166 protein-coding genes, 12 tRNA genes, 2 pseudogenes, 2 riboswitches and 4 other annotated features (1 of these 186 running past the window's edge) are annotated in these 176,918 nt (G+C 43.7%); of the genes and pseudogenes, 33 read left to right on the forward strand and 147 right to left on the reverse strand.

Annotated features, from left to right (window positions below; all coding sequences use genetic code 11):
• From uvrC to zapA, 13 genes are all read right to left on the reverse strand, one after another.
• On the reverse strand, window positions 1-904 hold the 5' portion of the coding sequence (gene uvrC, locus ACSFXN_RS08855; protein WP_437149751.1) for an excinuclease ABC subunit UvrC. Its footprint begins 893 nt before the window's first position; only the first 904 of its 1,797 coding nucleotides appear in the window; its start codon is at window positions 902-904; its stop codon lies off the left edge, out of view.
• A gap of 50 nt (window positions 905-954) precedes the next feature.
• The gene (gene trxA, locus ACSFXN_RS08860) at window positions 955-1,269 is read right to left on the reverse strand and encodes a thioredoxin (protein WP_036806063.1); all 315 of its coding nucleotides are present in this window, start codon (window positions 1,267-1,269) and stop codon (window positions 955-957) included.
• A 150-nt stretch (window positions 1,270-1,419) separates the two neighbouring features.
• The gene (locus ACSFXN_RS08865; RefSeq protein ID WP_437149752.1) at window positions 1,420-2,385 is read right to left on the reverse strand and encodes an electron transfer flavoprotein subunit alpha/FixB family protein; all 966 of its coding nucleotides are present in this window, start codon (window positions 2,383-2,385) and stop codon (window positions 1,420-1,422) included.
• A gap of 221 nt (window positions 2,386-2,606) precedes the next feature.
• The gene (locus ACSFXN_RS08870; protein WP_437149753.1) at window positions 2,607-3,380 is read right to left on the reverse strand and encodes an electron transfer flavoprotein subunit beta/FixA family protein; all 774 of its coding nucleotides are present in this window, start codon (window positions 3,378-3,380) and stop codon (window positions 2,607-2,609) included.
• A gap of 20 nt (window positions 3,381-3,400) precedes the next feature.
• Window positions 3,401-4,174 (reverse strand): enoyl-CoA hydratase, encoded by a 774-nt coding sequence (locus tag ACSFXN_RS08875; RefSeq protein WP_300992336.1) that lies wholly within the window; start codon window positions 4,172-4,174, stop codon window positions 3,401-3,403.
• Window positions 4,175-4,190: 16 nt separating this feature from the next.
• Window positions 4,191-4,775 (reverse strand): TetR/AcrR family transcriptional regulator, encoded by a 585-nt coding sequence (locus tag ACSFXN_RS08880; RefSeq protein WP_437149754.1) that lies wholly within the window; start codon window positions 4,773-4,775, stop codon window positions 4,191-4,193.
• Between the two features lie 163 nt (window positions 4,776-4,938).
• Complete coding sequence (locus ACSFXN_RS08885) at window positions 4,939-6,630, reverse strand: AMP-binding protein (protein WP_437149755.1); 1,692 nt, start codon at window positions 6,628-6,630, stop codon at window positions 4,939-4,941.
• Window positions 6,623-6,898, reverse strand: a complete 276-nt coding sequence (locus ACSFXN_RS08890; RefSeq protein WP_437149756.1) for a hypothetical protein — start codon at window positions 6,896-6,898, stop codon at window positions 6,623-6,625. The genes ACSFXN_RS08885 and ACSFXN_RS08890 overlap by 8 nt, the downstream gene beginning before the upstream one ends.
• An 8-nt stretch (window positions 6,899-6,906) precedes the next feature.
• Window positions 6,907-7,317, reverse strand: a complete 411-nt coding sequence (locus ACSFXN_RS08895) for a DUF350 domain-containing protein (RefSeq protein ID WP_300992331.1) — start codon at window positions 7,315-7,317, stop codon at window positions 6,907-6,909.
• Between the two features lie 22 nt (window positions 7,318-7,339).
• On the reverse strand, window positions 7,340-9,700 hold the full coding sequence (locus ACSFXN_RS08900) for an endonuclease MutS2 (RefSeq protein WP_437149757.1): 2,361 nt from the start codon (window positions 9,698-9,700) through the stop codon (window positions 7,340-7,342).
• Between the two features lie 12 nt (window positions 9,701-9,712).
• Complete coding sequence (polX, locus tag ACSFXN_RS08905; RefSeq protein ID WP_437149758.1) at window positions 9,713-11,416, reverse strand: DNA polymerase/3'-5' exonuclease PolX; 1,704 nt, start codon at window positions 11,414-11,416, stop codon at window positions 9,713-9,715.
• A gap of 60 nt (window positions 11,417-11,476) precedes the next feature.
• Window positions 11,477-12,013, reverse strand: a complete 537-nt coding sequence (locus tag ACSFXN_RS08910; RefSeq protein WP_437149759.1) for a CvpA family protein — start codon at window positions 12,011-12,013, stop codon at window positions 11,477-11,479.
• A 5-nt stretch (window positions 12,014-12,018) separates the two neighbouring features.
• Window positions 12,019-12,279 carry a cell division protein ZapA gene (gene zapA, locus ACSFXN_RS08915; RefSeq protein WP_437149760.1) on the reverse strand — a complete coding sequence of 87 codons (261 nt, stop codon included), beginning with the start codon at window positions 12,277-12,279 and terminating at the stop codon, window positions 12,019-12,021.
• Between the two features lie 84 nt (window positions 12,280-12,363).
• Between zapA and rnhC the strand changes: the two genes are divergently transcribed.
• On the forward strand, window positions 12,364-13,299 hold the full coding sequence (rnhC, locus tag ACSFXN_RS08920; protein ID WP_437149761.1) for a ribonuclease HIII: 936 nt from the start codon (window positions 12,364-12,366) through the stop codon (window positions 13,297-13,299).
• A 185-nt stretch (window positions 13,300-13,484) separates the two neighbouring features.
• Here the strand turns inward: rnhC and ACSFXN_RS08925 are convergent, their stop codons facing one another.
• From ACSFXN_RS08925 to ACSFXN_RS08975, 11 genes are all read right to left on the reverse strand, one after another.
• Window positions 13,485-14,981 (reverse strand): hypothetical protein, encoded by a 1,497-nt coding sequence (locus ACSFXN_RS08925; RefSeq protein WP_437149762.1) that lies wholly within the window; start codon window positions 14,979-14,981, stop codon window positions 13,485-13,487.
• Between the two features lie 61 nt (window positions 14,982-15,042).
• Window positions 15,043-15,486 (reverse strand): type IV pilus modification PilV family protein, encoded by a 444-nt coding sequence (locus tag ACSFXN_RS08930; RefSeq protein ID WP_437149763.1) that lies wholly within the window; start codon window positions 15,484-15,486, stop codon window positions 15,043-15,045.
• 223 nt (window positions 15,487-15,709) lie between these two features.
• Window positions 15,710-18,109, reverse strand: a complete 2,400-nt coding sequence (gene pheT / locus ACSFXN_RS08935) for a phenylalanine--tRNA ligase subunit beta (RefSeq protein WP_437149764.1) — start codon at window positions 18,107-18,109, stop codon at window positions 15,710-15,712.
• 14 nt (window positions 18,110-18,123) lie between these two features.
• Window positions 18,124-19,161: a phenylalanine--tRNA ligase subunit alpha gene (gene pheS, locus ACSFXN_RS08940; RefSeq protein ID WP_437149765.1), complete on the reverse strand. Its 1,038-nt coding sequence runs from the start codon at window positions 19,159-19,161 to the stop codon at window positions 18,124-18,126.
• Between the two features lie 39 nt (window positions 19,162-19,200).
• Window positions 19,201-19,429: a binding site (T-box leader), on the reverse strand.
• A 44-nt stretch (window positions 19,430-19,473) separates the two neighbouring features.
• Window positions 19,474-20,241 carry a TrmH family RNA methyltransferase gene (locus ACSFXN_RS08945; RefSeq protein ID WP_437149766.1) on the reverse strand — a complete coding sequence of 256 codons (768 nt, stop codon included), beginning with the start codon at window positions 20,239-20,241 and terminating at the stop codon, window positions 19,474-19,476.
• 135 nt (window positions 20,242-20,376) lie between these two features.
• Window positions 20,377-20,826, reverse strand: a complete 450-nt coding sequence (locus ACSFXN_RS08950; RefSeq protein ID WP_437149767.1) for a small multi-drug export protein — start codon at window positions 20,824-20,826, stop codon at window positions 20,377-20,379.
• On the reverse strand, window positions 20,823-21,323 hold the full coding sequence (locus ACSFXN_RS08955) for a hypothetical protein (protein WP_437149768.1): 501 nt from the start codon (window positions 21,321-21,323) through the stop codon (window positions 20,823-20,825). Before ACSFXN_RS08955 ends, ACSFXN_RS08950 begins: the two co-directional genes overlap by 4 nt.
• Complete coding sequence (locus tag ACSFXN_RS08960) at window positions 21,313-21,528, reverse strand: helix-turn-helix transcriptional regulator (protein WP_437149769.1); 216 nt, start codon at window positions 21,526-21,528, stop codon at window positions 21,313-21,315. Before ACSFXN_RS08960 ends, ACSFXN_RS08955 begins: the two co-directional genes overlap by 11 nt.
• A 392-nt stretch (window positions 21,529-21,920) precedes the next feature.
• The gene (locus ACSFXN_RS08965; protein ID WP_437149770.1) at window positions 21,921-22,853 is read right to left on the reverse strand and encodes a nuclease-related domain-containing protein; all 933 of its coding nucleotides are present in this window, start codon (window positions 22,851-22,853) and stop codon (window positions 21,921-21,923) included.
• Between the two features lie 195 nt (window positions 22,854-23,048).
• Window positions 23,049-24,137 carry a M42 family metallopeptidase gene (locus tag ACSFXN_RS08970; protein WP_437149771.1) on the reverse strand — a complete coding sequence of 363 codons (1,089 nt, stop codon included), beginning with the start codon at window positions 24,135-24,137 and terminating at the stop codon, window positions 23,049-23,051.
• 68 nt (window positions 24,138-24,205) lie between these two features.
• Window positions 24,206-24,691, reverse strand: a complete 486-nt coding sequence (locus ACSFXN_RS08975; RefSeq protein ID WP_437149772.1) for a dUTP diphosphatase — start codon at window positions 24,689-24,691, stop codon at window positions 24,206-24,208.
• A 94-nt stretch (window positions 24,692-24,785) separates the two neighbouring features.
• On the opposite strand from ACSFXN_RS08975, the gene ACSFXN_RS08980 reads away from it, so the two are divergent.
• On the forward strand, window positions 24,786-25,172 hold the full coding sequence (locus ACSFXN_RS08980) for a sigma-w pathway protein ysdB (RefSeq protein WP_437149773.1): 387 nt from the start codon (window positions 24,786-24,788) through the stop codon (window positions 25,170-25,172).
• Window positions 25,173-25,182: 10 nt separating this feature from the next.
• Here ACSFXN_RS08980 and ACSFXN_RS08985 read toward each other — a convergent pair whose 3' ends face one another.
• The 28 genes from ACSFXN_RS08985 to ACSFXN_RS09120 form a co-directional block, all read right to left on the reverse strand.
• On the reverse strand, window positions 25,183-25,455 hold the full coding sequence (locus ACSFXN_RS08985; protein ID WP_437149774.1) for a DUF1294 domain-containing protein: 273 nt from the start codon (window positions 25,453-25,455) through the stop codon (window positions 25,183-25,185).
• A 59-nt stretch (window positions 25,456-25,514) separates the two neighbouring features.
• Window positions 25,515-25,874 (reverse strand): 50S ribosomal protein L20, encoded by a 360-nt coding sequence (gene rplT / locus ACSFXN_RS08990; protein WP_036804741.1) that lies wholly within the window; start codon window positions 25,872-25,874, stop codon window positions 25,515-25,517.
• Window positions 25,875-26,041: 167 nt separating this feature from the next.
• The gene (gene rpmI / locus ACSFXN_RS08995; RefSeq protein ID WP_204890291.1) at window positions 26,042-26,242 is read right to left on the reverse strand and encodes a 50S ribosomal protein L35; all 201 of its coding nucleotides are present in this window, start codon (window positions 26,240-26,242) and stop codon (window positions 26,042-26,044) included.
• A gap of 28 nt (window positions 26,243-26,270) precedes the next feature.
• A complete protein-coding gene (gene infC, locus ACSFXN_RS09000; protein WP_437149917.1) occupies window positions 26,271-26,789 on the reverse strand; it encodes a translation initiation factor IF-3 in 519 nt (172 codons plus the stop codon).
• Window positions 26,790-26,861: 72 nt separating this feature from the next.
• Window positions 26,862-27,001, reverse strand: a sequence feature (ribosomal protein L20 leader region).
• A 58-nt stretch (window positions 27,002-27,059) separates the two neighbouring features.
• Complete coding sequence (thrS, locus tag ACSFXN_RS09005) at window positions 27,060-28,988, reverse strand: threonine--tRNA ligase (RefSeq protein ID WP_437149775.1); 1,929 nt, start codon at window positions 28,986-28,988, stop codon at window positions 27,060-27,062.
• Window positions 28,989-29,113: 125 nt separating this feature from the next.
• Window positions 29,114-29,349 (reverse strand) — a binding site (T-box leader).
• Window positions 29,350-29,452: 103 nt separating this feature from the next.
• Window positions 29,453-30,388: a primosomal protein DnaI gene (gene dnaI / locus ACSFXN_RS09010; protein ID WP_300992308.1), complete on the reverse strand. Its 936-nt coding sequence runs from the start codon at window positions 30,386-30,388 to the stop codon at window positions 29,453-29,455.
• Window positions 30,389-31,753 (reverse strand): replication initiation and membrane attachment family protein, encoded by a 1,365-nt coding sequence (locus tag ACSFXN_RS09015; RefSeq protein WP_437149776.1) that lies wholly within the window; start codon window positions 31,751-31,753, stop codon window positions 30,389-30,391.
• Between the two features lie 11 nt (window positions 31,754-31,764).
• Window positions 31,765-32,241, reverse strand: a complete 477-nt coding sequence (nrdR, locus tag ACSFXN_RS09020; RefSeq protein ID WP_437149777.1) for a transcriptional regulator NrdR — start codon at window positions 32,239-32,241, stop codon at window positions 31,765-31,767.
• A 114-nt stretch (window positions 32,242-32,355) separates the two neighbouring features.
• Window positions 32,356-32,739, reverse strand: a complete 384-nt coding sequence (gene speD, locus ACSFXN_RS09025) for an adenosylmethionine decarboxylase (RefSeq protein ID WP_300992305.1) — start codon at window positions 32,737-32,739, stop codon at window positions 32,356-32,358.
• 312 nt (window positions 32,740-33,051) lie between these two features.
• On the reverse strand, window positions 33,052-34,065 hold the full coding sequence (locus ACSFXN_RS09030) for a glyceraldehyde-3-phosphate dehydrogenase (protein ID WP_437149778.1): 1,014 nt from the start codon (window positions 34,063-34,065) through the stop codon (window positions 33,052-33,054).
• A gap of 100 nt (window positions 34,066-34,165) precedes the next feature.
• Entirely contained in the window at window positions 34,166-34,771 is a 606-nt protein-coding gene (gene coaE, locus ACSFXN_RS09035; RefSeq protein WP_437149779.1) for a dephospho-CoA kinase, read from the reverse strand.
• A gap of 9 nt (window positions 34,772-34,780) precedes the next feature.
• Window positions 34,781-35,650 carry a bifunctional DNA-formamidopyrimidine glycosylase/DNA-(apurinic or apyrimidinic site) lyase gene (gene mutM / locus ACSFXN_RS09040; RefSeq protein WP_437149780.1) on the reverse strand — a complete coding sequence of 290 codons (870 nt, stop codon included), beginning with the start codon at window positions 35,648-35,650 and terminating at the stop codon, window positions 34,781-34,783.
• 15 nt (window positions 35,651-35,665) lie between these two features.
• Window positions 35,666-38,287 (reverse strand): DNA polymerase I, encoded by a 2,622-nt coding sequence (gene polA / locus ACSFXN_RS09045; protein WP_437149918.1) that lies wholly within the window; start codon window positions 38,285-38,287, stop codon window positions 35,666-35,668.
• A 588-nt stretch (window positions 38,288-38,875) separates the two neighbouring features.
• Window positions 38,876-40,090, reverse strand: coding sequence for a carboxylate--amine ligase (locus tag ACSFXN_RS09050; protein ID WP_437149781.1), 1,215 nt, complete (start codon window positions 40,088-40,090; stop codon window positions 38,876-38,878).
• A 15-nt stretch (window positions 40,091-40,105) separates the two neighbouring features.
• Window positions 40,106-41,503: a two-component system histidine kinase PnpS gene (gene pnpS / locus ACSFXN_RS09055; RefSeq protein WP_437149782.1), complete on the reverse strand. Its 1,398-nt coding sequence runs from the start codon at window positions 41,501-41,503 to the stop codon at window positions 40,106-40,108.
• Window positions 41,500-42,207 (reverse strand): response regulator transcription factor, encoded by a 708-nt coding sequence (locus tag ACSFXN_RS09060; protein WP_437149783.1) that lies wholly within the window; start codon window positions 42,205-42,207, stop codon window positions 41,500-41,502. The genes pnpS and ACSFXN_RS09060 overlap by 4 nt, the downstream gene beginning before the upstream one ends.
• A gap of 45 nt (window positions 42,208-42,252) precedes the next feature.
• Complete coding sequence (locus ACSFXN_RS09065; protein ID WP_300992298.1) at window positions 42,253-42,729, reverse strand: MaoC/PaaZ C-terminal domain-containing protein; 477 nt, start codon at window positions 42,727-42,729, stop codon at window positions 42,253-42,255.
• 238 nt (window positions 42,730-42,967) lie between these two features.
• Window positions 42,968-43,906 (reverse strand): malate dehydrogenase, encoded by a 939-nt coding sequence (gene mdh, locus ACSFXN_RS09070; protein WP_437149784.1) that lies wholly within the window; start codon window positions 43,904-43,906, stop codon window positions 42,968-42,970.
• 209 nt (window positions 43,907-44,115) lie between these two features.
• Entirely contained in the window at window positions 44,116-45,384 is a 1,269-nt protein-coding gene (gene icd, locus ACSFXN_RS09075) for an NADP-dependent isocitrate dehydrogenase (protein ID WP_437149785.1), read from the reverse strand.
• 141 nt (window positions 45,385-45,525) lie between these two features.
• On the reverse strand, window positions 45,526-46,641 hold the full coding sequence (gene citZ, locus ACSFXN_RS09080; protein ID WP_437149786.1) for a citrate synthase: 1,116 nt from the start codon (window positions 46,639-46,641) through the stop codon (window positions 45,526-45,528).
• A 185-nt stretch (window positions 46,642-46,826) separates the two neighbouring features.
• On the reverse strand, window positions 46,827-47,210 hold the full coding sequence (locus ACSFXN_RS09085; protein ID WP_437149787.1) for an FxsA family protein: 384 nt from the start codon (window positions 47,208-47,210) through the stop codon (window positions 46,827-46,829).
• Between the two features lie 27 nt (window positions 47,211-47,237).
• The gene (gene pyk, locus ACSFXN_RS09090; protein ID WP_437149788.1) at window positions 47,238-48,998 is read right to left on the reverse strand and encodes a pyruvate kinase; all 1,761 of its coding nucleotides are present in this window, start codon (window positions 48,996-48,998) and stop codon (window positions 47,238-47,240) included.
• A 22-nt stretch (window positions 48,999-49,020) separates the two neighbouring features.
• Window positions 49,021-49,980: a 6-phosphofructokinase gene (gene pfkA, locus ACSFXN_RS09095; RefSeq protein WP_437149789.1), complete on the reverse strand. Its 960-nt coding sequence runs from the start codon at window positions 49,978-49,980 to the stop codon at window positions 49,021-49,023.
• 142 nt (window positions 49,981-50,122) lie between these two features.
• The gene (gene accA, locus ACSFXN_RS09100; protein WP_437149790.1) at window positions 50,123-51,094 is read right to left on the reverse strand and encodes an acetyl-CoA carboxylase carboxyl transferase subunit alpha; all 972 of its coding nucleotides are present in this window, start codon (window positions 51,092-51,094) and stop codon (window positions 50,123-50,125) included.
• A complete protein-coding gene (gene accD / locus ACSFXN_RS09105; protein ID WP_300992290.1) occupies window positions 51,087-51,959 on the reverse strand; it encodes an acetyl-CoA carboxylase, carboxyltransferase subunit beta in 873 nt (290 codons plus the stop codon). Before accD ends, accA begins: the two co-directional genes overlap by 8 nt.
• The gene (locus ACSFXN_RS09110) at window positions 51,943-52,596 is read right to left on the reverse strand and encodes a FadR/GntR family transcriptional regulator (RefSeq protein ID WP_437149791.1); all 654 of its coding nucleotides are present in this window, start codon (window positions 52,594-52,596) and stop codon (window positions 51,943-51,945) included. Before ACSFXN_RS09110 ends, accD begins: the two co-directional genes overlap by 17 nt.
• A gap of 245 nt (window positions 52,597-52,841) precedes the next feature.
• On the reverse strand, window positions 52,842-55,898 hold the full coding sequence (dnaE, locus tag ACSFXN_RS09115; protein ID WP_437149919.1) for a DNA polymerase III subunit alpha: 3,057 nt from the start codon (window positions 55,896-55,898) through the stop codon (window positions 52,842-52,844).
• Window positions 55,899-55,920: 22 nt separating this feature from the next.
• On the reverse strand, window positions 55,921-56,859 hold the full coding sequence (locus ACSFXN_RS09120) for a DHH family phosphoesterase (RefSeq protein ID WP_300992288.1): 939 nt from the start codon (window positions 56,857-56,859) through the stop codon (window positions 55,921-55,923).
• A gap of 94 nt (window positions 56,860-56,953) precedes the next feature.
• Here ACSFXN_RS09120 and ACSFXN_RS09125 point away from each other — a divergent pair, with 94 nt between their 5' ends.
• Window positions 56,954-57,253, forward strand: a complete 300-nt coding sequence (locus tag ACSFXN_RS09125) for a YtpI family protein (RefSeq protein WP_300992287.1) — start codon at window positions 56,954-56,956, stop codon at window positions 57,251-57,253.
• A gap of 40 nt (window positions 57,254-57,293) precedes the next feature.
• Here ACSFXN_RS09125 and ACSFXN_RS09130 read toward each other — a convergent pair whose 3' ends face one another.
• Together ACSFXN_RS09130 and ACSFXN_RS09135 are read right to left on the reverse strand one after the other, a co-directional pair.
• Window positions 57,294-58,601 carry a DRTGG domain-containing protein gene (locus ACSFXN_RS09130; RefSeq protein WP_300992286.1) on the reverse strand — a complete coding sequence of 436 codons (1,308 nt, stop codon included), beginning with the start codon at window positions 58,599-58,601 and terminating at the stop codon, window positions 57,294-57,296.
• 147 nt (window positions 58,602-58,748) lie between these two features.
• Window positions 58,749-59,429, reverse strand: coding sequence for a metal-dependent hydrolase (locus ACSFXN_RS09135; RefSeq protein WP_300992285.1), 681 nt, complete (start codon window positions 59,427-59,429; stop codon window positions 58,749-58,751).
• A gap of 91 nt (window positions 59,430-59,520) precedes the next feature.
• Here ACSFXN_RS09135 and ACSFXN_RS09140 point away from each other — a divergent pair, with 91 nt between their 5' ends.
• Window positions 59,521-60,618: a M24 family metallopeptidase gene (locus ACSFXN_RS09140; protein WP_437149792.1), complete on the forward strand. Its 1,098-nt coding sequence runs from the start codon at window positions 59,521-59,523 to the stop codon at window positions 60,616-60,618.
• Between the two features lie 538 nt (window positions 60,619-61,156).
• On the opposite strand, the gene ald is transcribed toward ACSFXN_RS09140, so the two are convergent.
• Window positions 61,157-62,272 (reverse strand): alanine dehydrogenase, encoded by a 1,116-nt coding sequence (gene ald / locus ACSFXN_RS09145; RefSeq protein ID WP_437149793.1) that lies wholly within the window; start codon window positions 62,270-62,272, stop codon window positions 61,157-61,159.
• Between the two features lie 308 nt (window positions 62,273-62,580).
• Here ald and ACSFXN_RS09150 point away from each other — a divergent pair.
• Window positions 62,581-63,024 (forward strand): annotated as a pseudogene (locus ACSFXN_RS09150) (universal stress protein); the annotation flags it as partial.
• Window positions 63,025-63,394: 370 nt separating this feature from the next.
• On the opposite strand, the gene ACSFXN_RS09155 reads toward ACSFXN_RS09150, so the two are convergent.
• The 5 genes from ACSFXN_RS09155 to ACSFXN_RS09175 form a co-directional block, all read right to left on the reverse strand.
• Complete coding sequence (locus tag ACSFXN_RS09155) at window positions 63,395-63,805, reverse strand: hypothetical protein (RefSeq protein WP_437149794.1); 411 nt, start codon at window positions 63,803-63,805, stop codon at window positions 63,395-63,397.
• A gap of 30 nt (window positions 63,806-63,835) precedes the next feature.
• Window positions 63,836-64,933 (reverse strand): hypothetical protein, encoded by a 1,098-nt coding sequence (locus ACSFXN_RS09160; RefSeq protein WP_437149795.1) that lies wholly within the window; start codon window positions 64,931-64,933, stop codon window positions 63,836-63,838.
• 373 nt (window positions 64,934-65,306) lie between these two features.
• Window positions 65,307-65,747, reverse strand: coding sequence for a DUF4362 domain-containing protein (locus ACSFXN_RS09165; RefSeq protein WP_437149796.1), 441 nt, complete (start codon window positions 65,745-65,747; stop codon window positions 65,307-65,309).
• Window positions 65,748-65,810: 63 nt separating this feature from the next.
• Window positions 65,811-67,199, reverse strand: coding sequence for a M1 family metallopeptidase (locus tag ACSFXN_RS09170; RefSeq protein WP_437149797.1), 1,389 nt, complete (start codon window positions 67,197-67,199; stop codon window positions 65,811-65,813).
• Window positions 67,196-67,816 carry a kinase gene (locus tag ACSFXN_RS09175; protein ID WP_437149798.1) on the reverse strand — a complete coding sequence of 207 codons (621 nt, stop codon included), beginning with the start codon at window positions 67,814-67,816 and terminating at the stop codon, window positions 67,196-67,198. Before ACSFXN_RS09175 ends, ACSFXN_RS09170 begins: the two co-directional genes overlap by 4 nt.
• Window positions 67,817-67,962: 146 nt before the next feature.
• Window positions 67,963-68,006: riboswitch (PreQ1 riboswitch) on the forward strand.
• Window positions 68,007-68,013: 7 nt separating this feature from the next.
• On the opposite strand from ACSFXN_RS09175, the gene queC reads away from it, so the two are divergent.
• The 3 genes from queC to queE are packed head-to-tail and all read left to right on the forward strand — an operon-like array spanning window position 68,014 to window position 69,805.
• Window positions 68,014-68,679: a 7-cyano-7-deazaguanine synthase QueC gene (queC, locus tag ACSFXN_RS09180; protein ID WP_437149799.1), complete on the forward strand. Its 666-nt coding sequence runs from the start codon at window positions 68,014-68,016 to the stop codon at window positions 68,677-68,679.
• Window positions 68,676-69,101, forward strand: a complete 426-nt coding sequence (gene queD / locus ACSFXN_RS09185; RefSeq protein ID WP_300992277.1) for a 6-carboxytetrahydropterin synthase QueD — start codon at window positions 68,676-68,678, stop codon at window positions 69,099-69,101. Before queC ends, queD begins: the two co-directional genes overlap by 4 nt.
• Complete coding sequence (gene queE / locus ACSFXN_RS09190; protein ID WP_437149800.1) at window positions 69,098-69,805, forward strand: 7-carboxy-7-deazaguanine synthase QueE; 708 nt, start codon at window positions 69,098-69,100, stop codon at window positions 69,803-69,805. Before queD ends, queE begins: the two co-directional genes overlap by 4 nt.
• Window positions 69,806-69,857: 52 nt before the next feature.
• On the opposite strand, the gene ACSFXN_RS09195 is transcribed toward queE, so the two are convergent.
• The 8 genes from ACSFXN_RS09195 to ACSFXN_RS09230 all read right to left on the reverse strand — a co-directional run bounded on the left by ACSFXN_RS09195 (window position 69,858) and on the right by ACSFXN_RS09230 (window position 76,930).
• Window positions 69,858-70,676: an STAS domain-containing protein gene (locus tag ACSFXN_RS09195; protein ID WP_437149801.1), complete on the reverse strand. Its 819-nt coding sequence runs from the start codon at window positions 70,674-70,676 to the stop codon at window positions 69,858-69,860.
• Window positions 70,677-70,837: 161 nt separating this feature from the next.
• Window positions 70,838-72,229 carry a Na+/H+ antiporter NhaC gene (gene nhaC / locus ACSFXN_RS09200; RefSeq protein ID WP_437149802.1) on the reverse strand — a complete coding sequence of 464 codons (1,392 nt, stop codon included), beginning with the start codon at window positions 72,227-72,229 and terminating at the stop codon, window positions 70,838-70,840.
• A 328-nt stretch (window positions 72,230-72,557) separates the two neighbouring features.
• Entirely contained in the window at window positions 72,558-73,625 is a 1,068-nt protein-coding gene (locus tag ACSFXN_RS09205) for an AbrB family transcriptional regulator (RefSeq protein ID WP_437149803.1), read from the reverse strand.
• 192 nt (window positions 73,626-73,817) lie between these two features.
• Window positions 73,818-74,207: a GNAT family N-acetyltransferase gene (locus ACSFXN_RS09210; protein WP_437149804.1), complete on the reverse strand. Its 390-nt coding sequence runs from the start codon at window positions 74,205-74,207 to the stop codon at window positions 73,818-73,820.
• A 211-nt stretch (window positions 74,208-74,418) separates the two neighbouring features.
• Window positions 74,419-74,901: a DUF5063 domain-containing protein gene (locus ACSFXN_RS09215; protein ID WP_300992272.1), complete on the reverse strand. Its 483-nt coding sequence runs from the start codon at window positions 74,899-74,901 to the stop codon at window positions 74,419-74,421.
• A gap of 68 nt (window positions 74,902-74,969) precedes the next feature.
• Complete coding sequence (locus ACSFXN_RS09220) at window positions 74,970-75,275, reverse strand: hypothetical protein (RefSeq protein WP_437149805.1); 306 nt, start codon at window positions 75,273-75,275, stop codon at window positions 74,970-74,972.
• Between the two features lie 152 nt (window positions 75,276-75,427).
• Complete coding sequence (locus ACSFXN_RS09225) at window positions 75,428-76,318, reverse strand: DMT family transporter (protein WP_437149806.1); 891 nt, start codon at window positions 76,316-76,318, stop codon at window positions 75,428-75,430.
• A gap of 102 nt (window positions 76,319-76,420) precedes the next feature.
• A complete protein-coding gene (locus ACSFXN_RS09230) occupies window positions 76,421-76,930 on the reverse strand; it encodes a GNAT family N-acetyltransferase (protein ID WP_437149807.1) in 510 nt (169 codons plus the stop codon).
• 144 nt (window positions 76,931-77,074) lie between these two features.
• On the opposite strand from ACSFXN_RS09230, the gene ACSFXN_RS09235 reads away from it, so the two are divergent.
• Window positions 77,075-78,262 (forward strand): MFS transporter, encoded by a 1,188-nt coding sequence (locus ACSFXN_RS09235; RefSeq protein ID WP_437149808.1) that lies wholly within the window; start codon window positions 77,075-77,077, stop codon window positions 78,260-78,262.
• Here the strand turns inward: ACSFXN_RS09235 and ACSFXN_RS09240 are convergent.
• The 3 genes from ACSFXN_RS09240 to ACSFXN_RS09250 form a co-directional block, all read right to left on the reverse strand.
• Complete coding sequence (locus ACSFXN_RS09240) at window positions 78,257-78,811, reverse strand: GNAT family N-acetyltransferase (RefSeq protein WP_437149809.1); 555 nt, start codon at window positions 78,809-78,811, stop codon at window positions 78,257-78,259. The genes ACSFXN_RS09235 and ACSFXN_RS09240 overlap by 6 nt on opposite strands.
• Window positions 78,812-78,889: 78 nt before the next feature.
• Window positions 78,890-79,447: an AAA family ATPase gene (locus ACSFXN_RS09245; RefSeq protein WP_437149810.1), complete on the reverse strand. Its 558-nt coding sequence runs from the start codon at window positions 79,445-79,447 to the stop codon at window positions 78,890-78,892.
• Window positions 79,448-79,644: 197 nt separating this feature from the next.
• A complete protein-coding gene (locus tag ACSFXN_RS09250) occupies window positions 79,645-80,898 on the reverse strand; it encodes an MDR family MFS transporter (RefSeq protein ID WP_437149811.1) in 1,254 nt (417 codons plus the stop codon).
• Between the two features lie 98 nt (window positions 80,899-80,996).
• Between ACSFXN_RS09250 and ACSFXN_RS09255 the strand changes: the two genes are divergently transcribed.
• Window positions 80,997-82,655, forward strand: coding sequence for an ABC transporter substrate-binding protein (locus ACSFXN_RS09255; protein ID WP_437149812.1), 1,659 nt, complete (start codon window positions 80,997-80,999; stop codon window positions 82,653-82,655).
• A 148-nt stretch (window positions 82,656-82,803) separates the two neighbouring features.
• Window positions 82,804-83,268 carry a DMP19 family protein gene (locus ACSFXN_RS09260; protein ID WP_437149813.1) on the forward strand — a complete coding sequence of 155 codons (465 nt, stop codon included), beginning with the start codon at window positions 82,804-82,806 and terminating at the stop codon, window positions 83,266-83,268.
• Window positions 83,269-83,360: 92 nt separating this feature from the next.
• Here ACSFXN_RS09260 and ACSFXN_RS09265 read toward each other — a convergent pair whose 3' ends face one another.
• The 14 genes from ACSFXN_RS09265 to ezrA all read right to left on the reverse strand — a co-directional run bounded on the left by ACSFXN_RS09265 (window position 83,361) and on the right by ezrA (window position 97,293).
• Window positions 83,361-83,870: a GNAT family N-acetyltransferase gene (locus tag ACSFXN_RS09265; RefSeq protein ID WP_437149814.1), complete on the reverse strand. Its 510-nt coding sequence runs from the start codon at window positions 83,868-83,870 to the stop codon at window positions 83,361-83,363.
• Window positions 83,871-83,930: 60 nt separating this feature from the next.
• Window positions 83,931-84,722 carry an aminoglycoside 6-adenylyltransferase gene (locus ACSFXN_RS09270; RefSeq protein WP_437149815.1) on the reverse strand — a complete coding sequence of 264 codons (792 nt, stop codon included), beginning with the start codon at window positions 84,720-84,722 and terminating at the stop codon, window positions 83,931-83,933.
• A 33-nt stretch (window positions 84,723-84,755) separates the two neighbouring features.
• A complete protein-coding gene (locus ACSFXN_RS09275) occupies window positions 84,756-85,634 on the reverse strand; it encodes a pentapeptide repeat-containing protein (RefSeq protein ID WP_437149816.1) in 879 nt (292 codons plus the stop codon).
• A 486-nt stretch (window positions 85,635-86,120) separates the two neighbouring features.
• Entirely contained in the window at window positions 86,121-86,735 is a 615-nt protein-coding gene (locus ACSFXN_RS09280) for a histidine phosphatase family protein (RefSeq protein WP_437149817.1), read from the reverse strand.
• A 128-nt stretch (window positions 86,736-86,863) separates the two neighbouring features.
• A complete protein-coding gene (locus ACSFXN_RS09285; protein ID WP_437149818.1) occupies window positions 86,864-87,049 on the reverse strand; it encodes a hypothetical protein in 186 nt (61 codons plus the stop codon).
• A gap of 78 nt (window positions 87,050-87,127) precedes the next feature.
• A complete protein-coding gene (locus ACSFXN_RS09290; protein WP_437149819.1) occupies window positions 87,128-88,051 on the reverse strand; it encodes a class I SAM-dependent methyltransferase in 924 nt (307 codons plus the stop codon).
• Window positions 88,052-88,104: 53 nt separating this feature from the next.
• Complete coding sequence (tpx, locus tag ACSFXN_RS09295) at window positions 88,105-88,611, reverse strand: thiol peroxidase (RefSeq protein ID WP_437149820.1); 507 nt, start codon at window positions 88,609-88,611, stop codon at window positions 88,105-88,107.
• 35 nt (window positions 88,612-88,646) lie between these two features.
• Window positions 88,647-89,225: an RDD family protein gene (locus tag ACSFXN_RS09300; RefSeq protein WP_437149821.1), complete on the reverse strand. Its 579-nt coding sequence runs from the start codon at window positions 89,223-89,225 to the stop codon at window positions 88,647-88,649.
• A 15-nt stretch (window positions 89,226-89,240) separates the two neighbouring features.
• Window positions 89,241-90,254: a signal peptide peptidase SppA gene (sppA, locus tag ACSFXN_RS09305; RefSeq protein WP_437149822.1), complete on the reverse strand. Its 1,014-nt coding sequence runs from the start codon at window positions 90,252-90,254 to the stop codon at window positions 89,241-89,243.
• A 76-nt stretch (window positions 90,255-90,330) separates the two neighbouring features.
• Window positions 90,331-91,248, reverse strand: coding sequence for an EamA family transporter RarD (gene rarD, locus ACSFXN_RS09310; RefSeq protein WP_437149823.1), 918 nt, complete (start codon window positions 91,246-91,248; stop codon window positions 90,331-90,333).
• A gap of 231 nt (window positions 91,249-91,479) precedes the next feature.
• Window positions 91,480-93,054 (reverse strand): acyl-CoA synthetase MbcS, encoded by a 1,575-nt coding sequence (mbcS, locus tag ACSFXN_RS09315; RefSeq protein WP_437149824.1) that lies wholly within the window; start codon window positions 93,052-93,054, stop codon window positions 91,480-91,482.
• A 144-nt stretch (window positions 93,055-93,198) separates the two neighbouring features.
• Window positions 93,199-94,401: a tRNA uracil 4-sulfurtransferase ThiI gene (thiI, locus tag ACSFXN_RS09320; protein WP_437149825.1), complete on the reverse strand. Its 1,203-nt coding sequence runs from the start codon at window positions 94,399-94,401 to the stop codon at window positions 93,199-93,201.
• A 34-nt stretch (window positions 94,402-94,435) separates the two neighbouring features.
• Complete coding sequence (locus ACSFXN_RS09325) at window positions 94,436-95,530, reverse strand: cysteine desulfurase family protein (protein WP_437149826.1); 1,095 nt, start codon at window positions 95,528-95,530, stop codon at window positions 94,436-94,438.
• Window positions 95,531-95,589: 59 nt separating this feature from the next.
• Window positions 95,590-97,293: a septation ring formation regulator EzrA gene (gene ezrA / locus ACSFXN_RS09330; protein ID WP_437149827.1), complete on the reverse strand. Its 1,704-nt coding sequence runs from the start codon at window positions 97,291-97,293 to the stop codon at window positions 95,590-95,592.
• Between the two features lie 155 nt (window positions 97,294-97,448).
• Between ezrA and hisJ the strand changes: the two genes are divergently transcribed.
• On the forward strand, window positions 97,449-98,240 hold the full coding sequence (gene hisJ / locus ACSFXN_RS09335; RefSeq protein WP_437149828.1) for a histidinol-phosphatase HisJ: 792 nt from the start codon (window positions 97,449-97,451) through the stop codon (window positions 98,238-98,240).
• Window positions 98,241-98,318: 78 nt separating this feature from the next.
• Window positions 98,319-98,798, forward strand: a complete 480-nt coding sequence (locus tag ACSFXN_RS09340; protein ID WP_437149829.1) for a GAF domain-containing protein — start codon at window positions 98,319-98,321, stop codon at window positions 98,796-98,798.
• Between the two features lie 46 nt (window positions 98,799-98,844).
• Here the strand turns inward: ACSFXN_RS09340 and megL are convergent, their stop codons facing one another.
• The gene (gene megL / locus ACSFXN_RS09345) at window positions 98,845-100,053 is read right to left on the reverse strand and encodes a methionine gamma-lyase (RefSeq protein WP_437149830.1); all 1,209 of its coding nucleotides are present in this window, start codon (window positions 100,051-100,053) and stop codon (window positions 98,845-98,847) included.
• Between the two features lie 326 nt (window positions 100,054-100,379).
• Between megL and rpsD the strand changes: the two genes are divergently transcribed.
• Window positions 100,380-100,982 carry a 30S ribosomal protein S4 gene (rpsD, locus tag ACSFXN_RS09350; RefSeq protein ID WP_437149831.1) on the forward strand — a complete coding sequence of 201 codons (603 nt, stop codon included), beginning with the start codon at window positions 100,380-100,382 and terminating at the stop codon, window positions 100,980-100,982.
• Window positions 100,983-101,059: 77 nt separating this feature from the next.
• Here the strand turns inward: rpsD and ACSFXN_RS09355 are convergent, their stop codons facing one another.
• Both ACSFXN_RS09355 and ACSFXN_RS09360 read right to left on the reverse strand, forming a co-directional pair.
• Entirely contained in the window at window positions 101,060-101,299 is a 240-nt protein-coding gene (locus tag ACSFXN_RS09355; protein ID WP_437149832.1) for a hypothetical protein, read from the reverse strand.
• 15 nt (window positions 101,300-101,314) lie between these two features.
• Entirely contained in the window at window positions 101,315-101,458 is a 144-nt protein-coding gene (locus tag ACSFXN_RS09360; RefSeq protein ID WP_437149833.1) for a hypothetical protein, read from the reverse strand.
• A 420-nt stretch (window positions 101,459-101,878) separates the two neighbouring features.
• Here ACSFXN_RS09360 and ACSFXN_RS09365 point away from each other — a divergent pair, with 420 nt between their 5' ends.
• The gene (locus ACSFXN_RS09365; protein WP_437149834.1) at window positions 101,879-102,979 is read left to right on the forward strand and encodes a metallophosphoesterase family protein; all 1,101 of its coding nucleotides are present in this window, start codon (window positions 101,879-101,881) and stop codon (window positions 102,977-102,979) included.
• A gap of 491 nt (window positions 102,980-103,470) precedes the next feature.
• Here the strand turns inward: ACSFXN_RS09365 and ACSFXN_RS09370 are convergent, their stop codons facing one another.
• Window positions 103,471-104,316 carry an STAS domain-containing protein gene (locus ACSFXN_RS09370; RefSeq protein WP_437149835.1) on the reverse strand — a complete coding sequence of 282 codons (846 nt, stop codon included), beginning with the start codon at window positions 104,314-104,316 and terminating at the stop codon, window positions 103,471-103,473.
• A gap of 232 nt (window positions 104,317-104,548) precedes the next feature.
• Between ACSFXN_RS09370 and ACSFXN_RS09375 the strand changes: the two genes are divergently transcribed.
• On the forward strand, window positions 104,549-105,355 hold the full coding sequence (locus ACSFXN_RS09375; RefSeq protein WP_437149836.1) for a cobalamin-binding protein: 807 nt from the start codon (window positions 104,549-104,551) through the stop codon (window positions 105,353-105,355).
• Window positions 105,356-105,437: 82 nt separating this feature from the next.
• Here the strand turns inward: ACSFXN_RS09375 and ACSFXN_RS09380 are convergent, their stop codons facing one another.
• Entirely contained in the window at window positions 105,438-106,322 is an 885-nt protein-coding gene (locus ACSFXN_RS09380; RefSeq protein ID WP_437149837.1) for a general stress protein, read from the reverse strand.
• Window positions 106,323-106,827: 505 nt separating this feature from the next.
• On the opposite strand from ACSFXN_RS09380, the gene ACSFXN_RS09385 reads away from it, so the two are divergent.
• Entirely contained in the window at window positions 106,828-107,097 is a 270-nt protein-coding gene (locus tag ACSFXN_RS09385) for a hypothetical protein (protein ID WP_437149838.1), read from the forward strand.
• A gap of 44 nt (window positions 107,098-107,141) precedes the next feature.
• Here ACSFXN_RS09385 and tyrS read toward each other — a convergent pair whose 3' ends face one another.
• Entirely contained in the window at window positions 107,142-108,407 is a 1,266-nt protein-coding gene (tyrS, locus tag ACSFXN_RS09390; RefSeq protein WP_437149839.1) for a tyrosine--tRNA ligase, read from the reverse strand.
• 402 nt (window positions 108,408-108,809) lie between these two features.
• Here tyrS and ACSFXN_RS09395 point away from each other — a divergent pair, with 402 nt between their 5' ends.
• The gene (locus ACSFXN_RS09395; RefSeq protein WP_437149840.1) at window positions 108,810-111,836 is read left to right on the forward strand and encodes a transglycosylase domain-containing protein; all 3,027 of its coding nucleotides are present in this window, start codon (window positions 108,810-108,812) and stop codon (window positions 111,834-111,836) included.
• A 72-nt stretch (window positions 111,837-111,908) separates the two neighbouring features.
• Here ACSFXN_RS09395 and acsA read toward each other — a convergent pair whose 3' ends face one another.
• Window positions 111,909-113,627 carry an acetate--CoA ligase gene (acsA, locus tag ACSFXN_RS09400; protein WP_437149841.1) on the reverse strand — a complete coding sequence of 573 codons (1,719 nt, stop codon included), beginning with the start codon at window positions 113,625-113,627 and terminating at the stop codon, window positions 111,909-111,911.
• A 167-nt stretch (window positions 113,628-113,794) separates the two neighbouring features.
• Between acsA and ACSFXN_RS09405 the strand changes: the two genes are divergently transcribed.
• From ACSFXN_RS09405 to ACSFXN_RS09415, 3 genes are read left to right on the forward strand one after another with little or no spacing between them, the layout of a single operon-like run.
• Window positions 113,795-114,427 carry a GNAT family N-acetyltransferase gene (locus ACSFXN_RS09405; protein WP_437149842.1) on the forward strand — a complete coding sequence of 211 codons (633 nt, stop codon included), beginning with the start codon at window positions 113,795-113,797 and terminating at the stop codon, window positions 114,425-114,427.
• A 21-nt stretch (window positions 114,428-114,448) separates the two neighbouring features.
• On the forward strand, window positions 114,449-115,093 hold the full coding sequence (locus ACSFXN_RS09410) for an acetoin utilization AcuB family protein (RefSeq protein WP_437149843.1): 645 nt from the start codon (window positions 114,449-114,451) through the stop codon (window positions 115,091-115,093).
• Window positions 115,063-116,241 (forward strand): acetoin utilization protein AcuC, encoded by a 1,179-nt coding sequence (locus tag ACSFXN_RS09415; protein ID WP_437149844.1) that lies wholly within the window; start codon window positions 115,063-115,065, stop codon window positions 116,239-116,241. The genes ACSFXN_RS09410 and ACSFXN_RS09415 overlap by 31 nt, the downstream gene beginning before the upstream one ends.
• 67 nt (window positions 116,242-116,308) lie before the next feature.
• Here the strand turns inward: ACSFXN_RS09415 and ccpA are convergent, their stop codons facing one another.
• The 13 genes from ccpA to ACSFXN_RS09480 form a co-directional block, all read right to left on the reverse strand.
• On the reverse strand, window positions 116,309-117,304 hold the full coding sequence (ccpA, locus tag ACSFXN_RS09420) for a catabolite control protein A (protein WP_437149845.1): 996 nt from the start codon (window positions 117,302-117,304) through the stop codon (window positions 116,309-116,311).
• Between the two features lie 268 nt (window positions 117,305-117,572).
• Window positions 117,573-118,658 (reverse strand): bifunctional 3-deoxy-7-phosphoheptulonate synthase/chorismate mutase, encoded by a 1,086-nt coding sequence (locus tag ACSFXN_RS09425; protein WP_437149846.1) that lies wholly within the window; start codon window positions 118,656-118,658, stop codon window positions 117,573-117,575.
• Window positions 118,659-118,826: 168 nt separating this feature from the next.
• Window positions 118,827-119,156: a bacillithiol system redox-active protein YtxJ gene (gene ytxJ, locus ACSFXN_RS09430; RefSeq protein WP_300992230.1), complete on the reverse strand. Its 330-nt coding sequence runs from the start codon at window positions 119,154-119,156 to the stop codon at window positions 118,827-118,829.
• 16 nt (window positions 119,157-119,172) lie between these two features.
• On the reverse strand, window positions 119,173-120,099 hold the full coding sequence (locus ACSFXN_RS09435; protein ID WP_437149847.1) for a YtxH domain-containing protein: 927 nt from the start codon (window positions 120,097-120,099) through the stop codon (window positions 119,173-119,175).
• 30 nt (window positions 120,100-120,129) lie between these two features.
• Window positions 120,130-120,621 (reverse strand): DUF948 domain-containing protein, encoded by a 492-nt coding sequence (locus ACSFXN_RS09440; RefSeq protein ID WP_300992228.1) that lies wholly within the window; start codon window positions 120,619-120,621, stop codon window positions 120,130-120,132.
• Window positions 120,622-120,757: 136 nt separating this feature from the next.
• Window positions 120,758-122,071, reverse strand: a complete 1,314-nt coding sequence (gene murC, locus ACSFXN_RS09445; protein ID WP_437149848.1) for a UDP-N-acetylmuramate--L-alanine ligase — start codon at window positions 122,069-122,071, stop codon at window positions 120,758-120,760.
• Window positions 122,072-122,227: 156 nt separating this feature from the next.
• The gene (locus ACSFXN_RS09450) at window positions 122,228-125,044 is read right to left on the reverse strand and encodes a DNA translocase FtsK (protein WP_437149849.1); all 2,817 of its coding nucleotides are present in this window, start codon (window positions 125,042-125,044) and stop codon (window positions 122,228-122,230) included.
• 6 nt (window positions 125,045-125,050) lie between these two features.
• Window positions 125,051-125,659 carry a YtpR family tRNA-binding protein gene (gene ytpR / locus ACSFXN_RS09455; RefSeq protein ID WP_437149850.1) on the reverse strand — a complete coding sequence of 203 codons (609 nt, stop codon included), beginning with the start codon at window positions 125,657-125,659 and terminating at the stop codon, window positions 125,051-125,053.
• On the reverse strand, window positions 125,656-126,471 hold the full coding sequence (locus ACSFXN_RS09460) for a DUF1444 family protein (RefSeq protein WP_437149851.1): 816 nt from the start codon (window positions 126,469-126,471) through the stop codon (window positions 125,656-125,658). The genes ytpR and ACSFXN_RS09460 overlap by 4 nt, the downstream gene beginning before the upstream one ends.
• Before the next feature lie 62 nt (window positions 126,472-126,533).
• Entirely contained in the window at window positions 126,534-126,851 is a 318-nt protein-coding gene (locus tag ACSFXN_RS09465; protein ID WP_437149852.1) for a thioredoxin family protein, read from the reverse strand.
• 11 nt (window positions 126,852-126,862) lie between these two features.
• Complete coding sequence (locus ACSFXN_RS09470; protein WP_437149853.1) at window positions 126,863-127,378, reverse strand: hypothetical protein; 516 nt, start codon at window positions 127,376-127,378, stop codon at window positions 126,863-126,865.
• 33 nt (window positions 127,379-127,411) lie between these two features.
• Complete coding sequence (locus ACSFXN_RS09475) at window positions 127,412-127,960, reverse strand: DUF84 family protein (protein ID WP_437149854.1); 549 nt, start codon at window positions 127,958-127,960, stop codon at window positions 127,412-127,414.
• A gap of 106 nt (window positions 127,961-128,066) precedes the next feature.
• Window positions 128,067-129,140 carry a M42 family metallopeptidase gene (locus tag ACSFXN_RS09480; protein ID WP_437149855.1) on the reverse strand — a complete coding sequence of 358 codons (1,074 nt, stop codon included), beginning with the start codon at window positions 129,138-129,140 and terminating at the stop codon, window positions 128,067-128,069.
• 170 nt (window positions 129,141-129,310) lie between these two features.
• Between ACSFXN_RS09480 and ACSFXN_RS09485 the strand changes: the two genes are divergently transcribed.
• On the forward strand, window positions 129,311-129,625 hold the full coding sequence (locus ACSFXN_RS09485; RefSeq protein ID WP_300992219.1) for a PepSY domain-containing protein: 315 nt from the start codon (window positions 129,311-129,313) through the stop codon (window positions 129,623-129,625).
• A 577-nt stretch (window positions 129,626-130,202) separates the two neighbouring features.
• Here ACSFXN_RS09485 and ACSFXN_RS09490 read toward each other — a convergent pair.
• From ACSFXN_RS09490 to pepV, 6 genes are all read right to left on the reverse strand, one after another.
• Complete coding sequence (locus ACSFXN_RS09490; RefSeq protein ID WP_437149856.1) at window positions 130,203-131,057, reverse strand: YtnP family quorum-quenching lactonase; 855 nt, start codon at window positions 131,055-131,057, stop codon at window positions 130,203-130,205.
• 19 nt (window positions 131,058-131,076) lie between these two features.
• Window positions 131,077-131,727 carry a tRNA (guanosine(46)-N7)-methyltransferase TrmB gene (gene trmB / locus ACSFXN_RS09495; RefSeq protein WP_300992215.1) on the reverse strand — a complete coding sequence of 217 codons (651 nt, stop codon included), beginning with the start codon at window positions 131,725-131,727 and terminating at the stop codon, window positions 131,077-131,079.
• A complete protein-coding gene (locus ACSFXN_RS09500) occupies window positions 131,724-132,656 on the reverse strand; it encodes a diacylglycerol/lipid kinase family protein (RefSeq protein ID WP_437149857.1) in 933 nt (310 codons plus the stop codon). The genes trmB and ACSFXN_RS09500 overlap by 4 nt, the downstream gene beginning before the upstream one ends.
• A 20-nt stretch (window positions 132,657-132,676) precedes the next feature.
• Window positions 132,677-133,216: an RNA 2',3'-cyclic phosphodiesterase gene (gene thpR / locus ACSFXN_RS09505; RefSeq protein ID WP_437149858.1), complete on the reverse strand. Its 540-nt coding sequence runs from the start codon at window positions 133,214-133,216 to the stop codon at window positions 132,677-132,679.
• 82 nt (window positions 133,217-133,298) lie between these two features.
• Window positions 133,299-134,147 (reverse strand): D-amino-acid transaminase, encoded by an 849-nt coding sequence (gene dat, locus ACSFXN_RS09510; protein WP_437149859.1) that lies wholly within the window; start codon window positions 134,145-134,147, stop codon window positions 133,299-133,301.
• Window positions 134,148-134,272: 125 nt separating this feature from the next.
• Window positions 134,273-135,658 (reverse strand): dipeptidase PepV, encoded by a 1,386-nt coding sequence (gene pepV / locus ACSFXN_RS09515; RefSeq protein ID WP_437149860.1) that lies wholly within the window; start codon window positions 135,656-135,658, stop codon window positions 134,273-134,275.
• A 300-nt stretch (window positions 135,659-135,958) separates the two neighbouring features.
• Between pepV and ACSFXN_RS09520 the strand changes: the two genes are divergently transcribed.
• The gene (locus tag ACSFXN_RS09520; RefSeq protein WP_036802205.1) at window positions 135,959-136,180 is read left to right on the forward strand and encodes a DeoR family transcriptional regulator; all 222 of its coding nucleotides are present in this window, start codon (window positions 135,959-135,961) and stop codon (window positions 136,178-136,180) included.
• 161 nt (window positions 136,181-136,341) lie between these two features.
• Here the strand turns inward: ACSFXN_RS09520 and ACSFXN_RS09525 are convergent, their stop codons facing one another.
• Window positions 136,342-137,055 (reverse strand): pseudouridine synthase, encoded by a 714-nt coding sequence (locus ACSFXN_RS09525; protein ID WP_437149861.1) that lies wholly within the window; start codon window positions 137,053-137,055, stop codon window positions 136,342-136,344.
• Between the two features lie 9 nt (window positions 137,056-137,064).
• Window positions 137,065-138,672 carry a putative polysaccharide biosynthesis protein gene (locus tag ACSFXN_RS09530; RefSeq protein WP_437149862.1) on the reverse strand — a complete coding sequence of 536 codons (1,608 nt, stop codon included), beginning with the start codon at window positions 138,670-138,672 and terminating at the stop codon, window positions 137,065-137,067.
• A gap of 187 nt (window positions 138,673-138,859) precedes the next feature.
• Between ACSFXN_RS09530 and ACSFXN_RS09535 the strand changes: the two genes are divergently transcribed.
• Entirely contained in the window at window positions 138,860-140,125 is a 1,266-nt protein-coding gene (locus tag ACSFXN_RS09535) for an NAD(P)/FAD-dependent oxidoreductase (protein ID WP_437149863.1), read from the forward strand.
• A gap of 315 nt (window positions 140,126-140,440) precedes the next feature.
• Here the strand turns inward: ACSFXN_RS09535 and leuS are convergent, their stop codons facing one another.
• The 4 genes from leuS to ACSFXN_RS09555 form a co-directional block, all read right to left on the reverse strand.
• Complete coding sequence (gene leuS / locus ACSFXN_RS09540) at window positions 140,441-142,852, reverse strand: leucine--tRNA ligase (protein WP_437149864.1); 2,412 nt, start codon at window positions 142,850-142,852, stop codon at window positions 140,441-140,443.
• 40 nt (window positions 142,853-142,892) lie between these two features.
• Window positions 142,893-143,099 (reverse strand) — a binding site (T-box leader).
• 45 nt (window positions 143,100-143,144) lie between these two features.
• A complete protein-coding gene (locus tag ACSFXN_RS09545; protein ID WP_437149865.1) occupies window positions 143,145-143,798 on the reverse strand; it encodes a 3-oxoacid CoA-transferase subunit B in 654 nt (217 codons plus the stop codon).
• 16 nt (window positions 143,799-143,814) lie between these two features.
• Window positions 143,815-144,507: a CoA transferase subunit A gene (locus ACSFXN_RS09550; protein WP_437149866.1), complete on the reverse strand. Its 693-nt coding sequence runs from the start codon at window positions 144,505-144,507 to the stop codon at window positions 143,815-143,817.
• Window positions 144,508-144,649: 142 nt separating this feature from the next.
• Window positions 144,650-145,843 (reverse strand): MDR family MFS transporter, encoded by a 1,194-nt coding sequence (locus ACSFXN_RS09555; protein ID WP_437149867.1) that lies wholly within the window; start codon window positions 145,841-145,843, stop codon window positions 144,650-144,652.
• Between the two features lie 156 nt (window positions 145,844-145,999).
• Between ACSFXN_RS09555 and ACSFXN_RS09560 the strand changes: the two genes are divergently transcribed.
• Together ACSFXN_RS09560 and ACSFXN_RS09565 are read left to right on the forward strand one after the other, a co-directional pair.
• The gene (locus ACSFXN_RS09560; RefSeq protein WP_437149868.1) at window positions 146,000-146,953 is read left to right on the forward strand and encodes a TIGR01212 family radical SAM protein; all 954 of its coding nucleotides are present in this window, start codon (window positions 146,000-146,002) and stop codon (window positions 146,951-146,953) included.
• Window positions 146,950-147,513: a class I SAM-dependent methyltransferase gene (locus tag ACSFXN_RS09565; protein WP_437149869.1), complete on the forward strand. Its 564-nt coding sequence runs from the start codon at window positions 146,950-146,952 to the stop codon at window positions 147,511-147,513. The genes ACSFXN_RS09560 and ACSFXN_RS09565 overlap by 4 nt, the downstream gene beginning before the upstream one ends.
• A gap of 164 nt (window positions 147,514-147,677) precedes the next feature.
• Here the strand turns inward: ACSFXN_RS09565 and ACSFXN_RS09570 are convergent, their stop codons facing one another.
• From ACSFXN_RS09570 to ACSFXN_RS09585, 4 genes and pseudogenes are all read right to left on the reverse strand, one after another.
• Window positions 147,678-148,430, reverse strand: coding sequence for a DUF4386 domain-containing protein (locus tag ACSFXN_RS09570; protein WP_437149870.1), 753 nt, complete (start codon window positions 148,428-148,430; stop codon window positions 147,678-147,680).
• 427 nt (window positions 148,431-148,857) lie between these two features.
• Complete coding sequence (gene sstT, locus ACSFXN_RS09575; RefSeq protein WP_437149871.1) at window positions 148,858-150,129, reverse strand: serine/threonine transporter SstT; 1,272 nt, start codon at window positions 150,127-150,129, stop codon at window positions 148,858-148,860.
• Between the two features lie 436 nt (window positions 150,130-150,565).
• Window positions 150,566-153,021: pseudogene (gene uvrA / locus ACSFXN_RS09580) on the reverse strand (excinuclease ABC subunit UvrA).
• A gap of 32 nt (window positions 153,022-153,053) precedes the next feature.
• Window positions 153,054-154,112: an MJ1477/TM1410 family putative glycoside hydrolase gene (locus ACSFXN_RS09585; protein ID WP_437149872.1), complete on the reverse strand. Its 1,059-nt coding sequence runs from the start codon at window positions 154,110-154,112 to the stop codon at window positions 153,054-153,056.
• 159 nt (window positions 154,113-154,271) lie between these two features.
• Here ACSFXN_RS09585 and ACSFXN_RS09590 point away from each other — a divergent pair, with 159 nt between their 5' ends.
• Window positions 154,272-155,423, forward strand: a complete 1,152-nt coding sequence (locus tag ACSFXN_RS09590) for an ArgE/DapE family deacylase (RefSeq protein ID WP_437149873.1) — start codon at window positions 154,272-154,274, stop codon at window positions 155,421-155,423.
• Between the two features lie 153 nt (window positions 155,424-155,576).
• On the opposite strand, the gene ACSFXN_RS09595 is transcribed toward ACSFXN_RS09590, so the two are convergent.
• Together ACSFXN_RS09595 and ACSFXN_RS09600 are read right to left on the reverse strand one after the other, a co-directional pair.
• Window positions 155,577-156,608, reverse strand: coding sequence for an LLM class flavin-dependent oxidoreductase (locus ACSFXN_RS09595; RefSeq protein ID WP_437149874.1), 1,032 nt, complete (start codon window positions 156,606-156,608; stop codon window positions 155,577-155,579).
• Between the two features lie 18 nt (window positions 156,609-156,626).
• Window positions 156,627-157,430 (reverse strand): alpha/beta fold hydrolase, encoded by an 804-nt coding sequence (locus tag ACSFXN_RS09600; RefSeq protein ID WP_437149875.1) that lies wholly within the window; start codon window positions 157,428-157,430, stop codon window positions 156,627-156,629.
• 104 nt (window positions 157,431-157,534) lie between these two features.
• Here ACSFXN_RS09600 and ACSFXN_RS09605 point away from each other — a divergent pair, with 104 nt between their 5' ends.
• Window positions 157,535-158,068 carry a gamma carbonic anhydrase gene (locus ACSFXN_RS09605; protein WP_437149876.1) on the forward strand — a complete coding sequence of 178 codons (534 nt, stop codon included), beginning with the start codon at window positions 157,535-157,537 and terminating at the stop codon, window positions 158,066-158,068.
• A gap of 52 nt (window positions 158,069-158,120) precedes the next feature.
• Here the strand turns inward: ACSFXN_RS09605 and metK are convergent, their stop codons facing one another.
• The gene (gene metK, locus ACSFXN_RS09610; protein ID WP_437149877.1) at window positions 158,121-159,332 is read right to left on the reverse strand and encodes a methionine adenosyltransferase; all 1,212 of its coding nucleotides are present in this window, start codon (window positions 159,330-159,332) and stop codon (window positions 158,121-158,123) included.
• Window positions 159,333-159,529: 197 nt separating this feature from the next.
• Window positions 159,530-159,642: riboswitch (SAM riboswitch) on the reverse strand.
• A gap of 236 nt (window positions 159,643-159,878) precedes the next feature.
• On the opposite strand from metK, the gene pckA reads away from it, so the two are divergent.
• Window positions 159,879-161,468, forward strand: a complete 1,590-nt coding sequence (pckA, locus tag ACSFXN_RS09615; RefSeq protein ID WP_437149878.1) for a phosphoenolpyruvate carboxykinase (ATP) — start codon at window positions 159,879-159,881, stop codon at window positions 161,466-161,468.
• Between the two features lie 173 nt (window positions 161,469-161,641).
• On the opposite strand, the gene ACSFXN_RS09620 is transcribed toward pckA, so the two are convergent.
• From ACSFXN_RS09620 to ACSFXN_RS09630, 3 genes are all read right to left on the reverse strand, one after another.
• Window positions 161,642-162,421, reverse strand: coding sequence for an alpha/beta hydrolase family protein (locus ACSFXN_RS09620; protein ID WP_437149879.1), 780 nt, complete (start codon window positions 162,419-162,421; stop codon window positions 161,642-161,644).
• Window positions 162,402-162,860 carry an NUDIX domain-containing protein gene (locus ACSFXN_RS09625; protein WP_437149880.1) on the reverse strand — a complete coding sequence of 153 codons (459 nt, stop codon included), beginning with the start codon at window positions 162,858-162,860 and terminating at the stop codon, window positions 162,402-162,404. Before ACSFXN_RS09625 ends, ACSFXN_RS09620 begins: the two co-directional genes overlap by 20 nt.
• Before the next feature lie 67 nt (window positions 162,861-162,927).
• Window positions 162,928-163,374: a Dps family protein gene (locus tag ACSFXN_RS09630; protein WP_300992174.1), complete on the reverse strand. Its 447-nt coding sequence runs from the start codon at window positions 163,372-163,374 to the stop codon at window positions 162,928-162,930.
• A 106-nt stretch (window positions 163,375-163,480) separates the two neighbouring features.
• Here ACSFXN_RS09630 and yidD point away from each other — a divergent pair, with 106 nt between their 5' ends.
• The 3 genes from yidD to ACSFXN_RS09645 all read left to right on the forward strand — a co-directional run bounded on the left by yidD (window position 163,481) and on the right by ACSFXN_RS09645 (window position 165,271).
• Complete coding sequence (yidD, locus tag ACSFXN_RS09635) at window positions 163,481-163,711, forward strand: membrane protein insertion efficiency factor YidD (protein WP_437149881.1); 231 nt, start codon at window positions 163,481-163,483, stop codon at window positions 163,709-163,711.
• 87 nt (window positions 163,712-163,798) lie between these two features.
• Window positions 163,799-164,782, forward strand: coding sequence for a metal ABC transporter solute-binding protein, Zn/Mn family (locus ACSFXN_RS09640; protein WP_437149882.1), 984 nt, complete (start codon window positions 163,799-163,801; stop codon window positions 164,780-164,782).
• 108 nt (window positions 164,783-164,890) lie between these two features.
• The gene (locus tag ACSFXN_RS09645; RefSeq protein ID WP_437149883.1) at window positions 164,891-165,271 is read left to right on the forward strand and encodes an iron chaperone; all 381 of its coding nucleotides are present in this window, start codon (window positions 164,891-164,893) and stop codon (window positions 165,269-165,271) included.
• 663 nt (window positions 165,272-165,934) lie between these two features.
• Here the strand turns inward: ACSFXN_RS09645 and ACSFXN_RS09650 are convergent.
• The 8 genes from ACSFXN_RS09650 to ACSFXN_RS09685 form a co-directional block, all read right to left on the reverse strand.
• On the reverse strand, window positions 165,935-166,102 hold the full coding sequence (locus tag ACSFXN_RS09650; protein WP_437149884.1) for a hypothetical protein: 168 nt from the start codon (window positions 166,100-166,102) through the stop codon (window positions 165,935-165,937).
• Between the two features lie 131 nt (window positions 166,103-166,233).
• Entirely contained in the window at window positions 166,234-166,878 is a 645-nt protein-coding gene (locus ACSFXN_RS09655) for a hypothetical protein (protein WP_437149885.1), read from the reverse strand.
• A gap of 198 nt (window positions 166,879-167,076) precedes the next feature.
• Complete coding sequence (menC, locus tag ACSFXN_RS09660; protein WP_437149886.1) at window positions 167,077-168,141, reverse strand: o-succinylbenzoate synthase; 1,065 nt, start codon at window positions 168,139-168,141, stop codon at window positions 167,077-167,079.
• Entirely contained in the window at window positions 168,132-169,565 is a 1,434-nt protein-coding gene (locus tag ACSFXN_RS09665) for an o-succinylbenzoate--CoA ligase (RefSeq protein ID WP_437149887.1), read from the reverse strand. The genes menC and ACSFXN_RS09665 overlap by 10 nt, the downstream gene beginning before the upstream one ends.
• 61 nt (window positions 169,566-169,626) lie before the next feature.
• A complete protein-coding gene (gene menB, locus ACSFXN_RS09670) occupies window positions 169,627-170,445 on the reverse strand; it encodes a 1,4-dihydroxy-2-naphthoyl-CoA synthase (RefSeq protein WP_437149888.1) in 819 nt (272 codons plus the stop codon).
• The gene (menH, locus tag ACSFXN_RS09675; RefSeq protein WP_437149889.1) at window positions 170,442-171,269 is read right to left on the reverse strand and encodes a 2-succinyl-6-hydroxy-2,4-cyclohexadiene-1-carboxylate synthase; all 828 of its coding nucleotides are present in this window, start codon (window positions 171,267-171,269) and stop codon (window positions 170,442-170,444) included. Before menH ends, menB begins: the two co-directional genes overlap by 4 nt.
• On the reverse strand, window positions 171,269-172,966 hold the full coding sequence (gene menD, locus ACSFXN_RS09680; RefSeq protein WP_437149890.1) for a 2-succinyl-5-enolpyruvyl-6-hydroxy-3-cyclohexene-1-carboxylic-acid synthase: 1,698 nt from the start codon (window positions 172,964-172,966) through the stop codon (window positions 171,269-171,271). The genes menH and menD overlap by 1 nt, the downstream gene beginning before the upstream one ends.
• Entirely contained in the window at window positions 172,953-174,344 is a 1,392-nt protein-coding gene (locus tag ACSFXN_RS09685; protein WP_437149891.1) for an isochorismate synthase, read from the reverse strand. Before ACSFXN_RS09685 ends, menD begins: the two co-directional genes overlap by 14 nt.
• Window positions 174,345-174,742: 398 nt before the next feature.
• Here ACSFXN_RS09685 and ACSFXN_RS09690 point away from each other — a divergent pair, with 398 nt between their 5' ends.
• Window positions 174,743-175,711, forward strand: coding sequence for a DMT family transporter (locus tag ACSFXN_RS09690; protein WP_437149892.1), 969 nt, complete (start codon window positions 174,743-174,745; stop codon window positions 175,709-175,711).
• Window positions 175,712-175,797: 86 nt separating this feature from the next.
• Here the strand turns inward: ACSFXN_RS09690 and ACSFXN_RS09695 are convergent.
• The 12 genes from ACSFXN_RS09695 to ACSFXN_RS09750 all read right to left on the reverse strand — a co-directional run bounded on the left by ACSFXN_RS09695 (window position 175,798) and on the right by ACSFXN_RS09750 (window position 176,884).
• A tRNA-Glu gene (locus tag ACSFXN_RS09695) sits at window positions 175,798-175,869 on the reverse strand.
• A 6-nt stretch (window positions 175,870-175,875) separates the two neighbouring features.
• Window positions 175,876-175,966 (reverse strand) — tRNA-Ser (locus ACSFXN_RS09700).
• Between the two features lie 4 nt (window positions 175,967-175,970).
• Window positions 175,971-176,045: transfer RNA gene (locus ACSFXN_RS09705), tRNA-Asn, on the reverse strand.
• Window position 176,046: 1 nt separating this feature from the next.
• A tRNA-Ile gene (locus ACSFXN_RS09710) sits at window positions 176,047-176,123 on the reverse strand.
• A gap of 17 nt (window positions 176,124-176,140) precedes the next feature.
• Window positions 176,141-176,214: transfer RNA gene (locus ACSFXN_RS09715), tRNA-Gly, on the reverse strand.
• A 7-nt stretch (window positions 176,215-176,221) separates the two neighbouring features.
• Window positions 176,222-176,297, reverse strand: a tRNA-Phe gene (locus ACSFXN_RS09720).
• 17 nt (window positions 176,298-176,314) lie between these two features.
• Window positions 176,315-176,390, reverse strand: a tRNA-Asp gene (locus ACSFXN_RS09725).
• A gap of 4 nt (window positions 176,391-176,394) precedes the next feature.
• A tRNA-Met gene (locus tag ACSFXN_RS09730) sits at window positions 176,395-176,471 on the reverse strand.
• Between the two features lie 50 nt (window positions 176,472-176,521).
• Window positions 176,522-176,614 (reverse strand) — tRNA-Ser (locus tag ACSFXN_RS09735).
• 16 nt (window positions 176,615-176,630) lie between these two features.
• Window positions 176,631-176,707 (reverse strand) — tRNA-Ile (locus tag ACSFXN_RS09740).
• A gap of 8 nt (window positions 176,708-176,715) precedes the next feature.
• Window positions 176,716-176,789 (reverse strand) — tRNA-Met (locus ACSFXN_RS09745).
• 19 nt (window positions 176,790-176,808) lie between these two features.
• Window positions 176,809-176,884, reverse strand: a tRNA-Ala gene (locus ACSFXN_RS09750).
• Window positions 176,885-176,918 lie beyond the last annotated feature (34 nt).

The raw sequence follows: 176,918 nt of genomic DNA on the forward strand, positions 1-176,918 counted from the left end.
TATGGTGCGACTGCTCGTAAAACTGGCCGAGATACGTCATAAATTCTTCCTGAGGGTCGCGGTATAACGGAAACAGTGAGACATCGCGCTCAATGAGCTTGCCTTGGCGCACGAAAAACACCTGCACGCACATCCAGCCCTTGTCGATGGCATAGGCAAAAACGTCGCGGTTGGTAAAATCGTTCATGGCCATTTTCTGCTTTTCCATGACCGTTTCAATATGGATAATCTGATCCCGGTATTCCTTGGCTCGCTCAAATTCCAAATTCTCAGCGGCTTCCGACATCTTTTCAACCAGCTGCTCTTTGACTTCACGGAAACCGCCGTTCAGGAATTTCGTGATGCCTTCGATCATATTTTGATACGTTTCCTGTTCGACCGGTTTGATGCACGGCGCCAAACACTGCCCCATATGGTAATACAGGCAGGCACGGTCAGGCATGGTATGGCATTTCCGGAGCGGATACAGACGATCGAGCAATTTCTTCGTTTCACTTGCCGCGTAAGCATTGGGATAAGGACCGAAATACTTGCCTTTATCCCGCTTCACTTGCCGTGTGATGATGAGCTTTGGATGGCGCTCACCTGTAATTTTCAAGTATGGGTAGGTCTTGTCATCTTTCAGCATGATATTGTATTTTGGATCATGCTTTTTGATCAAGTTCAGCTCCAGAATCAGCGCTTCTTTTTCTGAACTTGTTACGATATATTCAAAATCCTCTATTTCGCCTACCAGCCGCTGTGTTTTGGCATCATGGCTTCCCGTAAAATACGATCGTACGCGGTTTTTCAGCACTTTCGCTTTACCGACATAGATGATCGTATTTTGGCGGTCTTTCATCAAATAGCAGCCAGGCTGATCCGGAAGTATCGCTAATTTATGTTGAATCAATTCATTTGCCATAATCTCACCCTATTAAAAAACCGGGCACCATTACGGGACCCGGTTTAGAATTATGCGTGTTGGTTAACCAATTCTGCTAAAGCTTCTTTTGGTCTGAAACCAACCACTTTGTCAACTGTTTCTCCATCTTTCATCAACAATAGAGTCGGAATTGACATAATGCCGTATTTGCCGGCTGTTTCTTGGTTTTCGTCAACATCTACTTTTACGATTTTTACTTTATCGCTCATTTCAGCGTCTAACTCTTCTAGAACTGGAGCGATCATTTTACAAGGTCCGCACCAAGTAGCCCAAAAATCTACTAATACTAAACCTTCTGAGATTTCTTGTGAAAAGTTCTGATCTGTACCGTGTACTATTGCCATGAATAATTCCTCCTTAGTAGTATAACCAAACTCTGAATTGATTATAGCATGCACTATTTTCACTAGCTATTTATTTGCCTAACTTTACTTTACCCTAAATATAGGAAATCAAACGAAAAGCGGCCCGAGTGTTTAGGGCCGCTTTTTTGATTACATTACTTTTTTAAATTCTTCTGTCAGCATTGGGATGACTTCGAATAAGTCGCCCACGATGCCGTAGTCTGCCACTTTGAAAATATTCGCTTCAGGATCTTTGTTGATCGCAACAATTACTTTCGAGTTGGACATTCCTGCTAAATGCTGGATCGCACCAGAAATACCGGCAGCGATATAAAGATCCGGTGTGACCACTTTCCCGGTTTGGCCAATTTGAAGCGAGTAATCGCAATAATCAGCGTCACACGCTCCGCGGGAAGCGCCGACTGCGCCGCCTAAAAGATTCGCTAATTCCTGCAATGGCGCAAAGCCATCCGCACTTTTTACTCCGCGTCCGCCTGCAATAATCACTTTCGCTTCAGAAAGGTCGACGCCTTCAGCAGATTTGCGGACTACATTTTTAATGATGGTGCGCAAGTTTGTAATGTCTACTGAAAGGGCGCTTACTTCTCCAGAACGTTCTTCCCGTGGAAGAGGTGCAATATTGTTCGGGCGAACAGTGAAGAATAGAATTCCTTCTTTGTTTTTCACTTTTTCAAATGCCTTACCTGAGAAGATCGGGCGGACAAATACAGCGTCATCGCCTTCCCCTTCGATATCTGTAACATCTGAAATCAATCCGGCTTGCAGTTTAGAAGCGATTTTCGGAGAAAGATCCTTTCCGACTGCAGTGTGGCCGAATATTAAAGCTTCCGGGCTTTCCTGTTCGATGACTGCCATGAACGCCTGGCCGTATCCATCAGATGTATAATGCTTCAAATGCGGATGCTCCACCGTAATGACACGGTCAGCTCCATAATTGATCAATTCCTGTCCGAAATCGCTAACAGAATCGCCAAGCAATACTGCAACCACTTCTCCTCCGCCAGAAACTTTTTTCGCAGCGGCAATTGCTTCAAATGAAACATTTCGCAAAGCGCCTTCACGCGTCTCTGCCAATACTAATACTTTTTTCGCCATAATCCGTTTACCCCCTAAGTAGATGTGAAAAATCAATGGAACGAATGTATATAGGTTAAATTTCAGCGGCCTTTAGAATCAGGCGCTTCCGCTTTTCTTGTCTAGCTGCAATGGCCAGGTCCTCGGGTCATAAGCCGTTCCGGCTGTGTGGCACAGAACGCCACTTCGCCGATCCGTCTTATGCCCGTCGGACCTTGACGGCCATTTCCGCTTTTCTTCTTTTAAATAACTTTCGCTTCGTTGCGCAGCAGGCCAACCAATTCAGATACTTGTGTCGAAAGGTCGCCTTCCAGGACGCGTCCTGCAGCTTTTTTCGGCGGCAAGTAAACTTCAATTGTTTCTGTCTTCGCTTCTACGTCATCTTCTTCGATATCCAAGTCATCCAATTCAACTTCTTCAAGCGGCTTTTTCTTCGCTTTCATGATACCTGGAAGTGATGGATAACGAGGCTCGTTCAAGCCTTGCTGTGCTGTTACAAGCAACGGCAATGAAGTTTCAAGTTCTTCCGCATCCCCTTCGATGTCACGGACAATCGTTACTGTAGAACCGTCAATTTTGAGATCAGTGATGGTCGTCACGTAGTTGATGCCTAAAAGATCAGCAACACGAGGGCCAACTTGTCCAGATCCGCCGTCGATTGCAACGTTTCCTGCTAAAATTAAGTCTGGGTTTTTGTCTTTTAAATATTCAGCCAGTATGTACGCAGATGTAAACTGGTCCAATTCTTCAACATCCTCTTCGGTATTGATCAAAACCGCTTTATCAGCGCCCATAGCCAAAGCTGTGCGCAGCTGCTTTTCAGCTTCTTCTCCGCCCATTGTGACCACGGTTACTTCTCCGCCGTGCTCATCACGGACAGTAATTGCTTCTTCAATTGCATACTCATCGTATGGATTGATGATGAATTCCGCACCGTCTTCCTGGATTTTCCCACCTGAAACGACGATTTTTTCTTCTGTGTCAAACGTGCGTTTTACCAATACATAAATGTTCATGAACGTAAACCTCCCAAGTATTATTTCCCTTTAAATTGTGCTTCTCGTTTTTCCAGGAATGCCTGGATGCCTTCTTTTGCGTCTTCAGAAACGAAAACTGTGCCAAATGATTCGGCTTCTGCGTTAACTCCTTCATAGAATGAAGCATGTTTCGCATATTGCAGCATTTGAATTGCTGCTTTCACCGACACCGGGCTCTTTTTCGCAATCTTCTTCGCAATTGAAAGCGTTTCCGAAAATAAGTCTTCTTCTGGATACGCCCGGTTAGCTAGCCCCAGCTGTGCAGCTTCTTTGCCTGAAATCGGTTCACTTGTCAACAGCATTTCAGCCGCTTTTGCCACCCCAACAAATCTTGGCAAACGCTGTGTGCCTGCAAACCCGGGAATTAGTCCCAGTTGAAGTTCCGGCAATCCCAGTTTAGCATTTTCAGAGACAAATCGCATATGGCAACCCATCGCCAATTCCAGCCCTCCACCGAGCGCCGCTCCGTGAATCGCTGCAATGACTGGCTTGTGGAATGTTTCTACGCGTTCAAAAACTTTTTGCCCACTCGCTGATAATTGCGAAAATTCTTGACCTGAAGAAACTTCAGTAAATTCCTTGATGTCTGCTCCAGCGGAAAAGAACCGGCCTTCTCCGTGCAGTAAGACAACCCGGACTTCGTCGTCATTTTCCACTTCATCAAGGAGCTGGTCCACTTCGAGAATAAGTGAACGCGATAAAGCATTTGCCGGCGGACGATTAATAGTAGCAACCGCCACACCGTCTTCGTTTTTCCAACTGATAAATTCCATTCGATGAGCCCCTTTCTTATGCGCGCATCCCTTTCATCAGCAATCGATGAACTTTCGGCGCCAAGTCGACTAAATCATATTTATGATCGTTCATTACCCAAGTGGTAATCGTCTCATCCATTGTACCAAAAACCATTTGTCTGGCTAGTCTGATATCCATCTCTTTATCAAATTCTCCATCTTCCATGCCTTTGATCAAAATTTTATCCAGCAGCAATAAATACTCTCTCAACACGCCATTTATTTTCAATCGGATGTCGTGATTCGATTGCCTAAGTTCCAGCTGCGTCACGATGGCAAGATGCAAATCGCTTGCTAGAAGGCCAAAATGGCTTTCAATCATTAATCGCAGTTTTTCTGACGCCGAAATTTCCCTGATTAGGATCTGTTCCAGCTTTTCAACGAATACACCCATTTTTTCCTGAAAAACTGAAATCAGAATATCCTCTTTGTTTTTGAAGTATAAATAAATCGTACCGTCCGCAACGCCGGCTTGCTTGGCGATTTTTGAAACTTGCGCTTGATGGTAGCCGTTTTCCGCTATTACGATTACTGCTGCATCAACGATTTGCTTATATTTCGGTTTGTCCTTCTTAACCAACTCATCACCACCCAAAAAAATATGAAAATATGAATGGCGGTTCATTCATATTTTCATATTATAGTTAATCCGTTATTGTGTCAAGCTTTTACGGGTGGCATCGGGATTCGCTGGCACTTCTTTATTCTTTATATAGAAAGAGTTTGAAAAGGAGGCTCTTTTCTTAAGAAGGCACTGCTTCGTTTTGTTTGGCGATTTCTTCATTAACCAATGAACGGCGCAATATTTTCCCAACTGCAGTCTTTGGAAGCTCTTTGCGGAATTCGTATACACGCGGTACTTTGAACGACGCCAAATGCTTGCGGCAATATGCATCAAATTGTTCTTCTGAAATGCTATAGCCTTCTTTTTGGACAATATAAGCTTTGACAGTTTCGCCGCGGTACGGATCTGGCACACCCGCTACAACACATTCTTGGACAGCTTCATGCTCATACAGAATTTCTTCGATTTCACGCGGGTATATGTTAAAGCCTCCGGCAATGATCATGTCTTTTTTCCGGTCAACAACGAAGAAATATCCTTCATCATCCATATAGCCCAAATCCCCTGTCAACAGCCAGCCGTCTACAATCGTAGCAGCGGTATCATCCGGGCGGTTCCAATAACCTTTCATCACTTGTGGACCTTTGATCGCAATTTCGCCGATTTGGCCGTTAGGAACAGGTTCTGTTGTGCCTGGAAGGAAAATCTTGCAGTCGGTATCGGGATACGGCAAACCGATTGAACCTTTTTTGCGTTCACCCCACAGCAAGTTAGAGTGCGTGACTGGAGAAGTTTCAGTCAATCCGTAGCCTTCCACCAATTTTCCTCCGGTGATTTTCTCGAATTTTTCCTGAACATCTGCCGGCAGCGGCGCAGAGCCGCTTAAGCATGCTTCAATCGATGACAAATCGTATTTCGCGATGTCCGGATGATTCATCAAGCCGATATACAGCGTCGGAGCTCCTGGGAATAAAGTCGGTTTTTGCTTGCTGATGGTTTTCAGCGCAGTTTCCGGATCAAATTTAGGCAGCAGCACCATGCGGTTGCCTTGCATGACCGAAAGAATCAGCACGGTTGTCAAACCGTAAACATGGAATAAGGGAATGATTCCCATCATCGTTTCTTCGCCTTTTTTGCTCTTGTACAGCCAGTTGTCGCACATGGTCGCATTGGAAATAATGTTTTTGTGCGTCAGCATAACGCCTTTAGGGGAACCGGTGGTGCCGCCGGTATACTGCAGCAGCGCCAGATCTTCATCAAAATCAAACGGCGTTCTGGCCACTTCGGTCGAAGCAATTTTCATCACTTCTGTGAATAAATGATTGATGCCGCGGTGTTCGACTTTTACCGACATGCCTGTCTGCTTTTTTTGCACCAGCGGATAAACGATATTTTTCGGGAACGGCAAATAATCTTTGATCCCGGTGATGATGACGTTTTCCAGTTTTGTGTCTTTGATCGCTTTGGAAATCCGTGGGAATAAAATATCCAGCGACACTATTACACGGGCGCCCGAATCATTCATTTGATAAGCGATTTCTCTTTCTGTATACAAAGGGTTGGTCATGACGACTACGCCGCCGGCATACAGGACGCCATAAAAGCTGATAACCGCTTGCGGGCAGTTCGGCAGCATAATGGCTACTCGGTCGCCTTTTCTTATGCCGAGCGTCTGCAAATAATTTGCAAACCGTTTTGATGAATCGTAAAGTTCACGGTAGGAAACGTCTTTCCCAAGAAAATGGATGGCCACTTTGTCAGGGAATTTTTCGTATGCCTGGGTTAAATACTCTTGCACCGGCATATTTGGATAAGTTAAGGTATGAGGAATTTCGGGCGGATAATGAGCGAGCCACGGCTTTTCAGTCATTCTTTTTTCCTCCTTTAGGGCTATAGAATAGTGCGAATATTCCTATTTTTATTATAACTGTAATTGAGAACGCTTTCAATAGCGAATCAACCGGCTGCATTGGATATTCCGCCTGCGGCAATTTCTGTCGATTTTCTGTAACAAAAAAGAACGGCACAGTCATAGACTGGCCGCTCTCTTCTAAATCATGAACAGAAAAACTATACCCACAATGACGAATAACACGCAAAAAACAAACAGAATTTTTATCAGGTTTTCCATTGTTCACAACTCCTATTAAATACTCGCGCCAATGACGTAAGACAGGCCGACTGATATGGTCAATGAAATAAATCCGACAGATCGGTTGTCTTTTTCAATTTCTTCGTCCACATTAAATTTCGGTGTCAGAAATTCAAACAGAATATAGGCAAAAATCAGCAACGTAAACCCGTATAAGCCCCAGCCAATCATTTGAGGCAATGAATTGTGCTCTTCAATGGAAAAACGGAAAATATTCGTAATCCCAAAAATCTTACCGCCTGTTGCCATCGCTACCGCCAAATTCCCTTTCTTGATTTCTTCCCAGTTTTTATACTTGGTGACTATTTCAAAAATCACCATGGAAACAATCAAACATAAAACGACAACGCTGAAGTATCCAGCTGTTTCTACCAGCGGATGAGTCCAAAATCCAGTCTCTGACATGCTTCAATCTCCCTTTACAAAATCACTTTAGTTCAGCTACTGTAACTCCGGAGCCGCCTTCTCCCGCTTCGCCGAAACGGTAACTTTTTACCCTTGGATGCTTTTTCAAGTATTGCTGGACGCCTTGGCGCAGCGCACCTGTCCCTTTTCCATGGATGATCGATACTTGATGATAATTTGATAGTAACGCATCATCAATGTATTTTTCAACACGGACAATCGCATCTTCATAGCGTTCCCCGCGGAGATCAAGTTCTAGTTTAACATGGCTGTCGCGGTTTTTCAGCGTCGCCATGGTTCTTGTTTCTTTTTGTTTTTCAGGTTTTGTATATTGCAGATCCGACTCAGGCAGCTTCATTTTCAAAATGCCGATTTGCACAGTCCACTCTTTATCGGATACTTTTTCAACAAGCGTCCCTTTTTGGCCAAATGAAATGACTTTTACTTCGTCGTTCACTTTCAGTTCTCTTGTCTGATTTGCTTTTGCAGCTTTCTTTAACACGCGGTTTTCCGGCATGGCAGCTTCCAGACGCTTTTTGGCATCAATCAATTGATGTTCTTTGATGCTCGACGCTTGGTTCATCTGCATTTTACGCAGTTCCGACATGACCCCTTCTGCTTCTCTTGTTGCTTGTTCCACTATTTTGCGTGCTTTTTCTTTGGCCTTTTCTTCTAATTTCTCTTTTTGATTTTCGTATTGCTTTAATTGATCTGCCAAATCTTTTTTCAAGCGGTCCGCTTCTTCCAAAAGTTCTTTTGACAGTTCCGCATCGCGTTCAGATTCTCTGCGGCTCTTCTCGAGAGACTCAATCATCGAATCGACTTCGCGGCGGTCCGTACCGGTAAAGCTCTGCGCGTGCTTGATAATGTGATCCGGCAAACCAAGGCGCTTGGAAATTTCAAATGCGTTGCTTCGTCCCGGAACGCCGATCAATAAGCGATACGTCGGGCTGAGCGTTTCCACGTCAAACTCAACGCTGGCGTTTGCAACGCCCGGCCGGTTATAGCCATAGGCTTTCAGTTCCGGGTAATGGGTGGTCGCCATGACCCTTGCGCCGCGTCCATGGACCTCGTCCAGCAGCGAAATGGCAAGCGCTGCTCCTTCTTGCGGATCTGTCCCGGCACCCAGTTCGTCAAAAATGACCAAAGAATTTTCATCAAATTTTGTTAAGATATCGACGATGTTGACCATATGCGAAGAAAACGTACTCAAGCTTTGCTCGATTGACTGCTCATCTCCGATATCGGCGAATATTTGGTCAAAAACCGCCAGTTCCGAGCCGTCAAGCGCCGGAATCGGCAAACCTGCCTGCGCCATCAACGTAAACAAGCCGACCGTTTTCAAGGTCACCGTTTTCCCGCCGGTATTCGGTCCAGTGATGACAATCGCTGTTATGTCACGGCCGAATTCAATATCGTTCGCTACCACTTCATCAACAGGAATTAAGGGATGGCGGGCTTTCCGTAAATTGATATAGCCTTCGGTATTCATTTCCGGTTTGGAGCATTTATTGGATGTTCCGTATTTCGCTTTCGCGAAAATCAAGTCGATTTCTCCAAGCACTTCAACCAACTCAAAAAGTTCGTGCGCCACTTCCTGCACTTGTGCGGAAAGCATTTGCAGAATGCGGTCAATCTCTTCTTTTTCTTTCATTTTCAACCGGCGCACTTCATTATTGGCTTGGACTACTGCGTCCGGTTCAATAAACAAAGTCTGCCCGGACGATGACTGGTCATGCACAATGCCGCCGTAATGGCTGCGGTATTCCTGCTTGACCGGTATAACAAACCGGTCATTCCGGATCGTGACAATGGAATCCGACAGCATTTTCGAAGCATTCTTGCCGCGCACCAGGCTCTCTAAGCGTTCACGCACTCGGCTTTCCTGTGAGCGCAATTGCTGGCGGATGGACCGCAGAGTTGAACTTGCACTATCCAGTACGCCGCCATTGTCGTCGATGCACATATTGATATCATGCTCGAGCGACGTCAAGATCGGCATTGATTCTTTTTTCTCCAGGAAATGAGGGATTTGGATAGCTCCTTCTTCCCGGATGCTCTCGAAAAACTGGCGAAGGATGCGGCTTGCGCGGATGGTCGACGATACTTCCATCAATTCCATCGGGCTTAAACTGCCGCCAATCTGTGCGCGTTTGGCATGCATGCGGATATCAAAAATGCCGCCCATCGGCACATTCCCTTTAACTCGCAGCACTCCAGCACCTTCGTCCATTTCTTCGAGCAGACGGTTTACTTCATTTATATCAGTCGATGGCAATAATCCATCGATTTTGGATTTCCCCAGAGATGATGTGCAGTATCGTGCCACTTCATCGCGGATTTTATAAAATTCGAGTGTTCTCATTGCGCGTTCAGCGATCAAGCGAGACACCTCCTATTTTTTCAGGTATTCTTTCAATTTCTCCAATGGCCAAGTATTGACGACATTGTCTTTTTTCAGCCAAGCTTTTTGGGCATGGCGCACGCCAATTGCCATTACATCGAGTTGTTCAATGGCATGGGCATCTGTATTAATGGCGACAGGCACCCCTTTTTCCTGAGCCATTTCCAGATGTTCAACTGCCAGGTCCAAGCGGTACGGACTGGCATTCAATTCCACAATCTTGCCGTATTCTTTTGCCCAGTCGAGCAGTTGCTCGATATCCGGGTCATAGCCGCTCCGCTGGCCAACAATGCGGCCCGTTGGATGAGCAATCATATCCACATGGGGATTTTTCATCGCCGTCAAGATTCGTTCCATGATCTGTTCCCGTGGCTGCTGGAAACTAGAATGGATGCTGGCAATCACGAAATCAAGCTGTTCCAGCACTTCATCATCAAAATCGAGTGAGCCGTCCGGCAAAATATCCATCTCTGTTCCGGAAAGCACTTCGATATCATCGTATTTCTGATTTAATTCACGGATTTCCGCATTTTGTTTTAATAAGCGTTCCGGCGTTAAGCCGTTTGCGACTTTCAGATATTCTGAATGGTCCGTAATCACCATATAGCTATAATTATGGCTGCGGCACGCATCGATCATTTCCGCCAGTGAATGGGCGCCGTCCGACCACGTCGTATGCATATGCAAATCGCCTTTGATATCCGGCAAATCGACGATCAGCGGGATATCGTCCAGAAGATCCAATTCGCGTCCATCTTCCCGTACGGTCGGCGGAATGAACGGCAAGCCAAAATGAGCATAGAAATCAGTTTCGGATGCAAACGTTGCCACCGTCCCGTCTTCTTGCTCAACCCCGTATTCACTGATTTTCTTGTTCTGTGACTTCGCGAGCTGCCGCATTTTCACGTTATGGTCTTTTGATCCTGTGAAATGATGCAACGCTGTGACAAATTCTTCTGGTGCCACCAAGCGGAAATCAATGTCAATCGGATCCTGGAATTCCACTGTCACCGAAACTTTCGTGTCGCCGGAGGCAATGGTCTCCTGAATAGGGAGGGCGGCCAGCAATTGTTCTTTTACAGCAGCAGGATTGGCAGTTGCAACGATAAAGTCGAGATCTTTGCTTGTCTCTTTCGTACGCCGGTAACTTCCAGCTACAGAAAACTCACTAATGCCTTCGATATTAGACAGTATATCCTCAACAAACTCCACAGCTTCTTCCGTTTTCCAGATGGGATGGCGTCCTGGTTTGGAGTCGAATTCAGTCAATTCCTTTAAAATCTTCTCTTCGGATTTCGGACCGAAGCCGGGCAATTTCTGAATCTCATGGTCAAGGCACGCCTGTTTCAGCGCTTCGGCAGAATCGATTCCGAGTTCTTTATAGAGCTTGGCAATTTTTTTGCCGCCCATGCCTTGCAGTTTCATCAATGGTACGAGCCCTTTTGGCACTTCAGCTTGGAGTTCTTCCAACACGGTTGACTTGCCGGTAGCAATCAATTCCAGAATGACATCTCCGGTTCCTTTGCCGATGCCTTTCAGTTTCGTGACGTCTTCCAGTTCATCTAAGCTCCGCTGGTCCAATTCAAGCGCTTGTGCCGCTTTTCGGAACGCCGATACTTTAAACGGGTTTTCCCCTTTTAACTCCATATATAATGCAATTTTTTCAAGTGTTCTGATGATAATTTTTTTATTCATCCAGAGCCCTCCAGTATTTAGACTTAAAAAAACTTCCCTCGGTAAGAGAGAAGTTCTTACTTACGTATAAATATACCACCATTCTTTTACTTTCTCTGAGAAATACGGTGTCCGTTCGAGCATGAACTGGGCACTCCCTGAATTCTCGAGCTGGCTTTGAACGGCATCCATCGGAAGCAGCGCAAACACGTAAATGACGATGAACAGCAGTATGTACACTTCGATGAAACCTAATACCGCTCCCAGAATTTTGCTGAAGAAACCAAGAACCGGCAAATATTTCAGGAAATCAAACATGGATGCAATCAACTGCAATCCGAATTTAACCACAAAGAAAATTAATGCGAAGGCGAGTAACTGGTAAAATGTTTGATCCAGGTCCAGCTGCTCAATGGCAATCGTAAACCGGGAATCTTCGCCGACAACCGGATACGGCACCCATAGCACGAAGTAGTCCGCTAAAGGTTTATAGTAGAGATAAGCAACGACGAGTGCGACAATAAAGCCTACCATGTGAATCAGCTGGAGCACGAGTCCCCGTTTGGCGCCAACAATCATGCCGCCAATCAACAAAATCAGTAATATAATATCTAGCATGTTCGTCAACCCTTCAACTTTCTCAATTCATTTTCTAATTGTTCTACGCGCTCTTTCAGTTTAAGATTATCATGTACCATATTAACAGCAGTTAATACAGCGAGCTTCGAACTGTCAAGTGATGGGTTCATCGCATGGATTTCACGCATCTTCTCATCCACCATCGATGCGACTAATTGCATATGCGCGGATGTTTCTGTGCCAACCAATTTATAAGTATAGCCATATATCTTTATTGAAGTGCGAATTCTGTGATCCTCTGCCAATGCTCCATCCCTCCTTAGAAATCCTATACATAATCATAACATGAACTAATCCAGAAAGTGAATTATAAGAAAGGAGACTCACCTATGTCTAACACAGTGCTTCAACTTCCCGAGGAAAGTCTCCTCCAGATCATTAATCATTATAACAATAAAAAAGTGGCAGCCAAAGCTCCGTATATCCGCTTTACCGCTAAACTGTCCGACGCGGTCGTGACCGTTTATAATTCCGGCAAAGTCATGTTCCAAGGAGCAGGAGCTGAACGCGAAGCTGCCAGATGGGGTTCTGCCTCCCCTGCCGCTGTTAAAACGGTCTCTACAAAAGGGGATGTTTTGCCGCCCGATTTCGCATATAAGTCCGTTCTCGGATCTGATGAAACTGGAACCGGCGATTTTTTCGGCCCGATTACAGTTGCTGCCTGTTTTGTACCGGCTGATAAAGTCGCGCTTGCCCATGAGCTCGGAGTGAAAGACTCCAAGCAATTGACTGATGATTATATGCGCATCATTGCGCCTGACTTAAAATCGGCCTTTCTCCATAGTGTATTGACCTTAAAAAATGATAAATACAATGCTGTTCAAAGCAAAGGCTGGTCACAAGGAAAAATCAAAGCGCTGCTGCATAATCAGGCATTAAAACATGTTTTGCGCAAAATGGCTCCCGAGAAACCGGAAGCGATTCTGATTGACCAATTTGCTGAGCGCGGCATCTATTACAACCACATAAAAAACGAAGCAGAAATCATTCGTGAAAATGTACTGTTCTCCACTAAAGCGGAAGGTTTGCATGTATCAGTAGCTTGCGCCTCCATTATTGCGCGCGTGGCCTTTTTGGAAGAAATGGATGCACTCAGCCAAAAAGCTGGCGTCACCTTGCCAAAAGGTGCAGGAAAAATCGTCGACGAAGCGGCAGCGAAGATTCTGTTGAAGCATGGTGAGGCGTTTTTGCAGTCCATAACGAAGGTGCATTTCGCCAATACGAAAAAAGCGAAGGACTTGGCGTTTAAAAAGAGGTCTCATTGATATCCGAGTTATTTAAAAAGCTTGAGGAATAAATCCTTGAGCTTTTTTAGTACCACTTCAAATGTTTAGAACATTCTTATTTTACCATATCTCTGGAAGAAAGGAAGTTTTTTTAAGGAATTTGTACTAGGTAATTTGCGGATAAATAAAAACGGAATCCTCGGATTCCGTTTTTATTTTTATTGTTAATAGTTGACTTCCATATCCAGGTCCCATTCCAAATCAGAGATTAGAAGTGGCAGACCGAATTTCTCGACATCTTCATAGTTATAATTGATTGCCACTCCGCAGCTTTCCAGGAATTTAGTGGCATCGTTAAAATATACGAGTTTCCCTTTAGTGGGATCTACCGTTGGAGTAGCAGTTTTTGAGTATAAGTGAATTTTGCCGGAGCCTCTAACGGCTAGGGCAGAACCGCTTTGGCCTTCAGAATCACTCGTGTCTATAGTAGTAAAGATATTAGTAGGATCCGAAGTAATTCCGTCCAAATTAACACACAATTTCGAACCGTTATTAATAGTGATTTTTTTAGAATTATATACTGCCTTTGTCTTGTCTTTACTGCCAATGCTGATAAATGTATTATCAAAAGAGTTCTGGTTATTATTAAAATTTATCACTTCTGCCACTAGAAAGTTGTTCCGGCTTTGGGGGTTAAATTCACCTAACCTTAGAGAGCCCTTATAATACATTATTAAATTTTCAGTTTGGTTTATATTAGTGTTCTTGTTTATTGTACCGTCGTTAATTAATAATGGAATTTTATAAGGATTAGCTTGACTATATTGATCTGGAAATTTATCTAAAATCATATAAAAAGAACTATTAACTTTTACTTCTGCTAATTTTTTTAAATACTCATCTTCTTTCCCTATTAAATCAGTATATTTACAAGGTCCCATTTCGGGGGTTATATTTGCCAATGGCGGACAAGGACCTACCGATGGATCATTCACCTTATCCAATAATTGCGGAAAGAAGTTAGTAGCATCTGTTATCGGTTTCCCCCATTTCACTTCTACTTCAGACAACGCACTTTCATCAAAAAACGGAACCTCTGGAAAGCTTAGTTTAGTAGAAAGCGACTTTGTTTTCTCTGCTGCAAGAGACGTTGAGGAACCTTGGCTTGCAATCATTTTTTTTCCCACAACTTCCAATTCTAATTCAATTGTATTATTAGAGGATAATACAGGCTGAAGCGATGTTGAACCCAATATATGTGAAAGAGTATCGCTTACTTGTTCTTCTGCCATATTACTCAGCGCTAATTGGTTCTTCATTTCAGTTAGAAATTGCATTCTTAACTCTTGATCATACTCTTCAATATTACAATTAATCCATTCTTGCATAATAGGATATTTGGTTTTTGTACAGTTAGCATTCAACAGTGTGTGGGCAGGATATTTTTTCACCTCTGCTTCTAGTAATACTTTTTTCTTTTGAGCTTCTGTATTAACTATCGTATAACTTTTTCCAAACGCTTTTTCCGCTTCTTTAGTGTATTTTTCAACACCCATTTCTGCAGCTGTTACCGCTAAATTACCTTGGTCAACAGTTTGTTCCTGCTTTGCATGGCTTAATGAGGCCTGGATAAATACCGCAGACATACTCAAAAATAAAACAATTAGCAGCAGAGCAATGACTAAGGTATAGCCCCTTTCTTCTTTCAACTTATTGATCATCTGCAATCCCCCCTGTCCATATCTTTATTGAAGTTCCCATCTTATTGCTTATTTTTGTAATTCACTTAGATTCAATATAGCCATAAGTTTCACTGTTTAATTTGTTATCTTTTTTAACCATTAAATGCACTTGATATAAACTTGCTACATTAACATCTCCAACTAATTTAGGGGTTTTGTATAAACGCATTTCATACGTGTAACCATCTTCATTTTTTGTAAAAAGAAAATACGGATCTGCTGCTACTGAAAAATCGTCATAGGTGGTTGCTGCAATAGTAGAAGTGATATCAGTGATCAGTTTCGGATAAGTTACCCCTTTAATCTCACTAATCTCCTGCCTGGCAAGATTCATCGTATCCAGCTTGGTATACGTCTTGTCATTGAACAAAGTCATTTGTGAGAAAACGGTCATAAAGCCGACAAACACGATGCCTAATAAAACCAGAGTGGCCAAAATTTCTACCAGCGTTAGCCCTTTTTCGTTGTTTTTTAACTTCTTCACTGTGCTCCCCCTATTTATTAGAATTTTTCACGTTTATCTTCGATTCAAGTCATTTTTACTAGTGAATTCTCTTTATTTCCAGTTTATCACTGTTAAATTTAATTACTAGTACTTTTTACGGAGGCATTTCTATTCACTCTGTTTATTTGTTCCCGATTTTAAACACAAAAAAAGCGGAATCATGAAGATTCCGCTTTCTGTTTAAATCAATTTACCTATATTGTTAGCTGCGCAGTTCCGCGCCAACTTCAGTCAAAGCCGATAGAACTTTTTCATGGACGTTCGTTACTTCTTCATCCGTCAAAGTTTTCTCCGGATCGAAGTACGTCAGTGAGAACGCCACTGATTTTTTGCCTTCTTCCAGATTGTCTCCTTCGTACAAGTCGAAGACACGGACATCTTTCAGCAGTTTGCCGCCTGCATTGCGGATCACCGTTTCAATCGTTCCTGCTTCAACGATTTTCGAAAGGACCAAAGCAACGTCACGCGAAATCGACGGATAACGCGGCACTGGCGTGTAGACAAGTGCTTCCGATTCAACATTCAATAACGCCGCCATGTTCAATTCCATGACAATCGTGTTTTTTAAGTCGCGCGCTTTTTGTTCAGTCGGGTGAAGCTGGCCGATGACACCTACTCGGTTGCCATTCAGCATGATGAATGCTGTACGCCCTGGATGCAAATCGTCCATCTGGCCGCGTTCAAATGCCAGTTCAACTCCAAGTTTAGCAGCCAGCCCTTCTACAATGCCTTTCAATACGAAGAAATCGACGGCTTTCTTTTCACCTTGCCAGCTATTGTCCAGCCACAGGCCAGTCATGGCAATAGCTAAATGTTCTTCTTCGTTCAACAATTCGCCTTCCGTTTTCAAGAACACCGCACCGGTTTCATACATAGCGACAGAATCCATTCTTCTAGCCGTGTTATACGTTACCGATTCCAATAAATGCGGCAATAAGCTTTGGCGAAGAGTGCTGCGTTCTTCACTCATCGGCATCAGCAGTCTTGTTGTTTCCGTTTCAGTCAACGCAAATTGAGTGGCTGACTTCTCAGACGTGAGTGAATAAGTCGTTGCTTGCAGAAGTCCTGCACCTTCCAAATACCGGCGGACGATGCGGCGTTTTTCCTGGTACGGCGTCAAGCCGCCCGGAGTCGCTTCCGTTTCCGGCAAAGTAGCCGGAATTTCATCATAGCCATACAAGCGTGCAATTTCTTCTACAATATCTTCTTCTATTTGAATGTCTTGGCGGCGAGTCGGCACTGAGATGACCAGCTGTCCATTGACGGCGTCTGTATTGAATTTCAAGCGCTCGAGAATTTCCATCATGTCTTCAAACGGGATCTTCATGCCAAGGCGTGCGTTAACGAAGTCCGGAGAAACTTTGACGATTTTTTCTTCCCGGTCAAGCACATCAAAAATGACTGATCCAGCAAGCACTTCCCCGCCGGCAAGTTCCGCAATCAGACTTGCTGCACGTTCTGCTGCCGGAATGACGCGGTTCGGGTCAACCCCTTTTTCATAGCGTGAACTTGCATCACTGCGCAAGCCATGGTCTTTTGACGTCTGGCGGATTGAGCCTGATGCAAAATAAGCGGATTCAATGACAATGGTCTTTGTCGAATCGCTGACTTCCGAGTTAGCGCCGCCCATGACGCCAGCTAGAGCTACAGGCTCTTCGCCGTTTGTGATCACCAGGTTATGTGCAGATAATACGCGTTCCGTGCCATCCAAAGTCGTAATTTTTTCGCCTTCTTTGGCGTTTCTTACAGTGATATTGCCGGTTTTCAATGAATCGTAGTCGAATGCGTGAAGCGGCTGGCCGTACTCCATCAACACATAGTTCGTAACATCAACTACGTTGTTTAAAGGACGTACTCCTGCAGCCATCAAGCGCTGCTGCAGCCACATCGGCGATTCCTTCACTTCGATATTATGGATCACTTTAGCGACATATAACGGGTTGGCATCCGATGCATCAACGTTCAATGTCAGCATTGATTCCGCTGTATCCGCTGATTCTGTATAAGTTGCTTCCGGCAGTTTTACTTCTTCCGATAAAATAGCGCCGACTTCATACGCAACACCGAGCATGCTCATGGCATCCGCACGGTTCGGCGTAAGATCCAGTTCAAGTACGGTATCGTCCAAGTCGAAATTCGTGATAACGTCAGAACCAACTTCCGCATCTTCCGGCAAGACATAAATGCCTTCTGCATATGCTTTTGGCACAAGTTTCCCTTCAATTCCCAGTTCTTGAAGAGAGCAGATCATACCGTTGGATTCTTCTCCGCGAAGCTTCGCTTTTTTAATTTTCATGCCGCCTGGCAGTACAGCTCCAGGGCGTGCCACAATCACTTTTTGCCCGGCTGCAATATTCGGTGCGCCGCAGATGATCTGCGTTGTTTCTTCGCCGACAGCTACTTGGCAAATCGATAATTTATCCGCTTCCGGATGTTTGATGCATGATTCAACATAACCGACCACTACATTTGTGATGCCATGCGAACGGTCGATTACCGCATCCACTTCGATGCCGGAACGCGTTATTTTTTCGCCAAGGTCAGCAGGCGCCAACTCTTGTGTATCTACATAATCTTTTAGCCATTTAATGGATACTAACATGTTTTATTTCCTCCTTAAACTTCAGTACGTTGGAATTGGGATAAAAAGCGGACGTCGTTCGTATAGAAATGGCGGATATCTTCTACGCCGTATTTCAGCATCGCGATTCGTTCAGGTCCCATGCCGAATGCAAATCCGGTCAGGCGTTTTGAATCATAGCCCGCCATTTCAAGTACGTTTGGATGAACCATGCCGGCACCCAGAATTTCAAGCCAGCCGGTTTTCTTGCAGACGTTGCAGCCGCTTCCGCCGCATTTGAAGCAGGAAATATCCATTTCAACAGATGGCTCCGTGAACGGGAAAAAGCTTGGGCGCAGACGGATTTCACGGTCATCGCCGAACATTTTCTTTGCGAATACTTGAAGGGTTCCTTTCAAATCACTCATGCGGATATCTTCGCCGATGACCAGCCCTTCGATTTGCGTGAACTGATGGGAATGTGTCGCATCGTCGTTGTCGCGGCGGTACACTTTCCCCGGACAGATGATTTTGAACGGCTCGCCTTTCTTGATTTCCATCGTGCGTGCCTGTACAGGCGAAGTATGCGTACGCAGCAAAACTTCATCTGTTATATAGAAGGTATCCTGCATATCGCGTGCCGGATGTCCTTTTGGCAAGTTGAGCGCTTCGAAGTTGTAATAGTCTTTTTCCACTTCCGGACCTTCTGAGACTTCATAGCCCATGGAAATGAATAAATCTTCGATCTCCTCAACTACGCGCGTCAGCGGGTGCGGATTCCCAGTTTTTACAGGGCGTCCCGGCAACGTGATATCAATCGTTTCGCTTTGCAATTTTTCATTGATCGCTTGTTCTTCAAGAATCGCCATGCGCTCTTCAAGAGAAGCTGTCACTTCTTCGCGGATCACATTGACCAAAGCTCCCATTTTTGGGCGCTCTTCCGCCGGCAATTTCCCCATACCTTTCAATAAATCCGTAATCGGCCCTTTTTTGCCTAAATAGGCAACGCGGACATCGTTCAATTCTTTCACATTCGTTGCCGCTGAAATTTTCTCCAGCGCTGCTGTTTTTAGTTCCTGCAATTGTGCTTCCATTTTTTCTCCTCCTCTAAACATAGAAAAGCCCCGTCCCAAAAAAGGGACGAGGCATTATTCGCGGTACCACCCTAGTTATTGCGCTATGGCAATCACTCATTTACATAACGGCTCTTCACCGGCCTGTCTTTACAGCATTGTCTGCTGGTCCCGTCAGGCAGCTCGCGGGGTGAACTTCCGAGGCGTTTTGCATATCCGCACTTCCAGTCAAGGTGCAGACTCCCTTTTTGCAACTTCGCAACGTACTTTTCCCGGTCACAGCTTTTGTTATTTACCTCTCAATTATACGAAATTCCGTAACTTTAATCAAACTTAGTTTTTCGGCACCAGGCTGTACAGCAGGATTCCGGTAGCTACAGCTACATTCAGTGATTCTGCTTCGCCGTATAAAGGGACCACCAAGTTCTGGTCCGTCTTATTCAGTAAAACCGGATCCACGCCGCTGCCTTCATTGCCGACAATCAAAGCGAATTCTTCCTGGCTCGTTACTTCATGTGCAGGCGTCGCGTTGACTAACGCAGTCCCGAATATGGGAATGCTGCGGTTTTTGAGTGAAGTCGTCCACTCGGTCAATTCACCTTTTACGACAGGAATCTGGAAATGGGAACCTTGCGCGGAACGGACCGTTTTCGGATTGAACGGATCAGCGCAGCCTTTTCCAAGAACAACTGCATCGATGCCGCTCGCTGAAGCGGTGCGAATCATTGTGCCAATATTGCCTGGGTCCTGGACAGCATCGATGAGCAATAATCTGCTCCAGGATTGCTGCTCGTCTTCTGTAAATTCGGGCTGTGCGCAATGGGCGAAAATTCCCTGTGAATGCTCTGTTTCAGAAATTTCTTTCGCCACCGCTGCGGTTACCGAGTAGTGCGGAACATCCGATACGTCCCAGTCATCCGGAATGTCAACGCCTTCCCGGACGATCAATGACTTGATCAAGTTTTTGTTTTTCAACGCCTCTTCTGTCAAATGGAAACCTTCCACCAGAAACTCCGCAAATTTATCGCGCTCTTTTCTGGTAGTGACAAGCTTTTTCCAATGCTTGACGAGTGAGTTTTGAATGGATTCAATTCTTTTCATTATGTGGTTCACGCCTTTATTTCAGAATAGCTCAAGTATAGCATATAGAAAAGCGCAGGTGCCCGTGCAGATTCGACGGGCATAAGATAAAACCTTATGTCCCTTACCATCTGGCAGCTGAAGTCTTGGCAAAGCTTACAAGTTTTTCGTAAAAAAGTCGAAGCCGAATGCTGTAGCGAGTCCAAAAAAGAGTGTCCACACGGCAATGCTGATCGTTAGCCAAAGTGTCGTATTCTTTTTTGTCGCACCAAGCGTCATTCCGATGAAAGCCGCAATATGGGTGCCGATGAGAATCGGACCCAGCAACGCGAGTCCCGGTAAGCCGTATTTATTCCAAATCCTTTTTGCCCGTTCGTTTTTCTTGGAATGGGCTTTCCCTTTTTCCGCTTGCCGCTTTAAGTACCAGACTTTAAATTTATCAAAACCGATAATGAGCGCCAGCACCGTCAGCATATTGCCGACAAAGGCCATCACCATTACCCAAAACGGCGATAATCCCCAGACAATGCCAAGCGGAATGACCAAGGCAATTTCAAGCCATGGAATCGCGGCTCCTAAAAATACTAGAAAATATTCATAAATCATTCAGCTTCCTCCTTCAAATGTTTGCTGACTTCGCGGTAATAGATCCAATACTGGCCAAGCGCGATGCACAGGATTCCCCAAATGATGAAAATTCTCGGCACCGGCATGACGATGGCAAAGGCTGCCAAAAGAGGCAATCCCCATGTAATGAACGTATAGACTTTTTGCGCTGCTTTCCGGGTAATATACGTCATGCCTTCATCCTGCTCCATGTATTCAGGGGGACGAATCGAAAATGCAGAAATTCGTTGCGCCGGATTTCTTTTATTGTGGCTTCTCAATTTGTAGGCAAAAATTGCTAGCATGATCAAATACAAAATCACTGAGCCTACAGCAAACATTCCTTCTGCCGGTCCGATACTTACTGAAATGCTTGTTTCATTTTCTGTTTCAATCACTTCTGTAATCGGCGAACTGATGCCATAAGCAAAAATCCCCAGTACCACGATAAACCCCATCATCCATAATGGATACTGCAATCGAAAATCATTTTTCATCCTCTTCGTCCCCTTCCAGCCAGAATAATTCATCCACATTCGTCTGCAACGCTTTCGCCAATTTCAGCGCCAGTGTAATCGAAGGCGAAAACTCCCCTTTTTCAATAAACGCAATCGTCTGGCGCGTGACCTCCACTTGCTTGCCTAAATCACTTTGCGTAAATCCGTACCGTGCCCGTAACTCCTTCACTCGGTTCTTCAGCATCCGCTTCATCCTTTCTCCGTACGATGTTCGGTTTATATAACATAATGTATAGTTCACTTAACATTAAGTCAAGTATAATTAACATTCTTTTTCTGGCAGCTGTTCGCTGGCGAACAGCGGACCGGGGTGATTGTATTTAAAATGCCCTCCGCTGGCTGCGGAGGGCATCGGTTCATGAATATAGTTGAAAACCCGATAGATAAGGGCGTTAGAATGGATGCTTTTCGCGGGCGGAAAGCGTGAAAAACTCTAGGTGCAGCCATATATCTGCGTTCGTTCAAGTTTATCTGCGTTCAAAATATTTTATCTGCGTTCGCCAAAATATATCTGCGTTTAATTATTTTTATCTACGCTCAGAGAAATATATCTATTTTCAATGAATCTACGCCTAATTAAACTTTCAATTTGTATTCTCTTCCTTTTAATTCACCGGTTTTCTCTAAATTTAATGTCCCTAATAAGCGAGTAGCTACCGGTTGTGATTCCATATCACAAAATCTTCGAAAATGCTGATTCGTCAACGACCTGCTGATTAACGAAAAATATTCTTGAACAGCAAATTCACGTGCTAAAGGATCATTTCTTTTACACAAATTACATTGCCAACTTCTATTTTGGCGTTTCATTGAATACGCCTCACATATTGGACAATAAACACCACTTTTCAAATCTGCGATGTCAATCCGATAATATTCACATAAAGGAATTCTTTGATAAGGTGCAGTGTTGCTTTCAATCACTTTTCTGATTTTCGTTATCTTTAATGAGGTATTTCCTTGAGGATATTCTTGAAGAATACTATGAAGGTACTCCACCATTTGATAAGTTTTGCAAATGTGCTTATCTTTCGGCTTCGACATAAACTCGCATTGCTTGGGGGTAAACACTACGACGCCATCTACAGACAACTTGATTTTATTCTTTTTAAACCAAGTTTCAAGAAAACGAATATGTTTATTCAACTGTATGACTGGATCTTCCATCACTGTTTTTTCATCTTTTTCATCAAAACGATAAAATTCTTCTGTGTCTTCATCAAAGAAAATCTTCCCGCTAATATTCTTTGATTCAATGATCACAGCGCAATTCGCAGTCAACAGCAGGCCATCTATCTGAACTTTCCAATCACCTATACTTAAACTGACGTCCCACATAACATGATGCTCTTCTTCGGAATAAAACTCTTTAAACTTTTTCTTAATTCTTGCTTCTCCGAGATTTCCTGCTTTACTTCGATACAATTTCACTTCAAGAAACTTTCTGTACGAATGAGTTTCAGGCAAGCGATTCAAAAGACTTTCCAATGCCTCTGTCTCTGACAGCAAAGCAATTTCTCTCTTAATATTAAACCACCTCCAACTTTTAATTAATTGAAGTATAGCATTCTGACTAGCACTTACTGTTATAAATTTTTTCAACAGCTTTTTATAAAGAACGATGTTCTGATTTGATGATTTTCGCAAGTGCTTCTTTGCAGAAACAAAAAACCTCCGCCAAAGGCGAAGGTCTCATCTCGATCATCACTCAAACGTAATGCGAGCAACGGTGTCTTTATCCAATTTCTTAATCACTTCGATGATCAGCTTGACTGCATTCTCGTAGTCATCGCGGTGCAGGATGCCCGCGTGCGAGTGGATATAGCGTGTCGCTACTCCGATTGAAAGTGAAGGCACACCATTTGCTGTCAAATGGATGGAACCTGCATCCGTTCCTCCCCCAGGCATTGTTTCAAATTGATACGGAATGCCAGCTTCTTCAGCAGTATCGAGCACCAGCTCACGCAAGCCCCGGTGGGAAACCATTGAAGCATCATATAGCAGAATCTGCGGGCCCGCTCCCATTTTGCTGTTGGATTCCTGGGAAGAGATTCCCGGTGTATCGCCTGCAATACCGACATCAACCGCAAAACCGATATCCGGCTGAATCTTAGATGCCGCTGTTTTCGCACCGCGAAGACCTACTTCTTCCTGAGCAGCTCCAACGCCGTAAACGATGTTCGGATGATCAACGCCTTTTAATCCTTTTAATACATCAATTGCAATAGCACAGCCGATGCGGTTGTCCCAAGCTTTTGCCATGAGCATTTTGTCGTTGTTCATGACGTGAAATTCGAAATACGGCGTAACCATATCACCTGGTGTCACGCCCCACTCTTTCGCTTCTTCGCGCGTGGAAGCGCCGATATCAATGAACATATCTTTGATTTCAACGGGCTTTTTACGCGCTTCCGGCGTTAAAATATGCGGCGGCTTTGAGCCGATGACGCCGATGATTTCTTTGCCGCTGCGTGTTGTAATCGTCACGCGCTGTGCCAGCATGACTTGCGACCACCAGCCGCCGACTGTCTGGAACTTCAAAAATCCTCGATCATCAATCTGAGAGATCATAAAGCCGATCTCATCCAAATGTCCAGCTATCATGATTTTCGGGCCGTCTGCTGCTCCTTCTTTCCGAGCGATCAAACTTCCTAAACCGTCTGTCTCCACCGAATCTGCAAATGGTGCTATGTATTTTTTCATGACTTCGCGCGGCTGCCGTTCGTTGCCAGCAATCCCATTCGCATCTGTCAGTTCTTTTAACATTGTCAATGTTTCATCCATATTCGCCATTAGTTCGACCCCCTAAATGTTTATTTGTTTATTATAAATGAAAACCTTAGCATTATCAAAAAATTCTACTAGTATCCTTCATTTTGGCGGTCGTAATTGGTTTGGTTTTTGGCGATATAAGCCTTTAAAACTTCCTCATATGTAAATCCGAGCTCCACTGCAATGGCTCCATACCAGCTCCAAATTTCCTGATAATTTTCCATCGAATAATCTTCAATGAATTTATGTATAGCCGATTGGGTGCCTAAAAACATTTCGGTCAAATCTTCTTCAGATATCGGCTTTGGCCAAGTTGCCAAATGTGTTAATTCTTTTTCAATGCCGACGGACAGCAGAAAATGAATCGAATCCACGTATTCTTCCAAAATCACTGCTCGGTCTGATGGGCCTTTCGTGCTCCAAAACTTAAAGCAGCGTGTTTCATTGGCGAGTTCCGCAAGTTCCACCAGCAAAGCCAAGCCTTTTTTCCGGAAGACATCTTCACTGATTCCCTGATTGGTTTGGATAAAACGGTCTAATTCTTCCTGCATTTTAAACAATTCTTGCAGTTCCATAAAAACACTCCTTAATATAAATAAAATCTTGAAACTATAATACTTGTCATCCGTATATTATACATTAGAACAATTGGAGACAGGGGGACTTCATGTGGCTTTTTTAATTCGCCTTATTGTTATTGCCATTATACTTTACTTAATCTACCGCTTGTTCCGCTATCTTTTAGATCCAACGCGGAAGTTCGATGCAGCTGTTAAAAACGGCGCCTATTATTTTTATGATGATGTGAATAATGTCCGCAAGAATTTTTTCATTACGATGCGCGGGGTTGTCTTTGAAGGAGAAAAGTATATTGGCGCGACAGAAGAAGCATTTGAAGTAGCATCCATATTTGTATGGGTTGAGAACCCCGAAAAACTGCATGGATTTACAAAAGATGATTTTTATTTTTTGGAAAAAGAAATCAGGATGCATTATCCAAAAGCTCAAATCAATTGGAAAAATCCGATTGAACAATTAATGAAACACCAAGGGTGAACGCTCACCCTCAGCTAATCGTTTGGTAACTCCATACAAGAATCGCCGCATCAATCACAGCAAGCATCAGGAAACCCACTCGGAAATTGGTATGGCGCGTTTTGTGGCGGAAGAACATCATGCCAAGGTAAGCGCCAATGCCGCCGCCAAAAATGGCTGCAGTCCACAAATTCTTTTCAGGTATGCGCCGGCCACGCCGCTGCGCCTGCTTTTTGTCTATGTACATCATGGCAAACGCCAGAACAGACAGTAACACAAAATATCCAAGGATAATCAAAAACATGTGAATGCCTCCAAAGAAAAAGACTGGCGAGTTTTCGCCAGTCTTTTCATTATGATTTTTTATTTGTTCATTGCATTTTTAGCTTGGTCAGCCAATGCAGTGAAAGCAGCTGCATCAGATACAGCGATTTCAGCTAGCATTTTGCGGTTGATGTCGATTCCAGCAACTTTCAAACCGTGCATTAGACGGCTGTAAGAGATGTCGTTCAAACGAGCTGCTGCGTTGATACGAGTGATCCACAATCTGCGGAAGTCACGTTTTTTGTTGCGACGGTCACGGTAAGCATAGTTACCAGACTTCATCACTTGTTGGTTAGCTACTTTATATTGAATGTGCTTAGCACCGTAATAACCTTTTGCTAATTTAATTACCTTTTTACGACGCTGGCGCGTCACTGTTCCACCTTTTACGCGTGGCATAATCCATTACCTCCTGCTTGAATATAAAAAATTCGATTTTTTGTTTTTGTCTAGACTGCAGCGCCCAGATTCTTGGGATCATAAGCCAAAGTGCCTGTGCGGCAAAAAGCGCCGCTTCGCCCCTTCGTCTTATGCCCGTCGAATCTATACGGGCGCTTGCGCTTTTCTTACTTCATGTTGTAGATCAAAGATTTGATGCGTTTCAAATCGCCTGCAGAAACAAGTTTCCCTTTGCGAAGGTGACGCTTTTGCTTAGTCGATTTGTTTGCAAATAAGTGGCTTGTGTGTGAACGGTTGCGTCTTACTTTACCAGTTCCAGTTTTTTTGAAACGTTTTGATGCACCGCTATGGCTTTTCATTTTCGGCATTTCGAGTTCCTCCTAAACAATTGTACTATTATTCTTTTTCGTGTAGTGGCGCAAGCATCAAGAACATGCTGCGGCCATCCATTTTAGGGCGCTGTTCAACCGTCGCTACTTCCTTGCATGCTTCTGCGAAGCGTTCAAGGACGCGCTGTCCGATTTCTTTGTGCGTAATCGCACGGCCTTTAAAGCGGATTGAAGCTTTCACTTTGTCGCCTTTTTCAAGGAACTTGATCGCATTGCGAAGTTTCGTGTTGAAATCGTGTTCGTCAATTGATGGGCTCAAACGAACCTCTTTGACGATGATGACTTTTTGATTCTTGCGGATTTCGCGATCTTTCTTTTGCTGTTCGAACTTGAACTTACCATGGTCCATGATGCGTGCAACCGGTGGCTTAGCTTGTGGAGCCACTAGTACAAGATCCAAGTTGACACGGCCAGCAATTTCAAGTGCTTCGGTACGTGTTTTAATGCCGAGTTGTTCACCGTTCTGATCAATAACCCGTAGCTCACGTGCACGAATACCTTCGTTTACATTAATGTCTTTGCTAATATTAATCCACCTCCGGATAGTGTCGCGAATAGCTTAAATGTTCAAACCGACGATTGCCGGTTGACAGGTTCCGATCCAAAACAAAAACGGATGGACCACAGAGGTCCACCCGCAAATTATGACAACACGCAAAAGCGTGAAAAAGTCAATATCGTGTATACCTGCCAACAATCGGTCGATCAGGTGAGAAGCGGGTGCTCCTGCTTTGCACATATAAGTATTCTATAACCTTATTTATAATATCACGCTACCGTATGCATGTCAACCTACTTAGCGAAGTTCGCTTTGAATCAATTTCAAAAAGTCGTCAAAAGGCATGCTTTCGGATTTTTGTTCTCCGTATTTGCGGACATTGACCGATCCGTTTTCCAGCTCCTGGTCCCCGATGACCAGCATATAAGGAACTTTCTGCATTTGGGCTTCGCGGATTTTATACCCCAGTTTTTCATCGCGCTCATCAATATCGACGCGCAAGCGCTGATTTTGCAGTTTTTCCTGCACTTCTTTTGCATAATTGCTGTGGGCGTCCAGTGAAACCGGAATTACTTCCACTTGCACCGGAGCCAGCCAAGTCGGGAAGGCTCCTTTATATTCTTCGATCAGAAAGGCTACAAAACGTTCCATTGTTGAAACGACGCCACGGTGGATAACGACCGGCCGATGCTGCTTGCCGTCTTCTCCGATATAAGAAAGGTCAAAGCGCTCAGGCAAAAGGAAATCAAGCTGGACAGTCGACAAAGTTTCTTCTTTGCCAAGAGCAGTTTTCACTTGGACATCCACTTTCGGCCCGTAGAAAGCCGCTTCGCCTTCCACTTCAGTATAAGGAAGTCCTAAATCATCCATGGCTTCTTTCAGCATTGCCTGTGCACGTTCCCACATTGCATCATCGTCGAAGTATTTCTCTTTGTCTGCTGGATCGCGGTAAGACAAACGGAATGAATAATCTTTGATATCGAAGTCTTTATATACTTCAATTACTAAATTGACTACACGTTTGAACTCATCCTTTATTTGGTCCGGGCGCACAAAGATATGCGCATCGTTCAATGTCATGCCGCGTACTCGCTGAAGGCCAGATAAAGCACCAGACATTTCGTAGCGGTGCATCAAGCCCAGCTCTGCGATTCGAATCGGCAAGTTGCGGTATGAATGGATACCTTGTTTATAAATCATCATATGGTGCGGACAGTTCATCGGGCGCAATACCAGTTCTTCATTGTCCATCTGCATAACCGGGAACATGTCTTCCTGGTAATGATCCCAGTGTCCGCTAGTCTTGTACAAATCGACGCTTCCCATTATCGGAGTATAAACGTGGTCATAGCCCAAGCGCTCTTCTTTGTCGACAATATAGCGCTCGATGATGCGGCGGATAGTTGCACCTTTTGGCAGCCACATCGGCAAACCTTGGCCAACTTTTTGGGAGTTCATGAATAAATTCAGTTCTTTCCCGATTTTGCGATGGTCGCGTTCTTTTGCTTCTTCCAGGAAAGCCAGATGCTCTTTCAAGTCTTCTTTTTTAAAGAAAGCAGTACCGTAGATGCGCTGCAGCATTTTATTGTCGCTATCGCCTCTCCAATAAGCTCCCGCGACACTCAGCAATTTAAATTCTTTTAATTTTCCAGTTGCTGGCACGTGGATGCCGCGGCAAAGGTCGAAAAATTCGCCTTGCTCGTAAATCGATACTTGCTCATCTTCCGGAATCGCTTCAAGAAGTTCCAGCTTATACGGATCTTCGATAGCCGCGAAACGTTCTTGCGCTTCTGCCCGGGAAACGTCTAGACGCACAATTTCCAAGTTTTCATTGATGATTTTTTTCATTTCCTTTTCAATTGCTGACAGATCTTCAGCTGTGATCGGTTGTTCAGAATCAATATCGTAATAAAATCCATTTTCAATTACCGGACCAACACCAAATTTAGCATCTGGATACAAGCGTCTAACCGCTTGAGCTAATAAGTGGGCAGTTGAATGACGAAGAATTTCAATGGCTTCGTCAGACTCTGGAGTGATGATGGCAATGCTGCCGTCTTCATTGATCGGTGATTTCAAGTCGATTAACTGCTCTCCCACTTTACCAGCCAATGCTTTCTTGCGAAGCCCCGGTGAGATGGATTGAGCAATTTCTTCTGTAGTTGTGCCTTTTGGAAACTCCTTTGCTGCACCATCAGGGAATGTTAGTTGGATCATGTCTGACATATTTACTCTCTCCTTTTGTAAGATGCGTCGATTTCAATGCTGCTTACTTCCTCATAATTAAATCAGCATTGAAATGCCACGCTTTCTTCTGTAGTTTTTTTGAACAAATAAAAAAAGCCTCATCCCAAAGGGACGAAGCTCTGTTCGTGGTTCCACCCTTCTTCTATTCGGGATAGAAAAAACTATCCAAAATGAAGCTCTGCATCGGCTAACGGGCCGGTACCGTCAGCTGCTACTAAAAAAGTTCACAGCTGCTGCTCGAAGGTGGTAAGCGTTTTGCCGGTACTTAAGAAGCTTGCAGCCTGGGCTTCTCTCTCTGAAAGTCGTACAATTCCGCTATTGTCCTTGTCAACGCATTTTAAATCATAGTTCGATTATTTTTACTATACTGCTAAAAAATCAAAAACGCAACCACCTGTTCAAAGAAAAACACTTACTCCAACGGCCGATTCTACTTTTCTTTATTAATTTCTTCTATTTGGGCCATCCAATTTCACTGGGATTGTCAAGGCACGGATGCGTTCCATGACACGCGCCGCTTTTAAATCTTCTTTTTCGCCGCGCTGTGAGTAAGTCAGATGATGCTGAAGTTCGGAATAGCTGAAATTGGACGTCATGAAAGTCGGCAGCCTTTCTGCCATGCGGTAATGCAGGATGGTTCCCAGCACTTCATCGCGCGTCCAGCTCGACATCGCTTCCGCGCCGATATCATCAAGCATCAGGACGTCCGCTTTTTTTACATAATCCACTTTTTCCTGCAATGTCTGGTCGCCGATCGCCTGCTTCATCTCGCGCATAAATTCCGGCACAAATACCAGCACGGTTTTGACGCCCATTTCGGCAAGTTCATTTGCCATAGCACTTAGCAAATATGATTTGCCGACACCGAATTTGCCGTAGAGAAATAGCCCTTTTTCAGGAAGGTTATCTGGACCGGTTGCTTTTTCCAAAAAGTCTCCTGCCGCCAGAAATGCTTCCATTCTTCTCGCATCCGGTTCAAAATCTGAAAAAGTCGCCTGCAGCACTTCTTTTGGCATATACATGCTGTGTATCATTGAAGAAGCACGGCGTTTATTGTCATGCTCATTTTTTAATCGGCAAGGAGTATAGGCAATGCCGATATTGCCGCGTTCCAGAACCAGATTCGGTTCAAAGCCTTTTAGCGTGTTGATGCAGTTTCCGAGGCTAGGGCATTTATTGCAATCATGCGATTGATTGATATACTCATATAGCTTTCCAAGTCCTTTATCAACAATGCTTTTATCAATATCCGCCGAATGGTCTTCCAGGAACTTTTGAACGCCTGGATGTTCCAGCACTTCTTTCCGCATATCATTATAGCGTTCCGAAAAAGCAGGGGCATTCACTACCCGTTTCAGTGTTTCGCGAATCGGCTCCATTTAATCACCTTTACCTTTCTTCAGCGCAAGTTTTGCGAGAAGTTTTTGTTTTTCCACTTCCAATTTATCATTTTTCGGTTCGCCTTTAACTGCAGGAGCCTCATCTTTTTGATAAAACCATTCAGGCAATTTTTCTTCCCTCACTGGTTTCCTGCTTGATTTAGCTGTACTTCTCGATGCCGCAGTTGGAGAACCTTCCGATTTCCATTTAACGTACTGCTCGTGTTCAGTGCGCGCTAATTCCATCGCATCTTTCGCTGTCGTAACATTTTTGCGCAGCCAATGGGATGCGATTTTTTCAACATAGGCTTTGGTCAGTTTCATATCGGTTCGAAGCAGAACGTATTGCAGCAGCACATTGACCACTGCCGGCTCCATTCCATATTGCATGACCAGCTGATTGGCCAATTGGACATCTGCCGGCAGCGGTTCTTTGCCGTTGGCAATATCGCGAAGCACTTCAACAGGTGAAGCCGATTCCAAATACAAAATCAGCTCGTCTTGCCTTGTTTTCGGCTTTTCCACAATCTTCGGTTCAGTTTTGTGTGCTTGGACTAATTGCGGTGCTGTTGTCGCCACTGTCAATTTATAATATTCAGATGCTGCCTTTTTTATTCCATCGGTTGTCAGCTTATAATCATCATCGATAGCCAATAAAATCACTTTTTGCATATCAAGCGGTCCCCAACTGTATAGAAACGCCAGTTTCGCGATGGTGTCTTTTATCATAGCCGTCAGTACTCGGGTTGGCACCAGCTGTTCTGACAATCCTTGCCGCAGCAAGCCGAAATCAAAGTCTGAATCGGTTTGGTAGCTGCCGTTTTTGCGCTCTTGCAAATCCGGCTGTTCCGTAGGATATCCGGCTTTTGCATGGACGGGCTGATAAATATCCGTGAATGTGCGGGAAACTTCTTTGAAGCCTTCGCCTATTTCCGTATGTATCATAAAACGGTCTCTCACTTTCCGGTAAGCAGATTCCCCAATTTTGCTGAATAAAAACATTGACAGTAACGGGTCCATGAAAAAGCTTTTTGGATCAAGCGGAGGGCATAGATCATAGATGAAGGAACGGTTTTCAGTGTCTTTGCGGTAAGTTCTCAGCAAACCGATGGCTTCCAATTGAATGCGCGCTTCAAAGATTTTGGCAATCGGAATGCCGAGAATATTCATCAATGTATAATGAGTCGCTTCTTCTTTTGCTTCTTCCCCTTCGGCCCAAAGCGTCATATAAAAAGAGACAGCTTCCGCACCGATCAGCGGCTGATACAGCAAGGTCAATAATTGGCGGTCATAATTGGAAAATGGATACGGCAACCGAATTTTAAAAGAATCCGCAGCTTGAAGTTCTTTATATAGTGCAGACATGGTTCACCGCCTTACTCAGATTTCTTGTCTTCTGGATTCTTTTTAAGTAAATCCTTCAATTCGTCAATAAACACCGTAATGTCTTTGAACTGGCGGTAAACGGAAGCAAAACGGACATATGCAACTTCATCGATGTCCGCCAACCGGTCCATCACCAGTTCCCCGACATCTTCGGATTTAACTTCAGCATTTCCAGTGCGCCGAAGCGTTTTTTCAATATCGAAAACTACTTGTTCTAGCACTTCCAGCGGAACAGGCCGTTTTTCGCATGCCCGGATCAATCCTCTTAATACTTTCTCGCGACTGAACTCTTCACGGGATCCATCTTTTTTGACAACAATCAAAGGCATTTCTTCCACTTTTTCAAAAGTGGTATAGCGGTAACCGCAGGATTCACATTCCCGGCGCCTTCTTATGGACTTATTATCATCGACTGGCCGCGAGTCAACTACGCGTGTACCATTATGCTGGCAAGCTGGACATTTCATTTTGACATCTCCCTAAACTTTGTATCTGCTCTATCTAGTATAACAAAATTTCTTCTGTAAAATAGAAAAAGCAGAGGATTTTATCCTCTGCTCGTTGTTTTCATGTTAAATGGATTATGCATTTACTGAAACTTTGGCTTTTCCAACACTGACCGGACCCATTCCGCGAGGCACTTCTACAAATTCACGTGTACCGGAATTAAGTGCTTCTGCGATATAATTTGCTGCAATTGTCGGATCAAGATCTCCACAAGTATATACATCAATACTTGCGTATCCGTGTTCCGGGAAGCTGTGGATCGTTAAGTGAGATTCAGAAATGATGACCACACCGCTTACGCCTTGAGGTGCAAATTTATGAAAAGCTACTTCTCTGACTTCCGCTCCGGATTTCAGTGCTGCATCAACAAAAGTCTGCTCGATAAAATCCATATCGTTTAATTTGTCAAAATCACACTGCCAAAGTTCTGCAATTACGTGACGTCCCATTGTTTCCATGGTTCGTTTCCCCCTTTGATATCATTTTGTTTTGATGCGCAAAATATTCAAAGTTGACTACCACGGGGGAAAGTTAGTCCAAAGAGGTCCTAACCCTTTAAGCAGTCATGTGAATAAAGATTGCTCCATCCGTTGCCATATAAGCATTGGTAACGAAGAAGTTCGCAGCCGTTTTTGGCTACGAATGTTAGTATATGACGTATTGAAATGAAATGCAATAAATATTACTTAAAATTAATTATTTTTTTCAGGGAATTTTTTCATAAAAAAGCCGCATCCCTGTTGTATAGGCGATGCGGCTTCTACTAATTATCAAGCATAAACGATTGACTTTGCTACTTTTTTCGCTAAGTCAACCACTCGTGCCGAATAGCCCCACTCATTATCATACCAAGCCAAAACTTTCACTTTGCGGTCTCCGATTACCATCGTGGATAATCCATCAATGATTGCAGATTGGGTTGTTGTATTAAAATCAACCGAAACAAGCGGCTCCATCGTCAAGCTGAGAATTCCTTTCAGATTTCCTTCAGAGGCTCTGATAAACGCTTCGTTAACTTCTTCAATTGTTACATCTCGTTCAAGATCAACCACTAAATCCACAAGAGATACGTTCGGTGTTGGCACGCGAAGAGACATGCCATGCAATTTTCCGTCAAGTTCAGGAAGAACTAAAGAGAGCGCTTTCGCAGCACCCGTCGAAGTCGGAATAATCGACTGTCCACAAGCACGGGCACGGCGTAAATCTTTATGCGGATTGTCTAAATTTCTCTGGTCATTTGTGAATGAATGAACAGTTGTCATTAAGCCATTTTCAATGCCGAATGCATCATGCAATACTTTAGCTACTGGTGCTAAGCAGTTTGTTGTGCAGCTTGCGTTGGATATGACATCGTGTTTCTCAATTTCTAATTTATCATCATTTACTCCCATTACAATCGTGATATCGACATTTTTTCCTGGAGCAGACAAGATAACTTTTTTTGCACCTGCGTCCAAATGAAGGCCAGCTTGCTCCCGGGAATTGAATTTCCCTGTCGCTTCAATAACGATATCAATGCCCATTGCTTTCCATGGCAGTTTTAAAGGATCCCGTTCATTGACGAGTTGAACCCGTTTACCGTTGACGATTAATGCATCTCCTTCTGCAGAGACGTCGCCCTCGAAGGTTCCGTGATTTGTGTCATACTTAATCAAATGCGCTAAAGTTTCAGCAGGGTAGCTGGCATTAACAGCTGCAATCGTGATGTCATCCATTAGAATAGCCTGTCTGAAAACCATGCGGCCAATACGGCCAAATCCGTTAATCGCAATAGAAACTGTCATGTACGAGTCCTCCAATTAAATAAGTTATACTTAAATTTTTAATTCGTTATATAGTATAACACATTTTACGGAATCTGGAACCTTAAAGTAGTATGAATTATCATTCTTCTATACTTTTTTCTCTCCACTGCTCCAAAATGCGATTTAACTGCCATTTGGTCTCTTCAACTGCGCCATTATTGTAGATGACGGCATCCGCACCTTCTTCTTTTACCGACATCGGCAACTGTGAAGAAATGCGGGCTTTCGCCTCTTTTTCTGTTAAACCATTACGTTCCATCAGGCGTTTCAACTGATTTTCTTCCGTCACACTGACTACGAGAACTTTATCGACCATATGCTGCAGCCGGCTTTCAAAAAGGAGCGGTATATCCATGATGACAATTTCATGGCCGTTTTTGAGTAATTCGCTTCGCTGCCTGATCATTTCCATCCGGATTGCAGGATGAATTACATCATTCAGTTTTTTTCGGCTTGCCGGATCGTTAAATATCAATTCGCCAACTCTTTTCCGATCCATGCTGCCATCCGGAAGAATGATTTCTTTGCCGAATAATGCTTCAATTTCCTGCAGTGTTTCGCTTCCCGGCTCTACGACAAGACGGGCTACTTTATCAGCATCTACAATTGGATACCCCAATTCTTTCAGCATTTCAGATACGGTACTTTTTCCGCTGGCAATGCTTCCGGTTAAACCGATTATCATATCATGACCTCACTTTTGGCAGGTTGGGCAATACACAGAAGTCCTTCCACCGATTTTCAGTGATTTCGTCGTGCTGCCGCATACCATGCATTGTTTTTTTCCATACATTCCGAAACGATTCTGCATACTGCCGGATTCCCCGTTTATATTCCGGTAATCCGATATCGTACTGCCGCCAGCTTCGATGCTTTCCAGCAATATGGCGACAATCGCTTCAAATAATTGTACTTTCCGGATGCGGCTTATTCTGCCAGCTGCCCGGTTTGGGTGAATTTTCATTTTGTAAAGTGCTTCTGTTGCATAAATATTGCCGCAGCCGGAAATAACCTGGCCATCCATAATCACTTCTTTAATCGCTTTGTTTTTATATTTCGGGCTGTCTGCCAGCTGCAGGAAATGTTCCAATGCCCCTTCTGCAAATGGTTCCGGCGCCATTAAAAGAAGCGGAGGATAATCCGCTTCTTCCTTCAGTACTCTCATTTCCCCAAAACGCCGTATATCCGAGTAGGCAAGCAAATTGCCATCGCTTAGGGTCAGCACAACATGGACATGGCGCCGAAATTTGTCTTCATGGATTGCCATCAGGCTGTCGACATAAAACCAGGCCCCCGACATGCCCAAATGATTGACGAGTAAAAATTCCTCTTCTGTTTTCAATGTAAAATAAATATATTTGCTGCGCCGTTCAACGCTGATAATCTGTGCTCCGATCAAGCTGTCGATAAACGAATCAGCTTCCATCTTTTTAATAATGGCTTCTTTTCCATTCGTTTTGGACACGCGGATGGTATCTGAAACAAATACTTCGCGAATCTTTTTCCCAATGGCGGCCGGGCGAATCAGGCGAACGACGCCTTCCACTTCTGGAAGTTCAGGCATCTGCAAGCCCTCCTATCATTTCGTATCGTACCAAGTATCTCCGAATGCAAAATCCGCTTTTAGCGGCACATTCAGTTCTACAGTGTTTTCCATAATCTGTGGCACCAGAACCTTCAATTTTTCAAGCTCTTCAGGAGGCGCCTCGAATATCAATTCATCGTGTACTTGAAGCAGCATGCGTGTCTGCAAGCCTTCGCGTTCGAGTGCTTCTGCCATGTCAATCATCGCCTTTTTGATAATATCGGCGGCACTTCCCTGTATCGGCGTGTTCATCGCAGTACGCTCTGCAAAGCTGCGCAAATTAAAGTTGGAACTATTGATATCTGTCAAATAACGGCGCCGGTTCATGAGCGTCGTAACAAACCCATTTTTCTTCGCTGATTGGATGCTGGAGTCCATATAGTTTTTAACTCCTGGGAAACTCTTTAGATAAGTATCGATAAATTCCGCTGCTGCTTTCCGGGTAATGTTCAAGCTCTGTGATAAACCATAATCGCTGATGCCATAAACAATGCCGAAGTTAACAGCTTTCGCGGCACGGCGCATATCCGACGTCACTTGCTCAATCGGCACATGGAAAACATCGCTTGCCGTCTTCGTATGGATATCCATATCATGCTTAAAGGCATCAATCAGGCTCTCGTCTTTCGACATGTCCGCTAAGACACGCAATTCGATCTGTGAGTAATCCGCTGCGACCATCAGCCAGCCTGGTTCCGACGGCACAAATGCTTTACGGATTTTCCGCCCTTCTTCCAGGCGCACCGGAATGTTCTGCAGATTCGGATTGATGGAGCTAAGGCGCCCGGTAGTCGTCAATGCTTGCTGGAAACGGGTGTGCACTTTACCGTCTTCATGGATTTCCTTCAATAAACCTTCTATATAAGTAGACAGGATTTTGCCGAGCTGGCGGTATATCAGAATCTGCGAAATGATTTCATGCTGCCCTTCCAGTTTTTCGAGCACATCTGCCGCTGTTGAATAACCGGTCTTTGTTTTCTTTAAAGCAGGCAAACCCAGTTTCTCAAACAATATTACTCCCAATTGTTTTGGAGAATTGATGTTAAACTTCTCGCCGGCAATCCAATAGATGTTCTTTTCAATTTCAGCTAATTTCAGGCTCAGTTCTTCTCCCATAGCTGTAAGTTGCTCTTTGTCCACTTTGACTCCCAGTGATTCCATCGCCCCTAATATTGTTGCAAGCGGCAATTCCAAATTATAGTACAATTCGAATTGCTCGTTTTCCTGGAGTTTTTTCAGCACGAGTGGGCGGACTTCCCAAATGGTGCGCGCTTTTCTGGCAATGTGTTCATTCAAAATCGAATCTTCCGGAACGGCTTTTTTAGCTCCTTTGCCGTAAATCTGTTCGTTCTGGGCAACATCCGTATAGCCATATTCCTGTACGATATTCGCCATATCTGTATATGTCAGTGACGGGTTCACAATATAAGCGCCTAGCATCAAATCAAAATCGACACCGTCGACTTCAATGCCGCAGCGATAGAAAGCCGCTGTCGCTGCTTTCGAATCCGACATGTATTTTTTCTTGGTATCGTCACGGAACCATGTTTTGAAAGTTTCGGAATTCTTGATCACGTCCATCGGAACGACATAGGTCTTCGTTGCTGTAGCCAGCGAAACTCCGAGCAAGTCGCAAGTATGGTATTGCTCGTCGTATAACTCCAAGTGAACTGCCATTTCATCTTCCAAAATAGCCGCATCTATTTCCTGCAGCACTTCGAATTCCAGCTCTTCTTTAACAGTTTCTTCGGCTGTATATTCCATCTTTTCCAATAAGGATTTAAATGCCAGCTCATTCCAGACTTTGATCAATTCATCATGGTCCGGTCCAGAATACACAAGTTCATCAATTTTAATATCAATCGGTGCATTGCGTTCAATCGTTGCCAGTTTTTTGCTGATCAAAGCAAGTTCTTCGTTTTCAACCAGCTTTTCCTTCAATTTGCCTTTTTGCTGTTCAATTGCTTCATATACCCCTTCAACTGAACCATGGGCTGCCAGCAACTTAAGCGCTGTCTTTTCCCCGACTCCCGGCACTCCCGGAATATTATCGGAAGCATCACCCATTAAGCCTTTCATATCGATGATTTGCTCAGGTGTTAAGCCATACTTTTCCTGAATGTGGTCAACCGTGTATTTTTCAATATCGGTGATTCCTTTACGGGTAATGTAGACCGTCGTTGAAGGAGAAGCAAGCTGCGTTAAATCTTTATCTCCGGAAATGACAATCACTTCATCACCAGCTTGTTCCGCTTCCAAACTCAACGTACCGATAATGTCATCCGCTTCATAGTTCGGCAATTCGTAACGCTTAATCCGGTAGGCATCAATCAATTTCCGCAAATAAGGGAATTGCTCCGATAACTCGGGAGGTGTTTTTTGGCGCCCGCCTTTATATTCACTGAACGTCTCATGCCGGAAAGTTGTTTTCCCGGCATCGAATGCCACAACTATATGCGTCGGTTTTTCTTCCTCCAATATTTTTTGGAGCATCATTGTAAAGCCGTATACCGCGTTCGTATGGACTCCATGTTCGTTTGTTAATAGCGGCAAGGCAAAAAATGCACGATACGCCAAACTATTTCCATCCAATAAAAGTATTTTCTTCGCCACAATATTACCCCTTTCAATAGGAAAAGCGCAGACGTCCGTTTAGCTCCGACAGACTTAAAGTCTCGAGACCGTTGATACCGGCGTCTAAAACACATACGCTTACTTCCAAAATCTTAGAGCTTATTTTATAAATGCAGATAAGCCTTCATTCCTTATATTTTACCACGCAGGCAAATAGAAAAGAAATGAAGGCTCAGGCTAATTCCAAATTCACTTACAGAATTTAGGGATATTTAAAATCTAAAGCATCATATGATTGAATGTTATCTCTCTTCTACAACGTTTCACATGCTCACTATAAAAAGCCGACTCGCTTTCCCGCAGGCAAGATACTGACCGTCGCCTGCGAGGCCAAGTCTTTGCGACAAAACAGCGCAGCGATGCAGATACCATGCAGAAATATAAGTCTTTGCCTTACCCAAAGCGGCATTTAAAAGGATTATTTATTTATTCAACTTATATAGCAACTCATTTTTAGCCAAAAAGAAAAAGAGCCCCGGGGAGGGCTCCTTTCCCTTCATGCGGTTGAAGGGGGTTCTATTAAACCTTAACATCCGAATATGAAGCTAGTGTTAATATTCTGTAAATATCTCACCATTGGTTGTTTTTATATTTCTTATAATAATTGACTTGGCGGGCGAATAAATACAATTTACGTTTAAAATGTGTATCTTTCTTATAAAACAACGGGTTGACGTATTTGCCTTTTTTTAATAAATGATTGATGTCCCGCTGTACCGCTTTATTGTCGACAAATTTACGCAGCACAATTTTCGGCACAACTGTAAATAAAAATTCTTCATTTAAATACGTGACCGGTTTTTCTACTCCATAAATCAAGTCATCGACAAGAGAAGAAGCCATATTATGGCCTAAAGCAGTCACGTAATAACTGGAGCGCCCTTGGCGGATGTTCACTTCAAAAACTTTGAATTTGCCATCCCGTTCATCGTATTTCAAATCAAAGTTGGCAAAGCCGGTGTACCCGACCGCTTCCAGGAAATGCTGCAGCTTGACCATCATGTCTTTATTGAAACGCGTGATCAATGCAGTGTAATTCCCGATGGCTGTAACCGTGTGCTCCTGCAATACCACCTGAGCGAATGTCACCAATTGCGTTTTTCCTTTTGAACTTGCATAGATGACGGAATCCCACATATATGTATCGTCTCCAGGAATAAAATCCTGGATAATCAATTCATCTTGGTATCCGCTGGCAATAATCGTTTGGATCACTTCTTGAAGTTCTCTCGGGTTCTCAACTTTATAAACTTTCTGCTGGCCATCGAATTTGTTCTGATTATATTCAATGCCATTGCTCGGTTTAATAATGACAGGATACATCATTTGCTCATCAAACGGCTGCTTGGAACGGCAATCGTAGAAAAATGTAGTTGGCGTATCGATGCCATATTCCTTGCACAATCTATAAAAACTCGACTTCATCTGCAACTGGTTCATCAAATCTTCTGTAATGTAATTGAAAACAAAATGCTCTTTTAATGTCGCTGCATTTTCAATGATTAAACGAACGTATAAATCATTGGTGCCAACCAGCAGCAAGGTTTTTCCTGGTGTTCTATACTTGTGTGCGATTTCACAAAGGATTTCTGAAAACTGTGCAGGATCTGCCAATCCTGAGCGAAGTTCAATATTCGTTGTTATGGTGCTCATCGCTGTAAAAGACAAAGGCTCTTTTCCTATTAGAACGGGGTTAATATTATATGCTTCATGAAATGAAATTGCCATATTGTAAGCGTTCATATCTGTTCCTACAATAATCGGCAAAAAAGGTAAATTGTCCATACGTTCCTCCTAAAATTAACTGGCTAAAGGCAAATGAATGGTAAAAGTGGTTCCCACTCCTACTTCACTTTCTACTTCCACATTTCCATGATGGGCCTCTATTAAATGTTTTACTATTGATAATCCCAGACCGGTGCCGCCTGAATTTCGGCTTCGCGCACGGTCGACCCGGTAAAAACGTTCAAATAGCCGGCCGATTTCAGACGCTTCAATGCCAATTCCCTGATCTTCAACTTCTATAACGGCTTCGCCGTCTTGCTGGTAAAGGCGTACAGTAATGGCTGTCTGGGAAGTTGAATACGTAATGGCATTGACCAGCAAATTCATCATCACTTGAACAAGGCGGTTAGGGTCCCCTTGTACAATAACTGGTTCAAGCTGAAGTTTCAACTGAATATTTTTTTCTTCAAGCTTTCTTTCGATCATCTCCCCAACCCGTTCAATGAGGTTTTTCATATCGGTAGGGACTGCATCTACTCGGAAGCCGGCTCGCTCGACTTTCGATAACTCAAGCAAATCTTTAATGAGCATTTCCAGCCGGTTACTTTCCTTTTCGATGATTTCTAAAAATGAAAATGCCGTTGCTGGATCTTTGTAAGCCCCCTCCAGGAGCGTCTCTGTGAATCCTTTAATGGAAGTGACTGGCGTTCTAAGTTCATGGGAGACGTTTGCTACAAAATCTTTCCGGATTTGTTCAAGCCGTTTCAATTCAGTTATATCATGGGAAACAATGACAATCCCCAGCCATTGTTCATGTTCACCAAGAACCGGTGCCCCGTAAACATCAATATGTTTGGTATGGATGCCTTGCTTGAATTCAAGCTGGTTCCGGGCCGCAGTTTCTGTCATAAACACTTGTTCAATAAAACGCTCCAATTCATAGGGAATCCGGATTTCTTTATAAAATTTTCCATCAATATCTTCAGCCGCCAACTGAAACTCCTGCATAAAGGACCGGTTTACGAGTGTTATGCCGCCTTGCCGGTCAATCATAATTAAAGCGCTGCCCATATTCTCAATCAAGGTTTTAAGGCGTTCTTGCTCCATTTCACGAATGGCGGTAATCTCCTGCAAGTTTCGCGCTAAAATATTGATTGTGGAGCTTAATTCCACCGTTCCGACATTGCTGTATTCAAATGCCCGTGCACGGTAATTTCCTTTTGCCAGTTCCAAGGCTGTTTGTGTGACATTTTCAACCGGCAATGCCTGCACTTGTATGATGCGATAGCCGATAATTGCTGAAAAAACCATCGCCACCACAAATACAAAAAACAGCATTAGCCAAACCTCCGCTGTATTGTGGGTTTCCGCATATATTGGAAAAAGCTGGCCAATTACGATCAAAAGGCCAGCTAACAGCACACCGATCCAAATTAGAATTGTCGTCAGCAATCGATGCCTAAATGATTTCATCCTGCTTTCGGCTCCTCGAATTTATAACCTAGCCCTCTTATCGTTTTAATGAAGACCGGTTTTCGGCTGTTTTCTTCTATTTTTTCTCTCAAGTGGCTGATATGTACATCTACTATGCGAGTATCGCCAGCAAAATCGTATTTCCACACAGCGCTAAGCAGCTGATCCCGTGTCAAAACACGATTTTTATTTTCCATCAAATACACAAGAAGTTCAAATTCTTTCGGAGTAAATTCAATTTGCTCTTCATTCAAATAAACTTCAAATTGTTCAGGAAACACTTTTAAACCACCGAATGCTAGTGCAGCTGATGGATTGCCGGACTGTGCAGCAGACTGATCTGCACGTCTAAGGACCGCTTTGACACGCGCCACTACTTCACGCGGGCTAAACGGTTTCGTCATATAGTCGTCTGCCCCTAATTCAAGGCCTAATACTTTATCAAACTCATCATCTTTTGCTGTCAGCATGATGATGGGTGTATTGACTTTTTGTTGCCGCAAAGATTTACATACTTCGACTCCATCCATTGAAGGCAGCATTAAATCAAGCAGAATCAGCGCTGGATTTTCATTCATCGCCAATTCAAACCCTTCTCTTCCGTCGTTGGCAACAATGGTTTCATAACCTGCCTGGACCAGATTATACGATAACAACGTAGCAATCGAGTGTTCATCTTCAATGATTAATATTTTCTTCAGCATTTAACATCCTCCACATTCAGTTTGAAACCCCCATTTCAAACCGCTTTAGAAATTATCCATCGCTTGAGTGGTCAGCTGGTTGATGATTTGCGGCGGATTGACCAAAACGGTGCCTTCCACTACAAGATTTCCTTCTTCATTGGTTGCTTCGATGCGAATGGTGACTTCGTTGTCTTTCACATCCACATCAGTAACTTCCAGCAAAAACTCAATTGTTGAGTAATGAAAAACAGGCTGCTTGAATTTCAAGCGTTGTTCATTAATGTAAGACCCAGGGCCAGGCAAATATTTGGAAATGGCAGAAGTGATAATGCCGGTCAACATAATATTAGGCACAACAGGCTTTTCAAAAACGGTTTGTGAAGCGAAGTCGTGCTGAATATACAGCGGGTTTCCGTCATTTGTCAAACCCAGATAAAGCAGAAGATCTTTGTCTTCAATTTTCTCTGTCAGCTTCAACTTTTCACCGACATTCATAGCTTCGACTTTCCGGCCTAGTTTACGCTTCTTTCCAAGCAACAATAAGTTTCCCTCCTAAATCTTGATACTCTTATAGTATCAAGTAATGTCATAAAAGTGCAAGCACCCGCTCAATTGCATTAAGTGCTAAAAAGCTTTGCTGCAACAGTAGTTTAGCCTTTTGCGATTAGTCGCGCTGAAACTGCCCGCAATAAAAATGCAAGTGCATGGAAACCCATCATGGCACTGTACCTGAAAACAAAAAATCGAGCAGAATTACTCCTGCTCGATTGTCCTGTCATTAAGTTAGCACTTTCATAACGGCTTTAACAGATTCGGCTGATTTATCCAATAATGCTTTCTCTTCGCCATTCAAATCAATCTCGATAATTTTTTCAATTCCACCGGCTCCAAGAATCGTCGGAACACCCAGATAAATGCCTTCCATGCCGTATTCACCTTCCAAATAGGCAATAGCTGGCAATATACGGCGCTGGTCTTTAACAATGGCTTCTGCCATTTCCACCAATGAAGCGGCTGGTGCGTAATAAGCTGAGCCCGTGCCTAGCAAGTTGACGATTTCCGCTCCGCCTTTACGCGTGCGGGCAACAATTTCTTCCAGACGTTCTTTTGGCAGAAGGGTTTCTAAAGGAATACCGCCTGCATAAGAATAACGCACCAAAGGCACCATCTCGTCTCCATGTCCACCCAGAACAAATCCAGTGACATCTTTCACCGAAACATTCAGCTCCTCCGCCACAAATGTACGGAAGCGCGCAGAATCCAGGACACCTGACTGGCCGATGACGCGCTCTTTCGGCAAGCCGGATTCCTGGAATACAGTATAAGTCATGGCATCAACCGGATTGGTCAAAACGATGATTGTGGTGTTTGGTGAATGTTTTACAATTTCAGCAGTAACAGATTTCATGATTTTCTGGTTGGTTTGGACAAGGTCATCACGGCTCATTCCAGGTTTTCTGGCGATGCCCGCTGTAATGATGACCAAGTCAGATTCTTTTGTATCCTCATAATCGGCAGTTCCTAAAATACGGGCATCGAATCCCTGGACAGGGCCTGCTTCCGCCATATCAAGTGCCTTGCCTTTAGCCGGATTCTCCATTTGTGGGATATCGACCAGCACCACATCGCCAAGTTCTTTTTGAGCCACTAAGAATGCAGCGGTCGCGCCAGTAAAACCCGAACCGATCACAGAAATCTTTTTACGTTTGAATGTCATAAAAACTCTCCTTTGGATTCGATTTTGAATAAGAAAAGCGGAAGCGTCTGTCAAGCCCCGACAAGCGCTGGAGGACTTGAAAGCCATGGATTCAAGACTGAAGCGACCTCGAGGGGCTAGGCGCTGGAGTATAGACACTGAAAAAATAAGCTGAATAGTTAAAATTTTAATCTATATGAAAAAAAAGAGGGGTTGCCCCCTCTCCTATCTTACAAGTTTTTAATTAATTCGTCAGCGAACTCAGAGCATTTCACTTCTTTAGCGCCGTCCATTAGACGTGCAAAGTCGTAAGTCACAACTTTAGAAGCAATTGTTTTCTCCATTGAATTCGTGATCAATTTAGCAGCTTCGCCCCATCCAAGGTGTTCAAGCATTAATACGCCTGAAAGAATAACAGAAGAAGGGTTTACTTTATCTTGGCCAGCGTATTTAGGTGCTGTACCATGAGTTGCTTCAAAAATTGCATGTCCAGTATCGTAGTTGATGTTCGCACCAGGTGCGATACCAATTCCGCCTACTTGAGCAGCCAAAGCATCAGAGATGTAATCTCCGTTCAAGTTCATTGTTGCAACAACATCGAACTCGCTTGGGCGTGTAAGGATTTGCTGAAGGAAGATATCAGCGATTGAATCTTTAACAAGAATTTTTCCTGAAGCAAGAGCTTCTTCCTGTGCTTTGTTTGCAGCATCAGTTCCTTGCTCGTCTTTAATCGCATCGTATTGGTTCCAAGTAAATACTTTATCGCCGAATTCTTGTTCAGCCACTTCGTAGCCCCAGTTTTTGAAAGCTCCTTCAGTGAACTTCATGATGTTCCCTTTGTGGACCAAAGTCAATGACTCGCGGCCTTCAGAAATTGCGTAGTTGATCGCAGAGCGCACAAGGCGTTTTGTTCCTTCTTCTGAGATCGGCTTGATGCCGATGCCTGATGATTCAGGGAAACGGATGTTTTTAACGCCCATTTCGTCAGTAAGGAAAGCAATCAATTTTTTCACTTCGTCAGAACCGTTTGCATATTCGATGCCTGCATAGATATCTTCAGTGTTTTCACGGAAAATCACCATGTCAGTGTCTTCTGGGCGTTTAACCGGTGAAGGTACGCCTTCGAAGTAACGGACAGGACGCAAGCAAGTGTAAAGGTCAAGCTCTTGGCGAAGTGCTACGTTCAATGAACGGATACCGCCGCCGATTGGAGTAGTAAGAGGCCCTTTGATAGCGATCAAGTATTCGTTGATAACATCAAGAGTTTCCTGTGGAAGCCATTCTCCTGTTTCGTCGAATGCTTTTTGCCCTGCAAGAACTTCTTTCCAAACGATTGCTTTTTCACCGTTATAAGCTTTGTTGACAGCTTCTTCAAGAACGCGTGATGCCGCATTCCAGATATCAGGACCAGTTCCGTCACCGATAATGAAAGGAATTACTGCTTGGTTTGGGACGTTTAATACGCCATTTTCAACTGAGATTTTTTCACCGTTAGTCATTTGTAATAGCCTCCTGTGTCAAATCCATAGGGCTGCACAATGTGCGAGCCCTATGGTGTTTATTTGGTTGGTAGGTGCGCAGCGCTAATTCCTAGAGGTTCAGAGCCTTCAGGGACTGAACAGGCGCTTCCACTTTTCTACTTATCTTTCTTCAATTGATACGTATGTTTGCATACCAGGCCCGATGTATTCAGCGCGTGGGCGGATTAAACGGTTGTCTGCATATTGCTCAAGAATGTGCGCCAACCAGCCGGATGTGCGTGAAACAGCGAAGATCGGCGTAAACAAATCATGTTCGATGTTTAAAGAATGGTAAACAGAAGCAGAATAGAAATCCACGTTTGGCGGAAGATTTTTTTGCCCTGTCACTATTTCTTCAATGCGTATCGACATTTCGTACCATTTTTCTTCGTTGCGGATTTTCGTTAATTTTTGGGACATTTCGCGCAAGTGTTTTGCACGCGGATCGCCTTTGCGGTAAACGCGGTGTCCAAAGCCCATGATTTTTTCTTTGTTCGCCAATTTTTCGTTGATGAAAGTATCAACGTTATCGACAGAACCGATTTCAGTTAGCATTTTCATAACCTGTTCGTTTGCTCCACCGTGCAATGGGCCTTTTAATGCGCCGATTGCCGCAGTTACGCCTGAATAAACATCAGACAATGTAGCTACTGCAACGCGAGCAGTAAATGTTGATGCGTTCAATTCGTGGTCTGCATGAAGCACTAATGCTTTGTTAAATGCTTCCACTTCGATATCTTCCGGCATAGTGCCTGAAAGCATATAAAGGAAGTTTGCAGCATAGCTTAAATCGCTCTTAGGTGCGACTGGTTCTTCACCTTTACGGATACGGCCAAAAGCAGTAACAAGTGTAGAAATTTTCGCTTGGATGCGAATCGCTTTACGGTAATTCGCTTCAGTGCTCATATCTTCTGCTTCTTCATCAAACAGTCCAAGCATTGAAACTGCTGTGCGAAGAGCCGCCATTGGGTGAACTTTAGTAATTGGGTATGTTTTAAAATGATCCAGCACTTCCTGCGGCACTGACATATCATCCGCTAATTGCTGTTTTAATTCTGCTAGCTCATCTGCTTTTGGCAAACGCTGATGCCAAAGAAGATAAATTACTTCTTCAAAACTAGCATTGTCTGCCAAATCATCGATATCGTAGCCAACGTATGTAAGTGTGTCATCAATAATGGAACTGATGGCTGACTGAGTTGCTACTACGCCTTCTAAACCTTTTGCCGATGTCATATTAATCGCTCCTTCTCCAGTATAATTCACCATTCCAAAAAAAAAGCCCGAATGATGGGTTTTCTTGCTTTTGTGAATCTGAATCAAATCCCTTACCTAGCCATTATAATCAATTTGGAAGGCTTTGTGAATGAAAACGCTTGTTTTTATAAATTTTTCCTAAAAAGAGATAAAAACACTCGGGATTACCGGACGATAACCCGAGTGTTTTTCATGTTTTTCTGAATCAGTTTATATACCAGCGGTTTATATGCCTTTTGTGTAGGTTTAAACAACATGGTCAAACCTATCGCATCTGAAATAAAACCTGGAGTCAGCAATAAGACGCCTCCAACTAAAACAAAGGCGGCGTTCATCAAATGATCACCAGGAGGCTGGAACCGGCTGAAGCTCTCCTGAATATCCCGGATTGCCTTCAAACCTTGCTTTTTCGCCAAATAAGCACCGAGCAACCCGGTTCCAAGAATAATGGCCAGTGTTACAAAAAAGCCGATTTTTCCTCCAGCCCAGATAAGCAGGGCCAATTCAAGAGTCGGAACAAGAATCAGGGCTAAAAATAGCCATTTCATAGTTCAACAAGACCTCCTAATATGATGTTACAAAACACTAGCGTGACCGTGGTAGATAATGCCAGTTTCAGCATCAATTGTAATATCGTAGTTATTTTGGATAAACGACGTCGCATTTGTCACGCCGACAATTACCGGAATGCCAAGGCTTAAGCCCACTACAGCTGCATGGCTTGTCAAGCCACCTTCTTCTGTGATGATCCCAGCGCAATTCTGGATAGCTGGCATCATGTCCCGGTCAGTGCCGATTGTCACGATGATTTTGCCTTCCGTATCAATACCGGCAGCTTCTTCGGCACTTCTGATAACGAGCGTGTTTCCGTACGCAACTGATTTGCCAATTCCTTGGCCTTTGGCAATACTGTCGCCAATTATATGGACTTTCATAAGGTTGGTTGTTCCTGCTTGTCCGACTGGAACGCCTGCAGTAATGACTACTAAATCACCATGTTTTACATAATGATGCTTCAAGCTTTCATCAACTGCATTTTCAAGCAATTCATCCGTAGATTCCACTTTCGTTCCAACAATCGGCTGGACTCCCCAGACCAGCGTCAAATTTCTCGATGGAATATCAGAAGAAGTAACTGCAATAATCATGGCGCCTGGACGATATTTGGAAATCATTCTTGCTGTATGTCCGCTTTCAGTAGGTGCAATAATCGCTTTCACTTTCAAATTCAAAGCCGTATAAGCGACAGCTTGGCCAATTGCTTCTGTCATATTCGACTCTTTTTCTTTTCTGCGCGTCGATACAATTTGCTTATAATTCAAGGCATCTTCAGTGGTCATCGCAATGCGGTGCATCGTTTCGACCGACTCTACTGGGTAAAGACCGGCTGCCGTTTCTCCAGACAACATGATGGCATCCGTGCCATCAAAGATCGCATTGGCAACGTCGCTTGCTTCAGCGCGAGTCGGGCGTGGATTGCGCTGCATAGAGTCCAGCATTTGGGTAGCGGTAATAACCGGTTTGCCGGCACTATTGCATTTTTCAATTAAAGATTTTTGGACAATAGGCACTACTTCCGCTGGTATTTCTACCCCTAAATCACCGCGCGCTACCATTAAACCATCTGAAACCATGAGGATGTCGTCAATATTGTCGACGCCTTCCTGGTTCTCGATTTTCGGAATGATGTGGATGTGGGAGCCATTATTATTCTCCAGCAATTCACGGATTTCCATAACGTCAGAAGATCTTCTGACAAAAGAAGCGGCGATAAAGTCAACACCCTGTTCAATGCCAAATAGAATATCCTGTGCATCTTTTTCTGTGATGCCTGGCAATTGCACTGAAACGCCTGGCACGTTCACGCCTTTTTTGCTCTTCAACGTTCCTGCATTTTCAACGGTTGTGTGAATTAAGCCATTCTCTTTATCAATGCCGGTGACACGCAATTCAATCAAACCATCGTCGAGTAAAATGATAGAACCTTCACTTACATCTTCAATCAAATGGTCATAAGTAATTGAAAACTTTTCATTTGTTCCCAATACTTCAGTCATTGAAATCGCAATCGATTGCCCAGTAGCCAATTCAATACCATTATTCTCCATATTATGTGTCCGAATTTCAGGGCCTTTTGTATCCAGAAGAATCCCGATAATCTTACCGGTTTTTTCAGACGCTTCGCGGATGCGCTGAATGCGCGCTGCATGCTCTTCATGGTTGCCGTGCGAAAAATTCAACCGGGCAACGTTCATGCCGGCTTCGATTAAAGACTCTAAAAGTTCTGGTGTTTCACTTGCTGGTCCAATAGTACAGACGATTTTTGTTTTTCTCAATATACTCACTCCATTTGGCATTTTAAATTGATAGTTCTTTAGACAAGGTGTATAAACTCATGTCTGTGTCATGCTTCTCAGTAAACGCTTTGGTCATATCATAGTCTACCACTTGATGATTTCTCATGCCAATAGCTCGGCCGCCTAATCCTTCAAGCAACACTTCTACTGCACGTGCCCCGAAGAGGCTTCCAAGTACCCGGTCACGCGCAGTTGGTGATCCACCACGTTGAATATGGCCAAGCACAGAAACGCGTGTTTCTATTTTTGCCCGTTCTTCAATTAGGGCGGCCAGTTCGTTGCCGTTCATGACCCCTTCAGCAACAATAATGATGCTGTGCTTCTTGCCGCGCTTTCTCCCTTTTTCCAGCCGTTCAATCATATCATCCAGGTCAAACGTATCTTCCGGAATCAAAATGGTTTCTGCTCCGCCTGCCAGCCCAGCCCAAAGCGCCAAGTCTCCAGCATCACGGCCCATCACTTCTATAATAAATGTGCGCTCATGGCTTGTGGCCGTATCACGGATTTTATCAATCGCTTCAATAACGGTATTCAAAGCCGTATCAAAACCGATTGTATAGTCTGTTCCTGGGATGTCATTGTCGATTGTCCCCGGAACTCCAACACAAGGAAACCCCCTTTTGGTCAAAGCCATTGCTCCTCGGTATGAACCGTCTCCTCCGATGACTACCAGGCCGTCTAAGCCGTTCTGTTTCATTTGTTCAATTGCTTTTTCCTGTCCGGCTTCCGTTTTGAATTCCTCACATCTGGCAGAAAACAATTTCGTTCCGCCTCGCTGGATAATATCACCGACATCGCCGGCTTCCATGTTTTTAATTCTGCCTTCGATCAATCCTTGATAACCAGAATACACACCGGATACTTCAACTCCGTGAAAAATCCCTTTTCGCACAACTGCCCGAATAGCCGCATTCATGCCTGGGGAATCTCCACCGCTTGTTAATACTCCGATTCGTTTCATAACTATCGCCTCCTGCAATTCCATTTACTCTTTTCACCTTACCATGTGGATTCCCACCTGTCAGTCTTGAAAACATGATTCTTCCATTAAGATTTTGTAATGGCAGAAGCGAACAAAAAAAGAAACCGCCTGGGCGGTTTCTTTACTCGCTGAAAATCCCAATAGATTTGAATTTATCATAACGCTGATCAATTAATTGCTGTTCGGATAACTCATTCAGTTCATCCAAAGACCGTTTGATCGCTTCGCCGATAAAGCGGGCTTGTTTATCATAGTCGTGATGGGCGCCTCCCCGGACTTCTGGAATCATTCGCTCGATGATTTTCATCTCCAGCAGATCCGGCGCTGTAATTTTCATCGCTTCTGCTGCTGTTTGGGCAAGCGCAGAATCTTTCCATAAAATCGACGCAGCACCTTCCGGTGAAATAACAGAGAACGTTGAATTCTCAAGCATCAAAATATGGTTGCCGACGCCAAGAGCCAGTGCACCACCGCTCCCGCCTTCACCAATGACGATTGACACAACGGGGACCTCAAGCCCCGCCATCTCAACCAGATTGCGGGCAATCGCTTCACTTTGGCCGCGTTCTTCGGCAGCTTTCCCTGGATACGCACCTTTTGTATCAATCAAGCAAATAATCGGGCGTTTGAACTTTTCTGCCTGTTTCATCAAGCGCAGCGCTTTTCTATAGCCTTCTGGATGAGGCATTCCGAAATTGCGGCGTATATTTTCTTTAGTGCTTTTTCCCCGCTGGTGGCCGATAACAGTGACCGGCTGGTCGTTGAAAGAAGCAATTCCACCAACGATTGCTTCGTCATCGCCATAAAGCCGGTCGCCATGCAGTTCAATAAAATCTTCAAACAAGATCGGAATATAATCGAGCGTTGTCGGGCGCTCAGGGTGGCGTGCCACTTGAACACGGTCCCACGGTTTCATATTTTCATAGATATCATTTTCGAGCTTGGATAATCGCTCTTCCAAGCTTTGGATTTCTGAACTTAAATCGACTTCTGCAGTCTTTGTATATTCTTTCAGTTCATCAATTTTTTGGCGCAACTGAATCAATGGTTCTTCAAAAGCCAATGTTTTCGGTGCCGCAGTATTTTTAGGCATTTTTTTCTGCCCCCTTATTGTGCAATCGCACGAGTGTCGCTAATGTATCTTGCATGTTCTCACGATGAACTACGGCATCCAGCTGGCCATGTTCCAGCAAAAACTCTGCTGTCTGAAAATTCTCAGGCAGCTTTTCCCGGACAGTCTGCTCGATTACCCGGCGTCCTGCGAACCCGATCAGCGCTTTTGGTTCGGCAATATTGATATCCCCGACAGAAGCGAAACTTGCTGAAACTCCGCCTGTCGTCGGATGCGTCAGAACCGAAATGAACAGCAAGCCTTCATTGCTGTGGCGTTTCAAGGCAACGCTTGTTTTGGCCATTTGCATCAATGACAATACGCCTTCCTGCATGCGTGCCCCTCCGCTTGCCGTGAAAATGATAAACGGCAAACGCTGTTTAGTTGCCGCTTCAATCGCCCGTGTAATTTTTTCCCCTACGACAGAGCCCATCGAGCCCATCCTGAAATGAGAATCCATAATTGCCACGACCACTTTCTGGCCTTTAAGCAACCCCGAACCTGTAAGCACCGCTTCATTTAATCCGGTTTTCTCACTGTCAGACTGGATTTTTTCAGAATACCCTGGAAATCCTAAAGGATTCTCGGATTTCAAATGGTCGTCCATGGATGTAAATGTTTCTTCATCCAGCAAGCTTTCAATCCGCTCGTAGGCAGTCATTTTAAAGTGATGATCGCATTTCGGACATACTTTATGAAGTTTGATGAGCTCTTTAGTGAGTGTAATATGTTTACAAGAAGGACATTTGGTCATTAATCCTTCCGGAACATCTTTGGATTTTTTTGTTGGAATTGTAGTTTCTCTTTTGTCTTTGTTTCGTTTGAAAATCTCACGAATCATCGCCATTTTGCATTCTCCTCTTTTGTATCCATCCACTCCATATTTTGAAGGACTGGACGGCTGACTCTGTGTCACGCTGTTCGAGCGCATTCAGTATCGGCAGTATGAGTTCTTTTTCCGGTTCACTGACAGTTTCTGCATAAGGATTGCCGCTATATTGCTGCAATAAAAACCAAATTTTTAAAGATAAACGATTTCCGGACAGTACCATTACTTCACGGACGAAATCTTCCCGCAGAAAACCTTCATCTCCGTCCAGCCTTTTTTTGAAGCTATCCCATACAAGCAGCCCGCTCAGCGAATCATTTTGGCAAATCAGACGAATTGCCGCAGCCTCATGCATAAGCCTTGTTTCCCAAACATCTTTTTGTGATTGGTTGTCCTGCAATATGAACGTGGATAAAACTTCTACTAGCTGATGATTTCTGTGGTCTGCCAGAAACGTGCCTTCTCCTCTCCGGGTTTCAATCAGGCCCAGCAGCTCCAGGCTGCGAAGTGCTTCCCGAAGAGTCGACCTTCCGACTTGCATTGTTTCAGCCAATTCTCTTTCAGATGGAATACGGTCGCCCGGCCGGATTTTTTCCCGCCGAATCATGTCACGAATATCTCTCACTATATCTAAATATCGCTTTGGTTGTTTCATGATTGCTCCTCGGTTTCCATTAATTTGAAAGTGGTCTGGCCACTCATAATGTTTAGGATACAAAATTTTTCACTTGCCGTAAAGAAAAAACTGCTTTTCTTGACAGAAAAGCAGTGATTGGAGCTTTTAAGTGTATTTCGCCGAATCTTCAGTAATATCCCCGCCCAAATAGCCATAAAAAAAGACTGTCACCAGCCGGAAAATTCCAAGATGGTTTACAGTCTTTTTTTCTCTGCCAACTGCCATTATGTTTCAATCGATTTACAAATAACTGAAACTTTATGATTGCGGTTTTCAATGGCTCCTTGTATTTCCAGGACGGCATGCTGTTCTAACAGCACATTGTATTTCGCATATTCTTTCGGAAACAACGTGACAGAAGCCAGGCCGGTATCATCCTGCAGACTGACAAATGCCATGGCATCTCCTTTTTTTGTACGAATCCGTTTGATTTCCTCCACCATGCCAAGAACAGCTACTTGCTCCCGGTCCCGCTTGTTTTTCAAATCTTTCAATTCCGCAAAATTTTTCGCCCGTTTTTCTTTTTCTCTGGCGATTGGATGCGTTGATAAATAAAAGCCGAGAACTTCTTTTTCAAAATCCAGTTTCATATTCTCTGGGATTGGATTGGCTTTTGCATATTTGGGTTTCATAAAACTCGTGCCCATATCGTCAAATAATCCCGGTTCTTCGTTCGGTTTCACCAGTTCTGCATGTTTTATGGCGCTGTCCAGAGAGGCAAGCAATACTGCCCGGTCCAGCCCAAAATCATCCAATGCCCCTGCTTTAATCAACGGTTCGAATGCTTTGCGGGTAAAATGGATGGCAGAAATGCGCTCCGCGATATCGAACATGCTGGTAAACGGACCTTCTTTCCGGGCTTCCATCAACGCCTTGACGGCACTTCCCGGCACTCCTTTGACCGTGTTCAATCCTATTCGAATCTGGCCTTCTTCGACCGAAAACGAATAAAAGCTTTTTTGGACGGAAGGCGGCAACAGGCCAATTTTCTTTTCTTTTATTTCCTGCAGCAATTGCTGCGTTTTTTCAGCGTTCCCTGCACTATTCGCTAAGATAGCCGCGTAAAAATAAACGGCGTAATGGGTTTTCATGAAAGCCAGCTGATAAGAAATCATGCTGTAGGCAACGGCATGGCTTTTCGGAAAACCATAGTCAGCGAAACGGACGATCAAGTTATAGACTTCTGTCGCGGCCGCTTCCGTAAAGCCTTTCGCTATCGCTCCGCGGGTGAAGTGCAGCCGTTCCTCGTCGAGAATTTCACGCTTTTTTTTGCTGACTGCCCGTCTCAGTAAATCTGCTTCTCCTAATGAAAAGCCTGCCATTTTGGCGGCAATCTGCATGATTTGCTCCTGATAAACTATGACTCCGTAAGTCTCACTTAAAATCGGTTCAAGTATGGGATGGACATAATCGACTTGTTCTTGTTTATGTTTTCGTTTTGCATAAAGCGGGATAAATTCCATCGGCCCCGGCCGGAACAGCGCATTGACTGCTACGATATCGCCGAATGCTGTCGGACGGATTTGCTGAAGCGCCCGGCGCATGCCGTCAGATTCCAGCTGGAAGATTCCCGTAGTATCTGAAGCTGCCAGCAATGCATAGGTCGCATTGTCCTTTAAAGAGATGCTGCTGTAATCGACCCATTTTTTCGTATCCATATGCACAAGCCGGCGAATTTGTTCAAGTATCGTTAAATTCCGCAATCCTAAAAAGTCCATTTTTAATAAACCTACCGCTTCAAGCTCTCCCATCGGCCATTGTGTGATGTAGATATCTTCACTGCCTTTTTCAATCGGCACATGGTCGACTAGCGGGGTTGGGCTCAAAATCACGCCAGCTGCATGAGTCGAGGCGTGGCGCGGCAAACCTTCAAGTTTCAATGCCGTCTTGAACCATAGTTTGCGCTCTTCTTTTTCAATAATCCAGTCATTTAAAGCCGGAGATTCTTTTAGCGCCGACCTTAAAGTTGTACCGATTCGATTCGGGATCATCTTCGATATGGCATCCAGTTCTTCTGCTTCAAAACCGAAAACGCGGGCAGTATCCCGTGCGACTGCTTTTGCTGACAGCGTCCCGAATGTAATGATTTGAGCAGTGCGGGCGTCGCCGTATTTCTTCGCTACGTATTCGACCACTTCATGCCGGCGATGATCGGCAAAATCGATGTCGATGTCCGGGAGCGTAACCCGTTCAGGATTTAAAAAACGTTCAAATAGCAGTCCATGTTCCAGCGGATCGACATCGGTGATTCGAAGCGAAAATGCCACCAGTGAACTTGCCGATGAACCCCGACCCGGTCCTGTCAAAATGCCATTGTCCCGTGCAAATTTCATGAAATCCGAAACAATCAGGAAATAATCGATATATCCCATGTTGCCGATCACGGATAATTCATACTGCAAGCGTTCCGTATAAGAATCGGAGTAACCTGGAACCCGATCCGCCAGGCCATTCTGGCAAAGCTCTAAAATATACGCACGCCGGTCAATTCCCTCCGCTAAAGGAAATACCGGCAGCAATTGCTGATTCATCGGAATGGCCACTTGGCAGCTTGCCAGCATTTTCTTTGTTTCATCCAACCACTCCGGATTAGATGAAAACCAGGCAGCGAATTCTTCGGCTGCAGGAACATACGCTTTTGTGTGTTCAGGGCGTTTCCGTTCTGCATCACTCATTTTAAGCCCTTGGCCAATGGCAGAAGCAACTTCAAATGCAAAAGCATCAGCTTCCTGCAAATAACGGGTTTCCTGCGTCGCCATAATCGGTATTTCCAATTGACCGCAACTAGCTGAGAAGCTGTCTTCTTCTGCCATTTTTTCTCCGCCGGGCCGTTCAATGCTGCCATAGCAGCGTTCACTGAAAACGGATTTCAAATAACCCAAAGCTTCCATTGCGTTTGCCATTATCCATTCGGTTTTATTCGGAATCGCACATATTAAACCCTCGCGGTAAGCTTTTAACCAGGATTCCGGAAGTGCCGTTTTATCCCGGGTCGATAAAGCGCTAGTTATTTTTAATAAGTTTTTATAGCCGGTGTTCGTCTGCGCATAAAGCACAACCGGATACTGCTGGCCTTCAAATTCGATGAACGTGGAAAGGCCGACCACCCCGTGGATGCCGGCCTTGTGGCATGCTTCCCAAAAAGGAAGGACGCCGTATAGTTTTGTATTGACGATGGCAGCAGATGCTGTCCCTTGTTCCATGAGAAAAGGGAAAAGTTCGTCAAGGCGCACCGTGCTTTTCAGCAAATCAGCCGATGTGCTTATATGCGGATAAACCATTGACAAGACAATCCCTCCTTTTTTATGACGCGCAAATTTCAATCAGCCGATCAATGACACGTTCTGCCTCTTCCCAGGAGTATGCCGTGGCACCGGATGCCATCGGATGGCCTCCGCCCCCGAATTCCTTGGCTAATCCATTAATGACCGGACCTTTTGACCGAAGGCGTACACGGATTTCCGTTTCTTCTTCGATAAAGATCACCCACGCTTTCAATCCTTTGACGTTTCCGAGTGAACCAACCAGTAACGAGGTCTCAGTTGCGGTTACGCCAAATTCCTTTAACACATCCAATGTGATTTTGACATAAGCGGCTCCACTATCGTCCATCACAAAGTTTTGATAGATGTACCCTTGCAAATGGAGCAGATTGCGGTCCATTTCGTACATGCCATTATGCAGTTCGTTGCGGTCGAAATCGTACTTGATCAATTCGCCGGCAACTTCGAAAGTTTTTTGTGTCGTACTTGGAAACAGGAAGCGGCCAGTGTCTCCGATAATTCCGGCGTATAATAGCCGAGCCGCCGAATCAGGCATTTGCCAGTTTTCAACTTGCTGTCCATATGTATACAATTCATACACCAATTCCGATGCAGAACTGGCATTGGTATCCACTAATAAAATATCACCGTAGGCATCGTCATTTGGATGATGGTCAATTTTTATGATTTTGGAACCTAATGAATAGCGCTGATCGTCCACACGTTCGGTATTCGCCGTATCTGTAACAATCACAAGCGCACCTTCAAAATCACTGTCTTGAACTGTATCGGGAAAATCCATGAAATCCAGTGTATAGTCATGCTCCCCTGCTGCCAAAATCTTTTTCTCCGGGTAATTATGCTGAAGCAAGTATTTTAAGCCAAGCTGTGAACCGTATGCATCTGGGTCCGGCCGTACATGGCGATGGATGACGATTGTTTCGTACTGTTTAATTGTGTCGATGATTTGACTGTTCATTTCCAAGTTCCTCCGTTATCTAAGGAAATCCATTCGCATTTTTATCCATTTCTCAGTACAATAGAATTGAGTTCTGGAATACAGGAGGTCCCTAATGTTAGTATTTGTCGGTTTAATCATTGTATCATTTGTTTTTTATTTTTATTATAAAACAAAACAGTTCCGCGCAACGCTTCCAATTCGCAAGAAATGGTATGCGGCGGTTGCTTCTTTTTCACTGGGCAGTTTCATTTTCTTCTTTGGAGTCAATGTCCTTTTCGTCAACCAGTCGGCTGTAACGTATATTGTTTCTGCCATTTTTATCATTCTTGGCATTGCTATGATGATTACCAATTATAAAGCAGCTAAACATTACCATAAGTTCGTAGCAGAAGAAACACGGCTGAATCAGTAAAAGTCTCTCCTAATGGGGAGATTTTTTTTTGCCTCTTCAGTCATCGATCCAATAATTGGAACGTCAATAACGCTTTTCCGACTATCTTATTGTCAAATACCACTTCTACATCCACTTTGGCGGATTTTCGGCTGATATGCAAAATCACTGGTTTCACAAGCAAGGTTGAGTCCAGTTGAACTGGATGCAAATAATAAACGGACATATTTTCTAATGCGCTGTCTCTTCTGTTTTTCGTTTTAAGCGCTGCCGTCGCCGCTTCCACTAAAATCGTGGTATAGGCGCCATATGAAACAGAACCATAGGAGTTCGTCATTTGAGGGGAGACCCGGAATTCCAATACTAATTTCTCTGATTGCTGCAGACGCAGCTGGCTCTTGATGATGTCGTCAATCGTCTCTCCTTGCTGCGGTTGGCGCTGGGCCGTCTGAATGGCTTTTAAGACATCTTGGCGGCTGATGACCCCTTTCAGTTTTCCATGGTCATCGGTAACCGGCATTAAATCTATGCCTTCCCAGATCATCCGATGGCCAGCTGACGCGACACTTGTTTGAAGCGAAACAGTGATTGGATCCCGCGTCATCACTTTCTCAACAGTCTCTTCATCGGTATGGCCGATTACATCTCGGGATGTAATAATGCCAACCAATTTGCCACTTTGATCAATTACCGGGAAACCGCCATGCGTCGTTTCTTTGTTCAGCTCACGGTAACGGCTGATCGGGTCTTTTTCAAACAGCAAATGGGTGTTTTCCAACGGGATTAAAATATCCTCAATCAACAAAATTTCTTTCTTGATCAGCTGATCGTAGATAGCGCGGTTGATCATTGTAGCGACCGTAAATGTATCATAGCTGGTTGAGATGACGGGCAATTCATATTCATCTGCCAATCGCTTGACAGCGTCTGTGGCATCAAAACCACCCGTCACCAGTACAGCAGCTCCCGCTCTCAATGCATATTCATGGGCTTTAAGGCGATTGCCGACAATCAGCAGATTGCCCGCTTCCGTATAGCGCATCATGTCTTCAAGCTGCATTGCGCCAATAACAAATTTCGTCAACGATTTATGAAGCCCGGCTCGTCCGCCCAACACTTGGCCATCGACGATATTGACGATTTCTGCGTATGTCAGGCGTTCAATATTCTCTTTCTTCTTGCGCTCAATTCGAATCGTACCTACCCGCTCAATTGTCGAAACAAGCCGCTGCGTTTCTGCTTCTTTAATCGCCCGATACGCCGTTCCTTCACTGACCTGCAGTTCTTTCGCAATCCGCCTTACCGAAATTTTCTCTCCAACCGGCAGCGTCTCGATATACTCCAGAATCTGTTCGTGTTTCGTTGCCATAAACTCACCTTTTCTTTCTGCTTCCTCTTCCCTTTAGTGTACCATATTCCTTAGTGAAACGAAGAGGTCTGTGTGGCTGGAAAGTCTCAGCAAAATGAAATTTTCGCCTCAAAAAAATCCGGAGAAACGAGTTCTCCGGAAATCCGTTCACAGGTCGATTATTCCTCCAACCTGCATGATATTCACTTCTGCATTTTTCACCATCGCTTTGAACTGTTCCGGATCCTGTTTGATCGGCGGGAACGTATTATAATGGATCGGCACCACGGTTTTAGGCTTCAATAACTCTGCCGCGTATGCGGCATCTTCCGGCCCCATCGTGAAAAAGTCGCCAATCGGCAAAAATGCCACATCAATGTTGTTGCGTTCCCCGATAATCGCCATATCCCCGAACACTTCCGTGTCCCCTGCATGGTAAATCGTTTTTCCTTCCGCTTTGAAGAGAATTCCTGCCGGCATCCCGCCATAGATGACTTCGCCGTCATTGGTGGTGTATGAAGAACTATGGAACGCTTTTGTATACTTGACCGTTCCAAATTCGAATTTGTGAGAGCCTCCGAGGTTCATCCCCACCGCATTGACTCCAAGGCCTGCCAGGTAATTTGCCAGTTCAACCGGTGCGACAACTTGCGCTTCATTGCTTTTCGCCAGTTCAACCGTGTCGCCTACATGGTCGTTATGCGCATGCGTCAATAAAATAACATTCGGTTTTTCTTCCTCTACACTCAAATCCGTCAAGCTGTTGCCGTTGATAAACGGATCGATCAGAATAGTGGTGCCTCCTGTTTTGATTTTCACAACAGAATGTCCGTGATAAGAAATTTGCATGAAATCCCTCCTGAGTTTATTGGCAATCATTTCAAGCAGTATTATACCCTGATTTTTGATATGCTACACATATAAAGAAGGAGGAATACATATGAATAAAATTAAGCAACTGCAAGATTATTTAAACGAATTCGAAATCGACGCTGCGTTTGTCACAAATCCAGACAACGTTTTTTACACCAGCGGATTCAAGAGCGACCCGCACGAACGCCTCCTTGGAGTCATGGTTTTGAAAGATGCAGAGCCGTTTTTGATCTGTCCGCAGATGGAAATTCCAGATGCCCAAAACGCCGGCTGGAGCGGCGATATTGTCGGTCATGTCGATACCGAAGATGCGATGGCAGTTTTGCATCGCGCCGCTTCAGAACGCTCAAAAAATATCCGCAGAGTTGCGATTGAAAAATCGCATATGACGGTAGACCGCTACGATGCACTGAATCGCTTATTCGACACTCCGGAATTTATCGCATTGGATGATAAAATCAATGCGATGCGGGTCATCAAAGACGAAGCCGAACTTCAAATTTTAAGAGAAGCCGCTGAATTGGCTGACTATGCAATCGAAATCGGAGCCAAAACCTTGCGCGAAGGCATCACGGAAATCGAAGTGATGACCGAAATCGAATTGGCGCTGAAAAAACGCGGTGTCACCCATATGTCATTTGATACAACTGTTCTCAGTGGACCTAAAGCGGCATCGCCGCACGGCAAAACAGGTGACCGCAAAATTCAGAAAGGCGATTTGGTTTTATTCGATCTTGGCGTTGTCCATAAAGGCTATTGCTCAGACATTACACGGACTTTGGCATTCGGTGAACCGAATGAAGAACAAAAGAACGTTTACGATGTTGTGCTGCGCGCTGAACTGGCGGCGGTAAATGCGGTCAAACCAGGAATCACTGCAGCTGAACTGGACCAGGCTTCCCGCCAGGTCATTGAAGACGCCGGCTATGGGGAATACTTCACTCACCGGTTAGGCCATGGGCTTGGCATTTCGGTCCACGAATTCCCATCTCTTCACGGTTCCAATAATATGGCCATGGAAGCCGGAATGGTCTTTACGATTGAACCAGGCGTTTACGTGCCAGGAAAAGTCGGCGTCCGCATTGAAGATGACGTCGCTGTAACTGAAAACGGCGTCGAAGTATTGACGAAATATCCAAAAGAACTTCAAATTATAAACAACTAAGAAAAGGCAGTTCCGCCGAAAACGGAACTGCCTTTTTTATAATTGTTTTGAAATCATAATTTTATCACTTACTGATATTCCGCCAACCAGCTGAGCTTGCCTTGGGCGAGCGCCAAGCCGCTTCGCGCCTTGCGGGGTCTCGGCTGTCTCGTTGCTTACGCTGCCCCGCAGGCAAGACATTGGCCGACGCCTGCGAGGCCGAGTCTTTGCGATGAAGCGTGTAACGCTGCAGGAGCAGTACGGTTTTCTCCGCTATTTGGCTCCATAACTGAAGAGCAGGAGGCAATACAAGAGAGCTTTCCAAAACAGTCACGATTTTAGAGATTCTCTAAAAGTGGTAAAAGGAAGTTGAATGTAGCGGAAGGCGGCGACTTCTGCGGAATCAGCACGTGCTGAAGACCCTGGACTGAGCGCAGCGAAGGAAGCGGCTGAAGCCGTGCCCGCGAAAAGCGTCCGCCCTGGAGCGAAATGCTTCCTAACAAGTTCTTAGCATACAAAAAAGCAGTTCCGCAAAAATGCGGAACTGCTTTTATGTTAATTATGCCAATAACTCGTCGACTGATTTGTATTCGACGCCTTGGTCTTTTGCAACAGCTTCATACGTTACATAACCTTGGAAAGTGTTGACGCCTTTTTTCAATGCTTCGTTTTCAAGCACAGCTTTTTTGAAGCCTTTGTTGGCAATTTGGACTGCATACGGAACCGTTACGTTTGTCAGACCCATTGTTGAAGTCCGCGGAACTGCTCCTGGCATATTTGCGACAGCGTAATGGACAACATTATGTTTTACATAAGTCGGGTTGTCGTGAGTCGTGATGCGGTCGCTTGTTTCGAATATTCCGCCTTGATCGATTGCGATATCAACCACGACAGAACCTGGTTTCATAGATTTAATCATATCTTCAGATACAAGTTTTGGAGCTTTTGCGCCTGGAATTAATACAGCACCAACAACTAGATCTGCTTCTTTTACAGAATCAGCAATGTTCAATGGATTCGAGATCAATGTTTGAACATCTCCACCAAACAAGTCGTCAAGCTGGCGAAGGCGATCCGGGTTCAAGTCAAGAATAGTGACACTTGCTCCCATGCCTACTGCCACTTTTGCTGCATTCGTTCCAGCAACACCGCCGCCGACAATCGTTACTTTACCGCGTGAAACGCCTGGGATTCCCCCAAGCAGAATTCCGCCGCCACCGTGAATTTTCTCTAGGAATTGAGCGCCGATTTGAGTTGACATTTTGCCTGCTACTTCGCTCATCGGTGTAAGCAATGGCAATGATTTGTTTGGAAGCTGAACTGTTTCATAAGCAATTCCGATTACTTTAGAATCAAGCATCGCTTGTGTCAATTCTGGCTCAGGAGCCAAATGAAGATATGTAAAGAGAATCATGCCTTCTCGGAAATAACCGTATTCTGACGCAACCGGTTCTTTTACTTTCATAATCATTTCCTGAGCCCATGCTTCTTCAGCAGTTTCTACGATTTGAGCTCCAGCCGTTTTGTAATCTTCGTCTGTAAAACCTGAGCCAAGCCCTGCCCCAGATTGAATAACCACTTCATGGCCAAAAAGCGCTAAATTGACAACGCCGGCTGGCGTCATTGCTACTCGATTTTCATTGTTCTTAACTTCTGTCGGTACCCCAATACGCATTACAAAACCCTCCATTTGTGTTCTTTAGAATAGTAATTTAAGAAAAATTTGAAATATGTAAAGCAACTCCATTCTATCAGATATTTCAGGATTTGACTTATTTTTTTGTAATTAGTCTCTTTTTTCATTTAATTGTTAATTTTCCACTTATAGTTATTCGAATTTTAGTATATAAATTTTCTGTCATCTGTTATATAGATATAATAATCCTCCTTATAAAAGACAGACATTTGCAAAAGTTCAGGATAAAAGAAGGAACTTGCAGTAATTTATCGAAATGTATAACTATAGACAAGGAGGAATGCAAAATGACGTTAAAGTATTCACAAATTCTAGTAGCAGTTGATGGTTCTAAAGAAGCGGAATGGGCTTTCAAAAAATCGGTTGGCATCGCCAAACGGAACCATGCCACATTGAATTTAGTAAACATCATTGATACTCGATCTTTTGCCGCTATTGAAGCTTACGATCGCTCAATTGCAGACCGTGCCCAGAAATTTGCTGAAGATTTACTCGGAGGCTATAAAAAAGAGGCCCATGCAGCAGGCGTTGAAAGCGTTAATATTCTTGTGGATTATGGTTCGCCGAAATCAATGATTTCCCGAGAACTGGCTAAAAAAGTAAGTGCTGATTTGATCATTTGTGGAGCGACTGGATTGAATACAGTTGAACGTTTCCTCATCGGCAGTGTCTCCGAGCATATTGTGCGCTCGGCAAAATGTGACGTACTGGTTGTACGCACTGAAGAAGCAGACGATGATATTAACGATACCAATTCCTACAGAACAAGTGACGAAGCCGGCTCTGACCCGAATGCAGAGCATATTGTAGGCGACAAAACATTGATTCAAAGGGGTTCAGATTCAGAAGTAGGAAAAGATATCGGCAGACGATAATATTCTGTAAAACAAAGTAAAAGACTCCGTTTGCCGGCCATTGCAGACTGAGTCTTTTTTTACTTCTATATAGCTGGTATTCGCCAAATTCTTATTTCGTTTTTATTAGAATTCAGTGATTTGTTGACGAAATCATGTTCACTGGTTCACCTCCTTCCTTTTACAATTTAAAAACAAATAGACAGAAAGCTCTTAGCTCTTTGTCTTTTTGTTTTTATCCTCTTTATCAAAATTCACCAGCATACTGTTTTTTTAACCTATTATTCAACTCTTCTACTACCAAAGGATTCCACACCAATTCTTGGTCCATAAGCAGTTTATAGCCTCCCACAGGATTGGAGTCATTGATTTTTTGATAAGCCTCTATTAAAAGTTCAAGTTCTGCGGGATCATAATAATCCCCTTGTGAATCATTGAGCACCTGCGCTTCCTTCGCATGTACCAAAGACTTTTGCGGGTTGGCCAGCAATTGGATTTCTGCTAATAACAATAAGTCATCTATTTTAAACTCCTCATTATCATTCTTGATTTTCTTTTCAAGAGAAACAATGGCTTTTCTATAAAAGCCTTGTTCTAAGTACAAATCCGTTCTAATCCAATGGGCTTCATCGACATCATAAATATCGTAGCTTTCCATGAGTTCGTTTAAAATTCCTTCAGCTTTCGCCTATCGCTTCGTCTCAAGTGCAATATAGGCCCGTTCGAACTTAGCATTTCTAGCTTGCTGTTCTTTTTCCAAGCCTTTCAAGAAAGTATTTTGAAATTCCTCTATCTCCATGCCGGTCAACTCTTGAAGATTTTCATAAAATTCATTTGTTGTCTTAGATTCTAACATCTCCGGGATGAAATCCGTGCCATGATCTCCAACTAATGATTGAATGGCTAAATAGCTCTGGGCATACGGATTAAAATTTCTCGAAGCCGCTCTTTCAAACTCCATAGCTGAATCCAAATTATGAAAATCAATGACTTTTACATTTTCAAGCTCATACCAGTAACTGCTGTCTTCCGCTAAAAAGTCTGCCAGGCCTTCTTCAAACCATACCGGTATCCGGTTAATAGACAAGTGATTTTCTTCGGAAAACAAATGACTTTGATAATGGGTATATTCATGCAAAAGAATGACTTCCCACATGACATCTTCTGGAACTAAATGGATGGTCCGGTTGTATGTGCTGTAATAGCCCGCTATTCCCTCCATGCCTGAATTGGCTTCCAGTGAGTTGTAGTTTTCATGGAATTCAATGGTCAATCCTTCATCGTTCTCAATAGCGAAATAGGAATCGAATAAATCTTCTTTTTCCTGCAGCAGCTCATCGATTTTTTCAACATGCTGTTCACTTTCCTGTGAATAAAAATAAGTAACTCCATTTTTTTCGGTCTTACTTAATTCTTTTTGAGATGGCACTTGAAAAATTGTGCTGGTAAAAAGCCGTGTTTTTTCTTCATATGCTAAGTCGTTATCTTTCACCGTATATTCAACGTATGAATTAGCAAATGTGATTAATCCGACGACGATAGACAATGAAAGGGCAAAAATCATCAGAACAGTGTATTCGCCTGTGCTGCGGAGACTCATAAATTCCAGTCTTTGCGTCAAAATTCCGTATACACTCATAATAAACAAGACCATGCATATAAGAAAAAACACCGCGGCTACCATCAGCCCGCCGAGCAGTCCTTGATTGAAAATCAGCAAATAACTCCCGAATGACATGGCAATCAAAATTAAAAATAATATAAAGTATTTCATTATTTTTTTCATTTCGGGCCTCCGTTATTTTTCATCGCTTAAGGGGTACAGGATTGAAAGTCCATCTATAATAAACGCCATATTCATTTCAATCAATTTCTCTATATATCATCAGCAGCTTGTTTAGAAAAGTCTTCCCTATACTATTCCCGTGATAAGTTGCAATTACGCCAAAACCTGACACGAAATGATGGAAGAACTGATATAAATTTCACCAAGACGCAAGTCGCCTTTATTTAGAGAATAGACTGGCAGCCAATTAGTTGAAACCTTTTACCTAAGCCTAATAAACTTGTTCTTTCCTATATTTTAATAGCAAATATAGACGGTGCTGAAATGCAAAATAAAACAGTGCTTCCAATATAGAGGCACTGTTGAGCCTAATTTATTTTCCGATGCTTAATATTAACGGATTCATATCTGAATCGCATTCAGCCAATACATAATCAGTAAAGTCTACCTGTTCTTCTTTTTCTATTGAAGTACAATTCAGTTCCATGACTTCTCCAGAGCCATATTTGTCTTTGCTGGAATCGTATACATATTCAATCATTTCCCCATTAAAGCTAAGATCTTGGTATATCGGGTCGCCTTCAATGGTGTAATTGACGATGCGGATGGCATCTTCTTGCCCTTGATTAACGTATGACAAGAACCTCTCAAACCTGTCCAAGTTTTCAATTTCTCCATGCCGGTTAAAAATTCGATCTCTTCCATATGAATCATCGCCATTTGCATCGGGATTTCCTGGCTCTTCAGCAGAGCTTTGGCAGCCGGCAGCCAATAATGCTAATCCGATCAGTAAAATTTTTTTCAACTTACCCATCATTTACACCTTCTTTTTCAATTAGACGAAAGTGCCCGTTGAAAATTACATGTTCCTGCTAATTTATTTCAGCCAGCTGTCCAAAAATTTTCTCTGCTCTTCCCCATAATAGTCTATAAAAAATTCTTTGAATTCAGGCGTATTGACATTCTTGAATTGATATTCCTGATAATACGCGGAAAGAAATTCAAGCGCTTCTTCCTGGCCGCCTCTCTCATTGAAAAAATCCCGCAATAATAGCGGCGCTTCCCCGTATACAGTGGAAACATATGACCCTTCATTGAACTTTTCCAGCGGTAAATTCACATAATTTTCAGTCGGGTAGTATGCAGCGGAGTCTTGGGCTGAACTAAAGCCGTACTGTTCATCATTATAATAATCCGCTAAAAAAATCGATGCCGCAAATTCTGTCAGGCTTTCATCTGCCCAAGCATCTTCATATGGGTCATTGCCGACAATATAATAAAACCATTGATGGGCAATTTCGTGGACTAATACTTCGTCAAGTGCATCCCGAGTTTTGGCTACCTCTATAACATTCGGATATTCCATATAGCCGTCATTCGCAATAATATCAAGTTCCGGGAACGGGTTGTCCCCGATATTTTCTTCGAAGAAAGTATAAGCAGCTTTCGCCTTGACTATATTTTCGTCAAGAAAGTCTTGGTCATTCGGCATAAACAACCGCAATACCGTATCGTTTGCTTGTACGGATTCATGCAGCCATTCTTCCGTATTCAAAAATGCCACATAGAAATCCTTGATGCGCTCTCCTTTTACGGTTCCCGAGGAACTAGGCTCAATGTTTCCTTCGATGGCCGAACTGGCTACGAAATACTCTTTAGGCAAACTATAGCTCACTTCAAAATTGCCGAAGCCGGTATGGTAAGATTCTCCGAGCATATCAAAATCCTGGATATCCCATCCATTGTCATATTGAGCCAGCATCGGATACCATTGCGCTAGAAAGTAATTATCACCGACTTGGGACAAGCGCATGCCGTCTTTAGGGATCAGCAATGTATAATCAATCACCACGTGTTGACTGTTTCCCGGTTCCAAAGTATTTTCCAACTCAATCAGCAGCTCATTATTCTCTAGGTTATAAGCCAATTCTCTATCGCCCTGCTTGACTGAATTGACCGTTATTTCTGCTGCTTCCTGCGTAAAATTCGGAAGTTCTTCTGAGTTAATGGCATTGGGCACAAGATAAAAACCGAGGTCTTCAAAAGCTTCTTCTGATTCATTTAACACTTCGATTTCTGTGCTGATCTGAAACCGGTTCTGTTCATCCAGTGAAAGGTCTATTTTATAGTCCGCGCTCGCGCCCATTTCAGTTGAGCCTTTTTCATTGCTGTCACGCGACAAGAAAACAAGAAGCACTCCGACCACAACTGCAGCCACCGCCACTAAAATCCAAATCATTCGTTTGTTTTTCAGCATGCTGGTCATTTGAAATCTCCTATCTTACTGACGGCATTCTCAAACAGCCAATCAGCCTGTTGTGCGGGCTTTACCGTTTCTTCATAATAGGCTTCCGCTTTCCAATAGCGCCGCTTTAACAAATCGGTTTTGTTTCGCATGTCTTGAGATTCCCTGAAAAAGCGGTCTTCTGCCGAACATTCCACGTACACCACTTGATCAAAAAAGTTCCTCCATTCTTTGCGCTGCAGAAATACGCCTTCGACCAAAACGACTCCTTCATCTGGAAGTTCAATGGTTTTTAAACTATGGCTGTCTTTTTTAGTATCGTAATACCACAGCTCCAGAAAATTAGCGCTTTTCAATTTGCCAAAGAAAAACTCGGCCAGATGTTCAGCTTCCCATTGCAAAAAATAATACTCCTGCCATTCTTCCAACCCTGTGCCATAGCGCCGCTTGCGTTCCACAATAAAGTCATCGGTGTGGAATACCTGAACAGAAATACCGGCGCCTTTTAAATACTTCTCTAATTTGCCGGCAAAAGTGGTTTTGCCTGACCGGCTTAATCCATCAATTCCAATAATCGTTTTGCCTGAAAAATTATGCAGAGGGATATTCCTGAAAAAATCTTCGTATTCTATTTTCAACTTCCAATCAAACCTTTCCTTGATTCTTCTTTTTATCATTCGACAATTGGCTGTTTTTTCCTTCAGAAACTTTTTAAAATGGCGCTATTCAAATTTGCTTTCCTTACTATCGCTCTTGCCGTTCTATGTTATTATTAACAGTGGTCAAAAAAGAGGTTCGCAAACTCCCTCTCTAAAAAACTAAGGAGATGTTTCAATTGAAAAAAGAAAAAGCGGTTGTCGTTTTCAGCGGCGGCCAAGACAGTACCACTTGCCTATTCTGGGCTTTGAAAAATTTTAATGAAGTCGCCACGGTGACATTCGATTACGGCCAGCGCCACTCAGCTGAGATTGAATGTGCCCGAAAAATTGCAGAAGAACTCGGCGTTTCTTTCAAAGTGCTCGACATGACGTTGATCAACCAGCTATCAGCCAATGCGCTGACCCGTGATGACATTGAAGTGACAGCAAAAGAAGGAGAACTGCCATCAACTTTCGTGCCAGGCAGAAATCACTTATTCTTCTCCTTTGCAGCTGTTTATGCAGATGCCATCGGTGCTCGGCATTTAGTTACCGGAGTCAGCCAAACCGATTTCAGCGGTTACCCGGATTGTCGCGACACATTCATCCGATCGCTGAATGTGACATTGAATCTGGCGATGGACAAACAATTTATCATTCATACGCCATTAATGTGGCTTGATAAATCGGAAGTGTGGGAACTTGCAGATGAACTGGACGCCCTCGACTTTGTGCAAGACAAAACCTTGACGTGCTATAACGGAGTTCCAAGTACAGGCTGCGGCGAGTGCCCAGCATGCGTCTTACGCAACGAAGGACTTGCGGTATACAAAGCGCGGAAGTCAGCAGGTGAACCTGTATGATGCAGCAATTCTATCCAGCGGTTCCGCATGAATTCCGTTTCGAACTGAACAAAGACTTGAATTTCTCGGCAGCGCATTTTATCCCGAGCGAAGACGCCGGGCAATGCAAGGAAATGCATGGGCACACCTACTTTGTCAATGTCACGGTCGGCGGAGATGAACTGGATGCTATTGGTTTCCTGATTGACTTTAAATCCATAAAAAAAGCCATCCATAAAAAATACGATCATTCGGTTTTGAATAATCATCCTGAATTTGAAAACAAGTTTCCTACAACAGAACTTTTGGCTCAGCAAATTTGGCAGTCCATCCAGGACATTCTCCAGGCTACTGCCAATAAACCAACTTGCCTGCAAGTCATCGTGCGCGAGACTCCGACAAGCTATGTCGTTTACCGCCCGCGCAAGGAGGACTTGCTATGAAAATACCGGTAATGGAAGTTTTCGGTCCGACGATCCAAGGAGAAGGAATGGTCATTGGACAAAAAACAATGTTTGTCCGAACAGCAGGATGTGATTATTCCTGTTCTTGGTGCGACTCCAAATTCACTTGGGACGGCACAGGCCGCAGCGTTTCTAAGCAGCCTGTCGACATTATTGAAGAGCTGAAGAGTATCGGCGGTGAAGCATTTTCGCATGTAACGATTTCTGGCGGCAACCCGGCCCTTCATAAAGGAATAGGAGAACTTGTCGACTTATGCCACCAAAACGGCTGGAAAGTCGGAGTGGAAACACAAGGCTCGATTTGGCAGGACTGGATGCCGAAAATTGACGACATCACAATTTCACCAAAGCCGCCAAGTTCTGGCATGGTCACCGATTTCGAGAAATTGGATGGCTTTTTACAAAAGTTGAACGACTCAAATGCCAGCTTGAAAGTCGTCATTTTCGACGAAGAAGATTTTAAGTATGCAGAAGATGTCCACTTGCGCTATCCAGGCGTCCCGTTCTTTTTGCAGACAGGCAACAGTGACACAGCAACAACCGATGATGCACATTTGACGGCTACTCTTTTAGAGCGCTATGAATGGCTGATTGGCCAGTCGATCCGTTCTGCGATTATGAACGACGCCAAAGTCTTGCCGCAGCTCCACGCACTTGTATGGGGCAATAAACGCGGAGTGTAAATATAAGAAAAAGCGTGGAATCATTATTGATTCCACGCTTTTTTATTCCTTCTCAGCTGATGCTTTTCAAGGCTTGCTTTACAGTGGCAAAAGACTCGATTGTCGACATGTCTATGCCGCTCTTAATGATCGTCTGTGCCAAATCTGGCCGCAATCCAGCCGCAACCACATGTATCCCCATCAACCTAAGTGTGCTTCCAATCTGATGAATCGCTTCTGCGACTTGAACGTTAATGGTCACCAGACCCGAAAAATCCGAAATCACATGTCCTACATTCATATCCGCTAATCTCGGAATAACATTGTCGATAATATGCTTGATCCGCTCCTCGTCAATAAAACCAATCAGCGGCAACACGACGATGTCATCTTTTATAGGAACAATCGGAGCTGACAATCTTGTCAGTTCTTTTTTGGTTTCTTCCTGATACTGGGCAGAAAGCCGTTCAAACGCAAAAAAGGTTTCGTTCAAACTGACATCCAGCAGCGTATTAATCCGTTTGAATATGAATGCCGATTCCTTAACGGTCAGATTCAAGTCTATGCTGATATCAGTAAATAGTTCATTGAAAATTTCTCTCGTAGGAGAATAGCGGATGACGATTTCAGAGATTTTGCCTCCTGCTGACACTTGCATGGCGGCATTCTTTTTACTCCATTCTATTAATGGCTCTGGAACCGACTCTTCATCTTCGTTCACCAACAGATCTCCAAAAAAATTCAAGAGCTGATTGTACATTAAAATCGCTTGTTCCCTCTCCGCTTCCGAAATTATGAGATCCATTCTGCGGATCACATTATCGACGATATCAACGGGCAACGCGTCGATATTTTTCTGTATGTATTGGGAAAAACTATAAATTCCGTTCATTGTAATTCCACCTTTTTCTATTCTCATCTTTTTATTATAGCTTAAAATAGTATTTTTTTCTTAGCACAATTTGTAAGGACACGAAAATTTTACTTAAAATGGACTAATACAAAAAGCTGCCTGCATTTAATCTGCAAGCAACTTTTGTTAAAAATTAAATTTTATTGCGTTTCCACTTTCCGAAAAGTTAAGGTTTTTCCAGTGTAGCCATATAAAACCGTTAATATCGGTGATAATAGGCAGAAGAAAGCGAACGGCAAGTATTCCAAAGTAGAAACCCCTAATATGGAAGTGATAAAAATACCACAGACGCTCCAAGGGACAAGCGGATTGACGACTGTTCCGGCATCTTCCATCACCCGGCTTAAGTTTTTACCCGCTAAGCCGAGTTTTTCATACGGTTTGTGAAAAGCTTGGCCTGTCAATAAAATCGATAAATACTGTTCACCGATCAATATATTGATACCAATTGCGGTCAATGCAGATGCGGCGATGACTGAAGAAACTTTTCTCAAAAGGCTTTCCACTTTCCCCAGCAGGCATTGAACAATTCCAAGAGTGAACAATAATCCTCCCATGCTAAGCGCAAGCAAGACCAACCCAATTGTAAAAAGCATGCTTTCCATGCCGCCACGAGACAGCAATGCATCAATATCATTAACACCCGTTTCCGATACAAATCCGCTATATAGAATGCTCATAATTTCAGCAGCGCCATAGATGTGATGGAAAAAAGAAACGATTACAGCCGTCAAAGAGCTGATAGCCAGCGTCATCATCGCCGGAACTTTTTTTATTGTCAGCACGATTAAGACCAGCAATGGAATGATCGTATACCAATGAATAGAGCCCGTTTCAAGCAGACTTCGCTGGAAGAACGCGACGTCATCCACTTCAGTTCCTGACACATCGGGAGATAGGAAAGCAAAAACGATTAATGACAATACAAAAGCTGGAACCGTTGTCCATCCCATATTGCGGATGTGTTCAAACAAATCCACGCCAACCATTGAAGAAGCTAAGTTCGTAGTATCCGACAGAGGAGACATTTTATCTCCGAAAAAAGCGCCGGAAACAATTGCACCGGCCGTGATTGCCAGTGAAATATCCATTACGGCCGCCATGCCGATAAAAGCAACTCCAACTGTAGCAACAGTGGTCAACGAACTGCCGATGGATATTCCGATGATCGAGCAGACTACAAAAACAATAGCAAAGAAAAATAATGGAGTTACAAGATTAAAGCCGAAATAAATCAGTGTTGGAATGGTACCGCTCATCATCCAGGTGCTGATTAAAATACCGATAAAGAAAAATAGGAATACCGCACTCATACCAGCACCTGCTCCTGCTACCAAGCCGCTTTCTAATTTGCGATACGGCACTTTTTTTAACAAGCCGTAACAGAACAGCAGCAAAATAGATAAGAGAATCGGTATATGCGGAACTGCTTCAAATCGAATGAGGCTTACGCTGATGATCAGCACAATGGAAACAATTAATGCAACTGCTTCTTTAGCTGATGGTGAAATAACTTCTTTAATTTGAAACATGAATGATTCCTCCTGAAATTAAAAAATTAGATTAAAAAAAACCTAGCATCCCCATAAAAAAGGGACGAAGGTTTTCTCCGCGCTACCACCCAATTTGACGGCTGTTAGACCATCCACTTCATTAAAAAGTTGAAAAAAACGGATGGCGTACTTCATCCATATCGCTGCCTGAATTTCCACCGCTCATCCAGTCTCTGCTTGCTGCACACGAAAAGGTTACTGTACCATCTTCAACATTGCTTATTATATTTACACAATCAATTGTTTTAAATATTATCATGTTCCTAAAGCAAGTCAAGGCCATATTTTTACAATTCGTGCATTCTGCTTAATTTCCATTAGTTGAATCGGCTAAATCGGTCTGTTTTGCTTTAGTTTCCCGCCCAGCTAAATGTTTTACAAAAGGCACGATAAAAACTGAAAGAAATAAAATCCGGAATAATTGGAACGCAGTAACAACTGTGACATCCGCCTGGACCGAAGCAGCAATAATCCCCATCTGATCGAGCCCGCCCGGCACAACGCTTAAAAAACTAGTGGAAAAACTTAGCCTATACATGTCCTGTAAAACAAAGCTGATGCCGTATGCCACTGCTATCAAAACAACACTTGAAAAAAACGAATAAAAAATCAGTTTTGGCGTCAGTTTTATATCTTCTTTCTTTAAAAGAAGACCGATATAGATTCCTATCAGCAATTGGGCAATATGCAGCACAAGACTTGGCATAAGCGGTACTTCGATGCCCACGATATTCAGCAGTATAATGAAAAAAATGGGGCCAAGCAAAAACGCTGTTGGCACTTTCAATCTGCTGAACACCAAACCAGATACATAACAGAGAACTAACAGAACCAAAAGATAAAATGAATAGTTGCCTTCAGCGGTTTCCCCAGCCTGCGTTGAATTTCCACTTGCAACGATAAAAGGCACAATTGCGACGATCAGCAAGACTCGCAGTACGTGATAAAACGTCACAGCAGCTAAATCGACGCCTTTCTGCTCTTCTGCGAAGGTGATGATTTGCGACATTCCACCCGGAACGCAGCAAGTCATAGCCGTGGCTTTATCCACTTTCGTCCGGACAGCCACGATAAAACTGATGAGCAGGAAAAGCAGAAAGAAGACAATATTAATCAGCAGCATGGCTCCAAAATACTGTTTCATTCCTTGCAATGCTTCTAAAGTAAAAGCAAAACCGATTACATATCCCGCAATCACCAGCCCGGTATTCCGAAAAGCTGGATGCCATTTCAAAGAAAGTGGGGTGAAAAATTGAACTGCTAGAACAGCAAAAAGCGACCCTAGCAGCCAAGGCATTGGAGCTCCAATAACTTCGAATAATAAAGCTCCAGCCAGTCCTACAATAAATGCTCTTCCCATCGGATGTATGGTCACATCGGTCATCTACTTTCTTAGAATCCAATCTCATTCTTCAATTATAGCTTTTTTTCCTCTCTGATAGGATTAATATTTGCTTCACTGCCAGATTGTTTAAAAGCAGCAAAAAGCCTGCCCATAGCGGCAAGCTTTTAAGTTGACTCTATTCTTTTTCGCTCGGCTGAACGGCCTTCCATTACTTCACCTTCCTCAAGAAATGGCCTGCTCTCTATAATATGGAATCGGCACATCGGATGTCCCTCGGACTTTAGCAAGAAATCTGGCTGCTTCTTTGGATAAATGCATTTCTTTCTCTTGCATTTGAGTGCGCAGAACTTCCAGCATTCTTTGAGCTGTTTCTTCGCCTTGGTAAGACGGATTCACCGAGAAATGCAAAAGGATAAAATGGTTTTCATGCAGTTCTACCCCCGCAAGCCCTGTTACATTGTCTCCTTCTTTCCAAAGAAACAATTGCCAATTCGGATTTTGCTGATATTCTTGGATGGTCTCCTGTAATTTTTTAAAATTAAACCCTTTGGACATTAAAGACAGTAACCCCATTGCGACCTTTTGATATGATTTTTTGTATTTGCATAACATCCTGCTACCCCTCGATTTCAAATTCTAAAATCTTTTTCTCTTTATTCTATAAATTGGCATCACCGTTAAAGTTCCTTATCCTACGTTTATATACTCTTTTTTTCTGAAACTTAAACATTCATTTTTTATTTTTATTACGTATTTTTCGAGCATAGACATAAAAAAGTCCGCCATTTCAAGACAGACTTTTTTCTATCCATATCATAAACCTTCAAAAAGATGCAAGATAATTCACCGAATGCAATGCACGTATAGCACTGGCTGCATGTGTGCCCCAATGAATTTCGAAATTGTATTTCCATTCCCAAACTGCTTCGGCATGGTCGCCTTGTTCATAAAGGATTAAACCTCTTTTGATGTCACTGTAAATATCCAGTATGTCGTCAGTCAAAGTTTCGTTTAAAGGCTCTTCCATCATTTCTTCCAAATCCTCATCCGAGTGATAGGGATCATAAACTCCCCAGTAGACATTATGAGTTCCAAAATCAACTTGTGGAAGTTGAAAATCAATATCAAAAGAATCATCTTTTCCAGGCTCGGCTTCTGGCAGATAAAGGCCTTTCGTGTACAGTTCAGTAACTGCAACATGTAATTGCTTGAATTTCTCAATTTCGCCTAAAGAGCCTAACGATTCAATTAAATTGCAATAGTTCTTCGCTGCCTGCAAAAAAGTTTCTACTTTTATTGTTTCCATATCCCTGTCACATCCAGTCCTTGAGAATGCTTCTATATTAAATAGCCATTTTTCCATCTGACTGTTCGCTACTTCTTTTTCATGAGCTTGGTATACTCTTGATGTACAAAACACCTGAATTTCTCCTGTTCTTCTCTGTATTCAAGAAGCTGCATGGTGTTTTTGGTGTCTCCCAGAAATTTTCTCACTTTCGGATTATAGCGGATGATATGGTCATACCTAAAATCCTGTCTAATCGCGGCAAACCAGTCTTCTTCATTTAACCGTTCCACATTCTTCTCGAAATTCGAAGGGCTTAAAAGAACGTTTTGCAGTTTATCCCCGGCTTTGAATAACACCGCATTCCCTAATATCCTGAATACAAATTCAAACATGAAAAGCCATCCCTTCTAAATCGTTCTCGAACTTTGCCCTATCTGATAATGAGCCAGTAAAGCCGTTTTTTCAACAAGCGCTTGCTGCATTATATAGGAACACCCATAAAATCGTTAAATGGCTTCACTAAATTAAATTCTCGCTTTTCCTATTAAATTCCTTCTTTAGGAACCACTTCTGCCATTCGCTTATCCGGCCAGTTCACTAAGAAAATCCCAGCGAAAATCATAATGCCGCCGGCAAACAAGGTAAAACCGATTTCCTCGCCAAGCAATAGCCAACCGGAAATGATTCCGAAGAATGGCGCTAAAAACAGGAACGCACTGACTTTTCCAGGATTGCCGTTTTGCAGCAGGAAAAACCAGACAGCGAATTGGACAATTGATGCTGGAATGGCTAGCCATAATACGATAAAAATTGAAGCAGGGTTGATCACCAGCTGTGCATTTTCCAGCAACAAGCTGCCCGCCAGCAACAGGATTCCGCCAAAAAGCATTTGATAGGCGGTCAAGACCCAAATGTCGAAGCGCTGTCCCCATTGTTTAATCAGCAAAGTGGCCACTGCCCAAAAAACCGCACTGGAAAATCCTAAAAGGGTGCCGACTTCTGCTTGAAGCTGTCCGCCCATTGTAACAAATACTCCGATAAATCCAAGAAGCACGCCGCTCCATTGAACGAGCCGGTACTGGATGCCGAGGGCAAGTGTACCAAAGACCACCACCAGCAGCGGGTTCATGAACGTCAAAATAGCAGATTCTCCGGCCGTGATTGTCCGCAAGCTCAAAAATATGGCACCCATCACGCCTGTTGTCTGGAAAGCGCCGATTAATAAAATCCGTAGCCAGTCTTTCAGTTTTTTCGGATGCGGCCGCTTTAAAATCAGTACGATGGCCCCCATCAATATTCCCGCCAGCGTAAAACGCATGCCGATCAATAATAGAGGAGATATATAGGACATTCCGATTTTTCCTACTGCAAAAGAAGAACCCATTAAACTCGTTGTCAGAATGACCAGCAGCGCAAAAGCTAATTTATTGTTCAAATTTTTGTCTCCTTTAAAATTCTTAAAAACCTGTATCTTCAACTCTGTCGACTAAAGAGGACATTAATGTTTTCTTCACCTGTGCAGCATTACCCTTCTTTTCTAGAGTCGCCGCCAATATCTTAGAGAAACCGGATTTTCTTTTTCGATGGAACGAAATGCTGGCTGTTCACTGCGGCATATGAATTCCCGTGCTTCATAAAAAGGGATGCCTTTTTGATTGTCTTTGGCGACCGATACCCATTGATCCTTGGCGCCGAATTCTTCTTTCTGTTGGCGAGTTATTGCGTCCAAAAGCATCGTCCCGATTCCTTCTCCCCGCCTTATGGGATCCAAGTAAAGAACGAAAACTTCCCCCGTTGTTTCGGCGATCATTCCACCGCCACCAGCTCCAATTACTTCACCGTCTTCGAGCGCGACGAAGTATCCGCCCCATTCTTTTCCGCTATTTGTCACTTCGTTCAATATCCGTTGCTCGTTATAAAATTCTTGGACCACAGCCTTGATATATCCTTTTGAGAACATATCGCTGTAAGTTGCCCAGTAACCCTCCGTGCAAACCCGGGCAATTCCTTTCACATGTTCGGGTTCTGCTTTACAAATAAGCACCATTATAAAACTCCTTTCAATTGCTTGCATAACCGAAGATTTTTTAGCAATTTCCAACGAATTGATTTTTAGGTATTCATATTCTATTTTTTTGTTTATGCTTTTATTAAAATAAAAGCCGTAGCAGGTACATTAGGAGGCTGGGCAATGATAACTCGGAAAACCGTCATTTTACTTGGCTTATCCCAGCTGATTTGCTGGGGCATATCTTATTATTTGATTGCGGCATTCGGGGAAGTAATTTCCGGTGATCTTAATTGGAGCAGAACTTTGGTATTTGGCGGATTTTCTGCAGCATTGGTCATCATGGGCCTCACTTCTCCTTTAACCGGCAAACTGATTGACCAGTACAGCGGGCGCTTTGTGATGTCTGCAGGATCTATACTCCTAGCAATCGGCTGTTCCGGAATTGCCTTATCCCAGTCTCTTTTGGTTTACTACCTGTCCTGGATTGTCTTGGGTTTTGCCATGCGTTTGACTCTTTATGACGCTGCTTTCGCTTCATTGGTCCGGATTGCCGGTTCCGGAGCGAAACGGTCCATTTCGCAAATCACGCTTCTCGGAGGTCTCGCTTCGACCATATTCTGGCCCATCGGCTTTTTTCTTGCGGAATCATTTGGCTGGCGGGCTGCTCTTCTGGTGTATGCCGGTTTTGCTCTTTTGACTCTTCCATTGCATTTGGCTATTCCACAAGAACGTTTCACAGAAGGCAATAGCGCTGTGAGCTCTGATAAAGGTGCTTTATCGAAGATGAACCTTACCGGCCGTGAACGCTTCATTTCCGGCAGCCTCTATGCGCTGATTTTCTCTTTGCTTAGCTTTTTGAATTCTGCGATGTCCGCTCATATGATAGGCATATTATCTGGTCTCGGACTCGCGGCAGCTGTTTCTGTCTGGATTTCCACTTTGCGGGGAATCGGCCAATCTTTGGCAAGGGTGACTGAGGTATTATTCGGAAGCCGCCTGCATCCTTTCACGCTGACAATTTGGGCTTCTGGATTGCTGCCCATATGTTTTATCTTTGGCTTATTCAGCGGCAAACTTATTATGACCGCGTTCATCTTCGCGTTTCTTTACGGTGCCGGCAACGGATTGATGACCATCGTCCGCGGCTCTCTGCCGCTTGTTCTATTTGACAACTCCACCTACGGCTCATTTGCCGGTAAATTGCTCATGCCAAGTTTTTTATTGTCCGCTATTGCACCCATTGTCTACTCATTGATCATCGAAAAATATGGTGAACAAGCTGCCCTTGCTCTTTCTGCCACTCTTGCTTTTACTGTTTTCAGCGCCGCTGTCCTATTGAAGAAGAGATATCCATATAGAGCTTCATAAATCTTCAACTTCAGCTTTTTTAAATTCCATCAGCCAGCAATCTTTCATTTCCCCTTCATGCAGCTCATGCGCCGGAAGGAATTTTATTTTCTTGAAACCGCATTTCTCGTAGCAGCCTATAGCCCGTTCGTTCCAGACCTCTGGATCCATTACGAGAACATTTGCCTGTTTTTCAGACAATAAATATTCTTTTATCAGGTTAACGAGCAGTTTCCCCAGTCCTTTACCCCAATAATCCACTTCTCCTATGAATTGGTCGGTACCATAGATAATTTCTTCCGGATTCCAATATCCATATTCCATTCTGTCTTGTTGATCCAAAGGATAAAATTGAATAAAGCCAATCGCTTTTTCTTCGTATTCAACGATGCACCTGGTCGTCTCATCTTCCTGTCGGTAAAAATGCCGGTCTACTTTTTCCAAGTCATGGGGGTTGTCCCGCCCTTCGTAGTATTTCAGTACTTCCGGGTCGGTCAGCCATTTCACCATCACTTCTTTGTCCGCTTCCTGCAATTTCCGGATTATCATTTTTTCGTTTTGGATCAACACCGCACTTACCTCCTCCGAAAACAGATTAATTAATTGAGCTGTATAATCTCAATTGGTCCTTTTCGTTATTTATAGTGGTCAAAAAGAAAATTTTTCCTTGATTAGATGAGCTACTTTATCAGGTTGCAGGTTGGAATTATCAATCCGGATATAATTCTCATATTCAATTTCGCCTTCCAGCGAATTTAGCCGGTATTTCTTCATAGAATCCAGTAATTCCCGTTCTGATTCTTCAATATTTCGTTTGGTTGGCTTTTCTTTAAGCCTGCTGGCCGATTTATTGCGCTCGATTCGTATTTCTGTTTCCGCTTCCAACTCGACAAAATAAACTTCATTGCCGTTCGACTCGAAAATCTCACACGTTTTCCGAACGAAATCCCAGTCTTCCTCCATGTCAAATGCCCATACATAAGTGAAAATGATACCATTCATCTCGCTTTTAGATAACGCTTTGAATATTTCTGCCCGAAACAGATTCGATAGACGCCACATCTCAGAACTGAATCCAAAAAAGGGATGCAGCAATTCAATGGTCATATGATTATGAAATAGTTTAAGTCCTGTTATTTTTTCAAGTTCTTTTCCTATTGTCATTTTTCCGGTTGCTTGAGGTCCGAATAATAAAATTAATTTCATAATTGCTCCTTTAGTTCAGCTTTTTTATTTGCCTTCCAACTATCAATACATGCATTTCTCCCATCGGCTCTCTTCTTTAATTGTACCTAAAAATTCCAGTTACCGATAGAACTATTAGAATGTTCCGTGAACATTCCTCTTGAATGCCAAATATAAAAAAATCCTCCACTCATATCGGATGCATGAGCGGAGAAAATTTATAGAACTGCTTCAGTTGTTTCCGTACTTTTCGAACTTGTCCCTCTGATAAACAAACCGGTATAAACAAGGAAAGTGCCAATCATCAAAATAACGCCGATATAGACGGACATCATTGTGGGAACTAGATATGCGCCAATAACAATTGTGGAGCGCGCAATCAGGTCAGCTCCACTGAATGAAAGATTGGAGAAGGCAGAATAGGAGCCCCGCTTGTCAGCCGGAATCATATTTGCCAGTTCAGCATTCCGGACCGGTGAATAAATCAGCTCTCCGAGAGTGGCGATAACGTTAAAAAGAATCAGGATGTACCAACTGTCCGCTGAAGTGACCGTGATATAGCCAATGCTATAAACAATCAGCCCTACCAGCAGCACTTTGCGGTTTTTAAAACGGTCTGTGATTTTGCTGATCAGAAAAGTAAAGCAGACAACAAACAGCATGTTTTGGATATTGAGAATGCTCAGCATCCGGACGCCTGCAATATCGAAATTCCCGACACTTACAGTTTCAAAAGTTTCCGCAAGCCGGACACCGATGTAGCTGTTTAACGAGAATTCCGCTGCGAAGATAAACATCGATCCCACCACTACTTTGACAAAAGGCAAATCCTGAAATGCCACTTTGTAATTTTGGAAGACATCTACTAACACATTTTCATGCTGTTTTTTCAGCACGCTTTTTTGTTCATCAATCAACCACAGGTGATAAGCAAGCGGCAAACAGATGGATGTGACGGTCAGCAGCACAAATAATTCAATTTGATGATTGACGTATAATAACCCGCCAAGCGCTGCACCGATAGCCATCGATAAATTCGTCAGCCAGTATTCAATCGTATAAACCGCTTTCCGATTTTCAGGGGTAGTCGAGTCGATAATGATGGCATGCATCGCCGGCCTCCCGAGACTGCTTGAAATGATGAAACCGATATAGGAAGCCGCAAAAAGCCATATGAGGTTCTCGCTCGGCACTAAGCTGATGGTCATCGTCAGAAATGCCAAAGCACTCATCAACGATGTCCATACGACAACTCCTTTGCGCGGAAAGCGGTCAGAAATATAGCCGCCAATCAAGTTGATAAAAAAGCTGATGATGACGGTGCCGACTAAAAACAACCCAGCCCAGACTTTGCTCATCTCCAGCGCAAAGAACAAGGCCATAAACGGCATAACTGCTGAGCCTACTGCCCGGTTGAAAAAAGATGTAATTAGGCGGACTTTAATGTTTTGTGGATAGTCTTTCCAGCTCATGTTGTCAACCTCCTTTGTCTTATGTATATTAAACTAGACGAATAAATTGAAAAATGGACATTTTTAGAATATATGTCTACTTTTTAGGAGATGGTGAAGTGGAAAAGAATTTATTGGCGCTTTGGCAAGCAGTCCCTTCTGGTGAAATAAAAAAAGAGAAAATTGTTGAGGTCCTCGATTTAAGCGCCAAACAAGCCACTCGTTATATCCGGAAGTGGGCAGCGGAAGGCTGGTTCAATTACATTTCCGGACGTGGAAGAGGCAACTCTTCTGAACTGCAGTGGCTGAAAAATGTGGAAGAAATTTATGAGAAACAGCTGATGGAAATTATTGAACAAGAAGCAGTTGAAACAAGCAGCAAGTATTTAATGTACGATTGGTCAATCGACAGCAAAATTCGCCTCATCAATAAATTCCGATCAAAATTCGGGTTTTTCCAGCATACCAGTGATGTCGACAAATTAATCATTCCAAGAAAATATGCAGTTACAACGATGCATCCTTTGGAAGCGGCCGATATTCAAAGCGCTAATGTCGTCGCCACTATTTATAATCGGCTTGTGGCTGTTGATGCAGCAGGCAAGGTTTTGCCTGAACTTGCCCATAGCTGGGATGTGTCGGCAACCAAGCTGAGAATATATTTGAAAAAAGATGTGAAGTTCCATGATGATTCTTTTCTGACCGCTGAAGATGTGGCGGATTGTTTGAATCGACTGCGTACCCATGTCCACTACAAAGAATTATGGGAACCGGTTGAAAAGATCCAAGCAGTTGGTCCTTTAGTGGTCGATTTTGATTTTCCTTCAGGCTGCAGTTATTGCCTCCAAATGCTGGGCTTGATGAACTCAAGCATTTATAAAGAAAGTCAAGGACAGTTGATTGGAACCGGCAGTTTTTACGCTGACAACAGCCATGATTTCAAAACAGTTTTACATGCTTTTAAGGATTATTTTGGTGAACGCCCTTTATTGGATCGGGTCGAATTCGTCCAAGTTCCGAGCGATTTCGACTTTGTCTACCGCTCAGCGACACAACCGGATACGGAAAAAACTTTCATGGTGAAAAGCGACTCTGGAGTTGGGGTGGTCATCATGAACGCCTTTCGGAATTCAGATATCCGCCGACAAGAAGTGCGTGATTATCTCCACTGGATCATTGCAAAATACCGGCATGAAATTGGCCAATATAATCCACGGGCTTTGCCTAATCACCAAAGCATGCTGATTGGACAAAATCAGCATTATCAAGTCGAGGAAGTTAAACGGCCTATTTTCACGAAACCGCTCATCATCAAAACAACGGATTACTTGGAAAAAGTTACCGCATGGATTCAATCTGCCTTTGAAAAAGAAGGGATTCCGATCGAAATTCAACATTTGCCATTTGAAGAAATGTTGTTTGATAATGGAATAGACCAGCAAGCTGACCTTTTCATCCGTGGAGAAGTATTTGAAATGAACCAAAATTTTTCTTTTTACCATTTCCTTAAAAACGGAAATTCCCCTCTGGTGAATATGATCAATACAGATGAAAATTTAAGCCATTTGTTAGAAAAGTATGTACATAGTCCCTTTGAAGAATGGCTTTCATTAAATTTAAAAGTTGAAAAAGCATTGATGGATTCTTCCATTCTGATCCCCCTCTATTATGAAAAACGGCAAATTCCTTTTTCCGCTGACTTGATGAATATCAGCATCAGCCATTTTGGATATGTGGATTTTTCTAAACTTTGGGTCCGGCCAACTATTGCAGGATAAAGAAATTTTCAGTCTGAGCACTGCGAATGATAATGCAGCTGCCCGAAGACTGTATGAAAGAAACGGCTATGTGCTGGACTCAATATATCTCCATTACGAACTGCCTTTATAGTTTTTCATTCTCTTAATCCCAGATAGGAGCGATTTCATGAAACCGACAATGAAGAAAACGGAGTTGAAGGACTCTGCAGATATTTGGAACGCGGTCATTTTCGAAATCAGCAGCCATGATTTTCCTACGAATAACCCTTTAATAAACGAAAGTTTTCTAGCTTTCCAGTACTATTCCGAACTCGAAAGCGGCGGCCATGAAATCTTGTTCAACTGGGTTCAAGAGTACATCGAAGAGGTTGGAATCACTCTTTATCTGAATGATTTGTCAGTCGCTTTGGAGAAGATCGGTGCTGACGACTATGGACAGATTATAAAGAAATACGGCGAAGAGCTATGGCGCTTGTTTAGGGCTCTGGAGAATGGTGAAATTGATGAACAGGCATTTTATGAATTGGTGGAAAAAGCGGACAGTGACTATTATGCTTTAGGCGGTAAATTGGAACAACAATTGGAAGCGCATTTCCTAGAGATTTATACAGAGCTGTTTGAAATCATTTGATTCCACTTGAACAATTTCTGTAATTTGCTGGATACAACCATAAAAACAGTTCAGTCGAAAAAAACTGAACTGTTTTTATAGTTGTGCTTATTTCATTTACGCCATATATAGTAAACGAATTTCACTTGCGCGCCGTTTAAAATAATTTCTTCATCCATAACTTCTATTTGTTTGAATCCGTTTTTCTCCAAGACTTTTTGAGAGGCTATATTATCTTTTGTAGTTTTGGCTTCTAGTTGCGAAATGTCTAAACCATCGGCTGCTTTAATCAATAACTTTACAGCCCGGCTAGCAATTCCTTGGCCGATATATGCTTGTCCCACTCGGTATCCCAAATATCCCCTTTGGTTTGTTTGATCGATATCTGCCAGATTGAGGCGCCCCAGGATAGAACCTTCCCCATTTTTTATTAAGTAAAAGACAGAATCCCCTGCCGAATGTTCTTTTAATAAAATTTGATGATTTCGCTCAAATACATCCCGCTGATAATACTCGTCTCCACGGCTAGGAATTCTTTCTTCAAAAAAACTCCTATTCTTCATTTCAAACTCAAACAGTGCTTCTGAGTCAGCACCAGTCAATTGCTCAAGTTTTATTTCCATTTTGCCACATCCTGTTTCGCCATAATAAGTATATTGTAAACTTAAGAAATTCTCATTCTGTTATAAACTTCTTTTTGTTTCTTGGCGCGTATGGATTTCCACCATTTTTCTGAGCAAGGTTTCTATCTGGTCTCTTTCCGCGACTCGGGCAAGAATCCATTCAATTTCCTCTTCCACTAGCCTGCTGATTTGCGTGGCTGCTTCTGCATGCCGGCTTGCGGTCATCTGGTTGAAGATAATTTCTGTTTTCAATAAAACCACAGCTGGCAGCGCCTTGCTGATCGCCTTCAGCCCTAAACGTGCACGCTCTGGAGCGTATTTATACAGCAGCACCCTCGCCAGATGGTCCATGACGCTCGACAGCATCTTCACGGCCCAGATACCATTGCCTCTGGCTGCCGCTTTTTGATACTGGAACAGGAACCATGCGACATCGATTACATCATCCCGAAATTCACTTTCATCCAATTCCAGGCTTTGTGTAGCCACAAATCTTTCCATTACGTTATCAGGATCATATAGCACCTTGAAATAATCTTTTTCCGTAAACTTCTCTGGAGTTACCGTAAACAAATCGATATGCAAAAGATCGTCGAATACTGCGATGATCTGAGGAGCAATGATGAAAATATCGTCTTCGAATATGACCGGACGGTATGCCTGTAAATGGCGCAACCGATTATCCAAAAAACGTTTTTCGTTTTCTTCGTCAACGAGACAATAAAGATCAACGTCGGAATGCTCATCGTGTTCATTCCTGCCCATTGATCCTTTTAGATAAACCGCCCGTACGAATGAATCGGTTTTTAAACTTGCACAAATCTTCTGGACTGCGAGTTCCTGGGGCAACATGGCTTCTCCTGCTTTCAATAATTTATAGATCCGTTAAAAAATCCTCGGCTTCTTTGCCCAATGGTCTGGCCGCGAAATCGCTTCCGGCAATTTCGTATGGCAATCTCCGATGGCCGCGTTTGCCTGAACCTGTGTCAGGAAAAGGCTTGTGGACAAATCGGCTCCGCTGATGTCGGCATCCCGGAAATCAGCACCGATTAAATCTGCCGTCCTCAAGTCCGCTTGACGCAAGTTCGCCGCTATGAAATAAGCTCCTCTAAAATCGACGCCCTTCAAGTCGGCTCCTTTTAATTCCGCTCCCATTAAATCTGCATTCCGCCGGTTTAGATTTTTGCTTTTCCGTCCCTTGTTTCGTTTTAAAACATCGACTCTGGCCAGTTCACTGGCTTTCACCAGCAAATCGTTGACTTGAGCACGATGGATGGGGATATCCAAAGCCATAAGTTCCGGCACTTCCAACAAAGTCAGCCGTTCTGTTTTTTGCATCATTTCTTCCAGTTCATTATAAATTTGCTTAGCTGTTTCCTGTTTCATTGCATCCGCCAAATACCATAACATTTCATGCAGCTGAGTCATTACCGGAAACACCGCAAACATCTCTTTCGCCGCGCCAGGGTCTTTCCGCCAATCTTTTCCCTTGAACGTCACCTGCGAGACCTTTTGGCCGGACCCATAGCAATCGAACACCGTGCAGCCTTTAAAACCGCTCCGACGGAGATCCTCATGAATACTGCAGCGGAAATCGGATTGCAGATTTGGACAAGGCACACCGGCCGCTTTATCAAAAGCAAAATCAGCAGATGCTGTAAAACAAAGACCCGCACAGCAGAGAGCGAAACAATTTCCACAGTCGGCCCGGAGGTTTTTCTGTACAAGCTCTAAATTTCTTTTTGCACCGCCATAGTTTTCCATTATGATTCCACTCCTTTTGCATATAGAAATAAACAACCGGATTGATGAATCCAAGAGTGAGAATGGTGAGAAACATGTAAGTCTCAATAGGATCTCCTCCCAATCCCAGCTCATCCACAAGAATTCCATGGGAATACATAAGCTGCACTGCCAGCCAAACAGCAGGTGCCGATCAAGAGACAACCGCAAAATGATTTAGAAATTTGTTCTTTAATGCCGGAATTCGAATCGCTAACAATAAAATCAGCGGAAAGATGGCAAGCATGTAGAATACAGGGCGCAGGACGGTAAATACGCCATAAGCTTCAAAAGGCTCGTATGTGTACCTCGCTTCCACTCCTTTATTTAGATTCTTTTCTCTTCCGTAATAAGTAGTTCCATTATAAAGGAATCTATGATGAATTGAACAAACATTTCGAAAAACATAATAGTTTAGCAAAAGAGGCAAAAAAGACGCCTTAACTTACAGGCATCTCTTGTCTGATTTCAATTTCTTTTGCCTACCGCTTCTTCCTGGACTACTTCAGGTAAATGCTTCGTGCAATTGTAAAGCGTGCATTCCCATTTACTTTCAATATTCTCCAAAATCGTAATCGATGTATTATGTAGATCTGTTTTAGTGAAACGTTCAGGCAGAAGGCTTTTTAATGTAGTGCCGATCAAAGCACCGTGGCTGACCATTAAAACTCGTTTGCCCGGATATTTTGCTAAAGCTGCCTCAATGGCTTTCCGCCCTCTTTTAGCGCCTTCTTCCTTCTTCTCCATTCCAAGATCCAATGTCCGCCAGTCCACACCCCATTTTTGAATGCGTTCTTCTTCAGTGGATCCTTCAATCTGGCCCCCAGACAGTTCACGGATGAGAGGTTCAAACCGGCTGACCGACATCCCGAGTTTCTCAGCAATGATTTCCGCAGTTTCCCTGGCGCGGATCAAATCACTGGATATGATCGCATCCCAAGGTTCTTCTTGTGCCAGCCGCTCTGCAATAGCACGTGCTTGCTCTCTGCCGGTTTCGTTTAATGGAATGTCCGAACTGCCTTGCGCAATCCGCTGCATGTTCCAATCTGTTATGCCATGTCTAACAAATCCGATTGTGGTCATTTCTCATTTCCCCTTTTGTTATATTGAATTCCATCATACGGGATTTTTCACCTGCATGTCGATTGAAGTTCCTTCAGAAACTGTTCCACTCAATAGAAAAACCCGGCATCCATATGCCGGGTTCCTCATTACACGCCCATTTTCCGCCGTGTATTATTCACTTTTTTGGTTTGCTGGCTCTTCATCTTTTTCGTTTCCAGTGAAGCGCCGCTGCCGCCTTTGTTGCTCGCAGCCTGATTTTTCTTTGCTTCCAGTTGGCGTTTAACCGCTTCCTGCAAACTTACTTTTTTAGGAGTTTCATTTGTTTCCGTCATGTCCATCCCTCTTTTCTTTTAAGACTATCAATCACGGATGTATTAATGACTTCCATTATAACACAATATGTTCCATATTTACTGCTTATTTTCTTTAAACCACTGGCTGACTTGCGAAAAGAATTTGGCCATTGAATTGGCATTCGACATGCTTGGAACACGTGCCAACAGGACTTCCTTCGGCGCTTTAATGCCTTCTTTTTTCTTCTGCAAAATCAAAATGCCTTTAGCAAAAGCTGAATTTTTGAATAAGCTGTCTGGCAGCTCCATAACTGACTGAATGTAAGCCGTCTTTTTTAAGAAAGTATGCAGCTGGCCGGCCTGAGGCGATTCAAATAAGGCTTTTGGAATGATTAAAAACAGATAACCGCCGTCGACTGTATGCTTCAATGCTTGTTCAATAAATAAGTGATGCGCATACGACAAGCCTTCTTCTGCCTTCAACTCATAAGTTGCCGCTATTTCTTCATCCGGATAATAACCAACCGGCAAGTCAGCGACTACTGCGTCCACTGGGTCAATCAGCAGCGGCTGCAAGGCATCCTGGCGGTAGAAAGTGACCGGCTGTTCGACCAAATCCGCCGTTGAAGCTGCCAACCGGATCAGCATATCATCAATTTCAACACCTGCTCCAGTAATACGGCCATCCAGGTAATTCATCACCGTCAACAGCAGATTGCCTGTGCCAAGCGCTGGATCGAGCAGCGTGAACTCTTTCTCTTTCACAAAAAGCTCCACTAAATAACCGACTAAAAGGCCAAGTGCGTCCGGCGTCATCTGGTGATGCGGCTGTACATGTTCCTTCATCCCTTTTAATACAGCCAGTTGGATTGCTTTCCGGACATCTTCTTTGCCTGCTTGTTCCGAAGGTTGTATATGCCCGTCCAGCCAAGTCTCAGTTGTTTCCAGTAAACTTTCCAGATACGGCAGATCCTGCTCTTTCTGCATTTCTGTCGCATGCTGATCAATAAAATTAAAAATCTTTTCCATTGCTGAATTCATCTATAATCCGTCCTCAATAAGGAAACCCACTCAGCAGGAGTGGGTTTCTTGTATTAGTTTGTTATTGCCTTAACGGCTTCAATTGCTTTATCGTAATCCGGGTGATCAGTGCCTTCAGAGACATATTCCACGTATGCGACTTTATCATTTTCATCGATGACAAAAATCGATCGTGCCAATAAACGAAGCTCCTCCATGGCAACACCGTATTCTTCACCAAAAGACAGATCCCGGTGGTCAGACAAAAGAGTAATGCCATTCGTGCCATTCTCTTCAGCCCAACGTTTCTGAGCAAATGGAAGATCAGCTGAAATCGTCAATACTTCCACGTTATCGCCAAGTGATGCCGCTTCTTGGTCAAAACGTTTAGACTGCAGCGAACAAACACCGGTATCAAGTGAAGGAACTACGCTGATCAAACGAACTTTCCCTGTCGTATCCTGCAATGTTACGGGGCTTAAATCATTTGCCAGAACGTTGAATCCTGGTGCCTGATCTCCCACTTTCACTTCTTTGCCTGGTAAAGTCACAGGATTTTGCTTAAACGTAATTTGTACCAATAATAACGCCTCCCTTTCAACATACCCTTATCTTACTAGAACGTTTCGGCCTCTTGCAACTCAGACCCTTCGGAACGTTTTTTCTCAAACAGAATTTGTTTGCGGTATGTGTCTTCATGGATGACTGTCGTATCTGCTACAAAGTCATGGATTCCTTGCTTTAATTTTGTAAAACCGACAATCCAGTACAAAGGCCAGATTGTTGCAGAGATAAAACGGCCTATCCACTCACGGAACAACAGCGTTCCCCATGACAGCTTTTCTTCTTTTAAAGATACGACACGCAGCCCTAATATCATTTTGCCTACTGTCTGTTCAAAAAACTTCGTCATCAGCACGAAATAGGCATAGAAAACGACAGCGGAAATAATGGCGTATGGGGCGTACCATGTACTGCTGGATGTTTCTAATCCAATCAATAAAAATATCGGTTTAATTAAAACGGAAGTGACGGAAGCAATGAGCAGAATGTCGATCAAGTATGCCCAGAACCGTACCCAAAATCCAGCAGGTTTGCGTTCATAAAACATTACTTCTTTATAATTCGGTTCAACAGGGCGATTGTTCTGCACATTTTCCACAGCATGAGTTTCATTATTCATATGATTCGTCATTGTCATCGCCCCTCCTTATTTTTCACCATATAAATACATCATACGCGGCGAGTTATTTTCGGTTAGCAATTTAGTGATCATTTGCGATTCCAGGTCTTTGCCAAACAATGAATTAAGCTTCATTGAAAACAGTGACCCAAGCCCTTGAGATGCTCCGTATTCAAACACTTCTGCATCTTCCAGGTTGAAATCTGTGCGGAGCGCGGCCAGCACATCTTCTTCGAAACCGAAGTCATCTGCCAGGTTCGCTTCTACTGCCTGTCTGCCATTCATGATGCGTCCATCAGCAAGCTTTTTAACCTGTTCCTCGGACATACCCCGCCCTTCTGCAATGACGTCAACGAATGTTTCGTAGGAATCATTCAGCATTTCCTGCAAGAGTGCCTGCTCATCTGCAGTCATTTCACGCGTCGGATTTCCGATATCCTTAAATGGCCCCGATTTGATCGTTACAAATTCCACTCCATACTTTTCTGCCAGTTTTCCGTAATTGACCGTTTGCATAATGACGCCAAGAGAACCCGTCATTGTTTCACGGTTAACAAAAATTTTGTCCGCCGGGGCTGAAATGTAGTAGCCGCCGGAAGCTGCAGTAGCGCCCATCGATACATAGAAAGGTTTTTTTGTTTCTTCCTGGATTTCTGTGATTTTGTCATGGATTTCTGCTGATTCGACTACTCCACCGCCTGGTGAATTGACTTTCAGCATGACAGCTTTTACCGTATCGTCATTTTTCACTTGCTCTAATTGATCCATGAACAAGCCGTGGTTATAACCGGTCTGTCCGAGCAGCGGAGAAGCTTCGCCTGTGTCTTGGATTGTTCCTTCCACATTCAATACCGCAATCCGGTTATTAAAATCTCCTTCTTCAATCACTTGCTCGGAAACGGCCGTTTCTGTTGTAGCCAGCAAATCATCTACTCCTGTGCCAAGGCTGCTCTGGAAAATTGCAAATGCCGAGTTAATGATCAACGAAATCCCCAGTATAGCTGCTGCTACTACCAATGCTATCCATCTTTTCGTATTCATTTATCATTTGACCTCCTTTTTTCTCTCTTTATTATACGGCTATCTTGTACAAATGTTTCATTTTACCTCGGATGAATCAATGCTGCGCATTCAATTTCTCTTTTTTAATGCCTCTTGCTTCCAAAACTTTTGAGGTCGTAAATATGAGCAACGCTACCCAAACGAATGAAAATGAAATTGCGCTAATTCGATTGAAGGACTCACCGTAAACCAATACGCCCAAAAGGAGCATCAACGTCGGTGCGATGTATTGCAAAAATCCGATCATATACATGGGGATAAGAGGAGCTCCTGTTGCAAATAAAACCAAAGGCAGCGCTGTAGCGGCACCGCTGATGATAAGCAGAATATCTGTCGAAGCTCCTTCGTTCAGGAAAGAAGCCTGGCTGGTGGAAAACAGATAAATATAGTAGATAATCGCAAGCGGCAACACAAATAAAGTTTCAAGTGCCAGTCCCCGCAGCGCATCCAATTTGATGGTCTTTTTGATCAAGCCGTAGAACGCAAAACTTAAAGCCATCCCAAAAGCCAGCCATGGCAGCGTACCATACGAGATTGCCAGGATGCTGACACCAATTGCCGCAAGGACAAATGCGACTTTAATGGCCGGTGATAATTTTTCTTTTAAAAAGAAAACACCCAGCAGCATCGAAACAAGCGGATTGATGTAATAGCCCATGCTCGTTTCAACAATCCGGTCGTTTGTAACGGCAAATATATACAAAAACCAATTGGCGGTTATCAAATAAGACGCCAGCATCAATAAGAAAAATGTCTTTTTGGATTGCCATAAACTCTTCAAGTCAGCAATCAATTGTTTTCCGCCATTTATCACAATGATAAACAAAACCGTCAAAACAAAAGCCCACAAGATGCGGGACGTCAATATTTCGTCACTTGGTACATGGTCGACTTGTTTCCAGTAAAGAGGTAATATCCCCCATATGGCGTAAGTTAAAATCGTATATAGTATGCCTTTTTTCTCTGCTGCCATCTCGCTTTTCTCACCATTCTTCCTTTTATTTTGTTTCTCGAAATAATAAAACTATTATATGCCCGTCTAATTCTAAAGTAAACAATTGAAAAAAGCAGCCAGTTTGCACCAGCCGCTCTTGCTTTTCGTTAAGTTGCTGAAAAGCCATTTCACTCTCGGTCATTTAATCGGCATTCCGTGTAAAGCACCCGCCTGGAGTGAAATGGAATATCAGTCCTCATACTTCCGCTCTTACTTTTTCGCTTGTTCTTTTTGGCGCAATTCGACGCGCCGAATTTTCCCTGATGCGGTTTTTGGCAATTCCTCTACAAACTCGATCGCTCTCGGATACTTATAAGGAGCTGTCAGTTCTTTCACATGATCCTGCAAGTTTTTGACGAGATCCTCGGAAGGTTCATGGCCTGGAACCAAAACGACAAATGCTTTAACGATCGTTCCGCGGATTTCGTCCGGCGCTCCGATTACTGCACATTCCTGAACAGCCGGATGTTTGACGAGTGCATCTTCCACTTCGAACGGTCCGATTGTATAGCCGGAAGAAATGATGATGTCGTCGCCTCTTCCTTCAAACCAGAAATAACCGTCATCGTCTTTCGATGCCTTGTCTCCCGTCACATAGTATTCACCACGGAACTGCATTTTCGTGCGTTCGTCGTCTTTGAAATATCCTTTGAATAATGCAGGCGTATTCACATGGACAGCAATGTCCCCCACTTCGCCAGCTTGCGCAGGGTTACCGAATTCATCAATGATTTCCACCCGGTTGCCCGGCGTCGGTTTCCCCATTGAACCGATGCGGATTTCCATCCCTTTCATAACTCCGACAAGCAAAGTGTTTTCTGTCTGGCCATAGCCGTCCCGGACTTCAAGGCCGAAGTTTTCTTTAAACACGTTGATCACTTCCGCATTCAACGGTTCACCAGCGGAAACTGCACTGTGCAAAGCCTTTAAGTCGAATGATGAAAGGTTTTTCTGTTTCGCCATCAAGCGGTACTCGGTTGGTGTACAGCATAATACATTGATTCCGCGGCGTTCCAGAATCTGCAGATAAACTTCCGGATCGAATTTGCCATTATAAACAAATCCGGTTGCTCCGCTGCCCAAAGTTGCAAGGAAGGGGCTCCAAATCCATTTCTGCCATCCAGGGCTGGCTGTCGCCCATACCAAATCGCCTTCTTGTGCACCGAGCCAATGCTCTGCCGAAGTCCGCAAATGCGCATAAGCCCAGCCATGGCTATGCACTGCGCCTTTAGGGTTCCCTGTCGTTCCTGACGTGTAAGATAAAAACGCCATATCGTCATTTCTCGTATCGGCAGCTTGATAAACGTCAGAAGCTGATTCCATTTCTTCCGTCAACGAAACCCATGACTGATCGGAATGGCCAATAACGAATTTAATGACATTTTTCATTTCTTCCACTTCATTGAATTGATCCATGAATGGTTCATATGCAATGACGGCTTTTGCATTGCTATGGTTCAAACGGTAAGAGATGTCTTTAGCCCGCAGCATTTCAGAACTTGGAATTACAACCAGGCCTGCTTTCAATGCGCCTATGTACGCGACATACGCTTCAATCAAGCGCGGCACCATCACGAGGACAATATCCCCTTTTTTCAAACCTGCTTTTTCAAAACTGTTCGCTGCCTTATTGGCCCGGAGAATCAGTTCATCGTATGTAACTTGCTGGGAGTCTCCTTTGTCATTTTCCCAAATAATCGCTAATTTGCCGTCGCCTGCAGCAAATTTTTCAATTTCTTCGACTAAATTATAACTTTCCGGTGCCAGCAATTCTTCACGATTCATTATGTATCCCCCCTATATGAATGAATGACTTTATACTTCTATTATTATACAGGAAGATTTTTATTATTCAAAATCATTATAAAAAAAGAAAAAACAGCTAAGAGTAAAATTTAGCTTTTACTCTTAGCTGTTTTTATCGTTCTTTTATAGCAAGCCCTCGAACTTCGCTTCCTGCACCCTCGGAAATCTAATGGTTTCCCGTTCTTGCACCGCTTCTTGAATCAGATCATCAAATGATACAAATTTTTCGTAGTATTCCACTTTCTCAAGCTTCGGCTTCGTCTTCGGACTAGCCGGCGTGAAAATCGTGCAGCAATCTTCAAAGGGACGAATGGAAATCTCATAAGTACCGATTTGCTGTGCCGTTTCAATGATATCCAGCTTGTCCATCGCGATCAACGGCCGCAGCACTGGCGTATTCGTCACTGCATTGATGGCATGCAGCGACTCTAAGGTTTGGCTGGCTACTTGCCCGAGGCTCTCTCCTGTAATGATTGCCTGGCATTTTGTTTCTGCATGCACCAAGTCAGCGACGCGCATCATCATCCGCCGCGTCGACGTCATCGTGATATTATCCGGCACTTGTTTATGCACTTCCTGCTGCAGTTTCGTAAACGGAATGATATGCAGATTGACCGAAGAACCAAACTGGCTCAACTTATCCGCCAGATCCAACACTTTTTCTTTTGCCCGGTCATTGGTGAATGGAGGGCTGAAGAAATGGATCAACTCCAGCCTTACCCCTCGTTTCAGCATATGATAGCCAGCAACCGGGCTGTCGATGCCACCGGACAGCATTAAGAGCGCTTTTCCACCCGCCCCCACTGGCAAACCGCCAGCGCCTGGAATCACTTCTGCCATCATATACGCCGCTTCTTCACGAATCTCCACTTTCAGTTCAATATCCGGATGCTTCATTTGGACAGTCAATTCCGGAAAGTTGCGAAGTACATGTGAACCGATTTCCTGCGTAATTTCGGGTTTCTCATATGGAAAAGCTTTATTCGGACGTTTCACTGACACTTTAAAGCTTTTGTTTTGGCGGTCCACTTTACTGACCACTGCAATCGCTGCTTGCTTCATCGCATCAAACGTCAATTCTGACTGGGTTACCGGGCTGAACGATTGGATGCCGAAAACCAGTGGCAATCTTTCCAACACTTTCTCCATATCCTTTTCCTCATCTGAATAGATAAACATGCGGTCGCGCTCTGCTTTGATCCGGATGCTTTCTAAGTCAGAAAACGTCTGGCGGACGTTATCCCGCAGCCGTCCGATAAACGAGCTGCGGTTTTTTCCTTTGGTTGATAGTTCCCCGTAACGGACAAGGACTTGGTTTGTTTTCATGCTGTTTGAACTCCTTTATTTCCCTGTAAATTTATTAAACTAAACGGTAAACCCGCTCGAATGCCTTTTTCAATTCCACTATATCCTGCGCGGTGGTAAACGCTCCGAAGCTGATGCGAATGACCCCTTCTTTAAATTCACGGGGGACACCGATCGCTTCAATCACATGGCTGATTTCTTTGCTTTTGGATGAGCAGGCACTGGATGTCGAGACAATGACCGATTCCTGTTGAAGCCCCGTTACCAAAATCTCACCTTTCAAGCCTTTCAGTGCAATCGCCAATATATGTGGAGCTGCTGTTTCCGGACTGATAATTTTAACCCCATTAAATCCTTTGAAAAATGTGCGAAGGTCTTTGTTCCATTCTGCATAGTCAGACTTTAGTTCTGCCAGGCGCAATGCCTTTGCCAGCGCTGCCGCTTGCGGCACGGCTACTGTCCCGCTTCGCAAACCGAACTCCTGCCCACCGCCGTGGAGAATTGCCTCTAATTCCACTTGGTTATACGCCAAAACCCCACTGCCTTTCAGTCCATGAATTTTATGGCCTGAGATGCTTAATAAGTCCGGCATGGAATCAGCAGGAAGTTTAACTTTTCCAATGCTTTGGACAGCATCTACATGGAATAAAGTCCGAGATCCTTTCAGCAGCTTTTTGATTTCTGCAATTGGATGGATTGTACCGATTTCATTGTTGACATGCATCAAGCTTACAAGAATCGTATCTTGTCTGAGTGCGTTATTCAACTCATTCAAATCGATGGCACCTGAACGATCGACTGCCAAACGCGTGATATCAAACCCTTGCTGTTCAAGAGCTTCTAAGCTTTTCAGCACAGATGGATGCTCGGTGACTGCTGTTATGATGTGTTTTCCCCGGTGCTGGTAAGCTTTAGCAACACCGAACAATGCTAAATTATTCGATTCGGTCCCTCCGGATGTAAAGATGGCGTGTTCCATCTTTAATAATTGCTTGATTTGGGCACGCGCCCCTTCCAATAAATCCTCTGCTTCGTTTCCCATCCGGTGAATGGAGGCAGGATTCGCATAATATTGCTCGTTTACTGTGATAAAAGTTTCGAGCACTTCTTTTCTAGGTTTGGTTGTTGCGCTATTGTCCAAGTAAATCATTTTCTCCACCTCCGAAAAGAAAACCACCAGCACGGGAGCTGGTGGTTTTCTTTTTGTTTTTAAACTCGCCACGCTTCTTCTTTAACCAGTACCTCAATACGTTTCATTGAACCTGGTTCAAAGCTTTCGACAGCTGTAGCTGCCTCGTCTAATGCTTTCGTATACCGGAGCTGTCTGAACGATTCTTCTGCTTCCATCAACTTGGCATGCATCTGTGGATTCGTTTTTCGGTAGCGGTTGCCGTATTGGATGATGCGTTCAATCAGCAGCACGTTTTCAATCATTTCTTTTGCTTTTTCTTCTACGTCTTCAATGCTTTTCTCAGCTTTCACTAAGTAATTATCAACTAATTTCATATTTAATGGAACTTCCTGCAAACCTTGCATGGCGACAAATAAATGCTCTTCCGCTTCTTCAAGCCGGACATCCATTTCTTCCGGAATGCCTGGTACATTGGCTTTATACAGCATTCTGTCGGTTTCCTGCAATTGGCGCTTCAAGTCTTCCACTCTAGCGCGGGCTTCAATTTCATCAATTCGCAGGCTCTTCAACGAGCTTGTGAAGTCATGCTGAATGACATCGATTTTTGCCAGCTCTTCCTGGATGATCAACAGTTCTTCTTCGAGACTGGAATATGCAGCATGTTTTTCTTCAGAACGGGATTTAAGTAAATCGAACCGCTGCTGCAAATCTTCCAAGGTTTGCAAACAGGCTTTAGGAATCGCTGCATCGCTGTCCGAAATTTTATAACTTTGCTGGACCACTACGCACTCGTCATACATATCACGAGTATCACGTGTAATCAGTTCCAGATGGCGCGATGTTTCTGCTTTATGCTGATCCACATAATGCTTTGCTTTAACTTCTTTTTCAAGCAGCTCATAAAACGAATCAATGCGCTCTTTCATCGCTTCAACTTTTTCTTTTGTCTCCGCGACATTCAGTTCCGCAATATTCTGTTTCATCACAACCAGCTCTTGCTCCATGTCATCTAATTGGTCCGTCAATTCCAAGTGGTTCAAATAATAGGATTGGCTTTCCATTTCTCGGATTCCATTGCGCAGTTCATTGATATAAGACGGTATTTTTGAGTGGATGTCCGTTAACAGCGGCGGAATGTCATCGATCAAAGAAAAAACATAATTTCCTTCATCTGCTAAGCCCATAACGATTTCCCGGGCTTTCAGATAATTTCCTTGCTCAGTCAATTGATCGTATTCGGCAAATAGCGGTGAGAACGATTCGAGTCTCTTTTCAAGAGGAACAGCCGCCGCTCCATACGAATGCTGATGAGCCAATAAGTTTTTCCGCGCCAGGCGGTAATGGTCTCTCATCATATCCATTTCGCTGCGGTTTTTCTCTTCACTGCCGATTAATTCTTCAAGTTCACTTAAGATTTCATTCATCTGCCGGTCGACATCATCGATGCGGACTTCGACGTCATTTTCAATCTCTGAAGCTTTTCCGAATCTGAAGCGGTCAATCGCATCTTCTGCATCAAAGAGGGATGCATCAATTTTCGGAATATGTACATCCATAATTTCCGTCCATATGTCACGCCAGCGCTCAAACATTTCTTCGGTCTGGCCGTTCATGTTCAATTGTTTTACTTTTGTCAATTCTTCGAGTATCGGTTTGTTTTGTATTTGCAGTTTTAATTGTTCCAAGCGTTCAATTTCCGCGTTATGCTTCTTGCGAAACAAAAAGCCGACGATAATTACCGCTAATAGAATGATGACCGCAATGATGATATACTTCATCATAAGTCATATAGCCCCCTGTTCAAAATCACATTTCCTATTCTATATAAATGTTTTACATGATTCTACTATTTTAACATGTATTCTACTCTTTTGTTTGTGAAAATAGAAGAAATGAAAGAAATATTTTCAAACCTTGAAAGAAAGCTGGTGTTTTTATGAAAAGAGATGGACATATCCACACTCCTTTTTGTCCTCATGGCACTAAAGACAAACTGAATGCCTACATAGAAAAAGCGATCGAATCCGGTTTTGGTGATATTTCCTTTACCGAACACGCTCCCCTCCCCTCTTCTTTCATAGATCCGACTCCAGAGAAAGACAGCGGGATGAATTTGGAGAATATGCTCCCTTATTTGGACGCCATACGACAAGCAAAAGATGCATATAAACATGATATTCTCATCCGAGTTGGATTGGAGGTGGATTATATTGTTGGTTATGAAACGGAAACCCGTTCTTTCCTTGAAGAATATGGCCCCTCTCTCGACGATTCTATTTTATCCGTTCATTTCCTTAGAGTAAACGATGAATATCTTTGCATGGATTACAGCAGTGAAGTTTTTATGGCGCTAGCTCAAAAAGCCGGCTCGGTTCAAAACGTCTACGATCTATATTACGATACCGTAGAAGCTTCGATTGCAGCTCAGCTTGGCCAGTTTAAACCAAAAAGAATCGGCCATCCGACGCTCGTCCATAAATTCCAGCTGGCTCATGGGGAAAAAATCGATGATTCCCGCCGCATTCAAGGCGTCTTTGAAAAAATCGCTGAAGCCGGCTATGAAATGGACTTGAATGGCGCCGGCTTTTCCAAGCCTGATTGCCTGGAATCTTATCCGCCGGCAAACTTCATCCCTGTTGCCGAATCTCTTCGAATTCCGCTGGTGTTCGGTTCAGATGCCCATAGCGTTAATGGCTTGCATAAGCATTACGACAAACTTTATAATTAAAAAAGCACCAATGCCGATATAATCTTCAAGGCATGGAATTCTTGTCCATGCCAATCATAAAACGAAATGAGGCCTATCATGTTCACTCAAACAAGTTACAGCGGTACAAGCATAGAACAATACACGCTGCTTGGAAAGCAGTTAGATGCTCTATTGGAAGGTGAATCCAATACCATCGCTAATTTAAGCAACGCTTCCGCATTGCTGAACCAATTTTTAGAACGGATCAACTGGGTCGGTTTTTATTTAATGGAAGATGGTGAACTTGTACTCGGTCCATTCCAGGGTCTTCCGGCATGTGTCCGGATCCAGGTGGGCAAAGGGGTCTGTGGAACTGCGGTTTCTGAAAAGAAAACCATGCTCATTGAAGATGTCCATGCTTTTCCTGGACATATTGCCTGTGACGCAGCTTCTCAGTCCGAAATTGTCATTCCATTGATTAAAGACGGTGAAGTGATTGGGGTTCTTGATATCGACAGCCCAGAACTCAGCCGCTTTACGAAAGAAGACCAAGAAGGCCTCGAACTGTTTACAGCCGTATTATTGAAGCATCTTTAAAAAATGAAAACGCCCGGACTTCCATTTGAGAAGTCCGGGCGTTTTGTTATGCTTTCTGCAATTTTGCTTTTACCGTTTCAAATGCTTTCGCCAAGTCTGCCGTCAAATCATCTACATGTTCAAGACCGACTGATAAACGCATCAAAGATTCTGTTATTCCCATCGCTTCCCTGCTTTTTTGCGGAACCACAGCATGGGTCATTGAAGCGGGATGCTGGATAAGTGTTTCAGCATCACCCAAGCTGACGGCAATCTTAATCAGCGATAAAGCGTTCATAAACGCTTGTGCTTCTTTTTTGCCGCCTTCGATTTCAAATGAAATCAATCCTCCGCCGTCACGCATCTGGCGTTTTGCAATTTCCACTTGTGGATGATCGTCATCAAATGGATAATAAATCTTTTTCACTATCGGTTCTTGTTTCAAAAACTCCAGCACTTTCTTTGTATTTGAAATGTGCCGGTCCATTCGGACATGGAGAGTTTTCATACCGCGAAGCAAAAGCCAGGCATCAAATGGTGACATAATCCCCCCGACATCTTTCTGGACGCTCATTCGGATCCGCTGCATTTCTTCTGCATCTTTGCCGACCAATATGCCGCCTACTACATCCCCGTGGCCGTTCAGATATTTAGTGGCGCTGTGCAAAACAAAATCCGCGCCTATCTGCAAAGGATTCTGCAAATAAGGGGAGCTGAATGTATTATCAACTACTACACGCAGGCCGCGCCTTGCAGCCACTGCACAGACCGCTTCCAGATCCACAATTTCCATCGTCGGATTGATCGGAGTTTCAACATAAATGCATACGGTTTCTGGACGTAATGCCTGTTCAACTTCCTGTTCAGTAGTCATGGCAACCAAGTCATGGGTAATGCCATATTTCTCTTCCATCATTTCCAGAAGGCCAAAGGTACAGCCGTAAATCCCCCGAGAACAAAGAACGTGGTCTCCAGCTTTTGTCAGGTGAATCAATATCGCACTGACAGAGGCCATTCCCGAGCCAAATGCAAGTGCCCCTTCCCCGTATTCAATTTCTGACATGCGTTCTTCCAATACCCGGACTGTCGGATTTCCTAAGCGGGAATAAATATTGCCTTCACAAGTCCCGGCAAAACGGTCTTCGCCTTCTTCCGCAGTCGCAAACGAAAATGTTGAAGTCTGATAAAGCGGAGTCGCTAAGCTGTCGTGATGAAGTGAACTTTTATACCCCTTATGAATTACTGCCGTCTCCAAATTAATCGTTTTTTCATTCATAGTTATACACCCCTTAGCCAAAATAGAAAGCGCTTACATTATATCTACTTTCATTTTACCTTGAATAGTAAAAAAAGGAAAGCTGCCTTTTCTTGAAGCTGGGTATAACTATTGACTTTTGAGTGACCATCCGGTTATACTATAGTTTGTGTAAAATAATCGCAGCAGTTGTATGTGCGTGTCTGTCCATTTTATTCCTCTATAGTAGGTGTATCGCGTAACTCATGGCTGCAGAGCGAAGGTACAAGAATATAAAATGGCTTACAGCATGAATGCATCTGGTTTTTATTTTACTTCAAAAACCAAAAACAGAGGAGGAGACATATATGTCTCGTTATACAGGTCCAGCATGGAAACTGTCCCGTCGTCTAGGAGTATCTCTTAGCGGAACAGGTAAAGAATTAGAAAAACGCCCTTACGCACCAGGTCAACACGGTGCTAACCAACGCAGAAAAGTTTCTGAGTACGGTTTGCAACTTCAAGAAAAACAAAAACTTCGTTTCATGTTTGGTGTTAACGAACGCCAATTCAAAACTTTATTCAACAAAGCCGGCAAAATGCCAGGTAAACACGGTGAAAACTTCATGATCTTGCTTGAAGCTCGCCTTGATAACGTTGTTTATCGTTTAGGTCTTGCGCGCACTCGCCGCCAAGCTCGCCAATTGGTAAACCACGGCCATATCCTTGTTGATGGCAAACGCGTTGACATTCCGTCATTCAGCGTAAAACCAGGACAAACAATTGCTTTCCGTGAAAAATCAAACAACCTTGATGTAGTAAACGAAGCAATCGAAGTAAGCAACTTTGTACCTGAATATGTATCAATCGATGCTGACACTAAAGTAGGTACTTTTGTACGCTACCCAGAGCGCAGCGAATTGTCTGCTGAAATCAGCGAACAGTTGATCGTTGAATACTACTCACGTTAATAAAAGTGCTTAGTAAACGATAGTATTTAAAACCCTGAAAACCTTGTTAAATCAAGGACTTTCAGGGTTTTTTCTATTTACCTGCTTTTTGTAATACATCGGACTAGATCGTTCTTTTTTTTGGGGGACAAATAATAAGTGGACAGGCGCTCATCATACAAAAAAACGCCAAACCTTTTTCGGCTCGGAATATACTTATCTTCCTCTACCGGATCACGCAGCATTTGAACATGCTCGGTTAAAAACATTCCTTGCCATTTGATGCTACCCCTGTCTTTAATGTCCCCTACTCGGCGCATGTTCTTGTTGATTTTCAATTCATTCGCCTCTTTTCATTTTAAAGTTAAAGGGTTGACTTCACTGATCATCATGAGATCAATCAGGGCGTATGCTCCTTCGTCTTTCTGCAACAGCATCATGGTCATATTGTAATTCACTTTTTCTATTCGGCACCGTTCCTTTAATGCCTCCTGCATCTATGCTCTCTGTTTTGCCAGAGAGAAGGTCAGAAGCAGTGGCATTACCCGAAGTTCCTTCACCCTGTAAGATAAAAGACGTTGTACTGGCGTTGTAGCGCACCGTGTAAATGCCATTCGCTTTGAGATTTGAAACGGTGTTCCCATTCGCTTTTTTGAGGGGTACCAAGCCTGTTCACATTTAGACTTATATTCGTTATATCTGTGATTTTTTAGATTTCAAGTATCTGTTTGGATTCGGCTAACTCATACTGTTGGCAGCTTACAATATAACTCCCTCTTCTTCACGCTCTCTTCTAATTTTTAAAATCTGTAAACTGGATACACTGCCTTTATTCACAAAGACAATATAGTAAATTAATATAGGGTTAATACTTATGTCTTATAGTTTAACTACATCTTAGAAAAGGAGTGTATTTTATGAAATTAAAATCATTAACTGGAATAATCATCATTGTAAGTGCTGTAATTTTAATTACTACCAACTTTAGCACTTTCTCCGTTCAAGGGAAGGTCAATGAGAATGAAAAGCTTCAATTTAACTCTGATGGCAAGTATAAGATTGTACAATTTAACGATATCCAGGATGACGAGGATGTCGATTCCCGTACGATCGAATTGATGAACACGGTGCTTGATGATCAAAACCCGGATATAGCCATATTAAATGGTGACATGCTTACTGCTGAGCTTGATACTGCCGAAGAAGTGAAGCAAGCCTTGGATACCATTGCACAGCCAATGGAAGATAGAGGCATCCAATGGGCAGTTACTTTTGGTAATCATGATGAAGACCATACACCGAAGACCGGTTTGGATGAAACGGATATGCTTGAAATTTATATGTCTTATGAACACAATGTAAACAAGCCGGGACCTAAGGATGTTACTGGAACTGGCAATACAAACCTGGTTATCAATAACTCCAAGAATACAGATCCAGCCTTTAACATCTGGCTATTTGATAGCGGCAGATATGCTCCAGACGAAGTTGCAGGACAGAATTTTGATGGTTATCAAACATGGGATTGGCTCCGCCACGATCAAGTTGAGTGGTACTCTGAAACATCAGAAAAACTGGAGCAAACAACTGGACATAAAGTTCCATCACTGGCATTCATGCATATTCCACTGCCTGAATTCGAAAACATGTGGTATGCAAGTCCATCCGACAGAACAGAAGAAAGTCATCAGAAAGCAGTAGAAAAACATAATATCGTAGGTGAAAAGAACGAATGTATATGCACAGGTCCTTTTAACAGTGGTATGTTTGCAGCGATGCTGGAAAGAGGCGATGTGAAAGGCGTCTTCTCTGGTCATGACCACATCAATACTTTCGTTGGGGACTATTACGGAATCAAATTAGGCTACGCAGGAAGTACTGGATTTGGAAGCTATGGCCTTGGCGGCGAAGAAAACGACAGGCTGCGCGGTGCACGGGTATTCAACCTGGATGAAAATGCAGAAGGTGTACTCGTTGACACAAAAATGCTTTTCGCTGAGGACTTTGGGATTCAATAACTTTATTAATTGCATATAGAAAATATCATTAGCTAAGCCACCTATTATACATTCAGGTGGCTTTTCATATGATTTCCTTTCAAAAAGTGACAGACCTCCCGATTATAAAGACTTACATTCTTTTGTGGCTTCAGTATTGCTTATCCCGCCAAACTGCTGCACTAGGCCATAAACTTAAAGCACATAATACCGATAATCCAAACCTATGCTTTTCAGGAATCTTGAATCATAATATTCTGTTAGATGAACAAAAAAATTTTGACTGTCCTACAATGTTTTTGTTTTCTACGATTAACCTGCAAAACCCCCTAAACGATTGAATCGTTTAGGGGGTTTTGATATTCGAGATGATTGATAGAAGTGGAAAACTGCGGTCTGCAGGTTTGGGATGTCTCACGCAGAAAACATCCCCCTGCTTCTGTATTGCTTCGCTAACTTCGAAACATGAAAATGCGTTGGAGCACTTTCTTCAATCCTTCTCTCTCATCACATTATTTAACAAGTTCATTTTGATTCACTTTCAACGCCTGAGCCAATGTATTGTACACTTCAATATCTGTAAATTTAATGCCTAGATGCACTGCAGTCTGGGCAATCACTGGGCTTATGCCGGATAATGCCGCTTTCACTCCGATGATGTTCAAACCGCTGATCAGCTGGAAAACTTGCTGGGCAACCATCGTGTCGATAATCGGCACACCTGACAAATCAATCACCAGTCTTTCAAGATTGTGTTTCGAACACTGTTTCAACGTTTTCTCAAAAATGATCTGTGCACGGTGTGTAGTGATTTCTCCTACAAGCGGAAGAAAACCGGAACTTTTTGTCAATAAAATAACAGGTGCACTCATTTCAACAATCATTTGCTGTTGAGCTTGCAGCCGTTCTTGTGCCACTTTCGTATTCTGAGCGGTAAATTCCAGGATCACTTTGCCGATGGCTCGGACCACTCCAAGATTCCATTGGTTCAACTCATCGAAACTGACTTGTTCTTTGTAACGGGAGGCATATTCCGCAATAATTTCAAGGTATTGCTGCTGTGTACGGAAAAATTCTTCAATGACGACAACGATCGGTGTTGCTAAATGAGCGTCATCTGTTGCGATTTCCTCAATCCATTCCTGAAAATCCTTAAAAAAATCATCTTGCTCTTTTGAAAACATCGAACAAAACTGCACATGAAAATCATGATTTTGGCGTTTAAGATTTTCGATTTCATTTGGGTTGTTCGTGCTATAAACGCCCCCTTTGTTTTTATCCAGCGTTTCATACCAATACTCCGTCATTTCCCAAGTGCGTCCACGTAAATATTCATATAACTCCTGATTTTTTAACATTCTTTTCCTCCTGCTTCAGTCCACACGTTCAGCCGGAATTTTAACTTTCCGAGATCTTTTGCAGTCTGCCGATAAATTATATTTTTAACAATGATAATACATTGTTCACTCTCCTGCATTCTTTCATAACAACTATTTCAATATATTCCAATTTAACAGAAATGTTAAAGCCTTGTCTATTTTGGTTCTAAATCCCGCTATGGTAAACTATAAAAAAGCGGAGGTGCAATCCATGAGAATCATTTCAATTTGTCCCAGCAATACAGAGATCCTTGCTTTCATTGGCGCAGAACATTTACTGGTGGGGATCGACGATTATTCTGACTGGCCAATTCACGTGACAAGTCTGCCGAGGCTTGGGCCTGATTTGTCTATCCGGATGGATGAGCTGGAAGCTTTAAAGCCGGATCTGGTGCTTGCTTCACTCAGTGTGCCGGGGATGGAAAAAAACGTAGACGAGCTGGTTCGACGGAAAATTCCTCATTTGGTCTTAAATCCACAAACGCTCTCTGAAATCGGCCATGACATGCTGGCTGTAGGCAATGCATGCGGAATCGACGCTCAACCCGTACACGCTGAGTTTCTTTCAATCATCGGGGAAATCAAAAACCGCTCGTCACAGGCCAAAAACCGCCCGTCACTTTACTGGGAATGGTGGCCGAAACCCGTTTTTACACCCGGCAGCGTCAATTGGCTGACCGAAATCAGTGATATTACTGGAGCCCGCAATGTATTTGATGACGTTCCGTCAGCTAACTTCCAGACCGACTGGGAGGATGTATTGCAACGGAACCCCGACTATATCCTTCTTGCCTGGGTTGGCATTATGACATCTAAAGTAAAACCAGAGCTAGTCCGAAAAAGGCCCGGTTGGAATTCGATGAATGCTTATGAAGAAATCCATATTATGAAAGAAGAGCTGTATTGCCGTCCTTCTCCGCGGCTGATTGAAGGAGCAATCCATTTAGGCAAACTAATTCATCCTGAATTGTTCGAAGACATGGAATTGCCGAAGTTCATACTTGAAAAGCAAGCATAGAAAATGATTTGGCACCTTTCAACTCCATATAAAATGCGCAGCCCGGTACCCGGGCTGCGCATTTTATCTTCTATATTTTAAATTACAATCCTGCCTGACCTCTTTTATTCGGTCCGCCTAAATCATCTTCTAGACCGGCATCACTGTCACTGCCTAACGGTGAGCTTTTATCGCCTCTTGTTGTGGTGCTGCGCTCACTGCCGATCAATGGATCCTGATTATGATTTAACGCAGTGCTGTCTTTGATCAGTCCGGTATCTGCGTCTCGATCACTAGTATACGTTTCGCGGGTAATTCCAGAATCTGAATCACGCGTAAATGCATCTTTGGTCGAGCCTATATCTGCATCTCTTCCGCTTGTGCTGGTAAAGGAGTCCCGGTCATTTCCAAGACGTGAATCGCGATCATTATTTATAATTGAATCTCTTCCCAATGTAGTATCGGTTTGGTCGCTTATATATGTTTCACGCGTGACGCCGGTTCGCGAGTCACTGCCGCTAATGAACGCATCGCGATCATTGTGGTCAGGAATTGCGCTGCTGTTATCATCCACTAAAACTAAAATCCGTCCTTCATTAAACTGGGTTTCGTATTCCTGTGCCTCATCTTCCGGAATTCCTAAGCCGATTAAAGCGCCAGTAAGACCGCCGACGCCAGCACCTGCTGCTGCTCCAGTCAAGCCAGCTACAATCGGTCCTGCCGCGACAATCGGACCAATTCCGGGGATTGCCAATGCCCCGATTCCAGCAAGAACTCCTCCGAGTCCACCAAGGGCTCCTCCTGTTACCGCACCAGTAGCGGCGCCTTCTCCAGCATGTGTACCGGTTTCTCCTGTTACATTTTCGATTTCTTTTTTGTCTTTGCTGAGAACTGAGATATCTTCAGAACGATACCCTTTTCTTTTAAGATCTTCAATCGCACTGATTGCTTCATTTTCAGAATGATAAGAACCAACTACTTTTGACATTCCGTAACGCCTCCTCAGTTTTTGGTGACTCAAAGATATCCTACAATTTCAAAATACCCTGAGGTCTTTCTTTTAAACATGGCAGGCATGGCTCCGTTCTATATTTAAAACAGATGTAATACGAATGTTACCTGCACGACATTGTTGTATCTTTAGAGCTTCTGTCGATGATTTTAATCTGTCAGCCAGAAAGGATTCCCTTGTCTCGATATTTACAAAGGAAAATCTCAAATTCATCGCTCTTGTTAAAAGCTTGTTCGAAAAATCCATTTAACACAGCTTCCTGTAACTTTTCCTGTTCATTCCAGTCTACTTCTGAAAGACCTAAGGAGGGATTCCCATTATCAGGAACTTTTCAATCCTCATTACAGTAGTTTTATTGATCACCGGCTTTACTTATTTTGCTTCACCTCCATTTCCAGCTGTCAAAATCGGCAGCCGAAACATTCAGGCAACCGCTGGATCTTACTGCTGGGACAGCTTCTTAAAATCCGAATGCGTCGACATGGGCTACGCTTCTCCATGGGAACAAGGACATCAGAAAGCCTTGGCAGAAGTCGATGCTCATTCGGAAATTACTTTGTCATTCTCCAAAGAACCTTTATCGGAAAGCTTGTCTATTGAACTTTGGACTAGCGAAACAGAAACCGCTGAAGTTTTATTTGAAAAAGGCAGAATCACCGCACCAAGCGAACCCGGCGTCTATGTCTATCATTTTTATGCCAGCTGGGAACAAGGCAGCCGAAGTTTTGCTTTTCCTATAAAAGTGAATTAAAAAAAGCCGGGAAAATCCCGGCTTTTTACTATCTCCATTAAGTTTTATTGAAACTGTACCATATGATATTTTTTCTTGCCGCGCCGTACAATGGCAAAGGCATCTTCCAAACGGTCTTTTTCATCTACGATATATTCCAGGTCGGTCACTTTCTCTCCGTTCACTGAAATTGCCCCGTTCGTCACGTCTTCTCTGGCCTGGCGTTTTGAAGAAGTAATCCCCGCCTCAACGATCAAATCAACAATGCTTTTGGGTTCTTTCACCATTTCAACAGAAGGGACATCTTTGAATGCCGCTTTCATCTCTTCGGCCGATAAGGCTTTCAAGTCACCGCTGAATAATGCTTTGGTAATACGCTGCGCGTCTTCAAGCGCTTGTTCTCCGTGGATGAGTTTGGTCATCTCTTCTGCAAGAACCGTTTGGGCTTTGCGCAGATGTGCTTCTGTTTCCACAGCTTTTTCAAGCACTTCGATTTCGTTGCGGCTGATGAATGTGAAGATTTTCAAGTATTTAATAACATCGGCATCCGCGGTATTGATCCAGAACTGGTAAAACTCGTACGGTGATGTCTTTTTGGCATCTAGCCAAACTGCGCCACCGGCCGATTTTCCGAATTTTGTACCGTCTGCTTTTGTTACCAGTGGAATCGTAATGCCGAATGCTTTAGATTCTTCGTCATGGGTTTTGCGAATCACTTCAAGCCCTGAAGTAATGTTGCCCCATTGGTCAGAGCCGCCGATTTGGATGCGGCAATTGTAATGGTCGTACAAGTGGTTGAAGTCGATCGCCTGGATCAGTGTGTACGTAAACTCAGTGAACGAAATGCCGCTTTCCAAGCGGGACGCCACTGATTCTTTCGCCAGCATGTAATTAACCGAAATCAGTTTTCCGAAATCGCGCAAAAACTCAATCACGCTCATTTCGCCGATCCAATCCCGGTTGTTGACCATGCGTGCCCCATTTTCTGACTCAAAGTCAAAAATCTGTTCCATTTGCACTTTGATCGCTTCTACGTTTTTATCAATCTGTTCAGTAGATTGAAGCTGGCGTTCTTCGTTGCGGCCGGAAGGATCTCCGATCATTCCAGTAGCCCCTCCAACCAGCAAAATCGGCTGATGGCCGTGCATCTGGAAACGGCGCAGCGTCAGCAGCGGCACGATATGCCCAATATGCATGCTGTCTGCAGTAGGATCCACTCCGCAGTACAAAGAAATTTTCTGTTCATCAAGCAGTTTTTCCATTCCTTCTTCGTCTGTTTGCTGGTACAGCAAACCTCTCCATTTTAAATCCTCAATCAATTCGTTACCCATTCCAATTCCTCCTCTATAAAATAAAAAAGCGCTAACACTCACACAACCCCCAAGAGGCTGTGTGCTGGGTCTGGACAATAAAAAAAGTCCCTGCATGAAATTCATGCAGGGACGCTTTTGCGCGGTACCACCCAGCTTGGAGAAACAGATTCTCCCGACTCTAATGTGCCATACGGGGCACTTCCGTAAACTCCAAGCCTGTAATTCAGCCGCTGCGTTTTGACCGGTTCGCACCATCCACCGGCTCTCTTGACAAAGCTCGCACGCCCTACTTCGGACTCTTCTTCGTTTGAATATGAAAATATATTAGTTAGTTTACTTTAATCTCACACATTGTCAATCTTTTTCGTTGCAATAAAGAGAATATGCTATAATAAAGCCAGATTTAGGAGGAGGATTACAGTGCAAGAAAAGATAAAAAACGTTCTCAGGCAAACTGAAGAAACTTTAAATAGATGGACCTCCGCAAAGTGGTATAAAAGGCTAAGCATCACCACTGGCGTCTTTTGGAACTTGGCCCTTTTGCTGGCCATTATACTGGTAGCCGGCGGGGTTTTTGCCGCTTCAGTAGGAGCCGGATATTTCGCATCTTTGGTGGACGAAGAAAAACTTCGGACCCCTGATGAAATGCGCGGTGAAATCTACAGCTATGAAGAAACGTCCGAGATGTTTTTCGATAATGATGTTTATATCGGAAAAATCCGCACCGACTTGGAACGGAAAGAAACCCAGCTGGATAAGGTTTCAAAAAAAGCGCTTGACGCCGTTCTTGCTACAGAAGACGAGTATTTTCTGGAACATGATGGAATTGTGCCAAAAGCCATTCTTCGCGGACTGTTCCAAGATGTATCAAACTCTGATAGCCAAACAGGCGGCTCTACATTGACCCAGCAGCTTATTAAAAACCAGATTTTAACGAATGAAGTTTCCTACGAACGGAAAGCAAAAGAAATTCTGCTTGCCATGCGGCTTGAGAAATTCATGACAAAAGACGAAATCATGGAAGCTTATTTGAATATCATTCCTTACGGCCGAAATTCTTCCGGAGCAAATATTGCCGGGATTGAAACAGCAGCTAATGGCATTTTCAACGTTCCGGCAAGTGAATTGAATCTGCCTCAAGCGGCATTTATTGCCGGAATTCCAAAAGCTCCTTTCCGCTATACACCTTATTCTTCATCTGGGGATTTGAAAGAGCCCGAAGGATTGCAGCCAGGAATTGACCGGATGAAAACCGTTCTGTTCCGAATGAAAGAAACTGGCTATATCACGGAAGACGAATATAACCAGGCTCTTGCTTACGATATCGTAAAAGATTTCCGTACAGACGAACTGCGTTCATATGAAAAATATCCGTATATCACTGTTGAATTGGAAAAACGGGCGTCGCGCCTTATAATGGATGTGCTTGCTGAAAAAGACGGCATCGACCCGGCGTCTCTAAAAGAAAATGATAAACTATACGAAGAGTATGCCATTCTGGCTGACCGGGCTGTCCGTTCAAACGGTTACCGGATTCACTCAACCATTAACAAAGAAATGTACGATGCACAAGAAAAAGCGAAAAATGCCTATAATAAGTATGGCACTACTCTTACAGTAGCCTCGGTCAATGAAGAAGGCGAAGAAGAAATGAAAGAACTTCCCGTCCAAGTCGGCAGTATGACGATTGAAAACAAAACCGGCCGGATCTTAAGCTTTGTCGGCGGACGTGACCATGATATAGAAAAGTTGAATCATGCTACACAAGCCTATCGTTCAATCGGTTCTACGGTTAAGCCTTTGCTGGTTTACGGACCTGCCATTGAATTTGGCGCAATCGGAGCCGGCAGTCCCGTTGTCGACGTGAAATTCAAAGTAAATGACAACGGAAAAGCATGGGAACCGGCTAACTTCATACCAACCAGCGAACAAGGCATTATGCCAGCGCGCGATGCATTGGCACAGTCACAGAACTTGCCTGCCCTTCGCTTGTATGGCCAGATTAAAGAGAAAATGCCGATCAACTATTTGATCAATGCAGGCTTCTCAAAAGTAGTTGAAAGTGAAAACTATAATGCTTCTGCTGCCCTCGGAGGCGGTATTGAAGGTTCAGTTGAAGAACTGACAAGCGGCTATGCCACACTTGCCAATGGCGGCAAAAAAATAGAACCATTTATGATCCAACGAATTGAAGATGCGGATGGCAATGTGCTGTATGAACATAAAGTGGAAGAAAAGGAAGTTTACACACCTCAAACTGCTTATATTGTGACAGATATGCTTCGCGATGTATTTGAAACAGACAGAGGCACCGCAAACCGGGCAAACGGATTACTGGAATTTGAAGCTGATTTTGCCGGCAAGACCGGTACAACTCAGGAAACGAGAGATGTCTGGTTGGTCGGCTACAACCCAAATGTAACGATGAGTGTTTGGCTTGGTTATGATCAAGAAAAATATTCACTTGATAATTTCAGAAATACCAATATCCAGCCATCTACTCGAGCCAATGAGCTATGGGCCAGTTTGATGAACACGGCATACGAAAAAAATCCTGACTTGATCGGGACAAAAGAAACATTCAAAGCTCCAGAAGGTGTCGTGACCCGTTCATTCTGCAGCATTTCCGGACTTGCGCCGGGTGGAGGCTGTTCATCAGGCAGCCTTGTAGCATCTGATTTGTTCAATGAAAACGTCATGGTGCCAAAGAAAGCAGACGACAGCTTAACATCAGGTTCTTATACAACTGTTGACGGCAGCCGTTATTTAGCACTTGACAGCACACCAAGAGAATTTGTAACGAGCGGCGGATCAGGCGTGTCACAAGCCTTTATCGACCGAATGCTTGCACCGTTCGGCGGAGATGCCAGCAAGCTATTCCCTGGAGATTCAAGATTTTCTAAAGTCGTATCCGGAGCTTCACTGAAACATGATGGAGTCGCCCCAGCAGGCGTCAGCGCCAGCATTAGTGGTACAACCATCACTTGGAGTGATTCTCCTTCCAGTGACATTGTTGGGTACCGCGTCTATAGAAGCGGCGGCGAATCATTGGCTTCCATTTCCGAATCCCGCAGAAATTCATTCAAAGTTCCGGGATCAGGCAGCTATTATGTCGTCGCGGTTGATATAACTGGCAAGCAATCTTCGGCATCCAATACGGTGAGTGTCGCAGAAGCGAAGCCAAAGCCTAAGCCTGCTCCGAAAAAGGAAAAAGAAAAAGATACGGATAAAGAAAAACCTGATACTCCACCGGCAGACGAACCCGAAGAAACGCCGGAAGAACCAGCGAAGCCTGAGGAACCAACTGAAACGCCGGAAGAACCGACGGAACCCGAAGAGCCTGAAGAACCAGCGGACGAACCTGCGGAACCAGAAGAACCAACGGAACCAGAAGAACCTACAGAACCAGAAGAACCTACAGAACCAGAAGAACCTACAGAACCGTAAGCACATGCAGCAACTCGATCCACTAAAAAGCCCTCAGCTGAGAATTCAGCTGAGGGCTTTTCAATTAGCTTATTAATCTTCCATAGTCGACAAATCACCTGTAGGCAAATCTAATTCCCATGCTTTCAAGACGCGGCGCATAATTTTTCCGCTGCGTGTTTTTGGCAGCTTGTCTTTAAATTCGATTTCTTTTGGGGCCGCATGTGCAGCAAGCCCTTTTTTAACGAATTGCTGGATGTCCTGGGTTAACTCTTCGGATGGCTCATAGCCTTCATTTAATGCGACGAACGCTTTGATGATTTCCCCTCGCACCGGATCCGGTTTCCCGATGACCCCTGCTTCCGCAACAGCTGGATGCTCAAGCAATTTGCTTTCCACTTCAAATGGACCAACACGCTCTCCCGACGTCATGATGACATCATCCACCCGGCCCTGGAACCAGAAATAGCCTTCTTCATCCATATATGCTGAATCACCAGATACGTACCATTGGTCTTTCAGGAAATAAGACTCGTATTTTGAAGGGTTATTCCAGATTTGGCGCATCATGGCTGGCCATCCTTTTTCAATTGCTAAGTTCCCCATTTGATTTGGAGGCAGCTCATTACCTTGATCATCTACAATGGCTACTTTGATGCCTGGAACCGGTTTCCCCATCGATCCCGGCTTAATGGCCATGGACGGGTAATTACAGATGGTCTGTGCTCCTGTTTCAGTCATCCACCATGTATCATGAATCCGTTTATCAAATACTTGCACTCCCCATCGCACAACTTCTGGATTCAGAGGTTCTCCGACAGATAAAACATGGCGCAACGTAGACAAATCAAATTCTTTCACCAAGGCGTCACCCGCGCCCATCAACATGCGGAAAGCGGTTGGCGCACTGTACCAGACCGTTACACCGAAATCTTCAATCGCTTTATACCAGCCTTCCGGCGAGAAGCGTCCGCCTAAAATAAGCGTAGTAGTTCCCGTCAGCCATGGTGCAAATACCCCATAAGCCGTTCCCGTCACCCAGCCTGGGTCTGCAGTACACCAGTAAACGTCCTGTTCTTTCAAATCCAATACCCATTTCGCAGTCTGATATTGCTGAACCATTGCATACTGGGCATGCAAAACACCTTTTGGTTTGCCCGTGGACCCCGATGTATAATGCAGTACAAGCCCGTCTTCTTTATCCAGCCATTCTATCTCAAACTTGTCGGAAGATCCGTTAAGGTGCTTCAGGAAATCCACTGTTTGGCTGTCTTCTTCGATGTTTTCCCCGACCAGGAAAATCGTCTTCAAATTTGGCAGGCGGTCATATGGCACACGTGGAAGCAGTTCCGGCGTTGTAATGATCGCCTTTGCGTCACTGTCATCCAAACGGTCATAAATTGCGCCTTCCATGAACGCTTCAAACAATGGCCCGACAATCAGCCCCATTTTTAAAGCGCCGAACATCGCAAAATACAACTCAGGTGAACGCGGCATAAAAATGAACATGCGATCTCCTTTTTCCAAGTCCGAATGCGCTTTCAATAAATTAGCGGCCCGGTTTGTCATCCGCTTCATTTCATAAAACGTGTAAGCTTCATGTCTGTTCTGGTCTTTATAGTAAAGAGCCACTTTATTTTTGCGATCGGATTCAGCGTGGCGGTCAATCGCTTCATAGGCCATATTCACTTTCCCCGTCTGATGCCAACTGAATTCCTTCTCCACTTCAGCCCAATCAAATGCTGAAGCCACTTCTTCATAATTATGTAGGTGATGCTCCCCTTGTGTTGCTGGTATAGTTTCCACTTTCATCCCAATCATCCTTTCGCATTGATTCTCTTTCATTCTACAACATTCTGACAATTGAATGCGAATAATTTTAACTTTTTAGAAAATGCACGCTTTTGCAAATGAATTTTGGTACTATAATTCCTTTTCATGTATAATATACCTAATTGTACCCAATAGGCGGTGAAAATATGGAACATAAGAAGACTTATAATGCCATGGAGTTAAAAACAAAACACGGTCCGATTATCATTGAAGGGCCCATTCCATCGAATGAATTGAAAGCGCTTGAATTCCATGAAGACCTTGTGGCTTTTCGCCAGCCGGCCCAGCAGCATAAAGCCATTGCTGAAATTGCTGATTTGCCAGAAGGACGGATTTTAATCGCCCGTGACCAAAATATGATCGTTGGTTACGTCACTTTCCTATACCCCGATCCACTTGAAAGATGGTCGGAAGGAAAAATGGAAAATCTTATAGAACTCGGAGCAATCGAGGTCATTCCCAAGTTTCGCGGCAGCGGTGTTGGCAAATCCTTGCTGAAAGTATCCATGATGGATGACACATTTGAAGATTTCATCGTGATCACTACGGAATATTATTGGCACTGGGATTTAAAAGGCACAGGTTTGAATGTCTGGGAATACCGAAAAATAATGGAGAAAATGATGCAAGCGGGCGGGCTGGAGTATTATGCCACCGATGATCCCGAAATCAGTTCCCATCCTGCCAATTGTTTGATGGCCCGTATAGGCAATCGCGTCGATCCGGAGTCTGTGCAAAAGTTCGACCAGCTCCGCTTTATGAACCGCTATATGTATTAAATTGAATAAAGGGGTGTTTTGATGCTTATTGAAGAAATTATGAAAACGGAAGTTTACTCGCTGGACCCTAACCAAACAGTCCAGGATGTCGTTGATCTTTTTAACGAAAAGCGGATTCGCCATGCGCCTGTTTTAGAAAATGAAAAAGTTATTGGAGTGGTGACTGAACGGGATTTGAAAGATGCCTTGCCTTCCAGATTCTCAGTTTCTCCTAAAATCAATGCTTACGAGAAAAGAGTATCTGAAATTATGGCAAAAAACCCGATAACTGCTCATCCCTTGGATTTTGTGGAAGAAACTGCTTTAATTTTCTATGAACATAAAATTGGATGCCTGCCAGTTGTAAGCCAAGACAAGCTGGTAGGATTTCTCACCGAGACGGATTTATTGTACAAATATATCGAATTGACAGGCGCCCATCAGCCCGGATCTCATATTGAGGTCCGCGTCCCTAACCGAGCAGGCATTTTATATGAAGTGTCTAAAGTCTTTTACAATCATCAAGTCAATGTATTGAGTGTGCTTGTCTACCCCGACAAAAAAAGCAGCGCCAACAAAATTTTGGTCTTTCGTGTTCAAACCATGAACCCGTTAGCCATTATTAATGACTTACAAAAAGAAGGTTTTGATGTCTTATGGCCAAACACACCACAAATGAACGAATAAAGCATGCCGTATTCGTCTATTCAGAAGATCAACTGGGGTATAAATTTTCTGATACGCATCCATTCAATCAAAAAAGACTGGTGTTGACCGTTGACTTGCTCCGAAAAATGAATGCGCTTCCAGAAGCACTTATCGTGCCTGCCCGCATCGCAACCGATGAAGAATTGATGCTTGCCCATGATCAGCGCTATATTGAAATTGTGAAGCAAGCGAGCCGCGGAGAAATTTCACCAGAAGCCGGGGAAAGCTATGGCATCGGAACAGAAGACACTCCTATTTTTGAGAATATGCACGAAGCCAGCGCCCGCTTGGTTGGTGGTACATTGACTGCGGTCGATTATGTCATGAAAGGCAAAGCGCAGCATGCTTTAAACCTTGGCGGCGGCCTCCATCATGGATTCCGCGGCAAGGCCTCCGGATTTTGCATTTATAATGACAGTTCGGTTGCCATTAACTATATGAAAAAAAAGTACGGTGCCCGGGTACTTTATATTGATACCGATGCACACCACGGTGATGGTGTGCAATGGTGCTTTTATGATGATCCAGATGTCTGCACCGTATCCATCCATGAAACCGGACGTTATCTGTTTCCCGGCACCGGCAATATAAATGAGCGCGGCAGTGGACAAGGCTATGGCACCTCATTCAATTTTCCGATAGATGCTTTTACGGAAGATGAATCGTTCTTGGAGATTTATCGGACTGCTATGAAGGAAATTATTGAATTTTTCAAGCCGGATGTGATTTTAACCCAGAACGGCGCTGATGCGCATTATTTGGACCCTCTGACTCATTTGTACGGCACGATGAACATCTACCGGGAAATCCCCCGTATCGCCCATGAGCTGGCTCATGAGTACTGTGAAGGCCGATGGATTGCAGTTGGAGGCGGCGGCTATGATATTTGGCGGGTTGTGCCTCGAGCGTGGTCGCTTATATGGATGGAAATGAACAATTTCCCTTTCCCCACTGGTAAGTTGCCGGAGGAGTGGCTGTCCAAATGGCAGTCTGAGTCACCGGTCCCTTTAATCGAAACATGGGAAGATCCGGTTAATATGTATGAAGCCATTCCTCGAAAAGAAGAAATAACCGATAAAAACCATCAAATGCTGAACAAAGCCTTGTATATGATCCGGAACGGATAAAAAAGGAGCGTCCCCTGCTAATCAGGGGACGCTCCTTTTTTAATTTTAACCCATTGTTCGGCCATTCTTAATTTTTAGTAGACTCCCGTTCTTCAATACGGTAAGGAAGAATGACTTGATTTTCTTCTATTTCTTCTGCGTTCATGTACTTTGTCAATAGGCGCATGGAAACAGCTCCGATATCATACAGAGGAAGCGCCACTGAAGTAAGCATTGGCCGCGCCATGCGTGCTAACTTGGAATTTTCGTAACTGATGATTTCGACATCCTCTGGAATCTTTTTCCCGATAGCTTCTACCGCATGTATGACGCCGATTGACATTTCATCATTGCTGACAAAATACGCTGTAGGATCAAGAGGTTTTAAGGTTTGAACAGCCTCAATTGCTTCATCATAGGAATTGTTGCATTCCACAACAAGTTCCTCGTTAATCTCAATTCCTGCATCTTTTAAAGCCTGGAAATAAGCTTTTAACTTATAATCCTTATTGACTTTCGAGCTAAGAAGACCCGAAACAAAGGCGATTTTCTTATGGCCATTGTCAATCAATTTCTTCACAGCTTCATAAGCCGCTCCATAATAATCGATATTTACCGATGCAATCTTATTCGATTCATCAATAGATCCCGCCAGGACGATCGGAGTCGGTGATCGTTCCATTTCATAAAGAAGTTCACTCGAGATTACATCGCTCATGAAAACGATGCCATCCACTTGTTTTCCGAGCATTGTTTCAAGCAACTGAAGTTCTTTGTTCTGCTTTTGGTCTGAATTCGAAAGAATGATATTGTAACGGTACATCGTTGCAATATCTTCAATACCACGGGCAAGTTCGGCATACATGCTATTCGAAATATCGGGAATGATGACGCCGACCGTGGTGGTCTTTTTGCTTGCCAGCCCTCTTGCTACTGCATTAGGGCGATAACCTAGCTCTTCTATTACTTTTAACACTTTTTTCCTTGTAGCAGGTTTTACGTTCTGGTTGCCGTTGACTACTCGAGAAACTGTAGCCATCGAAACGTTCGCTTCCCTTGCTACATCATAAATTGTAACGGTCACGGGTGCGCCCTCCTTTCCTATATCTTTTATCATACGATAAAAAGTTTAACCTTATCAACTAAAAATAAGGCAATGTTAGATTCTACTGGTGACATTTTACAAAACTATTGCGCTTTTCATAAAAGTAGCGCTTGATAGCCTTAAAATCCATCATTAAATGAAAATCTTCCTGAAAATATAAATTGGCGGAATATCTACTGCTATAACATATTAGTGCAACTTATAACTAAAATAAATAAAAAGCCGGGGGCTGCCCGGCTTTTATCAATTACATTTTCAATTCGTATTGCTTCATGAATTTCATCAAAGCATCGTAGTATTCGTCGAATTGGTTTAAATCCATTTGCTGTGCAGCATCTGATAAAGCAACGGCCGGATCTGGGTGCACTTCTGCCATAACTCCATCAGCGCCGATTGCGATTGCCGCTTTAGCAGCTGGAAGCAATAAATCACGGCGTCCAGTTGAATGAGTTACATCCACAAATACCGGAAGGTGAGTTTCTTGTTTTAATATTGGAACAGCTGAAATATCAAGCGTATTTCGTGTTGCTTTTTCATATGTCCGGATGCCTCGTTCACAAAGAATAATTTGACTGTTTCCGGAAGCAATGATGTATTCGGCAGCATTGATGAACTCATCAATTGTTGCTGACATTCCTCGTTTTAGCAGAACAGGTTTGTTGATTTGGCCAACCGCTTTTAGAAGTTCAAAGTTCTGCATATTGCGCGCACCTACTTGGACTACATCCACGAATGGCAATGCTTCTTCCAAATGATGAGGTGTTACAATTTCAGATACAACAGCTAAATTATATTGATCTGCAGCTGCTTTCAACATTTTTAAACCTTCAAGTCCCAACCCTTGGAAATCGTAAGGAGATGTACGTGGTTTGTAAGCTCCGCCTCGGATTAAACGAAGGCCTTTAGCTCCGATAGCTTCAGCGACTTTAGAAACTTGTTCTTGGGATTCTACTGCACAAGGACCAAAGATGAATGATGGCGTACCTTCACCAATTCGTTCCCCATTAATCGTAATAATAGTATCTTCAGGTTTCTTTTTACGTGATACTAAAAGTGCTTTGCGGTGATCTTCTTCTTGCATATCCAGGGCTGATTTAAAGATTTCTTTAAAAATATGATCAACGGTTTTTTGTGCCAGTGGCCCGTTATTATTTTCTTTTAACAAATTCAGCATATGGCGCTCACGTAACGGATCGTAACGGTTTACACCTTGTTTCTCCTTGATCTTACCGATTTCTTGGATGACTGTTGCTCTCTCGTTGATAAGAGAAAGAATTTGCAGGTTGACTGCATCGACTTTTTCTCTAAGCTGCTCTAACTCTGAATGGCTCATTCTTTTACTTCCCCTTTCGTAAATCACCTTACTTAGTGAGTAATGTTAACACATTAGAACTATTATAAGCAAAGTATTCGGTAAAGTCACGAAATTTCTTTTAACGATTTAACACACTAAAGCGTTAAAGACATCAAAAAGCCGAAGCGACAAGGCTTCGGCTCTCTGTTATGCAATAAATTCCTGCATGGATTTACTTGTAATATTGCCATGCGATGCATGCCAATCAACTACTTGATTAGAAAAGTGAAATAATTGTGGCGATTCATGCTTGATTTGCGTTAGCGCCTCAATATTTGTCGATAACTCCCGGTCTTCCTGGACTACCAAGAATAAAAATAATTGATTAGGATGCAAAGAACAATATTCGTTGAACTCATTCCAAGCTGCAGCTGAAACTGGGCACGTGCTGCTATGTTTGAACAGCCAGTAATGCTGTGTACCAGCTGTCGCCTGTTTTAAACTGTCTAAATCTTGTACACGCACTAAATTTTCCATTTAACCCGCTCCTAGATTATTTTGTTGATTTGTTGTTGCTAGAATTGTTCTTGTTGGAGCTATTGCTGCTTGAATTTGATTTATTGGAACTGTTGTTGTTTTTGTTGAAGCTGTTATTGCTGGAACTGTTTTTGTTTGAGCTGCCAGTGCTTCCAGATGTTCCAGAAGTGCTTGTGCTGCCCGTTCCTGTTGAGCCGGTAGTGCTCGTTGAACCAGTCGTGCCTGTAGTTCCAGTAGTGCTTGTAGAACCGCTCGTGCTAGAGCTTGTGCTGCCTTTTTGTTCTGCTTTTTTCTCTTCTTTAACTTCTTCTACAGCTTCTTTCAATGCACTTGCAGTCGAAGCGAATGCTTCATGGCCTGCTGATTCAGCTTGATCTACTGAATTTTGAACAGTATCCAGCATTTCAATTTGTTCTTCGCCTTCAGAAGAGGCTGTGCCGTCATCCATTGGTGACTGGCCGCCTTTAAGGTTTTTCACTTTATCAACAACTTTTGTTGACTGTTCTTTCACTTGCTGAGTCAAGCCGCTGGATTTCTCTTTAGCTGTATCTGTGTAGCTTGAAGTTTTTTCTTTTAATGTGCCAGCATGCGTATTCAAGTCCGAACGCAATTCTTTGCCTGATTTTGGTGCCAGGAACAAAGCAGTTGCTGCGCCGATGATGCCTCCGATTAATGCTCCAATAATGAAATCTTTTGAGCCTGCTTCTTCTTCGTAATCATATAGATCATCGTAGCGGTTGCCCATACCATATGACTGCGGCACGTAATCGCTCTGGTTAAAAGCACTTTCATTTGCGTAATAAGTGTTTTGATTGGAATTTTGGTTCGGATTCTGATTCGTATTTTGTTGATTTGGAGAATAGTAGTTTTTATTGTATTGCGATTCATTGTAATCTGGACGCTGGTTATTAGTATTATTGTTATCGTTATTGTTTTGTGTCATTTTACATTCCTCCATTATTGTTTTGGTCAATTAAAACTGATCGTTATGTGGCAAGCGCTTTTGCCCAGGAACTGGTGCATAAGACGATGAAGCGCGTGCTTCATAAATTTTGCGTTCTTTCCATTTGTCGCGGATTCCCATAACAACATTGCCCCATTGTACAACTTGAGCAATCTTATCTTCATTTTCTTCAACTTGTGAAGAAACTGTTGTGGTGATGCGTCTAACTGAAGAGTTCAGGTCAGTGACAGCATTGCCAACACCCCTGACGGCGTCCACCACCGTATTCAACTTCTCTGATTTCACCTGGATGTCTTCTGCTAATTCATTTGTTTTGTGCAGAAGATTCGTTGTTTCCAACGTCACACCCTGTAATTGATTTTCCAGGCCGGATACTGTGCCTGAAACTTCTTTTAATGTGTTTTTAAGGGAATTTAATGTCATAGCTAATGCTACGCATAAAATTAAAAATCCGATAGCCGCGACAATTGCAGCTATGTAAAGCAGTATTTTCCAATCCATGCTGTTTCCTCCTTTTTCAAAACTGTTATACTATCTTTTCTACCCTGCCCTTAGCCTACCTAAACACTGGGTCTTTAGATTAATTCAACAAATCTATAGGAATTCCTTCATAAAAAAAGACAATTTGACTTAAAAGTCAAACTGTCTCTTCTGCAGTGATTAATTTTTCGAATGCTTCTTGGAATTTAGTGACATCTCCTGCACCCATAAACATAAAGACGCCTTTATCATGTGACAGCAATGGAGCCATATTATCTATTTGCAGAAAGTGGCTGCCCTCAATCTTCACTTCGAGATCATGGATCGTCAAAACTCCCGCTGCTTCACGTGCTGAACCAAAGATATCGCATAGGTAGACATGATCCGCTTCACTTAAACTGTCTGCAAATTCCTGCAGGAAAGTTTGCGTGCGTGAAAATGTATGCGGCTGGAATATCGCAATCAATTCCCGGTCCGGGAACTTTTGGCGGGCCGATTGCAACGTGGCTCGGATTTCTGTCGGATGATGGGCATAATCATCGATAAGAATATGGCCACCTACTTCAGTTTGCGTAAACCGGCGTTTTACTCCGCTGTAATCTGAAAACTGCTGCTGTATAATGTCGGCTGGGATATTCTCATAATGGCAAAGTGAAATAACCGCCAAAGCATTCAATATCGCATGGTCTCCAAACATCGGAATCGTAAAGGTATGGAAAAATTCATTTCTGATAACCACATCAAAAGTGGTGCCAGTTGTTGTCTTAATCACATTTGTTGCCTGAAAATCATTTTCAGGTCCAAATCCGTAGTAAACCACTGGAACCGGAGCTTGGATTCTTTGCAGATATTCGTCATCTCCACAAGCAATGATGCATTTTTTCACTTGCTGCGCCATTTCTTCAAACGCTCTAAAGACGTCATCGATCCCTCCAAAATAATCAGGATGATCGAAATCGATGTTTGTCATAATGGCGTAGTCTGGGTGATAAGCTAAAAAATGGCGGCGATATTCACATGCTTCAGCAACAAAGAAGTGGGAATTCGCTTTGCCGAATCCAGTGCCATCGCCAATCAAGTAAGATACCGGTTTATAACCATCAAGTATATGAGCCATCAAACCGGTCGTAGATGTTTTGCCATGGGCCCCGGTAATCGCAACTGATACATACTGCTTCATCAAATCGCCTAAGAACTCGTGGTAGCGGATGATTGTCGCTCCCAGTTCCCGTGCTTTTACTAACTCCGGATGATTATCGTTAAAAGCATTTCCCGCGATGATTGTCATGTTTTCATGAATATTATTTTCGTCAAAAGGCAAGATTTTGATGCCTCTTTCATGCAGACGATCTTCTGTGAAGAAATACTTCTCAATATCTGAACCTTGCACTTGCTCTCCCATATCATGCATGATCTGGGCAAGCGGGCTCATACCAGAACCTTTAATTCCGGTAAAATGTAAAACTGTCATAAATGAACCTCCTGTGGAAGTTGAAAATTAGTCTATACGAATCGCCGAGCGAAATCTATAGCTGGTCACATAATGCAATCACTCGATTATACCATCTTTTCTCTTGCCGATGATATAACCGATATTTCCTGTTGTTTAAAGCTTCATGGGCATTATTTACTGAAAAACATCAGCCATATCCTCTTCTGTTATCAAAACCGTTCTTGCTTTGCTGCCATTTTGTTCAGAGATAAAGCCATGCTGTTCAATCATGTCCATTAATCTTGCTGCCCGATTATAACCAATATGGAACTTTCGCTGCAACAAAGAAGTCGAAGCGCTGCCTTGTGAAATGATAAAACGGCAAGCTTCTTCAAACAAATCATCTTGCACATCAGGAGAATCATTGCGTTGAATCAGTTCTTCTTCTTTAAAGAAATATTCTGGTTCACCTTGTTTTCGGACATGGGCAATAACCTCTTCAATTTCTTCATCTGTTACAAACGTGCCTTGAAGGCGGACCGGTGCGGACATCCCATTTCCAAGATACAGCATGTCCCCTCTTCCCAGCAGTCTCTCCGCTCCTTGAGAATCCAGAATCGTCCGGCTGTCGACTTGTGAAGACACCGAAAAAGCAATGCGTGTCGGGATATTCGATTTGATAAGGCCGGTAATCACATCCACTGAAGGGCGCTGTGTTGCAATTACAAGATGTATTCCGCATGCGCGTGCCTTTTGGGCAATCCGGCAAATAGCGTCTTCAACATCCGAAGGCGACATCATCATCAAATCGGCTAACTCGTCAATGATGATTAAAATATAAGGCAAATGCTGAGCATGATCGCCTTTTTCTTTAACCAGTTTATTGTAGCGGTTTAAATCCCGCACTCCGACATGCGCGAACAGCTTGTAACGCCGTTCCATTTCTTCTACTGCCCATTTAAGCGAAGCTGTCGCTGCCTTGACGTCAGTTATGACAGGGCTGATCAAATGAGGAATATGGTTGTACGGCGCCAGTTCCACCATTTTAGGGTCAATCAGCAATAATTTCAAATCGCGCGGAGACGATTTATAGAGCAAACTTATTAATAATGAATTGATGCATACACTTTTGCCAGAGCCAGTAGCTCCTGCTATTAAGCCGTGCGGCATTTTACGCAAATCCAGTGTAACCGGTTTCCCTGTCAAGTCGAGCCCTAAAGCTGCTTCAAGCGGCGATTCTGAACTTTCGAAAACAGGGCTGCCAATTACTTCTGAAATTCGGACAGGACGGGATTTGCGATTAGGTATTTCGATGCCAATCGAACTTTTCCCCGGAATCGGCGCTTGAATGCGTATATCTTTTGCTGCTAAAGCCAATTTCAAATCATCTGCTAAATTGCGGATTTTGCTGACTTTAACCCCTTGTGCAACGGTCACTTCAAATTGCGTAACTGCCGGACCTTGCACAATGCTTAAAATTGATGCTTGGATTTGGAAATGAGACAACGCTTCAATTAGCCGCTCTCCTTGCTCTTCCATCCATGTTTCATCAATCAAATCATTTTCGGGTGGACGCAGAACACCAATTTCCGGACGTTCATATGGAACCGCTTCTTTAACTGCTTTAACCGGTTCGATCGGTTCCTCTTCTTTTGAAGATGCTATTACTTCTGACATTAACTGCGTTTTAACATCAAATTTTTTAGGAGGTTTTTCTTCAGTCGTTACAGCTTCCTCTTTTTTGCTTTCCAAACCAGAAGATTTCGGCGGAAGAGGCTTTTTAAGCCGCTCTTTGTCTGATTTCAACATCAGTACATTGAATGGTACCGTCTTCTCACGTTTCCCTTCCGGTTTCGTTGCTTTTTTCAAAGGGTTCGGTTTTTCGGCTGCTGTTTCTTGTACTCCAATTTCAACAGGCGCAGATACTTTTTTAACTTCTTGAGCTTCTACAATAGTGGGAACATCAGGCACTAGCTGTTCTGAACTTTCCGGTTGTTGCTGAACAATCGGTCCATCTTCAATGATTACCTTGTTTTGGATTTCCGGTAGTTCTTCAACAACCGGCTGCTCTAGAACTATTGATGCCTCTTCCACAATCGATTGCTCTTGCACAGCTGGCGTCTCTTCAATAATCAGATGTTCTTGAACTATTGATGTCTCTTCCACAATCGTTTGCTCTTCCACAGCTGGCGTCTCTTCAATAACCAGATGTTCTTGAACTATTGGTGACTCTTCAGTTGTCGGCGGTTCTGGGGCAGCTTGTGCTTGCAATGCCGGTTGTTTGTCAGGCGTTGCAGATGTTTGACTTTCTGAAGTTGGTGTTGCATCCGGCGCTTGCCCTAAAGCATTAATTCTTTTCAAATCAATAGCATCCTGGGCATAGGTTGATAGAATTTTTTTCGGGTAGAATCTTATTTCTTTTTTCTCTAACTCGTTTATCGTCGGAGTTGGCTTGCTGTCATTGTAGCCATGAATTGGCGAAGGAACCCGACCTCGTTCAAAGCTGCGGGTTTTCTTTATTGGCTGCGTGTCGAAACTCCGAGGTTTTGCCGGCTTTGCCGGTTTCGGCGCTTCATAAGTTTTGATTTCCGGTTTTTTCGGTACTGATGAGACTGGCGCTTTTTCCACATTTCTTGCGGTCCTTGGCATTTCATATGCTTGTGCTGCTGGCCGTGCAGGCTTTGGCGGCGTAAAGTCTTGTACATAAGAACCGGCCGGTTCATAGCGGCGATTCTTATTTAATGCAGGACTGATCGGTCTGCGTTTTGATGGTGCTGTTCTCAGAGCTTCGGCTTTTGTTTTCTCCTGCTGCAAAGGTTCTGTGGAGAATCCTGTGCGAGGGTTCTGTTTTAAAAACTTACTTTTTTCAGCATCTGTTATAACCGGAAAACGAAATGGCGATTTTCTAGACGGGGCTTTTGGTGCCGCTTCCTGCTCTTCGACCACTTCATTTACTTCTTCTTCCGTGTCCTGGAAAAATAAACGGTCCCATATATTTTTAAACCAACTCATACCGCGTCACGCCTTTACTTCAAATGTAGAACCCGTTTCTGCATCTTCCGGCAAAACGAGGATCCCTTTTTCTTGAGGTGCATCAGGCAATGCCAGCTCTTTCGCTGAACAAATCATGCCGCTTGAAGGAACACCGCGCAGCTCCGCATCTTTAATGACCATTCCAGATGGCATTACCGCGCCAACTTTTGCCACTACCACTTTTTGCCCTTGTTCAACATTCGGAGCGCCACAGACAATCTGCAATGCTTCTGTTCCAACAGAGACTGTGCACACGCTTAATTTGTCTGCATTTGGGTGTTTTTCTTTCGACTCTACATATCCCACCACAAATTTGGGTGAAAGATCTACTTCCAGAGTTAGATCCACTCCATTTTTCTCTAACGCATTTTGCAACGCCGTAACCATTTCTTCCGACACTTCTACTGTCGCGGCTTCTGGCAGATCCAAATATTGGGAAGCGTTGAATAAGTTAAACGCAGCAATATTGCCGTTTTCGTCTTTAATGAGTGTAATGTCATCAAATTGTTCCGCATGGATTTTTTCTGGTGTTTCTGTTTGTAATTGTGCTAATAGGACGTCGCCTATTCCCTGTTTGTTGTAAAATGCATTCATTTTTTATCGTTCTCCTTCTGCTGTCGGTTTTTAGCCAGGATGAAAATCGGCTCCAATTCATCATTTTCGTAAATGAAAGACAATGAAGTAATGGGCACCTTGCCATTTGTAAAGAAATGCATGGCCATCTGGGCCAACACATCATAGCCGGTTTCGTTGCGGATGTCCCCTATAATCAAGACATCTTGATGAGGAACTGAAACTGTCATATCACCTGTTATTTTAGATTTCATTTCTTTAAGGAAAGCTTCATTCAAGATGCGTGACGCATCGTACCCGTCGTTTTCGTTTAAAAAGTAAAACACATTGCCTGCGACGTGGTCTTCTTTTACAGACGTCTTCAGCTTTTTCACTTGAAATTTCGCAATTTCCTTTAGCTGCTCTTCAATCAGACTTAATGAATTTAACATATTTTCATCAATTAAGCGATAGGTAGTCCCAGCATCCAACGCATAAAATACCCGTGTTTCTGCTGTATGCTCTGAAGTGATGAATTTATGGCCTTCTTTGGATTCTGTTGGAAAAGACGTCGAACGGATAATCGGATAGATGTGTTCGGATGATTTGAGTTCACCTTTGGCTTCTTTTTCCATTGCATCAAAAGTTTCTGTTATCGTATAAACGATTTCCTGAATCGCGGAATCGCCTTTTGCTTCATAGCGGTTAATCACTTGCGGCAAAGAAAGCGTCATTCCTTTTCCGATTGCTTTATGTTGAATGTTTAAATTATTATTTTCCCGGTCATAGCGCCATTCCAATTGCTTGCTCGGCATACGCTCTCTTAATAAATTTACCAGTTCGGTCGGTTTCATAAAAACATGTCCCTTCTTTCAAAAATAAACGGCTCTGCCAGAATTGGCGAACCGTCATTTTGTTATTTAGACAGATTGGATAAAAAAGCTTCAATCTCTTCTTGTGTTTTACGGTCTTTGCTGACTAAACGCCCCGATTCTCTGCCATTTGCATACGCCAGAAAACTTGGTATTCCATAAATATCTTTTTCAATGCATAAATCAATGAACGCATCCCGGTCTACTGAAACAAAAGTATAGTCGCTGAAGGTGGATTCAACTTCAGGCATAATTGGATCAATAACCCGGCAATCCGGACACCATCCAGCAGTAAACATAAAGACAACCGGACTAGTTGCTGCTAGTTCATGAAATTCTTCCGTGCTTGTTAAATTTCTCATTTGTTTATCCCCTATCTCGAATTGTCAATAGAGCGGACGGTTTTCATCATCCATTCCATATTAGGATCAATTTTGCTTCCTTCAGAGATGGTCGTCATTTTTACTCCGCCTGCACTGACGACAACTTCAAATCGGTCATCGGCAATTTCTCTTACGGTTGTAAAACCAAACCGGCCATTCTGTTCAAATGTTTTATCAGCCACCCATTGCTGTTCAGGGTTCGCTTTTTGAAGGTCGTAGAATAAAGTGCTGTCGCTTGCCTCGTTTGGATTGATAAATAAAACGAACGAATCGCTTCCTTTGGTGATGACGATATTTTGGTCATCAGAGGGTTCTTCGATAGTATAGCTTCTTGGAACATAAAGTTCTGTATTGTCCACTTTTTCATTGGTTTCGGCCGGTTCATTTTCAAATACTGCTGTGGCTTTGGACATCCCATTAGCAATTTGCTCTTCGGGAGATGCCAAGCAGCCGCTTAACCCGGCAGTTAATAAGATTAAAAGAATGATAAATCCTTTACGAGGCACATTTATTCCTCCCTAACTATACTGTTTCTTATTTTAAAGATGTTTAGGGGCACTTGCAACTGAATCGCTGCCTTGTATATATTGGCCAAGCAATAAGCTGACGATATGCTCAAACATTTCATTTCGGTTGACGCATTCGGCTGTCAGAATGCCTATCGCCCCTTTATAATTGCGCACTCCGATTTCATCAGCATATTCATCCATTACCGGGCCCAATTCTTTTCCTGCTCTCAATTTTGAGGCAATTTCTTCAGGCAAAGGGATTTGAGCGCCGGCTGCTGTGTACAGCCTTCCTTCTGAAGTTGCCAATGCTCCCCAATTGCATAAATACATTTCGCCTTCCAATTCGTAGACGCCTCCCTCCAATCCGATCGCTACATCAAGAGAGTCAGTTAATGCGGCCTTTGACCGGTTGATTGCCCCTAACCGAGTCTCTTCAAGAGTAATCGGCTGTGCTGAAACACCGGAGTCTACATCTTTGGTTACCAGTTCAAGATCAAATTGAAATTTTTCAAATACAGCGGTCACCGCATTGACTTTTGCAGGATTTCCAGAAGCTATAGCTGCCTTGATTTTTTTCATATCATTTATTCCTTTCACTCAACATAATGTTTATTTTTATTGGGATATTACAGATTCAAAGAATGTTTTTCTAGCTGTTCAAAAAAAAGAGCCCGAAGGCATAATTTCAGGCATTTTGGCGAATCGTTTCAAGAGTTGAGCGATCTGCAGCTTTTATGAGCTTTGTCAGCAGTTCTTTTGCTGCAGCATAGTCATCTGTATGGATAATAGATGCCGATGTATGGATATAGCGTGAGCAAATGCCAATTACTGAGCTTGGTATCCCGTCATTTGCTGTATGCACCCGTCCGGCATCTGTTCCGCCTTGTGAGACGAAGTATTGATACGGGATGCCATTAGTTTCTGCAGTGTCTAAGATAAACTCACGCATACCGCGATGGGTCACCATCGTTCTATCCAAGATTCTCAGCAAAGCCCCTTTGCCTAATTGCCCAAATTCATTTTTATCGCCATTCGCATCATTTGCCGGACTTGCATCAAGCGCAAAAAACAAATCAGGTTTGATCAGATTTGCTGCTGTTTGTGCTCCGCGCAGCCCTACTTCTTCCATGACGGTAGCTCCTGAAAATAACTGATTCGGCAATTTTTCATCTTTAAGTTCTTTCAGCAATTCAATGGCTAAACCACAGCCATAGCGGTTATCCCAAGCTTTGGCCATTATTTTTTTATCATTCGCCATAGGCGTGAACGGGCTGAAAGGCACGATTTGCTGGCCCGGCCGGACGCCGAATGACAACGCATCTTCTTGATCGTCTGCACCGATGTCTATGAGCATGTTTTTGATCTCCATCGGCCTTTTGCGCATTTCTTCATCCAAAAGATGAGGCGGAATCGATCCGATAACGCCCGGAATTTTTTTATCGCCGGCAATAATTTCAACGCGTGTAGCCAGCAGCACTTGATTCCACCAGCCGCCTAAAGGCTGGAAACGGATTAATCCGTTATCGGTAATTTGCGTGACCATAAATCCGACTTCATCCATGTGTCCAGCAACCATTATTCTTGGGCCGTCTTGCGATCCATGTTTGACACCAAAAACACTTCCTAAATTATCTTGAACCAATTCATCGGAATACTTTTCAAGTTCTTGTCTCATGAATTTTCTTACAGCGTGTTCATTTCCCGGGGCGCCCGGAAGCTCCGTCAATGTTTTGAATAACTTTCTTGTATCACTATTCATCTGCCCGATTCCTCCTAAAGGGATTGCTAAGTTCAAGTTTAGAGCTTTTTTCACTCAATTTCCAGCTTGCTCTTTCGCTTATCGAAAGAAAAGAGTGCGCGTCCTCACTTTAGTACTGTGAAATAAATTTTTATGGTACAATCTATTCAGCAAGTATAGGAGGGATTTTTGTGAAAAATCGTGATTTATTGATTGGATTTGCAACAGGTGTGGCTGCGACTTATATCATCAAAGAAGTTTATGACCGAAAAGAGAAGCTTTACCCCGCAGACGATGTACTGAAAAGCGTAAAAACAGCCTTTAAAGAAGAAGGGCCGATCGACGGCTCGTGGATTTTCATGAAAACCGAACCGTACAAACAGCATGCCGTTTCAACAGAAGTTTATAAAGGCGGAATCACCCGGCATCGTGAAGACGAGCTCGAGCAATTCGAGTTTCTTGCAGATGCTTATACTGGAGCAGTCCTCGAAGTAAACAAAGTATAATTAAATATTTCTTGCTAAAAGCAAAAAAGGAGCCGATTTTTCATCGGCTCCTTTTTTAGACTGTCGAGAAATTATTGGTAGCTTTTCCATTTCGCTCCAGGACGGACGCTTTCCGGGGGGGTGCGGCCTGAGCCTCCTCGCTCGCTGGCGCTCCCTCCGGGGTCTCAGGACTCGCCCTATTCCCACAGGAAGTGAATCGTGCAAAAGTAATTTTGCACGATTCGTTTGCGACGAAGCTAACGCAGCGATGCAGGAGCACAATGTTTGTCCTTGCCGCCTTCCGCTGCATTTAACTTCGTTTTATCACCTTTTGTGATTCTCTAAAACGGTGATTGTTTGGGAAAGCTCTCTACTGTTTGTTCCTGCTCTCCAGATATGGAGCCAACCAGCGAAGACGCCTGCGGGATAGCGAGACAGCCGAGACCCCGCAAGACGCGAAGCGGCTGAGGAGGCTTGGCGCTCGCCCGCGGCAAGCGCAGCTGGTTGGCGGAATATCGGTTAAGGGATGATTCTAATACAAATTCTAACTTTCTCAACAAGCTAAAAAAAGGAGCCGATTATTCATCGGCTCCTTTTTCTATATCTTTTTCTCCTGATACTTTACTGATTCACCGATCTCTTTGCCATCTTGGCTCCATTTAAGAACCCGGTAATAGGCATCGTGGTAAAAGGTGAAATAATAACTGTTTTCCAGTGCCTCTTTCATCAGCTTTTCTTTCGCATAGATCGAATCCATCGGGTAATCATCATACGCGAGCACCCAAAGCGGGTTTTGATGGGCATGTGTCGGCATAATATCACCCATATGCAAAATGGTTTCGCCGCCGCTCATCAGTTTAATGACGCTATGGCCATTGGAATGTCCGCCGGTATGTATCATTTGGATCGCATCAAACAAGGTTTTTTCGCTTTCAAAAGTTTCAACTTGTGCTGCAATCGGCTCCCAGTTTTCTTTCCAGTAAGTGTTGCGGGAACGGATATTCGGATGCTGCATTTCATCCCACTCTATCGCAGAAACATGTATTTTCGCATTGGGGAATGCCGAAACAAACGATTCTCCCTGACGCTTTGTCAACCCTGCAGCATGGTCTCCGTGCAAATGCGTCATCAGTACAGTATCGATATCTTTTGCCGTAAGCCCCAATTCTGCCAAATTCTCCTCAAGCTTCGACTCAGACGACACGCCTAGATTGCGTTTTTGGCGGTCAGTCAATTTGCCTTCTCCAAGTCCACTGTCTATGAGGATATTATGCCCTTCATACTGCACCAGAATTGGATGTGTCGGCAGCTCGATCTGATTTTCCGAATTCACCGGATATCTTTTTGACCAGACAACTTTCGGCACCACACCAAACATCGTGCCTCCATCAAGCCAAGTAGTACCCCCATCTAACCAAGTTAATGCCATATCATGAAACTGAAATTTCTCCATCCCAAATTCCTCCCGGTGATCAATTTGCTTGGAACTGCGCTTCAAGCCGGTAAATCGGCTGGCCTTTTTTCGAAAACTTTTCTTCGTACTCGGTCATGATATTCCATTCCGGTTCATTAGCGTGAAGATCCAATGAAACATCTTTCAATAACATGCCATATTTTGAGATGCTGACAAGCGAGTATTCAAAGAGCCCTCGGTTATCTGTTTTAAAATGAATCTCGCCATTTGGCGGCAGTACCGATTCGTATAGTTCCAAAAACGTCTTATAAGTCAAGCGGCGCTTTTCATGACGCGTTTTTGGCCATGGATCTGAAAAGTTCAAATAAATGCGCTGCACTTCGCCTTTTTCAAAGAAATTCAGTAAGTCTGCTCCATTTACTCTCAATAGACGCAAGTTGGGCACTCCCTCTTCATCATCAAGAATCCCTTCAAGAGCACTGACGATTACACTATCAAACAATTCAATGCCGATATAATTGATGTCCGGATTGGCTTTTGCCATACCGATGATAAATCGGCCTTTGCCGGTCCCTACTTCAATATGAAGCGGCTTATCGTTGCCAAAAACTTCTTTCCATTTGCCTTTTTGCTGTTCTGGGGACGAAATGACAATCTCGGGGTTGTCTGCGATTAAATCCGCTGCCCATGGTTTGTAACGTGATCTCATTTAATTTCCTCTTTCTTTCTTATATTTACGGCATACCAATATTTCTTGCTTACTGCATACGACACCGTTTCATCTTTCGGTGTTTCTCCCGCATAATCTCCATCAACATGGCGGAAGATGGAGTCGTCAACGGTTAGTCTGAATTCAGCGTCGCTCTTTTGAACGACTTCTTTAAACCGTGTGTGGCTTCCGGTAAAAACCGTACCAAAGACCAGCAGCAGTTTCAAGCGGGAAATACGATGGACCACCGTCAGCTCCAATAAGCCGTCATCTGTTTTAGAGTTTGGAGATATTTTCATGCCTCCACCAAAATACGGCTGATTGCTGACGGTAGCGAGCCACACATCTTCGTATATTTGCCTTTGCCCATTGTGCTCCACTATCAAACTGAATTTCTTAGGCCTGACAAGCATTTTTATAACGTACAGCAAATAAACCAATTTCCCTGCATTGATTTTATTCAGCCACTTTTTCAAGTTTGAACGATTGACCCAAAAAGATATTTCCGCATCAAAACCAATGCCTGAACTGCTGACAAATTGATAGGTTTCTCCATTGTGGAATTCGCCAACATCTTCTTTTGTAGTGATTGGCTGCTTTAAAAATTTTTCAATTTCTACAGCATCTTCAAAAGAGCAAAACCCTCTGCCAAAGTCATTCCCTGAACCGGCAGCAATAGAACCGATCATCAATTGCTCGGCTCCGGCAGCTCCGGCGATAATTTCACGTAAAGTGCCATCCCCGCCAAAACCAATGACCAGCGCCTTTTCACCTGATTCTTTTATGGACTTTACTAGATTTGTAGCTTCTCCAGGGAAATGGGTTAAAACCATTTCGTAAGGAAAACTTATTGTATTTTTGAAATGGCTCCATTTTTTCAACGCATTGCCATTGCCTGCCACCGGATTAATAATGAATACAATTTTCATATGACCTCGCCTATCGCGCTTTATACGCCTTTTCTCAATTGATAAGTAAATTCCGGAATATACTTCGGCACGCTTCCAGGCTCAATCCGGAACAAGGAAAATTCTGTAACTTGGAACGTCATCGGCTCAATTTCCATTTCTATTTCTAAAGGTGGCCCTCCTGCCCATTTTCCGGCAAGAGTGATATGCGGGATAAATGCCTTTGTATCTGGGCTGAGATTGAATCGAAGCAATGCCTCTTTGACGTTCCTTTGCAGATCTGCCAACTCTGAACTGTCTCCTACGGATGCGTAAATGATGCGGGGTTTAGCCGGATTTCCGAACGTCTTAACGCTGCCTGTCGTTAGCTCAAACGGCGGGTGGCTGATATTCGCCAATTCCTGCGCGGCTGCTTGAATTTCATTATGCGGATCGTTGCCGATAAAAAGAAGCGTAATATGCATATCCGACCAATGGGTGTACCGCTTATGGCTTTTTAAGTTCCAGCTTCTTCTCGCCTTGTCCATCTCTTTTGCCACTGGCTCAGGAATTTTAACGCCGATAAAATAATGTGCCTGCATAATCATCACCTTTCTTCAGTTTACCATTCAAATCATTACAAAAAAATAGCGATCGGCTTTCGCCGACCACTTTATTCACTAATTATGATTTTACTGTTAACTTCAAATTGGCTTCGAATGCTTGCTGAAGCTTTTGCGTCAGTTCACCAGGAACTCCATCTCCAATATCCTGTCCATCAATTTGGATAATCGGCATGATTTCAGCTGTTGTCGATGACATGAAGAATTCATCCATTTCGAGTGCCTCGGTTTTAGTATAAGCAGTTTCTTGGACAGTGATTCCCAGCTCTTTGCAGAGATTCAAAATCACTCTTCTAGTTATGCCGTTTAAAATCAAATTGGTTGCTGGATGAGTATAAATAACTCCGTTTTTAATGCCATACATATTTGAAGAAGAACCTTCCGTGACAACTTCTCCACGGTGCAGAATGGCTTCGTAGCTGCCAGCTTCATGCGCTTCCTGTTTCGCGAGAACATTCCCCAGGAGGTTCAAGCTCTTGATATCACAGCGCAGCCAGCGGATATCTTCAATAAACTTCGCTTTAACGCCTGCTTCCATCATTTCCACAGGACGCTCCACTTTTTTCGTATAAGCCACAATCACCGGCGATGTCGCTTGCGGGAAATGGTGTTGTCTAATCGCATCTCCGCGAGTCACTTGCACATATACTTGTCCGTTATCGATTTCGTTCATTTCCACTAAGTCATACATCTGTTTGTGAAATACATCTTTTGTAAACGGAATGACAATTTTAATTTTCTCAGCGCTTTCGTAAAAACGGTCGATATGTTCTGCAGCGGTGAACAAATTGCCTTCATATACCCGGATAACTTCATAAATTCCATCTCCGAATTGGTACCCCCGGTCTTCCTTAGAAACGTTCAACTCATTTTCCCGAATAAACTCGCCATTATGCAAAATCCAATCCATGTCTAATCCCTCTTTTCTCATTTTTTACTGGCTAGCTCCGACGCCTAGTCCCTCGGGGTCTTAAGTCAGCCCACTACGGAAATCAAGATTTCCTGCGTGTTCTGCCTTCAGCCTGTCGGGACTGATCAGGCTTCTCCGCTTTTCTTACAAGCTAATTGATAGATTGCCTCAGCATAAATTGCTGTGGCTTTTATTAGATTGTCGATATCGACAAATTCATCCGCTTGGTGGGCAACATCCTTCTCGCCTGGAAACAGCATGCCGAATGCCACACCTTTTTGCAATACCCGCGCATAAGTCCCTCCACCAATGGCTAGAAGGTTTGCGGTATTGCCAGTTTGTTTTTCATACGCATTTTGAAGCGTTTTGATGAATGGGTCGTTGCCATCTACATAATGAGGAATGGAATTGGATCGGATTTCTAAAGCAAAATCATCCGGGTTCACATTTGCCATTTTTTCTTCAAATGGATAACTGATTGAATACCTCATGCTGACTTCTACTGCCGCCCGTTTATCTTGTTCAAAATGAATAATTCCTGCGTTAAACGTCGTATCTCCGGAAACCGTATCGGTGAAATCAAGGCCAAGATGCCGGCCTCGTGAATCGTTATAAAATTGATCAGCGACAAATTCGGTGAATGCTTTGCCATCGCCGTCCAACTTGTTTCTTAAAAACAACGCCAGCAGAACACCCGCATTCACCCCGTCATCCGGCTCCATTGCATGAGCCGACTTGCCATGAAGGGTTAAATGGAGTTTGCCATCCTCGGCTTCAATTTCACCTTGAACTCCTTGTTTACTGCAAAAACCCTCAAAGTCTTGTTGCCACTCGCTCAAATCCCCAATGACTGCAGCTTCTGCTAAATCCGGTACCATATTGGTGCGGCTGCCGGAAGAGAAAGTGATTAATGCATCTTTTTTTGTCCACGTCTTTTTTGAAAAAACAAGTGATGCAATCCCTTTTTCCGCATTGATGATTGGGAAATCAGCATCTGGAGCAAAAGCCATTGTCGGCATTTCTTCTGTTTCAAAATATCGCTCGACGCAGCGAAAGCCGCTTTCTTCATCCGTACCGATGATTAAACGTACCCGTTTCGTAAATTCAAATCCTGCTTCTTTCACCATATTCAACGCTGTCCAAGCCGCAATTGTCGGTCCTTTGTCGTCGATTGCTCCACGGCCATATAATTTGTTTCCTTCAATTTCTCCGCCGAACGGATCTTTTGTCCAGCCGGTTCCTGTTGGAACTACATCCACATGGCCTAAAATTCCAAGCAATTCTTTGCCTTCTCCTGTTTCCAGGTGAGCTGCCATATTGGCTACGTTTTTCACTTGATAGCCGCGTTTTTCGCCTTTGTCCATAAACCACTCTAAAGCTCGTTTAACTTCTGTTCCAAAAGGGGCTTCCAGGGTGTTTTCTTCACTTAAAATACTTGGAATTGCGATTAATTGCTGCAATTCCTCGATGATTTCATTTCTTCGTTTTTCAGCTTCTAATTGCCAATCCATAATTCACTCCCCTTTTAGTTAAAATTATTGTACACCTTTTGCGAGAAATTTAAAGAACTAGAAGCAAATTTATGCAAATTATAATATCTCTGTAATGTTAATTTTATATGAAATAATCGTTAATTGTAGAATTCAGATTGTTTTTTCGCTATAATCAAATTGTCAGATAATACTATTTGACAGATTTTTATAAAAAAAGGGGATGTCTTTGGCTTTTATTTCAAGACCGTTGAGTATACCTCAGCTTATCGTCCGCTAGTCTTTGCCTATTGGAAAAAAGATGAAGGAGTGGTTCTAATATTGAAACCTACAACTGATCGCATGCTAATTCGAATTAAAGATATGTATAAGTACATCCGTGATAACGGAACTGTAACTACGCAAGATTTAGTCGATGAATTCGGCATCACTCCTCGCACCATTCAAAGAGATTTGAATGTGTTAGCCTTTAACGACTTGGTAGAAAGCCCAACTCGCGGCAAATGGACAACGACGCATAAAAAAGTCAAAATGACATCGTAATAAGCTCAAGCGCCCGTTTAGATTCGACGGCATAAGACGATTTAGTAAAACGACGCTTTTTGTCAGAAAGCTGAAAGCTTACATCCCCAGAAGCTGGGCGCTGGAGTCTAGACAACGTAAAGATGCTCCCTAAACAAAGAAAATGACCGCAACAGATGCGGTCATTTTCTTTGTTTTAATAATTCGATTTCCTCTTCAGCCAAATGGCGGTATTCTCCGAGTTTAAGCTTCGGATCTAATTCCAGCGGCCCCATGGACAATCGTTTTAAATAAGTCACTTCTTTTCCGACACTCTGAAACATCCGTTTCACTTGGTGGAACTTTCCTTCAGTGATTGTCAATTCAATTTCGGATTCTTCTCCGCTCTTCAAGATCTTCAGCTGTGCTGGCTTTGTGACATAACCGTCATCCAGCATAACGCCTCGTTCAAAAGCTGCTCCATCTTCAGCAGTCACCATTCCATCTATCACAGCGAAATATCTTTTATCGACATGCTTTTTGGGGGACAATAATTCATGCGCTAGTTTGCCGTCGTTTGTCAGCAGCAAAAAGCCTTCCGTATCTTTATCGAGCCGGCCGACAGGAAACGGCTCAAAATTCCGCTCCGCTTCCTCCAGCAAATCGATTACCGTCCCTTCGTACTTGTCTTCTGTCGCCGAAATCACGCCTTGTGGTTTGTTCATCAACAAGTAGATAAACTCCGTGTATTCAACTTTTTCTCCGCTTACTGTTACAAGATCCGCTGTTTCATTCACGTGGACTTTCGGATCACGCACCACTTCCCCGTTTACTTCCACAGCTTTTGATTTTAGCAAAACTTTTACTTCTTTTCGGGAACCGTAGCCCATATTCGATAAAAATTTATCTAAACGCATAATGCCCTCCTAGAAACCGAATTTCCGTGTATATTTGGTCAAACGCTCTCCCAGCAGTTTTTGGGCGATGCCCGTTTTTAAACTGATAAAGCCATAAACTGCTGCGCCGATTCCACCGACAATCAGAATGCGTATAACCGAATGGAATTTCGTATCCATGCCGATAAACAGATCCACTCCGGCCAAAGCAAAATACACCACTGCGGCCATCACTATATTCAAGATAACAATCAGGAATAAACGCCGCACAACCATATTCGACCGGTAATTCATTGTTTTTTTAATGACAGCTAAGTTCATGCCGATAGCGACGACATAACCGATGATTGTAGCAGCAATTGCCCCATCTGTTTCAAAACGCTCAATCAACGGGACGTTCAATGCCAATTTTAATAATAAGCCGATCAGTAAATTTAAGATGATCCATTTTTGCTGGTTGATTCCTTGCAGAATCGAAGCGGTAACCGGGAACATGGCAAACAAAATCGCCACCGGCAAATAATGTGAAAGAATTTCTGATCCCGGCGCACTGATTTCATAAAACACATGGTAAAGTTCGTCAGACAACATCGTCATTCCGACAACTGCTGGCAGCGTCAAAAATAAGAGAATCTGGAACGTTTGATCCAAAGTCCGGTTGACCGAGTTATATTCTTTATTCGTGAAGTATTTGGTGATCAATGGAATCAGCGCCATCGAGAAACCTGTAGCAAGCATTACCGGAATCATCACCAGTTTATGCGTTGTTAAGTTCAGCATGCCCAAGTAAATACTTGAACTGGCTGCATTTTCTGTTGTGCTCATCGCATTGTTGAACGTCAGCATATCGACAAACTGGAACAAAGGATTGGCAATTCCCAAAAAAACAACAGGTACGGCATAGATGGCAATTTCTTTATACATATCCCGCAGCCGCACATCGTAGGATTCAACCGATTTAGCGCGCAGTTCGTTGTACTCAGGCTTTTTCTTTCTCCAATAATAGAACAGGACGAGAACGCCGCCAAGTGCCCCGACAAATGCGGACAGCACTGCGATTTGCACAGCGGTTTCCGGAGTGCCGTCAAAGACATTCAGAACCAGGTAGGCTCCTCCAAGCAGAAACACAATACGGATGATTTGTTCAATCAGCTGGGATACGGCTGTTGGCATCATAAAGTTATAGCCTTGGAAGAATCCGCGGAACAAACTCATGAACGGCACGACGATCAAAGCAAAACTTACCCATTGAATCACTTCTTTGACATCCTGCACAGTATGGACTTTTTCGTTTTTATTGATGGTAATTTCCGCAAGCGGACCTGCAAAGAAATACAACAGGAGGAATGCAGCAAAGCCGGTGATCATCATCGTCAGCAAACCGGATTTCAATAATCTCCTGCCGGTTTCATAGTCTCCGAGCGAATTGTATTTCGCAACAAATTTCGAAAAAGCGATCGGCGCTCCCGAAATTGCCAGCGACAGCATCAAGTTATAAGGTATATAAGCATATTGGTAAAGGCCGATATTTTCTTCCCCTACCATATCGTAAAACGGGATGACGTAAATGACTCCAAGGATTTTTGATAAAAACAAACCCAGGGTTAATATAGCAGTTCCTTTAATTAGCGTTGACATTTTACACTTCCTGACTTTCTCAAAATAAAAAACATTCATCAGCGTGGAAATCTCCTTCTGGCACACTGATATTATAGCGGGATAAAAAAACAATCTACACGATAGTGTACACCTATAAAAGAAATTACTCAACGAGTTTTCTCGCATAGTGTATACTGTAAGAAAAACGAAAGCGAGTTCTTATTTTATGTATGACGTTATAATTATCGGCGGGGGTCCCTCAGGATTGATGGCTTCGGTCGCTGCGGCTTCCGAAGGCCAAAAGGTTTTATTGATTGAAAAAGGCAAAAAGCTGGGCAAAAAGTTGGTTATCTCAGGCGGCGGACGCTGCAATGTGACCAACCGCTTGCCTCTTGAAGAAATCGTCAAAAATATTCCGGGCAATGGACGATTTTTATACAGTCCGTTTTCCGTATTCAATAACGAAGACATCATCGCTTTTTTTGAAGGACTTGGCGTTTCTTTGAAAGAAGAAGACCATGGCCGCATGTTTCCGGTTTCGAACCGGGCTCAGGACGTGGCAGATGCCATGTTCCGGGAAATGGACCGGCTGAACGTCAAAGTATTGCTGGATTCACCTGTTAAAAAGCTGTTGATGACTGATGAAAAAGTGACAGGAGTTCGCCTTCATTCCGGGGAAGAATTTATAGCAAAAGCGGTTGTTGTCGCAGTTGGCGGAAAAGCAGTGCCGCAAACAGGCTCAACTGGAGACGGGTATCCATGGGCGGAAAAAGCCGGCCATACGGTTACCGATTTGTACCCCACTGAAGTTCCGTTATTATCGAAAGAGCCATTTATCATCAGCCGCGAACTGCAAGGTCTTGCTCTTCGCGACGCGGCAGTATCCGTGTTGAATAAAAAAGGAAAAACACTCATCACCCATCAAATGGATATGCTGTTCACCCATTTCGGCTTAAGCGGTCCGGCAGTGCTCCGCTGCAGCCAGTATGTCGTCAAAGAAATGAAGAAAAACGGCGGCCAGCCTGTGGAAATGCGCATCAATACGCTGCCGGAAGAAAATGCCGAATCGGCCTTTCAATTGCTTCATAAAATGATGAAAGACGAGCCGAAAAAAGCTGTGAAAAACGTTTGGAAAAGCATCACACAGGAACGCTGGCTCCTGTTTTTGATGGAACGCGCGGGAATCGATCCGCAAGCAGTCGGAGCTGAACTTGCAAGCGACAAAGTGCGCGCATTTGCCCAGCAATTGACAAGTTTCTCAATGTTCGTTACAGGTACACAGCCGATTGAAAAAGCATTTGTTACTGGCGGCGGAGTGTCGATTAAAGAAATCGAACCGAAAACAATGGCTTCACGCAAAAAGCCCGGCCTGTATTTCTGTGGGGAAATTCTGGATATCCACGGCTACACCGGCGGCTATAATATCACTTCCGCACTGGTTACCGGAAATGTTGCAGGCAGAAGTGCTGCTGCATTTGCTCATACTTCTTAATTATATTTTTTGCCGTCCGCTTCTATGTGGACGGCTTTTTTATTAGGACTGAAATGCCGGGAAAAGGATGCTGTTTTTGAAAGCTTTACTTAAAGATTTTATTTATCTGCGTTTATTTCATTTTATCTGCGCTCATGGAATTATATCTGCGTGCCTGACAATATATCTGCGTTAGAAAATGTTTATCTGCGTTCAACATGATTTTTTGGATTCAGCCACAACTTTGGATTCATGATCCCCTTTGCTTGCGCCAATACAAAAAGCCTGTCCGCCAGCGCTAAGCTGGTCCGGACAGGCTTTTTAAATTTCTCTTTATTACGCAATTACGACGTTTACCAATTTTCCTGGAATCGCAATCACTTTACGGATCTGTTTGCCGTCCGCCGCTTTTACGATTTGATCGTTCGCAAGCGCTGCTGCTTCCAATTGTTCTTTCGTTGAGTCTTTGGCAATGACAAGTTTCGTTCTGACTTTGCCGTTTACTTGGACAACCACTTCGATTTCGTCGTCAATCATTTTCGACTCATCGTATTCTGGCCAAGCTACATACGTGATCGATTCTGTATGGCCCAATTTCTCCCATAGCTCTTCAGCTACATGAGGAGCTATCGGAGACAAGAGTTTCACAAAGCCTTCTACGTATTCTTTCGGAATCGATTCTGCTTTATAGCCTTCGTTAATGAATACCATCATTTGAGAAATAGCGGTATTGAAGCGAAGCCCTTCAAAATCCTCCGTTACTTTCTTAACGGTTTGGTGATAGACTTTTTCCAATTTGCCGTCATTAGCATCAACGACTTTGCCGCTCAATTGCTCTTCTTCAATCAATAAGCGCCAGACACGGTCAAGGAAACGACGAGCGCCGTCAAGGCCGTTTGTGGACCAGGCGATGGAAGCTTCAAGCGGCCCCATGAACATTTCATAAAGGCGAAGTGTGTCAGCACCATGGCTTTCGATGATCTGGTCGGGATTGACGACATTGCCTTTGGATTTCGACATTTTTTCGTTGCCTTCACCCAAAATCATGCCTTGGTTGAACAATTTCTGGAATGGCTCTTTCGTGGAAACCACACCGATATCGTAAAGCACTTTATGCCAGAAGCGCGCATACAATAAATGCAGAACGGCATGTTCTGCTCCACCGATATAGACATCAACCGGAAGCCAGTGTTTCAATAGTTCCGGATCGGCCAAAACTTCGTCATTTGTTGGATCGATATAGCGCAAGTAGTACCAGCAGCTGCCTGCCCATTGCGGCATTGTATTGGTTTCCCGGCGCCCTTTCATACCTGTTTCCGGATGGACGACATTGACCCATTCCGTGATATTGGCAAGCGGTGATTCGCCTGTTCCGCTTGGTTTAATGTCAGTCGTCACTGGAAGCATCAACGGCAAGTCTTTGTCTTCGACAGGTGTCATTGTGCCATCTTCCCAGTGGATAATTGGAATTGGCTCGCCCCAGTAACGCTGGCGGCTGAACAGCCAGTCACGAAGACGGTACGTAATTTTCTTCTCACCGACGCTGTGCTCTTCAAGCCAGGCAATCGCTCGTTCAATCGCTTCTTTTTTATTTAACCCATTCAAGAAGCCGGAGTTGATCAATTCGCCATCCCCTGCATAAGCTTCAGTTGAAATATCTCCTCCTGAAACCACTTCAACAATCGGCAAATCGAATTGCTTCGCGAATTCATAGTCGCGTTCGTCATGCGCTGGAACCGCCATGATGGCGCCTGTTCCATAAGTCGCAAGCACATAATCCGCAATCCAGACCGGCATTTTTTCGCCACTTACTGGATTAATAGCGTAAGCGCCGGTGAAGACGCCGCTTTTTGATTTCGCCAAATCAGTTCGTTCCAAATCGCTTTTCGTCTTCACTTCATCAATATAAGCTTCAACTGCTTCTTTGTGGTCAGGAGTTGTTATTTCTGACACCAATTTATGTTCCGGCGCCAAAACCGCATACGTCGCACCGAAAATTGTATCCGGGCGAGTCGTGAATGCGCGGAACGAATGGCCGTTTCCATCAATCTGGAATTCAAGTTCCGCCCCTTCCGATTTCCCGATCCAGTTGCGCTGCATGTCTTTCAAACTTTCTGGCCAGTCAAGCTCATCCAAATCTTCCAACAAACGGTCAGCGTATTCCGTGATGCGCAGCACCCATTGGCGCATTGGGCGGCGCTCTACCGGATGGCCGCCGCGTTCGGAAACTCCGTCGACCACTTCTTCATTGGCAAGCACTGTTTCCAGTGCCGGGCACCAGTTTACAGCCACTTCATCAACGTATGCCAATCCTTTATTGTAAAGCTGGATAAAAATCCATTGAGTCCATTTATAGTAAGACGGATCCGTCGTATTCACTTCACGGTCCCAGTCGTATGAAAATCCTAGTTCCTGGATCTGGCGTTTGAATGTCGCGATGTTTTTCGCGGTGAATTCAGCCGGATCGTTTCCGGTATCGAGTGCATATTGCTCTGCAGGAAGGCCGAATGCGTCCCAGCCCATCGGGTGAAGAACGTTATAGCCTTGCATGCGCTTCATGCGGCTCAAGATATCGGTTGCGGTGTATCCTTCAGGATGTCCTACGTGAAGACCGGCACCTGATGGATAAGGGAACATATCCAAAGCGTAAAACTTCGGTTTTGAAAAATCCGTCTCCAATTTAAAGGTTTTATTTTGTTCCCAGTATTTTTGCCATTTCTTTTCAACTGTTTTGTGCTTGAATGTCATCTCAGTTCCTCCTCAAAATAAAAACTCCCGTCCCTCTTAAATAAGGGACGGGAGTTTCCCGCGGTACCACCCAAATTAGCGGCTGCCCGCTCAACTTGACTCCTTAACGCGGAAAACGGTGTATGTTACTCTGGTTTCACATACACGGACTCCAAGGCGAGTTCGACTGTTCCATTCACCGGCTTGCACCAACCGCCGGCTCTCTTGGGAATCAAAACAATCTACTGGTCCTCTTCACTGTCATTTATTATTACTATTCATTCTAGCGGAGCCGCCGTTTTTTGGCAATACATTAAGAAACTTTCACGTTTTCTGTATTCAACGGCGCATCGGTTGAATCGATGATGTCCTGCACGGAGAATCCTTCGAACACTTCGGTCAGCACCAGGCCGTTTTCGGTCACTTCAATTACCGCACGTTCCGTGATGATTTTATTGACGACGCCTTTGCCGGTCAATGGCAAGTCACATTGCTTTTTGATTTTAGGTGAACCGTCTTTTGACACATGGTCCATGATGACGATGACTTTTTTAGCGCCATGCACCAAATCCATTGCGCCTCCCATGCCTTTGATCATTTTCCCTGGAATCATCCAGTTCGCCAAGTCGCCGTTTTCAGCCACTTCCATGCCGCCAAGGATGGCGACATCGATATGGCCCCCGCGGATCATTGCGAACGATTCAGCGCTTGTAAAAAAGGCAGAACCCGGGATGGTGGTAACCGTTTCCTTGCCCGCATTGATCAGATCCGGATCGACTTCTTCTTCGGTCGGATAAGGACCGATGCCAAGCAATCCGTTTTCAGATTGCAGCACGACACTTTTATTGTCCGAAATGAAGTTCGCTACCAATGTCGGCATACCGATGCCCAAATTGACGTAATCGCCGTCTTTGATTTCTTTTTCGGCACGTCTTGCAATTCGTTCTCTCACTAAATTTTTATCCACAGAGTTCCATCCTTTCTTAAACAGATCGAGTCGTTAACCGTTCAATTCGCTTTTCCTGTTTTGCCTGCAGTAAACCTTGTACATAAATGCTTGGTGTCTGGACGTGATTCGGATCAATTTCACCGATTTCCACGATTTCCTCCACTTCTGCAATAGTGATTTTCCCGGCTGCTGCAGCTAGCGGATTAAAGTTCTGAGCCGTTTTGTTATACATCAGATTGCCCATCTTGTCGGCTTTAGCTGCACGAACTAACGCAAAATCAGCTTTTAAAGCATGTTCAAGCACATATTCCTTGCCGTCGAATTCACGTATTTCTTTTCCTTCTGCAACGGTCGTGCCGACCCCTGCCGGAGTAAAGAATGCCGGGATTCCTGCGCCGCCTGCGCGCATTTTTTCTGCCAGCGTCCCTTGAGGCGTCAGTTCCACTTCAATTTCACCGGACAGCACCTGACGTTCAAACTCTTTGTTTTCACCCACATAAGAGCCGATCATCTTTTTGATCTGTTTATTTTTAAGCAATAACCCCAGGCCCCATTCATCTACGCCGCAGTTATTCGAAATAACGGTAAGGTCTGTTACTCCTTTGTCCACGAGCGCCAAGATCAATTGTTCCGGAATTCCAACCAAACCGAATCCGCCCACCATAATCGTGGCGCCGTCCTGTATTTGTTCAACTGCTTCTTGAGCAGAACCATAAATCGGTTTCATCAAAAGTGGCCTCCATTTCATTTCGCAGAATATTATTTAAATAAAGCGCTTTCTTCCTAATTTAAACAAACTCTCTCATAAAACGCAATATGAAGAGAGCCGAAAGAAAGAGTTTCCTCCCAATCTTCCGGCTCTAAATGAATTAATTCAAGTTTTCCTGCAGACTCTGTGCCTGTGCTTGCTTTAAAGGGCGGTCGTAAAGCAAAGATGTCACGATTGCCACTGCCACCAATAAAGTCACCAGTATAAATAATGCCGGCATGCCATATAAATCGACCATCACGCCGCCAAGCAGCGGCCCGACCATGCGCCCTCCTGTTGCGACGCTGTTGACGATTCCCTGGTAAAACCCTTCACGCCCTTTTGGAGCCAACTGATTAGTGAGCGCCGGAACAGCGGGCCAAACGAACATTTCTCCAATTGTTAATATCACCATCGCGGCAATAAACATCGAAAAATCTTGTGCGAACGCCACGACGATATACGAAACCATCATAATCACGATACCGATAACCAATTGGCTTTTGATATTATCTTCAATTTTTTTCATGATTGGCCGAATAAACGGCTGGCCAGCCACAATCAAGAAGCCGTTCAATGACCATAAGAAGCTGTACTGCGTTAGCGTAATGCCAATTTCCTGTGTATAAGCGGAAATGGTCGACTGCCATTGCACATAGCCAATCCAACAGAGGAAATACCCGATTGAAACGATTAATAATGCATTGAAGGGTGCACGATTGCGTATTTTCTTACCTTCATTAAATACAGAAGTATGCGATGAAGGAGAAATCGACATAGATTTAAAGCCAAACAGCGCGATAAAGAAAAACAAGATATACATCCCTAAATTTGCTGCGAATATGTAGTCAAAGCGGTAAGCCGCTAAAAAACCGGCCATCGCCGGTCCTATTGCCACGCCAACATTCTGGGCCAAGTAAATGGCATTAAAAGCTTTTCTCCCGCCTTCTGGCCACACTGTTCCGACCATGGCGTACATGCTTGGAAAGACAATTCCTCCGCTAAAGCCAATAATTGTATAAAAGATGACAAACGGCAAAAACTCATGCCATAGAGTAAGCCCAGCCAAAGCCAGGACGGTAACGACAATTCCGCTGATAATGGATTTATAGCCGCCAAATTTATCAAAAAGTGCTCCGCCAAGCAAATTTCCGATTACGGCAGCTCCTGCGTTTGCCATTAAAACGAGTCCGGCGATCGACAAAGATTTCCCTAAATGATCATATATATATATTGCAGTCAAAGGCCATAAAAACGAATTTCCTGTTACGTTGACGAGCATTCCGATGATTAACAGCCAGACACGTTTTGGCATCACAATCCCTCCTTTTTTCCAATTCCAAAAGACATTGTATTCCTTTTAAATCCTCTCTACAAGAAAAATATTTCGATTCCCGTAAAATCAGATTTTTCAGGCGTTGTAGCCTCAATTCAGGCCATGATACAATACTTTTCAGAGGAGTTGTTAGAGATGGAAACCACCTTGCCTTTTGCATCTGATGGAAAACGCTACTATACTTGGAACCGCCATTTGCGGGACCACTTCGGTTCGAAAGTGATGAAGATTGCACTCGATGCCGGCTTTGACTGCCCAAACCGTGACGGCACCGTTGCCCACGGCGGCTGCACGTTTTGCAGCGTAGCGGGATCCGGTGATTTTGCCGGCGACCGGATTGATTCGATTGCCGTCCAGTTTGAAAAGATCAAAACAAAAATGCACCGCAAATGGAAAGACGGCAAATACATGGCCTACTTCCAAGCTTATACCAATACCCATGCCCCGCTTCCCGTCATCAAAGAAAAGTTTGAAGCGGCGCTCGAACAGGAAAACGTTGTCGGGCTCAGTATTGCAACTCGCCCCGACTGCCTGCCGGATGATGTCGTCGATTATTTGGCAGAGCTGAACGAGCGCACTTACCTTTGGGTGGAACTCGGTCTGCAAACTGTCCATGAACGGACAGCATTGCTTGTCAACAGAGCACATGATTTCGAAGCGTATGTGGAAGGAGTAACCAAACTCCGTAAGCGCGGCATCCGTGTCTGCACGCATATCATAAACGGTCTGCCGCTTGAAGATCGCAGCATGATGCTCGAAACTGCACGGGAAGTGGCTAAACTGGATGTCCAGGGAATCAAAATCCACTTGCTTCACTTGCTGAAAGGAACCCCAATGGTGAAACAATACGAAAAAGGGCTGGTTGAATTTCTCGGCAAACAAGAATATATTCAGCTAGTCGCCGATCAACTCGAAGTCCTGCCCCCGGACATGGTTGTCCAGCGAATTACAGGAGATGGACCGATTGATTTGATGATTGGACCGATGTGGAGCGCCAATAAATGGGACGTGCTGAACGGCATTGACGCAGAATTGGAAACGCGCAATAGCTGGCAAGGAAAACTATACACGGAGCGTGAGGAAATATGACGCTGCAGCGAGTCCTGCCTTTTACAAAAAGCTTATTGGAACAAACGGTCCGCTCGGGAGATATCGTCATTGACGCAACTGCCGGGAATGGACACGACACATATTTTCTTGCCGGGTTGACCGGTGAAAGCGGCAAGGTTTTCGCTTTTGATATCCAGCAAGAGGCAATCGATGCTACACGAAAGCGCACGGAAGAATTTACGCATGTCGAACTGATCCATGACAGCCATGCAAAAATCAGCGAGTATGTAACCGCACCGATTGCAGCAGCTGTCTTTAATCTAGGTTACTTGCCAAAAGGCGACCACAGCATCATCACGAAATCCCAAAGCACCCTGGCGGCAATGGAACAATGTTTAAGTCTTCTGAAAGAACAGGGACTGCTGCTTGTCGTCATTTACAGCGGCCACGACGGCGGCACCGAAGAACGGGATGCTGTCATGGAATTTGTCCAGGACTTGCCCCAGGTTTCTTATGACGTATTAAAATACGAGTTTATCAACCAGCGCCATTCGCCGCCATTTTTGGTGGCGATCGAGAAAAAGCAAAAGAAGAAATAAAAGACGAGCAGTCGGCTTTTAATTAAGCCAGCTGCTCTCTTTTGTGTTTTCAAATTTGCGTACTGATGGATAAAATTGAATTTCTGAAAAGCCCTGATATGTTAACTGCTGCCATTTCACTGGCATTTCAAATTAAGATCCCCCTGTTTTATGGTCGCCGGCTTTCATGGATTAACTCCTTCTTCATAGCTAGCTTTCGTCGGCTCTATTTTCGAGATTTTCTTTCCTTTTGCCAATAGCCATATGGCTAATGCTAGTTCCCCTATTATTCCAAGAAAGAATGGCACCAGAACAAATATAGTTTCGTATTCGATGTAGTTGGCAACCAATAAAAAGGCAAAGTTATCGAACAGATAGCCTAGCCCTGCCAGCATCACCAATATTCCAATGATTTTGGACATGAACGCTGATCTAAAAACCAAATATCCGAGAAGGAGTAAATGAAAGCCCAAAAAAACGAGTCCGATGAATCCGCCATGATAAATAGCATCCATTAAGAATATCACCTGTGCATGGAACTGGTTTGTTTCCAGCACCTCCAAGTAGATTTCTTGCTGAATCAACTGCAACAAACTTAAAAAATTAAAAATAGATGCTGCTAAAGTTGCGGTGTAGATCAACCTAAACAATGCCGCCAGCAAGGCAAGGCTCTTATCTACCTGTCTTAATAAGATATAAAGTGCCCAAGCTACGACTACCTCCAAAATAATCACGAGGGTAAAAACTGCAATTCCTAAACGGAATAACAAGTCATTCGCAGTAATGCTAGTTACAGTTGCTGCTGCATCTCCTGGTATAAACAAGCTCCCGAACACAAACATATTGAGAATTAAGGTAGTTAAAATTACTATCAGCAATCCAAGTCCAGCGACTCTTGCATAAAAAAGATGTGATTTTTCGGCAATAATGCTTGTCATTTTGATCTCTCCAATTTTTTGAATTCAACAATTGACAAAGCAATAAAAAAGAATTGTTTTATGCACCGATGTTTTAACACCCCATATAATGCCACTAAACTTTAAAACTTCCGCGACCTCTGGTAATAAGGAATACAAAGTTTTTGGATTTATGAACTCTTCGACTCACCTTCTTAATAAACAGAATTTTCTGAAATCTTATTAATTTAACACTATACCTAAAAGGTATAATTGGCAATATTAATTAACTTTTTTCTAGAACATCTACGACTGTTCGTAAAGGTGTCCAACCACTTTGCGGACATCCGCCGTTTCTCAAATGTTTTCGCGAAGACAACCTAAAAAGCAAAAAATAAGAGGGCAGCCAGCTTAATCCCAAGCTGGCTACCCTCTTTGATTTTCATTTAATTTTGATCGCTAGATTAGTTTAACTTTTCACCAATTCTTCCGAAGGTTTCTGGATATCGAACGCTTTATTGATAGCCACTGCTTCTCCTTCTTGCAGACGTTTCTTATATTCAGCCGTTGCTGTGAAAAGGACATCTGTTGAAGAGTTAAGCGATGTTTCAAATGAATCTTGCAATACTCCGATGATGAACCCTACACCTACGACTTGCATCGCTACATCATTCGGAATTCCAAATAAGCTACACGCTAATGGAATCAGCAGCAGTGAACCGCCAGCAACGCCAGAAGCGCCGCATGCACAGACGGCTGCCAGCACACTAAGGATGATGGCTGTCGGTATATCCACTTGGATGCCAAGTGTATGCACTGCAGCAAGAGTCAAAACAGAAATCGTAACGGCCGCTCCTGCCATATTAACCGTAGCACCTAATGGAATAGATACAGAATAAGTGTCTTTATCCAAACCTAGTTTTTCACATAATGTCATATTCACAGGAATATTCGCTGCCGAGCTACGCGTAAAGAAGGCGGTAATGCCGCTTTCCCGCAAGCATCTGAATACAAGTGGGTACGGGTTTCTGCGAATGTTTATATAGACAATCAGTGGATTGACTACAAGAGCTACAAAGAGCATACAGCCAATCAGAAGAGCAAGCAATTTTCCATAGCTTAACAGCGACTCAAGGCCGTTTGCCGTAATCGACTCAATTACTAGACCCATGATACCAAGTGGCGCAAGTTTAATAACCCAGCCGACCAATTTGGCAACAGCATCAGAGAAATTTGTGATTAAGGTTTTTGTTGTATCAGCGGCATTTCTTAATGCCAGCCCAAGGACAATGGCCCAAGCTAAAATGCCGATATAGTTTGCATTGATCAGCGCATTGACCGGATTATCGACAACGTTCAATACCAAGGTTTTGATCACTTCAATTGCACTTCCAGGAGCCGTCAGATCTTCAGCGCCCTGCACAAGGCTTATATTAACCGGGAATATAAAACTAGCGATTACGGCTATTAATCCCGCTAAAAACGTTCCTAATAGGTAAAGGAAGACGATTGATTTCATATTGGTTTGCTGGCCCTTTTTATGCTGGGCAATCGATGCCATAACCAAGAACAGCACTAATACCGGAGCGATTGCCTTCAATGCCCCTACAAATATTGCGCCGAAAATGGTTAAAGATTTTGCTGCTTCCGGAACCGAAACAGCCAAGATAATCCCAACAATCAAGCCAATCAAGATTTGCTTTACGATACTTAAGCGATTCCACATTTTTAACACTTTCATTAATATTCCCCCTGTTAATTTCTCTTGATGCTACACCCCGACCCTTACTGTGTAAATAATTCTTTTAACACGCAACCTCCTTGAACAGCAGAAAATTTTTTATCTAATTCTATTCTATTTCAAAGAAAAGAACGAATTAAACAAAAATTTCATAAAATCAATTTTTAATTTACCACGGTTTGGGCAATATAGCTATTGTTTTTTCTCTCCCCTTCTAACTTTTTGATTTTTCGGAAATTTTTTTAACAGGATTTCCTAAAAAAGATAGATAATGAACAAAGCATCTTTAAAATTGTTAAAAAAGCTATTTACCTCCTCTTTTTTTAGATGCATTCTATGTGCAAAGGAGTTTGCGCAGGAATAATCTGAAAATCCGTTTATAATCATTGCAGAGCTGCCCGTATTTATTTGAAGCCAGAAAAAATGCACTTCCGGCTTAAACTTTCAAATACGCCCCGGTATAAGAAACCGCATTTTTGGCGACTTGTTCCGGCGTCCCTTCCGCTACGATGAAGCCCCCCGCTTCTCCGCCTTCCGGTCCCAAGTCGATGATCCAATCGGTTTCCTGGATCATTTCCGTATTGTGCTCAACAATGATGACGGTATTGCCGGCATCGACCAATTTATTGAGCAATAAAAGCAGCTGTTTGACGTCATTCGGATGCAAGCCGGTCGAAGGCTCGTCCAGAATATATAAAGTTTGTCCTTTCGCCGGTTTGTTTAATTCCTTGGCGAGTTTCAGCCGCTGAGCTTCCCCGCCGGACAAAGTTGTAAGCGTCTGGCCCCATTTCAAATAACCGAGGCCCACTTCGAGAAGTAGATTTATCGTCGTCACCACTTTCTTGTTTTCTGAAAACAGCAGCATGCTTTCTTCAATACTGAGGTCCAGAATGCTTGAAATGGAATGCCCTTGATACGTCACTTCCAACACTTCCTCTTTAAACCGTTTCCCGCTGCATATCGGACAGATCACTTCCAAGTCCGGCAGGAAATGCATATTGACAAAGACATACCCCATTCCTTGGCAATGCTCACAGCGCCCGCCTTCCGTATTGAAAGAGAAATGCTTAGCGGTCAGCTGCCGCTCTATCGATTCCGGCAGTTTGGCGAAAAGAGTCCGGAATAAGGTATAAACTTCCGTATACGTAGCGACATTAGACCGCTGCATTCTGCTTAGCGCGGATTGGTCAACGGTCACGATCCGGCCAATCGCTTCCATCCCTTCAATTTGGCTATACCCTTCTTTTATATGGTCCTCTTCCGCGCTTGCTGCCAAGACATCAAAAAGCAGCGAAGATTTCCCTGATCCGGATACACCCGTTACGGCGATAAAACAGCCGAGCGGAAATGAAACGGTGACGTTTTTTAAATTGTTTTTGACAGCGTTATAGACCGTGATTTTTTGGCCATTGCCGGCTCTTCTCTCCTGCTTCGGTTGATACGTTTCTTTCAGGTATGCCCCGGTTACCGATTGTTCCTGGATCATCAAGGATTCCAACGTGCCTTGCCCAACGATTTCACCGCCCCGCATTCCTGCTCCTGGGCCAATGTCTATAATCCAATCAGCGTGTTCCATCACATCCACATCATGTTCGATCACCAGCACCGTATTGTCGAGATCCCGCAATTGCTTCAAGACTTTTACGAGTCCTTCGGTGTCTTTTGGGTGAAGGCCTGCAGTCGGCTCATCAAGGATGTAAAGGACCCCGGACAAGGCAGATCCAAGAATGGTTGCCAGCCGGAGACGCTGCGACTCCCCGCCCGATAACGTGACTGATTGCCGGTCCATAGACAAATAGCCGAGCCCGACTCCAACAATCCGCTCAATTTTCACTTTCAATTCAAAAACAAGTGATCTGGCAATGGAACCTTCCCTGTCTACTAATTCCTTTGCGATTTCCTGGACCCATCCAAGGATTTCATCCAAAACGGTATCCGGGAAACTTCAGAGATTGGCTTGTGGGCCACCAACACTTGCCGGCTTTCTTTTTTCAGTTTTTCGCCCTGGCATTCCGGACATATTTGATGATAAAAATAGACGGCCTCGTTTGAAACGCCTTCTCTTTCTCTGTACCTCCTCCACATCGCTGTCAATATCCCTTCAAACTTGCCTTTATTGGTTGTTTTTGGAGGCGTTATGTCCGGAAAACGTCTCTTAAACTGCTCGCTTTCCACTCCGTAATACAGCAAGTCCCGCTGTTCAGGGCTATAATCTTTTAACGGCATATCTGCATTAAACTCAAAACCATAATGTTTAGCAGCCGCTTTTAATACGAGTCCGTAATAATCATTCAAATTTTGAAACCAGATTCTGACTGCTCCCGCATTTAAGCTCCGTTCTTCATCAAATACCAGTTCTTTCCGGATGCTCAATGTCTTTCCTAAACCCAGACAAGTTTCACAAGCCCCTTCCAAAGTATTAAATGAAAAATGGGCTTTGTTCAGGTTTTTCATCTGAAAACCACAATTCGGACATGGCATCACCAGACTTTCTTCGTCCAAATCGGCCGGCTTTTTTACCATGGCACGGCAATTCGGACATTCCCGCTCTCCTAATTTTTCATAAATGACTCTTAAGTACGTATACATGTCCGTAACCGTTCCTACAGTCGAGCGGGGATTGCGATTGGTCGTCGTATTCTGGCTGACCCCGACAGACGGTGACAGCCCCATGATCGATCCGACTTTCGGTTTATTGATGAAATTCGTTGTCATGCCGTTCATTTCAAAATATTGCCGCTGGCTTTCCCGCTGGAGGATATCAATTGCCAATGTCGATTTTCCGGAGCCAGATGGTCCTGTAATCACCACAAACTTGTTTTTGGAAATATTCACGGAGATGTTTTTCAAATTGTTTTCTGCAGCTTCTTTAATTTGAATAAAGTCTGTCATGCCTTCTCCTCCTCAACAGAAATCGCTAAATTTTAATGTCCTCCATTATCGTGCTCTTCAAGAGGAATCTGCTTGTCCAATTCCCGGTCCATCATAGCAGGAAAACAGAAAAAGTCTTTTTCGGCACAGCGCTTCTTATAATCCTCGATTCGCATGCGGTCGTCGGTGTCTGTTGATTCCGTCAACACATAATCGACTGAAAGAACTTTCTTTCCTGCATCTCTAACCATCTCCAAATAAGGAAGACGTTCTTTCACATCACCGCTTTTTTCTGCTTCATCATACCAAAGATCTTCCGCCCCTATTCCATCAATGGCGGTTAAATATGAACCGTCATCATAATCAAAGATGCTTTCGGCGTTTTGTGGAAACACTTGAAAATCAGGAGAACTTTCTTTGGCCTTTGCTGAAATCCGCTTCACCAAATCCATCATCCGTTCTGCAGCTTCCTTCTCATTTTGCGGGTCCGCAGCAAGATGCGGTTCGTGTAAATAAGTCGCTTTATTTCCCCAATAAACATAAGCGTCAACTATGTCCAGGTATAGGCCATCAAAACCGGCACCTTTGATTTTATCCAGTTCCGGCTCTAATATGCTCCACCAATGTTCGTCCCAATATCGCACTTTTACGCTTTCTGGCCAGTCCGGATTCGGCTTTCGGCCAATCCACTCAGGTGCATCTTCTGCTACATTTATTATGCCGTCTTCTTCAACACCCCATGCCGTCTGCCAATAAGGCAAATAAACACTTGCTTCTCCTATGCTGAGATACGCCAAAACTGTCGTGCCGCTCGCTTTAATTTTATCTATTTGTTCTTTTGTGAAGCGCGTTTTCCCATCAGCTATTGGATCGATGACAGCAATTTCATAACCGCTGTCGGCAATTTGAACCGGATTGGTATTTTGCAGTTGATAAAGCCAAGTCTTTTGAATGGTTATTTCTCCTCTAGCTGTTTGGCTCTGAGTGTTTTCTTCTTTCTCCACCGAACAACCGGCAACAGCTATTAGGAGCAGCAGTTCAAAACAGGAAACAATTTTAACTCTATCCAACATGCTGATCCCCACCCCACCCGCAGCGATTTTCTCTATCAAAACTTAGTTATCTCCTTGCAGAAAGAGCTTTTTCCTCATGCTGCACTTCTTTTTGATTTATTATAATTCCAGGTCTCGCTTTTATACAAATCGCCGCGGTTAATTTTTTCAGCGCATATTTGCCAAAAAGAAGGGTAAATTAACATCTGAGGTGATCAAATGGATCAGGAACAAGCAAAATCATTATTGAAAGAATTAATTCAAATCAAAAGTGTCAATCCCCCTGGCAATGAAACGGAGGTCGCCAAAAGATTGAAAATCCTTTTCGATGAGCATGGCATTGAAAATGAGTTCGTGGAATATGACGACAATCGGGCCAATCTAATTGCTCATATAAAAGGTGAAGAAGAAGGTCCTGCCCTCGGGTTCACTGGCCATATGGATGTTGTCCCGACAGGTGAAATCGAATGGGAACACGATCCTTTCGCAGCCGAAGAACAAGACGGCAAAATTTATGGGCGCGGTGCCTGCGATATGAAAAGCGGACTCGCAGCCTGTGTGCTCGCTATGGTTTCGCTGAAAAAAGAAGGCTTCCCCAAAAAAGGCAGCATTACACTTTTAGCCACAGTCGGTGAAGAAGCAGGAGCGGTCGGCGCCAAACAACTGACGGCATTAGGTTACGCTGATCCGTTGGATGCCTTGATTGTCGCGGAACCGACTCAAAACCAAATCAAGATTGCCCATAAAGGTGCATTATGGCCGCAAATCATCACTTATGGAAAAACCGCTCATGGCTCGATGCCGGATATGGGAACGAATGCGGTGATTCATATGAATGAAATTATCCATAAGTTATTAGGGAAAGAATTTGAAATGCAATTTGAGGAAGACGAGTTGCTGGGCGGCGCTACGTTTAGTGTCAACGTCATCAGCGGCGGATCAAACACAAATGTCGTGCCAGACCGCTGTGTGGTAAATATCGATATCCGTACGGTCCCTTCCCAGAACCATCAACAAATTATCGGGCAAATTGAACAGACCATCCAATCTGCGACCCTAAGGTATCCGGACCTAAAGGCAGATATCCGAATATTAAACGATCAGCCTTCTTTAAGGACTTCACGTGAGGATCCTTTTGTCCAAGTGGTTCAAGACGCAGTCAAAGCAAGGGGCCGTACGACTGCGCTTGGGGGAATGACAGGATATACCGACGGCTCACAATTTTCCCAAGCGAGTAAGAAGTTCCCCATCATCGTATTAGGTCCAGGCGATACAAAGCTTGCCCATCAGCCGGATGAATATGTTGAAGTTGATGAATATCTGAGCAGTATTCAACTTTATAAGGACATTGCAAAAAAGTTTTTAGCCTAAATTCCTAACAGTAAATGAATAAAACCGAGTAGTCTTCATTGGAAGACTACTCGGTTTTTTAAATTAGAAATACAAAATCATACTTTCAGTTTCAGCCGGTCTTTTAATGAAAACCTTCTATGCTAATAATTTAAAGCTGATACATCATCGAATTTATTTCTGTGGCCGTCTGCTTTTTTCACGCTTTTTCATTTCTTCTGCAATCAATTGGAAAGATTTCAGTTTGTCTTGAAAATCATAAGCAATAGCCACAAGCATCACTTCATCCGCGGCATAACCGGCAGCCAGCTTTTCCAGCCTGTCCACCACTTGTTCAGGCGTCCCGACAATCATCCGCTTGCGATTTTCTTCAACCAGCAGCCGTTCAAATTTTGAATAAGGATAATTCATTGCCCGTTGCGGCGGCGGCGTGCCTTTAGAAGGCATGCCTTGTGCCCCCATCACGAGAGCCAAATCCATAGAAGATGCTACCCACTCTGCCTGTTCTTCTGTTTCCTGGCACATAATGAAAATAGCAACACCCTGGTACGGTTTACTGCCATCATTCGATACAAAGCGGTCGCGATAAGTCCTTGCAAAACTTTGGCCTCCTGCTCCGTTGATGAACTGGGCAAACATATAAGGGAGGCCTTTTTCGGCTGCCAGTTCCGCAGAACTTTGCCCTGTCCCAAGCATCCAGATTGGAGGAGCAGCAGCTGTCACTGGTGTCGCTTTCATCCCGTAATAAGAATGTTCTTCCGGAATCGAATCCGTCAAATACATTCTTAAATCTTCTATTTGATCCGGGAATCGGCTGACATCGCGCTTCCGCCCTTCGTTTAAGGCATAGCTCGCCCGTGGCATGCCGCCTGGTGCCCGTCCAACTCCTACATCAATTCGATGTGGATAAAGCGCTTCTAATAATTTAAAGTTTTCCGCTACTTTGAATGCTGAATAATGCGGAAGCATAACTCCGCCTGACCCCAGGCGAATGGTGTTTGTCACAGCACCTAGATGAGCAATCAAAACTTCGGGAGACGAGCCCGCAAGTGTTGTAGCATCGTGATGCTCTGAAACCCAAAAACGCGTATATCCCCACTCTTCCGCTTTCTGTGCCAGCATCGCTGTGTGTTTCAACGCCTCTTGCGGTGTACTTCCTTCTGAAATCGGTGATTGGTCCAAGATGCTGTATTTCAATGGCGCCATAAGTCTATTGCCTCCTATTTAAGTTACTACATAGCCGAGAGAACGCAAAACATTCTTAATGAATAAATGAGATGAAATGAATACATCTTCACGTTCCGGTTCCTGAAAAAGATCATGATAACAACGCGGCCATTCTTTAAAGCTGAATTCTTTTAATTCCTGTTGTTTGAGCCAAAGTTTCGTATATGCTTGGTCAGCGATTGCATCAACTTCACCTGTTTGGATAAAAATCGGGATGTCCGGAAATTTCCCGATGTTCTGCGCTGTTTGCTTCAAATAAGTCTGCAATTCATGATACCATCCAACGGTCACAGTAGAGTTATACAAGGAATCGTCTTTTTCTTGTTCAATTACTTCTTTATTGCGCGTTAAGTCATGGATATGGATATTATGTTCAATTGCCATATTAGAGGTCAGTTTATGCAAGCCGGTCAGTGCAGTCGAAAATTTCGATGGAGTTTTTATCAAACGCAGCCAAGGAGAACTAAAGACGACGCCAGCTATTGGGTAAGGGTTATTGCTTAAGAAATTCATAACAATAGTAGCTCCAAGTCCATGGGCAACGATAAACACCGGGAGCTGTTCTTCTAAAGCAGCAAGAGTCGAAGCCCGGACCGATTCCTCATAGGCTATAAACGATTCCTGATGCGGCTGATTTGCCGGCGCACTTTTCCCATGGCCTGGCAAATCTCCTGTAATGACGTGAAAATTCTCAGAACGCCATTGATCGATTTGCCAGGCATAGCGAATATGGTGTTCATACGCGCTGTGCACGAGCACTATAACTGCCTTTGCTTGTCCTTTCGCTTCCCATTTCCACATCTGCTGTACTCCTTTCTTCATCCTTTATCCAACCAACAGATTTGACCTTTGCAACAAATTTGTTACGATTATAGATATCTTATCTTTTTTAACGGAGGTTTTCCATGATTTACCCATTCAACGGCAAGCACCCATCCATTCATCCATCCGTATTCATTGCGGACCATACAACAATCACCGGTGATGTGACAATTGGTGCTGAATCATCCGTCTGGTTCAATACCGTCATACGCGGTGACGTCTCTCCGACTATCATCGGAAACAAAACCAATATCCAGGATTTATGCATGCTTCACCAGAGTCCAGGGAAAACATTGATTCTTGAAGACAATGTTACGATTGGCCATCAAGTGACACTCCATAGCTGCATTATCCGAAAAGGCGCACTGATTGGCATGGGATCCATCATATTAGACGGCGCTGAAGTTGGAGAAGGCGCATTCATCGGAGCTGGAAGCCTCGTTCCGCCCGGCAAAGTTATTCCGCCCGGAATGCTGGCGCTTGGGCGTCCAGCGAAAGTGGTCCGTGAACTCCGGGATGATGATAAGCAAGATATGGAACGCATCGTCCGGGAGTATGCGGAAAAAGGTGCTTACTATAAATCATTGCAAAAAAATTATATCGAGCAAGAAAAATAACAACAAAAAAGACGATCAGGCATTTTTGCCTGATCGTCTTTTTTGTTGTTTTTTAAGCTTGTCCATTAAAGATGCCTGATTGTTCTCTAAGAACTTCCACTTTATCTGTACGTTCCCATGGAAGGTCGATATCGGTGCGTCCAAAATGTCCATATGCTGCTGTCTGTTTGTAGATCGGGCGTCGAAGGTCAAGCATTTTGATGATTCCAGCCGGGCGCAAATCGAAGTTTGCACGGACTAGATCGTCCAAAATTTCTTCGTCGACTTTGCCTGTTCCAAATGTATCAAAAGCGATTGATACTGGATGAGCTACGCCGATTGCGTAAGCCAATTGCACTTCGCAACGATCTGCCAAGCCTGCCGCTACGATGTTTTTCGCTACATAACGAGCTGCATAAGCCGCTGAACGGTCCACTTTCGTCGCGTCTTTTCCTGAGAATGCGCCGCCGCCATGGCGTGCAAAGCCGCCGTAAGTATCAACAATAATTTTGCGCCCTGTAAGGCCCGCATCTCCTTGTGGACCACCGATTACAAAACGGCCAGTCGGGTTAATGAAGTATTTTGTTTCATCATCCATCAAATGTTGAGGGACAACTTCATTGATGACATATTCTTTGATGTTGCGCTGTATTTGTTCAAGTGTCACTTCCGGGTGATGCTGTGTGGAAATAACGATGGTGTCCACGCGAAGCGGTTTATTGTTTTCATCGTATTCGATGGTAACTTGTGTTTTGCCATCGGGACGCAAGTATGGAAGTATTTCTTCTTTGCGCACTTGAGCCAATCGGCGTGCCAATTTATGGGCTAGAGAGATTGGTAGAGGCATTAATTCTTCCGTTTCGTTGCACGCGAATCCGAACATCAGACCTTGGTCTCCTGCTCCGATATCGTCTAATTCTTTATCAGTCATTTGGCCTTCACGCGATTCAAGCGCTACGTTTACTCCAGCAGCGATGTCCGGTGATTGCTCATCGATAGATGTCAGAACTGCACTTGTTTCTGAGTCAAAGCCATATTTAGCACGTGTATAACCGATTTCCCGTACTGTTTCACGTACAACTTTCGGGATATCAACGTAAGTGGAAGTCGTAATTTCCCCTGCAACAAGCACTAACCCTGTAGTTACAGTGGTTTCGCATGCAACACGTGCATTGGGATCTTCTGCTAAAATGGCATCCAGGATTGCATCTGAAATCTGGTCACAGATTTTATCCGGATGTCCTTCTGTTACTGATTCTGATGTGAATAATCGACGGTTTTTCAAAATGTGTTTCCTCCTTATATCCTGCGAGATTGCTCTCGAAATTGATACGGTACTCGTTTCCCATGTCAAGTCCGTTCCGTGAGGATTGAACTTCAAGCCGTTGTGGCCTTTGTACACGAGGATTAAGGGCAATTTCATAAAAAAATCCCATCCATCATTTGCATGTGGAAAGGAGAAATCATCATAAGCACCTTTCACTCTTATCGTCCAAGGTTGAGTTCCTTGCTTCAGGTTTGGCACCTTCTCTGCAATTTGCAGCAGGTTGCCGGGTTTCATAGGGCCTGTCCCCTCCACCAGCTCGGAATAAGAGTATCCGTTCAATTTTTCATCATACGGAAAGTATAATGTTATGTCAACGTTTTTCAATCAATCTTTCCACATTAAATCATTAATTGGTTATAATAGGTGATTCAAGATCATAAAATGTATTTTTTTCATTACAATCAGTTATTAGTATAGACTAATGGGCTCAATGTGTTATACTAATGTTCGAATATACATCCTCCCCATCACCATGGGAATAACCGAAAAGGAAGGTACATATAAATGAATCCAGTGAACTTCGCAAACAACTTAAAGGATCTTTTAAATGGCCAAAATGTGCACGTCCAGCTTTCAGTTCCGCAATTAGTGGAAGCGGCAACATCACGTGGGGAAGCCGTATTGACTCGAGAAGGCGCTGTAAAAGCTGAAACCGGCAAATATACAGGCCGCTCGCCTAAAGACAAGTATATAGTAGAAGAAGACATTTCAAAAGACAAAATTGATTGGGGCGCTGTCAACCGTCCGATTTCTTCTGAGGTTTTTGAAAACTTATATAACAAAGTAATCGAGCATTTGAAACAACAAGATGCATTATATGTTTTCAAAGGCTTTGCAGGAGCAGACCCAGAGTCTCGTTTGGCTATCCAGACGATCAATGAGTACGCTTGGCATAATCTGTTCGCCCACCAATTGTTCATCCGCCCGACTGCAGAAGAACTGGCGGCGCATGAAGCGGAATTCACCGTTGTCTACGCCCCGACATTCCAAGCGGATCCTGCAGTGGACGGCACTGATTCTGAAACGTTTATCATCGTTTCTATGGAGAAAAAAATCATTCTGATCGGCGGCACTGAATACGCCGGCGAAATGAAAAAATCCATCTTCTCCATCATGAACCACATCTTGCCTGAAAAAGGCATTCTTCCGATGCACTGTTCAGCTAACGTAGGCCAAGAGGGCGACGTAGCATTATTCTTCGGTTTATCCGGAACAGGAAAAACAACTTTATCTGCTGATGAAGACCGTAAATTGATCGGCGATGACGAGCACGGCTGGTCGGATAATGGCGTCTTCAATATTGAAGGCGGCTGCTATGCGAAAACCATCAATCTTACACGTGAGCACGAACCTCAAATCTATGACGCCATCCGTTTCGGTGCTGTTCTTGAAAACGTTGTCGTTGACGAAGATACACGCATCCCGGATTATCACGATGGATCATTGACTGAAAATACACGTGCCGCTTACCCGATCCAGGCAATTGATAATATTGTGGATCCTTCGGTAGCAGGGCACCCAAAAACAATCGTATTTTTGACAGCTGATGCTTTCGGCGTGTTGCCTCCAATCAGCAAATTGACGAAAGAACAAGCAATGTATCATTTCTTAAGCGGCTACACATCTAAACTGGCTGGAACAGAGCGCGGGGTTACTTCTCCTGAAGCGACATTCTCAACTTGCTTCGGATCACCTTTCCTTCCTTTGCATGCGACTGTGTACGCTGAAATGCTTGGACAAAAAATCGACGAGCATGGCGTTGATGTATTCCTTGTAAATACGGGCTGGACTGGCGGCGAGTACGGAGTCGGCAGCCGTATGAAATTGTCATACACACGCACAATGGTGCGTGCTGCAATCAAAGGCGAACTTCATGATATCGAAACTGATAAAGAAGAAATCTTTGGCCTGCAAATTCCAAAACAAATAACTGGCGTGCCTTCTGAAATCTTGAATCCGCGCAATGCATGGGCAGACAAAGAAGCTTACGACAAGAAAGCAAAAGAACTTTCTCAGGAATTCCAAGAAAACTTCAAAAAATTCGGCACCGTTTCAGCTGACATCAGCGTTCAAGGCGGACCGGCAAAAATCTAATAAGCAAGCTAAAAAGCTATCCTTTATGGATAGCTTTTTTCATTGAAAGTTCACAAATTTTATTTATCTACATATAAAACGATATTCAGTGAAATCTCTTACTCCTGTCTCTGCATTGTACTTGTATCGCTGCACTAGCTTCTTCGCAAAGGTAATGGCCGAACTTTCGGCCATTACCTTTCGTGCCTTCTCATCCATTCCGTCAACGCTTTTACGGTTTTGCGATTGGCTGCTGGCGGAAAGAAATGGGTATACTCCGGGAAATACCAAGTTTCGTGCTGTTGGCCGTTCAGCTTCAATGCTTCTTCCAGTAAATACGCTTGGCCAGGCGAAACATTTTCATCTTTTAGACCGTGGATGATTAGAATAGGCGCTTTCGCTTCATCTAAACGCAGCAAAGGGTTACGCTCTTCATAAGCGGTCAATGCCGTATTTGGCGTGCCTCCGTATAGTCTTTTCATCATCCGCCGCATATCTGGCCGTTCTTTATAGGTTAAGACTGTATCGGTTACGCCTGCCCATGTTACCACTGATGTGATGTCATCTCTTAATACAGCCGTCCATAAGGCCATGATGCCTCCGCGCGAAAAAGCCAGAATGTGGACCCTTCCGCTGCAGAATTCCTTTAAGACATCTACCGCGTATACCGCATCCCATTTATCCGCTCCTCCAAATTCATCCCGTCCTTGCCCTCCCCGATTTCCTCTGTAATACGGGGCAAACACGACAAATCCTTGAGCCGCAAATTGGGCGATTCGTGCAGGACGCACCATTCCAATTGACTGGATGCCACCTCTCAGATAAAGAATGCCGCTCCATTTTCCAGGCTTTTTCGGTTCAGCCAAGAGGCCTTTCACTTTTAACCCATCGGACCAATAAACGATTTCCGTCAGCCGGACATTCGGATTTGGCGATGGATAGATTTTTTTCGATTCAATCGTCCCATTTTCCATGTTGCATCACCTTCTTTATAATTTCCTTCATTCCTTTGTCTTTCATTAAAAAGCTGTATGAATCATCCAAAAGGAGCTGCTCCGACAAAACAACGCCTTCTGTTTCCATCAAAGCGATGGCTTCCAAGCGCTCTGTCTCCGCAATAAAAACCGTTTTGCAAAACGGTTGATCTGAAAAAACCATGTACTCAGCCAGCCATTCCAGTTTGCCAATGACCGCACCGGTTTCTTCATATACTTCCCTAACCGCAGCCTTTGCTAAACTTTCCCCTGGCTCCACTTTGCCGCCTGGAAATTCCAAGCCACGGGTTTTATGCTTTGTCAGCACCCACTTGCCGTTATATTTGCAAACCACCAACACATGCCTGCTTTCAACCCGAAAGATTCCAGGTTCAAAAGACAGTTTGCACAGATTGCCGTTCAAGTCTATGTATTCCATTCATTCACCTCTTGGACATCAGAAAAAGCGTACACTGATTAACAGTGTACGCTTCTGTATCTCTATTTTACTTCTTTTCGCCCAAAAATGCTGACAACATCCAAGAATGTTTCTCTAAGTTTTGGTGAATGGCATTTAACATGTCTTCTGTCATGTCATCATTGTCTTCAGCTGCCAGTTCCATGCCCTTTTTCAATGACTTCATAATTGTATCGTAATCAGACACAACCGTCTGAACCATTGCATCCGAATCTTCTTTGCTTGTGGCTTCTTTTACCACCGATAGCTCCAACTGCTCTTTCATCGTTGCCACTGGTTTTCCGCCAAGGGCCAACAAGCGTTCTGCAATTTCATCCATATATTGAGTTGCCTCATTATACAATTCCTCAAATTTCACATGCAATGTAAAGAATTGATGGCCTTTTACATACCAGTGAAAATTATGTAATTTCGTGTAGACTACTGACCATGTTGCGACTTGTACGTTTAACTCTTTGTTTAATTCCGTTGACATTCAAATCACTCTCCAATGTTTTTGATAAGCTTACATACTTTATTTATACCTCTCTTCTGCTTACAATAAACATAATGACAATTCCCCAGAAAGAAGCTGACCTTAAATGAAGACCATTCTGCTTAAGATCATTCGCTTTTATCAGCGTTTCATATCTCCTTTATCTCCCCCCAGCTGCCGTTTTTATCCGACTTGTTCCCATTATGGAATTGAGGCGGTCGAAAAGCATGGTGCTTTAAAAGGCGGATATTTAGCAGCGAGACGCATCTTGAGATGCCATCCATTCAATAAAGGCGGAGTCGATTTTGTTCCGGAAAAATGGCCACCAAAAAAATAATTGGTGGTTTTTCTTGTGTTTTCAAAAGAAATCGTGTAACATTCATTTTGTTCTTAAAACGTAACCGTTACAATTTGGAGGTACAAAATGAAAAATCTCATCCTATTAATTGCCCTTATTCTTTTATTGGCAGCTTGCGGCAATCCTGCAAGTGAAACGCAAACTGAAGCTGAAGATGATTCAAAACTGCAAGTTAAAACCACTGTCTATCCGCTTACATACTTTACGGAACGCATTGGCGGTGACCGTGTTACTGTCGAATCGGTTTATCCTGCCGGGGCAAATGAACACAGTTTTGAACCTACCCAACAAGACATGATTGCGCTTGCTGAAGCGGATCTAATGTTTTATATTGGGCTGGGATTGGAAGGTTTTATTGACAGCGCGAAAAAAACATTAAGTAATGAGAATGTTAAATTTGTCGCTACTGCTGATTCCATTAGCGATGAAGAATTGGTTGATGCAAGCCATTCTGAGGAAGAACATAGTGATGATGCTCATGAAGAAGAAGCACACGAGGAAGAAGGCCACGAAGGCCATAACCACGGTTCAACAGACCCGCATGTCTGGATATCCCCTGTTCTTAGCCAAAAGTTGGCGGAGTCCATCAAAGATTCATTAATCGAAGCAGATCCGGAAGGCTCCGAGACTTACGAAAACAATTACACGAAATTAATAACAGAACTTGAAGCGCTTGACCATTCGTTCGCTGACCTTTCTGAACGAGTAGAAAACGATACGTTCTTTGTTTCTCATTCAGCGTTCGGTTATATTGCTGAACCATATGGCTTTAACCAAGTGGCAGTAGCTGGATTAAACAGCCAAGATGAGCCATCTCAAAAAGAACTGACTAAAATTGTTGATTTGGCAAAAGAAAAAGACATCCAATACATTATTTTTGAACAGAATGTTTCTTCGAATTTAACCGAAGTCATTCAAAAAGAAGTGGGTGCAGAAGCGGTTCAAATGCATAATTTGGGCGTCTTGACACAAGAAAACATTGACAACGGTGAAACATATTTCACGTTGATGGAAAAGAACTTGCAGACATTGGAAACAGTATTAAAATAAACTTGCCAAAAAGGCGTATTCCGATAGGAGTACGCCTTTTTTGTTTATAATGAAGCTATGACGCATGTCAAAGAAGCGGTGTATTAAAATTCGCAAGGAGGAGAAAACATGAAATCAGAAAATGAAGCAGTTAAGACTATTGATGAGTATATCGCCCAATTCCCTACGGATATCCAGGAAACACTTGAGAATCTCCGGAAATTGATCAAAGAAGAAGCTCCTCAAGCAGATGAAAAAATCAGTTATCAAATGCCGACATTTTATCTCCACGGAAACCTTGTCCACTTTGCAGCTTTCAAAAATCATATCGGCTTCTATCCCACTCCCACCGGCATCACCGCTTTTGAAAATGAATTATCCAAGTATAAAAGCGCCAAGGGATCCGTCCAATTCCCGCTGCATGAACCTTTGCCATTAGATCTGATCCGGCAAATTGTCAGGTACAGAGTAAAAGAAAACCTGAAGAAATCCAAAAACAAGCCACAATAAAACAGCCAGTCTGCCATCACAACTTTTAGTTGAATAGATAACAGATTGGCTGTCTACTTTTGCGTATGAGCAAATCCTCAATCATTCATTGAGCTTAGTTCCTTCTCATTCCCCGAACCATTTTCACCGACAAAAAAAGTGATAGGGCTGGCCAAGTCAAGTTGATTTAAGCCTTGTATTGAGGGGAGGTCAAAGAGATATTGATTGAAATTCGGTACTTGGCCTTGCATTAAACTGTTTCTCTTTAAAAACACTGTACTCACTTCCAAGCTTCTGATTTCATCATAATTCTTGAGTGCGTTTCCGCTTCATGTATTTAGAGAATTCAACTATGGATATAAAAAATAAAACCTAGACAAGCGGGGGATTCAAAGAAAACCCGGCGGACGAATTCCCTCTCTGTAAACTTAAGAAAATAATGAGAAACACGAGATAAAAACTGGCAAAGACATTCCACTTTAAAGCCCGTTTCTGCTCTTTTTCTTTGTCAGCCAAAAAAACTGATGCTTATGAAGCATTATCAGAACTGACGCTATAAATGCCCATTCCGGTATCTTCAAAACCATTAAAGTAGTTGGGAAAAAATCGTTGACCATCATTAAGGTAAATCCCATGATTCATACAGAAACAACCCACCGCACACGTTCCCCTCCAGTAACCGCCTTATTCTTTGCTCTTTAAACGCATCACTTCTTCCTCTAGAACTGCAATCCGGGCTTCCAAGCTTTTTTGAGAAGCAGACTTTCTTTTTACCATAACTAAAACCGCTCCGATGATGAGAACTAAAACAATCCATAACAATAACGGAGAAAGAGCTATTAAAGTACTCAAATTCTTGCCTCCTCTTTAGGTCTCTTATTCAATGAATACTATACGAAAACAGTTGGAAATAGTTTCAATTTCCCTTGTTTCTTTTTATATCATTAAACATGTCCCTGGCAAAGAGACGTGTTTTCCGATCTTTAAAATTCTTTGCTCCACTCCTCGTCTTCCAATATTTCTCCAGTTTCAGCTATATAGCCCGCAATCAGCGTGCCATGCTGCAACTGGCCTTCATTTTGAAGAAAAGAAATCAACTCAGCAAACCGTTGCTCATCTTCTGCTTCTTTATTCCTTGGAATGGATAAACGGACAACTGGGCTGACAGCATGTTCTTTATAACTCCCTGGAGTTAAAAGATCAATGGCTAAATCCCGCCCAATCAAATCGTCAAAAAAGACATGGAATTCTGCAGAATCCCCAAACAGTTGCGATATATACGGACGAATTTCACTTTCCAATTCAGCAGCCCATTTTTCAGAAACAAAAGTATCCACCATTTCTTGTGTATTCTCATCATAATAAACCAAAAACTTTGTAGCACTCTTTTTGTCGCGCACCTTTGCTGCATAATCAAACGTGAAATTGCCCATATTGTCGTACAACACATCGTAGATTTCAAAATCCTTATTAAAATTTTCTTCTATATAAACTTCTGCTTGGCCTCGAATCTTTTGTTCTTCATCTTTATCCGTTTTCATGCTCCAGAGAAAAGAAACAATAAGCAATCCAATCCCAAGTGCAATCACAGCTAAAAGAACCAATACAACTTTAATGGCTTTCCTCAAGCAAGAACCTCCTTTTTAAAAAGTGAGAATAGGTCTACTTTTTTTAAAAATAGGACTGGCTTTCTATGCAATAAGTTTCAGTCTCGTTATTTTCTATAAAGCAGTGCTTGATTTAATCCTATAAATTTTACCGGTTAATCTTTCACTCTGGTTTGGCAAAAAAAACAGCATGAATTCCCCAAGGAATTCATGCTGTCTTCACAACTTTACTTCATAACCAATTCCGCTTTCCGCGCTCAATTCAATTTCTCCATTTTCTACAGTTATTTCTGGAATGATAATATCCTCGTTCCAGAAATGCTGAGAATCGGAGAAATCACCGGGCAGCGTAATTCCTGGCAAAGACGCCAATGCCAGATTATGCGCTTTGGAGACGCCAAATTCAATCATGCCGCCAACCCACATGCCGATAGAATGTGTTCGGCATAACCTTGCAACTTTTAATGCTTCGCTCCAACCGCCAAGCCTGCCCATTTTCAAGACAATCATATCGCCGGCTTGTTCATCAATCATTCGCTGAACATCTTCTATGCTTGAAATGCTTTCATCTAGGCAGATAGCGGTATTCATTGCTTTTTTCGCCTTGGTATGGAGCTGCCATTGCTGTTCCCCAAAAGGCTGTTCGATTAACGTGAATCCTGCCTGGTCGAGTTCTAAAAGCTTGTCAAACGATTCTTCCGCAAATGCTCCATTGGCATCTGCGAAAAAGAGCTGATTGGGGTATTTCCGAATAATTCCTGCCAGCATATCCAAATCGGAGTCCGGGCTGATTTTAATTTTAATGCGGCTATACCCTGCTGATACAGCTTCCGCCACTTGTTCTTCTAATTTTTCTGGATCTGCAGCCACCACTACACCGGCTGGAATCATCCGGTCTTCTCCGCCGACCATTTTCCAAAGCGGCATGTCTTTTTTCTTGGCGAATAAATCCCATACAGCCATTTCGATTGCGGCTTTTGCCATACGATTGCCTTTCACTTGCTGAAACATCCGGTTTACATGGCCGGGATGCTTCAAACTTTGATGCAGCAAGATCGGGATCAGCACTTTTTCAATGACAAACCGGCTGCTTACCACCGTCTCTTCCGTATACCAAGGCGTCGAGAACGCCACACATTCTCCGTAGCCTTCCACACCTTCTGCATCGGTCACTTTAACAATCAGGCTTTCACGCTCTTCCACAGTCTGCAAAGACGTCTTAAACGGCCTTTTTAAAGGTTTATTCACCTCTCGCAATTCAATCCCCGCAATTGTCAGTTCCATAGCTTCAACTCTCTTCGGAGGAGCTTATTCGATGCATTGCGCGGCAATTCATCAGCAAATGATAACCGCTTTGGCACTTTATAGGAAGCAATTTGATCCCTGCAGTATGCCAATAGCTCATCCGCTTCCGCAGATTCATTCAATACGACAAAAGCCACTGGAACTTCACCCCATTCTTCATCCGGTACTCCGCATACTCCCGCTTCCCGGACAGCCGGATGCGCAAGCAGCACTTTTTCAATTTCCGCCGGATAAATATTTTCTCCACCTGAAACGATCAAATCCGATCTTCTATCCACCACAAACAAAAAGCCTTCCTCATCCAAGTAACCAACATCACCTGTATGAAGCCAGCCCTCTTTCTGGACTTTTCTGTCGGAAAACCTGCCGATGTATCCCGGAGTTACTTGAGGACCATGAATCAGGATTTCTCCTTTTTCTCCTGCTTTTGCTGTGCCATCTATTTTAACTTGATACAAAAACAGCGGTTTGCCTGAAGAACCGATTTTCCGTTCTGCATCCGCTGATTGCAGCGTAGTCGTCTGCGAGGATGTTTCCGTCATGCCATAAGTTTGCAGAACCGGTATGCCACATTGTTCCGCACGCTTGATATAGGCCACCGGAATCGGACCGCCTCCTGCAAGAATCGCTTTAAAACGCGGAGATGCGGCCAAAGAAGCTTCTTCCACATTTCTCAAAATACGTTCAAGCATCACGCCGACCATAGACATATGTGTCACGGTCCCGCTGCATATTTCTTTGGCACTGCGCTCAGCATCAAATTTTTCATACAGCCTTACACCCATGCCATATATAAGGGACCGCATCAAGATGGAAAATCCACTGATGTGGAATAACGGGACAGAACAAAGCCAGACATCATCAGGGGAGATTCCGATGTTTAACGCAGATGAAACGGCACTCGAAAAATGGTTTTCCGCAGTCTGCCGAACACCTTTGGGATTTCCCGTCGTCCCGGATGTATACATGATTGAGATTGTACGCCCTTTCTCCCACTCATGCTGAATTTCAAACTCAGCCGGAACCGCTTCCCGGATGGAACTGAATAAAATCGGATGGTAATTCTTCACTTTTTCTTTCAATTCATCTTCTACTAAAACAAATTCAGCTTCAGAGTCTTCAATTTGATAAGCCAGTTCTGGTGGCGCCAGCCGTTCATTGAGCATGACCATTTCGCAGCCAACGTGCATGCAGCCATACATGACAAAGACAAATTCGGGATTGGACTTTGCCAAAATGGCGACACGAGACTCTTTTGCAACTCCCAGTGCCGTCAGTTTACCAGCGTACTCGAGCGCTATTTCATTCATTTCAGCAAAAGTCCATTGCTGCTCTTGGAACGATAACGCCATGCGGCCACCACTTAAATGGCTGCGTTGGCTCAACCAATTCGGATAAGTCATCTAAAAAATCCTTTCTTCAAAAAAAGCTGCCCTAAAAGGACAGCTTCTGATTATTCGTTGATCACGGGAAACGAGGGAATTGACCAAAGTCCGGTTTGCGTTTTTCTTTAAACGCATCACGGCCTTCTTTTGCTTCATCCGTTGTGTAGTAAAGCAATGTAGCGTCTCCAGCCATTTGCTGAAGACCAGCAAGACCGTCCGTATCGGCATTCATTGCCGCTTTTACAAAGCGAAGTGCAGTCGGGCTCATCTCAAGCATTTCTTCGCACCATTTTACTGTTTCATCTTCAAGCTGCTCTAAAGGCACGACTGTATTGACTAAGCCCATATCAAGTGCTTCCTGCGCATCGTATTGACGGCATAGGTACCAAATTTCACGTGCTTTTTTATGGCCGATGATGCGGGCCAAATAGCCTGAACCATAGCCGGCATCAAACGAGCCGACGCGCGGTCCTGTTTGTCCGAATCGTGCATTGTCCGCAGCAATCGTCAAGTCGCACACCACGTGCAGCACGTGGCCACCGCCAATTGCAAATCCTGCAACCATCGCAACAACAGGTTTTGGAATAACACGGATCAAACGCTGTAGATCCAATACGTTCAAACGTGGAATTTCATCTTCTCCGACATATCCGCCGTGGCCACGGACACTTTGGTCCCCGCCTGAACAGAATGCTTTCTCGCCTTCACCTGTTAAAACGATAACGCCTACTTTTGAATCGTCGCGTGCACGTGAAAATGCATCGATCATTTCATGCACTGTTTTCGGACGGAAGGCATTGCGCACTTCCGGACGGTTGATCGTAATTTTGGCAATGCCATTATACGTTTCGTATTTAATATCTTCATATGTACGTTCTGTAATCCATTCGCGTGTCATGATTTTCCTCCTCGATAATTAGAACTTAAATACTCCTTTACCATTGTAGCAAATTCAGCAGGTTTTTCCACATGTATTGCATGCCCCGCTTCAATAACGCCGTGCTGCACTTTTGGCAAGGCTTGTTTCATCTCTTCAGCAATCGCCATAAACTTCCGATCCATAGCTCCTGTTACCAATAAAACCGGCATATTCAATTGCTTAAGCTTGGTCCAGTAAGACTTTTGTGTGCCGGTTCCCATGCCGATTAAGCTATTAGCGAGCCCGAGCGGATTTTGATGCAGCCGTTCTGCGCGGATAGTTTGCTTAACTGTTTCCGGCAATCGTTTCTGGCTGTCAAAAAGAGGGATATTTTCCCATTTATCAACAAAAGATGTAATGCCATTTGCTAATATCTTCAGCGCCAGCTCACTGTCTCGCTGTTGCCGATCAAGCCGGTCGTCTGCTGATTTTAATCCAGGAGAAGCACTTTCCAGTATCAGTGCCTCTATCTGCTGTGGGTAAGTGCATGCATAAGCAAGAGCTGTGCGGCCGCCCATTGAATAACCCGCAAGCGCAAAATTTTCTAATCCAAGTTGTCCGAACAGCAGATTTAAATCCCGGATTTGGAGTTCCATCGTATAGCGTGCAGAATCTTCTGGTGAATCCGTCAGGCCATGGCCAAGCAGATCAATCAGAACGATGTTATATTCCGGTAAAGCTTTCTCAATTCCACGCCATGTTTTTGTGCTTCCAGTAAAACCGTGAAGAAAAACAATAGTGGATTTCTTGTCAAAGTTTAACACTTCTAGATGGTAGCGAACATCTAAAATTTGAATCTCCATTACTTCGACAGCTCCTCGCTAAACCGGTTCCACAACTTCCGATGGACCTCCACATTTTGTTGCCTGTCTGTAAAAACTTCAATGATTTTTACAAGTTTTTGCTTGCGGCTGCGCAAAGCCGAAATCAACTCTTCGTTCGAGTGTACTGCTGCATATTCAGTATCATACATACGCGCGGCATCCTTAAAATTCATCCCTGTCGGCGTGCCGAACAAATCTTCAAAATACCGCTCTTCCTGCGATTGCGGCAAGTAAGAGAAAATTCCTCCGCCATCGTTGTTCATGATGACAATGGTCAAATCTGTATCTTGCATTTTCGAAGCTATCAAGCCATTCATGTCATGCAGGAATGACAAATCGCCGATAAATAAATACGTCGGGCGTTTTACTGATGCCTGAACACCAAAAGCTGTCGAGACAACTCCGTCAATACCATTCGCCCCCCGGTTTGCATAAATCATCACATCACGCCCGTTGGTTTGGAAAAAAGTATCCAAGTCCCGAATTGGCATACTGCTGCTGACGACGAGATGGCATTTATCCAGTTCATCGAAAAATAATTTTGCCAAGACGCCTTCATCGAGTTCGTTTTCACAATGCTGCTCCACCATTTGCCAGTACAATTTTGATGCCTGCTGCCATTTAACGGCATAGGCATTTTCTTCTTTAGCTTTGATTGGGAGCTGCCATAAGCTTTTCGCTGCTGCTTGGATGTGATGGGTTACAACAGACTGGGCATCACGCATCATCGGGCTTTCATCAAACACGACATAATTTTTGGGCTTGATTGCGGCTAAATACAATGTCAGCGGTTTCGACACTGGCTGGGGTCCGATTCGGATGACCACATCTGGAATCATCGCAGCTTTGAACTGTTCATTTTTCAAAATGGCATCATATGAATCGATGATCAAATGCTGATTTTCCGGTTTTACATTAGCACGCAAATTGGACAATGGATCTGCCAGAACCGGCCACTGCAAATTCTGTACAAATTCCCAAAAGACATCCGGCATAGGAGCAGTCATTTCTCCGACCACCAATACCCCTCTATCTTGTTCCAATAACCCCTGCAAAAATTCCTTTGTTTCTTTATTTATTACAAATTCACCAGTGAAATGCATCATTTCGCCCCGGCTTACATAGCTTTGCTCAAAGTCGATGCGCAGCGGTTCACGAAATGGCACATTTATATGGACAGGCCCTTTTGGTTCCGTCTTTGCTGTTGCAACTGACCGGTGAAGATGGCGAGCCAAGAATTCCAATAGATTTTGTTCTTCCGGCATCGGCAAATCAGCAGCCCATTTCACATGGGAACCAAATAAATTGATTTGATTAATAGCTTGCGGCGCACCGACTTCCCGCAATTCAGGCGGCCGGTCCGCTGTCACGACCAGTAATGGAACCCTTGCATAATAAGCTTCTACAACAGCAGGAAAATAATTAGCAGCAGCCGTTCCTGAAGTGCAAAGCAGCATGACCGGCTTGCCGGATGCTTTAGCCATTCCCAGCGCAAAATAAGCCGCAGAACGCTCATCAATCTGCCGGTATACAGTCAAACCTTCTTGTTTCATGCATGCGTAAGCAAGCGGCGTTGACCGGGAACCTGGGCTAATGACCACGTCTGTGACGCCTAAGTGTATAAGTGAATGTGTAAAAGCTGAGACATACTCTGTTAACGATTTACGATTCGTCACTCAATTGACCTCCAAGCGCACGAAGCATTGGTCTAAATTTAACCCAAGTTTCTGCATACTCGGACTCAGATGTAGAATCTTCTACAATCCCGCCTCCTGCATACAAATAAGCTTCTTTTTCGTTCAGCAGCGCTGACCGGATGGCTACTGCAAACTCGCCGTCGCCTTTTGCATCTATCCAACCGATTGGCGCAGCATAAAATCCTCTGTTCATCGTTTCATACTGGCGGATCAAGCTCAGCGCTTCCTGTTTCGGTTCACCGCCAAGAGCCGGGGTAGGATGCAAAGCCTTAACCAAATCGAACAAAGTTGAATCTGGTTTCAGCTCTCCTTCAACCGGTGTATAAAGATGCTGAATATCCCTTATCTTCATTAATTTGGGTTTTTGGGGTACAAACATATGGGAACTATGCTCGTTAAAGACTTCACTGATCATGTTAACCACAAATTGATGTTCTGAACGGTTCTTTTTGTCATACAGTAATTCATTGCCAAGCTTTGCATCCTTTTCCACCGTGTTGCCCCGAGGAGTGGATCCTGCCAAACATGTAGATAGGGCTAGCCGGTCCTTCACTTTTACAAGCCGTTCCGGCGTAGCACCGAAGAACAATTGATTTTGTGCTTCCAAACCAAATAGGAAACTTTCAGGCTGCTCTTCAGATACTTGATAAAGAGCCGACGCAGATGAAAGCGGCTGTTCAAATTCTAATCTCAGCGAACGTGCAATCACCACTTTCTGGGCTTGTTTTGCTTTAATGAGGGCCGTCACTTTATTAATCGAGTCCATGTATTGCTCTTTCTTAATTTCAGTACGTTCCACTACAAGCGGTTTTTGGTATTTCGGTCGTTCCATAACTTGGGCAGCATGGATCAGCCGGTCCCGTTCTTTCCGCAAAGCCTCAAATGCGTTGAAGGTGGCATCTTCATTTGTAATTAAATTGATGCTGACATATGCCTGATCATCTTTAATTATCAATTGAAATGATGGCACTGCAAAATAAGCTTGTGGAAAATGGGTCCATTCGCTTTGAGTTTCATTTAACGGATCAAATGAAAATCCGCCAAATAATATGGGTTGCACATCTGCTTCTTCATTAACAATCTGGCTGCACAAACTCTGCCAATCTTGCTTGATTTCTTCAAACCGTCCATGATGATTTGGTGAAGCAAGAACATGGGCATGTCCAAGTCCAACTAAGGTAAATGTCTTTTCACGATTTTGCCAAAACATTCGCTTTCCTTGATAATGCTTATCCCCTGCTTCAAAAAATGCCAACGCCGACATTCTGGAGACTTCAATTGTTTCTGTGTAAAAACTGTACGCAAGATATCGCGTACTCGTATATTTTTCTGTCGATGAATTCTGTTGTGGATTCATCTTTTTCCCTCCGTTTTAAACTCGTTGCGCAATAAATCGCAATCTGCTTCACTTTTTAATCTCTATCTTCTATCATACTCTTTTCTATTAAATTGAGCACAACATTTGCTGTATTTCCAATGAAATTGAAGGAGAATACAGACGGAAAAATTGTACAGAATGACACAATCATTTGTTGCCGTTTATTACTGACCGCATAAAGCAATAAACACGTCTTACTTTCGCAAATACCTGCAGAGAAGCACCTGTTAGTCATCTTATTATCAGATTGCTAGTTCATCACATACTCCCACTTTTAAATAAGAAACCTCTTCTAATAAAAGAAGAGGTTCTGTATTGACTGAAATTTCTAAACAAGCTATATTGAGATAAGTTTTAATTGGAAAGGATGAGCACGTTTGGGACCTATTATTATTGGTATTTTTGCGGCTTTCTTTTTTGCTTTTACATTTGTTCTGAATGCAAGCATGGATTCGGCGGGCGGAAGTTGGATTTGGAGTGCCTCATTAAGATATTTATTTATGGTCCCTTTTCTTTTACTTATTGTGCTGGTTCGAAAAAACTTGAAGCCGCTATTAATTGAAATGAAACGGGCACCTGCACAGTGGCTGCTTTGGAGTTTTATCGGATTTGTCTTGTTCTATGCGCCTCTTTGTTACGCTGCCGCTTATTCGCCAGGTTGGCTGATTGCAGGAACATGGCAGATCACCATCATCTCTGGCTCCTTATTAGTACCCTTGTTTTATACAACGATTCAGACTCGCAACGGTCCGCTCCAAGTCAGAGAAAAAATTCCTTATAGAGGATTAGCAATATCCTTGATCATTCTTTTAGGTATTTTAATAATGCAACTCGAAAATGCCCAACAAATTCCACTGCAAACATTTTTGCTTGGCTTTCTCCCTGTGCTCTTAGCATCTTTCGCCTATCCGCTCGGCAATCGGAAAATGATGGCTCTATGTGGCGGCCGTTTAGACGCTTATCAACGTGTTCTTGGGATGACATTAGCAAGTCTCCCTTTTTGGTTTTTACTTGCTTGCTACGGGTTATGGACAGAAGGTACACCAAGCTCTCTACAAATCTTTCAGTCGTTAATCGTAGCCGTTTGTTCAGGAGTTATCGCCACCGTACTTTTTTTCATGGCAACTGATTTAGTCAGAAAAGATATGAAAAAGTTAGCAGCCGTGGAAGCTACACAATCTTTAGAAGTTTTGTTTGCACTGGCTGGAGAAGTAATTTTTCTTTCTATTGCTCTTCCATCTGCTCTGTCGTGTGTTGGAATTGCCGTCGTCATGATTGGAATGCTCATCCATAGCCAAGCTTCATTTAAACAAAATCTCCATCCTGTTCACACCATTAACAACTAAAAAGGAGACACTTTAAAATCAAGTGTCTCCTTTTTGAATGTCAACAAAAAAAGAGACATGCATTAGAATGCATGTCTCTTTTTGTATGACCCCTACGGGATTCGAACCCGTGTTACCGCCGTGAAAGGGCGGTGTCTTAACCGCTTGACCAAGGGGCCAAATACTGGCGGAGAAGGAGGGATTTGAACCCTCGCGCCGGTTTCCCGACCTACACCCTTAGCAGGGGCGCCTCTTCAGCCACTTGAGTACTTCCCCAGTATGGCTCCGAAGGTAGGATTCGAACCTACGACCATCGCATTAACAGTGCGGTGCTCTACCACTGAGCTACTTCGGAATGGTGGGCCTAAATGGACTCGAACCATCGACCTCACGCTTATCAGGCGTGCGCTCTAACCAGCTGAGCTATAGGCCCATATGTATAATAATTAATGGAGCGGGTGAAGAGAATCGAACTCTCATCATCAGCTTGGAAGGCTGAGGTTTTACCACTAAACTACACCCGCAAAAAAATGGTGGGTCAGGACGGAATCGAACCGCCGACACTTAGAGCTTCAATCTAATGCTCTACCAACTGAGCTACTGACCCATTTTGTTCTGTAAAAATGGCGGTCCCGACCGGGATCGAACCGGCGATCTCCTGCGTGACAGGCAGGCATGTTAACCGCTACACCACGGGACCATTTTGGTTGCGGGGGCAGGATTTGAACCTGCGACCTCCGGGTTATGAGCCCGACGAGCTACCGAACTGCTCTACCCCGCGACAATAATATAGAAGAAATAAAAATGATAGTCCACACATTTTGAAAAAAATGGAGGAGGAAGAGGGATTCGAACCCCCGCGGGATTTGACTCCCCTGTCGGTTTTCAAGACCGATCCCTTCAGCCAAACTTGGGTATTCCTCCGTGCTAATAAAATGAATGGTGGACCTTGCAGGACTCGAACCTGCGACCGGACGGTTATGAGCCGTCTGCTCTAACCAACTGAGCTAAAGGTCCTAAAAAAGTGGCGGCAGAGGGGATCGAACCCCCGACCTTACGGGTATGAACCGTACGCTCTAGCCAGCTGAGCTACGCCGCCAGGATCTTTATTATATAGTTGGTGGAGCCTAGCGGGATCGAACCGCTGACCTCCTGCGTGCAAGGCAGGCGCTCTCCCAGCTGAGCTAAGGCCCCATTGAATGGTCGGGAAGACAGGATTCGAACCTGC

The sequence above is a fragment of the Planococcus sp. 1R117A genome (assembly GCF_051417975.1).
Lineage (GTDB): Bacteria > Bacillota > Bacilli > Bacillales_A > Planococcaceae > Planococcus > Planococcus shenhongbingii.

Excerpts from the sequence above, each read along its gene's own strand:
- menB (WP_437149888.1), bottom strand. The coding sequence starts at position 170,445 with ATGACACGCGAATGGATTACAGAACGTACATATGAAGATATTAAATAC.
- ACSFXN_RS09215 (WP_300992272.1), bottom strand. The coding sequence starts at position 74,901 with ATGGAAACAATAAAAGTAGAAACTTTTTTGCAGGCAGCGAAGAACTAT.
- ACSFXN_RS09135 (WP_300992285.1), bottom strand. The coding sequence starts at position 59,429 with ATGCAAATTTCTTATCACGGACATTCTGTTGTGAAAATCAAAACAGGA.
- mdh (WP_437149784.1), bottom strand. The coding sequence starts at position 43,906 with ATGACATTCAAACGTAAAAAGATTTCTGTGATCGGTTCGGGTTTTACT.
- ald (WP_437149793.1), bottom strand. The coding sequence starts at position 62,272 with ATGCGTATTGGGGTACCGACAGAAGTTAAGAACAATGAAAATCGAGTA.
- queD (WP_300992277.1), top strand. The coding sequence starts at position 68,676 with ATGATGCAGCAATTCTATCCAGCGGTTCCGCATGAATTCCGTTTCGAA.
- ACSFXN_RS09050 (WP_437149781.1), bottom strand. The coding sequence starts at position 40,090 with ATGGACAATTTACCTTTTTTGCCGATTATTGTAGGAACAGATATGAAC.
- ACSFXN_RS09030 (WP_437149778.1), bottom strand. The coding sequence starts at position 34,065 with ATGACAGTTTCTATTGCGATTAACGGATTTGGCCGTATTGGCCGCATG.
- ACSFXN_RS09450 (WP_437149849.1), bottom strand. The coding sequence starts at position 125,044 with ATGAGTTGGTTTAAAAATATATGGGACCGTTTATTTTTCCAGGACACG.
- ACSFXN_RS09360 (WP_437149833.1), bottom strand. The coding sequence starts at position 101,458 with ATGCAGGAGGCATTAAAGGAACGGTGCCGAATAGAAAAAGTGAATTAC.
- thiI (WP_437149825.1), bottom strand. The coding sequence starts at position 94,401 with ATGAAAACAAACCAAGTCCTTGTCCGTTACGGGGAACTATCAACCAAA.
- ACSFXN_RS09140 (WP_437149792.1), top strand. The coding sequence starts at position 59,521 with ATGAATAAAATTAAGCAACTGCAAGATTATTTAAACGAATTCGAAATC.
- ACSFXN_RS09500 (WP_437149857.1), bottom strand. The coding sequence starts at position 132,656 with ATGAAAATTGTATTCATTATTAATCCGGTGGCAGGCAATGGCAATGCG.
- ACSFXN_RS09275 (WP_437149816.1), bottom strand. The coding sequence starts at position 85,634 with ATGGAAAACTATGGCGGTGCAAAAAGAAATTTAGAGCTTGTACAGAAA.
- ACSFXN_RS08975 (WP_437149772.1), bottom strand. The coding sequence starts at position 24,691 with ATGGAACTGCAAGAATTGTTTAAAATGCAGGAAGAATTAGACCGTTTT.
- ACSFXN_RS09665 (WP_437149887.1), bottom strand. The coding sequence starts at position 169,565 with ATGACTTATCCGAATTGGTTGAGCCAACGCAGCCATTTAAGTGGTGGC.
- ACSFXN_RS09525 (WP_437149861.1), bottom strand. The coding sequence starts at position 137,055 with ATGCGTTTAGATAAATTTTTATCGAATATGGGCTACGGTTCCCGAAAA.
- ACSFXN_RS09465 (WP_437149852.1), bottom strand. The coding sequence starts at position 126,851 with ATGAGAAATTTAACAAGCACGGAAGAATTTCATGAACTAGCAGCAACT.
- ACSFXN_RS09155 (WP_437149794.1), bottom strand. The coding sequence starts at position 63,805 with ATGGAAAGCTACGATATTTATGATGTCGATGAAGCCCATTGGATTAGA.
- ACSFXN_RS09385 (WP_437149838.1), top strand. The coding sequence starts at position 106,828 with ATGGGCTACGCTTCTCCATGGGAACAAGGACATCAGAAAGCCTTGGCA.
- ACSFXN_RS09230 (WP_437149807.1), bottom strand. The coding sequence starts at position 76,930 with ATGGTGCTTATTTGTAAAGCAGAACCCGAACATGTGAAAGGAATTGCC.
- menC (WP_437149886.1), bottom strand. The coding sequence starts at position 168,141 with ATGGAACTGACAATTGCGGGGATTGAATTGCGAGAGGTGAATAAACCT.
- ACSFXN_RS08950 (WP_437149767.1), bottom strand. The coding sequence starts at position 20,826 with ATGATTTATGAATATTTTCTAGTATTTTTAGGAGCCGCGATTCCATGG.
- ACSFXN_RS08910 (WP_437149759.1), bottom strand. The coding sequence starts at position 12,013 with ATGCTAGATATTATATTACTGATTTTGTTGATTGGCGGCATGATTGTT.
- ACSFXN_RS09210 (WP_437149804.1), bottom strand. The coding sequence starts at position 74,207 with ATGTTATGCAAATACAAAAAATCATATCAAAAGGTCGCAATGGGGTTA.
- rpmI (WP_204890291.1), bottom strand. The coding sequence starts at position 26,242 with ATGCCGAAAATGAAAAGCCATAGCGGTGCATCAAAACGTTTCAAAAAA.
- rpsD (WP_437149831.1), top strand. The coding sequence starts at position 100,380 with ATGTCTCGTTATACAGGTCCAGCATGGAAACTGTCCCGTCGTCTAGGA.
- pheS (WP_437149765.1), bottom strand. The coding sequence starts at position 19,161 with ATGGAAGCACAATTGCAGGAACTAAAAACAGCAGCGCTGGAGAAAATT.
- ACSFXN_RS09405 (WP_437149842.1), top strand. The coding sequence starts at position 113,795 with ATGGAACATAAGAAGACTTATAATGCCATGGAGTTAAAAACAAAACAC.
- megL (WP_437149830.1), bottom strand. The coding sequence starts at position 100,053 with ATGAATGAAAAAACGATTAATTTGGAGACGGCAGTAATTCATAAGGGG.
- ACSFXN_RS08955 (WP_437149768.1), bottom strand. The coding sequence starts at position 21,323 with ATGAAAAATGATTTTCGATTGCAGTATCCATTATGGATGATGGGGTTT.
- pepV (WP_437149860.1), bottom strand. The coding sequence starts at position 135,658 with ATGGATTGGCAATTAGAAGCTGAAAAACGAAGAAATGAAATCATCGAG.
- ACSFXN_RS09460 (WP_437149851.1), bottom strand. The coding sequence starts at position 126,471 with ATGAAACCGACCGAACTGGTAAATTTATTAAGAGAGCGTATGCCGAGC.
- trxA (WP_036806063.1), bottom strand. The coding sequence starts at position 1,269 with ATGGCAATAGTACACGGTACAGATCAGAACTTTTCACAAGAAATCTCA.
- ACSFXN_RS09060 (WP_437149783.1), bottom strand. The coding sequence starts at position 42,207 with ATGCTGAAGAAAATATTAATCATTGAAGATGAACACTCGATTGCTACG.
- ACSFXN_RS09595 (WP_437149874.1), bottom strand. The coding sequence starts at position 156,608 with ATGGCGCCATTGAAATACAGCATCTTGGACCAATCACCGATTTCAGAA.
- ACSFXN_RS09625 (WP_437149880.1), bottom strand. The coding sequence starts at position 162,860 with ATGGAATACATAGACTTGAACGGCAATCTGTGCAAACTGTCTTTTGAA.
- rnhC (WP_437149761.1), top strand. The coding sequence starts at position 12,364 with ATGTCTAACACAGTGCTTCAACTTCCCGAGGAAAGTCTCCTCCAGATC.
- hisJ (WP_437149828.1), top strand. The coding sequence starts at position 97,449 with ATGAAAAGAGATGGACATATCCACACTCCTTTTTGTCCTCATGGCACT.
- trmB (WP_300992215.1), bottom strand. The coding sequence starts at position 131,727 with ATGAGATCACGTTACAAACCATGGGCAGCGGATTTAATCGCAGACAAC.
- ytxJ (WP_300992230.1), bottom strand. The coding sequence starts at position 119,156 with ATGGAAAATTTAGTGCGTGTACAAGATTTAGACAGTTTAAAACAGGCG.
- ACSFXN_RS09370 (WP_437149835.1), bottom strand. The coding sequence starts at position 104,316 with ATGTTAAAAAATCAGGAGTTATATGAATATTTACGTGGACGCACTTGG.
- ACSFXN_RS09365 (WP_437149834.1), top strand. The coding sequence starts at position 101,879 with ATGAAATTAAAATCATTAACTGGAATAATCATCATTGTAAGTGCTGTA.
- ACSFXN_RS09270 (WP_437149815.1), bottom strand. The coding sequence starts at position 84,722 with ATGTTGCCCCAGGAACTCGCAGTCCAGAAGATTTGTGCAAGTTTAAAA.
- ACSFXN_RS09280 (WP_437149817.1), bottom strand. The coding sequence starts at position 86,735 with ATGACCACAATCGGATTTGTTAGACATGGCATAACAGATTGGAACATG.
- mutM (WP_437149780.1), bottom strand. The coding sequence starts at position 35,650 with ATGCCTGAACTTCCAGAAGTGGAAGGCGTCGTTCGCCTGATTCGCCCG.
- ACSFXN_RS09120 (WP_300992288.1), bottom strand. The coding sequence starts at position 56,859 with ATGAACAGTCAAATCATCGACACAATTAAACAGTACGAAACAATCGTC.
- ACSFXN_RS09130 (WP_300992286.1), bottom strand. The coding sequence starts at position 58,601 with ATGGCAACGAAACACGAACAGATTCTGGAGTATATCGAGACGCTGCCG.
- ACSFXN_RS09300 (WP_437149821.1), bottom strand. The coding sequence starts at position 89,225 with ATGACGAATCATATGAATAATGAAACTCATGCTGTGGAAAATGTGCAG.
- rplT (WP_036804741.1), bottom strand. The coding sequence starts at position 25,874 with ATGCCACGCGTAAAAGGTGGAACAGTGACGCGCCAGCGTCGTAAAAAG.
- dnaI (WP_300992308.1), bottom strand. The coding sequence starts at position 30,388 with ATGGAGCCGATTCGCGAAACACTGAAACGGGTAGTGAATGCCCCTGCT.
- ACSFXN_RS09260 (WP_437149813.1), top strand. The coding sequence starts at position 82,804 with ATGAAACCGACAATGAAGAAAACGGAGTTGAAGGACTCTGCAGATATT.
- rarD (WP_437149823.1), bottom strand. The coding sequence starts at position 91,248 with ATGGCAGCAGAGAAAAAAGGCATACTATATACGATTTTAACTTACGCC.
- pckA (WP_437149878.1), top strand. The coding sequence starts at position 159,879 with ATGAATCCAGTGAACTTCGCAAACAACTTAAAGGATCTTTTAAATGGC.
- thpR (WP_437149858.1), bottom strand. The coding sequence starts at position 133,216 with ATGCAGGCACATTATTTTATCGGCGTTAAAATTCCTGAGCCAGTGGCA.
- ACSFXN_RS09265 (WP_437149814.1), bottom strand. The coding sequence starts at position 83,870 with ATGGAAATAAAACTTGAGCAATTGACTGGTGCTGACTCAGAAGCACTG.
- queE (WP_437149800.1), top strand. The coding sequence starts at position 69,098 with ATGAAAATACCGGTAATGGAAGTTTTCGGTCCGACGATCCAAGGAGAA.
- citZ (WP_437149786.1), bottom strand. The coding sequence starts at position 46,641 with ATGACATCGGCAAAAGGTTTAGAAGGCGTAGTAGCAACTCAGTCAGCC.
- ACSFXN_RS09440 (WP_300992228.1), bottom strand. The coding sequence starts at position 120,621 with ATGGATTGGAAAATACTGCTTTACATAGCTGCAATTGTCGCGGCTATC.
- ACSFXN_RS09285 (WP_437149818.1), bottom strand. The coding sequence starts at position 87,049 with ATGACGGAAACAAATGAAACTCCTAAAAAAGTAAGTTTGCAGGAAGCG.
- yidD (WP_437149881.1), top strand. The coding sequence starts at position 163,481 with ATGAAGACCATTCTGCTTAAGATCATTCGCTTTTATCAGCGTTTCATA.
- menH (WP_437149889.1), bottom strand. The coding sequence starts at position 171,269 with ATGGAGATTCAAATTTTAGATGTTCGCTACCATCTAGAAGTGTTAAAC.
- ACSFXN_RS09410 (WP_437149843.1), top strand. The coding sequence starts at position 114,449 with ATGCTTATTGAAGAAATTATGAAAACGGAAGTTTACTCGCTGGACCCT.
- ACSFXN_RS09170 (WP_437149797.1), bottom strand. The coding sequence starts at position 67,199 with ATGACCAGCATGCTGAAAAACAAACGAATGATTTGGATTTTAGTGGCG.
- ACSFXN_RS09125 (WP_300992287.1), top strand. The coding sequence starts at position 56,954 with ATGTTAGTATTTGTCGGTTTAATCATTGTATCATTTGTTTTTTATTTT.
- ACSFXN_RS09250 (WP_437149811.1), bottom strand. The coding sequence starts at position 80,898 with ATGAGCTGGAAAGACTATCCACAAAACATTAAAGTCCGCCTAATTACA.
- speD (WP_300992305.1), bottom strand. The coding sequence starts at position 32,739 with ATGGAAACAATGGGACGTCACGTAATTGCAGAACTTTGGCAGTGTGAT.
- sstT (WP_437149871.1), bottom strand. The coding sequence starts at position 150,129 with ATGAAAGTGTTAAAAATGTGGAATCGCTTAAGTATCGTAAAGCAAATC.
- ACSFXN_RS09110 (WP_437149791.1), bottom strand. The coding sequence starts at position 52,596 with ATGAAACAACCAAAGCGATATTTAGATATAGTGAGAGATATTCGTGAC.
- tyrS (WP_437149839.1), bottom strand. The coding sequence starts at position 108,407 with ATGGGTAACGAATTGATTGAGGATTTAAAATGGAGAGGTTTGCTGTAC.
- ACSFXN_RS09380 (WP_437149837.1), bottom strand. The coding sequence starts at position 106,322 with ATGTCAAAAGTAGTTGGTTCTTATCATTCTGAAAATGAAGCAATCAGT.
- acsA (WP_437149841.1), bottom strand. The coding sequence starts at position 113,627 with ATGAAAGTGGAAACTATACCAGCAACACAAGGGGAGCATCACCTACAT.
- ACSFXN_RS08875 (WP_300992336.1), bottom strand. The coding sequence starts at position 4,174 with ATGGAATTTATCAGTTGGAAAAACGAAGACGGTGTGGCGGTTGCTACT.
- ACSFXN_RS09015 (WP_437149776.1), bottom strand. The coding sequence starts at position 31,753 with ATGTCTGCACTATATAAAGAACTTCAAGCTGCGGATTCTTTTAAAATT.
- ACSFXN_RS09475 (WP_437149854.1), bottom strand. The coding sequence starts at position 127,960 with ATGAAAAAAATCAAGGCAGCTATAGCTTCTGGAAATCCTGCAAAAGTC.
- ACSFXN_RS09235 (WP_437149808.1), top strand. The coding sequence starts at position 77,075 with ATGATAACTCGGAAAACCGTCATTTTACTTGGCTTATCCCAGCTGATT.
- ACSFXN_RS09415 (WP_437149844.1), top strand. The coding sequence starts at position 115,063 with ATGGCCAAACACACCACAAATGAACGAATAAAGCATGCCGTATTCGTC.
- ACSFXN_RS09630 (WP_300992174.1), bottom strand. The coding sequence starts at position 163,374 with ATGTCAACGGAATTAAACAAAGAGTTAAACGTACAAGTCGCAACATGG.
- ACSFXN_RS09560 (WP_437149868.1), top strand. The coding sequence starts at position 146,000 with ATGGAAACCACCTTGCCTTTTGCATCTGATGGAAAACGCTACTATACT.
- ACSFXN_RS09165 (WP_437149796.1), bottom strand. The coding sequence starts at position 65,747 with ATGGGTAAGTTGAAAAAAATTTTACTGATCGGATTAGCATTATTGGCT.
- ACSFXN_RS09685 (WP_437149891.1), bottom strand. The coding sequence starts at position 174,344 with ATGAATCCACAACAGAATTCATCGACAGAAAAATATACGAGTACGCGA.
- ACSFXN_RS08895 (WP_300992331.1), bottom strand. The coding sequence starts at position 7,317 with ATGTCAGAGACTGGATTTTGGACTCATCCGCTGGTAGAAACAGCTGGA.
- ACSFXN_RS08865 (WP_437149752.1), bottom strand. The coding sequence starts at position 2,385 with ATGGCGAAAAAAGTATTAGTATTGGCAGAGACGCGTGAAGGCGCTTTG.
- ACSFXN_RS09245 (WP_437149810.1), bottom strand. The coding sequence starts at position 79,447 with ATGAAATTAATTTTATTATTCGGACCTCAAGCAACCGGAAAAATGACA.
- dnaE (WP_437149919.1), bottom strand. The coding sequence starts at position 55,898 with ATGGTTTATCCGCATATAAGCACATCGGCTGATTTGCTGAAAAGCACG.
- ACSFXN_RS09530 (WP_437149862.1), bottom strand. The coding sequence starts at position 138,672 with ATGTCAACGCTAATTAAAGGAACTGCTATATTAACCCTGGGTTTGTTT.
- ezrA (WP_437149827.1), bottom strand. The coding sequence starts at position 97,293 with ATGATGAAGTATATCATCATTGCGGTCATCATTCTATTAGCGGTAATT.
- ACSFXN_RS09565 (WP_437149869.1), top strand. The coding sequence starts at position 146,950 with ATGACGCTGCAGCGAGTCCTGCCTTTTACAAAAAGCTTATTGGAACAA.
- dat (WP_437149859.1), bottom strand. The coding sequence starts at position 134,147 with ATGGATTGGATTTTGCATAATGGCGAGTTTATTCGGGAAAATGAGTTG.
- ACSFXN_RS08960 (WP_437149769.1), bottom strand. The coding sequence starts at position 21,528 with ATGCTGAAGAACCGAGTGAAGGAGTTACGGGCACGGTACGGATTTACG.
- accD (WP_300992290.1), bottom strand. The coding sequence starts at position 51,959 with ATGGCGATGATTCGTGAGATTTTCAAACGAAACAAAGACAAAAGAGAA.
- ytpR (WP_437149850.1), bottom strand. The coding sequence starts at position 125,659 with ATGAATGCATTTTACAACAAACAGGGAATAGGCGACGTCCTATTAGCA.
- pfkA (WP_437149789.1), bottom strand. The coding sequence starts at position 49,980 with ATGAAACGAATCGGAGTATTAACAAGCGGTGGAGATTCCCCAGGCATG.
- ACSFXN_RS09555 (WP_437149867.1), bottom strand. The coding sequence starts at position 145,843 with ATGCCAAAACGTGTCTGGCTGTTAATCATCGGAATGCTCGTCAACGTA.
- ACSFXN_RS09435 (WP_437149847.1), bottom strand. The coding sequence starts at position 120,099 with ATGACACAAAACAATAACGATAACAATAATACTAATAACCAGCGTCCA.
- mbcS (WP_437149824.1), bottom strand. The coding sequence starts at position 93,054 with ATGAATCGTGAAGAATTGCTGGCACCGGAAAGTTATAATTTAGTCGAA.
- ACSFXN_RS09375 (WP_437149836.1), top strand. The coding sequence starts at position 104,549 with ATGAGAATCATTTCAATTTGTCCCAGCAATACAGAGATCCTTGCTTTC.
- ACSFXN_RS09535 (WP_437149863.1), top strand. The coding sequence starts at position 138,860 with ATGTATGACGTTATAATTATCGGCGGGGGTCCCTCAGGATTGATGGCT.
- ACSFXN_RS09325 (WP_437149826.1), bottom strand. The coding sequence starts at position 95,530 with ATGATTTACTTGGACAATAGCGCAACAACCAAACCTAGAAAAGAAGTG.
- ACSFXN_RS09490 (WP_437149856.1), bottom strand. The coding sequence starts at position 131,057 with ATGGAGAAATTTCAGTTTCATGATATGGCATTAACTTGGTTAGATGGG.
- ACSFXN_RS09480 (WP_437149855.1), bottom strand. The coding sequence starts at position 129,140 with ATGAATAGTGATACAAGAAAGTTATTCAAAACATTGACGGAGCTTCCG.
- ACSFXN_RS09640 (WP_437149882.1), top strand. The coding sequence starts at position 163,799 with ATGAAAAATCTCATCCTATTAATTGCCCTTATTCTTTTATTGGCAGCT.
- ACSFXN_RS09220 (WP_437149805.1), bottom strand. The coding sequence starts at position 75,275 with ATGTTTGAATTTGTATTCAGGATATTAGGGAATGCGGTGTTATTCAAA.
- sppA (WP_437149822.1), bottom strand. The coding sequence starts at position 90,254 with ATGAATACGAAAAGATGGATAGCATTGGTAGTAGCAGCAGCTATACTG.
- polX (WP_437149758.1), bottom strand. The coding sequence starts at position 11,416 with ATGAATAAAAAAATTATCATCAGAACACTTGAAAAAATTGCATTATAT.
- icd (WP_437149785.1), bottom strand. The coding sequence starts at position 45,384 with ATGACTAACGGTGAAAAAATCTCAGTTGAAAATGGCGTATTAAACGTC.
- ACSFXN_RS09425 (WP_437149846.1), bottom strand. The coding sequence starts at position 118,658 with ATGAGCCATTCAGAGTTAGAGCAGCTTAGAGAAAAAGTCGATGCAGTC.
- ACSFXN_RS09160 (WP_437149795.1), bottom strand. The coding sequence starts at position 64,933 with ATGAAAAAAATAATGAAATACTTTATATTATTTTTAATTTTGATTGCC.
- ACSFXN_RS08985 (WP_437149774.1), bottom strand. The coding sequence starts at position 25,455 with ATGTTTTTGATTATCCTTGGATATTTTGTGTTACTGTCTGTTCTGGCG.
- pheT (WP_437149764.1), bottom strand. The coding sequence starts at position 18,109 with ATGTTAGTATCCATTAAATGGCTAAAAGATTATGTAGATACACAAGAG.
- coaE (WP_437149779.1), bottom strand. The coding sequence starts at position 34,771 with ATGATAATCGGTTTAACCGGAAGCATTGCCAGCGGAAAAAGTACCGTA.
- leuS (WP_437149864.1), bottom strand. The coding sequence starts at position 142,852 with ATGACATTCAAGCACAAAACAGTTGAAAAGAAATGGCAAAAATACTGG.
- ACSFXN_RS08885 (WP_437149755.1), bottom strand. The coding sequence starts at position 6,630 with ATGACTGAAAAGCCGTGGCTCGCTCATTATCCGCCCGAAATTCCTCAT.
- thrS (WP_437149775.1), bottom strand. The coding sequence starts at position 28,988 with ATGTCAGACATGATCCAACTAACATTCCCTGATGGTGCAGCAAAGGAG.
- ACSFXN_RS09600 (WP_437149875.1), bottom strand. The coding sequence starts at position 157,430 with ATGTGGAAATGGGAAGCGAAAGGACAAGCAAAGGCAGTTATAGTGCTC.
- ACSFXN_RS09620 (WP_437149879.1), bottom strand. The coding sequence starts at position 162,421 with ATGGAAAATGGGACGATTGAATCGAAAAAAATCTATCCATCGCCAAAT.
- ACSFXN_RS09085 (WP_437149787.1), bottom strand. The coding sequence starts at position 47,210 with ATGAAATGGCTATTTTTAGCCCTGATTCTTGTTCCGACTCTTGAATTG.
- accA (WP_437149790.1), bottom strand. The coding sequence starts at position 51,094 with ATGCCTAAAAATACTGCGGCACCGAAAACATTGGCTTTTGAAGAACCA.
- ACSFXN_RS09550 (WP_437149866.1), bottom strand. The coding sequence starts at position 144,507 with ATGAAACCGATTTATGGTTCTGCTCAAGAAGCAGTTGAACAAATACAG.
- ACSFXN_RS08970 (WP_437149771.1), bottom strand. The coding sequence starts at position 24,137 with ATGGCGAATATGGATGAAACATTGACAATGTTAAAAGAACTGACAGAT.
- ACSFXN_RS09340 (WP_437149829.1), top strand. The coding sequence starts at position 98,319 with ATGTTCACTCAAACAAGTTACAGCGGTACAAGCATAGAACAATACACG.
- ACSFXN_RS08870 (WP_437149753.1), bottom strand. The coding sequence starts at position 3,380 with ATGAACATTTATGTATTGGTAAAACGCACGTTTGACACAGAAGAAAAA.
- ACSFXN_RS09605 (WP_437149876.1), top strand. The coding sequence starts at position 157,535 with ATGATTTACCCATTCAACGGCAAGCACCCATCCATTCATCCATCCGTA.
- ACSFXN_RS08925 (WP_437149762.1), bottom strand. The coding sequence starts at position 14,981 with ATGATCAATAAGTTGAAAGAAGAAAGGGGCTATACCTTAGTCATTGCT.
- murC (WP_437149848.1), bottom strand. The coding sequence starts at position 122,071 with ATGACAGTTTTACATTTTACCGGAATTAAAGGTTCTGGTATGAGCCCG.
- ACSFXN_RS08945 (WP_437149766.1), bottom strand. The coding sequence starts at position 20,241 with ATGAAAAGAATTGAATCCATTCAAAACTCACTCGTCAAGCATTGGAAA.
- ACSFXN_RS09570 (WP_437149870.1), bottom strand. The coding sequence starts at position 148,430 with ATGACAAGCATTATTGCCGAAAAATCACATCTTTTTTATGCAAGAGTC.
- ACSFXN_RS09195 (WP_437149801.1), bottom strand. The coding sequence starts at position 70,676 with ATGAACGGAATTTATAGTTTTTCCCAATACATACAGAAAAATATCGAC.
- nrdR (WP_437149777.1), bottom strand. The coding sequence starts at position 32,241 with ATGAAATGTCCAGCTTGCCAGCATAATGGTACACGCGTAGTTGACTCG.
- ACSFXN_RS09290 (WP_437149819.1), bottom strand. The coding sequence starts at position 88,051 with ATGAATTCAGCAATGGAAAAGATTTTTAATTTTATTGATCAGCATGCG.
- pnpS (WP_437149782.1), bottom strand. The coding sequence starts at position 41,503 with ATGAAATCATTTAGGCATCGATTGCTGACGACAATTCTAATTTGGATC.
- nhaC (WP_437149802.1), bottom strand. The coding sequence starts at position 72,229 with ATGTTTCAAATTAAAGAAGTTATTTCACCATCAGCTAAAGAAGCAGTT.
- ACSFXN_RS09645 (WP_437149883.1), top strand. The coding sequence starts at position 164,891 with ATGAAATCAGAAAATGAAGCAGTTAAGACTATTGATGAGTATATCGCC.
- ACSFXN_RS09590 (WP_437149873.1), top strand. The coding sequence starts at position 154,272 with ATGGATCAGGAACAAGCAAAATCATTATTGAAAGAATTAATTCAAATC.